Source organism: Terrabacter sp. MAHUQ-38 (assembly GCF_014518425.1).
Taxonomy (GTDB): domain Bacteria; phylum Actinomycetota; class Actinomycetes; order Actinomycetales; family Dermatophilaceae; genus Terrabacter.
Window position 1 is genome coordinate 747,435 of the sequence record NZ_JACVCU010000002.1, and the last position, 190,188, is coordinate 937,622.

169 protein-coding genes and 1 tRNA gene (1 of these 170 cut by a window edge) are annotated in these 190,188 nt (G+C 71.7%); 76 read left to right on the plus strand and 94 right to left on the minus strand.

All coding sequences use genetic code 11. The annotated features are described in order from the left end of the window. Window positions 1–598, plus strand: partial view of a LysM peptidoglycan-binding domain-containing protein gene (locus tag H9I49_RS23440; protein ID WP_223128482.1) — the 3' portion only. 419 nt of this gene lie to the left of the window's left edge; only the last 598 of its 1,017 coding nucleotides appear in the window; the start codon falls outside the window, past its left edge; it ends in the stop codon at window positions 596–598. Further along, window positions 595–1,128: an Rv3235 family protein gene (locus H9I49_RS10415; protein WP_188030260.1), complete on the plus strand. Its 534-nt coding sequence runs from the start codon at window positions 595–597 to the stop codon at window positions 1,126–1,128. Before H9I49_RS23440 ends, H9I49_RS10415 begins: the two co-directional genes overlap by 4 nt. A 112-nt stretch (window positions 1,129–1,240) precedes the next feature. Here the strand turns inward: H9I49_RS10415 and secA are convergent, their stop codons facing one another. The 9 genes from secA to H9I49_RS10460 form a co-directional block, all read right to left on the minus strand. Beyond that, window positions 1,241–4,072: a preprotein translocase subunit SecA gene (gene secA, locus H9I49_RS10420; protein ID WP_188030261.1), complete on the minus strand. Its 2,832-nt coding sequence runs from the start codon at window positions 4,070–4,072 to the stop codon at window positions 1,241–1,243. Window positions 4,073–4,292: 220 nt separating this feature from the next. Beyond that, on the minus strand, window positions 4,293–5,495 hold the full coding sequence (locus H9I49_RS10425) for a winged helix-turn-helix domain-containing protein (RefSeq protein WP_255523809.1): 1,203 nt from the start codon (window positions 5,493–5,495) through the stop codon (window positions 4,293–4,295). Window positions 5,496–5,520: 25 nt separating this feature from the next. Further along, window positions 5,521–6,204, minus strand: a complete 684-nt coding sequence (locus H9I49_RS24195; RefSeq protein WP_188030262.1) for a response regulator transcription factor — start codon at window positions 6,202–6,204, stop codon at window positions 5,521–5,523. 145 nt (window positions 6,205–6,349) lie between these two features. After that, entirely contained in the window at window positions 6,350–7,000 is a 651-nt protein-coding gene (gene hpf, locus H9I49_RS10435; protein WP_188030263.1) for a ribosome hibernation-promoting factor, HPF/YfiA family, read from the minus strand. A 264-nt stretch (window positions 7,001–7,264) separates the two neighbouring features. Further along, window positions 7,265–8,020 (minus strand): ComF family protein, encoded by a 756-nt coding sequence (locus tag H9I49_RS23445; RefSeq protein WP_223128483.1) that lies wholly within the window; start codon window positions 8,018–8,020, stop codon window positions 7,265–7,267. Between the two features lie 190 nt (window positions 8,021–8,210). Next, entirely contained in the window at window positions 8,211–10,010 is a 1,800-nt protein-coding gene (locus H9I49_RS10445; RefSeq protein WP_188030264.1) for a GerMN domain-containing protein, read from the minus strand. Beyond that, window positions 10,007–11,743, minus strand: coding sequence for an MtrAB system histidine kinase MtrB (mtrB, locus tag H9I49_RS10450; protein ID WP_255523810.1), 1,737 nt, complete (start codon window positions 11,741–11,743; stop codon window positions 10,007–10,009). Before mtrB ends, H9I49_RS10445 begins: the two co-directional genes overlap by 4 nt. A gap of 1 nt (window position 11,744) precedes the next feature. Continuing rightward, entirely contained in the window at window positions 11,745–12,422 is a 678-nt protein-coding gene (gene mtrA / locus H9I49_RS10455) for an MtrAB system response regulator MtrA (RefSeq protein WP_370587519.1), read from the minus strand. A gap of 193 nt (window positions 12,423–12,615) precedes the next feature. Then, the gene (locus H9I49_RS10460) at window positions 12,616–13,152 is read right to left on the minus strand and encodes a hypothetical protein (protein ID WP_255523811.1); all 537 of its coding nucleotides are present in this window, start codon (window positions 13,150–13,152) and stop codon (window positions 12,616–12,618) included. Between the two features lie 181 nt (window positions 13,153–13,333). On the opposite strand from H9I49_RS10460, the gene H9I49_RS10465 reads away from it, so the two are divergent. After that, window positions 13,334–14,848 carry a hypothetical protein gene (locus H9I49_RS10465; RefSeq protein WP_188030266.1) on the plus strand — a complete coding sequence of 505 codons (1,515 nt, stop codon included), beginning with the start codon at window positions 13,334–13,336 and terminating at the stop codon, window positions 14,846–14,848. Window positions 14,849–14,980: 132 nt separating this feature from the next. Here H9I49_RS10465 and ahcY read toward each other — a convergent pair whose 3' ends face one another. The 7 genes from ahcY to H9I49_RS10500 form a co-directional block, all read right to left on the minus strand. Next, window positions 14,981–16,417, minus strand: a complete 1,437-nt coding sequence (gene ahcY / locus H9I49_RS10470) for an adenosylhomocysteinase (RefSeq protein WP_188030267.1) — start codon at window positions 16,415–16,417, stop codon at window positions 14,981–14,983. Window positions 16,418–16,665: 248 nt separating this feature from the next. Beyond that, window positions 16,666–17,607 carry a DUF808 domain-containing protein gene (locus tag H9I49_RS10475; RefSeq protein WP_188030268.1) on the minus strand — a complete coding sequence of 314 codons (942 nt, stop codon included), beginning with the start codon at window positions 17,605–17,607 and terminating at the stop codon, window positions 16,666–16,668. A 42-nt stretch (window positions 17,608–17,649) separates the two neighbouring features. Beyond that, the gene (locus H9I49_RS10480) at window positions 17,650–19,041 is read right to left on the minus strand and encodes a mycothione reductase (protein ID WP_188030269.1); all 1,392 of its coding nucleotides are present in this window, start codon (window positions 19,039–19,041) and stop codon (window positions 17,650–17,652) included. 27 nt (window positions 19,042–19,068) lie between these two features. After that, window positions 19,069–20,220 (minus strand): SIS domain-containing protein, encoded by a 1,152-nt coding sequence (locus H9I49_RS10485; RefSeq protein ID WP_188030270.1) that lies wholly within the window; start codon window positions 20,218–20,220, stop codon window positions 19,069–19,071. 5 nt (window positions 20,221–20,225) lie between these two features. Next, window positions 20,226–20,480, minus strand: coding sequence for a Trm112 family protein (locus H9I49_RS10490; RefSeq protein WP_188030271.1), 255 nt, complete (start codon window positions 20,478–20,480; stop codon window positions 20,226–20,228). Next, window positions 20,477–21,967 carry a phosphomannomutase/phosphoglucomutase gene (locus H9I49_RS10495; RefSeq protein WP_188030272.1) on the minus strand — a complete coding sequence of 497 codons (1,491 nt, stop codon included), beginning with the start codon at window positions 21,965–21,967 and terminating at the stop codon, window positions 20,477–20,479. Before H9I49_RS10495 ends, H9I49_RS10490 begins: the two co-directional genes overlap by 4 nt. Window positions 21,968–21,975: 8 nt before the next feature. Continuing rightward, the gene (locus tag H9I49_RS10500) at window positions 21,976–22,368 is read right to left on the minus strand and encodes a DUF3499 domain-containing protein (protein ID WP_188030273.1); all 393 of its coding nucleotides are present in this window, start codon (window positions 22,366–22,368) and stop codon (window positions 21,976–21,978) included. Between the two features lie 267 nt (window positions 22,369–22,635). Between H9I49_RS10500 and H9I49_RS10505 the strand changes: the two genes are divergently transcribed. Beyond that, window positions 22,636–22,971, plus strand: coding sequence for a metallopeptidase family protein (locus tag H9I49_RS10505; RefSeq protein ID WP_045193300.1), 336 nt, complete (start codon window positions 22,636–22,638; stop codon window positions 22,969–22,971). Between the two features lie 28 nt (window positions 22,972–22,999). On the opposite strand, the gene H9I49_RS10510 is transcribed toward H9I49_RS10505, so the two are convergent. Genes H9I49_RS10510 through H9I49_RS10520 form a run of 3 tightly spaced genes read right to left on the minus strand, consistent with a single transcriptional unit; the run spans window position 23,000 to window position 28,033 of the window. Next, window positions 23,000–24,463 carry a DUF5719 family protein gene (locus H9I49_RS10510; protein WP_188030274.1) on the minus strand — a complete coding sequence of 488 codons (1,464 nt, stop codon included), beginning with the start codon at window positions 24,461–24,463 and terminating at the stop codon, window positions 23,000–23,002. Further along, window positions 24,460–27,714 (minus strand): glycosyltransferase family 2 protein, encoded by a 3,255-nt coding sequence (locus H9I49_RS10515; RefSeq protein ID WP_188030275.1) that lies wholly within the window; start codon window positions 27,712–27,714, stop codon window positions 24,460–24,462. The genes H9I49_RS10510 and H9I49_RS10515 overlap by 4 nt, the downstream gene beginning before the upstream one ends. 52 nt (window positions 27,715–27,766) lie before the next feature. Then, a complete protein-coding gene (locus H9I49_RS10520; protein WP_188030276.1) occupies window positions 27,767–28,033 on the minus strand; it encodes a WhiB family transcriptional regulator in 267 nt (88 codons plus the stop codon). 241 nt (window positions 28,034–28,274) lie between these two features. On the opposite strand from H9I49_RS10520, the gene cofD reads away from it, so the two are divergent. Further along, entirely contained in the window at window positions 28,275–29,270 is a 996-nt protein-coding gene (gene cofD, locus H9I49_RS10525; protein WP_188030277.1) for a 2-phospho-L-lactate transferase, read from the plus strand. Beyond that, window positions 29,267–30,325 (plus strand): coenzyme F420-0:L-glutamate ligase, encoded by a 1,059-nt coding sequence (locus H9I49_RS10530; protein WP_188030278.1) that lies wholly within the window; start codon window positions 29,267–29,269, stop codon window positions 30,323–30,325. The genes cofD and H9I49_RS10530 overlap by 4 nt, the downstream gene beginning before the upstream one ends. Before the next feature lie 34 nt (window positions 30,326–30,359). On the opposite strand, the gene H9I49_RS10535 is transcribed toward H9I49_RS10530, so the two are convergent. Then, window positions 30,360–31,328: a zinc-binding dehydrogenase gene (locus H9I49_RS10535; RefSeq protein ID WP_188030279.1), complete on the minus strand. Its 969-nt coding sequence runs from the start codon at window positions 31,326–31,328 to the stop codon at window positions 30,360–30,362. A 52-nt stretch (window positions 31,329–31,380) separates the two neighbouring features. Between H9I49_RS10535 and H9I49_RS10540 the strand changes: the two genes are divergently transcribed. From H9I49_RS10540 to H9I49_RS10550, 3 genes are read left to right on the plus strand one after another with little or no spacing between them, the layout of a single operon-like run. After that, window positions 31,381–32,058 (plus strand): biotin transporter BioY, encoded by a 678-nt coding sequence (locus H9I49_RS10540; RefSeq protein WP_370587520.1) that lies wholly within the window; start codon window positions 31,381–31,383, stop codon window positions 32,056–32,058. 17 nt (window positions 32,059–32,075) lie between these two features. Continuing rightward, window positions 32,076–32,786, plus strand: coding sequence for an ABC transporter ATP-binding protein (locus H9I49_RS10545; protein ID WP_188030280.1), 711 nt, complete (start codon window positions 32,076–32,078; stop codon window positions 32,784–32,786). After that, window positions 32,783–33,442, plus strand: coding sequence for a CbiQ family ECF transporter T component (locus tag H9I49_RS10550; protein WP_370587521.1), 660 nt, complete (start codon window positions 32,783–32,785; stop codon window positions 33,440–33,442). Before H9I49_RS10545 ends, H9I49_RS10550 begins: the two co-directional genes overlap by 4 nt. 33 nt (window positions 33,443–33,475) lie before the next feature. Here H9I49_RS10550 and H9I49_RS10555 read toward each other — a convergent pair whose 3' ends face one another. The 3 genes from H9I49_RS10555 to H9I49_RS10565 all read right to left on the minus strand — a co-directional run bounded on the left by H9I49_RS10555 (window position 33,476) and on the right by H9I49_RS10565 (window position 37,422). After that, window positions 33,476–34,648 carry an NADP-dependent malic enzyme gene (locus tag H9I49_RS10555; protein WP_188030281.1) on the minus strand — a complete coding sequence of 391 codons (1,173 nt, stop codon included), beginning with the start codon at window positions 34,646–34,648 and terminating at the stop codon, window positions 33,476–33,478. 172 nt (window positions 34,649–34,820) lie between these two features. Next, complete coding sequence (locus H9I49_RS10560; protein ID WP_370587522.1) at window positions 34,821–36,116, minus strand: HD-GYP domain-containing protein; 1,296 nt, start codon at window positions 36,114–36,116, stop codon at window positions 34,821–34,823. Window positions 36,117–36,120: 4 nt separating this feature from the next. Further along, a complete protein-coding gene (locus H9I49_RS10565) occupies window positions 36,121–37,422 on the minus strand; it encodes an HD domain-containing phosphohydrolase (protein ID WP_188030283.1) in 1,302 nt (433 codons plus the stop codon). Window positions 37,423–37,867: 445 nt separating this feature from the next. Here H9I49_RS10565 and H9I49_RS24425 point away from each other — a divergent pair, with 445 nt between their 5' ends. Continuing rightward, the gene (locus tag H9I49_RS24425) at window positions 37,868–37,942 is read left to right on the plus strand and encodes a 50S ribosomal protein bL37 (RefSeq protein WP_369791897.1); all 75 of its coding nucleotides are present in this window, start codon (window positions 37,868–37,870) and stop codon (window positions 37,940–37,942) included. A gap of 127 nt (window positions 37,943–38,069) precedes the next feature. Here the strand turns inward: H9I49_RS24425 and rsrA are convergent, their stop codons facing one another. The 4 genes from rsrA to H9I49_RS10585 are packed head-to-tail and all read right to left on the minus strand — an operon-like array spanning window position 38,070 to window position 40,682. Further along, window positions 38,070–38,360, minus strand: coding sequence for a mycothiol system anti-sigma-R factor (rsrA, locus tag H9I49_RS10570; protein ID WP_188030284.1), 291 nt, complete (start codon window positions 38,358–38,360; stop codon window positions 38,070–38,072). Next, window positions 38,357–39,184, minus strand: a complete 828-nt coding sequence (locus tag H9I49_RS10575) for a sigma-70 family RNA polymerase sigma factor (protein WP_370587523.1) — start codon at window positions 39,182–39,184, stop codon at window positions 38,357–38,359. Before H9I49_RS10575 ends, rsrA begins: the two co-directional genes overlap by 4 nt. Before the next feature lie 17 nt (window positions 39,185–39,201). Next, on the minus strand, window positions 39,202–39,843 hold the full coding sequence (locus H9I49_RS10580) for an alpha/beta family hydrolase (RefSeq protein WP_188030286.1): 642 nt from the start codon (window positions 39,841–39,843) through the stop codon (window positions 39,202–39,204). Beyond that, window positions 39,840–40,682, minus strand: coding sequence for an SOS response-associated peptidase (locus H9I49_RS10585; protein WP_188030287.1), 843 nt, complete (start codon window positions 40,680–40,682; stop codon window positions 39,840–39,842). The genes H9I49_RS10580 and H9I49_RS10585 overlap by 4 nt, the downstream gene beginning before the upstream one ends. Window positions 40,683–40,836: 154 nt before the next feature. Here H9I49_RS10585 and H9I49_RS10590 point away from each other — a divergent pair, with 154 nt between their 5' ends. From H9I49_RS10590 to H9I49_RS10610, 5 genes are all read left to right on the plus strand, one after another. Further along, on the plus strand, window positions 40,837–41,367 hold the full coding sequence (locus H9I49_RS10590) for a DoxX family protein (protein WP_188030288.1): 531 nt from the start codon (window positions 40,837–40,839) through the stop codon (window positions 41,365–41,367). A gap of 52 nt (window positions 41,368–41,419) precedes the next feature. After that, window positions 41,420–42,778: a 3-phosphoshikimate 1-carboxyvinyltransferase gene (gene aroA, locus H9I49_RS10595; RefSeq protein ID WP_370587524.1), complete on the plus strand. Its 1,359-nt coding sequence runs from the start codon at window positions 41,420–41,422 to the stop codon at window positions 42,776–42,778. Then, window positions 42,775–43,818, plus strand: a complete 1,044-nt coding sequence (rsgA, locus tag H9I49_RS10600; protein WP_188030290.1) for a ribosome small subunit-dependent GTPase A — start codon at window positions 42,775–42,777, stop codon at window positions 43,816–43,818. The genes aroA and rsgA overlap by 4 nt, the downstream gene beginning before the upstream one ends. Window positions 43,819–43,957: 139 nt before the next feature. Continuing rightward, window positions 43,958–44,749, plus strand: coding sequence for a histidinol-phosphatase (gene hisN, locus H9I49_RS10605; RefSeq protein WP_188030291.1), 792 nt, complete (start codon window positions 43,958–43,960; stop codon window positions 44,747–44,749). Window positions 44,750–44,759: 10 nt separating this feature from the next. Further along, window positions 44,760–45,311 (plus strand): GNAT family N-acetyltransferase, encoded by a 552-nt coding sequence (locus tag H9I49_RS10610; protein WP_188030292.1) that lies wholly within the window; start codon window positions 44,760–44,762, stop codon window positions 45,309–45,311. Window positions 45,312–45,355: 44 nt separating this feature from the next. Here H9I49_RS10610 and H9I49_RS10615 read toward each other — a convergent pair whose 3' ends face one another. Continuing rightward, on the minus strand, window positions 45,356–46,744 hold the full coding sequence (locus H9I49_RS10615; protein ID WP_188030293.1) for a pitrilysin family protein: 1,389 nt from the start codon (window positions 46,742–46,744) through the stop codon (window positions 45,356–45,358). Further along, the gene (locus H9I49_RS10620; RefSeq protein ID WP_188030294.1) at window positions 46,741–48,075 is read right to left on the minus strand and encodes a pitrilysin family protein; all 1,335 of its coding nucleotides are present in this window, start codon (window positions 48,073–48,075) and stop codon (window positions 46,741–46,743) included. Before H9I49_RS10620 ends, H9I49_RS10615 begins: the two co-directional genes overlap by 4 nt. A 116-nt stretch (window positions 48,076–48,191) precedes the next feature. Here H9I49_RS10620 and H9I49_RS10625 point away from each other — a divergent pair, with 116 nt between their 5' ends. Continuing rightward, a complete protein-coding gene (locus H9I49_RS10625) occupies window positions 48,192–49,892 on the plus strand; it encodes an aminotransferase class V-fold PLP-dependent enzyme (protein ID WP_188030295.1) in 1,701 nt (566 codons plus the stop codon). A 50-nt stretch (window positions 49,893–49,942) separates the two neighbouring features. Here H9I49_RS10625 and H9I49_RS23880 read toward each other — a convergent pair whose 3' ends face one another. The 4 genes from H9I49_RS23880 to H9I49_RS10645 all read right to left on the minus strand — a co-directional run bounded on the left by H9I49_RS23880 (window position 49,943) and on the right by H9I49_RS10645 (window position 55,211). Beyond that, window positions 49,943–50,842: an NADP-dependent oxidoreductase gene (locus tag H9I49_RS23880; protein WP_188030472.1), complete on the minus strand. Its 900-nt coding sequence runs from the start codon at window positions 50,840–50,842 to the stop codon at window positions 49,943–49,945. A 74-nt stretch (window positions 50,843–50,916) separates the two neighbouring features. Beyond that, window positions 50,917–51,786 carry a hypothetical protein gene (locus H9I49_RS23885; RefSeq protein ID WP_188030296.1) on the minus strand — a complete coding sequence of 290 codons (870 nt, stop codon included), beginning with the start codon at window positions 51,784–51,786 and terminating at the stop codon, window positions 50,917–50,919. 172 nt (window positions 51,787–51,958) lie between these two features. Next, window positions 51,959–52,035: transfer RNA gene (locus tag H9I49_RS10640), tRNA-Met, on the minus strand. A 137-nt stretch (window positions 52,036–52,172) separates the two neighbouring features. After that, complete coding sequence (locus tag H9I49_RS10645) at window positions 52,173–55,211, minus strand: UPF0182 family protein (protein WP_188030297.1); 3,039 nt, start codon at window positions 55,209–55,211, stop codon at window positions 52,173–52,175. A gap of 186 nt (window positions 55,212–55,397) precedes the next feature. On the opposite strand from H9I49_RS10645, the gene H9I49_RS10650 reads away from it, so the two are divergent. Continuing rightward, on the plus strand, window positions 55,398–55,928 hold the full coding sequence (locus H9I49_RS10650) for a PPA1309 family protein (protein WP_188030298.1): 531 nt from the start codon (window positions 55,398–55,400) through the stop codon (window positions 55,926–55,928). Here the strand turns inward: H9I49_RS10650 and H9I49_RS10655 are convergent. Next, window positions 55,925–57,082: a PDZ domain-containing protein gene (locus H9I49_RS10655; protein ID WP_188030299.1), complete on the minus strand. Its 1,158-nt coding sequence runs from the start codon at window positions 57,080–57,082 to the stop codon at window positions 55,925–55,927. The genes H9I49_RS10650 and H9I49_RS10655 overlap by 4 nt on opposite strands. After that, the gene (locus tag H9I49_RS10660) at window positions 57,079–57,543 is read right to left on the minus strand and encodes a molybdenum cofactor biosynthesis protein MoaE (protein WP_188030300.1); all 465 of its coding nucleotides are present in this window, start codon (window positions 57,541–57,543) and stop codon (window positions 57,079–57,081) included. Before H9I49_RS10660 ends, H9I49_RS10655 begins: the two co-directional genes overlap by 4 nt. Before the next feature lie 143 nt (window positions 57,544–57,686). Between H9I49_RS10660 and H9I49_RS10665 the strand changes: the two genes are divergently transcribed. Together H9I49_RS10665 and H9I49_RS24430 are read left to right on the plus strand one after the other, a co-directional pair. After that, complete coding sequence (locus H9I49_RS10665) at window positions 57,687–59,378, plus strand: zinc-dependent metalloprotease (RefSeq protein ID WP_188030301.1); 1,692 nt, start codon at window positions 57,687–57,689, stop codon at window positions 59,376–59,378. Next, window positions 59,375–59,950, plus strand: coding sequence for an NUDIX domain-containing protein (locus H9I49_RS24430; protein WP_188030302.1), 576 nt, complete (start codon window positions 59,375–59,377; stop codon window positions 59,948–59,950). The genes H9I49_RS10665 and H9I49_RS24430 overlap by 4 nt, the downstream gene beginning before the upstream one ends. A gap of 470 nt (window positions 59,951–60,420) precedes the next feature. On the opposite strand, the gene H9I49_RS10675 is transcribed toward H9I49_RS24430, so the two are convergent. After that, the gene (locus H9I49_RS10675; RefSeq protein ID WP_188030303.1) at window positions 60,421–60,972 is read right to left on the minus strand and encodes a M48 family metallopeptidase; all 552 of its coding nucleotides are present in this window, start codon (window positions 60,970–60,972) and stop codon (window positions 60,421–60,423) included. A 279-nt stretch (window positions 60,973–61,251) separates the two neighbouring features. Here H9I49_RS10675 and H9I49_RS10680 point away from each other — a divergent pair, with 279 nt between their 5' ends. The 3 genes from H9I49_RS10680 to H9I49_RS10690 all read left to right on the plus strand — a co-directional run bounded on the left by H9I49_RS10680 (window position 61,252) and on the right by H9I49_RS10690 (window position 64,021). Continuing rightward, entirely contained in the window at window positions 61,252–61,413 is a 162-nt protein-coding gene (locus H9I49_RS10680) for a DUF5679 domain-containing protein (RefSeq protein WP_020143053.1), read from the plus strand. Between the two features lie 170 nt (window positions 61,414–61,583). Then, window positions 61,584–62,528: a hypothetical protein gene (locus H9I49_RS10685; protein WP_188030304.1), complete on the plus strand. Its 945-nt coding sequence runs from the start codon at window positions 61,584–61,586 to the stop codon at window positions 62,526–62,528. Window positions 62,529–62,689: 161 nt separating this feature from the next. Then, window positions 62,690–64,021 (plus strand): AarF/ABC1/UbiB kinase family protein, encoded by a 1,332-nt coding sequence (locus H9I49_RS10690; protein ID WP_188030305.1) that lies wholly within the window; start codon window positions 62,690–62,692, stop codon window positions 64,019–64,021. 75 nt (window positions 64,022–64,096) lie between these two features. Here the strand turns inward: H9I49_RS10690 and H9I49_RS10695 are convergent, their stop codons facing one another. The 6 genes from H9I49_RS10695 to ppk2 form a co-directional block, all read right to left on the minus strand. Further along, entirely contained in the window at window positions 64,097–64,291 is a 195-nt protein-coding gene (locus tag H9I49_RS10695) for a hypothetical protein (protein WP_188030306.1), read from the minus strand. A gap of 222 nt (window positions 64,292–64,513) precedes the next feature. Next, window positions 64,514–64,648: a hypothetical protein gene (locus tag H9I49_RS23895; protein ID WP_255523812.1), complete on the minus strand. Its 135-nt coding sequence runs from the start codon at window positions 64,646–64,648 to the stop codon at window positions 64,514–64,516. A 74-nt stretch (window positions 64,649–64,722) separates the two neighbouring features. Further along, window positions 64,723–65,010 (minus strand): WhiB family transcriptional regulator, encoded by a 288-nt coding sequence (locus H9I49_RS10700; RefSeq protein WP_188030307.1) that lies wholly within the window; start codon window positions 65,008–65,010, stop codon window positions 64,723–64,725. A 277-nt stretch (window positions 65,011–65,287) separates the two neighbouring features. Continuing rightward, window positions 65,288–65,548, minus strand: coding sequence for a hypothetical protein (locus H9I49_RS10705; protein ID WP_188030308.1), 261 nt, complete (start codon window positions 65,546–65,548; stop codon window positions 65,288–65,290). A gap of 144 nt (window positions 65,549–65,692) precedes the next feature. Beyond that, complete coding sequence (locus H9I49_RS10710) at window positions 65,693–67,834, minus strand: ATP-dependent DNA helicase UvrD2 (RefSeq protein WP_188030473.1); 2,142 nt, start codon at window positions 67,832–67,834, stop codon at window positions 65,693–65,695. Next, window positions 67,831–68,706 (minus strand): polyphosphate kinase 2, encoded by an 876-nt coding sequence (ppk2, locus tag H9I49_RS10715; RefSeq protein WP_188030309.1) that lies wholly within the window; start codon window positions 68,704–68,706, stop codon window positions 67,831–67,833. The genes H9I49_RS10710 and ppk2 overlap by 4 nt, the downstream gene beginning before the upstream one ends. 95 nt (window positions 68,707–68,801) lie before the next feature. On the opposite strand from ppk2, the gene H9I49_RS10720 reads away from it, so the two are divergent. Then, the gene (locus tag H9I49_RS10720) at window positions 68,802–69,071 is read left to right on the plus strand and encodes a mycoredoxin (protein ID WP_188030310.1); all 270 of its coding nucleotides are present in this window, start codon (window positions 68,802–68,804) and stop codon (window positions 69,069–69,071) included. Here H9I49_RS10720 and nudC read toward each other — a convergent pair. After that, entirely contained in the window at window positions 69,068–70,036 is a 969-nt protein-coding gene (gene nudC, locus H9I49_RS10725) for an NAD(+) diphosphatase (protein WP_370587525.1), read from the minus strand. The two genes, H9I49_RS10720 and nudC, sit on opposite strands and share 4 nt — an antisense overlap. A 97-nt stretch (window positions 70,037–70,133) precedes the next feature. Between nudC and H9I49_RS10730 the strand changes: the two genes are divergently transcribed. Then, on the plus strand, window positions 70,134–71,558 hold the full coding sequence (locus H9I49_RS10730; protein ID WP_188030312.1) for a phosphotransferase: 1,425 nt from the start codon (window positions 70,134–70,136) through the stop codon (window positions 71,556–71,558). 48 nt (window positions 71,559–71,606) lie between these two features. On the opposite strand, the gene H9I49_RS10735 is transcribed toward H9I49_RS10730, so the two are convergent. The 6 genes from H9I49_RS10735 to moeB all read right to left on the minus strand — a co-directional run bounded on the left by H9I49_RS10735 (window position 71,607) and on the right by moeB (window position 83,174). Next, entirely contained in the window at window positions 71,607–75,068 is a 3,462-nt protein-coding gene (locus tag H9I49_RS10735; protein WP_188030313.1) for an ATP-dependent DNA helicase, read from the minus strand. After that, window positions 75,065–78,313, minus strand: coding sequence for an ATP-dependent DNA helicase (locus H9I49_RS10740; RefSeq protein ID WP_188030314.1), 3,249 nt, complete (start codon window positions 78,311–78,313; stop codon window positions 75,065–75,067). The genes H9I49_RS10735 and H9I49_RS10740 overlap by 4 nt, the downstream gene beginning before the upstream one ends. A gap of 143 nt (window positions 78,314–78,456) precedes the next feature. Next, window positions 78,457–80,640: a catalase/peroxidase HPI gene (gene katG, locus H9I49_RS10745; RefSeq protein WP_255523901.1), complete on the minus strand. Its 2,184-nt coding sequence runs from the start codon at window positions 80,638–80,640 to the stop codon at window positions 78,457–78,459. Window positions 80,641–80,720: 80 nt separating this feature from the next. Further along, a complete protein-coding gene (locus tag H9I49_RS10750; RefSeq protein ID WP_188030316.1) occupies window positions 80,721–81,149 on the minus strand; it encodes a Fur family transcriptional regulator in 429 nt (142 codons plus the stop codon). A 79-nt stretch (window positions 81,150–81,228) separates the two neighbouring features. Then, window positions 81,229–81,954 (minus strand): MGMT family protein, encoded by a 726-nt coding sequence (locus H9I49_RS10755; RefSeq protein WP_188030317.1) that lies wholly within the window; start codon window positions 81,952–81,954, stop codon window positions 81,229–81,231. Between the two features lie 41 nt (window positions 81,955–81,995). Beyond that, entirely contained in the window at window positions 81,996–83,174 is a 1,179-nt protein-coding gene (moeB, locus tag H9I49_RS10760; RefSeq protein ID WP_188030318.1) for a molybdopterin-synthase adenylyltransferase MoeB, read from the minus strand. Between the two features lie 114 nt (window positions 83,175–83,288). Between moeB and H9I49_RS10765 the strand changes: the two genes are divergently transcribed. From H9I49_RS10765 to H9I49_RS10780, 4 genes are all read left to right on the plus strand, one after another. Then, complete coding sequence (locus H9I49_RS10765; protein ID WP_188030319.1) at window positions 83,289–83,975, plus strand: TetR/AcrR family transcriptional regulator; 687 nt, start codon at window positions 83,289–83,291, stop codon at window positions 83,973–83,975. 55 nt (window positions 83,976–84,030) lie between these two features. Then, window positions 84,031–84,252, plus strand: a complete 222-nt coding sequence (locus H9I49_RS10770; RefSeq protein ID WP_188030320.1) for a DUF3107 domain-containing protein — start codon at window positions 84,031–84,033, stop codon at window positions 84,250–84,252. Window positions 84,253–84,469: 217 nt separating this feature from the next. Then, window positions 84,470–84,742 (plus strand): GlsB/YeaQ/YmgE family stress response membrane protein, encoded by a 273-nt coding sequence (locus tag H9I49_RS10775; protein ID WP_188030321.1) that lies wholly within the window; start codon window positions 84,470–84,472, stop codon window positions 84,740–84,742. Window positions 84,743–84,907: 165 nt separating this feature from the next. Beyond that, window positions 84,908–85,171 (plus strand): GlsB/YeaQ/YmgE family stress response membrane protein, encoded by a 264-nt coding sequence (locus tag H9I49_RS10780; protein WP_188030322.1) that lies wholly within the window; start codon window positions 84,908–84,910, stop codon window positions 85,169–85,171. 114 nt (window positions 85,172–85,285) lie between these two features. On the opposite strand, the gene H9I49_RS10785 is transcribed toward H9I49_RS10780, so the two are convergent. Further along, window positions 85,286–85,978, minus strand: a complete 693-nt coding sequence (locus tag H9I49_RS10785) for a ferritin-like fold-containing protein (RefSeq protein WP_188030323.1) — start codon at window positions 85,976–85,978, stop codon at window positions 85,286–85,288. Window positions 85,979–86,219: 241 nt separating this feature from the next. Between H9I49_RS10785 and H9I49_RS10790 the strand changes: the two genes are divergently transcribed. Both H9I49_RS10790 and H9I49_RS10795 read left to right on the plus strand, forming a co-directional pair. Further along, window positions 86,220–88,052 (plus strand): DEAD/DEAH box helicase, encoded by a 1,833-nt coding sequence (locus H9I49_RS10790; RefSeq protein WP_255523813.1) that lies wholly within the window; start codon window positions 86,220–86,222, stop codon window positions 88,050–88,052. A gap of 227 nt (window positions 88,053–88,279) precedes the next feature. Beyond that, window positions 88,280–88,819: a pyridoxamine 5'-phosphate oxidase family protein gene (locus H9I49_RS10795; protein WP_188030324.1), complete on the plus strand. Its 540-nt coding sequence runs from the start codon at window positions 88,280–88,282 to the stop codon at window positions 88,817–88,819. 132 nt (window positions 88,820–88,951) lie between these two features. Here the strand turns inward: H9I49_RS10795 and H9I49_RS10800 are convergent, their stop codons facing one another. From H9I49_RS10800 to H9I49_RS10835, 8 genes are all read right to left on the minus strand, one after another. Then, on the minus strand, window positions 88,952–89,764 hold the full coding sequence (locus H9I49_RS10800) for a ParA family protein (protein WP_223128485.1): 813 nt from the start codon (window positions 89,762–89,764) through the stop codon (window positions 88,952–88,954). Between the two features lie 13 nt (window positions 89,765–89,777). Continuing rightward, window positions 89,778–90,644 (minus strand): FkbM family methyltransferase, encoded by an 867-nt coding sequence (locus tag H9I49_RS10805; RefSeq protein ID WP_188030325.1) that lies wholly within the window; start codon window positions 90,642–90,644, stop codon window positions 89,778–89,780. Between the two features lie 82 nt (window positions 90,645–90,726). Then, entirely contained in the window at window positions 90,727–91,395 is a 669-nt protein-coding gene (locus tag H9I49_RS10810) for a maleylpyruvate isomerase N-terminal domain-containing protein (RefSeq protein ID WP_188030326.1), read from the minus strand. Continuing rightward, window positions 91,388–92,296 carry a RecB family exonuclease gene (locus tag H9I49_RS10815; protein WP_370587526.1) on the minus strand — a complete coding sequence of 303 codons (909 nt, stop codon included), beginning with the start codon at window positions 92,294–92,296 and terminating at the stop codon, window positions 91,388–91,390. Before H9I49_RS10815 ends, H9I49_RS10810 begins: the two co-directional genes overlap by 8 nt. Before the next feature lie 103 nt (window positions 92,297–92,399). After that, on the minus strand, window positions 92,400–93,014 hold the full coding sequence (locus tag H9I49_RS10820; protein ID WP_370587527.1) for a MarC family protein: 615 nt from the start codon (window positions 93,012–93,014) through the stop codon (window positions 92,400–92,402). Continuing rightward, window positions 93,011–93,901, minus strand: a complete 891-nt coding sequence (locus tag H9I49_RS10825) for a PHP domain-containing protein (RefSeq protein ID WP_188030327.1) — start codon at window positions 93,899–93,901, stop codon at window positions 93,011–93,013. Before H9I49_RS10825 ends, H9I49_RS10820 begins: the two co-directional genes overlap by 4 nt. A gap of 153 nt (window positions 93,902–94,054) precedes the next feature. Continuing rightward, a complete protein-coding gene (locus tag H9I49_RS10830; RefSeq protein WP_370587528.1) occupies window positions 94,055–94,672 on the minus strand; it encodes a MaoC family dehydratase in 618 nt (205 codons plus the stop codon). A 21-nt stretch (window positions 94,673–94,693) separates the two neighbouring features. After that, window positions 94,694–96,256: a threonine/serine exporter ThrE family protein gene (locus tag H9I49_RS10835; RefSeq protein ID WP_370587529.1), complete on the minus strand. Its 1,563-nt coding sequence runs from the start codon at window positions 96,254–96,256 to the stop codon at window positions 94,694–94,696. Between the two features lie 110 nt (window positions 96,257–96,366). On the opposite strand from H9I49_RS10835, the gene H9I49_RS10840 reads away from it, so the two are divergent. Beyond that, the gene (locus tag H9I49_RS10840; protein ID WP_188030329.1) at window positions 96,367–97,926 is read left to right on the plus strand and encodes an aminopeptidase P family protein; all 1,560 of its coding nucleotides are present in this window, start codon (window positions 96,367–96,369) and stop codon (window positions 97,924–97,926) included. 20 nt (window positions 97,927–97,946) lie between these two features. Here H9I49_RS10840 and H9I49_RS10845 read toward each other — a convergent pair whose 3' ends face one another. The 5 genes from H9I49_RS10845 to H9I49_RS10865 form a co-directional block, all read right to left on the minus strand. After that, a complete protein-coding gene (locus H9I49_RS10845) occupies window positions 97,947–99,122 on the minus strand; it encodes a hypothetical protein (RefSeq protein ID WP_188030330.1) in 1,176 nt (391 codons plus the stop codon). 110 nt (window positions 99,123–99,232) lie between these two features. Beyond that, window positions 99,233–99,817, minus strand: a complete 585-nt coding sequence (locus H9I49_RS10850) for a general stress protein (RefSeq protein ID WP_255523814.1) — start codon at window positions 99,815–99,817, stop codon at window positions 99,233–99,235. A gap of 40 nt (window positions 99,818–99,857) precedes the next feature. Then, window positions 99,858–101,057: an acyl-CoA dehydrogenase family protein gene (locus tag H9I49_RS10855; protein WP_188030331.1), complete on the minus strand. Its 1,200-nt coding sequence runs from the start codon at window positions 101,055–101,057 to the stop codon at window positions 99,858–99,860. A 150-nt stretch (window positions 101,058–101,207) separates the two neighbouring features. Further along, on the minus strand, window positions 101,208–102,083 hold the full coding sequence (locus H9I49_RS10860) for a caspase family protein (protein WP_188030332.1): 876 nt from the start codon (window positions 102,081–102,083) through the stop codon (window positions 101,208–101,210). Between the two features lie 62 nt (window positions 102,084–102,145). Then, complete coding sequence (locus H9I49_RS10865; RefSeq protein WP_188030333.1) at window positions 102,146–105,574, minus strand: CHAT domain-containing protein; 3,429 nt, start codon at window positions 105,572–105,574, stop codon at window positions 102,146–102,148. A gap of 248 nt (window positions 105,575–105,822) precedes the next feature. Between H9I49_RS10865 and H9I49_RS10870 the strand changes: the two genes are divergently transcribed. After that, window positions 105,823–106,731, plus strand: a complete 909-nt coding sequence (locus tag H9I49_RS10870) for a serine protein kinase RIO (protein WP_188030334.1) — start codon at window positions 105,823–105,825, stop codon at window positions 106,729–106,731. Between the two features lie 118 nt (window positions 106,732–106,849). Here the strand turns inward: H9I49_RS10870 and H9I49_RS10875 are convergent, their stop codons facing one another. Genes H9I49_RS10875 through H9I49_RS10885 form a run of 3 tightly spaced genes read right to left on the minus strand, consistent with a single transcriptional unit; the run spans window position 106,850 to window position 109,806 of the window. Then, a complete protein-coding gene (locus tag H9I49_RS10875; RefSeq protein WP_188030335.1) occupies window positions 106,850–107,488 on the minus strand; it encodes a nitroreductase family protein in 639 nt (212 codons plus the stop codon). Continuing rightward, window positions 107,488–108,897 (minus strand): proline--tRNA ligase, encoded by a 1,410-nt coding sequence (gene proS, locus H9I49_RS10880; RefSeq protein WP_188030336.1) that lies wholly within the window; start codon window positions 108,895–108,897, stop codon window positions 107,488–107,490. Before proS ends, H9I49_RS10875 begins: the two co-directional genes overlap by 1 nt. 51 nt (window positions 108,898–108,948) lie before the next feature. Continuing rightward, window positions 108,949–109,806 carry an extensin family protein gene (locus H9I49_RS10885; protein WP_188030337.1) on the minus strand — a complete coding sequence of 286 codons (858 nt, stop codon included), beginning with the start codon at window positions 109,804–109,806 and terminating at the stop codon, window positions 108,949–108,951. 144 nt (window positions 109,807–109,950) lie between these two features. Here H9I49_RS10885 and H9I49_RS10890 point away from each other — a divergent pair, with 144 nt between their 5' ends. From H9I49_RS10890 to sigJ, 3 genes are all read left to right on the plus strand, one after another. After that, window positions 109,951–112,386 carry an FdhF/YdeP family oxidoreductase gene (locus H9I49_RS10890; protein WP_188030338.1) on the plus strand — a complete coding sequence of 812 codons (2,436 nt, stop codon included), beginning with the start codon at window positions 109,951–109,953 and terminating at the stop codon, window positions 112,384–112,386. A gap of 704 nt (window positions 112,387–113,090) precedes the next feature. Next, complete coding sequence (locus tag H9I49_RS10895; protein ID WP_188030339.1) at window positions 113,091–113,708, plus strand: carboxymuconolactone decarboxylase family protein; 618 nt, start codon at window positions 113,091–113,093, stop codon at window positions 113,706–113,708. Then, on the plus strand, window positions 113,705–114,586 hold the full coding sequence (gene sigJ, locus H9I49_RS10900; protein ID WP_188030340.1) for an RNA polymerase sigma factor SigJ: 882 nt from the start codon (window positions 113,705–113,707) through the stop codon (window positions 114,584–114,586). The genes H9I49_RS10895 and sigJ overlap by 4 nt, the downstream gene beginning before the upstream one ends. Before the next feature lie 112 nt (window positions 114,587–114,698). Here the strand turns inward: sigJ and H9I49_RS10905 are convergent, their stop codons facing one another. Together H9I49_RS10905 and H9I49_RS10910 are read right to left on the minus strand one after the other, a co-directional pair. Continuing rightward, entirely contained in the window at window positions 114,699–115,598 is a 900-nt protein-coding gene (locus tag H9I49_RS10905) for a CoA ester lyase (RefSeq protein WP_370587530.1), read from the minus strand. Window positions 115,599–115,601: 3 nt separating this feature from the next. Then, window positions 115,602–116,675, minus strand: coding sequence for a CoA ester lyase (locus H9I49_RS10910; RefSeq protein WP_188030341.1), 1,074 nt, complete (start codon window positions 116,673–116,675; stop codon window positions 115,602–115,604). Window positions 116,676–116,764: 89 nt separating this feature from the next. Between H9I49_RS10910 and H9I49_RS10915 the strand changes: the two genes are divergently transcribed. The 4 genes from H9I49_RS10915 (at window position 116,765) to H9I49_RS10930 (ending at window position 120,563) form a co-directional block, all read left to right on the plus strand. Next, on the plus strand, window positions 116,765–117,448 hold the full coding sequence (locus H9I49_RS10915; protein ID WP_188030342.1) for a hypothetical protein: 684 nt from the start codon (window positions 116,765–116,767) through the stop codon (window positions 117,446–117,448). An 18-nt stretch (window positions 117,449–117,466) separates the two neighbouring features. Then, window positions 117,467–118,774 carry a magnesium transporter MgtE N-terminal domain-containing protein gene (locus tag H9I49_RS10920; RefSeq protein WP_188030343.1) on the plus strand — a complete coding sequence of 436 codons (1,308 nt, stop codon included), beginning with the start codon at window positions 117,467–117,469 and terminating at the stop codon, window positions 118,772–118,774. After that, entirely contained in the window at window positions 118,771–119,337 is a 567-nt protein-coding gene (locus tag H9I49_RS10925) for a DUF1003 domain-containing protein (RefSeq protein ID WP_370587531.1), read from the plus strand. Before H9I49_RS10920 ends, H9I49_RS10925 begins: the two co-directional genes overlap by 4 nt. Window positions 119,338–119,420: 83 nt before the next feature. Next, on the plus strand, window positions 119,421–120,563 hold the full coding sequence (locus H9I49_RS10930; protein WP_188030344.1) for an Mrp/NBP35 family ATP-binding protein: 1,143 nt from the start codon (window positions 119,421–119,423) through the stop codon (window positions 120,561–120,563). Window positions 120,564–120,813: 250 nt separating this feature from the next. On the opposite strand, the gene H9I49_RS10935 is transcribed toward H9I49_RS10930, so the two are convergent. The 5 genes from H9I49_RS10935 to H9I49_RS10955 form a co-directional block, all read right to left on the minus strand. Continuing rightward, the gene (locus H9I49_RS10935; RefSeq protein ID WP_188030345.1) at window positions 120,814–121,173 is read right to left on the minus strand and encodes a twin-arginine translocase TatA/TatE family subunit; all 360 of its coding nucleotides are present in this window, start codon (window positions 121,171–121,173) and stop codon (window positions 120,814–120,816) included. 56 nt (window positions 121,174–121,229) lie between these two features. After that, window positions 121,230–122,876, minus strand: coding sequence for a S1C family serine protease (locus H9I49_RS10940; protein WP_188030346.1), 1,647 nt, complete (start codon window positions 122,874–122,876; stop codon window positions 121,230–121,232). After that, window positions 122,873–123,556, minus strand: coding sequence for an anti-sigma factor (locus H9I49_RS10945; RefSeq protein WP_188030347.1), 684 nt, complete (start codon window positions 123,554–123,556; stop codon window positions 122,873–122,875). The genes H9I49_RS10940 and H9I49_RS10945 overlap by 4 nt, the downstream gene beginning before the upstream one ends. Before the next feature lie 19 nt (window positions 123,557–123,575). Continuing rightward, window positions 123,576–124,220: an RNA polymerase sigma factor SigE gene (gene sigE / locus H9I49_RS10950; RefSeq protein WP_188030348.1), complete on the minus strand. Its 645-nt coding sequence runs from the start codon at window positions 124,218–124,220 to the stop codon at window positions 123,576–123,578. A 141-nt stretch (window positions 124,221–124,361) separates the two neighbouring features. Then, window positions 124,362–124,820 carry a hypothetical protein gene (locus H9I49_RS10955; protein ID WP_188030349.1) on the minus strand — a complete coding sequence of 153 codons (459 nt, stop codon included), beginning with the start codon at window positions 124,818–124,820 and terminating at the stop codon, window positions 124,362–124,364. Between the two features lie 72 nt (window positions 124,821–124,892). On the opposite strand from H9I49_RS10955, the gene H9I49_RS10960 reads away from it, so the two are divergent. Beyond that, window positions 124,893–125,516, plus strand: coding sequence for an O-methyltransferase (locus H9I49_RS10960; RefSeq protein WP_188030350.1), 624 nt, complete (start codon window positions 124,893–124,895; stop codon window positions 125,514–125,516). A gap of 117 nt (window positions 125,517–125,633) precedes the next feature. On the opposite strand, the gene H9I49_RS10965 is transcribed toward H9I49_RS10960, so the two are convergent. Next, a complete protein-coding gene (locus H9I49_RS10965) occupies window positions 125,634–125,807 on the minus strand; it encodes a DUF3117 domain-containing protein (RefSeq protein ID WP_076262632.1) in 174 nt (57 codons plus the stop codon). Between the two features lie 151 nt (window positions 125,808–125,958). Between H9I49_RS10965 and H9I49_RS10970 the strand changes: the two genes are divergently transcribed. Continuing rightward, window positions 125,959–126,795, plus strand: a complete 837-nt coding sequence (locus H9I49_RS10970; RefSeq protein ID WP_188030351.1) for an enoyl-CoA hydratase/isomerase family protein — start codon at window positions 125,959–125,961, stop codon at window positions 126,793–126,795. Between the two features lie 49 nt (window positions 126,796–126,844). Then, complete coding sequence (locus H9I49_RS10975; protein ID WP_188030352.1) at window positions 126,845–127,594, plus strand: DinB family protein; 750 nt, start codon at window positions 126,845–126,847, stop codon at window positions 127,592–127,594. A 103-nt stretch (window positions 127,595–127,697) separates the two neighbouring features. On the opposite strand, the gene H9I49_RS10980 is transcribed toward H9I49_RS10975, so the two are convergent. The 4 genes from H9I49_RS10980 to dapE are packed head-to-tail and all read right to left on the minus strand — an operon-like array spanning window position 127,698 to window position 131,275. After that, window positions 127,698–128,900, minus strand: a complete 1,203-nt coding sequence (locus tag H9I49_RS10980) for a hypothetical protein (RefSeq protein ID WP_188030353.1) — start codon at window positions 128,898–128,900, stop codon at window positions 127,698–127,700. Further along, on the minus strand, window positions 128,897–129,364 hold the full coding sequence (locus H9I49_RS10985) for a cell division protein DivIVA (protein WP_188030354.1): 468 nt from the start codon (window positions 129,362–129,364) through the stop codon (window positions 128,897–128,899). Before H9I49_RS10985 ends, H9I49_RS10980 begins: the two co-directional genes overlap by 4 nt. Then, window positions 129,361–130,134 carry a TIGR00730 family Rossman fold protein gene (locus H9I49_RS10990; RefSeq protein ID WP_188030355.1) on the minus strand — a complete coding sequence of 258 codons (774 nt, stop codon included), beginning with the start codon at window positions 130,132–130,134 and terminating at the stop codon, window positions 129,361–129,363. The genes H9I49_RS10985 and H9I49_RS10990 overlap by 4 nt, the downstream gene beginning before the upstream one ends. Before the next feature lie 22 nt (window positions 130,135–130,156). Then, on the minus strand, window positions 130,157–131,275 hold the full coding sequence (gene dapE / locus H9I49_RS10995; RefSeq protein ID WP_188030356.1) for a succinyl-diaminopimelate desuccinylase: 1,119 nt from the start codon (window positions 131,273–131,275) through the stop codon (window positions 130,157–130,159). A 90-nt stretch (window positions 131,276–131,365) separates the two neighbouring features. On the opposite strand from dapE, the gene dapD reads away from it, so the two are divergent. Together dapD and H9I49_RS11005 are read left to right on the plus strand one after the other, a co-directional pair. After that, a complete protein-coding gene (gene dapD / locus H9I49_RS11000; protein ID WP_188030357.1) occupies window positions 131,366–132,298 on the plus strand; it encodes a 2,3,4,5-tetrahydropyridine-2,6-dicarboxylate N-succinyltransferase in 933 nt (310 codons plus the stop codon). Between the two features lie 47 nt (window positions 132,299–132,345). Continuing rightward, window positions 132,346–133,218 (plus strand): hypothetical protein, encoded by an 873-nt coding sequence (locus H9I49_RS11005; RefSeq protein WP_255523815.1) that lies wholly within the window; start codon window positions 132,346–132,348, stop codon window positions 133,216–133,218. A 36-nt stretch (window positions 133,219–133,254) separates the two neighbouring features. On the opposite strand, the gene H9I49_RS11010 is transcribed toward H9I49_RS11005, so the two are convergent. The 4 genes from H9I49_RS11010 to fdxA form a co-directional block, all read right to left on the minus strand. Beyond that, on the minus strand, window positions 133,255–133,605 hold the full coding sequence (locus H9I49_RS11010; RefSeq protein WP_188030358.1) for a hypothetical protein: 351 nt from the start codon (window positions 133,603–133,605) through the stop codon (window positions 133,255–133,257). Window positions 133,606–133,673: 68 nt separating this feature from the next. Continuing rightward, the gene (locus tag H9I49_RS11015) at window positions 133,674–134,954 is read right to left on the minus strand and encodes a citrate synthase (RefSeq protein WP_188030359.1); all 1,281 of its coding nucleotides are present in this window, start codon (window positions 134,952–134,954) and stop codon (window positions 133,674–133,676) included. A 193-nt stretch (window positions 134,955–135,147) separates the two neighbouring features. Continuing rightward, window positions 135,148–136,272, minus strand: a complete 1,125-nt coding sequence (gene dapC, locus H9I49_RS11020) for a succinyldiaminopimelate transaminase (RefSeq protein WP_188030360.1) — start codon at window positions 136,270–136,272, stop codon at window positions 135,148–135,150. After that, window positions 136,269–136,595: a ferredoxin gene (fdxA, locus tag H9I49_RS11025; RefSeq protein ID WP_020143133.1), complete on the minus strand. Its 327-nt coding sequence runs from the start codon at window positions 136,593–136,595 to the stop codon at window positions 136,269–136,271. The genes dapC and fdxA overlap by 4 nt, the downstream gene beginning before the upstream one ends. Before the next feature lie 64 nt (window positions 136,596–136,659). On the opposite strand from fdxA, the gene H9I49_RS11030 reads away from it, so the two are divergent. Beyond that, window positions 136,660–137,769 (plus strand): GNAT family N-acetyltransferase, encoded by a 1,110-nt coding sequence (locus H9I49_RS11030; RefSeq protein WP_255523816.1) that lies wholly within the window; start codon window positions 136,660–136,662, stop codon window positions 137,767–137,769. Between the two features lie 13 nt (window positions 137,770–137,782). On the opposite strand, the gene H9I49_RS11035 is transcribed toward H9I49_RS11030, so the two are convergent. From H9I49_RS11035 to H9I49_RS11055, 5 genes are all read right to left on the minus strand, one after another. Then, a complete protein-coding gene (locus tag H9I49_RS11035) occupies window positions 137,783–139,510 on the minus strand; it encodes a VanW family protein (RefSeq protein WP_188030362.1) in 1,728 nt (575 codons plus the stop codon). A 181-nt stretch (window positions 139,511–139,691) separates the two neighbouring features. After that, entirely contained in the window at window positions 139,692–140,615 is a 924-nt protein-coding gene (gene mshB, locus H9I49_RS11040; RefSeq protein ID WP_188030363.1) for an N-acetyl-1-D-myo-inositol-2-amino-2-deoxy-alpha-D-glucopyranoside deacetylase, read from the minus strand. A gap of 22 nt (window positions 140,616–140,637) precedes the next feature. Next, window positions 140,638–142,401 (minus strand): ABC transporter substrate-binding protein, encoded by a 1,764-nt coding sequence (locus H9I49_RS11045; RefSeq protein ID WP_370587532.1) that lies wholly within the window; start codon window positions 142,399–142,401, stop codon window positions 140,638–140,640. A gap of 16 nt (window positions 142,402–142,417) precedes the next feature. Further along, the gene (gene typA / locus H9I49_RS11050) at window positions 142,418–144,322 is read right to left on the minus strand and encodes a translational GTPase TypA (RefSeq protein WP_188030365.1); all 1,905 of its coding nucleotides are present in this window, start codon (window positions 144,320–144,322) and stop codon (window positions 142,418–142,420) included. Window positions 144,323–144,400: 78 nt separating this feature from the next. Continuing rightward, a complete protein-coding gene (locus H9I49_RS11055) occupies window positions 144,401–144,850 on the minus strand; it encodes a (deoxy)nucleoside triphosphate pyrophosphohydrolase (protein WP_188030366.1) in 450 nt (149 codons plus the stop codon). Window positions 144,851–144,916: 66 nt separating this feature from the next. Here H9I49_RS11055 and H9I49_RS11060 point away from each other — a divergent pair, with 66 nt between their 5' ends. From H9I49_RS11060 to H9I49_RS11100, 9 genes are all read left to right on the plus strand, one after another. Continuing rightward, a complete protein-coding gene (locus H9I49_RS11060; RefSeq protein WP_188030367.1) occupies window positions 144,917–145,225 on the plus strand; it encodes a 4a-hydroxytetrahydrobiopterin dehydratase in 309 nt (102 codons plus the stop codon). 146 nt (window positions 145,226–145,371) lie between these two features. Then, window positions 145,372–146,910 carry a hemolysin family protein gene (locus H9I49_RS11065; RefSeq protein WP_188030368.1) on the plus strand — a complete coding sequence of 513 codons (1,539 nt, stop codon included), beginning with the start codon at window positions 145,372–145,374 and terminating at the stop codon, window positions 146,908–146,910. Then, entirely contained in the window at window positions 146,907–147,920 is a 1,014-nt protein-coding gene (locus H9I49_RS11070) for a hemolysin family protein (protein WP_188030369.1), read from the plus strand. The genes H9I49_RS11065 and H9I49_RS11070 overlap by 4 nt, the downstream gene beginning before the upstream one ends. Before the next feature lie 238 nt (window positions 147,921–148,158). Beyond that, on the plus strand, window positions 148,159–149,151 hold the full coding sequence (locus tag H9I49_RS11075; RefSeq protein ID WP_188030370.1) for an ABC transporter permease: 993 nt from the start codon (window positions 148,159–148,161) through the stop codon (window positions 149,149–149,151). A gap of 46 nt (window positions 149,152–149,197) precedes the next feature. Next, entirely contained in the window at window positions 149,198–150,979 is a 1,782-nt protein-coding gene (locus tag H9I49_RS11080; RefSeq protein ID WP_188030371.1) for an ABC transporter substrate-binding protein, read from the plus strand. A 114-nt stretch (window positions 150,980–151,093) separates the two neighbouring features. Next, window positions 151,094–152,107, plus strand: a complete 1,014-nt coding sequence (locus H9I49_RS11085; protein WP_188030372.1) for an ABC transporter permease — start codon at window positions 151,094–151,096, stop codon at window positions 152,105–152,107. Then, window positions 152,104–153,273: an ABC transporter ATP-binding protein gene (locus H9I49_RS11090; RefSeq protein ID WP_188030373.1), complete on the plus strand. Its 1,170-nt coding sequence runs from the start codon at window positions 152,104–152,106 to the stop codon at window positions 153,271–153,273. The genes H9I49_RS11085 and H9I49_RS11090 overlap by 4 nt, the downstream gene beginning before the upstream one ends. Before the next feature lie 70 nt (window positions 153,274–153,343). Next, window positions 153,344–154,486 (plus strand): dipeptide ABC transporter ATP-binding protein, encoded by a 1,143-nt coding sequence (locus H9I49_RS11095; RefSeq protein WP_188030374.1) that lies wholly within the window; start codon window positions 153,344–153,346, stop codon window positions 154,484–154,486. 64 nt (window positions 154,487–154,550) lie between these two features. Then, window positions 154,551–155,285: a DsbA family oxidoreductase gene (locus tag H9I49_RS11100; RefSeq protein ID WP_188030375.1), complete on the plus strand. Its 735-nt coding sequence runs from the start codon at window positions 154,551–154,553 to the stop codon at window positions 155,283–155,285. A gap of 239 nt (window positions 155,286–155,524) precedes the next feature. Here the strand turns inward: H9I49_RS11100 and H9I49_RS11105 are convergent, their stop codons facing one another. After that, complete coding sequence (locus H9I49_RS11105; protein WP_188030376.1) at window positions 155,525–155,941, minus strand: hypothetical protein; 417 nt, start codon at window positions 155,939–155,941, stop codon at window positions 155,525–155,527. A 140-nt stretch (window positions 155,942–156,081) separates the two neighbouring features. Here H9I49_RS11105 and H9I49_RS11110 point away from each other — a divergent pair, with 140 nt between their 5' ends. Both H9I49_RS11110 and H9I49_RS11115 read left to right on the plus strand, forming a co-directional pair. Next, window positions 156,082–158,502: a helix-turn-helix domain-containing protein gene (locus H9I49_RS11110; RefSeq protein ID WP_188030377.1), complete on the plus strand. Its 2,421-nt coding sequence runs from the start codon at window positions 156,082–156,084 to the stop codon at window positions 158,500–158,502. A gap of 330 nt (window positions 158,503–158,832) precedes the next feature. Further along, window positions 158,833–161,952 (plus strand): M14 family metallopeptidase, encoded by a 3,120-nt coding sequence (locus tag H9I49_RS11115; protein WP_188030378.1) that lies wholly within the window; start codon window positions 158,833–158,835, stop codon window positions 161,950–161,952. Between the two features lie 137 nt (window positions 161,953–162,089). On the opposite strand, the gene H9I49_RS11120 is transcribed toward H9I49_RS11115, so the two are convergent. Continuing rightward, the gene (locus H9I49_RS11120) at window positions 162,090–162,692 is read right to left on the minus strand and encodes a hypothetical protein (protein ID WP_188030379.1); all 603 of its coding nucleotides are present in this window, start codon (window positions 162,690–162,692) and stop codon (window positions 162,090–162,092) included. A gap of 112 nt (window positions 162,693–162,804) precedes the next feature. Here H9I49_RS11120 and H9I49_RS11125 point away from each other — a divergent pair, with 112 nt between their 5' ends. Then, complete coding sequence (locus tag H9I49_RS11125; RefSeq protein WP_188030380.1) at window positions 162,805–163,569, plus strand: DUF5995 family protein; 765 nt, start codon at window positions 162,805–162,807, stop codon at window positions 163,567–163,569. Between the two features lie 15 nt (window positions 163,570–163,584). Here the strand turns inward: H9I49_RS11125 and H9I49_RS11130 are convergent, their stop codons facing one another. Continuing rightward, window positions 163,585–163,941, minus strand: coding sequence for an ArsC/Spx/MgsR family protein (locus tag H9I49_RS11130; protein WP_188030381.1), 357 nt, complete (start codon window positions 163,939–163,941; stop codon window positions 163,585–163,587). A gap of 157 nt (window positions 163,942–164,098) precedes the next feature. On the opposite strand from H9I49_RS11130, the gene H9I49_RS11135 reads away from it, so the two are divergent. The 10 genes from H9I49_RS11135 to H9I49_RS11180 all read left to right on the plus strand — a co-directional run bounded on the left by H9I49_RS11135 (window position 164,099) and on the right by H9I49_RS11180 (window position 174,399). Beyond that, window positions 164,099–164,572 carry a methylglyoxal synthase gene (locus tag H9I49_RS11135; RefSeq protein ID WP_188030382.1) on the plus strand — a complete coding sequence of 158 codons (474 nt, stop codon included), beginning with the start codon at window positions 164,099–164,101 and terminating at the stop codon, window positions 164,570–164,572. A 363-nt stretch (window positions 164,573–164,935) separates the two neighbouring features. Next, the gene (gene ltnD, locus H9I49_RS11140) at window positions 164,936–165,880 is read left to right on the plus strand and encodes an L-threonate dehydrogenase (protein WP_188030383.1); all 945 of its coding nucleotides are present in this window, start codon (window positions 164,936–164,938) and stop codon (window positions 165,878–165,880) included. A gap of 1 nt (window position 165,881) precedes the next feature. Further along, a complete protein-coding gene (gene otnK, locus H9I49_RS11145) occupies window positions 165,882–167,162 on the plus strand; it encodes a 3-oxo-tetronate kinase (RefSeq protein WP_188030384.1) in 1,281 nt (426 codons plus the stop codon). After that, window positions 167,159–167,875, plus strand: coding sequence for an aldolase (locus H9I49_RS11150; RefSeq protein WP_188030385.1), 717 nt, complete (start codon window positions 167,159–167,161; stop codon window positions 167,873–167,875). Before otnK ends, H9I49_RS11150 begins: the two co-directional genes overlap by 4 nt. 124 nt (window positions 167,876–167,999) lie before the next feature. Continuing rightward, window positions 168,000–169,310 carry an MFS transporter gene (locus tag H9I49_RS11155; RefSeq protein WP_188030386.1) on the plus strand — a complete coding sequence of 437 codons (1,311 nt, stop codon included), beginning with the start codon at window positions 168,000–168,002 and terminating at the stop codon, window positions 169,308–169,310. Window positions 169,311–169,353: 43 nt separating this feature from the next. Next, the gene (otnI, locus tag H9I49_RS11160; RefSeq protein WP_188030387.1) at window positions 169,354–170,157 is read left to right on the plus strand and encodes a 2-oxo-tetronate isomerase; all 804 of its coding nucleotides are present in this window, start codon (window positions 169,354–169,356) and stop codon (window positions 170,155–170,157) included. After that, window positions 170,154–171,212 carry a D-erythronate dehydrogenase gene (gene denD, locus H9I49_RS11165; RefSeq protein WP_188030388.1) on the plus strand — a complete coding sequence of 353 codons (1,059 nt, stop codon included), beginning with the start codon at window positions 170,154–170,156 and terminating at the stop codon, window positions 171,210–171,212. The genes otnI and denD overlap by 4 nt, the downstream gene beginning before the upstream one ends. Before the next feature lie 9 nt (window positions 171,213–171,221). Continuing rightward, window positions 171,222–171,953, plus strand: a complete 732-nt coding sequence (locus H9I49_RS11170) for a FadR/GntR family transcriptional regulator (RefSeq protein ID WP_188030389.1) — start codon at window positions 171,222–171,224, stop codon at window positions 171,951–171,953. 194 nt (window positions 171,954–172,147) lie between these two features. Next, entirely contained in the window at window positions 172,148–173,038 is an 891-nt protein-coding gene (locus H9I49_RS11175; RefSeq protein ID WP_188030390.1) for an alpha/beta fold hydrolase, read from the plus strand. Between the two features lie 23 nt (window positions 173,039–173,061). Further along, window positions 173,062–174,399, plus strand: a complete 1,338-nt coding sequence (locus H9I49_RS11180) for a phosphoribosyltransferase family protein (RefSeq protein WP_188030391.1) — start codon at window positions 173,062–173,064, stop codon at window positions 174,397–174,399. Here the strand turns inward: H9I49_RS11180 and ychF are convergent. Both ychF and H9I49_RS11190 read right to left on the minus strand, forming a co-directional pair. Further along, the gene (ychF, locus tag H9I49_RS11185; RefSeq protein WP_188030392.1) at window positions 174,396–175,481 is read right to left on the minus strand and encodes a redox-regulated ATPase YchF; all 1,086 of its coding nucleotides are present in this window, start codon (window positions 175,479–175,481) and stop codon (window positions 174,396–174,398) included. The two genes, H9I49_RS11180 and ychF, sit on opposite strands and share 4 nt — an antisense overlap. An 85-nt stretch (window positions 175,482–175,566) precedes the next feature. Beyond that, on the minus strand, window positions 175,567–176,409 hold the full coding sequence (locus tag H9I49_RS11190; RefSeq protein ID WP_188030393.1) for a thioesterase family protein: 843 nt from the start codon (window positions 176,407–176,409) through the stop codon (window positions 175,567–175,569). Window positions 176,410–176,551: 142 nt separating this feature from the next. Between H9I49_RS11190 and H9I49_RS11195 the strand changes: the two genes are divergently transcribed. From H9I49_RS11195 to H9I49_RS11210, 4 genes are all read left to right on the plus strand, one after another. Further along, window positions 176,552–177,274 carry a M15 family metallopeptidase gene (locus H9I49_RS11195; protein ID WP_188030394.1) on the plus strand — a complete coding sequence of 241 codons (723 nt, stop codon included), beginning with the start codon at window positions 176,552–176,554 and terminating at the stop codon, window positions 177,272–177,274. 104 nt (window positions 177,275–177,378) lie between these two features. After that, complete coding sequence (locus H9I49_RS11200) at window positions 177,379–178,623, plus strand: DNA recombination protein RmuC (RefSeq protein ID WP_188030395.1); 1,245 nt, start codon at window positions 177,379–177,381, stop codon at window positions 178,621–178,623. 302 nt (window positions 178,624–178,925) lie between these two features. Beyond that, window positions 178,926–180,494 carry a substrate-binding and VWA domain-containing protein gene (locus tag H9I49_RS11205; protein ID WP_188030396.1) on the plus strand — a complete coding sequence of 523 codons (1,569 nt, stop codon included), beginning with the start codon at window positions 178,926–178,928 and terminating at the stop codon, window positions 180,492–180,494. Between the two features lie 221 nt (window positions 180,495–180,715). Continuing rightward, window positions 180,716–182,425 carry a substrate-binding and VWA domain-containing protein gene (locus tag H9I49_RS11210; protein WP_188030397.1) on the plus strand — a complete coding sequence of 570 codons (1,710 nt, stop codon included), beginning with the start codon at window positions 180,716–180,718 and terminating at the stop codon, window positions 182,423–182,425. Between the two features lie 30 nt (window positions 182,426–182,455). Here H9I49_RS11210 and H9I49_RS11215 read toward each other — a convergent pair whose 3' ends face one another. After that, window positions 182,456–183,490, minus strand: a complete 1,035-nt coding sequence (locus tag H9I49_RS11215) for a 4-hydroxy-3-methylbut-2-enyl diphosphate reductase (RefSeq protein ID WP_188030398.1) — start codon at window positions 183,488–183,490, stop codon at window positions 182,456–182,458. 81 nt (window positions 183,491–183,571) lie between these two features. On the opposite strand from H9I49_RS11215, the gene xseA reads away from it, so the two are divergent. Next, the gene (gene xseA, locus H9I49_RS11220; protein ID WP_255523910.1) at window positions 183,572–185,041 is read left to right on the plus strand and encodes an exodeoxyribonuclease VII large subunit; all 1,470 of its coding nucleotides are present in this window, start codon (window positions 183,572–183,574) and stop codon (window positions 185,039–185,041) included. A gap of 10 nt (window positions 185,042–185,051) precedes the next feature. Next, window positions 185,052–185,357: an exodeoxyribonuclease VII small subunit gene (locus tag H9I49_RS11225; RefSeq protein WP_188030399.1), complete on the plus strand. Its 306-nt coding sequence runs from the start codon at window positions 185,052–185,054 to the stop codon at window positions 185,355–185,357. 11 nt (window positions 185,358–185,368) lie between these two features. On the opposite strand, the gene H9I49_RS11230 is transcribed toward H9I49_RS11225, so the two are convergent. After that, on the minus strand, window positions 185,369–186,043 hold the full coding sequence (locus tag H9I49_RS11230; RefSeq protein WP_188030400.1) for a DUF4245 domain-containing protein: 675 nt from the start codon (window positions 186,041–186,043) through the stop codon (window positions 185,369–185,371). A gap of 96 nt (window positions 186,044–186,139) precedes the next feature. Here H9I49_RS11230 and glpX point away from each other — a divergent pair, with 96 nt between their 5' ends. The 3 genes from glpX to H9I49_RS11245 all read left to right on the plus strand — a co-directional run bounded on the left by glpX (window position 186,140) and on the right by H9I49_RS11245 (window position 189,945). Next, window positions 186,140–187,132: a class II fructose-bisphosphatase gene (gene glpX, locus H9I49_RS11235; protein WP_188030401.1), complete on the plus strand. Its 993-nt coding sequence runs from the start codon at window positions 186,140–186,142 to the stop codon at window positions 187,130–187,132. Window positions 187,133–187,142: 10 nt separating this feature from the next. Further along, the gene (locus tag H9I49_RS11240) at window positions 187,143–188,081 is read left to right on the plus strand and encodes a PfkB family carbohydrate kinase (protein WP_188030402.1); all 939 of its coding nucleotides are present in this window, start codon (window positions 187,143–187,145) and stop codon (window positions 188,079–188,081) included. Between the two features lie 136 nt (window positions 188,082–188,217). After that, window positions 188,218–189,945: a substrate-binding domain-containing protein gene (locus tag H9I49_RS11245; RefSeq protein WP_188030403.1), complete on the plus strand. Its 1,728-nt coding sequence runs from the start codon at window positions 188,218–188,220 to the stop codon at window positions 189,943–189,945. Window positions 189,946–190,188 lie beyond the last annotated feature (243 nt).

Here is a 190,188-nt window from a genome sequence, read left to right on the forward strand (position 1 = left end):
GGCAGGGTCGGGTCCGATCGCCCGCGGCCCCGCCGGTGTGGCCGCGCCCGCCCATCTCGGGCGATCCGCAGCCCCGCTGACCGACCCCGGCGTGTCCCCCGCGTTCGTCCCGAGCCAAGCTGCCCTGGGCCCCTCGGGCTCCTTGGCCGCTGGCTCCGTGAGCCCCGGCTTCATGCCCACACCGCGGCGGCCCGGGCCGCCAGAGCCGCTGTCGGGTAGCACCGTCGGCCGCAGCCCGGAACGGATCGCCGGACCGGGCTACGTCCCGAGCGCTCCTGCACCCGTCCTCGACGCCGAGCGTTCACGTCTGCTGGCCCCGGCGCCCAGGGCCTCCGCGGCCACCCACGACCTCGTGACCGTGCGTCGTGGCGACAGCCTCTGGGCGCTGGCCGCCCGGCACCTCGGCGCGGGCGCGTCCGACGCGCAGGTCGCCCGCGAGTGGCCGCGATGGTACGCCGCCAACCGTTCCGTCATCGGTGACGACCCCGACCTGCTCGTGCCCGGCCAGCAGCTGCGGCCACCAGATCGAGCGGGCGCGACGGCCCCCACGACGCACCCGCCCACCGACAGCCCACTCCGTCGAGGAGCACGACGATGACGCAGCAGGCGACGACCCGCACGAGCCCGACCCCTCCCGGAGGGTTCACGGTCCGCCGCATCCCGCAGACCGCCCCACGTATCATCAGCGCAGACGAGGCCTGGCACGGCGAACAGCCGTATGCCCAGGACGCCCTCGCCCTCGACTTCTTCGGCGCCCGCGACGACGAGGACTTCGGCCGCCAACCAACACGCAGCCGGCTGCTCCCCGAGCCAGAGCCGTTCGTTGCGCGCCTCTCGCAGGCCATCATCGAGGTCGTGTCAGGGCAGCGCCCGGCGCCGCAGCTCATCCGGCACACGGCACCGACGATCTACTCCGTCATCGCACGACAGGCCATGGTCGCCGGCCGCCGACGGACTCCCGGACCACGGCGCACCGCGGTGGTCCGTCGGGTCCGCGTGTGCGAGCCGGCCGACGGCATCGTCGAGGCCTGCGCGGTCGTCGTCGCGCACGGCCGCGTCCGTGCGCTGGCACTGCGTCTGGAGGGTCTCGACGGCCGCTGGCTCGTCACCGCACTGACCATCGGCTGAGACCATCCGCTGAGCCCGTCGAGGTCTCCCGGCAGCACCGGTGGGAGCACAACAGCCCGGCCACCGCGCCGGTGGCCGGGCCGTTGCCCGTGTCGTTCGTGTCGTTTCGGGGTCAGCGGCGCTTGCGCTTGACCTTCTTGCCGCGGCGGTCGGCCCTGCGCTCGACCGTCTGCTGGCCGCCCGTCTCGACGGCGCGACCGTCCTCGCCGGGCGCGCTGTAGCGCAGGGCACCCGAACGCTGGCCCTCGGTGTCGAGGTCGACGCCGGACACGCGTACGCCGGCGCCCGCACCGAACGCCCGACCGCCCGCCGGGGCCTCTCCGCCCTCCGGGGAGCCGGCCGCGCCGGTGGCGTCGTCGGGGGTCTGACCGGCCGCGGCGAGGCCGCCGACCAGGTCGGCGACCGACATCGGGGCGGCACCGACCGGCGTGGCGGGCTCCGGGAGCTGGACCTCGACCGAGAAGAGGTGCGAGACCGACTCCTCCTTGATCGCGTCCATCATCGCCTCGAACAGCTGGAAGCCCTCGCGCTGGTACTCGATGAGAGGGTCTCGCTGGGCCATGGCCCGAAGTCCGATGCCCTCCTGGAGATAGTCCATCTCATAGAGGTGCTCACGCCACTTGCGGTCCAGGACCGAGAGCACGACGCGGCGCTCGACCTCTCGCATCGTCTCGGACCCGAGCGACTCCTCACGAAGGTCGTACGCGCGGTGGGCGTCGGACATGAGCTGCTCGCGCAGCAGCTCGGCCGAGATGGCCTGCCGGCCCCCGGCCATGTCCTCGACCTCCTCGATCGTGAGGGACACGGGATAGACCTGGCGCATCGCGTCCCAGAGCTTCTCGAGGTCCCAGTCGGCGGCGAAGCCCTCTCCGGTGGCGGCGTCGACGTAGGAGCCGACGACGTCGTTGACGAAGAGGCGCAGCTGCTCGTGCAGGTCCTCGCCCCCGAGCACAGCGCGCCGCTCGTCGTAGATGACCTGGCGCTGACGGTTCATGACGTCGTCGTACTTGAGGACGTTCTTGCGGATCTCGTAGTTCTGCGCCTCGACCGCGCCCTGGGCCTTCTGGATCGAGTTCGTGACCATCTTGCTCTCGATCGGCACGTGGTCCTCCATGCCGGCCGTCTGCATGAACCGGTCGACGAGGCCCGCGTTGAACAGCCGCATGAGGTCGTCGTTGAGCGAGAGGTAGAACCGGGACTCGCCCGGGTCGCCCTGGCGGCCGGAGCGTCCGCGCAGCTGGTTGTCGATACGTCGCGACTCGTGGCGCTCGGTGCCGAGGACGTAGAGACCGCCGAGCTCCGTGACCTCCTCGTGCTCGGCCGCGACGTCCTGCTCAGCCTTTGCCAGGGCCTCGTCCCACGCCGCCTCGTACTCCTCCGGCGTCTCGTGCGGGTCCAGGCCGCGGCGCTTCAGCTCGGCCACGGCACGGAACTCGGAGTTGCCGCCGAGCATGATGTCGGTGCCGCGACCGGCCATGTTGGTCGCGACGGTGACGGCGCCCTTGCGGCCCGCCTCGGCGACGATCGCGGCCTCCCGCTCGTGCTGCTTGGCGTTGAGCACCTCGTGCTTGATGCCGCGCTTCTTCAGCTGCTGGGAGAGGTACTCGGACTTCTCGACCGACACCGTGCCCACGAGCACCGGCTGCCCGCTCGCATGGCGCTCTGCGATGTCGTCGACGACGGCATCGAACTTCGCGATCTCGGTGCGGTAGACGAGGTCGGGCTGGTCGACGCGGATCATCGGCCGGTTCGTCGGGATCGGGATGACACCGAGCTTGTAGATCGAGTTGAGCTCGGCCGCCTCGGTCTGGGCGGTGCCGGTCATGCCCGAGAGCTTGTCGTACATGCGGAAGTAGTTCTGGAGGGTGATCGTGGCGAGCGTCTGGTTCTCGTTCTTGATCTCGACGCCCTCCTTCGCCTCGATCGCCTGGTGCATGCCCTCGTTGTAGCGGCGGCCGGGGAGCATGCGGCCGGTGTGCTCGTCGACGATGAGGATCTCGCCGTTCATGACGACGTAGTCCTTGTCCTTCTTGAACAGCTCCTTGGCCTTGATGGAGTTGTTGAGGTAGCCGATGAGCGGCGTGTTGACCGTGTCGTAGAGGTTGTCGATGCCGAGGAGGTCCTCGACGCGCGCGATGCCCGACTCGAGGACGCCGACGGTGCGCTTCTTCTCGTCGACCTCGTAGTCGCCGCGGCCGTCCTCGCCGCGGTTGAGGCGAGCCGCGATGCGCGCGAACTCGACGTACCACTTGGTCGCGAGGTCGGCCGGACCCGAGATGATGAGCGGCGTGCGGGCCTCGTCGATGAGGATCGAGTCGACCTCGTCGACGATGCAGAAGTTGTGGCCACGTTGGACCAGCTCGGCGGGGTCCCACGCCATGTTGTCGCGCAGGTAGTCGAAGCCGAACTCGTTGTTCGTGCCGTACGTGATGTCCTTGGCGTACTCGGCGCGCCGCTGCTCCGGCGTCATCTGGCTGAGGATGCAGCCGGTCTCCATGCCGAGGGCGCGGTGCACGCGGCCCATGAGCTCGGACTGGTACTCGGCGAGGAAGTCGTTGACGGTGATGACGTGCACGCCCTGGCCGGAGAGGGCGTTGAGGTAGCTCGGCAGGGTAGCGACGAGGGTCTTGCCCTCACCGGTCTTCATCTCGGCGACGTTGCCCTGGTGCAGTGCGGCGCCGCCCATGATCTGCACGTCGAAGTGGCGCTTGCCGAGCGTGCGCTTGCTCGCCTCGCGGACGGCGGCGAAGGCCTCGGGGAGAAGCATGTCGAGCGTCTCGCCGTTGTCGAGCCGCTCACGGAAACCCTTGGTCTCCTCGCGCAGCTCCTCGTCGGTGAGCTTCTCGAAGTCGGCTTCGAGGGCGTTGACCTGCTTGGCGATGCCCTGGAGCTTCTTCAGGGTCCGGCCTTCGCCGGCGCGAAGCAGCTTCTCGATGACGGCCATCTGGTGATCTCACTCCCGACTGAACGTGTGGACTCGCCCGGTGGGCGGGCTCCATCGCCCGCGATGCGTCACGGGACCCGCCTAGGCTAGCCGCCTTCCGGACACAACGACCAACGCACCGGCAGGCGACGCGGTTCCGGCCCTGCCCCGGTCCACCGCACCGGAACACCACAGAGGCCGTATGCCGTGCGCCCGTGCCCTGCTGCCACTGTCCGGCAGCTCAGTCGGCGGCTACGACGACGTCCGCGAGACCGAGCCAAGCGGCCATCGACCGCAGGTTGGTGACCAGCGCCACCCGTGCCTCCGGCGGCGCGCCCGGCTCCCAGGTGACGCGGTGGCAGCGCAGCACGCCGGCGGAACGGTCGGCCTTGAGGTCGCACCGTGCCACGAGCGCATCGCCGTAGAGGAACGGCAGGACGTAGTAGCCGTGGACGCGCTTCTCGGCGGGCGTGTAGATCTCGATGCGGTAGTGGAAGTCCCAGAGCGCGTGGATGCGCTCGCGTTGCCAGACGAGCGAGTCGAACGGGCTCAGCAGCGCCTCGGCGTGCACCCGGCGCGGCAGCCGCGCCTCGGCGTGCAACCAGGCCGGCTTCCAGCCCGGGACGGTCACCGGGACGAGCTCGCCGGCCGCGACCAGGCGCGCGATCGCGGGTCGGGCGTCCTCGCGCTTGATCCGGAAGTAGTCGGCCAGGCACAGCTCGGCGCCGACGCCGTGTGAGCGGGCTGCGATGCGGATCAGCTCGAGGTACCGGTCGGGATCGGCCTCCGGGCCCGGCCGGTCGGTCCATGCCGCGCGCTGTGCGGGGGGCGCGGTGGTCGTCAGGGCCGCATACCTCCGCTCGAACTGCGTCGTGCGCCCGGCCGAGCTGATCCGTCCGGCCCAGAAGAGGTACTCGAGCGCCCGTTTGACGTCTGACCAGTTCCAGCCCCAGTGGTCGTTGCGGCGCGGCTCGTCGTGCTCCAGAGCGAGCTCGACCTCGCGCGTCGTCATGGGGCCGCGGGCCTCGACCTCCGCGAGGACGAGGTCGACGAAGTCGGGGCGCTCCGCGAGGATCCGGCGCATCCCGCCCCAGGCCTTCTCGGCGGCAGCCCGCATGCGGAAGTCGAGCAGCGGCCAGGTGGCGGGCGGCACGAGGCTCGCCTCGTGGGCCCAGTACTCGACAAGCCGCCGCGGCGCGCGGTCGCGGGCCCGGTCGAGCAGCGTCGTGTCGTAGGGGCCCAGGCGCGAGAAGAGCGGGAGGTACTGGCTGCGGGCGAGCACGTTGACGCTGTCGATCTGGATGACGCCGACGCGGTCGACGACGCGCTGGACGTGGCGCATCGTCGCCGCGAACGGCGCGGGGCGCGGGTCCAGGAAGCCCTGGGCCGCGATGGCGACCCGCCGGGCCTGGGCGCGCGTCATCGTGCGCGTGGCAGCGGTCATGGGCGGCGCTCCTGGTCTCGACCGGTCAGTCGGGGTCGATGAGCCGCTGGCGCACGGCGTACATCGCCGCTTCCATGCGCGAGTGCATCTGGAGCTTGTCGAGGATGTTGCGGATGTGGTTGCGCACGGTGTTCTCGGAGATGAACAGCTCGCCCGCGATCTCGCGGTTGAGCCGTCCGCGCGCGACGAGCCTCAGGATGCCGAGCTCGCGGTCGGTCAGCCGCGGCAGCTCGAGGCCCGGCGTGGGAGCCGGCACGGACGCGCGCTGGCTGATCTGGGCGAACTCGGTGAGCAGCTTGGAGGCCATCATCGGCGACAACAGGGACTGGCCGTGGAAGACCCCGCGGATGCCGACCGCGACCTCTTCGGGCGGGACGTCCTTGAGGAGGTAGCCGTTGGCGCCGGCCCGGACCGCCTCGAAGAGGTTGGCCTCGTCGTCGGAGCTGGTGAGCATGAGGATGCGCGCCGAGGGGACTCGCTGCTTGATGACGCGGCAGGCGTCGATTCCGCCACGCTTCGGCATGCCGACGTCCATGACGATGACGTCGGGCAGGGTCTCCTCGGCCTGGTCGACCGCCTCAACCCCGTCGGCCGCCTCACCGACCACCTCGATGCCGTCTTCGGTCGCCAGGACCGTCTGCAGTCCGCGGCGGTAGAGGGCGTGGTCGTCGACGATGAGGACACGGATGACATCGGGCGGCGGGTTCACCGGTCCATCCTGTCAAAGACCACGGACGGCAGGCGTGCCGGACGCGCGGGCTCTTCGGCACGGACTCCTTCGGGGGCCCCGGCGACGGGGCGTCCCCTCCGAGGGAGGGGGCGCCCCGTCGCCGTCACCGCTCGGGAGACGGGGTTCAGCCCGTGGCGGCGACGCCGGCGTCCACGTCGGTCTCGAGGTGCAGCACCCCGTAGCTCCAGCCGCGCCGCCGATAGACCACGCTCGGGCGGTCGGTGTCCGCGTCATGGAAGAGGAAGAAGTCGTGGCCGACGAGCTCCATCTGGTTCACGGCGTCCTCGAGCGACATGGGTGCGGCCGTGTGGATCTTCTCGCGGACCTCGATGGGCGAGTTGCCGAGCGCTCCGAAGCGCTCCAGGTCGTCGATCCGTCCCTCGCCGCCCTCGCGGTCTGACGCCCCGGGAGCCGACCCGTTGGTCGAGTTGTCGATGCGTGCGGTCGCCTGTGCGACCGACTCGGGAATCCGTCGTCCGCGGCTGACGCGCCGCTTGTCGTGCACCCGCCTGAGGCGTTCCATGAGCTTGTCAACGGCCGCGTCGAGGGCGGCGAACTTGTCGTCGAGACAAGCCTCCGCCCGGATCACGGGTCCCTTGGCGTGGCAGGTGATCTCGACCTTCTCCGATCCGCGGGCGACGCGTTCGTGTGTGACGACGACGTCGACGCGGTGCACCTTGGGGGCGAGCGCCGACACCTTGGCCATTCGCTCGTCCAGCTGCTCACGGAATCGGTCGGGGATCTGGACATGACGTCCAGTGACGACGATCTCCACGGTTCCTCCTTGATCGCGCACGTCTTCTTCGTGCGTGCAGTGAGAGTGGTTCGGGGCCGTGTCGCCTGGGACAGGGCCCGATGGTCAGTTCGGTCCCCCTTCCGCTCGATCACGTCCCGGGGAGGCGCCGGAAGGCGACTCCGCAGGGACGGGGTCCATGCCTCGACACTACTTGGGCCGCGCGTCCGCTGGGAAGGCATCCGCGCGAACCCTTCCGAACATCACAGGTGATGCACAGACGGGTCCACACCGACGACGTCGGACTCACCCGCGCGTGCGCTGCGTCGCAGCAATCGTGGCGGCCACGACACCCCGCGCACCGGCCTCGCGCAGAGCGCGAGCGGCCTCTGCGAGCGTCGCCCCGGTCGTGACGACGTCGTCGACCAGCACGCACCGTCGGTCGCGGATCGCGTTGCGCCACAATGGCTTCACTGCGACCGCGTCGCTCAGGTTGCCTCGCCGCTCCCCGGTGCCGAGCCCGGACTGGTCTGCAACCCGTCGCACGTGACGCAGGGCCGGCGCGACCCGGAGGGCCGGCCCCGCCCGGTCTGCGAGCTGCTCGAGGGATGCCTCACAGAGCGCGACGATCGGCGTGTCCCCGCGTGCCCGCACCGCCCGCCCGGAGGAGGGTGCAGGAACCACGAGCACGACCCCGTCGCCCCAGCCCGCGCCGGCCACCGCGCCGGACACCGAGGCTGTGAGCAGGGGCGCGAGCACGCCCACGAGGTCGCGGCGACCGACGTCCTTCCACGCGGAGACGACCGCCCTGAGCGGGTCGGCATAGACACCCCAGGCGTGAACGGACGGAAGACCCGCGGGCACCGGATGCGGCACGACCCAGGGCCCTCCGCCGGTGTTGCCGGTCGCCGGGCCGAAGGAGAGTGTCGCGAGCGCCCGCCTGCAGCGCGCGCACCACGAGGAGCCGGCGCGGAGGCAGCCACCGCACTCCCGGGGAAGGACGAGGTCGGTGAGGGCGCCCATCGCCGCCAGCACGGGCGAGCCGCGGGAGTGGTCACGCATCGGGCCCCACGGCTCCGAGCGCGGCCAGGGGGAGGTCCGGCGCCGTGAGCCGCCTGCTGCGCGACCTTCCACTCACCCATCCCACCTGTCGCGACCGTGGGACGCACGGTGACGCGGGGGGCCTGTGGACGCCGTCGTCATGCTGCACGGCGGGTGTGGACAGGCGGAGGCATGTGGTCCGGCCGGTCGGTCAGCCTCCGGGGACCAGGACGTCGCTGCCCTGGACGATGCGCCGCCACGTCGACCCGGCCCGCGCCAGGACCCGGTCGTCGCTCGTGACGATGATGATGCCGCGCGGTCCCCCTACGGTCGTGATCGACGCGGCGCCGGGCACCTCGCCGAGCCGACCGGACTCACGCAGTGCACCGTCGACGCCGGCGCCCAGCGTGCCGAGCCACGGTCGCATCACGTCGCGCTCGCGCACCTTGCCGAGCACGGCGTAGTTGCTGGGGTCGAGCCACGTGACGTCCTGGATGACGCCGAGCGACTGTGCCTGGCGCAGCGGCTGCGCCAACGCGGTGGGCTCGCCGTTCGTGGCCCTGACGATGCCGCACAGGCCGAGCTGGACGTCGCTGCCGTTCAGGGCGGTCGTCACGACCAGGGCCCTGGCCGCGTCGGCCGACACCGACAGCTCGACCACCCGGCGGCCCTCGAGCCAGGGTGCGTGAATGGCCTTCGGGGCGGCGTGCGGGTCGCTCGACACCGAGTCGAGGACGAACACGCGGTCGTCACCCTCGTCGGCCGCTCCCCCGATCCACAGGTAGCCGTCGGCGTCGTAGGCGGGCTTGGTGAGGCTCGTGGCGAAGGGGGCCAGCGTGCGGGTCGGCTCGGTGGCGCGCCAGATCGACAGGTCGCGCAGGTCACGCGAGACGGCAGCGACCTGCTTGCCGTCGACGGACAGCGCGAGGCTGCGCCACATGTCGGGGATGCGCTCGACATCACCGTCCTTCGGGCCCAGGTCAGGGCGCCTCGATGCGCCGGTGTCGGGCACGTAGCGCGGGTCGATGCGGCGGAGCGTGTCGCCGCGCCGCACGAGGGCCGTGTCGAGGGTCGACCGGGGCACCACGTCGTAGCCGAGCTCGGACGAGGTGGCGACGGACGTGACACCACCGGACAGCTCGAGAGGCGTGTTGTCGACGGAGAGCGCGACGGCGCTGACCGACGAGACCTGCAGGAGCGTCTTGGTCAGCTGCGCCCACATCGCGGCGCGGTCCGCGGGGCCGGCCGAGAGCGCCTGGCCGCTGAGGTTGACCTGCGCGGTGCCGTTCTCGACCGGGACCGCGTTGACGGCGAGTCGCGTGGCCGGGGGCACCCCCGTGGTGACGGCACCTTTGAGGTGGTCGGGCACGGCGCTCAGCTGTGCACGAGCCAAGGTCGTGGCGAGCCTGGAGCCGTTGGGGAACCACCGCGAGTCGGGCACGAGGTCGCGCCCGTTGGGCGTGACGTAGTAGACGAACCGGTTGGTGTAGACGCGGGAGAACTGGTCGCTGTCGAGCCACATCCCGAACCCGTTGCGCGGCAGCTCGATCCGCCACTCACCACCGACCTTCGTCAGCCCGAGGGTCATCTCCTGACGGGCGCCGGGCTCCTGCTCGACGTAGCGCCCGTCATTGGTGAGGCGAGCCAGGACCTTGGCCGAGACCCTGACGGTGTCGTCGTCGACCGGCCGGATGGTGAGGTCGCCGTCGTAGACCACGACCTCGTCGCTCGACCAGCGCCAGAGGTCCACCGACTGCGGCGCGAGGAAGAGCTTGCCGGTCGCGTGGGTGTCGTCGTTGTCCTCGCCCGCGCGCAGGAAGCCGCGGACGATCGCCTCCTGGCTCGACCCGTCGACGGGTCCCTGCGCCACCACCCGTACCTGCTCGCCCAGCACCTCGCTGAGAGCGCGGCCCTCGACGACGGGCCCCGACGCCGGAAGACCGCCCCAGCCGCACCCTGTGAGCAGCGTGGCCATCGCGACGGCGAGCCCCGCGACCAGACGGCGTGTCACGGCGTGCGCTCCACGACGATGCGACGCAGCCGCACCGTCTCGTCATCGGCGCGCGACGCGGCCCCGCCATCGTCACCTCCACGCCCGTCGGCGCTGCGCGCCCGCGCAGCCTCCGCGGCGAGCGGGCTGAGCGGCAGCGGGGAGCTGGTGATCGTCGCGTCGGCCTTGCGGGGCAGGGTCAGCCGGAAGCAGGAGCCCTCGCCGCGCGCGCCCCACGCCTCGAGGCGACCGGCATGCAGCCGGGCATCCTCGAGCGCGATGGCGAGGCCCAGGCCGGTGCCGCCCGTCGTGCGGGCCCGCGCGGGGTCGGCGCGCCAGAAGCGGGTGAAGACGAGGGCAGCCTCGCCGGGACGCAGTCCGACACCGTGGTCACGCACCGTGACGGCCACGGCCGTGTCGTTGGCTCCCACGGTCACCTCGACCGGCTTGCCCTCGCCGTGCTCGATGGCGTTGGAGATCAGGTTGCGCAGGATGCGCTCGATGCGGCGGGAGTCCATGTCGGCGATGACCGGCTCTGCGGGCGCCTCGACGCGCAGCTGCGTGCCCTTGCGCGCCGCGAGGGTGCGGTGGGCGTCGACGGCGCGTTCGACCGAGGCGCACAGGTCGCTGGCCTCGACATCGAGCACCGCGGCGCCGGCGTCGAACCGCGAGATCTCGAGCAGGTCGGCGAGCAGCTCCTCGAACCGGTCGAGCTCTCCGCGCAACAGCTCGGCCGAGCGGGCCACGGTGGGCTCGAAGTCACCTCGCGAGTCGTGGATGAGGTCGCCGGCCATGCGGATCGTCGTGAGCGGCGTGCGCAGCTCGTGCGACACATCCGACACGAAGCGTTGCTGGACCCGCGAGAGGTTCTCGAGCTGGGCGATCTGCTGCTGGATCGAGGCGGCCATCGCGTTGAAGGAGTTGCCGAGCCGGGCGAGGTCGTCCTCGCCCTTGGCCCGCATGCGCTCGTTGAGGTTGCCCTCGGCGAACTTCTCGGCGACGATGGCCGCGCGCCGGACGGGGTCGGCCACGAGGCGGGTGACGACGAAGGCGATGGCGCCGACGAGCAGGATGAGCGCGGCGCCGCCGATGAGGAAGGTCTGGCCGACGAACGAGATGATCTCGCGCTCGCGGTGCATCGGGTAGATGAAGTAGAGGCCGTAGTCCCCGGCCACACCCGTGTCGATGCGCTGCCCGACGATGACGGCAGAGATCGTGTCGCTGCCCTCCTCGATCGTCGCCACCTGCAGGTGCTGGTGGTCCGGCTGGGCAGCCACCTCGGCCCGTAGCTCGTCCGGGATGAAGCGCACGCCCACCGTGCCGCTCTCGATGGCGTTCATGATGACGCGGCCGTCGTTGTTGTTGGCGAGGCGCGAGAGGACCACGTAGCGGGTCTCGTTGCCGGCATCGCGGCGGTACTGCTTCACCAGGCTCGTCGCGAACTGGGTCAGTGCGCCCGTCGAGTCGTTCTGGTCGGTCGTGTCGAAGGCCCGCTGGGCGTCGCTCGCGTCACGCAGGCTGTCCTCCGCCGCGATGCGTTGCCGGCTGTCGACGAGACCCTGCGCGATCGAGCCGTAGAGGTAGGTGCCCACCGCGGTCAGCACGAGGATGCCGAGCAGCATCGTCACCATGACGACGCGGAAGCCGAGCGAGGCCCGCCACAGGTGCAGGACCCGGTGCCACGCACCGCGCAGCCATGACCCGACCCGCGAGGCCAGGCTCGCGAGTCCGCTCGTGGCCGCGCGCCCGTTCATCTCAGGACGGGCCGGCCTTGTACCCGACACCGCGCACGGTCACGACGATCTCGGGACGCTCGGGGTCGTGCTCGATCTTCGAGCGCAGCCGCTGGACGTGGACGTTGACCAGGCGCGTGTCGCCCGCGTGGCGGTAGCCCCACACCTGCTCGAGCAGGACCTCGCGGGTGAACACCTGCCACGGCTTGCGCGCGAGCGCGACGAGGAGGTCGAACTCGAGGGGCGTGAGCGACAGGGACTGGCCGTCGCGCTTGACGGAGTGGCCTGCGACGTCGATCTCGAGGTCGCCGATCGAGAGCTTCTCGGGCGCGGGCTCGTCACCGCGGCGCAGGCGGGCCCGGACGCGCGCGATGAGCTCCTGCGGCTTGAACGGCTTCATGACGTAGTCGTCGGCACCGGACTCGAGGCCGACGACGACGTCGACGGTGTCGGTGCGTGCCGTCAGCATGACGATCGGCACACCGCTCTCGGACCGGATACGGCGACACACCTCCATGCCGTCGAGACCCGGCAGCATGACGTCGAGCAGGACGAGGTCGGGCCGCGAGTCGCGGAACGCGCCCACCGCCTCGGAGCCGTCAGCCACGTGCGTGACCTCGAGCCCCTCGTTGCGCAGCACGATCCCGAGCATCTCGGCGAGTGCGAGGTCGTCGTCGACGACCAGTACCCGACCCTTCACGACACACTCCTTCCCGGGACCGCGAACAACGCGCCCCGTATGTCCTGACCAAATCATCACACACGCCCGACGGCGTGCCCGTGCACGAACGTGCGGCCGGCTCCGCCGGAAGGCGGGGACACCGCATACGGAGGACTGCTGGGCCTTCATGGCCACCGGCGGCCACTGGACGGCCTACGGCCTCAGGCGAGGGTCAGCCCTGCGTGACGTACCACTTGCCACCGATCTTGACCGCCTTGAAGCTGGCCACGACGTCGGCCGCGAGCGCCGGTTCGGTCGTGACGCTCTCGAAGGTGGCGGTGTTGCCCTTCACCGTGGCGCCGCTGATCTTGAGGCCCTGGAAGGCGGCACCGAGCTCCTTGATCTGGTCGAGCATCGGGGTGATCGTCTTGCCGCAGGCGTCCGCCGCACCGGGGATGCTCGAGATCGCCTTGCCCTGCGTCGCCATGAGCGAGCAGACGGTGTTGCCGTCGCCCGCCACCATCGCGCCGAGCCACGACGTCATGACGGCCTCGGGGGTGGTCTGGTCGACCGGACCCGCCGTGGCGCTACCGGTGCCGGTCCCGGTGTCATCGGACGTCGCCGAGGACATCGTGTCGGTCGGCGTCGTGCTGCTGGAGCTCGACCCGACCGACGTGGTCTGCGTGGGACCCTGGTCGACCGCCTTGGAGCAGGCGGCGAGTGAGACGGACAGGGCGACGGCGATCGCGCCGGTGACGAGCTTGTTCATGGAGGGTCCTGCCAGACATGGGTGGAGGTGAGTCGGGACGATCCTGCCACGGCGGGCGGCCCCCGACGCGCCGGGAGACCCGTCGCGTCGGGCGCCACGCGGGTGCGAGGACGGCCGCCACGCCCGTCGCCAATCCACCCAAAAGCGCGCGCTCGGCCCCTCGAGCGGGGATGATCTCCCGGTGACGAGCGACACGCGGGGGCGCGCAGGAGCCGAGGCGGCGACGGGGGCGGACGAGCCGACTCCGCGGCCCGGTGACGCGCACCGGAGCGACTCCTCGGACCCGGCTGAGCAGGCTGCCCCGCGTCGACGCGGCCCGCTGCCACTACGCATCCGGCAGGCCCTGCCCGGTGTCGTCCTCCTCGCCGCCGTCGTCCAGCTCGCGCGGCCGATAGGCGACCCGGACACCTTCTGGCACATCGCGGCCGGCGACTACCTCCGCGAGACCTGGACCTTCAACGGACCTGACCCCTGGAGCGCCTCCGCGACCCAGCCGTGGCGGCTGCACGAGTGGCTGCCCGAGCTCCTCATGAGCGTCGTCCAGCAGGCGCTGGGGCTCCCGGGGGTCGCGTGGCTGCTCCCCCTCGGCGGAGCCGTCATCGGCCTGACGCTGTGGCGCGCGACGCGAGCCAGTGGCTCGCTCCTCGCGTCGGCGGCCGTCACCGCGGTCGCGCTCGCCGCGATGAGCCAGAGCCTGTCCCTGCGACCGCACCTGCTCTCGTTCGCCTTCGCCGTGGCGTTCACCGTCGCCTGGCTGCGGTCCGCTCAGGACGGCCGGCCGCGGTGGTGGCTCATCGCGGCGACGTGGGTCTGGGCCTGCACCCACGGGATGTGGTTCTTCGGCGTCGTCATCGGCGTCGTGGCACTCGTCGGCATCGCCCTCGACCGTGCGGTCGCCCTGCGGCAGTGGGGCCGTCTCGCGCTCGTGCCCGTGGCCTCGCTCGCTGCGGCGGCGGTGACTCCGACGGGGCCCGAGCTGCTCCTGTCCCCGTTCGCAGTCAACGAGGTGACCCAGTTCATCGAGGAGTGGATGCCGCCCTCGCTCAAGCAGCCGGGCTTCCTCTTCCTCCTGCTCCTCGCAGCCGCCGTCGTGCTCATCTGGGCGCGGACCCGACAGCGAACGCGCTGGACCGAGGTGCTCCTCGTAGGCCTCGCCATCGGGCTGGCGCTGCTCTACAGCCGCACCGTCGCGATGGGCGCGGCCGTCCTCGCCCCGGTCGCCGCGATGACGATCCAGCGGCTGCTCCCCGAGGATCCGGAGCCCAGGACGCGACGCGAGGCGGGTCTGACGGTCGGCCTGACCGCACTCGGGCTCGTCGTGGCCGCCCTCGTCGTCCCGTCGCGTGCCGCTGCACCGACGTGGGGGGCCAACGACCTCGACACGCGACTCGCGGCGCTGCCGCAGGACACCGTCGTGTGCAACGACTACGGCGTCGGCGGATGGCTCATCTGGCGCCACCCCAACATCCGTCCCACCGTCGACGGCCGCACCGAGGTCTACGACGCCGGCTACGTCAGGACGCACATCGACTTCGAGCGCGCGGCGCCCGGCTGGCAGGGCTACGTGACGAGGAACGGCTGCCGCTACGCCCTGCTCGGCAAGGACCAGCCCGTGGTCGAGGCCCTCGTCGCGCAGTCACGCTGGACCGTCGAGCAGCGCGGCGCGCAGTACGTCCTGCTCCGCGCCCCGCAGTGACCTCCCGGACGGTCGCCCACCGGGTCCGACCGGCATGACGACGCACTCCGGACGCACGTATGCCGCCCGCCTTGCGAGGCGGACGGCATACGTGAGCGGTCGGCTGGGCCGGAAGGCCCGGCGGGCGGACCGTCAGTAGCGGTAGTGGTCCGGCTTGTAGGGGCCGGCGACATCGACGCCGAGGTACTCGGCCTGGCCCTTCGTCAGCTGCGTCAGCCGGACGCCGAGGGCGTCGAGGTGCAGGCGCGCGACCTTCTCGTCGAGGTGCTTCGGCAGGGTGTAGACCTGCTTGGCGTAGTCGCCGGTCTTCGTGAACAGCTCGATCTGGGCGATCGTCTGGTTGCTGAACGAGTTGCTCATGACGAAGCTCGGGTGGCCCGTCGCGTTGCCGAGGTTCATCAGGCGGCCCTCGGACAGCACGATGATCGAGCTGCCGCTCTCGAAGGTCCACTCGTGCACCTGCGGCTTGATCTGGGTCTTCGTGATGCCCGGGACGCGCGCGAGGCCGGCCATGTCGATCTCGTTGTCGAAGTGGCCGATGTTGGCGACGATCGCCTTGTTCTTCATCTTCTGCATGTGGTCTGCGGTGATGACGTCGTAGCAGCCGGTCGTCGTGACGAATATGTCGGCGGTCTCGACGACGTCCTCCATCCGGGCGACCTGGAAGCCCTCCATCGCGGCCTGGAGCGCGCAGATCGGGTCGATCTCGGTGACGATGACGCGAGCGCCCTGGCCGCGGAGCGACTCCGCGCAGCCCTTGCCCACGTCCCCGTAGCCGGCCACGACCGTGACCTTGCCGCCGATGAGGACGTCGGTGGCGCGGTTGAGGCCGTCGATGAGCGAGTGACGGCAGCCGTAGGTGTTGTCGAACTTGCTCTTCGTGACCGCGTCGTTGACGTTGATGGCCGGGAAGAGCAGGTCACCGGACTCGGCGAGCTGGTAGAGGCGGTGGACGCCGGTCGTCGTCTCCTCGGTGACGCCCTTGATGCCGGCCGCGACCGTGGTCCACTTCCGGGGGTCGGTGGCCATCGTCTGGCGCACGAGCTCCTTGAAGACGCCGAACTCCTCGGAGTCCTCGTCGGTGGTGGGAGGCACCTGGCCCGCCGTCTCCCACTCGAGACCCTTGTGGACGAGCATCGTCGCGTCGCCGCCGTCGTCGAGGATCATGTTCGCGCCCTCGCCACCCGGCCACGTGAGGATCTGGTCGGTGCACCACCAGTACTCCGGGAGGGTCTCGCCCTTCCAGGCGAAGACGGGGACGCCCTGCAGGTCGTCTGCGGTGCCGTTGGGGCCCACGACCACCGCGGCGGCGGCCTCGTCCTGGGTCGAGTAGATGTTGCAGCTGGCCCAGCGGACCTCGGCGCCGAGGGCGGTGAGCGTCTCGATGAGGACGGCCGTCTGGACCGTCATGTGCAGCGAGCCGGCGATGCGGGCGCCCTTGAGGGGCTGGGCCTCGGCGTACTCCTCGCGGATCGCCATGAGGCCGGGCATCTCGTGCTCGGCGAGTCGGAGCTGGTGTCGGCCGGCCTCTGCGAGGCCCAGGTCGGCAACCTTGTAGTCGAAGGACATGAGTGATCGCTTCCTTGGATTGTCGGTGTGCAGACCCGGCGCGCCCCTCTGGGCTCTTCTGGCGGGTCATCACCCACGCCGGCAGTCGCCCAGTCTAGCGGCGGGAACTCGTCGGCTCGAACCGCGGCGTCGAGGTTTGCCTCGGCACGGAGCCACTTTCGGGGCACGCGGCCACCCGACGGGCCGCGAGCCAACGGTACGCGGGTGGCTCGACGCTGTGAGCGTGGCTGGGGGCCGAACGCCGCTCGTCAGTGGGCGGCTGCGGCCTCGTCGGACCTCTTGCGCCGCGGGACGACGTGCAGCACCGCGACGACGACGGCGCCGACGACCAGCCCGATGAGCGCCGACGCGACGGTGTTGACCAGCCAGGCGAGCACCCCACCGATGCCGGCGACCCCTGCCACGCCCTCCTCGAGCTGGTGGACCAGCTCGTAGAGCCAGTGCCAGCCGAGCTCGTCGACGCCGACGAGCAGGATGTGGCCGCCGACCCACAGCATGGCCGCGATGCCGACGGTGGAGAGCACCGAGAGGAGCCTCGGCATGCCCCTGACGAGTCCACGACCGAGGCGCTGCGAGCCGCCCGACTCCCGCTCGGCGAGCTTGAGACCGACGTCGTCCATCTTGACGATGAGTCCGACGACGCCGTAGACGAGCGCGGTGATGAGCAGCGCGACGACGATGAGGATGATCGCGCGCGAGACGAACGGCTCGTCGTCGACCTCGTTGAGGGCGATGACCATGATCTCGGCCGAGAGGATGAAGTCGGTGCGGATCGCCCCGGAGACGACGTGGTCCTCGTCGACCTCGCCGGGCCCAGCCTCCTCCTCGTGGTGGCCCGAGACGATCTCCCAGACCTTCTCGGCGCCCTCGTAGCACAGGTACGCGCCGCCGATCATCAGGATCGGGGTCAGCAGCCACGGCAGGAACTGGCTGAGCAGCATGATCACCGGCAGGATGACGAGCAGCTTGTTGCGCAGCGACCCGAGGGCGATCCGCTTGATGATCGGCAGCTCGCGCTCGGGCGCCAGACCGTGGACGTACCGCGGCGTCACCGCGGTGTCGTCGACGACGACACCGGTGGCCTTGACGCTGGCCTTCGCCGCGGCCGCGCCGACGTCGTCGACCGAGGCGGCCGCCAGCTTCACCAGTGCCGCGATGTCGTCGAGGAGCGCTACGAGTCCGCCTGCCATGGCGTCATCCTAGGGCGGGTCTGGGAACGGGCTGGGAGCCGCTCACCCGGCTGCGTCGAGGGGCAGGCCGAGGAGCGCGTTCTCGACGACCTCGGCGAGCGCTGGGTGGATCCAGTACACCCCGCGCGCCAGGTCGCTCACGGACGTGCCGAAGGCCAGCGCCTGAACGACCGGCTGGATGAGCGACGTCGCCTGCGGCCCCATGAGGTGGGCGCCGAGCAGGAGCCCGGTCTCCGGGTCGGCGACGAGCTTGCACACGCTCGTCGTGTCCTCCATGGCCCAGCCGTATGCCGTGTCGCCGTACTCCTGGACGTACGCCACGTGGGCGCGGCCCTGCTCCACGCAGTCGTCCTCGGTCAGGCCGACCGTCGCGATCTGGGGGTGGCTGAAGATGCCGGAGGGGACGTGGTCGTGCGGCAGCGGGCGCAGGTCGTCGGGGTGCACGAGGTTGTGCGCGATGGTCCTGGCCTCGGCGTTGGCGACGTGCTTGAGCTGGTAGTGCGAGCTGACGTCGCCGAGGGCCCAGACGCCGGGCGCGCTGGTGCGGCCGTACTCGTCGACGTCGACCCGGCCGTCCTCGAGCACCTTGAGGCCTCCGGCGTCCGCGCCGAGACCGGCGCTGTTGGGCGCTCGACCCGTCGCGACGAGGAGCAGGTCGGCGTCGAGGTCGGAGCCGCTGTCGAGACGCAGCCGTACGCCGCGCCCGCCGCCTCCGGCCTCCACGGCGAGGACGGTGGTGCTGGTGCGCACGTCCCACTGCTCACGGGCCAGGTCGGTGAACCGCCGCGAGATCTCCGTGTCCAGGTGGCGCAGCAGCCGCGGGCCGCGAGCGACGATCGTGACGCGCACCCCGAACGACGCGAAGACGTGCGCCATCTCGGCCGCGATGAAGCCGCCGCCGATGATCGCGAGCCGATCGGGCAGCTCGTCGATGCGCATGATCGTGTCGGACGTGTGGAAGCCGACTCCCGAGTCGGCCACGACGTCGGGGATCACGGGGTGGGCCCCCGCGGCGACGACGACCTGGTCGGCCGTGAGGGTCTCTGTGCGCCCCTCGCCGAGGTCGACGCACAGCGTGCGGTCGCCGGTGAAACGGGCGTGTCCGAGGTAGGCCGTCGTGTTGGGCCCCTCGACGCGGTAGCGGCGTCCGCCCTCGGAGATCGGGTCGATGCGGCTGAAGATGCGGTCGCGGACGTCGGCCCACCGAACGCCCTCGAGCGTGGCGTCGACGCCGTACCGTCCGGCCTCGCGCACGTCGCGGACGACGTCCGCGGCGTAGACGAACATCTTCGTCGGGATGCAGCCGACGTTGAGGCAGGTGCCCCCGAAGGTGCCACCCTCGATGACGGCGACGCGCTTGTCGTCGAAGTCGGGGGTCACGAGCGAGTTGCCCGAACCGGTGCCGATGATGGCGAGGTCGTAGTGCTGCGTCACCGTGGCAGCCTACGGGGCGGTCTCAGGTCAGAGCGCCCGGGCGCCGCGCAGCAGGCGCACGTGCGGTGACGTGGCTGGGTCGAATCCCAGGCCGAGCGCGAGGTAGGTGGCGGCGAAGTCGGTGAGCGCGACGTGGTGGGCCAGCCGCAGCAACGGGTCGGCGTCGGGCGCGTCGACGAGCGACACGCGTACGCCGGCGTCCTCGGCGACGGAGACGACGGTGTCGGCGACGCGCGGCCCGTCCCCCGCCCCCGAGGTGTCACGGAGCATGATCAGCCGCAGGGGGGCCCGGCTCGGCCCGTCGAGGAACGGGTCGGCGAAGATGTCGTCGGTGCCGCCGCCACCGGACTGGCCCGGGGCGAGAGGGCCGTCGAAGCACGCGACGATCTGGCTCGCGGCGTCGGGCAGGCAGCCGTGGGCCACCGGGACGCGCCCGGTGCGACCGAACATCGAGGCGGCCCGGCGCGCCGTCACCTCGCCGAAGGTGCCCTCCCCGAGGACGATCGGGGTGGACTCGGCGAGCTCGGTCGCGAGCACCTTGGCCGGGTTGACGAACGACTCCGAGCCCGGGCGGGCGTCGGTCGCGGCGCGGTCGAGGACGTCGGCGAGCTCGCCGAGCGTCTCGTGGCTCACGGTGGCGATCCCCAGCGCGTCGGCTGCGAGCAGGGCCGGCGTGGCCTGCGCCCACATCGACGTGCGCGACGACGACCCGACGACGGCGATCGGCACGTGGACGCCGTGGGCCCGGGCGCCCACCTCGGCGAGGGGCGAGTCGGCGGCGCCGACCGTGACGAGAAAGGCGCCGCGACGCGCGGCTTCGGCCGCGAGGGCCAGCGTTCCGGCGGCCCGGCCAGACTGCGAGACGGCGATGACCACGTCGAGCGTGCCGACCCAGCCCGGGAGCGAGCCCGACGAGCAGCTCTGGACGGGCAGCGCGGACGCGCCTCGTGAGATCGCCTCGAAGAGGTCGGCGACGGCGACCGACCCGCCGGCCGCAGCTACGACGACACCGCGGGGCTCGACGTCACGCAGGCGGTCGAGCCCGGCCTCGCCGGCTGCGGCGACGGTGCGGCGCACCTGGGCACCGGCCCCGGCCAGGGCGCGCAGCGACTCGCTGCGGTCGAGGGACGCGATGGCGCCCTCGTCGTCCAGGCGGGCCTCGTCGAACACGGCGCCCACGGGCCTCAGCCGTCGGTGCGGCGCGCGAGGTCGACGAGCAGGACGGGCACGCCGCCCTCGACGGGGTAGGCCAGGTGGCAGGTGCCGCACCGCAGCTCGACCACCTCCGTGTCGCCCCCTGTATCGCCCGCCGTGTCGCGCGCCGCGTCGTCCGCCGCGTCGTCCGCGGTGTGGACCGCGTCGGTCACCTCACCCTTGCACTGCGGACACCGGATGATCTCCCGCAGCCACGGCTCGATCGTCTGCTGGCTCTGGCTCACGAAGCGTCTCCTGCGTCCTGGGCGGCGGTTGACCCGATCTCGTCGCGCGCGGTGCCGCTGGACCTGATGAGGGCGAGCAGCTCGTCGCGCACGTTTTGCATCGTCTCACGGTCGCCGGCCTCGACGTTGAGGCGCAGGAGCGGCTCGGTGTTGGACGCGCGCACGTTGAACCACCACATGGGCGAGGTCCCGTCGGGACAGTTGACGGTGAGGCCGTCGAGCTCGTCGGTGACGGCCCCGCGCACCTGCGCCCACGCTCGCACCTGTTCGACGACGGCCGCCGAGTCATTCACCGTCGAGTTGATCTCGCCGGACGCGACATAGCGTTCGTAGTCGTCGGTGAGCGCCGACAGCGGCCCGTCCTGCTCTCCGAGGGCGGCCAGCACGTGCATCGCGGCCAGCATGCCGGTGTCGGCGAACCAGAAGTCGCGGAAGTAGTAGTGGGCGGAGTGCTCGCCGCCGAAAACCGCTCCCGCACGGGCCATCTCGGCCTTGATGAAGGAATGGCCGACGCGGGTGCGGACCGGGGTCGCGTCGGACTCGAGGACGATCTCGCGGACCGCGGCGCTCGAGATGACGTTGTGGACGATCGCTACGTCGGTGTCTCCTGCCTCGCGGGCCCGGTTGATCTCGCGCACGGCGACCAGACCGGTGACGGCGCTCGGGGAGACGGGCTCACCGTCGGCGTCGACGACGAAGCATCGGTCGGCATCACCGTCGAACGCGAGCCCGAGGTCGGCGCCGTGCTCGCGCACCGCGGCCTGAAGGTCCACGAGGTTGGCCGGGTCGAGCGGGTTTGCCTCGTGGTTCGGGAAGGTGCCGTCGAGCTCGAAGTAGAGCGGCACGACCTCGAGGGGAAGCTCGGGCAGGCCGGCGCCGGTTCCGAGAACGGCGGGCACCGTGTGCCCGCCCATGCCGTTGCCGGCGTCGACGACGACCTTGAGCGGTCGCGAGCCGGAGAGGTCGACGAGCCCGCGCAGGAACCCGGCGTAGTCGGCGAGCAGGTCGCGCGTCGTCACCGATCCCGGCCCGCCGGCAGGGTGCGCCAGGCCCGTGCCACCGTCGAGCAGCCATTGCGCGAGGTCGCGGATCTCCGCGAGGCCGGAGTCCTGGCCGACGGGTCGCGCGGCAGAGCGGCACAGCTTGATGCCGTTGTACTGCGCCGGGTTGTGGCTCGCCGTGAACATCGCGCCGGGAAGGTCGAGCGCACCGCTCGCGTAGTAGAGGCCGTCGGTGGAGCAGAGTCCGATGAGCGTGACGTCGACACCGCGCGAGGTCACGCCCGCGGCGAAGGCCGACGAGAGCTCGGGCGAGCTCGGGCGCATGTCGTGGCCGACGACGACGCCGCTCGCACCGTCGGGGACGGCGACCACCTCGGCGAAGGCGACGCCGAGGGCGTGAGCCACCTCGGGCGAGAGCTGGTCGGGGACGATCCCACGAACGTCATAGGCCTTGACGAAGTCTGCGAGGTGCGGCACGCCGAACACCCTAGTGGTCAGGAGTCCTTGAGGATGCGTAGGTGTCCGCGGCGCCTCGACTCGACGGCCCCGGAGTCGGCCTCGGCGTTGGCCTGTCCGCGCGAGGCGGTACGCGCGTCTGCCGGGCGGCTCGTGCGGGGTCGCCCGGCCTCCCGCACGGCGTCGGCGAGGGCGAGCAGGTCGTCTGCAGCGAGTGCGGGCTCGGGGAACTCGCCCCCCACACGCACGACCTCCCACCCCCGGGGCGCCGTCATCCGCTCGGCGTGCTCGAGGCACAGGTCGTAGGTGTGCGGTTCGGCGTACGTCGCGAGCGGGCCGACGACGACGGCGCGGTCGGCGTACGCGTAGGTCAGGGTCGCGACGGCCGGGCGAGCGCATCCCGTCTTCGAGCAACCACGTGTCAGACCCACGATCCGGGACTCTAGTCCGCGCCCCCGACGAGGACGAATCACCACGCCGTCCGAGGCGGGATCCGCCCTGCGTACGCCGTCCCACCTCCGCCCGCCCTGCGACTGGTCTCGCGCCCGCGAGCCTCGAGAGGTCCGTGCGAGGGCGCTCCCCCGATCTACAGTGGAGCCGTGGACACCCTCGAGCCCCGCACTCCCGGGCGTCGCCGTCGACGCGACCGACATGGCCGTGGACGACGCGGGCCCCTGGCCTGGCCGCCGGTCCCGGCGATGACCTCGCGTCGCGACGAGTTCGACGACTTCGTGCTCGACGCCGCCGCCCGGCTCGAGGCCACGTGCGGGCGCGCCTTTCCCGCAGTCGAGTTCGCGGTCGAGGACGTCCCGCGAGGGCCCGCCCCGTGGGACCACCGCGAGGTGCCGCTCGGCCGTCTCTACCCCGCGACGAACGCCCGCCCGGCCCGCATCGTCGTCTACCGCCGCCCCGTCGAGACTCGCGTGACGGACCGCCGGGACGTGGCGGCACTCGTCGCCGACATCGTCACCGAGCAGGTCGCGGGCCTGCTCGGAGTCTCCCCCGAGGAGCTCGACCCCGGCTTCGGCGAGTGACCTCGCGCCGCGCCCGCTCGCGTCGTCGCTAGTTGCGGACCTGGCGCACGGGCACCGACAGCGCGCGCACCGGAGCATCGGTGATCGGTGCGACGGAGAAGTAGGGCACGCTCCCGTCGACGCCGGCGACGGAGACCGCTGCCCTGACGGCGCCGCTGCCGGGAACGACCCACACGCTGTCGGCGTCACCGGCCGCCACGACGGTCGTCGAGTCTGCGGGGACCGTGACGGTCGACACCTTGGCGGCGCTGCCCGTGCCGAGCCGGACCTGGACGCTCGCGTCGGCCGGCCCCGCGGTCAGGACTAGGCGTTTCGTCGTGCCCGGCAGGCCGGGGAGCATGACGCCTCCGACACCGCGCAGCGGCGGGGTGGCGGGGCTCCACGCGAAGTCACCCATCTTGTCGGCGACGCTGGCGCGCCGCTCGGTCCAGGCGGCGGCGACGAGCGGCTGGTCGGACCGTACGCCGAGGCCCATGGCCGTCGCGTTCGGTGGCATCGCCACGTCGAGGGTCGTGCCGGCGGGCACGCGGACGGCCCGGAGGTCGTCGGGCTGGACGGCCCCCTTGTCGGTGAGCAGCCGTACCTGGGCCAGCGACTCGGTGTCGCCGGGGTTGGCGAGGCGAAGCCAGACGGAGCCGCCCGTCTCGACGCCCGGCACCACGAGGTCGGTGCTCGGCGCGGCGGCGCGCGTCGAGTCGTCGATGCCGCGGCCGGTGGCGCCGAGGATCCACTGCTCGTCGAGCACGGCCGACATGACGCCACCCGTGGCGGTGACGTGCACGACGGGCCCGCCCTCGTCGGGTGCGATGGCATCGAGCGAGACGACCTCTCGCGAGAGCGGCGGGACGGAGATGCTCCGGTCGTCGGCGGCGTCGATGCGGCCCGCCCGGCCGAAGACCTCGAACGACACCGACACGGCATTCGCCCCGGGGTTGCTCACGACGATCCGCTCGGTGCGCGACGGTCCCTCCCCGCCCCCGACGAGCCACGCGTCGGACGACGGCTGCTGACACGGGGTCACTGCAAGACCACGGTCGTCGTCGCCCTTGTGCTGCCAGACCTGGGTGGCCACGAGACCCGGAGCGAGTGCGCCCGATGCCCGGGCCATCACGACCTCGGGTGTGGCGACACCCGTCGTGGCGACCTCGCCGCGCGAGGACGTCTGAGCCAGGCCGGTGGACGCCGGCCCGCTGAGCAGCTGCACGCTGCCGCCACCGGAGGGAGCGCCGTTGACGACGCCCTCGTCAGGGGCCGAGGCCGCGACGGTGACCGTGCCCTCGACGTCGCGCAGACCCACGGCACCGAGGCGCTGCTGACCGGGACAGACGAGCGACGCCTCGTCGACGAGCACGCTCGACGACTCGGGCAGGCCCGCTCGCTCCCCCGGGGTCGCGAGGGTGACCGAGCCGCTGACACGGGTCGCCCCGACCGCGAGACCGGTCGCGACGAGTGCCACCGCCCCGACCCGGACGATCCCGGACACGTTCCTCATGCGCGCCTCCTCGAGCGTCGGTTTCCGAAGGGCACGGCCAGGAAGACGACGAGACCGAGGAGCACTGCCTGCCCGAGCCGCCACCAGGGCTGCGCCGCGGCTAGGTCGATGCGCAGCACGCCGGCGGTCGGGGGCACGGCATACGTCGGCTGGGCGGCGCCGGCGACGGGCTCGAGGCGCCGCCCGTCGAAGGTGACGAGCGCCTGCTGGGACCACTCGGAGGGTTCGGCGAGCACGAGGGAGCGGGCTCCGGTGCCGGCCGGCAGGGTCGTGTCGACCGCGGCGTGCGGACCGCTCGTGGGGACGACCTGAAGCAGTCCGCCGTCGGCGTCGACGAGCCGGGCTCGCGACGGTGCGGTCGCGGGCGTCCCGCCGTCGGCCGCCGGGAGCGGCTGGACCTTCCAGAGGATGCCCCGCTCGCTCGTGCCGAGACGGCTCAGCCCCTCGGACGAGTCGAGGCGGCGGGCGAGCGCGGAGTCCGCGGTGGCGCGCACCTGCACGAAACCGATGCCGAGCCGGGCGAGAGCCGTCGAGTCGAGGGAGTCGGCCCCCCGGCCGCCGACGATGTTGGCGACTGCGTCGACGAGGGGAGCGTCGTCGGCGTCCGGCGTGCGGTCGAGGTCGCGCAGCACCTCGCCCGGCTCCTGCCCGGCGAGCACGAAGTCCACGACGTCGTCGGACGGGCGCAGCAGGAGCAGCCGGTTGGCGAGGGCGCCACTGCCCTGCTCCGTTGCGACCGCGGGCAGGGTGGCCTGCCCCACGGACAGGGTGCGCCCGATCCCCTCGATGCCCCACAGCGCGGCCCCCGCGAGGGTCGGGACGACGGCGAGCACGGCCGCGGCCACAGCCGCCGCGAAGCCCCACCTGCGGCCGGGACGACCGAGCGACGCGAGCACCGGACGGCTGCCGGCGAGGAGGCCGACGAGGAGACCGGCGAGCCAGAGCTGCAGGCCGAGGCCGGCCCAGAGATGGGCGGCGGCCGACTGCCCGACGCCCGTCTCGGCGGAGCCGAGCAGCACCCGCTGCGAGACCACAGCCCCGGCGAGGCCGACCACGGCGACCAGCGCGCCGACGGCGAGGCCGACGGACTCGGCGCGGCTGCGGCTCCGGGAGGCGAGGCCGAGCACCCCGAGCAGGACGAGCGGCGCACCGAGCCACACAGCCCACGTCGTGCCACCCGGTTCGCCGAGGACGAGAGCGAGGACGCCCCACGGACCACCGTCGTCGGAGGTCGAGAGCAGTCCCGGACCGGACAGGAGCAACCGCCAGTCCTCGACGAAGCGCGCCGCCCACGGCCCGAGCAGTGCTGCCGGTGCGACGAGCAACACCAGGGCCCGGGCGCGGCGCAGACCGGGGCCCAGGACGAGCAGGAGGAGGGCCGCGACCGCCGCCAGAGCGAGGAGCGGCGGCGCGAAGGCGCCGACCAGGGCGGTGGCGAGGGCGGTCGCGAACGTCGCCGTGAACGTGCCGTCGCGGCGGGCCGCGAGGCAGTAGCCGGCGAGGACGAACGGCAGCAGGACGTGGACGACGGCGACGGTGACGCGGCCCTGTGACACGCCCGCAGCGGCCACACCGGCCGTGCCCCACGCCAGTGCCCCGACCGCCCGCGCGAGGCGGGACGAGGTGACGACGCGCCCGGCGAGATAGGTGGACCACGCGCCGAGCGCCGGGGCCAGGAACAGCAGCCAGGCGATGGTCACGCCGGCGCTCGAGCGACTCTCGGCCACGCCGGGAACCCGCTCCGCGAGCCAGGTCAGGGCCGACAGCACCGCGAGGTGCGGTCCGGACTCCGAGCCCGAACCCAGGCCGGCGCCGTGCCAGGCGTCGCGGAACGCGTGCCAGAGTCCCGCCGAACCCGTCGTGACGGGGCGCAGCTCGCCGCCGGCCACACCGGTGTTGGTCGGGGACAGCGCGCCGGAGCGGATGGGGCTGCGCCAGGCAGCCAGCGACGCGGCGAGAACACCTGCCACGGCGAGGAATCCCGGGTGCGTGACGATACGTCGCGGCAACGATGCCGGGAGGTTGTCGAGCGACTCGGACTCGTCGGCGACGGGCCCGGTCTCGGTCGTCAGGGCTGCCTCACGGCGCGCGCGCGTGCGCTCCGGGGTGATGGCGTCCTGGATGTGGTCGATGGTCGTGCGCGCAGCCACCGTGGGGGCGACGAACAGCGTGCCGAGGTGGTCACGGCGCAGCCGCTTCGTGGCCCGTCCCCGCCACCGTGCGCCGAAGGTGGCGAAGGGGTGCAGCAGGGCGGTGATGTCCGTCAGCTCGCGCCAGGCCTGCCGTGGACGCTTGGCCACGAGCAGCGTCAGCGACGCGACGACGGCCGAGAGCGCCATCCAGATCGCCAGGAACGGCGCCGCGAGCGGCGAGCACCTGGCGAGCGTCACCTGTCGGGCCGCGCGACGTCCGCGGCGCTCGAGCTCGCGGGGCCGTGCACCACCGGGGCGCTCTCCGTCGAGGCCCGCGGCGGCGTCGCGGACAACGGCCCCGGGCACGACGATGACGCGGTGGCCGGCGAGCTGGGCCCGCCAGCCGAAGTCGAGATCGGCCCCGTGCTCGACGAACACGGGGTCGAACCCGCCGATGTCGTCGTACACGGAGCGCCGGACGAGCATGCCGCTCGTGCTCACGGCGAGCACGTCGGCACGGTTGTCGTACTGGCCCTGGTCGGCCTCGCCGCGGGCCGGTGACGCGAGGCGCCGACCGGTGCGGGTGATCTGGATGCCCATCTCGACGAGTCGGCGGGGGTCCGCCCAGTCGACGATCTTCGGGCCGGCCACGCCCACGGACTTCGAGCGCATGCCGGCGTGCAGCAGCTGCGCCAGGGCGTTGCCGCGCGGCACCGAGTCGTCGTGCAGCACCCAGACCCAGCTCGACGACGGGTCGTCCGGGACGGGCAGGGCCTCGACGCCACGCTCGATGGCATCGCCGATCGGCACACGCGCGTCGAGGCGTACGACCTCGACGGACGGGATCACGCGGCGTACGCCGGAGTGGGCGCGCGCGATGGCGTTCGACGTGTCGCTGCTCGCGACGTCGACGACGACGAGCCGCGCTGGCGGCAGTGTCTGGGCGGCGAGACCGTCGAGACACTGCGCCAGCCACGCAGCTCCGTTGTGCACGACGACGATCGCGTCGACCTCGGCGTTCGGTCGCGGCCCGGTGGAGGGAGGGGCGGACAACGACACGGACGACGCACGCTCCGCGTCAGCGGAGGTGTTCTGGTCTTCTGCGAGCTCGTCGGGCACAGCGGCTACCTTCACCCGGACGCCTGCGAGGCGCCGGGTTCGAACCTCACGATCAGACCGCGCGCTTCTTCAGCTTGCGGCGCTCTCGCTCGGACAGCCCGCCCCAGATGCCGAACCTCTCGTCATTGGAAAGGGCGTACTCGAGGCACTCTGCCCGTACCTCGCAACCAACGCAGACCTTCTTGGCCTCGCGTGTGGAGCCGCCCTTCTCCGGGAAGAACGCCTCCGGGTCGGTCTGGGCGCAGAGCGAGCGCTCCTGCCAGGAGAGCTCACCCTCCTGTTCTCCCGTATCCGACCAAACCACCTTCAGCTCGTGCATGACCCCTCCTCGACCCTGACTCCACTTGTGTCAGCACTTGCTGCACCCGGCGACACCGTTCCCCGGAGGGGATGGACAAAACGTCCATTCCTCCCGATGACGCGACCCCGACGAATACAACAATGAAATTACATGCGTGTCATACGCCCTACGTCAAGCCGGTTGGTGATATTCGCTGCAGGAATTCGCGACGGTCACCCCGAGCGACTCGGCCCAGCGGCACGGCTGAGAGGATCGGCACATGCGCATCACCGCCCTGGCCGGAGGAGTCGGCGGCGCCCGGTTCCTCCGGGGCCTGCTCCACCACGCCCGACAGTCCTACCCGCTCGGCTCCGATCACGACCAGCTCGATCTCACGGTCATCGGCAACACCGGCGACGACATCACGCTCTTCGGCCTTCGGGTGTGCCCCGACATCGACACGCTCCTCTACACCCTCGGCGGAGGCATCCACGAGGGGCAGGGCTGGGGGCGCGCCGACGAGTCGCACCACCTCGCGGCCGAGCTGGCCGCCCTCGGCGCCGAGCCGCAGTGGTTCACGCTGGGCGACAAGGACTTCGCCACGCACGTCTACCGCTCGCAGCTGCTCGGCCGGGGTATGCCGCTCAGTGCGGTCGTCGAGCGGCTCTCCGCACGGTGGGGGCTGGCCGAGCTGGGTGTCACGCTGCTGCCGATGACCGATACCCCCGTCGAGACGCACGTCGTGGTCGAGGAGCAGGGCGAGCAGCGCGCGATCCACTTCCAGGAGTGGTGGGTCCGCCACCGGGCCGAGCTGCCTGCCGACCGGTTCGTCGTCGCGGGGCTCGACCGTGCGACCGCCGCGCCAGGTGTGCTCGACGCGATCCGCGGCGCGGACGTCGTCATCCTGCCCCCGAGCAACCCGGTCGTCTCCATCGGGATCATCCTCGGCGTGCCCGGCGTCCGCGACGCCCTGCGCGGCACGCGCGCCCCCGTCATCGGCGTGTCCCCCCTCGTCGGCGGACGCCCGGTGCGCGGCCACGCCGACGTGTGCCTCCGGACCATCGGGGTCGAGGAGACGAGCGCCGGCGTGGCGGGGCTCTACGCCGACTTCCTCGACGGGTGGCTCGTCGACGAGGACGACCCGATAGAAGGCCGCCCCGGGCTCGAGGTCGTGCGCCGGCCGCTGCTGATGAGCTCGGTCGAGGCCGCCGCCGACATGGCGGGAGCCGCCCTGGAGCTCGGCCTGCGGCTGCGCGCGGAGCGGGCGCCGGCGTGACCGCGCCGATCACGATCACCCCGCTCACCGGCATCCCGGAGGTCCGCGAGGGCGACGACCTGGCCGACGTCCTCCAGCTCGGCCTCGACCATGCCGGCGTGCGCTTCGAGGACGGCGACGTGCTCGTCGTGTCGAGCAAGATCGCGAGCAAGGCGCTCGGGCTCGTCACCCACGACCCCGACAAGGACCGCGTGGTGCGCGGTGAGACCGAGCACGTCGTGGCCGAGCGGGCGGTCGGTGACCGGGTCACGCGCATCGTCCGGGCCAAGGCGGGCCCGATCATGGCGGCGGCCGGCGTCGACGGGTCCAACACCGGCGGCCGCGGCGGGTGGCTGCTGCTCCCCCACGACCCAGACGCGGTGTGCGAACAGATCCAGGACGCAGTCCTCACCCGGCACGGCGCGCGCATCGGCGTCATCCTCAGCGACACGGCCGGCCGTCCGTGGCGGGTCGGGCAGGTCGACTTCGCCCTCGGCGCCCACGGGCTGCGCGTCCTCGACGACCTGCGCGGCGGCTCGGACGCCGACGGCAGACCGCTCGAGGTGACGGCACGGGCGCTCGCCGACGAGATCGCGGCGGCCGCGGACCTCGCCAAGGGCAAGGTGTCCGCGGTACCTGCAGCCGTGCTGCGCGGCCTCTCCGGGGTGCTCGTCGACGAGCCGCTCGAGGCGCACCCGCGCGGGCGCGACCTCGTGCGGACCGGCCCCGGCGACTGGTTCGGCTACGGTCGGGTCGAGGCGGTCCGCGCGGCGCTCGGCATCGAGCCGGGCAGCCCGGAGGCCGCCGCAGTCGGGGTCGCGCCCGCGGGTTCCGACACGAGGCTCGAGGCCGTCGCGAGGGCAGTCCGCGTGGCGCTCCACGGCGTCGAGTCGGGGACGGCCGATGTCGGACGGCTCACGGTCACAGTGGGCGCCGACACGGCATACGAGCTGGGGGTCCTGGTCACACGACTACGCGCGGCGTTGTGGTGCGAGTGGCTCGAGGGGCGCGCCGACCCGCCGTCGGCCGATGGGGTGTCGGCGGTCGTGCACGTCAGCGCCGCCCACACGGGCTGACCCGCTCAGGCTGACCGCGGGACGGCAACCCTCGTCAGACGGTGAAGACGACCTTGCCGAAGACGTCGCCGTCGACCATGCGGGCGAAGCCGTCTCGTGCCTGCGCGAGCGGCAGCACCGAGTCGATGGCCGGCTCGATCCGGCGCTGCTCGACCAGGCGAGCCAGCTGCGCCAGCTCCTCACGGGTGCCCATCGTCGAGCCGACGACCCGCAGCTGCTTGAAGAAGATCTTCGTCAGCTCGGCCCTGGACGGGGCGTCGCCCGACGTGGCGCCGGAGATGACGACCGTGCCGCCCGGGCGCAGCGAGTTGACCGAGTGCGACCAGGTTGCGGCGCCGACGGTCTCCATGACGGCGTCGACGCGGTCGGGCAGGCGCTCCCCCGAGGTGAAGACGCGGTCGGCGCCGATCTCGAGCGCCCGTTGCCCTCGGACCTCGTCCCGCGAGGTGACCCACATCCGGTAGCCGGCGGCCGAGCCGAGCTGGACGAGGGCCGTCGAGACGCCGCCACCCGCTCCCTGGACGAGGACGGTGCCGCCCGGTTGCACCCCGGAGTTGGTGAACAGCATCCGGTAGGCCGTGAGCCACGCCGTCGAGAGGCATGCCGCGGTCTCCCACGACAGCGGCTCGGGCTTGGGCACGACGTTGCCCGCGGGTACGAGCACCTTCTCGGCGAGCGTGCCGTCGTGCAGCTCCGACAGGAGGGTGCGACGCGGGTCCAGGGTCTCGTCGCCGCGCCAACCGTCGGAGGCGACGACCGCGTGGACGATGACCTCGTTTCCGTCGGGGTCCAGGCCTGCGCCGTCGCAACCCAGGACCATGGGCAGACGGTCGGGCGCGAGACCCACCCCGCGCAGCGACCACACGTCGTGGTGGTTCAGCGCTGCGGCCTTGAGGTCGACGACCACCCAGCCGTCTCGCGGCTCCGGGTCCGGGCGCTCGTCGACGACGAGGCCGGACAGCGGGTCGGACGCGGACTGACTGGCGGCGTAGGCAGCGAGCATCACAGCACCATAGTGACCGGCGGCTCCCGGACACCCCGGTAGGGTCCTGCCCGTGACCGACAACACCCACGCGCGGGGCACGGCCCCGGGCGCCCCGTCGACGGCCCAGGCCGGTGCCGCTGGAGGGATCGGCCTCCCCGCCTCGCCGAGAGGGGTCGACGCCCAGTCCGTCGCCCTCGTGGCCGTCTTCACGGCCCTGCTCGTTGCCGCCGCGGTCGTGCCGGGCATCCCGGTCGGCGGCTTCGGCGTGCCCATCACGCTGCAGACACTCGCGGTCATGCTCACCGGCCTGGTCCTCGGCCCCGTTCGCGCAGGTCTGGCGGTGCTGCTCTACCTCGTCCTCGGCTTCGTCGGGCTGCCCGTCTTCAGCCGGGGGCAGTCCGGTCTCCAGGTGCTGACCGGTCCGACTGCCGGCTACCTCGTGTCGTTCCTCGTCGCGGCGGTCGTCCTCGGGCTGGCCGCGCGCCACACCGTCCGGCGCGCCCGGCCCGGGCTCTGGGTGCCGCTGCTGCTCGCCGGGTCGGTCGTCACGACGGTCGTCGTCGTGCACGCTCTCGGCGTCGCCGGCCTCATGGTCAACCTCGACCTCCCCTTCTCAGCGGCCGTCAGCGCCGACCTGCCCTTCCTGCCGGGCGACCTCGTGAAGGACGTCGTGGCCGTCGTCGCCGCCGTCGCCGTGCACCGTGCGTTCCCCGACGTGCTGGTCCGCCCGGGTCGCCGGCGTGCCTGACGTCCCGTGACGCACTCGTGACGTCGGTCCGGGTCCAAGGGGCCACCGTCACCCTGCCCGCCGACGGGTCGCCGGACGGCCGCAGCCGGACCATCCTCGGGCCGGTCGACCTCACGCTCGACGAGGCCAGGGTCAGCGTCATCGGGGCCAACGGGTCGGGCAAGTCGACGCTGCTGCGCCTGCTCAACGGCCTCGTGGCCCCGACCTCGGGGACGGTCACGGTCGACGGCCTCGACACCGTGCGCCACGGCGCCAGGGTGCGACGCCGCGTCGCGTTCGGCTTCACCGACCCCTTGTCGCAGCTCGTCATGCCGACTGGACGCGAGGACGTCGAGCTGTCCCTCCGGCGCCGGCACCGCGCCCGTAGCGACCGTCGTGCAGCGGCCGAGGACGTCCTCGCACGTTTCGGCCTGAGCCACCTCGGCGACCAGAGCGTCTACGAGCTGTCAGGCGGCGAACGCCAGCTCATGGCGCTCGCTGTCGTGCTCGCGACCGACCCTGCCCTGCTCGTCCTCGACGAGCCGACGACCCTCCTCGACCGCCGGAACACCTCAGGGTTCACGCGACTTCTGGAGACGCTGCCGCAGACGGTCGTCCTGGCGACCCACGACCTCGAGCTCGCCCTTCTCGCCGACCGCACGATCGTCGTCGACGCCGGACGGGTCGTCTTCGACGGCGAGCCGGCCGTGGCCGTGGAGCGTTACCGGAACCTCGTGGACGAGCCGTGACCAGTCCGGGGTTGTTCACGGCGCACGTGCCCGGGACGTCGCTGCTGCACCGGATGCCGTTGTGGCCCAAGCTCGCCGGAGTCATCGCAGTGGGCGCGATGGCCTGGCTCGTGGGGTCGCCGTGGCCGTTCGCGGCCGTGACCCTCGTCCTCTGGGCACTCGCCGTGGCCGCAGCGTTGCCGCTGCGCCGGCTCCTCCGGTCGATCCGGACGCTGCTCCCCGTCCTCGTCGTGCTGCTCGCCTTCCAGTGGTGGTCGCACGACCTCGCGTATGCCGTCCACGTCGTCCTCGGCATCGCCAACGCGTTCGTCGCGGCCGGCATCCTCACCGCGACGACTCCCGTCACCGACCTGCTCGACGCCGTCGTGCGGGCGGCGCGTCCGCTGCGCCGCGTCGTCGACCCCGAGGTCGTCGCGCTGACGCTCGGGATCGTCGTGCGCTCGGTGCCGTGGGTCGCCGGATCCTTCGCCGCGGTGCGCCAGTCGGCCCGTGCCCGAGGGCTCGACCGCGACCCACGCGCGGTCGTCGTCCCCACGGTCGTGCACGTCGTCGCCTATGCGCGGGCAACCGGCGAGGCGCTCGCGGCCCGGGGCCTGACCGACCCACCGGACGACGAGCCGGACCCCGACATCGGCAGCGGCGGGCGCCGCTCCTGAGGAGGGCGCCCGCCGTCTCGCGGGAGGGGCGCGCTAGCGCGACGCGGTCAGCGCGAGCGCCGAGACGGCCTCGGCGACCGCGGGCGCCACGCGGTCGTCGAACACGCTGGGCACGACGCGGTCCGCGGTCGGCGCCTCGACGAGGCCGGCGATCGCTCGTGCGGCCGCGAGCTTCATCTCCTCGGACACCCGCCGCGCCCCGGAGTCGAGAGCGCCGCGGAAGATTCCGGGAAACGCGAGCACGTTGTTGATCTGGTTCGGGAAGTCCGACCGTCCCGTCGCGACGACCTCGGCGAACCGTGCCGCGACGACGGGGTGCACCTCGGGGTCAGGGTTGGCGAGCGCGAAGATGACCGCCCGCGGTGCCATGCGCATGAGGTCGCGCTCGGCGACGGTGCCGCCCGAGACCCCGATCAGGACGTCGGCCCCATCCAGGGCGTCACCGATCGTCCCGGTGACGCCGCGCGGGTTCGTGACGCCACGCAGCTCCTCCTTGTGCGTGACGAGGTCGTCCCGGCCGGGGCCGAGGACGCCCCGCGAGTCGACGACGACGACATCCGCCACGCCGGCGGCCACGAGGATGCGGCTCACGGCGACGCCCGCCGCGCCGGCCCCGGAGACGACCACGGTGAGCTCGGACAGCTCCTTGTCGACCACCTGCACGGCGTTGAGCAGGGCCGCGAGCGCGACGATGGCCGTTCCGTGCTGGTCGTCGTGGAACACCGGGATGTCCAGCCGGTCCTGCAGCCGCCGCTCGATCTCGAAGCAGCGCGGGGCCGAGATGTCCTCGAGGTTGATGCCGCCGTAGGTCGGGGCGATGCGCGCCACCGCGTCGACGATCTCCTCGACGGTGCCGGTCTCCATGCACACCGGGACGGCGTCGACGTCGGCGAAGTGCTTGAAGAGGACGGCCTTGCCCTCCATGACGGGCATGGCGGCGAGCGGGCCGACGGCGCCGAGCCCGAGAACCGCCGTGCCGTCGCTGACGACGGCGACGGTGTTGCGGCGTGAGGTGTACACCCCCGCGAGCGTCGGGTCGGCCGCGATGGCGCGGGACACCTGGGCGACGCCTGGCGTGTAGAGCAGGGACAGGTCCTCTGCATCCCGCAACGGCGACGTGGCGTGTACCCCGAGCTTTCCGCCCACGTGGACGCGGAAGACCGGGTCACTCGGGTCGAAGAGCTGGCTGGTGGGCAACGCACTCATGCTGGAACACCTCGTTCGCATCGAGAAAAAGAGGGCAGGCGCCCTCACTGGTGGAACAGTGCCGGGGGTCTGGCCTGCAAGCTCGTTCTCGCGACGGGGGTTGCCCGAAGGCGCCATTCTGGCACGCCGGGAGTTGCCGACCAAGGATGGGAGACCCGGTGTGATGGCCGTCTCAGGCGTCGGCGCGCGCGTTGTCGATCGACTTGAGCAGCGCATCGACGACGCGTGGGTCGTACTCGTAGCCGAGCCCGAGGTAGATGCGCTCCACGGCGGCCTCACGGGCCCGGACGCTGCGAGCACCAGCGGTGAGGTCCTCGTAGGCGTTGACGACCTTGACGATCCGGCTCGTCAGCGGGATCTCCTCGCCGAGCTCGCGCACCTGGCGATAGGGCGTCGTCTGGTGCTCGAGGATCTGGGCCACCCCCTCGAAGACGCCGGTCTCGCGCACGATCGCGACCGTGTCGGCCTCGATGCGCCGCTGGTCGGCCGGGGCCGCCAGCACGGTCGCCCCGCCGGGGATCGGCTCGACGAGTGCGACCTGGCCGATGTCGTGCAGCAGCGCGGCGTACTCGAGGTCCAGCAGCTCACGCTCGGACAGGCCGAGCTCACGGCCCACCCGCACGGACAGGGCGGCCACGCGCTCGGAGTGACCCGAGGGGGTGTACCCGGCCGCGTCGGTGAGACGAGACAGGGTCCGGATGCTCTGGAGGTAGGTCGCGCGGATGCTGACATAGCGACGGAACGCGAAGAGGGTCAGCACGAGCGGCATGAGGAAGAGCGGGAGGGCCGCCACTCCGAGCGGCGGGGCAGCGAGCGCGATGAGGACACCGGTGACCGTGACGGCCATCGAGAGGGCGAACGAGGAGCGGAACTCCTCGACGAAGGTGCGGCGCAGGTTCACGGTCACGGTGACGGCCCGGAGCACCGACGTGAAGAGGGCGTCCGTCACGAGTGCCACCATGCAGATGCCGAGCATCAGGGCCGCGCGCTGCCAGGGCACCGGCGCGTCATCGGGCACGCCGTTGCCCGGTGCCTGACCCAGCACCGCGACGCGGTAGACCACCGTCACGAAGGCGATCGCGACGAAGCGCCCGGTCGTCTCCACGATGCTCGTCTCGCGGCCGGCCACGACGCGCACGGTCGTGCCGAGGACCATCGCCACCGACGTCACGGCGAGCACGAAGGGCGCGCCGTACGGGACCTTGGTACCACCGGGGAGCTCGGTCGTCAGGGCGAGGCCGAAGGCGGAGGCCATCGCGATGGGCGCCGCCCCGCGGAAGCCGGGCGCCGACAGGTGGAACCACTCACCGAGCACGATGGTCACCGCGAACGCCGCCACGAGTCCGAGCACGGCCTGGTCGTCGATCGGTGGGAGGTCGCGGGTCTGGATGGTCGCGACGAACGAGACGACGAGGCCCAGCAGCCCGAGCACGGCGGCCACGGGCTCGCGGCGCACTGCGCCGTTCACGCGGTCACGTCGCATCCGAGGTCGCGGGCCAACCGTGCTTGTCGAGGGCAACGGCGGTGGCCGCAACGACGTCAGGGTCGAAGCGCCCGGCGTCTGAGCGCAGCCGACGCGTCACGTCGGCGACGGACACGGGGGGGCCGCCCTCGAGGTCCTGCATGACGCCCTCGACGGCCGCCACGACGGCCACGATGCGCGCCGCGACGGGGATGCCCTCGCCCTCGAGGCCGTCCGGACGCCCGCCCCCGTCGAAGCGTTCGTGCTGGTGCCGGATGCCGGATCGCGCGTCCTCGAGGAAGTCGATGCCCTCGATCATCCGGGCTCCCATGACGCAGTGCCGGTCGATGACGCGACGCTCTGCGGGTGTCAGCGTCTCGACGGGACGACGTAGCAGTCGCGTCGCGACCCCGAGGTGGCCGATCTCGTGCAGCGTGGCGGCGTAGCGCACGGTGCCGATCTGTCCCGGCGGCAGGCCGAGCTCCTCGGCGACCCATTCGGCAAGGGCTGCTGCCCGGCGGCTGCGTTCGACGGCCGGCGGCTCCTTGGTGCCGAGAGCGGTCACGAGGGTGTCGATGGTCCGTTCGTGCGAGCGGAGCTCCTCGCCGTACTGGATGAAGGCCCACCTCGCTGCCAGTAGGGGCGCCATCACGAGGAGCGCGCTGAACGCCTCGAGCCCGGCGGGAAACCAGAGGATGACGAAGAGCAGGCCGATGATGCCGTAGCCGATGTAGGCCACGCCGGAGCCACTCAGCACCCGACGCACCTGGACGCCGAAGGGGATTCCCTGGTCGAGGTGGATGACGCCGGAGAGCAGCACGGCGTTGACGAGGCATCCGACGACATCGGCGGCGATGAGCGGCAGGCCCACCTGCGTGCCCAGCTCGGCCGTGCTCATTCGCAGCATGCCGTCGCCGGATTCACCACCGAGCAGCCGGTAGGTCATGGCGGCCGCCGCACCGAGCAGCCCGCTCATGGCGGCGTTGAACATCGTGGCGGTCCAGCGCGGTTGGCGTCGGTCGATGAGCATCGAGAGCGTGCCGACGACCCAGGCCCCGAAGACGCCCACGATCGCGGCGGACGCGACGAGGATGATCGACAGGAACGAGAAGCTGATCCGCAGGCCGACGTCGGGCTCGCGGATCTGGTAGCTGACGAGACCCATGATGCACAGCAGCACGAGGGGCCCGAAGTCCGGCCGCGGTAGGAAGAGCCACGACAGGACACCGACAGCGAGCGAGGTCGCGAGAACGAGCGCGAGGTAGCCCGGCAACCACTTTGACCGCAGGGTGACGGTGGCTGCCTGACTCACATCAGTCACGGTAGCGCGACGGCACCGGGGCCCTCAGAAGACCCCGGTGCCGTGCAGCGGCGTCCGGCTTGGTCAGCCGCCCCAGCCCCAGACGCTGGCGATGGAGATGATGGCGCGGGTGGCGAAGTCGGTGCTGGCGATGGCCGACAGAAGGGCAGCGAACATTTGGGGGCTCCTTGAATGCGTTGATGTTCCGGATGCGTGCGCCATGGAGGGGCGTTGTGCGGCAGCACAGAACAACTGAGGTTTCCCTCGATGATCACAGTGCCAAAGACATGGGGCGCACAGAAGTAGACCCGACCAACTCTTGGGCGGATCTATACCAAGATTTTAAGGTTTGAAGGGGAACCCCGCCACCGAATTGGGTGGCTCCGGGCCGATGTGGAAGAATCATGTCTTCGTGCCCGCATGGGCACGATACCTGATGCACCTAGGAGAGCCGACGATGAGCAAGCGCGCCCGCAAGCGCCGCTCCCGCAAGGGCAACGCCGCCAACCACGGCCGCAAGCCCAACGCCTGAGCCGCAGACGTCAAAGGCCCGCACCCGACGATGTCGGGGCGGGCCTTTCGTCCTTTCCGGCGCCAGACCAGCGCAAGACGAGCACCTGACCTGCACGTGACCAGCGCGTCACTTCGCGGGTGGGCCGTCAGTCGCGGTGCACCTGGATGACGGTCATCGAGATGCGCGACATGATCGTCATCCGCAGCGCCTCCGGCGCCTGCTCGCACTCGCACGAGCGCTTGATCAGCGACTTGAGCGTCGTGTCGAGGTCGTACTCCTTGAGGCACGGGCCGCACTCGTCGAGATGGGCCTGGATCTTCGCGCACTCCTCGGGGCCGAGCTCGCCGTCGAGGTACTCGTAGATGCGCAGCAGCGCCTCGGAGCAGTCGGTGCGCGACTCACCGCCGCCCGACGCGCTCGCCGTGTGCTCGTTCATGCCCGGGTTCCTTCCGTGCCCGCGCCGCCGGTCGTGCCCGCTGCGACGAAACCGCGCTCGGCGGCATACTCCGAGAGGAGCTCTCGCAGCTGGCGCCGCCCGCGATGCAGGCGGCTCATCACGGTGCCGATCGGCGTCTCCATGATCTCGGCGATCTCCTTGTAGGAGTAGCCCTCGACATCGGCGAAGTACACCGCGAGGCGGAACTCCTCGGGAATGGCCTGGAGCGCCCGCTTGACGTCGCTGTCGGGCAGGTGGTCGAGCGCCTCCGCCTCCGCGGAGCGCAGCCCCACCGACGTGTGCGACTCGGCGCGCGCCAGCTGGTAGTCCTCGATCTCGGCCGAGTCGGACTCGAGGGGCTGGCGCTGCTTCTTGCGGTAGCTGTTGATGTAGGTGTTGGTGAGGATGCGGTACATCCACGCCTTGAGGTTCGTGCCGGGGCGGTACTGGTGGAAGGCGGCGTACGCCTTCGCGAACGTCTCCTGGACGAGGTCCTCGGCGTCGCTGGGGTTGCGAGTCGTGCGCAGGGCGGCGCTGTAGAGCTGGTCGAGCAGCGGCATCGCCTCGCGCTCGAAGCGCGACCGGCGTTCGGCGTCGCTCTCGCCGGCGACGTCGACCGTCGCGTCGGCGACCTCCTGCGAGGTGCGCACTGGCGTGCCGGGGTCGTCGGTGCTCGGGTCGGCGAGCCGGAGGGCAGCGCTCGGGTCGGTCTTCTTGTCCTTTGCCATCGCCTCCCAGCCTAGACCGGCGGGCAGCGTCGACCGACCGCGCTCCGCGGAGGTGGCCGTGAGGCCTTCGGGCGCACGGGTGGGGCAGGTGACCATGCCTCGTGCAACGACACCTAGCCGGGGAGCATTCCCGCGATCGAGGTGAGCGCCTCGGTCAGGGCGCTGCGTGAGCTCCTGGGGTAGCTGTGCGCGCCGGGGACCTCGAGGAGGGTGGCGCCGGGAGGCAGGTGGGGGCGCACCTCGTCGGGCGTGCCGAAGGTGTCGTTGGTGCCCTGCACGACCCAGGTCGGGTCGGGGGCGAGCGCAAGCTCGTGGGCACGCAGCTTGTCCGGTTGGCCCGGCAGGTGGAGCGGGAAGCTGAGCAGCAGTGCGGCATCGGCCTCGAGCGGCCCGGCGGTGCGGCAGGCCACGCGGGCGCCGGCGCTGCGGCCGCCCAGGACGAGGGGGCGCGGCAGCCTCCCGCGTCCGGTGACGAGTGCCTCGACGATGGGCACCCAGGCGGCGTCGAGGGTCGGAGGCCGACCGGCGACCTTGCGGCCGGCGACGAGCCACGGCTGCTCGACGAGCACCACGGCCCAGCCGGCGCCGACGAGGACCTCGCGCGCGATGGCGAGGTCGATGGCGCCCAGCCCTCCCCCGGCGCCGTGGCCGAGCACGACGGTGCCGCGGGACCGGGGTGGCCGTTGCACGTGCGCGCGCCCCGGACCGCCCGGAGTCTCGATGAGGCGGACGGTCGTGCGGATGGGTGCGCTCACGCGCCGATCACCTCACCGGTCATGGGGTCGACCACTCCCTCGAGCTCGTGCGCCGGCAGCGGCTCGACGAGCGCAGGCCCGTTGTTGCGGGTCGCGCCCACGGCGCGGCTGACCGGGTGCGCAACGAAGCGGCCCGGCTGCGCGAACTCGAGGACGCCCTGGACGTATGCGGGGTCCTTCTCGTCGGGGTCGACCCACCGCTGCCACTGCTCGGGCTCGAGGACGAGCGGCTGACGGTCGTGGATGCGGTCCATGCCGGGATCGGCGGCCGTCGTGATGATCGTGAACGTCGTGAGCCACGCGCCCGGGTCACCGTCGGGCAGCCCGGGGTCTCGCCAGAACTCGTAGAGCCCCGCGAACGCGACCGGCGCGCCGTCGGCGCGGTGGATGAAGAACGGTTGCTTGCGCGGCTTGCCCTTGGCGTCCACGGCCGTCGGCGAGACCTGCCACTCGTACCAGCCGTCGGCGGGCACGATGCAACGCCGGGAGAGGGCCGCCTTGGCGAAGGCGCCCTTGCCGAGCACCGACTCGGCGCGTGCGTTGGTCATGCGCAACCCCATGGTCACGTCCTTGGACCACGCCGGGACGAGGCCCCAGGTCAGCAGCCTCAGCTGACGCGTGGGCTCTGCGTCGGCCTCGTCGTCGCTCGAGCGGGGCCGGCGCGTCAGCACGACCGGCGCCTGCTTCGAGGGGGCCATGTTCCAGTCGGGCTCACCGGCGGGCGGGGCCTGCGGGTTCTTCAGCACGCTGCGGGCCGGCTCGCCGGTGTGGTCCTCGTCGACGTCGAAGGCCTCGATGAGCTCGTCAGGCCGCGCGCTCGCGGCGTACCTCCCGCACATGCGCCACAGCGTATGCCGTGTCGCCGACGCCGAGGGCGGCTCACAGGTGGGGCACGGGCTCCCGTACCGCGGGTATGTCGATACCGTAGGTGTCCACTGGTCCACGATGGCCACGGTCCGCTCCGGTGGACCGCCGGCCGGAGGAGGAAGTCCCATGATCGTCCGCCGACTCGCCCGCCCGCTGCTCGCCTCCGTGTTCGTCGCTGCAGGCGTCGAGGCGCTGCGCAACCCGGCCGCGCGCACCGACCAGGCCGCCCACCTGCTCCAGAAGGTGCCCGACCAGGTCCCCGGCGTGGAGGTGGCCGCGAAGGACCCGGACCTCTTCGTCCGTGTCAACGGTGCGGCCTTGCTCGGCGGCGGCATCCTGCTGGCCACCGGACGCATGCCGCGGCTCGCGTCGACCGTGCTGGCCGCGTCCGTCGTGCCGACGACGGCGATCGAGCACGCCTTCTGGGAGGAGACCGACCCGGCGCGCAAGGCGCAGAGCCGCAGCCTCTTCCTCAAGAACGTCGGCCTGCTCGGTGGTCTGCTGCTCGCTGCGGTCGACACCGAGGGCAAGCCGGGCCTCGCCTGGCGCGCCCAGCACGCCACGAAGACGACGCGCCGCGAGGCCCGTCACGCCAGGCAGGCCGCGAAGCGTGAGGCGCGCCTGCTCGCCCACCGAGCCCAGGACATCGTGAGCTGAGTTGAGTCCCACTGATCCATCGACCCATCCGGCACCCGCAGGGGTGTCACCCGTGACCACCGGTGCGCCCGATGGCGACACCCTGACGGCAGAGGCCGACTGGGCCGCCCCCCTCGCCCGGGGCCCGCTCGACGCGACGGTCGTCCTGCCCGGCAGCAAGTCGCTGACCAACCGCTACCTGGTGCTCGCCGCGCTGGCGAGCGAGCGCTCGCGCCTGCGGTCCCCGTTGCGCTCGCGCGACACGCTCCTCATGGCCGATGCGCTGCGCTCGCTCGGGGTGCAGATCGACGACGTCTCCCCCGACGGCGACGTCACTTCCGACTCCGTCGACGACTGGCTCGTGACCCCGCCCGAGTCACTGCGCGGCGACGTCACCGTCGACTGCGGCCTGGCGGGCACCGTCATGCGCTTCCTGCCCGCCGTGGCCGCGCTCGCCGACGGGCCGGTGCGCCTCGACGGCGACCCGCAGGCACGGGTCCGCCCGATGGGCCCGGTCATCGACGCCCTTCGCGTACTGGGTGTCGACGTCGACGACGACGGCGGGCATCTGCCCATCACCGTCAAAGGTCGCGGGCGCGTGCCGGGCGGCTCGGTCACGATGGACGCGTCCGCGTCCTCGCAGTTCATCTCGGCCCTGCTCCTGGCGGGTGCGCGCTACGACGACGGGGTCACCGTCCACCACGACGGCAAGCCGGTCCCGAGCGAACCGCACATCCTCATGACGGTGGAGACCCTGCGCGACGCGGGTGCGATCGTCGACGACAGCGAGCCCAACACGTGGCGGGTCGAACCCTCGGAGATCAACGCGCTCGACGTCTCCGTCGAGCCCGACCTGTCCAACGCCGGCCCGTTCGTCGCGGCGGCTCTCGTCGCGGGCGGCACCGTTCGCGTGCCGGGGTGGCCGCAGCACACGACCCAGGCGGGCGACCTGCTCCGCGAGATCCTCGACACCATGGGCGCCGACGTGCGACTCGACCGCTCGGGGCTCACGGTGGTCGGCGGTGACGAGCTCGTCGGCATCGACATCGACCTGCACGACGCGGCGGAGCTGACGCCGACGGTCGCGGCCCTCGCCGCGCTCGCGTCGACGCCGTCGTGGATCCGCGGCGTCGGCCACATCCGGGGCCACGAGACCGACCGGCTCGCGGCCCTCACGGCCGAGCTGGGGCGCATCGGCTCCGACGTCACCGAGACCGAGGACAGCTTGCGCATAGCCCCGGCGCCCTTGCGCGGTGCGCGTTTCCGCAGCTACCACGACCACCGGATGGCCACCGCCGGGGCCATCGTCGGCCTGCGTGTGCCCGGCGTGCACGTCGAGGACATCGGGACCACACGCAAGACGCTCCCCGACTTCGTGGGCCTGTGGCAGGGCATGCTCGCGGGCACGGCGCCGGTGGTGCTGCCCCGATGAGCTGGCGGGACCTCGACGAGGGCGACGTGCGCGTCCGCCCCACCCGCAAGGGCTCGAGGCCCCGCACCAAGGAACGGCCGGCACATTCTGACGCCGTCGTGGCGATGGTCATCGGTGTCGACCGCGGCCGTTACACCTGCCTCGTGCCCAAAGGCGCGCTCGGCAAGAAGGAGCCCGAGCGGGTGGTCACGGCGATGAAGGCCCGCGACATCGGCCGCACTCGGGTCGTCGTCGGTGACGACGTCGCCCTCGTCGGTGACCTCGCCGGCGGGCCCGACGCCCTGGCCCGCATCGTGCGCATCGAGGAGCGGCGCTCGGTGCTGCGGCGCACCGCCGACGACACCGACCCCTTCGAGCGGATCATCGTGGCGAACGCCGACCAGCTCGTCATCGTCACGGCCCTCGCCGACCCCGAGCCTCGACCCCGGATGGTCGACCGCTGCCTCGTCGCGGCATACGACGCCGACCTCGAGCCGCTCCTGGCCCTCACGAAGGCCGACCTCGTCGACCCGGCGCCCTTCCTCGCCAGCTACGCCCCCCTCGAGGTCGCCCACGTGGTCACCTCGCGCACCGACCGCGACTTCTCCGGCCTCGAGGACCTCCGCGCCAAGCTCTCCGGCAAGGTGTCCGTTCTCGTCGGGCACTCGGGCGTGGGCAAGAGCACCCTCGTCAACGGCCTCGTGCCGGGCGCGCTGCGGGCCACCGGGTCGGTCAACGACACGACGGGGCGGGGTCGGCACACGTCGACGAATGCCGTGGCGCTGCGCCTGCACGGAGCCCACGGGGCCGACGACGGCTGGGTCATCGACACGCCGGGCATCCGGTCCTTCGGTCTCGCGCACATCGACGTCGACCGCATCATCGACCATTTCCCCGACCTCGCCGCGGGCACCGAGAACTGCCCGCGCGGTTGCACGCATGACGAGGAGGAGTGTGCTCTCGACGCGTGGGTGACCGAGGGGCACGCCGGACCGGCGGGGCCCTCGCGTCTGGCCTCGCTTCGACGACTGCTGGCGAGCCGCGCCGGCGAGGACCACTGACCCGGCCAGGCCCCACTCGGCCGACGGGCGCTCTGCCGCAACGGCATACGGTCTCCGGCAGGTCACGGTCGCGTGACGTCGCCGGTGGGAGCGCGGGTGCTCCCACCGCTCCGCGGGGCGATGCCGCTAGGTTGACTCGGTGACCTCCTACGACGACGACCTTCGACTGGCCCATGTCCTCGCGGATGCCGTCGAGCGCGTGACCATCGCTCGTTTCCGCGCGGCCGACCTCGTCGTCGAGAGCAAGCCCGACCTGACGCCCGTGACCGATGCCGACCGCGCCGCCGAGGAGCTCGTGCGCTCGCAGCTGAAGCGGACCCGCCCGCGCGACGCCGTCGAGGGCGAGGAGTTCGAGACCACCGGGCACGGCCCGCGTCGCTGGATCATCGACCCCATCGACGGCACGAAGAACTTCGTCCGCGGTGTGCCCGTCTGGGCCACGCTCATCGCACTCGTCGTCGACAACGAGCCGGTGCTCGGGCTCGTGGCCGCGCCTGCCCTGCAGCGGCGTTGGTGGGCGGCGCAGGGGTCGGGCGCGTGGACCGGTCGCTCCCTGTCGTCGGCCAAGCGGATCTCCGTCTCGCAGGTGGGTCGGCTCGGCGACGCGTCGCTGTCGTACTCCTCGCTCGCCGGGTGGCGGGTGCGAGGACGCCGCGACGACTTCCTCGACCTCATGGACGACTGCTGGCGCACCCGCGCCTACGGCGACTTCTGGTCCTACATGCTCGTGGCCGAGGGCGCGGCCGACATCGCCGCCGAACCGGAGCTGGCCGTGCACGACATGGCCGCGCTCGTCGCGATCGTCGAGGAGGCCGGTGGCCGTTTCACGGGGCTGGACGGCAGACCCGGATGCTGGAGCGGCAACGCCCTGGCGACCAACCGCCTGCTGCACGACGAGGTGCTCTCCCGCATCGGAACTCCCTCGGCCTGAGGCGCAACGCATGAGCGCGAGCGATCCCGCTGCTGTTGTCCGGTCGGCCACCGGCCAGGACGTGCCCGCCCTCGCCGCGGTCGCGGCGGCGACCTTCGAGCTCGCCTGCCCGCCCTCGATGACCCGCGAGCGCGTCGAGGCGTTCGTCTCCGAGGTGCTCTCCGCGGCACGCTTCACCGAGTACACCGCCGACCCTGCACGCCACCTGCTCCTCGCGGAGCGGAGAGGTGAGACGCTCGGCTACGCGATGCTCGTGGCGGGCGAGCCCTCGGACGACGACGTCCGGGCCGCGATCCGGCACCGCCCGACCGTCGAGCTGTCCAAGATCTATGTCCTGCCCCGGGCTCACGGCACCGGTGCCGCGACCCTGCTCATGAACCGGTCGCTGGCCTGGGCGCGGGACCGTGGCGCAGCGGGCGTGTGGCTCGGCGTCAACCAGGAGAACGAGCGGGCGCAGCGCTTCTACGCCAAGAGCGGTTTCGAGCGGGTGGGCAAGAAACGATTCCTCGTCGGCGGGACCTACGAGGACGACTTCGTCATGGAGCAGTCGCTTCGGCCCTGACGTCGACAGGCGCCGTTCGCCGTGACCCGGACATGACGACCGGGTCAGGCGTCCCTGACGACCGTGACGTCACCGAGGCCCAGGGACTGGACCGCGTCGAGGTGCTCCGACGCGTCACCGACCATCACGATCGTCCAGCCGGCGCCGGGAGCCCCGCTGCCGACGCCCGCCTCCCCCGCGAAGCGGGCGTACGCCGCATCGACCCGGGCGCGGTCGACCGTCGCGAGGTCGCGCAGGTTGGCCGTCGTGAACGCCGTGGTGCGCGCGTCGAGCGCCATGCCGACTGCTTCGTCGGCGATCGTGTCGGCGGTCGCGTAGCGTCCCGGTGCGGTCTTCGAGATGAAGTCGACGCCCGAGCGGATCTCCTTGTCGCTGAAGCCGTCTCGTCCGCTCTCGAGGATCTCGACGAGCAGTCTCAGGGACTCGGCCGTGGAGTCTGCCCGTACCGAACCGGAGGTCAGGAACACACCACCACGCCGACGCGGTCGGAAGCTCGAGCGGATGCCGTACGTGTAGCCCTTCTCCTCGCGCAGCACGGCATCGATCCGCGCATTCGGGGAGCCTCCGAGGACGAAGCCGAGCACCGGGTACGGCGCCCAGCCGCCCTCGACCGAGCGGTCCGGCCCCGGTGCACCGATGACGAACTCGGTCTGAACCGATCCTGGTCGTGAGACGAGGACGATGCGGTCCCGGTCGTGGGCGAGCTCGGCGGCGTGCTGCAGGGCACGGCCCCGGTCGCGTGGCCCGCCGGCCCAGCCACCGAGTGCCGACTCGACGAGCGCGGGGACGTAGAGGCCCCCGAGGTCACCGGCGACGACGATCGTGACGCCGGCGGCGACGACGTGCTCGGCGTGGAACGCGACCACGTCGTCGCGGGTGATCGCCGCGACGGTCTCCCGGGCGCCACCGGTGGGGCGCGACGAGCGGTCCTCCGGCGCGTAGAAGGTCCGCACGAACTCGAGGCCGGCACGGTGTGCGGCGACGGAGCGCTCCTGCTCGATCTCAGCCAGGCGCGTGCGCACCTGACGGGCCACCTCCGCGTGCGGGAACGCGGGCTCGGTGAGGATCTGCCGCAGCAGGTCGAGGGCAGGCTCGAGGTTGCCCTTGACGACGTCCAGGTCGATCGACAAGCCGGCGTCGGCCATCCCGGCGCCGAAGCTGACGCCCTTGCGCTCGAGCAGGCGCGCGAACTCCTCGGCCGTGTGGTTCTCGGTGCCCTCGTCGAGCGTGCGCGCCATGATCGAGGCGACGCCCTCGCGATCGCGGGGCTCGTCGCGCAGCGACACCGGAAGCCCGAGCCGGACCGACAGGACGTACTGCCCGGGCACGTCGTAGGTGATGAGGCGCAGGCCGTTGGGAAGGTCGTGCGTGCTGGCCTCGGGGAAGACCCACGGCTGCGGCGGCGTGACGGCGGGGCGGGCGGCGGTGCTCATGCGGCCTCCTCCGAGTCCTTGTCGGCGTCCGTGTCGGTGTCGGACTGGTCGGCGTCCTTGCTCGTGTCGGCGAGATAGCGCACGACCGCGCGCGAGCCCGGGTCGAGCCACGTCTGCGCGGCAGCGCGCGCCTGCTCTGCGGTCACGGCGCGGATCCGGTCGACGAACGTGTTGACGTATGCCGGGTCGCCCGTGAGCAGGGCGTGGTGGCTGATGTGGTCGGCGCGCTCCTCGATGCTCGCGAGGGCGCTCAGCCACGACCGCTCCGTGTCGGCGATGACCGACTCGAGCTCGGCGGCATCTGGCCCCTCCGCGATGAAGCGGGCGATCTCCTCGCACACCGCGCCCTCGACCTGCTCCACGTCGGCGCCCGCAGACACGTCCACCGTGATCGTGCCGAGCCCGACCCCGTCCACGAGGCCCATCGTCCAGCCACCCACGGCGACGGCCGTCTCGTCGGTGCGCACGAGACGGCGCACGAGACGCGAGCTCGCCAGACCACCGAGGACGTCGACGGCGACCTGGCACGCAAGGTAGTCGGGTGTCGTGTCGACGGGGAGGCGGAACGAGACGTAGATGCGGTCGTTGGGCACGTCCCCGATGCGGTCGAGGCGGACCGGCTCGCTGATGGGGGGCAGCTGGGGCAGCCGCTCGCGCGGGTTCAGCTGGATCGGGGGCAGGTGGCCGAAGTAGGTCTCGGCCGCGGCGAAGCCCGCCTCCGGGGTCACGTCCCCGACGAGGGTGAGGACGGTGTTGTTGGGGCCGTAGTGGGCCCGGAAGAAGGCGTGGACGTCCTCGAGCGTCGCGGCGTCGAGGTCCTCCATCGAGCCGATCGTCGGGTGGTGGTAGGGATGGTCCTCGGGGAAGACGGTCGCGTAGATGTCGATGAGCGCCGAGCCGTAGGGCACGTTGTCGTAGCGCTGGCGCTTCTCCTCCTTGACGACGTCGCGCTGGTTGTCGAGGTTTTCCTGGGTGACGGCGTCGAGCAGGTGCGCATGCCGGTCGGCCTCGAGCCACAGGGCCAGCTCGAGCGCACCGGTCGGCACGGTCTCGAAGTAGTTCGTGCGGTCGAACCAGGTCGTCGCGTTGAGCCGGGCGCCCTCGTCCATGAGCGCCGAGAAGTGCTCCCCCGAGGCCACGTTGCGGCTCCCCTGGAACATCAGGTGCTCGAAGAGGTGCGCGAAGCCGGTGCGGCCGGGTGTCTCGTGCCGGGAGCCGACACCGACCCAGAGGTTCACCGCGACGTTGGGCACCGTGTGGTCCTCGCTGACGATGACACGCAGGCCGTTGTCGAGCGTCCGCTCGACGAGGGGGTACGAGATCGCTGTCACGGGCTCGACCCTAATCGAAGTCCGGGAGTCGTCGGCGGCAACCTCCTCCTACGGGCATCGATAACATCACATTATGCTCTTCTTGTATAGCATCACCACACGCTATGATGGGACCCATGGCGACGAGTCCCCGCGAAGAGCTGCTCTCCACGATCCGCGCGAGCGTCATCGGCGACGACCAGGTGATGCACGGGCCCTACGGCCCGCGGCGCGTCACGTACGCCGACTACACGGCATCCGGCCGCGGGCTGAGCTTCATCGAGGACTTCATCCGCGACGAGGTCCTCCCCCGGTACGCCAACACCCACACCGAAAGCTCCGGCACCGGTCTGCAGACGACGCGGCTGCGCGAGGACGCGCGCCGCACCATCCGCGACGGGGTCGGAGGCGACGACGAGACGGTCGTCGTCTTCGCCGGGTCGGGTTGCACCGGAGCCATCGACAAGCTCGTGGGGATCTTGGGGCTTCGAGTGCCCTCCAACTTCGAGGATCGTTGGCACGCAAGCGATCTCGTCCCCACCGGCCAGCGTCCGGTGGTCTTCATCGGTCCCTACGAGCACCACTCCAACGAGGTCATGTGGCGCGAGTGCGTCGCCGACGTCGTCGTCATCCCGCAGGACCTCGACGGCCATGTGGACGTCGCCGTCCTCCGCGAGCGTCTGTGCGAGCACGCCGACCGGCCGCTCCTCATCGGGTCGTTCTCGGCGGCCAGCAACGTCACCGGCATCGTCACCGACACGGACGCCATCTCGACGGTGCTCCACGAGCACGGTGCGCTCGCCTTCTGGGACTACGCCGCCGCGGCTCCGTACGTCGACATCGAGATGTACGGCAGTGGCGGGCGCGGTGTCGCCGGCCCCCAGGCCTACAAGGACGCCGTCTTCATCAGCCCGCACAAGTTCATCGGCGGACCGAGCACCCCCGGGGTCCTGGTCCTGCGACGCGAGCTGATGACCAACCGCGTGCCCGATGTGCCGGGCGGCGGCACCGTGGCCTACGTCAACCCCGACGACCACGACTATCTGACCGACCCGGCCCACCGCGAGGAGGGCGGCACACCGGCGATCATCGAGGCGATCCGCGCCGGTCTCGTCTTCAAGCTCAAGGAGGCGGTCGGCGTCGAGACGATACGGGCGCGCGAGGACCGCTTCCTCCAGCGCGCCGTCGAGGGGTGGCGCGCGGAGCCGGCGATCGAGATCCTCGGCAACCTCGCCGCCGAACGCCTCTCGATCGTCTCGTTCGTCGTGCACGCCCAGAGCGGCCGCTACCTGCACCACAACTTCGTCGTCGCCGTCCTCAACGACCTCTTCGGCATCCAGGCACGTGGGGGTTGCTCGTGCGCCGGACCCTACGGCCACTACCTGCTCGGCATCGACCTCGACCGGTCGCACGAGTTCGAGCGGGAGATCGGGCGCGGCTGCGAGGGCATCAAGCCCGGGTGGGTGCGGGTCAACTTCAACTACTTCATCTCCGACGTCGTCGCCGACTACGTCATCGAGGCGGTCCGCCTCGTCGCGCGCGACGGGTGGCGCCTGCTCGGCGACTACGACTTCGACCCGGCGACTGGTCGTTGGCGGCACAAGAACGGCCCCGTCGAGCCTCCGCTGCGACTGCACCAGGTCGGCTTCGAGGGCGGGCGCCTGCACTACCCCGTGCAGCACGAGCGGGCCGGCGAGGACGCGCTCTCCGGCTACCTCGACGAGGCGCGCGCCCTCCTCGCCGCAGCCGCACCCCAGCCCTGCGACGAGGCGCACGTGAGCCTCGACTTCGACCACCTTCGGTGGTTCGAGCTGCCGGTGACGAGCCTGTCGCGCTGACTCCGCGCTGACTCCGCGCTGACCGTGCGCCGACTTCGCCTGAGGCGCGGTCAGGGCACGAGGACGAGCTTGCCGCCCGCGCGCCCGCTGGCGCTGAGCTCCTGGGCCGCCCCGACCTCGTCGAGGCGGAACACGCGCCCGATCGTGGTCGTCAGCTCACCCGCAGCTCGCCGCTCCACGAGGTCCGCTAGCGCCGCCGCCGACCTCTCGGCCTGTGAGCTGAAGGTGATGCCCTTGTCGAAGGCGGCCGGGTCGGCGAGGGTCACCAGGCGCTCGCTGCCGCCGAGCAGCTCGACGGAGGCGTCGAGGACGCCCCTGCCGGTCGTGTCGAGCACTGCGTCGACCCCGCCGGGGGCGAGCGCGCGCACCCGGTCGAGCCACCCGTCGCCGTAGACCGTCGGGGTAGCCCCGAGACTCGCCACACGCTCCTGGTTGGCCGGGGAGGCCGTCCCGATGACGCCCGCTCCGGCAGCGACGGCGAGCTGGGTGGCCAGCTCGCCGACGGCTCCGCTCGCGCCGTGCACGAGCAGCGTCTCCCCCGGTCTCACGTCGAGCTGCCGCAGGACCCGCTGGGCGGCCTCGCCTGCCACCGGCAGCGAGACGGCCACCGAGGGTTCGAGACCTTCGGGGACGACGGCATACGTGCTGAGCACGGCGAGCTCTGCGTAGGCACCGCCTTCGGTGAAGCCGACGACACGGTCCCCCTCGGACACGTCGGCGACGCCGTCGCCGAGCCTGTCGACGATCCCGGCCGCCTCGATGCCCAGCAGCAGCGGCATGGGCGTGTCGGGCGAGGCGAATGCGCCGCTGCGCAGCTTGCCGTCGAACGGGTTGACCCCGACGGCCTCGACGCGGACCCGCACCTGGCCCGGTCCGGGCCGCGGGTCGGGCAGCTGCACCGCATGCAGCTCCTCGGGTCCGCCGAAGCGGTCGATGACGATGGCCTTCACGGGTCCTCCAGCAGCCGGGGCGCCCGGGTCGGGCGACGTCGTCAGGTCAACCACGGCCACCGCGGCGGTATGCCCTACGGCGCGAGGGCCGCGTAGCCGGTGTAGTCGTGCACGGCTGTCCCCGCATAGCTCGGGCTGGCCGCGGCAGCGGCGTCCACCCGTGCAAGCTCGGCATGCATCTGGGTCACGGTGTACCCGTAGAAGGTCTGCTTGACGTCGGTGGGGTCGGGGCCGAGGTAGTTCGTCTCCTGGCCGATGCGAACCGGTTTGCCGAGCGCCGCCCCGGAAGCCAGCTCGGCCTGCGAGATCGCGATCGTCCCGTCGACGCCGGCCGCCGTGTTGCGGTAGGCCATGATCGTGACCGCCGAGACACGCCGCATCGTCTCCCTGTCGAGCGTCGACTTCTTGCCCGCCTTGACCTCGTCGAACCAGAACGGGATGTCGGCCTCGACCGGCATGCCGCCGCCCGCCGCGACGAGCCGGTCGAGCATCATCAGGTACTTCGTGACGGTCGTCGACTGGCTGCTCGTCCACGCCGGAGTGGTCCACGGCTCGACGTCGACGTGAAGACCCGTGAACAGCCCGGTGGCGAGCGTCGGCCTGACCCAGTGGTCCACGGCCCACGTCGGGTCGTCCACCCACCCGGGGTCGCCACCGAGCGCGTCGACGCGCAGGCCCGCCGCCCGGGCCCGGGTCACGACATCGCGCAGCCTCGTCAGCTGTGAGCTCGACGTGACGTCGGGCGGCACCCCGACGAACAGCTGCTGCACACCGCGGGCCTGTGCGAGCTGCACGACCGAGTCGGCGTCCTGCCATACCCACACCCACATGGCTCTGGACGGCGTCGTGGCCGCGGCCGAGGGCAGTGCGGAGAGCACGACGGAGCCGACCATGGCCACGAGCATCGCAGCCGCGGCCGCCAGGCCGTCACGTCTGGGCTTCATGTGAACCTCCACCGGTCTCGATCAGAGACAGCGACTGTTCCAGATGACGATCGGACGTGAGACCCGAATGGCCGAGCTGGCTCGATCTCGCGCCGGCGTCCTGAGGTGGCGCTGGAGCCGCACACGCCGAAGGGCCCGGATCTCTCCGGGCCCTTCGTGTCGCTGACGCGATTGGTAGCGGGGGCAGGATTTGAACCTGCGACCTCCGGGTTATGAGCCCGGCGAGCTACCGAGCTGCTCCACCCCGCGTCGGCAAGAGCAACGTTACGCGAATCCGGCGTCAGCACCAAATCGGGGTGACCCACGGAGGGGACGTGCGCCCGGAACGGCCTGCGGCAGCACGCGATTCGCGTGCTGCCGCAGGCCGTGGCCGAGCTGTCGATGCGTCAGGGCTTGGCCGTCGGCGTGGACTGCGGTGAGGCCTCGACGGCTCGCTTCAGGGCGTCCTTGAGCTTCCCCTGCGCCTGGCCGTACGCCGCGAAGTCGCCGCGCTTGAGGGCGGCCTCGCCCTCGGCGTACGCCGCCTCGGCATCCTTGAGCGCCTGGGCCAGGGCCCCGGAGCTCGGGGTCCCGGTCTGCGTCGGCGTCGGGCCCGACGTCTGCGACGGCGTCGGTGTCGCTGTGCCGCCCGGCGTCGGAGTGGCACCGGGTGCGGGCGTGGGCGGCGTACCGGTGCCGTTGTCGCCGGCGGACGCGCCCGAGGAGCCGCCGAAGAGCTCGTTGAGAGCGTTGTCGAGCGAGCCTGCCCAGGCGATCTTGTCGCCGAAGGCGACGGCGACCGCGGACAGGCGTGGGTACGTGCCGGAGCCGCTCGAGCGCGCCTGGACGTAGATCGGTTGGACGTAGAGCAGCCCACCGCCGACGGGCAGCGTCAGCTGGTTGCCGAACATCACGACGGCGCCGGTCGACGACGTCGTCGAGATGAACTGCGCCAGGGTGAGCTGCCGGCCCAGGCTCGCGTCGTTCGACGTCACCGCGGAGGTGCGCATGTCGTTGAAGACCTGCCCCGGCCCGTTGACGGACCCGCCCGTGGTCTCGAGCAGGCGCATGCTCCCGTAGCTCGATGACCGCTTGCCGTCCTCGGAGCCGGCGTCCCCGTCGACCGCGAGGAAGCCCGACAGGACGTTGCGGTCACCCGTCGGCATGAACGTCGAGGTCAGCGAGAAGGCCGGCGCCGACTGACCGGGCATGGCCAGCGACAGGTAGTAGGGCGGCTGCAGGAAGTCCTGGCCGGAGGACGTCGGGTCGTCGGGCACACGCCAGAAGTTCTGGCCACCGTAGAACGACGCGGCGTCGGTGTCGTGGTACCTCTGCAGCAGCTGGCGCTGGACCTTGAAGAGGTCCTCCGGGTAGCGCAGGTGCTCCATGAGGCTGCCCTTGATGTCGGTCAGAGGCTTGACCGTGCCGGGGAAGATCGACATCCACGCCTTGAGGATGGGGTCCGTCTCGTCCCACTGGTAGAGCGTGACCGTGCCGTCGTAGGCGTCGACCGTGGCCTTGACGGAGTTGCGGACGTAGTTGACCTGGCCTGCCTGCACGGCCCGCACCGACTGCCGCGTGCTCGTCACGGCATCCTCGGTGGCGGTGTCGAGCGTCGTCATCTCGGAGTACGGGTAGTTCGCCGACGTCGTGTAGCCGTCGAGGACCCACAGCACCCTGCCGTCGACGACGGCGGGGTACGCGTTGCCGTCGAGCGTCAGCCACGGCGCCACCCGCGCGACGCGGTCGCGGGGCGTGCGGTGGTCGAGGATGCGCGAGTCGTTGGTCACCGCGTCGGAGAGCAGGAAGTTGATCTCGCGGTACTTCACGGCGTACGCGAGCCTCCTGACCGCGTCGAGCGCGACCCCGCCGGTGCCCGAGTAGGCGTAGTTGATCTGCCCCGTGCCCTGCGGGTCGGGGTAGTCGAACTCGCGCTTCTCACCCCCGACGATGGAGTACTCGGGCGAGCTCTCGCCGAAGTAGATCCGCGGCTCGTACTTGCCGAGGGCGCCCTCCGTGCCGATCTGCGACTCGAAGAACGTCGGCCGGCCGTCGTCCTCGCGGGTGTTGCCCTTGGCCGCGACGACGCCGTAGCCGTGGGTGTAGACCGTGTGGTCGTTGAGCCAGTTGCGTTGTCCTTCGGGCACGCCCGTGAGGTCGAGCTCTCGCGCGGCGATGACGGTGTCGGTCGTCTTGCCTTCGATGTCGTAACGGTCGACGTCGAGCACGTCGGCGAACTGGTAGTAGCCCTTGCTCGCCTCGAGCTGCTTGAACGTCGGGCTGACGATGTTCGGGTCGATGAGCCGGATGCCGGGCACCGTCGCGGCGTCGCCGCGCAGCTGGCCGGGTGCGGCGACCGTCTTCGTGTCGTAGGGCTTGACCTGGATCTTGTCGAAGCCGTAGGCCGCCCGGGTGGCGTTGATGTTGCGCTGGATGTAGGGGACCTCCAGCGACTTCTCCGACGGGCGCACCTTGAGCGACTGCACCAGAGCCGGGTAGATGCCGCCCACCGCGACGACGATGACGGCGAGGACCGCCACGCCGACGAGCGGCAGACGCCACGACCGCGTCCAGATCGTCGTGATGAACATGACGGCGCACATGACGGCCGCGAGTGCCAGGATGCCCTTGGTCGGGATGATCGCGTGCGACTCGGTGTACTGGATACCGGTGATCTTCGTCGACTCGGCGGTCGCGAGGTTGTAGCGGTCGACCCAGAAGGCCACGGCGCGCACGAGCACGAGCGCCGCGGCGATGACGGACAGGTGCACCCGGGCGGCCTGCGTGGAGCGCATCTTGCTGCCCGCGACGATACCGCCGTAGAGGTAGTGCGTGAACGCGGCCGTGATGAAGCCGATGACCAGGATCATCGTCAGGAATGCCACGACGAAGTTGATCCACGGCAGGTCGAAGACGAAGAAGCCGATGTCCAGGCCGAACTCGGCGTCGTTGCTGCCGAAGGGAGTTCCGTTGCGCCACAGCAGGAACGTGTCCCACTGGGTCGCGGCCGACAGGCCCGCGAAGAGGCCGACCGCGAGCGGCGCGGCGACGGTCGCGGTGCGGCGCATCGGCTCGACGAGCTGGCGGTAGTGCTCCATCGCCTGTGTGTCGGGCGACGGCGCGTAGATGGGCCGGCTGCGGAACGCGAAGTGGATGCTGGACCACACCATCGCCGCGGTCAGCAGGCCTCCGGCGAGGCCGAGGACGACCTTCGTCACGATCTGCCTGCTGAAGACCCCGGTGAAGTCGACCGACTGGTACCACAGCACCTCGGTCCAGAACTGCGCCGCGATCGCGATGACGACCATCAGGGCGGACGCCACGACGAGGGCCGTGACGAGCGGCCGCCGCTGGGGCGGGAGCACCACGGTGTCGGGTCGTCGGGGCGGGCCCGAGTCGTCGGCGTTGAAGTTGCCCGGCGGGGGGCCGAAGTTGCTGTCGCTCACGTGGAGTGCCTTGGGTGCTGGAACGGGCAGGTGGTCGGGCGGACCCGGGGGCGGTCTGCTCCGGCCGCCTGCGGCAACCATAACCCGGCCCCGCACGGACCCAACCGGCCGACACCGCACCGTGACCCGCGCGAGACCCAGCGGGGTGAGCAGGGCCGGCCGGGCGGCATACGGCAGCATGGGGGCGTGAAGCCGCAGCCCGTCATCGACCCTCTCGCCGTCGCCGCCCTCGACACGGAGCGCCACGTCGCGGCCGCCGGGTGGGACCAGCCGGCCCGGCTCTTCGCCCTCGTGCGGACGGCCGACCTGCTCGAGCGCGAGCCGCAGCTGCGCGACCAGATGGGTCCGGCGGATCTGGCCGACGGCGCGCTCACCGCGATCGAGCAGGAAGGCCTGCCCGCGACGAGCTCGGTCGAGACACTGCTCGGCCGGCTCGCCTGGCCCGCCGAGGTCGACGGCTGCGCGTTCGCGATCGAGCGGATGGTCGTGCCACCGGAGGCGGAGCGGGAGCTGCCCGCACGCGGTGACGACGCCGTCGACCAGCTCGCGGCGCATCCCGACCGCAAGGACGTCCGCCTCCTCGTCGCGGTCCTGCGCGACGGGGCATCGATCTGCCTGCTGCGTCAGCGCGACCACGACTCCGACGACGCCGTGGCGACCGGCAAGGACATCGCGCCAGGACTCGTCGCGGCGCTCAGGGCGACGTTCGAGGACTAGCAGCGTGGCAGCGAGCCGGTCTGGTTCCTCGCGATGGCCTCGACGGCCGTGCGCGCGTCGTCGAAGTTCGCGACCTTGAAGACCTCGAGCCCGTCGGGCACGTGCCCGACGACCTCGTCGCAGTTGCCCGCCGGGGCGAGGAAGTACGCGGCGCCGTCGGACCGGGCGCCGGCCAGCTTCTGGCGGATGCCGCCGATCTTGCCGACCTGACCGTCGTCGTCGATGGTGCCCGTGCCGGCGATCTCGTGGCCCCCTGCGAGCGGGCCGGGCGTCAGCTTGTCGTAGATGCCCAGCGAGAACATCAGTCCCGCGGAGGGTCCGCCGATGGCGCCCGCGTCGATGGTCACCTTCGCCGGGAAGTCGTGGTCGAGCCCCAGGAGCACCCCGAGCGCGGTGCGCCCACCCTGACCCTCGACGGTCGGCATGTCGACGGTGACCTCCCTGCCGTCCCGGGTGACGGTCAGCGTGACGGTGTCACCCGGGTTCGACTTCTGGAGAACGTCGCGCACGCTCTGCGCCGTCGTGATGGGTTGGTCGTCGATGGACTCGAGGCGGTCGCGGACCTTGAGCAGCCCCTTGGCCTTCGAGGTGTCGGTGATGCTCGCGATGGCGATGTGCGTCGGCACGTCCTTGCCGATGGCCCGCAGCGCGACCGCGGTGGCCTCCTCCTGCGAGCCCTCCATCTGGATGGCGTTCTCCTCGGCGACCTCCTCCTGAGTCACCTGCGGGTCGAAGACGTCGTCGACGGGGAAGACGTCCTGGCCGGGGTCGATCCAGGCCTGGAGCACGTCCCACGCGTCGACGGGGTAGCCGGGGCCGCCCTCGACACGCACCGTCGTGAATCGCAGCGAACCGTCGGTCGGGTAGGTGGGCAGCCCCGAGACCGCGATGATGGGGGTCTTCTTGCCGTCGTCGGACACCCCGAGGGTGTCCTCCGTGGGCCCGGGGCTCATGACGGCGTACGGCAGGTGGACGACGGAGCCGATCACCATGACCGCGAGGAAGAGGAAGAACGCCGCCAGCACCGCCTTGTTGCCGCGGGTCAGACGGCCGCGACCCTCGTCGTCGAGCACCTCGGCCCGCGTCGGCAGGCTCGAGTCGGCGTGGCCGGCGAGCGCCGTGGGCTGCTCGGGGACGCGCTTGATCGTCCTCACGGCAGCCCGACCCACTCGTCGGCGCCGTCGGTGAACCGTTGGTGCTTCCAGATCGGGATCGTCGCCTTGAACTCGTCGATGAGCTCACGGCACACCTCGAAGGCCTCTGCGCGGTGCTCGGCACTGACCCCGACGACGACGGCGATGTCGCCGACCTCGAGGTGGCCGACGCGGTGGACGACGGCGAGGCGCACGGCGCGGCCGTCGCCCGCCAGGCGGTCGGCGAGCGCACGCGCGGCCTCGGTCGCCTGCGGGTGGGCGGAGTAGTCGAGGGCGACGACCTCGCGGTCGCTGCCCTCGTCGGCGCCTTCGTGGGCGCCCTCGGCCCCGTCCGGCCCGTCATGGTCTCGCACGGTGCCCACGAAGAGGCACAGTCCCCCGGCCCGGGGCGACGAGACGCTCGCGAGCACCTCGTCGACAGACAGGGGCGTCTCGCGGATCTCGGCAAGGGTGACCGTCACGCCCGCAATCGTATGCCGCCGCGCGGGCCCCCGCGTCCCGTGTGCATCCCGTCCCGCCGGGGAACCAACGCGGCCGATCCGTGGTTGTCTTGGTGTACGGCCGAGTGGCCGTCACTGACCAGTTCGAGTGGGGATGAGCAGGCATGGCCGACGACCGCGGGCGCGGTGACGACAGCACCAACGACCGGGACGACGAGCCCGGCGACGACGTGGAGGAGCAGGGCGGCCGCACGCCCGGCGAGTCCCCCTTCGGGCTGCCCCTGAACAGGCCCGGTTCGGGCTCGCCCGGCAGCGGCTCCGGCCCCGCCGGGTTCGGGGGCGGCATCCCGGGTCTGCCGGACCTCGGCGGCATGGACCCCGGCGACCTCGGAGCGATGCTCGAGAAGGTCCTCGGGGAGGCGGCCGACAACCCCGAGCTTGCCGAGGCGATGCGCAGCATGGGTGTCGACCCCCGCGACCCGCAGACGCAGGCGGCGATGCGTGCCCAGCTCGGCACCTTCATGGCGGCTCAGCAGTCGCCCACCGGCTCGCGCGACCTGGCCACCGACGTCGCCCGCCGGCACGTGCTCGCGGTCGAGGGCAACGACGTGCACGACGCGGCGGCCGCGCGGGCCGTCTCCGATGCGGTGGCCGTCGCGACCCTGTGGCTCGACGAGCACACCGTCCTCGCCTCTCCGGCCTGGCGAGCAACCGGCCTCAGCCGGGCCGAGTGGGTGGAGGCGACGATGCCCCGGTGGTTCGAGCTCATCGAACCCGTCTCCGACGGCGTCACGGCGGCGACCTCCGACGCCATGCGCAAGCAGGTCGGCGAGCTGGGACCGGAGGCGTTCGGCGAAGCGTTGCCCGAAGGCCTGCCGGAGGGCTTCGACCCGAGCGCCATGATCGAGCAGTGGGCGCCGATGCTCGGCAACCTCAGCCGGCAGATGTTCGCGGCACAGCTCGGCCAGGCCGTCGGCACCCTCGCGACCGAGGTCGTGAGCGGCACCGAGGTGGGGCTACCGCTCACCGAGCCCGGCGTGGTCGCCCTCCTGCCCGGCAACGTCGCACAGCTCGCGGCGTCACTGGAGATCGACGTCGCCCAGGTGCGGCTCTACCTCGCGGTGCGCGAGGCGGCCCGGGTGCGCCTCTTCTCCGAGGTGCCCTGGCTCGGTCCGCAGCTGCTGTCGGCGGTGTCCGACTACGCCCGCAACATCACGATCGACACCGAGGCCATCGAGTCTGCGCTGTCGACGATCGACCCGTCGGATCCGGAGGCGCTGCGCTCGGCGCTGCAGGGCAACCTGTTCCGCCCCCAGCCCACCCCCGCCCAGCGGGCCGCGCTCGACCGGCTCGAGACGCTGCTCGCGCTCGCCGAGGGCTGGGTCGACCACGTCACGGATCGTGCGACGGCCCGGCACCTGCCGCAGTCGGCGGCCCTCGCCGAGACGATCCGACGGCGGCGCGTGGGCGGGGCGGCCCAGAAGACCTTTGCCGGTCTCGTCGGGCTCGAGCTGCGGCCACGTCGCCTCCGCGACGCGGCAAACCTGTGGGCGGCTCTCGAGAGCGCCGGTGGCTCCGCCCTCCGCGACGGCCGGTGGGCCCACCCCGACCTCGCGCCGACGTCGGCCGACCTCGACGACCTCATCGGCTACGTCGAGCGCGCGACAGGCGGCGGCACCGGGGACGACCTGCCCGAGGCCGCGGGCGAGTTCGGGGCCGACCTGGACTCCGTGCTGCAGGGCATCCTCGAGGAGGCCGACCGAGCTCGAGGGCAGGTCGACGGGCCCACCGCCGAGGAGGCGGGAGAGACACCTGACGCAGGTCGCGAGGACGGCGACCCCGGCCAGACCCGGTGACCGCGCGCTCCGCGTCCGCTGCCTGGCAGCGGCTCCACACCGATGCCGTCGAACGGCTCGAGTCCTGGCGCGCCCCCGACGAGGGGCAGGAACGCTTACGTGTCGAGTTCCTCCACCACCTGCGCTCCCATCCCGACGCCCTGAGCAAGGCCGGTCCCCCGGCCCACCTCACCGGAAGCGTCATCGTGCTGGACGAGACCGGCCGGTCGGCGCTGCTGACCCTGCACAAGCGGGCACGGCAGTGGTTCCAGTTCGGCGGCCACTACGAGCAGGGCGACGAGTCGGTGTGGCACGCGGCGACCCGGGAGGCCCGCGAGGAGTCCGGCATCCCGGCCGTCACGGCGCTGCCCGACATCGTCCAGCTCGACCGGCACGTCCTCGTCGGCGACTTCGGCACCTGCCGCGAGCACCTCGACATCCGCTTCGCCGCGGTCACGTCGGGCGCGACGACCACGGCAGTGAGCACCGAGTCGATCGACGTGCGGTGGTGGCCGGTGGACGCGCTGCCGCAGGGCACGCGCGACGAGCTCCGCACGCTCGTGGACGCCGCGCTGCCACACCTGCGGGCCTGAGCCTTCGCCACGGCCCGAGAGGGCGCACCAGGCGCCTGCCCGCGCACGTCGGCGAGCTCCCCACCCGACAGAAACGGACATTCCATCGCGCTCGCGGGTGTGATCCACGTCACTTTACGCACGTGGTCGTCGTCGCAGGACGGGTCGAGCAGGGGGCCGCCACGCTCGACTCGGCTGCTCGCACCGGCGGCTGCGGCGGCCGCCGATGCACCCACCGCCCTTCCCGCTCCCGGCCGGGCCGAACGGGCTCGCGCCGTGACCCGTCCGGTGCGCGAGGCTGCGGCCGGCGCCCTGCGAAGGAACGCTGTCGCGTGGTCCCGCGCCGTGGGTGTCATCGTGCGGCGGGTGAGGGGTGGCGGGCTCACATGAGCAGTCGCGTGCGGAGCCGACGGGCTCCACGGCATACGGGCTCGGGCGACGGCGGACAGTGCGGACCGTGTCGTCGTTGCGCGGGAGCGCGGTGAGCGCGGTCAGTCGTCGCTGAGGTCCAGGCCCGCCGCGGCCGACACGCCCTGCAGGTAGCCGCGGGCCCGCTCGAGGCGGGGGTAGTCGCGCAGCAGCTCCCAGAACTCGGGACCGTGGCCGGGCTGGAGCAGGTGCGCGAGCTCGTGCAGCAGGACGTAGTCGACGACCCACCCCGGCATGCCACGGAGCTTGTCGGACAGGCGGATCGAGCCCTCGGCAGGCGTGCACGACCCCCACCGGGAGTTCTGGTTGGCCACCCAGCGCACGCTCGTGGGGACGGCCCGGCCGTCGAGGTGCTCACGCGAGAGCGCAAGGGCGCGCTGCTCGAGGTCACCGTCGCTGCGTCGGCGGCGCTGCTCGGAGGCGGCGACACGGGCCACCATGGTGCGCACCCACTCACCCTCCTCCGCGCGGCTCATCCGGGCAGGCACGAGGACGACGAGACGCCCCTCCTGGCGGTAGGCCGAAACCGTGCGGCGGCGCTTGGCGCTGCGGCGGACCTCGACGGTGACACCGTCGACCACCGTGTGCACCACCTCACGCCGCATCGTCGCCATGAGGGCAGGGTAAGCCAGCGCGGCGACAACGCCACGGAGCACGACGCCGACACGGCTCGCGCACGGCGATGGCACGGTTTCGGGACTGGCTCGAACGGGGTCTCGGCCTGTGGCTCGGGCACGCCGCCGGCGGCCGGGAACCGGCCTCCGGGGCATCGCCTTACTGCATCGCGCCCGGGCGCGCCAAGCGGGGATGAGCATGAGTTCGTGCTCAGCGTGCTCTAGGGTTGAACGAGTCGAGGCGCCCGTCGGATGGGCGCCAGCTACAAGGAGACACCAATGGCTGACGAGACCTACAAGGGCGAGTTCTACTGCGTGAAGTGCAAGGAGAAGCGTGAGGCCGAGGGCAAGGTTGTCGTTTCCGACAACGGTCGCCGGATGGCCAAGGGTCAGTGCCCCGTCTGTGGCACGAACCTCAACCGCATTCTGGGCAAGGCCTGACCAGGTCGCAGCGGCGTCGCTGACGCCGTTCATCGAGGGGGCGGGACCACACGGTCCCGCCCCCTCGTGCGCGCCTCGTGCCTGTGGACGACGCCCGCGCGCTCCCGAGAACGGCTGCGAGCCTGACGGCCGAGGGCGGCGCCGCTGGGGCGCCGGGTCTGGAGGTCCCGATGTCCGCTGCTGCCGTCCCACCCCACCCTCGCGTGCCGCTCTGGCTCCGCCCGCTGACACGTCGCCGCGGGGAGGTGCAGTTCGGGGTGCTGCCGGGCGGCCCCGTCGTCACCGGCATCAGCGACACCGAGGCCGCGCTGCTCGCGCGGCTCGACGGCGAGCTGCCCCTGGCGTCCACCAACCGCCTCGCCGCAGAGGCGGGCGTCGCCCCGGAGCGGTGGCACGAGCTGCTCGAGCTCACCACCCGCCTCGGGGTGGTGACCGACCGCCGGCTCGGCGCCTCAGGCCCGGATGCTGCCGCAACGGGTCGCGTCGTCGTCGACGGTTACGGGGCGGTGGCCTCCGACATCGCCTCCGCCCTGACCAGCAGCGGAGTCACCGTCGCGCACGGACGCGCCGCAGTCGACCGCGCCATCGCCGCTCCCCTGCACCCCCGGCCTGACCTCGTCGTGCTCATCGGCTCCCCGGTCGTCGACCCGCGTCGCGGCGACCTGTGGCTGCGACACGGCGTGGCCCACCTGCCCGTGACCCCCGCGGGACCTCGCACGGTGATCGGGCCGATCGCCGACGGCTCACCCGCCGCGCCCTGCCTGTGGTGCCTCGACCGGCACCGGTCCGACCGCGACGCCGCTTGGCCAATCGTGATGAGCCAGGCAGCGCCCGTCCGGGTGCCCTCCGTGAGCGACTCGCGCGACGGCGTCCACGACGCGCTAGCGCCCGGCCTCTCGCACCTCGTCGTCGGCGCCGTGACCCTTCTCGTGACCGGCGTCCTCGAGGGGCACCCGCCGCCGGCCGGGGTGTCCGTCGAGGTGAGTCTGCCGTGGCCCCGGATGGACCACCGCCGCTGGCCCGCGCACCCGCTGTGCCAGGCGCATCGTCCCGCAGCCGAGTGGGTGCAGCCCTCGGGTCGCGTCTCCGACGAGCCCGTTCGCCGCGGCGCCTGACCAACGGGTCTGGACGAACCGGCCTGTGACTGCGCGTCAGGCAGGTACACATAGAGTCGGACCGTCGATCGAGACCGCCGGAGACCCGAGACCGCAGGAGACCGCCTGAGACTCCGGCGAGCTGCCCGATACCCGCCCAGACCGCCCGAGGAGGTGCGCCGGTGACCGACCTGCCCCGCAAGGCCGTCGTGCGCTCGGCCAAGCTGGCCGCGGTGCCACTGGGCTTCGCGGGTCGCACGGCACTCGGACTGGGCAAGCGGCTCGGTGGGCGCCCGGCCGAGATCGTGGCCGCCGAGCTGCAGGCCCGCACGGCCCAGCAGCTCTTCCAGGTGCTGGGCGAGCTCAAGGGTGGGGCGATGAAGTTCGGCCAGGCCCTGTCGATCTTCGAGGCCGCCCTGCCCGAGGACCTCGCGGTGCACTACCGGGCCACGCTCACGAAGCTGCAGGACAGCGCGCCGCCCATGCCGACGAGCTCCGTGCACGGCGTCCTGCGTGCCGACCTCGGCACTCGCTGGCGCAGCAGGTTCGAGTCGTTCGACGACCACCCGGTCGCCTCCGCCTCGATCGGACAGGTGCACCGGGGCGTCTGGAAGGACGGGCGCCACGTCGCGGTCAAGATCCAGTACCCCGGGGCGGGAGCCGCGCTGATGAGCGACATCCGCCAGATCAGCCGTGTCGCGAAGGTCGCCGCCGGCTGGATGCCCGGCATCGACCTCGGCCCGATCCTCGACGAGCTGCGCGACCGGATGGCCGAGGAGCTCGACTACCGTCTCGAGGCACAGTCGCAGGCGACGTTCGCAGCAGCGTTCGACGGTGACCCCGACTTCCACGTGCCCGACGTCGTCGACGGCAGACAGCACGTCATCGTGTCCGAATGGCTCGACGGCATACCCCTGTCACGCATCATCGCCGAGGGCACCCGGGAGCAGCGCGACACGGCGTCTCAGCTCTACCTGCAGTTCCTGCTCGCCGGACCCGCTCGGGCCGGTCTGCTGCACGCCGACCCGCATCCCGGCAACTTCCGCATCACGCCCGAAGGCCGGCTCGGGGTCATCGACTTCGGCGCCGTCAACCGGCTGCCCGACGGGATGCCGCGTGAGATCGGCCCGCTGCTCACGACCGGGCTCGAGGGCAGCGCCGAGGAGGTGCTCGACGGGCTGCGCGAGATCGGCTTCGTCAAGCAGAGCATCGACCTCGACCCGCAGCGGCTGCTCGACTACCTCGAGCCGTTCATGGCGCCGTTCCGCACCGACACGTTCAGCTTCAGCCGAGAGTGGCTGCGTGGGGTCTTCGCCCACATCAACGACCCGCGCCAGCCGAACTACGCCGTCGGGTACAAGCTCAACCTGCCGCCCGAGTACCTCCTGATCCACCGGGTCTGGGGCGGGGGCATCGGGGTGCTCTGCCAGCTCGGGGGCACGGTCCACGGCCGGGCCATCGTCGACGAGCTGCTGCCGGGTGCGGATCTGCCACCTGTCGGTGAGGGCGGCTGAGGCCAGGCGAGTCCGGCTGAGTCGTGCCGCGGCGATCCCAGTGGCGGGTCCCACCACGGCAGGCGGACCGGCAGGTCACCACCAGACGGGGTCGAGCTTGCTCTCGATCGAGCGGAGGTTCTCGCGGCTGCACCGTTCGCACGACCAGCTCGTGCGACCGCTCTCCGTGCCCCGGCTCCAGGTGAGCCGGGCGGCGGCCTGCTCATCGGCCGCTGGGGTGGCGCCGCAGCTGTTGCAGACGAGCACCGTGGTCTTCTCGAAGGTGTCCATGGGGGTCTCCCTTTCCCTCTCCTTCAAGTATCCGCCGATCCTGGCGCCGATGTGGTCGCCACGCGGGAATCGCAAGAGGAGTTGAGCGGGGCCGCATCTTCCGGGCCTGTCAGGCTCGGTGCGATCGTCCCCGGACATGAGGAACCGCGGGTGACGTGCGCGTCACCCGCGGCTCGCTCACTCGATTCAGTTGTCCTGCTCCGCGCCCGGTGGCGCGGTCGTTCACTTCTGGCTGTGGCGTCGACCGGCGCGGATCTCCTGCGCGATCAGCCGGGCACTGCGACGGATGCCGCTGCGCTCCTGGCGCTGACTGCGCTCGCTGATCCGGTCGCGAGCCAGCAGTTCGAGCTGGTTCATGACGATCTCCTGATCTGTGGAAAGGGTTGGTGTTGAGGGCCAGTGCTGTGCGGGTCATGCGTGTTCACGCAGGCTCAGGCAGCCACTGGGTGCTTGCGGGGACGGCCACGGGGCCTCTTGCGAGCCACGACCGCGCCCTGGACGAGCAGCTGCCCGCCCCACACGCCCCACGGCTCCTGGCGCTCGAGGGCGCCGGCGAGGCACTGTGCCCGTGCGGGGCAGAGCCCGCAGAGCGTCTTGGCGAACTCGACGTCCTCGGGTCGCTCGGCGAACCAGAGCTCGGCGTCGTAGTCGCGACACGGGATCGTCTCGCCGACCTGCTCGGCCTCGGTCCTCATGTCGATCAGTTCGCTCAGCTGCATCGTTCTCACCTCCGTCTCCGGGGCACCCGTCGCGGTGTGCCCCTGCTCACTCGTCTCTGTCCTGGTCCGAAGGCCGGCACCGGTGGTGCGCGTCTCGGTCCTGCTGCTCGGCATCCGAGGAGTCATCTGTGTCCCTGATCTGTCAGGCACCCGGTCGGGTGCTTCTTCTGGCGGTGTCGGTTACTGCAGTGGAGCGGCAATCGGTCCTGGGAAACACGAAGGCCGCGGACCCGGTGATGTCGGGTTCGCGGCCTGGAGGTGAGGCTTCTCGGTCTGGTCAGACCGGTGGCCTCCCGAGGCGGGAGCGAACGACATCGATGGTCTTGTAGGCGGGAGCGAACGTGCGGCCGAGGACCGAGACGTCTCCCTGGGACGGGACGCGGAAGTCAGCGACACGGCCGCCGTTGACGGCGGCGATGGACACAGTGGTCCCCTCGCCCATGACACGCGTGTCCGCGAGACGGATCTGGCCGGCTGCGCGCGGACGCACGGAAAGGACGCAGGAAGCTGCGTGCATCGTCATCGTGGTGATGTCCATCTGGCCGACCCTCCTATCTCTTTCTCGCGAACCCCAGCTGGCTACCTGAGCCACTGGGCTTGACCTCGTCAAGGGTACGCGCGCGCGTCGCGGGCGAACAACTCAATTAACGAACTTTTCCCAACAATTTTTCGCCGGGGCGCGCTAACCAGCCGATTCCTTTGCGGCAGAACGACTTTCAAGAACGTCTTGCGGGTCGGCGCCGGCAAGGATGGCGAGGATGTCGCCGCCGTACTGTTCGAGCTTGCGCGCTCCCACCCCGCTGATGACCGAGAGCGCGCCCTCGTCGGACGGTGCGTCCTCGGCGATGGCGGTCAGCGTCGCGTCGGTGAAGACGACGTAGGCGGGGACGCTCGCGTCGCGCGCGACGGCGAGCCGCCAGGCTCGCAGCCGTTCGTACGTCGCCTCGTCGTAGGTCGGTGGGCAGTCGTCGCAACGGCCGGTCTTGCGCTGCGCGGCCGTCACCAGCTCGGCGCCGCAGCCCCTGCAGTGCGCGAGCCGGGCGACCTTGGGGGACGGTCGCTTCGAGCCGCTCGACCGCGCCTCGCTGCGCGCGCCCAGGCCGAGGATCCCGGCTGCCGGGGCGAGGAAGCGGGAGACGCGTCGGGTGGCACGGGCGCCCGGCGTGCGCGCGCCCGACCACGAGAGGAACAGCTGCGTGCGGGCTCGAGTCAGGCCGACGTAGAGCAGTCGGCGCTCCTCCTCGATGGCGTCGACGCCATCGGCCATCGAGATCGGCATGAGCCCGTCCGAGGCACCGACGAGGAAGACGGTGTCCCACTCGAGACCCTTGGCCGCGTGCAGGCTGGCGAGCGTCACGCCCTGCACGGCAGGGGCATGCTGCTCGGCGGCGCGCCGTTCGAGCTCGGCCACCAGCTCGGGCAGGCGCGCATCGGGCGCGGCCACCGCGATGTCGTCGGCGAGGGTCGCGAGCGCGGTCAACGACTCCCACCGCTCGCGGGTGGCGCCGCTTCCTGCGGGTGGTTCGTGCGACCAGCCGGCTCCGGTGATGACGTCGCGGGTGATCTCGCCGAGCGGCTTCTCGCCGTCGTCGCTGCGGGCCGCACCGCGCAGCAGCAGAATGGCGTCGCGCACCTCCTTGCGCGCGAAGAACCGCTCGCCGCCGCGCACGAGATACGGCACGCCGGCGTCGGCGAGCGCGGACTCGAAGGCCTCGGATTGCGCGTTGGTGCGGAAGAGGACGGCGATCTGCGCGGCGGAGTGGCCGGACTCGACCAGCCCGCGGATGCGCTCGGCGACCGCGCTCGCCTCGGCAGGGTCGTCGGGGTAGGACGTGAGGACCGGGTCGGGGCCCGGTTCGCCCTGCGCCAGCAGCCGCACGGCGCCGTCGCGCGCGGCCTGCGTGCCCGAGGCCACGATCGTGTTGGCGAGTCCGACGATCTGCGGGGTCGAACGGTAGTTGCGCACGAGGCGCACGACCTGTGCCTTCGGGAAACGCTTCGGGAAACCCACGAGGTGTCGCGGGCTCGCCCCGGTGAAGGAGTAGATCGTCTGCGCGGGGTCACCGACGACGGTGAGGTCGTCGCGCTCACCGAGCCACTGGTCCAGCAGGCGCTGCTGGAGGTCGTTGACGTCCTGGTACTCGTCGACGACGAACTGGCGGTACTGGCCGCGCACCGTGCGGGCGATGTCCTCGCGCTCGTCGAGGATGCCGACCGTGAGCAGCAGGACGTCCTCGAAGTCGATGACGCCGCGCCGCTGCTTGACGTCCTCGTAGGCCTCGAAGAGGCGGGCCATGGCCGTGAGGTCGAGGCCCGGGGGCTCGCGTCGCTCTGCACGGGCGCGGGCGGCATACGACTGCGGTGTGAGCAGGTTGACCTTCGCCCACTCGACCTCGGCAGCGAGGTCGCGGATCGTCGTGCGGTCGAACTGCATGCGCAGCCGGCTCGCCGCCTCCGCCACCGCGGGCGCCTTGTGGCTCATCACCTCCGGCGCCGCACCGCCGATCGCCTGCGGCCAGAAGAAGTGCAGCTGACGCAGGGCCGCGGCGTGGAAGGTGCGGGCCTGCACCCCCTGGACGCCGAGACCACGCAGACGAGTACGCATCTCGCCGGCCGCGCGCGCGGTGAAGGTCAGCGCAAGCACCCGCTGCGGCTGCTGGAGACCGGAGTGGACGGCATACGCGATGCGGTGGGTGATGGCCCGCGTCTTGCCGGTGCCGGCTCCCGCGAGGATGCACAGCGGCCCCGGCGGGGCCATGGCGACCTCGCGCTGCTCGGGGTCGAGCCCGGCGAGGATCTGGTCGGCGGTGGGTGCAGCGCTCAGGACCGATCACCCTTCGCGTGACGCTTCGCGTGACCCTTCGCGTCGCTCGTGGCGAGCGCGAGCACGGTGGCGGCGTGGTCGGGCACGTAGTTCTGCGCCTCCTGCGGCGGGCGTTCGTAGCCGCGCGGCGCCGGCCGCTCGGGGACGGGTGGCACGTCGGGCGTCATCGGCTCGTGCGGGATCGAGCTGAGCAGGTGGTGCATGACGTTGACCCGCGAGCGGCGCTTGTCCTCGGACTCGACGACATGCCACGGCGCCCAGGGGGTGCTCGTCGCGGCCATCATGCGGTCCTTGGCCTCGGAGTAGTCCTCCCACCGGGTGATCGACTCGAGGTCCATCGGCGAGAGCTTCCACTGGCGCATCGGGTCCTTGGCCCGGGAGCGGAAGGGGCGCTCCTGCTCCACGTCGGAGACGCTGAACCAGTACTTGCGCAGGATCACCCCGTCATCGACGAGCATCCGCTCGAAGACGGGCGCCTGCTCGAGGAAACGGGTGTACTGCTCGTCGGTGCAGAAGCCCATGACCCGCTCGACGCCCGCGCGGTTGTACCAGGACCGGTCGAACAGGACGATCTGGCCGCCCGCCGGCAAGTGTGCGATGTAGCGCTGGAAGTACCACTGCGACCGCTCACGGTCGGTCGGGGCCGGGAGTGCCGCGATGCGCGCCACCCGGGGGCTGAGGTACTCGGTGATGCGCTTGATGGCCGAGCCCTTGCCGGCGGCGTCGCGACCCTCGAAGAGGACGACGACACGCTGCCCGGTGGCACGGACCCACTCCTGGAAGGCGACGAGGTCGGCCTGGAGCCGGCTGACCTCGGCCTCGTAGACGGCGAGGTCCATCTTGTGGGGTCGCTTTGCGCCGGGCTTGGCCATGGAGTCATCCTTGCACCGAGGGGCGACGCCCGTGCAGCGCCGTCCCCACCCCCAGATACCCCAGCACGCCGCCCCAGCAAGGACGAGTGGAACCGATGCCCGAGCTCAGCCAGCTCACGCCCGATGAGGGCTCGATCACGATGTTCACGACCGAGTGGTGCGGCTACTGCACGCGCCTCAAGGGCCAGCTGAAGCGCGACGGCGTCCCCTTCACCGAGATCGACCTCGAGGACAGCCCGGAGCACGTCGCCTTCGTCGAGCACGTCAACGGCGGCAACCGCACCGTCCCGACGGTGGTGTTCCCCGACGGGACCGCCGCCACGAACCCCTCGCTCGCCGAGGTCCGCGCCCGCCTCGCGAGCTAGCCGACCCGCTCGACGACGGACTCGACCGTCTGGCCGAGCCAGCGCTCGATGATCCGCTTGGCGATCGAGATGCCGCTCGGCGTGCGGATCGACCCGTCGCGCAGCAGCGCGCGGTACTCCTCACGCTCCACCCAGCGCGCCTCCGCCATCTCGACGGGGTCGATCGTCAGCTGAGTCTGCGTCGTCGTCGCCGCGAAGCCGATCATCACCGACGACGGGAACGGCCACGGCTGGTTGCCGAGGTAGCGCGCGCCCTCGACGGCGACGCCGACCTCCTCGGCGACCTCACGCGCGACGGCCGCCTCGAAGGACTCCCCCGGTTCGACGAAGCCTGCGAGCACCGAGAAACGACCCTCGGGCCAGTGCGCGCCCCGGCCGAGCAGCAGCCGGTCGTCCGGGTCGACGACGGACATGATGACGGCCGGGTCGGTGCGTGGGTAGTGCTCGCTGCCGTCGCGCTCGCAGCGCCGCACCCAGCCGCCCTCGACCGGGCCGGTCGGGGCGCCGCACCGAGGGCAGAAACGGTGGGCGTTGTGCCAGTTGGCCAGAGCGAGCGCGGTCGTGAAGACACCGGCGTCGCGTGGGCTGAGGGCCTCCCCCGCCTGCCGCAGCGTCAGCCAGCCGTCCGCCTCGGGGCCGTCGGCCCGCGAGGAGTCCCAGCCGTCCGGCTCGTCACCCACGACGCCGAGGTATGCCGTGCCGGCCGAGTCGCGCCCGAGGTGGAGTGCGAGCCGGCGGCGGTCGGCGTCCTCCGGAGAGCGCAGGGCCAGCGCGAGCGTGCCGTCAGGTGAGGGCCTGCCCGGTGCGGCGACGCGCAAGCGGTCGCCCCGGACCTCGGCGACGCGGGTTCGCGGGTCGTCGAGCAGCTCGCGGACGATCTCGGGCCGCCGGCGCTCGAACGCCACGCGGTCGAGCGAGCTGCGCGAGAGCGCGAGATCTCCGAGGGTCTCGTCGGTCAGGGCCACGCGGTCCACCCTAGGACCGCCACGAGGCGCCGGCGCAGCGCCCTCGCCCGGGCGTCGCCTCCCACGCTCGGCGCGTCGCCCGACTTACGGTGGACACGTGACGCGCAGCCCGCTCTTCCTTGCCGCCCTGGCGAGCTCGGCCGTGCCGGGGCTCGACCCGGTGGCGGTCGAAGGCGTGCCGTCGCGGCCCGGCGACCTCTTCGAGATCGCGTACGTCGAGGACAGCCAGGACCGCCGGTGGGTCGTCAAGGCCCCATGCACGTCTGCCGCCGGGGCGATGCTCGACGACATCACCGCCCTGTCCGGCCTGCTCGGCCGCCGACTTGATGTCGCCATGCCGATGGTCCGTGGCCACGCGCCCGTGCCGGAGGGCCGGGCAGCGGTCTACCTCCGCGTGCCGGGCCGCCCCCTCGACTTCGCGGGGCTCGGGCCCGGAAACCTCGTTGCCGAGGTCGGGCGCACCCTCGCGCACATCCACAACGTCGAGCACCTGCTCTTCGAGGAGGCCGGACGCCCCACGTATGACGCCGAGGCGCACCGGCACCGCCGGCTGTCGGAGCTCGACCGGGCGGCCGCGACCGGCCACGTGCCCACCGGCCTGCTGACCCGCTGGGAGCACGCGCTCGAGGACGTGTCGCTGTGGCGCTTCGCGCCGAGCGCGGTGCACGGCACGTTCACGGGGGCAAACGTCCTCGCGTCCTTCGACGACGAGGACGACTCGTCGAGCGGCCGCGTCCGCGGCGTGCTGGCTTGGGAGGAGAGCCGGATCGGTGACCCAGCCGACGACTTCGCCGAGCTGGCCAGCGCGGCACCGCCGGAGACTCTGGACGCGGCGCTCGAGGCGTACGCCCAGTCGCGGGTCGAGCGTCCCGACGCACACCTCGTGCGACGTGCCCGCCTCGCCGCCGAGATGGCACCGCTGCGCACCCTCTTGCACGCCCTGGCTTCCGGCCAGCTCGAGGTGGTCGAGCGAACGGCCGGCGAGCTGCGTGCCCTGGACGCGCGGGTCGAGGAGGACGACCGCCGGCACGCCGAGGAGGACGCCGCGCGCATCGAGCGGACCCGTCTGGCCCGGGAGCGGTCCGCGCAGGTGCTCGACCCCGACGACCCCGAGCGGCCCGAGCCGGCGTGGGACGCGACGCAGCCCCACGTCCCCTTCCCCATGCTCGGCGAGACGCAGGCGATGGCAACGACGCCGGTTCTGACCGACGAGCAGCCCCAGCCGTCCGCTCAGGGGGCCGCGCTCGACGCACCGGATCAGCCGAATGCCGTTCCGCCCGCCGCTTCCCCGGGCCCGCGTGGCACGGACGCCGCGCACGACGCCCGGGGCATGCTCGGACCAGAGGGCTCCCGGCCCGTGCCGCTCGTCGCCTCTGACGGCCAGGGGTCACCGTTCGAGATCGACGAGGTCGAGGCGCTGCCCGAGGAGGTCGACGGCGTCCTGGACCTGCACGAGGGCGCATCGGACTTCGTCCCGGTGGCGCCCCATGACCACGACCGTCGTGCCCACAAGGACCACTGAGCCGCACCGCATGCTCGGTCGGCCACTCGGCGAGCGGGGCGGGTGGGGTCAGTCGGGCAGCGCCCGCAACAGGTCGACGAGCTCGGCCTCGCCCGGCAGGTCGGGGCGCACCGTGGCTCCGTCGCCGGCGTAGTAGAACGCTGCGTCGACGAGCGACGGGTCGACGCCCCGCAGCCGGGCGAAGGCCACGGCGTAGGCCCCCAGCTGGAGGGCCCGGACGCGAGCGTCGCGGCCGGTGGGACGGGCACCCGTCTTCCAGTCCACGACGGTCCACCCGCCGTCGTCGCGCGGGAAGACCGCGTCGAGGCGCCCGCGGACCGCGATGCCGTCGATGATCGTCTCGATCGACAGCTCGATCTCCTCGGGGATGCGGTCGGCCCACTCGCTCGCGAGAAAGCGTTCCTTCATCGTCTCGAGGTCGCCGTCGTCGGCAGCGCCCTCGTCGGCGCTGCCGGGCAGGTCGAGCACGTCGACGATGGCGGCGCGTGAGTAGTGCTCCTCGATCCAGGCGTGGAAGGCGGTGCCCTGGCGGGCCGCGACGGCGGGAGGGCTCGGCATGGGCCGGCGCAGGGACATCGCGAAGACCTCCGCGTCGCGGGCCAGCGAGACGACGGCCGACGCCGACAGGTGACGCGGCACGTCGACGACCGGCTCGCCACGCGAGCGACGAGCGGCCTGCTCGGCCAACAGGAGGCGCAGGTCGTCCACTCGCGGATCACCATGCGGCACAAGCGGGCCGGTCTCCGCGAGGGCGGCCACGCGCTCGTGCGCGCCGAGCAGCCCGTCGCGGCGGACGCCCATCGGGTCGTGGGGCCACAGCTGTGAGACGGGGACCGCGAGGTGTGGGTTGCTCGGCGCCGTAGCCTTGCCCTTGTCGTCGACGAGCGGCGGTGGGGCGGGCACCCACGTCGTGCGGGTGACTGCTCGCGGTAGGGCGTCGGCGACCTCGGTCAGGAAGCGGGACGGCACCGACAGCGTCTTCTTCGCGGCGCCCCACAGGTGTGTCGTGAGGAGCATGGCCGTCCGCGCCCGGGTCAGGGCGACGTACGCGAGGCGGCGCTCCTCGGCGACGGCGTGGCTGCCCCCCTCGAGGACGAAGGCGTCGACGGCGGCGCTCAGCGTCTTGCGGTCGGGCACGCCGCGCCAGTCGAGGTGGGGTAGTCCCGCGCGGTCACCTCGCAGGTCGTAGGGCAGGGAGTCGAGCCCCACGAGCCAGCCCTTGTCCTTGACCTCGCCCGAGCAGGCGTAGTCGACGGGGTCGCTGTCAGCGACGGGAGCCACGGCCGTCGCGCTGTGCGCCGGAAAGACTCCCTCGACGAGGGTCGGTACGGCGACGACGTCCCACTCGAGGCCCTTGGCGGCGTGCACGGTGAGGACCTGCACGGCGTCGGCGTCGGACTCGGTGTGGCCGGCGTCGAGTCCGCGCTCCTGGTCGCGTGCGGCGTCGAGCCAGCTGAGGAAGCCCGACAGTGTCGGCCGGTCGGCGGTGGTGGCGTAGCGCGCGGCGACGTCGGCGAAGGCGTCGAGGTGCACCCGGGCCGTCGACGCGGTGTGCTCGGGGCGGGAGAGCACCTCGATGTCGAGCCCGATCGCGACCTCGGCCTCGGCGACGAGGTCGACGAGCGGCAAGGCGGTGAGACGACGCAGACGGCGCACGACGTCGCCGAGGTCGTGCAGGCGGCGCAGCGCCTCGTCGCTGATACGGGCGCCGTCGCGTCCGACCCAGCCGGGTCGTGGGAGGTCGTCGAGCGCCTCGACGAGGGTGGCGGTGTCGGCGCTGTCCGTGGCGAGGTCGCTGCCGCGCCGGTCCGCCTCGCGGTCCGGGTCCTCACTCCCCGGATCCTCACTCCCCGGATCCTCAATGCCCGGGGCCGCCGCCTCGGGCTGGCCGGACGGCGCCGGTCCAGCCTCGTCGAAGCCCAGCTCTCCCTGGATCGGCGGCGCTGCCCCGACCCGCCAGGGCCGCGAGTGCAGCTCGCGTGCCCACGACCACAGCCCGGCGAGGTCGGCGGCGCCGAGGCGCACGACCGGGCCAGTGAGCAGGCGCATGAGCTGGTCACCCCGGGTCGGGTCCTGCACGACCCAGAGCGCGGCCACGAGGTCGCTCACCTCCGGTGTGACGAGCAGGCCGCCGAGACCGACGACCTCGACCGGCAGCCCCCGGCGGCGGAGCGCCTCGAGGACGAGCGGGAAGGACGAGCGACGCCGGCAGAGCACGGCAGCTGAGCGACCCGTGCGTCGACCACTCGGGCTGAACCAGTGTGCGGCGACCCAGCCGGCCAGGTGGTCGGCTTCGTCCTCGGCGGTCTCGAGTCGCGCGACGTCGATGGCTCCCACCCCGGCACCGGGCCGCGGGCGCAACGGCTGCACGTGCGCGGTGGCGAGGGGCGCTGCCACGGCGTTGGCGGCCTCGAGGATGAGCGCGTCGTTGCGCCAGCTCGTGGAGAGCGGCAGCACGTCGGCGGGCCCGTCGTCACCGGCGAACTCGGCCGGGAAGCGCAGCAACGTCGTGGCGCTCGCCCCACGCCATCCGTAGATCGACTGGTTGGGGTCACCCACCGCCGTGAGTGCGACACCCCCATGGTGGAAGAGGGAGCGGAGCAGCTCGAGCTGCGCCTCGGACGTGTCCTGGAACTCATCGAGCAGCACGGCCCGGAACCGCTCGCGCTCGATCTGCCCCACCACCGGCACGGAGCGCGTCAGCCGGGCCGCCATGGCCATCTGGTCGGCGAAGTCGAGGGACTCGCGCTCGCGCTTGAGGTCGAGGAACCGCTCGACGATCGGGAGCACCGTGCGTCGCTCGCGCAGGACCGTGATCGCGTCGCGCGCCGCGGTGAGCGACCCGCGGCCCTCGCCGTCGGGCAGCGCTTCGAGCCGAGCGAGGACCGAGTCGAGGTGGTCCATGGCCTCGGCAGGCGTGCGCACGTGCTCAGCCATCTCGCCCGCGAGCGCCATCACGGCCTGGATGACCGTGGCCTCGCTCTTGACGACGTCGTCCATCGGGCCGTCCCAGCGCGACACCGCCTCGGCCGCGAGCTGCCAGGCACCGGCCTCGGTGAGGACGCGGAACTCCGGCTCGATGCCCACCCGCAGGGCGTGCTCACGGACGAGGCGCCCGGCATACGCGTGGTAGGTCGACACGGTGGGGGTGCCGCCGAGCACCTCGGCGCCCGTGCCGTCGTCGGCGGGCGGTGTCCAGATGCCGGCTCGCTCGAGACCTCGCAGGCGCTTGCCGATGCGCTGCGACAGCTCGGCTGCGGCCTTGCGCGTGAACGTCAGGCCCAGCACTTGGTCGGGGTCGACGAGTCCGTTGGCGACGAGCCACACGACGCGCGCGGCCATCGTCTCCGTCTTGCCGGAGCCGGCCCCCGCGACGACGAGCAGCGGACGCGCGCCCGCCTCGATGACGGCGGCCTGCTCGGGTGTGGGCGGCGGCATCTCCAGCGCGGTCGCGATGTCGAGCGCGCTGTGCCGCACACCGATGGCCGGCCGCGTGTCGGTTGCGGTCACAGCGCGTCGCCCTCCGGCTGGACGGGACACGACGACCGCACGGGGCACGTCTCGCACGCCTTGCCCTGGGCGGCGCGGAACTCGGCCGCGCCCATGCCCTCGGCGGTGGCCTCGACCAGCGAGCGCGCCCATGTCGGGTCGTCGCTGCGCGAGAGCGGCTCCTGCGTCAGCACGCTCGGCTTGAGCCCGGTCAGCCCTCCCTTGCCGATGAAGACGAGCGCCGCCCCGGCGCTCCGGTCGCCGAGGTCGGGGAAGCCACCCTCCTCGACGGCGACCTGGTAGGCGCCGAGCTGACCGTGCTCGGCGAGCTCGGCCCGCGTCGGCTTGGACTTGCCGGTCTTGAGGTCGACGATGCGTACGCGTCCCTGGGCGTCACGCTCGATGCGGTCCACGCGACCGGCCACCACGGCGCGCCCGACGGGCACGCGGAAGTCGGTCTCGATGCCGACGCGCCGCCAGTCGGTCTCGGCGTCGTCGCGGTATGCCGTGAAGCGGGCGACCATGTCGTGGGCCTCCTTGCGGGTGCGCTCGGTGACCCACCCCGGCGTCAGGCCCAGACGGCCCCACCGCGCGTCGACCTCGCGGCGCAGCGCCTCGAGCGGGGCGTCGGGCAGCTCGGCGACGATGTCGTGCACGAACGTCCCCACCGAGGCCGCGCCCAGCGCCACGCCCTCCCCGCCGACCGACGTGAGGAACCAGCGCAGGCCGCACTCGGCGAAGTAGGTCACCTTGGACGGCGACACGGGCACCGGCTCGTCGGGCCGCCGGACGGGCCGGTCGCTCGTCACGGAGCGCAGCGCCCACCAGGATCGCGGGTCGGCGCCGCGCACGCCCTCGCGAGCGGCTGCCGCGAGGAGGTGGAGGGCGGGCTCCGCGACACCGGGGTCGGGGCTCACGACTTCACGGCGCAGCTCGCCGACGAGCCCCGGCAGGGTCATGGTCCGTGCCACCTCGGTGTGCGGCCGCACCTCGTCGGCAAGGCGCGTCGTCTCGGGCGGGTCGACGAGGTCGAGGTAGACCGACGGCTGCTCGTCCTCGTTGCCGACCGCCGTGACGAGCAACCGCTCGGTGGCGCGGGTGACCGCGACGAGGAAGAGACGGGTCTCGTCGTAGCGCACGGCCGCCTGCGCTGCGCGAAAACCCAGCGGGCGCTCGGCGACGACGTCGACGAGGTCCTCGGAGCCGAGGACCGAGCCGCGCAGCCGGAGGTCGGGCCAGACGCCCTCCTGGACGCCGGCGACGACGACGATGCGCCACTCGCGACCGGCCGCCGTCTGCGGCGTGAGCAGGGAGACCCGACCCCCGGACTGTCCGCCCACGAGAAGCGTGTCGCCCGGCACGTCCTGGCCCTGGATGTGCTCGAGGAATGTGTCAGGGCCGGCGGTCGGCAGCCGGTCGACGAACGCACCAGCGGCGTCGAAGAGCGCGAGGACGGCGTCGAGGTCGCGGTCGGCACGCTCACCGGACGTACCCCCCGTGAGCGCCGTGCGGCGCCAGCCCTCGGCGACCCCCGCACCCTGCCAGATCGCCCACAGCACGGACTCTGCCGTGACCCCACGGGCCCAGCGTCCGTCGTCGCCGATGCGCGCGGCTGCCACGCCCGCGGCCAGAGCCGCGGCGATCCGCGCGGCGGGGCGGCCCGTCGAGCCGAGCAGCGTGGCCCTCGGGGCGTGCTGGAGAAGGTCGGCGAGCAGCTCGTCGCTGGATCGTCCACCGCCGGACGCGAGCTCGTCTTGGCGCAGCAGGCGCCTCAGGCGCCTCAGGCTCACGGTGTCGGACCCACCGATGGGCGAGAGCACGAGGTCGGCCGCACGGACCGGGTCGATGACGTGCTCCTGGCCGCGGTGCTCGGCTCGGGCCACCGCGAGGCTCTCGTCGAGGAGGTGGAGCAGCGGTCGCACGGCGCTCTCGTCACGGACGGGTGTCTCTGCGGTGCCGGCCTGGACGGGGACTCCCGCCTGCCCGAGCAGCCGCCGCATGGTGTCGGCGCGGCCCGACCCCCGGACGATGACGGCCATGTCGGTCCACGGCACGCCCTCGACGAGGTGCGCCCTGCGCAGCAAGGCCGCCACGTGGGCGGTCTCCTGGGCAGCGGACCGCAGCAGAGCGACCTCGACCGTGCACCGGCGCCCCGCCGACGCCGCAGAGGTGAAGCGACGTTGCTCGCCACCACCGAGCGCGCCGATGCGACGTGCCACTCGCTCGGTGACGGCGGCTAGGCCCGGCCCGAGCCGGTGGGATCGGTCGAGGACGACGGTCTCGCTCGCGGCCGGTGACCCGACCGGCGGCGCGAGGTCGAGCAGGGCTGGCGCTGCGGGCACGGCATACGGCCCGGGTGAGCCGTCGGCGAGCTCGGCCCACCCGTCGGCGAGAAAGCGCGGGTCGGCTCCGCGGAAGGTCTGGACGGCGACGTCGGGGTCGCCGAGGAGGACGACGCGCGGGCCGCCGCCGCCGGCGACGACCCGCAGCAGGCGGGCTGCCGCGGACGTCAGCTCCTGGGCCTCATCCACGACCACGAGCCGGATGCGTTCGTGGAGCCGGTCGAGCGCCGAGGGGTCGTCGTCGAGGAGCTCGGCGGCGGCGGTGAGCACCCAGGCGGGGTCGTAGGAGCCGTGCCGGCTGAAGGAGGTGACCTGGTCGTACTCACGCAGCACGTGCGCGGCCGCGACCCACTCGGGCCGCGCGTGCTCGGTGCCGAGGTGCGCCAGGTCGTCGGGCCCGAGGCCGTGCTCCACGGTGCGCATGAGCAGGTCGCGCAGCTCGTTGCGGAAGCCTCGGGTGCGCAACGCCTCGCTCAGCCCGTCGGGCCAGGTCGGCCCCGGGACCTCCCCGGATGCGTGCCCGGCGAGCAGGTCACGCAGGATGACGTCCTGCTCGGGGCCGTTGAGCAGACGCGGCGCGGGGCGCCCCCGAAGGGCAGCCTCCGCGCGCAGCACCCCGAAGCCGAACGCCTGCCAGGTGCGGGCCAGCGACTCGGTCGACGTGCCGTCGAGGCGCGCCGTGACCTGCTGCCGCAGGCGCGCCGCGGCACTGCGGCTGGACGTGACCATGAGGCAGGCGTCGGCGCGCAGGCCATGGGTGCGCACGGCGTCGACGACGAGCTCGACGGCGAGGGTGGACTTGCCGGTGCCGGGGCCGCCGAGGACGCGCAGGACGCGAGCGGTCGAGTCGAGCGCGGCCCGCTGGCGCTCGTCGAGCCGCACCGCCGCCGACGTGAGGGCGGGAGCGCGACGCAGGATGACCACCCGAGGATTCCATCACGTCGGGCCGACACCCGCCCGCACCCTCCCGTGCTTGGAGACGGCGAGGGGCCCGGTCGGCGCACTCGCCGGCCGGGCCCCTCATTCCGTCACGTCATCGCGTCACGGCAACGCGTCAGGTCGACGCGTCACTTCACGTCGAAGCGGTCCGCCTCCATGACCTGCGACCACGCGGCGACGAAGTCGCGGACGAACTTCTCCTTCGCGTCGTCGCTGGCGTAGACCTCCGCGAGCGCGCGCAGCTCGGAGTTCGAGCCGAAGACGAGGTCGACGCGGCTGCCGGTCCAGGTCTGCTCGCCCGCGGCGTTCGTCGCCGTGAACTCGTCGGCGGCCTCGGACGTCGGCGTCCACGTCGTACCGAGCTCGAGCAGGTTGACGAAGAAGTCGTTCGTCAGGGTTCCCGGCCGGTCGGTGAGCACGCCCACGGCCGAGCCGCGGGTGTTGGCGCCGAGGACGCGCAGGCCGCCGACGAGCACGGTCAGCTGCGGAGCCGAGAGCCCGAGCAGGTTGGCCTTGTCGACGAGGAGGTACTCCGCCGGGATGTTGCTGCCCTTGCCGAGATAGTTGCGGAAGCCGTCGGCGCGCGGCTCGAGGTAGCCGAACGACTCGACGTCGGTCTGCTCCTGCGACGCGTCGACGCGACCCGGACGGAACGGCACCTCGACGGTGACGCCGCCGGCCGCGGCCGCCTGCTCGACCGCGACGTTGCCGCCGAGGACGATGAGGTCGGCGAGCGAGACCTTGCGGGTCGACTGGGCGTTGAAGTCGGCCTGGACGCCCTCGAGGGCGCGCAGCACCGTCGCGAGCTCCGCCGGGTCGTTGACGTCCCAGCCGGCCTGCGGCTCGAGACGCACACGTGCACCGTTCGCTCCGCCGCGCTTGTCGCTGCTGCGGAAGGTCGAGGCCGACGCCCACGCGGCCTTGACGAGCTGCGTGACGCTGAGGCCGGTGTCGGCGATCCTCTGCTTGAGCGCGGCGACGTCCTCGGCGGTGACGGGCTCGCCGTGCGCCTCCGGCAGCGGGTCCTGCCAGAGCAGCTCCTCCTGGGGCACCTCGGGACCGAGGTAGCGCGCCACAGGACCCATGTCGCGGTGCGTCAGCTTGAACCAGGCCCGCGCGAACGCGTCGGCGAACTCCGCCGGGTTCTCGTGGAAGCGGCGGGAGATCCGCTCGTATGCCGGGTCGAACCGCAGCGCCAGGTCGGTCGTCAGCATCGTGGGCAGGCGCTTCGCACCGCCCTCGTCGGGTGCCGGGATGATCGCCTCGGCGTCCTTGGCGACCCACTGGTGCGCGCCGGCCGGGCTCGCGCTCAGCTCCCACTCGAAGCCGAAGAGCACGTCGAAGAACGTGTTGTCCCACTGGGTCGGAGTGGGCGTCCAGGTCACCTCGAGGCCCGAGGTGATGGCGTCCTTGCCCTTGCCGGTGCCGTAGGACTGCTTCCAGCCGAGGCCCTGCTCCTCGAGCGGGGCGCCCTCGGGCTCGGGGCCGACGTACTTCAGCGGGTCGGCAGCGCCGTGGGTCTTGCCGAAGGTGTGGCCACCGGCGATGAGGGCGACGGTCTCCTCGTCGTTCATCGCCATGCGACCGAACGTCTCGCGGATGTCACGGGCCGAGGACAGCGGGTCCGGGTTGCCGTTGGGGCCCTCGGGGTTGACGTAGATGAGGCCCATCTGGACCGCTGCGAGCGGGTTCTCGAGGTCGCGGTCGCCCGTGTAGCGCTCGTCGCCGAGCCACTCGGCCTCGGAGCCCCAGTACACGTCGTCGTCCGGCTCCCACACGTCCTCGCGGCCGCCACCGAAGCCGAAGGTCCTGAAGCCCATGGACTCGAGCGCGACGTTGCCGGTGAGGACCATGAGGTCGGCCCACGAGATGCTCTGGCCGTACTTCTTCTTGACCGGCCACAGCAGGCGGCGGGCCTTGTCGAGGTTGCCGTTGTCGGGCCAGCTGTTGAGCGGCGCGAACCGCTGCTGGCCGGCGCCCGCGCCGCCTCGGCCGTCGAGGACGCGGTACGTGCCGGCGCTGTGCCAGGCCATACGGATCATGAAGGGCCCGTAGTGGCCGAAGTCGGCGGGCCACCAGTCCTGCGAGTCGGTCATGACGGCGGCGATGTCGGCCTTGACCGCGTCGAGGTCGAGGCTGTTGAAGGCCGCGGCGTAGTCGAAGTCGTCACCGAGCGGGTTCGCGACGGCAGGGTTCTTGGCGAGGACCTTGAGGTTGAGGCGGTTCGGCCACCACTCGCGGTTCTGGGTGCCCGTCGGCCGCGTCGAGCGGTCGTGGGCGACCGGGCACTTGGCGGCCTCCGGCTCGTTCATCTCGCCGACCTCGGCGTTGGGGTGGTGAAGCTCAGACACGGAACGTCCTTCTTTCATCGGTGACTGTCAACAGGCGTACTTCAGGAGGCAGCCGCGGCGGCGCACGAGGGACACAGGCCCCAGTACGTCACCTCGGCCTGGTCGATCACGAATCCGTGGTCCTCGGATGCCGTGAGACAGGGGGTGTGGCCGACGGCGCAGTCGACGTCGGCGATCGAGCCGCACGAGCGGCACACGACGTGGTGGTGGTTGTCGCCGACGCGCACCTCGTAGCGGGCGACCGAGCCGGCCGGCTGGATGCGGCGCACGAGGCCCACCGACGTCAGGGCGCGCAGGACGTCGTAGACGGCCTGGTGGGAGACGTCGCCGACGGCCTCGCGGACGCGCTGGATGATCGAGTCGGTGTCGGCGTGGGGGTGGTCCGTGAGGACCGTGAGGACTGCGACGCGGGGGCGCGTGACGCGCAGGGCCGACCGCCGCAGCAGCGCTTCGACATCGATCCCGGCCATGCGGCGAGTCTGGCGCGTTATCTTGAACAAATCAAGTCTTGATTCGCCAGTCGGAACCACGGACCGGCGGTCGCCCTGGCTAGTCGGCGACCAGCTCGACCTCGAAGCCCTCGCCGCTCTCGAGGTAGGCCGCGTAGTGCTGCGGCCCACCGGCATACGGGTGCCTGTCGGCGAACATCAGGGTCCACCCACCCTCGCCGCAGTCATCAGCCACGGCTTCGACCTCCGCACGCGAACCGCCATGGAACGCAAGGTGGTTCAGGCCCGCACGCTTCCGCTCGTGCCGACCCTTGACGACGTCCGGACCCGACTCGATGACCACGTAGAGCGAGCCGAGCTCCCAGGCCTGACCGTGGCCCCAGTCGTCGCCGAGGTGGAAGCCGAGCCGGCCGAGCAGCCAGCCCCACTCGCGTCCGGCCGCGACGATGTCGTCGACCCAGATCTCGACGTGGTGCAGCCCGCCGCGCGATCCGGGAGCCGCAGTGGCCACGGCCTCTCCCCCGAAGTCCCACCGTGCGCGCCCCATGTCGGCCCGACCGCCGTCGACGAGCCCGCGCACCATCGGCGTGCCCTCGGCACGCCAGTGCTCGACCGCCTCGTCCTCGAGCCCCTGCGGCGGCCTCCCGTCGGAGCGGATGACGCGCCACCAGGGCACGTCGGAGCCGTACCTGCTCATCACGGTGCCGACCGTACGCGCCCCCATGCCGCCGAGGCGCTTGGCGATGTCGCCGTACGCGAGCACCCGTCCTTCCGGGATCGTCGTGACGAGGTCGAGCACGCGCTCCGCGTGGTCCTCCAGCGACACGGGCGTCCTCTCGCAGTCGTTCTCGTCGGTACGCGGCCGGGTCAGTACTCGGGCTGGCTCGGGTCGATCTCCCGCAGGTACGCGAGTATGCCGCCCTCGACGTTCGCGACGTCGGTGAGCCCCGCCCGCAGGGCCAGTCGCGTCGCCTCCGCGGAGCGAGCGCCGACCTTGCAGTGGATGAGAACCCTTCTGTCCGAAGGCAGCTCCTCGAACGCCTCGCCGGACCGAAAGCGGTCGAGGTGGATCGCGACGGCGCCGGGGATCGACGCGATGGCCCGCTCCTCCTCGCCACGCACGTCGACGAGCAGCGGCGGGTCCGAGGTCGCGAGCTCGTCGGCCATCTCGTGCACCGTCACGGTCGGCAGGTCCGCCTCGTCCTGCGCCGCCGCGCCGGGCACGCCGCAGAACTGGACGTAGTCGATGAGCTCGGTGACCGTCGGGTCCTCACCGCACACCGGGCACTCGGGGTCGGCACGCACCGTCAGCGTGTCCCACGTCTGGCGCAGCGCGTCATGGACCATGAGCCGGCCGACGAGCGGCTCGCCGATGCCGAGGAGCAGCTTGATGGCCTCCGTCGACTGGACCGAGCCGATGGCCGCGCAGAGCACGCCGAGCACGCCACCCTCGGCACAGGACGGCACGGACCCCGGTGGCGGCGGCTCGGGGAAGACGCAGCGGTAGCAGGGCCCGTGCCCGGCCCACCACACCGAGACCTGCCCGTCGAAGCGCAGGATCGAGCCCCAGACGTGGGGCTTGCCGAGCATGACGCACGCGTCGTTGACGAGGTAGCGCGTCGGGAAGTTGTCGGTGCCGTCGACAACGAGGTCGTAGTCGCCGATGATCTCGAGGGCGTTCGAGGAGTCGAGGGCGACGTCGTGGCGCACGACGGCGACGTGCGGGTTGACGCGGCGCACGGCCGCCTCGGCCGACTCGGTCTTGGGTCGACCGATGTCGGCGTCGGAGTGGATCACCTGGCGGTGCAGGTTCGTCAGGTCCACGACGTCGGCATCGACGACGCCGATCGTGCCGACGCCGGCCGCCGCGAGGTAGAGCAGGGCGGGCGAGCCGAGGCCACCTGCCCCGACGACGAGGACGCGCGCGGCGGCGAGCCGCTCCTGGCCGTCACGGCCCACGTCGGGCAGCAGGACGTGGCGCGCGTACCGCGTCGTCTCGGCGTTGCTGAGGGCCCGACCCGTCTTGACCAGCGGATCCGTCGACATGCCCACACCGTACTGCTCGGTATGGTGAGAAACGACAGGGTCGTCCCGCGGGGGCGGGCGCCGAGCACCGACGAGAGACGCGTGGGCCCAGCAGGCCACACGCAGAGGATCCGCATGGCAGACGAGACCACCGCCACCGGCCGCGGCCAGCGGCTGCCCCGATCGGAGCGGCGCGCCCAGCTGCTCGACGCCGCCCTCGGCGTCTTCGTCGAGAACGGCTACCACGCGGCCGCCATGGACGACATCGCGGCTCGGGCCGGGGTCTCCAAACCGGTCCTCTACCAGCACTTCCCGGGCAAGCTCGAGCTCTACCTCGCCCTCATCGACCAGCACACCGGCGAGCTGGAGCAGCTCGTCCGCGACGCGCTGACGCTCCCCGACAACAAGGCGCGCATCAACACGATGACGCGCGCCTACTTCGACTTCGTCGGGCAGGAGGGCGCCGCCTTCCGGCTCATCTTCGAGTCCGACCTCGCCAACGAGCCCGAGGTCCGCCGACGGCTCGACCAGATCGACCTCACCTGTGCCGAGGCGATGGCCGAGATCATCCGCAGCGAGACCTCGATGGACCAGGAGGAGGCCGTCCTCGTCGGTGTCGCGTTCGTCGGCCTCGCCCAGACGTCGGCCCGACACTGGCTGACCCACGAGGCGACCCTGTCGAAGGAGACCGCCGTCCGGATCACGGCCGCGCTCATCCGCCGCGGCTTCGGCGCCTTCCCGGCTGTCGGCAAGGCCGACAGGACCGACGGCGACAGGTCCGGCGAGGCGACCCGGGAATCCGTCGGCACCGGCGCTGGTTAAGGTGACGACGGGCGCGGTCGACCGCGTCCACCCGAACTGAGAAAGCAGGTTTGACGTGGAGGTCCGCATCGGCGTGCAGAACGTGGCACGCGAGATCACCTTCGAGACGACGCAGACGACCGAGGAGATCTTCGCGGCCGTCAAGGCAGCCCTCGGGTCCGACGTCCTCGAGCTCACCGACGACAAGGGCGGACGTGTCATCGTCCCGTCCGCCACCATCGGTTACGTCACGACGGGGGCCGAGCGCAAGGCCGGCGTCGGTTTCGGCGCCCACTGACGGCATACGAGAAGCACACTCCCGCAAGGGGACCCGCTGCCGCTGCGGGACGACAAGGGTCATCCAGGCCGCCGACCGGTTCCGGTCGGCGGCCTCTTGCATGTCACGGTGGCGTGGTACATCCGCGCGCCGCGGGTACGTGACGTCTGAGAACGAACCGGGACCGCCGGATCGTCGCCGCCCGCGCCCTGCGGGCTTCGAAGGAGGAAGCGAAGACATGATCGGAACCATCCTGATGGCCCTCGTCGCGGGAGCGATCGTGGGACCGCTCGCCCGGCTGGTGCTCCCCGGTAGGCAGAACATGGGTGTGCTGCTGACGGTGATCCTCGGAGCCATCGGTTCGCTCATCGGCGCCTTCATCTACTACAAGGCCACAGGCGTCGACGACACCAAGGGCATCGACTGGGTCTCCGGCCTCATCGGCGTCGTCGTGGCGGCCGCGCTCATCGTCGGCTACGGCATGGTGACGGGCAATCGCCAGACCCGCTGAGGTCCCTGGGCCCAGACGCCACACCGCCGGCCCGCATTCACAGAAAGAGCGCGGACCACATCCACCACTCCCGCCCCAAGCGGTGAGACATTGAAGACACAGCAGGTGTGTCCGCCACAGCGGACCGAGACGGTCGCGTCAAGCGACCAGAAGGAGGAGCGTCACATGCTTGGAACCATCATCGGCGCCATCATCATCGGTGCCATCATCGGGGCACTCGGTCGACTGCTCGTCCCCGGGAAGCAGGACATCTCACTCATCGTGACGATCCTCATCGGCATCGTCGCCAACGTCATCGTGACCCTCATCGTGCGCCAGCTCGGCTACTCGAACCAGAGCGGCATCGCCTGGATACCGCTGATCCTCGGCGCCGTGGTGGCGGCCGTCATCATCGTGATCTACGGACGAATGACGAACAAGGCCGTCTGACTCACCGCATCACGAGCGAGGGGCCCGGCCACTGGTCGGGCCCTTCGTCGTCCGCCGGGTGAGCACGTGTGCCGTCCGCCCGGGTCGTGCTCGCCGGCGCACTCGGGGGCCGCGTCAGGCGGACAGCCCGAGACGTTCCATCCGCCGGGAGTGCTCGTCGGTGAGCCGGGCGAACATCCGGCCGAGCTCGGCCAGGTCGGCGCCGGCACGGCCGGGGGCGCCCACGAGGATGCTCGCGAGCGCGTCGCGTTCGACGCCGACCCGCTGGGCCTGGGTGATCGCCTCGCCCACGAGTCGACGACCCCACAGGGCGAGCCGGCCGGCGACGCGGGCGTCGGCGACGATGGCCTCACGGACGACCGTCACGGCGAAGTCGGCCTGCCCGGTGTCCTCGAGCACACTGACGACGAGCTCACGGGTGTCGTCGTCGACGTAGCGTGCGATCTCGCGGTAGAAGTCCTGGGCGATGCCCTCCCCGACATAGGCCTTGACGAGGCCCTCGAGCCAGTCGTTGGCGCTCGTGCGCTCATGGAAGGCGTCGACCGCGGGCACGAACGGCCCCATGGCCTCCTCGGGCTCGACCCCGAGGGACTGGAGGCGCTCGGTGAGCACGGTGTAGTTCTTCAGCTCGTGCGCCGCGAGCAGGGCCAGGGCCGACTTGTGGCGCAGCGTGGGTGCGAGCTCCGCATCCTTGGCGAGCTGGCTGAAGGCCCTCAGCTCGCCGTAGGCGAGCGCTCCGAGGAGGTCGGTCACCGCGGCGAGGTAGCCGGGCTCGTCGGTCGGTTCGGGCGTCGCGTCGTCGCTCATGCGCCCAATCTAGTGATTGGTTTCGGGCCTTCTGCCCGCTTGCCGGTAGAGTGGGCTTGACAACTCGGTGCCCGGTCGGCCCGATGGTTTGCCCAGATGGTGCTCGCGGACTCCCCGCGCACCGGTGGAGCCCGCACAGCTGCGAGAGCCACCCACCGTCCCTGACAGTCTCCGATCGGCCCGTCACGCGCCACTGAGCTCCCGTTACGTTCGGGGTGCTCGTGCCGATCGAGAGATGCCCATGACCCAGCCCCCTGAGACTCCCGCCGACGCGGGGGTCGCCACGGACGCGCCCGAGCCCACCGTCGACGAGACCGTCAACGAGACGGGAGCCGAGATCCCTGCCGACGTGCTCGACGTGCCGGAGGACGCCGACGAGAGCGCGGCGGACCTGCCGCCGGAGCCTCCTGCCGAGCCCGTCGTCCCCGCCCCGACCTTCGCCGACTTCGACGTCCACCCCGACATCGTGGCCGCCCTGGCCGACGCCGGGATCGTCACCCCGTTCCCCATCCAGGCGATGACGCTCCCGGTGGCCCTCGCGGGCCACGACATCATCGGCCAGGCCAAGACCGGAACGGGCAAGACGCTCGGCTTCGGCGTGCCGATCCTCAACCGCGTCGTCGCCCCCGGTGACGATGCCTTCGAGTCGCTGACCCGCCCCGGCAAGCCCCAGGCGCTCGCCGTCGCCCCGACCCGCGAGCTCGCCGTCCAGGTATCGGGTGACCTCGAGCGCGCGGGCCGCAGGCGCGGCATCCGCGTGCTGACCGTCTACGGCGGCCGGGCGTACGAGCCCCAGATCGAGGCCCTCAGGACCGGGGTCGAGGTCGTGGTCGGCACCCCCGGACGCCTCATCGACCTGGCCAAGCAGGGCCACCTCGACCTGTCCCAGGCCCGCACCGTCGTGCTCGACGAGGCCGACGAGATGCTCGACCTCGGCTTCCTCCCCGACGTCGAGACCCTCATGTCGCTGACCCCCGCCTCGCGTCAGACGATGCTCTTCTCCGCGACGATGCCCGGCGCGATCGTCGCCCTCGCGCGCCGGTACATGACCCAGCCCACGCACATCCGCGCCATGGGCGACGACACCGAGAACGCCCACACCGTCAAGGCCGTCGAGCAGTTCGTCTACCGCGCGCACGCGCTCGACAAGGTCGAGATGCTCTCGCGCATGCTGCAGGCCAACGGCCGCGGGCTGACGATCATCTTCAGCCGCACGAAGCGTACGGCCGCCAAGGTCGCCGACGAGCTCGTGGAGCGTGGCTTCGCGGCTGCGGCGATCCACGGCGACCTGGGTCAGGGCGCTCGTGAGCAGGCGTTGCGCGCCTTCCGCAACGGCAAGGTCGACATCCTCGTCGCCACCGATGTCGCGGCCCGCGGCATCGACGTCGAGAACGTCACGCACGTCATCAACTTCCAGTGCCCCGAGGACGAGAAGACCTACCTGCACCGCATCGGGCGCACGGCCCGCGCCGGCAACACCGGTGTCGCGGTGACCTTCGTCGACTGGGACGACCTGCACCGCTGGGCCCTCATCAACAAGACGCTCGACCTCGGCATCCCCGACCCGCAGGAGACGTACTCGAGCTCGGACCACCTCTTCTCCGACCTCGACATCCCGACCGACGCCAAGGGTCACCTGCGCAGGTCGCAGCAGAAGCTCGCGGGCCTCGAGGCCGAGGAGATCGAGGACCTCGGCGAGACGGGCAAGCGCCACGGGCGAGGTGCCGGGCGCGGCGCTGCCGGCCGCGGCGGCCAGCGAGACGCAGGCCACCGCGACGCCGGCCATCGCGACGGTGGCCGCTCGCGCTCGGGTGAGCGCGACACCGCTGAGGGGGACGCGTCCCCCGAGTCCGGCGAGAGAGGTCCACGCCGCAGCCGCAACCGTAGGCGTACCCGCGGCGCGGGCGCCGCCGCTGCCGGTGCTGCAGGCGAGAACGCTCCAGGAGACGAGTCGTCGGCCCCGGCCGGTGCGGGCTCGGACGACGCCGAGGGCCAGTCCCGTCCGCGAAGGCGTCGCCGTCGTGGCGGCGCCGGCCGCGGCGAGGCCGCAGCGGCGACGAGCTCGGCGGAATGACCTCGGCTCGGCGCTGAGCCGGAAACCGTGACGGGCCCGGGTCGGGCCGCGCACCCTCCGAGGTGGCGGACCGGGCCGGGCCCTCGCACGTCACGGACCGGCACGGACCGGCACGGACCGGCACGGACCGACACCGTCCGGTCCACGGTGCGGTCGGTGGCAGGGCGAGAGGGCGCGACGCTCCTACGCTGACGGGACGCATACCGAGGAACAGCGGGAGGCTCCAGATGAAGCTCCACGACGGCATCGACGGGCGACTGCGCGCCTTCATCGAGGCGCAGCACCTCTTCTTCGTCGCGACGGCGCCGCTGTCCGTCGACGGACACGTCAACGTCTCGCCCAAGGGCCTCGACACGTTCCGCGTCCTTGGTGAGCACGAGGTCGCCTACCTCGACCTCACGGGCAGCGGGGCGGAGACGGTCGCGCACCTGCGCGAGAACGGTCGGGTCACGATCATGTTCTGTGCGTTCGAGGGCCCGCCCAACATCGTGCGGCTGCACGGCAATGGCCGCTACGTGGCCCTCGGAGAGGCCGAGTTCGACTCGTACCGAACGCTCTTCGCCGACCACCCCGGGGTGCGTGGCGTCGTCGTCGTCGACGTGCACCGGGTCTCCGACTCCTGCGGGTACGCCGTCCCGCTGATGAGCCACGACGGGGAGCGCGACCTGCTGACCCGCTGGTCCGAGAACCGCGGCGACGACGGCCTGGCGGTCTACCGCGCGACCAAGAACGCGGCATCCATCGACGGGCTCCCCGCCCTCGACTGAGGCCCACGCTCCCGCAACACACCGAGAAACACACAACACCCCGGGTCCGGGACCCGGGGTGTCGGCGACTGCTCGGTGTGTTGCGCAGGAGCGCGCGAAGGCGTCAGACGGAGGCCGAGACGACGACGGCGGTCACAACCGCGCGAGCAGCGAGGTGGCGACGTCTCGGTAGGCCTGCGCGCCTTTCGACGTGCGAGCGGTGGCCAGGATCGAGCGCCCGACCGCCGGGGCCTCGGCGAAACGCACGGTCTTGGGGATCGGTGGTTCGAGCACGGGCAGGTCGTAGCGCTCGCCCACGTCGGCCAGGACCTCGCGCGCGTGGTTGCTCCGACCGTCGAAGAGCGTCGGCAGGATGCCCCAGACCTCGAGGTCCCGGTTGAGGATCTTCTGCACGTCGGCAACGGTGTCGAGCAGCTGTCCGACACCGCGGTGGCTCAGCATCTCGCAGGGCATCGGGATGATGACCCCGTCGGCTGCCGTGAGCGCGTTGAGGGTCAGCACGCCGAGGCTCGGCGAGCAGTCGAGCAGGACGACGTCGTATGCCGTGTCGACCCCTTCGAGGGCGGAGCGCAGGACGTATTCGCGCCCCGGTCGTGGCAGGAGCATGGCCTCGGCACCGGCGAGGTCGATGGCGGACGGGACGAGGTCGACGCCCTCGTCGCAGGTCAGGACGACCTCGTCGACGGAGGCGGCGCCGGTCAGGACCTCATGGACGGAGCGCTCGACGGTGTCGGGATCGACGCCGAGCGAGAACGTGAGGCACGCCTGGGGGTCGAGGTCGACGAGCAGGACCTTCTGGCCGTGCTCGGCGAGGGCGGCGCCGAGACTCGCGACCGAGGTCGTCTTGGCGACGCCGCCCTTCTGGTTGGCGAGGGCGATCGTCGTCGGTGCGCGACCGTCTGGGCTGGGCGCGTCCGGCGCGCTCTTTCGGGGGCGTGGCACCATGCGCCTCAGTCTGTCAGGCACTCGTGACGGGCACGAACAGGACGTCTGTGGTCCGCGTGAGCGCACGGACCTCCAGGGGTGCCCCTGCGAGGTCACGGGTCTCGTAGCCGAGGTCGGTGAGCTGGTCGAAGACGACGAGCTGCTCGCTCCACGCCGGATGGGTCACGCCCCAGCCGATCTCGCAGAGGATCAGTGGACGACGGGGCCACGTGCGAAGCGAGGGCAGCAGACCACGCAGGACGCGGTACTCCGCCCCTTCGACGTCGATCTTCACGAGGTCCGGCACTCCGGCCAGGCCCAGGTCGCAGTAGCGCACGACGTCGATCTCGAGGGCGGCCATGGTGGCCGGGTGGGCCTTCTCGCCGACGAGGGTGTTCCATCCGAGGTTGCCGTCGCCGGCGACGAAGATCCGTGCCGTGCCGGTCTCGTCGCCGAGGGCCACCCGGTGCACCACGGCCGTGCACGGCAGGGTCCGGGCCGTCTGCATGCAGAGGTCGGCCAGGTTGGGGACCGGCTCGAAGAGGTGGACGGTGCCCCGGAACCCCGCACGCTCGGTGAGCACCACCGTGAAGAAACCGATGTTCGCCCCCACGTCGAGCACCAGGCCGTCGCGGGGCACGTACCGGGCGACGGCGTCGACGAGCGCCTCGTAGGTCGGACGCCTCCTCTCGAACCACGCTCGGGCCGTCGTCAGATCGACCGTGACGGGCGAGGCTTTCGCACCGGACGAGGGCGTTGAGGGCGAGCCGGTGGGCGGGGCAGCCCCGCCACCGCCGCGACGCCGGTTCACCCGGCGGCGCCACGACCTCAGCCCCGCGCGCAGCACGCCGCGCAGCCCTCGTCGCGCGTACACGTCTCGGATGGCCGCCAGGATGGGCACCCAGTCCACGGTAGTGGCGGGCGGTGCGAGGCGTGGCGCCTTCCGAGTGAGTTCCGAGGTGCCCGGGTGCGTTCCGAGCCGCTCAGAAGGCCGAGATCGACCCGCCGGACCGTTCGGAGCGAGTCAGCGCGGACACGACCGCGCCCTGTCCGTGGCGCCGGACCGCGAGACGGGTGAGGAGGCGCAGGACGGGCTGCAGCACGTAGTCGGGCAGGGGCGGCGACTCGAAGCCGACGCTCGCCGCGACGTCCTCGCCGTGCACGACGACCTCCATCATCCGTCCGGTGAGGAAGTCGTCGCGTCGCAGCGCCCACCCGGCCCACGGGATGAGCACCGCACGGTCGGCGGGCTGCGCCGCGAGCAGCTCGGGCAGCACCTCACGCGCCTCCAGCACGCCGGCGAGCACCTCGTCACGGCCGAGCGCCGCCTGCTGGTCACCCCCGGCCCGGATCGACACGTTGACCTCGTCCTCGAGGGCGGCCGAGACCCAGGCGGACCGGGCGTAGTGCTCGTCGAGCGGGATCGAGTCGGTCGCCGGCTCTGCCCGGAGCAGCCTGACCGCGGTGGATGGCTGGCTCGCCAGGTGCGCGACGAGCCCGCCGACGTCCCACTCGGGCAGGGCGCTTGGCTGGTCCCACGTGGCCGCGACGTCGTCGCGGGAGACGATCGCGACGACGTGGTCGGTCGCGGCGAGGAACGCGGCTCGGAGGTCCTGGCCGGGGGCACTCGTGCTCGGGTCGAGGTCAGGCATCGTCACGCTCCGGTGGGGTGGCGTCCGGGGTGGCTCCTGGGGTGTCGTCGTAGCCGGCGGGTTCGAGTCCGGCCCAGTCGGACTTCTCGGGTCCCATCCGCTGGCCCTCGGGACAGTGGGCGCGGAAGTCGCACCACGAGCAGATCGCGGAGGTGCGGGGCCCGAAACGCGTCGACTCGATCCCCACCTCCTTGAAGTCGGCGTCGGCGCGGCGCAGGTCGGACGCGATCGACTCGGCCTCGGCGACCTTGCGGGCCAAGGAGTCGTCGCTGTGCTCGTGCACGGCGACGGTGCCGCTGGGCACGTGGTGGAGCTCGACCCGGTGGCACGGCCGCCGGAACATCCGCGAGGACGCGACGGCATACAGCGCGAGAGGCAGCGAGGTGCGCGCGTCGTCGTCGGTGGGCACCTGCCGCCCCGTCTTGTAGTCGACGACGACGAGCTCCCCGTCGCGGTCGTCGAGGCGGTCGACCCGCCCGGTGACGGCGATCTCGTCGGTCTTGAGCGAGACGCTGCGCTCGACGCCGACGGGCTGGCGCTCCCGGTCGCTGCGGCGGAGGTACTCGGTGACGGCGTCGCGCACCCGCAGGCGCCAGGCCGCGGACTGCTCGGGGTCGCGGAAGCCGACGTCGATCCACGACGTGCGCACCAGCTCGGCGACCCCGGCCGGCGTGCGCTGCGACGCCGGGAGGTCCCAGAAGTCGCGCAGGACGTTGTGGGTCGCGATGCCGACCGAGGTGTGGGCCCGTTGCGCACGAGCCTGCGGACGCGGCCGGTCGAGGTACTGCATGCGGTAGCGACGCGGGCAGTCGAGCCAGGCGAGCAGGCGGGACGGGGAGCCCGAGTAGAGCGGCGTGGGCATGCCGGCGAAGGTCGTCTGCTCGGCCCGCGCGTTCGTCACGCGGCCACCCTACGTCGAGCCGGCGACAGGCCGGCGGACCCTGCACAGGCGCCCGCGGCCCGCCGCCGCCCCTCCCTCAGCGACCTCGTCCTCGTCGGCTGGGTCAGCCCTGACCCGAGACGAATGCCCGCACCGAGTCGGCCACCATCTGCACGGCGATGGCCGAGAGCAGCAGACCGGCGATGCGGGTCAGCAGCATCGTGCCGCTCTCGCGCAGCAGCGCGCGCACCTGCCCCGCGAAGCGCAGGACCAGGTAGACGACGAGCATTGCGGCCACGAGCGCGGCTGCGACGGCGACGTACTCGCCTGCCGCGTCGGACCGCTGCACGGCGAGCATCGTCGCGACGATGGCGCCGGGTCCGGCCAGCAACGGCGTGCCGAGCGGCACGAGGGCGACGTTGACGCCGGCATCCGCGAGCGAGTCGGACTCCTTGCCGGTCAGCAGCTCGAGCGCGACGAGCAGCAGGAGCAGCCCGCCGGCGCCCTGGAGGGCGGCGATGGAGATGTGCAGGTAGTCGAGGATGCTCCGGCCGAAGAGCGCGAACATCGCGATGACGAACACGGCGACGAGTGAGGCGCGCCGGGCCGCCACGTTGCGCTGCGTCTTCGTCAACGACCCCGTCAGCGCGAGGAAGATCGGTACGGCACCCGGCGGGTCGAGGATCACCACCAGCGTGATGAACGTGCTGACGAAGATCGTCATGTCGAACAAGCTCACGGCGTCAGCACCTCCGTGACCCCGCTGGACGCGGCCACGACCGCGTCGAGGACCTCCGGACGGGTTGTGTTCTCCGCGAGGCGGTTTCGCTTGCCCTTGCCGTGGTAGTCGCTCGATCCCGTGAGCAGCAGGCCGAGGCGGTCGGCGAGCGCGGTGGCGCGGGCGACCTCGGCCGGCCCGTGGTCACGGTGGTATGCCTCGAGCCCCACGAGCCCCGCCTCGTGCATCTGCTCGACGAGGGCGTCGTCGAGCCCACCCGACCGCGTCCGCGTGAAGGGGTGGGCGATGACGGGGACGCCGCCCGCGGCTCGGACGAGCTCGACGGCGCGGACCGGGTCGGGCGCGTAGTGGCCGACGTAGTACCGGGAGTCGTCGCCGAGCCACTCGCGGAAGGCCTCGTCGCGGTGTCGGATGGTGCCGTTCGCGATGAGCGCGTCGGCGATGTGCGGCCGCCCGGGAGTCGCGCCGGGTGCGACCTGCGCGAGCACCTCCTCGTAGCTCAGCGGTATGCCGTCCGCCGCCATGAGCGCGACCATCCGCGCCAGGCGCGTGGACCGGGAGCTGCGGGCCCTGGCGAGCTCGGCCGTCAGTGGCGGATCGTCGTGATCGGTGAGGTATCCGAGCAGGTGGATCGAGGAGTGCCGCCAGGCGCAGGAGATCTCGATGCCGCGCACCAGCGCGACGCCGTGGTGCGCGGCGGCGTCGGCCGCCTCGTCCCAGCCGGCGACGGTGTCGTGGTCGGTGATGGCGAGCACCTCGACACCGGCGGCGGCCGCGGCGGCAACGAGCTCCGCCGGCGTCTCGGTGCCGTCGCTGGCCGATGAGTGCGTGTGCAGGTCGATGACCGGTCCCGCGCCGGCGTCGGTCGGCCTCCCCGTCGGTGTCACGCCCCAAGCGTAGGGGCGCGCCACGCCTGCTCCCGCCACCGACGACGCCGTGGGCGGGAGGGCCGGCACTCGGCGCACCACAGACGCGCTGCGCGGTGGATCGCCGGCGTCAGGTGCCGGTGATCCACCGCATTGCCGCGACCAGGTGTCGGGTCAGGCCTGGGAGGTCGCGACGGGGCCGGGCCAGTTCCGGTCCGGCACGGGGGTCGGGCGGGCGGGCTGCTCGCCTCCGCGTGCCTCGAGGTAGCTCGTCTTCGGCACCATGACCTTGCGCCGGAAGATGCACACGACGGTGCCGTCCTGCTTGTAGCCGATCGTCTCGACGTGCACCACCCCGCGGTCGTCCTTCGAGGTCGACTCCCACTTGTCGAGCACGGTCGTCTCGCCGTAGATCGTGTCGCCGTGGAAGGTCGGTGCGACGTGTCGCAGCGACTCGATCTCGAGGTTCGCGATGGCCTTGCCCGACACGTCCGGCACCGACATGCCGAGCAGCAGCGAGTAGACGTAGTTGCCGACGACGACGTTCTGGCCGAACTGCGTCGTCTCGGTCGCGTAGTTGAGGTCGAGGTGCAGCGGGTGGTGGTTCATCGTGAGCAGGCAGAAGAGGTGGTCGTCGTACTCGGTGACCGTCTTGCCGGGCCAGTGCTTGTAGACGGCCCCGACCTCGAACTCCTCGTAGCTACGCCCGAACTGCATTCCCACTCCTCGATCCCAGCAACCCACTGAAGGCCAACGGCTCCCAGCCTGCCCGAGCCCACGGCATACGAACACAGCCGTATGCCGTGTGCTTGCTCACGGTCGGTCCGTGGCCTCGGGCGCGGGCTCGGACGACGCGACGACCGCGGCGAGATCGCCGGTGTCGGAGAGCACGGGTGCGGTGCTGACCCCGGCCACGGGCTCCGGGTCGACGGGCATCGTCGCGCCGGCGGCGGGCCGCGGCCGCACGCCCTGGCGTTTGGCCAGGATCAGTCCGGCGAAGTACGTGCCGAGCGACACGCCCGCCGCCAGCGCCAGGCCGAGCCCGAAGGCCTGCAGCAGCGTCGGTAGGCCGGTGACGAAGCCGTTGCCGTCCGGGTCGGTCACGAGCTGCGAGATGCCTTGGTAGGCCATGAAACCGGGCAGGAGCGGAACGATGGCTGCGGTCGTCACGGCGAGCGCGGAGATCGTGAGACGCCGGGCGACGATCCGGGCCGCGAAACCGATGATGAGTGCGGCGGCCGCCGACGCAGCAAGCGCACCGAAACCGAGCCGCTCCGCGACGGCCAGGATGACCCAGCCCGAGCCGCCGGCGAACCCCGCCACGGCCACGGCGCGTCCGCTCGAGTAGGACTGGACCGCGAAGCCGACCGAGATGATGACCGAGCAGAGAACCTGGACGAGCAGCTCGTCGCTGAGCATGGTCTGGGCCTCGATCGCGATCGGGTAGCCGAGACGCTGGCCGATCGCGAGGACGATCGAGATGCCGACCGCGATGCCCAGCGAGAGCACGACCACCTCGAACGCGCGTGCCCCTGCGGTGACGTAGTAGCCCTCGAGCGCGTCCTCCGCAGCTCCGACGATCGAGAGCCCCGACAGGAGCAGGACGATGCCGGACGCGACGACGAGCGACGGTGAGAGGGTGCCGAGGAGCGTCAGGCCGGTCGACTGTGCCACGACGACGAGGGTCGCGACGACGGTCGGGATCGCCGCTCCCACACACTGGGCGAAGAACGCCGCGACGCCGGCCCCAGTGAGCCACGTGAGGACCCGCCCGACGAGGGTGGCCGTGAGGAAGCTGAGCACGATGATGGCCGGGCCCGCCCCGACGAGCCCCGCCACGCCCGCCGCCAGCGCCCCGCCGGCCATGGTGACGACCCACCGGCGATAGGGGTGCGGCGCCGTGATGACGGCGTCGAAGCGCACCCGCGCCTCCTCGACCTCGACGGGGTCCTGCGTCAGGTCGACGATGAGGCTGCGCAGGCGCTCGAGCCGCGTGTAGTCCTGCACGCGGAACCGCACGATGCGCAGGACGGAGATCGGGTCGGCGTACGGGCCACGGTGGTAGGAGACCGTGACCGACGTGTACGTGACGTCGACGTGCACCGCGCTCAGGCCGTATGCCTTCGTCAAGGTGATCACGGTCGCCGTGACGTCGGCGGCCGCCGCGCCGGTCGCGAGCATCGCGACCCCGGCCCGCATCGCGAGGTCGATGACGGCGAGCGCGGTCTGCGAGTCGACGCCGTCGGGGGTCGTCCAGATCGCGATCTCGTCGGTCGGTGGCCTGCTCGGGCGCATCGCCCGCCTCGTGCTCGCCCGCAGCGAGGGCAGGCTCCGGTGGGCCGTGGTCGGCCGGGAGGATCGGTCCTTGGGAGCCACCCCCAGACTGTATGCCGCACGCCCCCGACGGCCGGTACCCGGTGGGGGTCTCGGCGGCCCCGAAAACCGGGTTCGGCGGCATCCGGCCCCCGTGACACGATGGCGGGGTGATGAGTGAAGAGCAGAAGACCTCTCCGAGCCGCAAGCGCCCGACGACCGAGGAGTTCCGGGCCTTCGTCGCGAGCGGTTGGGCGCCCCGCAGCACCGAGGTGACCCCTCGGGCCGAGGTCGCCGACCACGCAGCGCGTCGTCGTGACGCCGTCAGCGCCGCCTTCCCGGGCGAGCGCCTCGTCGTCCCGGCCGGTGGCCTCAAGGTGCGCAGCAACGACACCGACTACGTGTTCCGGCCGCACAGCGCGTTCGCCCACCTGACGGGCCTCGGCAGTGACCGTGAGCCCGACGCCGTCCTCGTCCTCGAACCGCGCACCTCCGGCGACGACAGAGACGGCGCCAGGAGCACCGACGGGCACGAGGCGATCCTCTACTTCCGGCCGCTCGCCGACCGCGACACCGAGGAGTTCTTCGGCGACTCGCGCTACGGCGAGTTCTGGGTAGGCGCCCGCCCGACGCTCGCCGACATCGAGTCCGAGCTCGGCGTCACGGCCCGACACATCGACGAGTTCGACGACGCCGTGGGCAAGGACGCGGGCCAGGTCACGATCCGCGTCGTGCGCGACGCGGACGTCGACATGGCCGCGCAGGTCGACCGGGCCCGCGATGCGGCCGCGCAGACGCGGGCGTCGGGCGAGTCCGAGGCCCGCGCCGACCGGGAGCGCGAGGCCGACGAGCAGCTCGCCCACTTCCTGTCGACGCTGCGTTTCGTGAAGGACGAGTGGGAGGTCGAGCAGATGCGCGACGCCGTCGAGGGCACCCACAAGGGCTTCGACGCGGTCATCGCCGACCTGCCCGAGGCGGTCCGCCGCGGCCGCGGCGAGCGGTGGGTCGAGGGCGTGTTCGGCATGCATGCCCGCCACCACGGCAACGGCATCGGCTACGACTCCATCTGCGCGAGCGGCGACCACGCCAACACGCTCCACTGGATCAAGAACACCGGCGACATCAAGGACGGCGACCTGCTGCTGCTCGACGCCGGCGTCGAGGTCGACTCGCTGTTCACGGCCGACATCACCCGCACCCTGCCCGTCAGCGGCACCTTCACCGACGCGCAGCGCACGGTCTACGACGCCGTGTACGCCGCCCAGGAGGCCGGGATCGCCGCCTGCAAGCCGGGCAACACCTTCAGCGACGTCCACGCCGCCGCGATCCGCGTCATCGCCGAGCACCTCCACGCGTGGGGCCTGCTGCCCGTGGGCGTCGACGTCGAGGGCACGCTCGACCTCGAGCACGGGCAGTACCACCGTCGCTGGATGGTCCACGGCACGAGCCACCACCTCGGCCTCGACGTCCACGACTGCGCCCTCGCCACCCGTGAGGAGTACTCCGACGCCGAGCTGCTGCCCGGCATGATCCTCACCGTCGAGCCGGGTCTCTACTTCAAGGCCGACGACGAGCTGGTCCCCGCCGAGTTCCGAGGCATCGGCGTGCGCATCGAGGACGACGTCCTCATCACCGAGGACGGCTGCGAGAACCTCTCGGCCGCGATGCCGCGCAGCAGCACCGACGTGGAGCAGTGGATCGCCGGCATCTGGGCGGCCTCCGCGAAGGGCTGAGCACAGACCTCAGAGGCCGGTCAACGCGTCATCGGGACGTCGCTCGGGGGTGCGGGGTCGATACCGACGCTGCCGCCCGAGCCGCCGCCCGTCGAGCCGGGCACCTCGGTCGGGGTGTCCGGCGCGACCGGCCCGCCGGTGGACACCGAGCCGTCAGACGACACGGAGCCGTTCGGGTCGGGCCCGGGGATCGGCGGGCTCCACTGCTCCACGAGGTCCACGAGGTCCCCGGCGTCGACGCTCTCGAGGTTCGAACCGAGGACCGCAGGGTCGCACGCGGGGTCGACGTTGATACGCACGGCCGGCCCGACGGCATACGTGAGCACGAGCCCGAAGCGGGAGTCAGTCGCCTTGCCCGATCCCTCGCAGGTCTGGCCCGTCGGGCGCGTGGCGAGGGCGCGGAGCGCGCTGACGACCTCGGCCGACTGCGACGCCTCGAGCTCGGTCGCCTTCGTCGCGCCGTCGGCCGACGTGCGGCAGACCGTCACCTCGGGGTCGCCGTCGGGGGCGAGCGATCGGTCGTCGCCCAGCCGGCCCCACGACCACTGGTTGCACGCCCCCGCGAGCTCAGCGGGCGGGCGCCGCGTGCCGAACATCCCGTCGAGCGTGATGCCGAGCGGGGCGCCCGACGTGAAGTCACCGTTGGTGGACGTGGAGCAGGAGTTCGCGTCGGCCTTCGCCGCCACCCACACGATCGCATCGCCGTACGCGGCACCCACGAGGTATGCCGTCTCGTTGCCGGCCATCGCCGTGCACGCGCGCGGCAGCTTGTTCCACCGCGGGGCCCAGGTCAGCGCCTCGACCACCTCGGCACGCTGCGACTCGGTGGCGACCGTGCGCTTCTGGAGCCTGAAGGGGGCAGCGAGCGGCTTCGTCGCCATGACGTCCATGACGGGATAGCCGCAGACGACGAGCGACCGCGGCTCACGGTCGGGCAGCAGGCGCGCAGCGCCGACGACGCCCTGCGGCTTCTCGGGGACCGTCATCCCCTCGGCCGATGCGAGCGAGGCGGGGCACTCGAGGGCGCCGTCCGAGCCCATCGGCTGGGTCGTCACTGGACGGAGCGTGCCCACGGCGTCCCCGGTTGCGCCGGGAGCCGGGGTCGACCCGCACCCGCTGAGGGCGAGGACGCCGACCACCGCACCCGCCGCGAGGCGCTGGCGCACGGCATTCGGCGTGGAGCTGCGGGTCTGCATCGGGGACTCCTTCGTCGGGGATCCGTCACCCAGAAGGACACACGAGGTGCCCCGTTCGTTGCGCCGGCACCGAACCGGATGGCAGCCGGACGACAACCGGGCGGCGGGCTTCAGCCGGCCGGCGGTGGACCCGGCTCGTCGGCGGGCGTCGCGGGCGGCGTGGCGGGAACGGTGCCGAAGCCCGCGCTGCCACCGACGGTGATGCCGGCGTCGGCGAGGATCTGCCGGCCCTGCTGGGCGAACTTGTGCTCGACGAAGACCTCGTAGCGTGTCGCGACGACCTGGCTCACCGACGCGAAGTCACGCACACCACGGGTGAAGGCGTAGCCGACGACCGACCAGACGAGACCGAAGACGGCGCCGTAGAGGGCCGTGAAGAGGAGCAGCGTGACCGGGCTGGTCGGCCGGGAGAACAACGACAGGATGAGACCCACGAACAGGCCCAGCCACACGCCCGACAGCGCGCCGCCGAGCGCGACCCGACCCCAGGTGAGGCGCGCGGTGACCCGCTCGAGCTGCTTGAGGTCGGTCCCTACGATGAGGCAGTTCTCCACCGGGAACTGGTTGTCGGAGAGGGTGTCGACAGCCCGTTGCGCCTCCTCGTACTTCTCGAAGACCCCCAGCGACATGGGGTACTCGAGGGACAGCGTGGCGAATCCCTGCCGTCCCCCCGGACCCTTCGGTTGCAGGCTCATGCATCCATCCTCGCACTCCGCCCGGCGCGGCGAGGCGCCCTCAGGCCTTGAGCTTGTAGTCCTCGACGAGGCGTCGACCGATGATCATCCGCTGGATGTCGGCGGTGCCCTCACCGATGAGCAGCATCGGCGCCTCGCGGTAGAGGCGCTCGATCTCGTACTCCTTCGAGTAGCCGTAGCCGCCGTGGATGCGGAAGCTGTCCTCGACGACCTGCGAACAGTACTCGGACGCAAGATACTTCGCCATCCCGGCTTCGAGGTCGTTGCGCTGGCCCGAGTCCTTCTTGCGCGCGGCCTTCACCATCATCTCGTGCGCCGCCTCGACCTTGACGGCCATGTCGGCGAGACGGAACAGGACCGCCTGGTGGTCGACGATCTTCTTGCCGAACGTCTCGCGCTGCTGCGCATAGGACACCCCGAGCTCGAACGCCCTTCTCGACACACCACATCCGCGCGCGGCGACGTTGACCCGGCCCACCTCGACGCCGTCCATCATCTGGTAGAAGCCTTTGCCCGGCTCGCCGCCCAGGATCTGCGCGTCGCTCGTGCGGTGGCCATCGAAGATGAGCTCGGTCGTGTCGACGCCCTTGTAGCCCATCTTGTCGATCTTGCCGGGCACGGTGACGCCCTGGGCCGTCTCGCCGAAGCCGGGCTCCTTGTCGATGAGGAAGGTCGTCATGTTCTTGTAGACCGAGTCGGCGCCCGTGTCCGTCTTGACGAGGACGGCGACGAGGTTCGCCGAGCCGCCGTTCGTCAGCCACATCTTCTGGCCGTTGATGGTCCACTCGCCGGCGCCGTCGCGGACCGCCTTGGTCTTGATCGCCGAGACGTCGGAGCCGCAGCCGGGCTCGCTCATCGAGAAGGCGCCGCGGATCTCTCCCGTCGCCATCTTGGGCAGGTAGTGCTGCTTCTGCTCCTCGGTGCCGTGCTGGAGCACCATGTACGCGACGATGAAGTGGGTGTTGATGATGCCGCTGACGCTCATCCAGCCGCGGGCGATCTCCTCGACGCAGAGCGCGTACGTCAGGAGCGACTCGCCGAGCCCGCCGTACTCCTCGGGGATCATCAGCCCGAAGATCCCCATCTGCTTCATCTGCTCGACGATGGAGGAGGGGTACTCGTCCTTGTGCTCGAGCTCCGTCGCGACGGGGAGGATCTGCTCGTCGACGAACTCGCGGACGAGCTTGAGCAGCTCGGTCTGCTCCTCGGAGAGGCCGTCGGTCTGCTGGAGTCGGGACATGCTCGGATCGCCACCTTGCGTCTGGGCCGTGCGTCGGGCCTTGCGTCAACTCCGACCGAGTATGCCGTCGCCCCGGGGGCGCGGTCAGCGCGCTCGCGTGTGAGTACCGACACCTGTGTCCTCGCTCACCGGGGAGGGGACCGCGGCCGGCTACCAGGGCTGCCCGAACCCGACCTTCTTCGACTTGACCGGGCCTTCGAGCGTCGAGCGTTGGCTGAAGTCGCCGTCCTTGAGTCCGGCGGTGACGGATCGGAGCAGCTCGGTGCGGGTGGCGGTCGGGCTGTCCTTCATGGCCTTGAGGAACAGGTAGGTGAACGCGCCGTTGGAACGGCCGTCGAAGGTGGCGTCCGACGCCGTCTGGTCGGGCTTGCAGGCGGCGAAGAGCACCGGTTTGGATGCCGTCGACCGGCTCCTCACGAGCTCGACGAGGGCCTTGCGGTCGACGGTGCGCACGGGTGTGGCCGCTCGCAGCGAGCGGGTCTGCTCCAGCCCCCGGCGGGTCGGCGCGGGCAGGAAGCGGGGACGGCGGCCGAGCAGCTGCGCCTGGAGGATCTCTTCGAGGTCCTTGAGTCCCGTGCCGCTGTGGCACGTGTCGAGGAGCACCTCGAGCAGCACCCCCGATGGGACGCGGGCGAAGAGGTCGCGCAGCTCGTCGTCGACGATGACCGTGTCACGGTCCCACTGGTCGCCCTTCTGGCGGATGTCGTAGCAGGCGAAGGCCTCGTCGAGGTCGTCCGCCTCCTGGTCGCCGCCTGGCTCGTTGGGCACCTGGGTGCCGTGGCTCGACAGCGTGAAGACGAGGTGGTCGCCCGGCTTCGCGGACCCGACGAGCTTCTCGAGGGCGTCCATGACGTTGCGCCGGGTGGCGTCGGCGTCGGTCAGGACCGTCGTGGAACGAGCGGTGAAACCGAGTGGCCTCAGCGCCTTGGCGATGTCGTTGGCGTCGTTGACGCAGCCGGCGAGCCAGCTGGTGTGCGGTAGTGACTTGAACTCGTTGATCCCCACGCACAAGGCCCTGCGTGCCATGGCCGTTCCTTTCCCTGGTCCGGAACCCCTCGGGTGAGTGGGTTCGACTGTGTCGTAGCCGTTCACACCGCCCGGAGGACGGCGTCGGGTCTCGCGTAGACGACGTAGGCCAGCCACGTCGGGTCGTCGGCGTCGCGGGCGGCAGCCCGCGCGAGGGCGCTCGCGCGGGACATCGGCGTGCCCTTGAGCAGCTCCTCGTAGAGCGTCTCGACGAAGACGCGCGCGGGCTCCTCCTGCACCGACCACAGGCACGACACGAAGGCCGAGGCGCCGGCGTCGAGGAACGCCTTGGCGAAGCCCCCCACGGTCGTGAAGAGCTCACCCGAGCGCCCGGTCTGGCAGGCGTTGAGCACGACGAGCGGCCCGGGGACGCCGGGGTCGGTCCAGTCGACGTTCTGCGAGACGTCCGTCGAGCTGAGGTACTGCTCGCGTACGGTCGAGCCACGCCGCTGGCCCCGGAGCAGCACCTTCGCGTCGGCGATCGCCTCGCTTCGGGCGGCGCCGTGGCCAGAGAAGTGCAGCAGGTCGAAGCCGCCTCCGCGCAGGAGACGCTCGACACCGCTGGGTGTCGCCGTGACCGGCTTGGCACCGAAGCGATCGCGGAGGTAGCCGGCCTCGGCGACGCCCACGTCGTTCTTGAACATCGGGTTGGCGTAGACGGGGCAGATCGACCGTGCCCTGCCGCGGCGGACCCGTACCTCGCGGGGCGGGAAGCTGCCGAGCTGCCAGCGCACGAGACCACCGGAGGCGAGGAATCGAGGCTTGGTGCCGCGCTTGCCGCGCGGGGGCTTGAGGTGCACCAGCTCCCACGGCACGAACGGCTCGTCGGTGTAGACGATGAGGTCGCGCACGCGCTCGCGGTGCTTCCAGAGGTAGGCCTGCATCTCCTCGGGGAAGAACTGGTCGAACAGCAGAGCGCCGGTGTTCTGCAGCTGGGTGAGTCGCTGCCGCGGCGTGAGGTCCGGGTCCTTGATGACCCGCTCGACCTCGGCGATCCGGTCCCGCACGAACTCGTCCCGGCCGACGATCGGCGCGGACTCGAAGACCTGCTCGGCCTCGCCGGGGACCAGGCGGAGGGCGTAGCTGTACACCCGCTCCCCCGTGATCCGGCGGCCCTCGACGATGTCGAGGCAGGCGAGCCCGTCGAGCTCCGGGGCGTCGATCCCGGTGTGCACGGCGGCCGTGGCCGGCGCCGGTGCGACCATGCCGGCCGCAGCCGCCGTCGCCTCGAGGGCCACCGTGGCGACGGGCACCCAGCCCTGGCGCAGCACGATCGACACGCGGACGGGGCCGGCGGCCAGGGCCCGCGCGCGGAAGGTGAGCTCGCTCGCCCAGTCACCGCTCGGCAGACCGAAGACCTTCGCGTCGGTGTCGAGGACCGTGACGTTCTCCTTGGCGTACACCTGCACGTTGATGGGCCGCTCGGCGACGACGTGCACGGTCTCCGCCACGTGGACGGTGCCCTCCGTGGGCGCGAGCTGGGCCCGGGCGAGGCGGACGCGGACGGTGAAGTCCGTGCCCGGGGTCACGGTCGAGGGCATCTCGGCGGCCAGCTCGGCGGGAGTGGTCACCTCCGCCGGTTCGGCTCCCACTGCTTCGACGCCCCTGGCACCAGGGCTCGTCTTCTTGGCCACCGACTTCTTCGCCGTGGCCTTCTTGGCCGTGGCTCTCTTCGCCGTCGGCCTGCGGGCCGCCCTCGGAGGTCGCGGCGGCGCGGCCACTGGTGGGGGGACGGACGGCAACGGAGGCAGCGGTTGCGACGGTGGTAACGGTGGCAGCTCCGGGACGGCGCCGAGCTCGTCCCCGCCACCGTCGGCCATCTCGAGGCCGCGGTCGCCTCCGGCCTCCGCGCCGACGACGGGGCCCGCGGTCATCCAGTCGGGCAGGGCCGCCTCGACGTCGGACGCGCCGAGCCCGAGCGGCAGCCACTGCGAGATGGCTCCGATCACCGACAGCTGCGAGAAGTAGTTGACGTGGTGCACGACGTCGTTGGTGCCGAGGGCGAACGCGTCGCGCACGTAGCCTCCGGCCGGGCCACCGATCGCGGCCATCGAGTCCGTGTCGACGACGAGGTCGTTGCCGCCTCGGAAGAGCCCGTCGGCGAAACCCTCGGCGAGCTTCACGGCGAGCTCGCGGGGGAACTCCGGTGGGTTGTGGTGGTCGTCGAAGAGGGAGACGTGGAAGTCGGACGACACCACGTACCAGCTCGTCCCGGGACCAGGCTGCCCCGGCTGGTCCTGGTTGAGCGTCGTGACGAACGGGCCGTCCGGCGTCATCGCGGCCAGTCCGGGCACGCCGTCCTCGCCGGCGGCATACGAGACGAGGTACTTCACGAGCGCGCCGACGCCGCGCACGACGCCGCTGACGATGGCGGCGAAGGGAGCGCCGCCGGGCGCGAGCGACAAGCCGGCCGACGTCGCCATGACGAGGTTCGTGTAGAGGTCGACGAGGTCGTGCCAGCGGGCCGGGTCGGCCAGGTGGGTGCCGCCGTTGGTGGAGGCGACGAACACGATCGAGTCGACGGCCGCGCGCAGGCTCGAGCCGGGCAGCACCGTCTCGACGAAGGAGCGGGTCACGAGCCCACCACGGCTGTGCGTGATGACGTCGATGACGAGCTCGCCGTCGTGCGGCTCGAGCAGCGCAAGGAGGTCGCGCGCGTTGCGCTCGGGGTCGACGCTGAGGGTGCGATGGTCGAACCCGAGGACCGCGTCGTAGGCCGACACGAGGGTGTCGACGAAGCCCTCCGCGCCGGGGGTCACGGCGAGCGCACCGAACGCACCGGTCGTCGAGGAGAAGGTGCCGTGCACGAGGAGCAGGACGCGCGCGGGACGGTCGGTCGGCAGCCCCACCTGCCCGATGCCCTCGACCGGTCGCCAGGCGTCGAGCGCCCCGCCGCTGACGTGGACGAGCCCGGTGCTGACGCTCGACTCCAACCGCTCGACGACCTTGCCGACGATGACGGGTGCCGCGAAGCGCAGGACGACGGCCTGCAGTGCGCCGTGCGCGAGGTCCCCGAGGAGGCCACGATCCGCGCCCGCGCCTGGTGCCGCGAGCGCGCGGGTGCGGCGCGTGGGTCGGGCCGGTGGCTCAGGCTGCACCGAGAGCGAGAACGAGACGGTCCGCGGGCCGGGGTCGAGGGAGCGGGTGCGCTCCTGCGCGCCGACGGGGAGGTGCCAGGAGTAGACGCCGTCACGCTCGAGGAGGATGACCGCGTCGTTGCCGGCCGGCACGTCGACGTCGAGTGAGACGGTGCCTCGCCGGTTGGGCGGGCCCGGCTCGTCGAGGTCGCGGGTTCGCTGTGGTGTCAGGTCGATCCGGTCGACGACGACGAAGTCCTCGTTCCTCAGGGCCTCGACGAGGGCTGCCCTCTCGGCGGCCCGCAGGTCACCGGGCGAGAGGTCCCGGTCTGTGCGGTCGGTAGCCGGTGTGGCGTCGTAGCCGCGCGGCGTACGGACGCGCACCGCTCCCCCACCGAAGGACGCGGACGGCATACGTGGCTCCCCTCCGAGCTCGACCAGAGATGTGGACCTCCCGTCACCGTAGAGCCGCGAGAGCGGCCGGTGATACCGATCCGGCCAAATCGGCGTCACCTGTAATTGCGTTGCGCGCGCCGGCGCGGGTGCGGCACCCTCGGTGTCGACCGCGACGGTGGACGACCGACGCACCGACCCAAGGAGGGTGACATGTCGATCACGGCCCCGGGCACGCCTGCCCACATCACTTCTTCCTTGGAGTCACCTTGTCATTCAATGCTTTTCACCAAGACGAGTACGAGGTCTACGACGCCCGTCTGACCAACGGGCGGGTGTCCGACCTCGAGCTCGAGCAGTACGCGGTCGACACCCAGCCCGACGCCCCGCCCGAGGGCGAGCGGTGGTCGAGCTGGGACGGGGCCACGCACGGTCCGAAGCCACGACCCGCATGGGTCATCACCGACCTCGGCGCCGTCGAGGCCGACCTCGGGGTGCTCAAGACCGGCAAGGAGGCCGACGTCCACCTGGTGCGCAGGTGGGTGCCGGGCTCCCCCGACCGGGACGTGCTCATGGCCGGCAAGCGCTACCGGTCGAGCAAGCACCGCATGTTCCATCGCGACTCGGGCTACCTCGAGGGACGGCGCGTGCGGAAGTCGCGCGAGACGCGGGCCATGCGGACCCGTACCTCCTTCGGCAAGGAGCTGATCAGCGGCCTCTGGGCCTTCGCGGAGTTCGAGACGCTGGTCCGCTTGTGGAACGAGGGCCTGCCGGTGCCGTACCCGGTGCAGATGTCCGACGACGAGATGCTGATGGAGTTCATCGGCACGCCCGACGGACAGGCCGCACCGCGCCTCGCCCAGGTCCGGCCCGCGTCCGGCCTGCTGCCCGTGCTCTTCGAGCAGCTGCGCGAGTCGATGCTCCGGCTGGCCGACCTGGGGTGGGCGCACGGCGACCTGTCGCCGTACAACGTGCTCCTCGCCGGGGAGGGCGACGACGCGCGGCTCGTCATCATCGACTGGCCGCAGGTCGTCGACGTCATCGGCAACCCGCACGGCCCGGAGTTCCTCGAACGTGACACGCGACACATGTGTGAGTGGTTCACTCGCCGTGGGTACGTCGTGGACGAGGGTCTGCTCTTCGGTGACCTCATGGCCGCGGCCACGTCGCGCTGGTGAGGCACGGACGCCGAGGAGTCCGCAGGCGTGACGGAGGCCACCCGTTCGTGGGGTGGCCTCCGTCCGCGTGCCGGCCCGGCTCCTCGCCCGGGAGAGGCAGGGGCGGTCGCGTCCGGCCTCAGTCGGTGAGGAAGTCCGCCGGATGGCCGAACTTGCCCGAGTGGACGAAGGCCTCGAGCGGCAGGCGAGAGCGCGGAAGGCGGGCGCGGGTGCGCACCCAGCCGGGCATCTGCGCGTCGCCGTCGGGCCCGGCCGGCAGGCCGAGCGCGATGCCGGTCGTCACGGCCCAGTGCGGCGGCACGGCGAACGCCTCGGTGGCGGCGCGGTGGTCGAAGCCGCCGAACTGGCGTACCTGCAGGCCCATCGAGCGGGCCTGCACGGTGATGTGGGCGACGGCCTGCCCGAGGTCGAACATCGCGTAGTCGCTGTAGGCGATCTCGTGGTCCTCGTCGGTCGCGACCTGGTGCAGCGTGAGGATGATGGCCGACGCCGACGGTGCCCACGCCTGGTTGGCCGACGACAGCACCTGGACCATCGCGGCGTGGGTGTCGTCGCCGCGCAGGCCGACGATGAAGCCCCACGGCTGCGAGTTGCCGGCAGACGGTGACCAGCGCGCAGCCTCGAGGATGGCGCGCAGGGCGTCCGGGCCGATGACGTGCGAGCGGTCATAGACCATGACGCTCTCGCGGTCGCGCAACAGCGGGGTCAGGATCTCCGGCTGCGCCTCGCGGGGCGGCTCGTGCGGGCTCGCGGTCATCAGTACGCCCTCCCCACCACGGCGAGCACGCCGTCGTCGGACTCCGAGGCCGGCACGGACCCGTCCGGCAGGGTGAGGCAGCGCACCGTGACGGCCGACTCGGCGAGGAGTGCCTCGCCCTCGGGTCCGATCGTCGACCACGGGACCGTGGCCCAGCCGGTCTGGGCCGCCTCGGCGGCCTCGTCGAGGGTCGTGGCCGCCGAGGTGCTGGCGTCACGGTGGGCCAGCGCGGCGGCATAGAGCGCCTCCTGGTCGTCGGCGAGCGCCCCGACGACGACCCCGGCGACACCGGCGAGGGGGACGGCCGACTTGCCGCCTGCGATGCGCCGGGCCACGGTGACGCTCCCCTCGGTGAGGTCACGGGGGCCCATCTCGACGCGGACCGGGATGCCCTTGAGCTCTGCGTCGACCACGCGGCGCCCGAAGGGTGTGTCGAGGCGCGCGTCGAGCTCGGCCCGCACTCCGCGCGCCACGAGGTCCGAGAGGACCTGCCGCGCCGCCTCGAGGACTCCCTCGCCCTCCTTGACGACCATGACGAGTGCCTGGACCGGCGCGAGCCGGGGCGGCACGCGCAGCCCGTGGTCGTCGCCGTGGCACATGATGAGGCCGCCGAGCATGCGGGTCGAGGTGCCCCACGACGTGGTCCAGCACGTCTCGTGGCTGCCCTGCTCGGAGAGGTACGAGATGTCGAAGGCCTTCGCGAAGTTCTGCCCGAGCTCATGGCTCGTGCCCATCTGCAGTGCCTTGCCGTCGCGCATCATCGCTTCCAGCGCAAGCGTGTTCGTCGCGCCGGCGAAGCGCTCCCTGGCCGTCTTGCGACCGAGGACGACCGGCATGGCGAGCATCTCGCGCATGAAGGTCGCGTAGACCTCTTCGTGGATGTGCTTGGCGTAGAGGCGCGCGTCCTCCTCCGTGGCGTGTGCCGTGTGGCCCTCCTGCCAGAGGAACTCGCTCGTGCGCAGGAAGATCCGCGGACGCAGCTCCCACCGGACGACGTTGGCCCACTGGTTGAGCAGCAGCGGCAGGTCGCGGTAGCTCTGCGTCCACTTCGCCATGAACTCACCGATGACGGTCTCGGAGGTCGGCCGCACCACGACCGGCTCCTCGAGCTCCTTGCCACCGGCATGCGTCACCACGGCGAGCTCGGGACTGAAGCCCTCGACGTGCTCGGCCTCGCGGGTGAGGTACGACTCGGGGATGAAGAGCGGGAAGTACGCGTTGCGCGCGCCCGCGTCCTTGATGCGCCGGTCCAGGTCGGCCTGCATGCGCTCCCAGATCGCGTAGCCGTACGGCCGGATCACCATGGTGCCGCGCACCGGACCGTTGTCGGCGAGCTCGGCCTTGGCGACGACGTCCTGGTACCAGCGAGGGAAGTCCTCGGTCTGGGGCGTGAGCACGGGCTGGGCCATGGCCTCGATCCTACGGTCGGCGTGTACGCGTCCCTCCCGGCGTGACCCGGCTCACGTCGCCTGGGCCCGCTCCATCGTCGCGACCATGAACGCCTGCCACGCCTCGCGCGACTCGGCGAGCTCGCCCGGCCCGCCGACCTGCTCGAGGATGCGGGACGTCGCGTCGCGAGTCACGTCGTCGAAGTCGCCCGTGGTCTCGACGTCGGTGCGCTCCCACACGTGCCGGCACATGGCCTGCACGGCCTGGACCTGCGCGTTGGAGCGGCGGATGAGGCGAGGTCGTTCCGGACCGAAGCGTCCGATGTCGACGTGGATGTGGTTGGCGTGCGCGGCGTCGAAGAGATACGTCAGCACGTCGGCGAACTCGTGGTGGAGCCCGGCGGCTGTGCCCCAGTAGAGCCGGAGACGCCGGCGCAGCTCGCTCGCCGGGGCGTCCCGCCACTGGTCGTAGCGCAGCGACGTCAGGTCGCGCCCGTCGGCGCGCAGCCGCGCGATGTCGATCGCCTCGCCCGAGCTGTGCCACGACGTCGACGAGCCACGCACCCAGGCGCCGAACGAGCGGATCTGGTCGGGTGCCTGCCCCACGTGCCGCCGGTGCAGCGCGAGCCACCCGTCGAGCCGGGCCCCGAACGGCTCCGTCACGTAGTAGGTCGCGGGACGCCCGTTCACCTCGTAGGCGTATGCCGCGTGGCCGATGCGCCGGCGGGCCCGCAGGTCCGTGAAGTCGACGGGCTGCGGGTCGAGGCGCAGCTCGGGCGGTGGCGGTTCGCCGAGACCCGGGATCTGCGGGAGGGGCGGGAGGCCGGGACCGTGCGACACGGCATACAGCCCGCCGGCGGCGACCGCTCCGACCGCGCCGAGCGTGAGGAGGCGCCGACGGGTCAGGCCGGAGCCGGTGTCCTGCCTCATGACTGCTCCAACGCACGAGGGCGCCGGAGGTATCCCGCACGCCGGACCGATGGGGCAGACTCACGATGAGCGACCAGTCCCGCGTGGGTGATGTGCGAGGGGCGGCGGGTGCCGCGGCGCGACCGATCCGAGGAGGGGTTGACCATGACCGAGCAGAGGAGACGGACCCTGATCCCGCTGGTGCCGGTGCGCCCCACCCCCGCGCCGACGCATGACGTCGACGCCACGGACGTCGAGCGGTCGCGGCTGCGCGCGAAGGCGGGCGGCCTTCCCGCCATCGCCGTCACGGCCCAGCGCGGCATGGAGCAGATGGGCGTCCGGCGCTCGTTCGCGACGCTGCGCCGCATCAACCAGGCCGACGGCTTCGACTGCATGGGCTGCGCGTGGCCCGACCCGCACCCGGAGGAGCGCAGCGTCGCGGAGTTCTGCGAGAACGGCGCCAAGGCGGTCGCGGAGGAGGCGACCCTGCGCCGGGTCGACCCCGACTTCTTCGCCCGGTACCCCGTCGCCGAGCTGGAAGGCTGGACCGACTACCTGCTCGGGCAGCAGGGCAGGATCACGCACCCCATGGTGCTGCGTGAGGGCGGCACGCACTACGAGCCGATCTCGTGGGACGACGCCTTCGCCCTCATCGCAGACCGGCTGCGCGGTCTCGCGAGCCCCGAAGAGGCGCTCTTCTACACGAGCGGGCGCGCGTCCAACGAGGCCGCGTTCGCGTACCAGCTCTTCGCCCGTGCCTTCGGCACGAACAACCTGCCCGACTGCTCGAACATGTGCCACGAGTCGACGTCCGTCGCGCTCGCCGAGGTCATCGGCATCGGCAAGGGGTCGGTGACGCTCGAGGACCTCTACGAGGCCGAGCTCATCGTCATCGCCGGGCAGAACCCCGGCACGAACCACCCCCGCATGCTCATCGCGCTCGAGAAGGCCAAGCGCGGCGGCGCGACGATCGTCGCCGTCAACCCCCTCCCGGAGGCCGGGTTGCGTGGCTTCGACAACCCGCAGACAGTCCGGGGCCTGACGGGCGTCGGCACCGAGCTGGCCGACGAGTTCCTCGCGATCCGCGTCGGCGGCGACCTGGCCCTCTTCCAGGCGATCGGCTCACTGCTCGTCGCCCGCGACGACGCCGGCGAGGATGTGCTCGACCACGACTTCATCGAGCGGCACACGACCGGCTTCGAGGCGTGGGCCCAGCACGTCCGCGAGCTCGACTGGGCCCTCGTCGCCGAGGCCACCTCGCTCGACCGGGCCCAGATCGAGAGGGTCGCCGAGCTGTTCGCGCGCTCGCGCCGCACGGTGCTGTGCTGGGCGATGGGCGTCACGCAGCACCGGCACGCCGTCGCCACGATCAAGGAGATGGCCAACGTCGCGCTCGTCCAGGGCAACATCGGCAAGCCCGGCGCGGGGCTCTGCCCCGTCCGCGGGCACTCGAACGTCCAGGGCGACCGCACGATGGGGATCTGGGAGAAGCTGCCGCCCCACTTCGGCGACGCCCTCGAGGCGGAGTTCGGCATCACCGTCCCGCGTGAGAGAGGTCTCGACGTCGTCAACGCGATTCGGGCGATGCGCGACCACCAGGCGAAGGTGCTCGTCGGGCTCGGAGGCAACTTCGCTGCCGCGACGCCCGACACGGAGGTCACCCACGACGCGCTGCGCAACGTCGAGCTCGTCGTCAACGTCTCGACGAAGCTCAACCGCTCGCACGTCGTCGTCGGCCACACCTCGCTGATCCTGCCGACGCTGGGCCGCACGGAGCGCGACGAGCAGCGCAGCGGCCTGCAGGCCGTCACGGTCGAAGACAGCATGTCCAGCGTCCACCTCTCGCGCGGCCGGCTCGAGCCGGCGAGCCCGCACCTGCGCTCGGAGGTGTCGATCGTCTGCGGCATCGCGGCCGCGACCCTCGCCGGGCGCGGCGCCCCGGGCGAGATCGACTGGGCCGCAATGGCGGACGACTACTCCGTCATCCGCCGGCACATCGAACGGGTCGTGCCCGGGTGTGCCGCCTACGACGAGAAGGTCCACCGGCCGGGGGGCTTCGTGCTCCCCCACCCGCCGCGTGACTCGCGGACCTTCGAGACGCCGTCCGGACGGGCAGCGCTGACGGTGAGCCCCCTGGAGATGGTGTCGGCTCCTGAGGGGCACCTCGTGCTCCAGTCGCTCCGGAGCCACGACCAGTTCAACACGACCATCTACGGGCACGACGACCGCTACCGGGGCATCTCCGGCGGGCGCGAGATCGTCATGGTCCACCCCGACGACCTCGCCACGCTGGGGTTCTCCGACGGCGACCGCGTCGACGTCATCGCTCCCTGGCCCGACGGCACCCAGCGCGTCGTGCGCAACTTCCGGATCATCGCCTACCCCACGGTCCGCGGCTGCGCCGCCGGCTACTACCCCGAGGTCAACCCGCTCGTCGCGCTCGAGTCGACGGCGATCGGCAGCAACTGCCCCGTGTCCAAGGCGGTCGTCGTGCGGTTCGTGCCGGCAGGCACTGCGGACACGCACTCGGCGTCCGACGACTTCGCTGCCGGTGACGACGCGGAGAAGCGCAGCGAGGTCACCCCGCACCACCTCAGCTGAGCACGCGCCACGTGGCACGGGCTGCGTGGCACGCGCTGCGTGGCCCGGGCTGCGTGGCACCGGCCGCGTGGCACGGGCTGCGTCTCGGCCGACGGGCGACGGTGCGCCACGCAGTCCGTGGCCCAAACCGCAGGTCGTGCACCGGACGGCAGTCGGCTCGGGGCTCCCCCCCGCTCATCGGCGACCAGGGGCGTGGCGCGTCCCCCCGGATCGTCGGTGCGGGCGGGCCAGCCCTCAGCCAGGGCGTGCTCTCCGACCGCTACGGGATGCATCGCGCTCGAGAGCTCCGGCCTGGCTGCCGGCACGCCGATCAGCTTGTCGGCTGGTCGATGGGCGGCTTCGGCGCGTTGCTCATCGTGAGTGACCTCGGTCCCTCCCGCGTGAGGTCTGTCGTGGCGGCGAGCGCAGCACTCTGGCTCACGGGCAGCGAGACGTCGCACGGGGGCGTGCGACGGACGCGCCGACTTCGACCGGCACTCGATCTTCCGCCGAACTGCCCGGCTCGCCGAGCCGCACTTCGTCATGGGAGGTCCCGACGACGACGTCTGGTGCGCGCACGCGGCGGCCCAGATGGCCTGGGCGCCCGAGCGAGTCTGAGGCACCGGTGATGTCACACTTCGGCCGGTACGCGTGTCCACCTCCTGACGGCACCCACCATCACGGCGCCCACCACCACGGCGCCCACCACCACGGAGGAGACCGAGATGACCACCCGCCCAGCCGCCCCCATCGCCCCCAGCGCTCCCAACGCTCCCGTCGCCCGCACGAGCTCGGCCCGGGTCCCGCTCGAGCACCGCCCGACGCTCTTCGTGCGGCTGGTGTCGGGGTGGAGCAGGCGCCGCTACGGCGCGGTGCTCGAACCCGGCCTCGCGATGCTGCACAACCGACGCGTCCTGATGTCGGTGTCGCGCTTCGAGATGGCCGTCGAGAAGTGGTCGAGCGTCGACGAAGGGCTCAAGGACCTCGCGTCGGCTGCTGTCGCGGCGCAGATCGGCTGCAGCTGGTGCATGGACTTCGGCTGGTACGTCTCCCGGAACAAGGGTCTGGACCGTGCCAAGCTCGAGCACCTCGCCGACTGGCGCGAGGCCGACGTCTACACGCCCCTCGAGCGGTCCGTGCTCGCGTACGCCGAGGCGATGACCGTCACCCCGCCGGAGGTGACCGACGAGCTCGTCGCCGACCTGCGCGAGCAGCTCACCGACGAGCAGCTCGTCGAGCTCACTGAGATGATCTCGTTGGAGAACCTCCGCTCCCGCACCAACTCGGCCCTCGGCCTCACGAGCCAGGGCTTCAAGGACCACTGCGAGGTGCCAGCACCGTGAACCGTCCGACCGCTGACGAGCAGGCCGCGCTCTTCGAGGAGCACCGACGGCTCCTCGTCGGCGCGGCCTACCGTCTGCTCGGCAGCCACTCCGACGCCGAGGACGTCGTGCAGGATGCGTGGATCCGATGGAGCGGCGTCGACCCGGACACCATCGACGAGCCCCGCGCGTACCTCCTGACGATCACGACGCGCCTGGCCCTGAACCGCTTGCGGCAGCTGCGGACCCGTCGCGAGAGCTATGTCGGACCCTGGCTGCCCGAACCGGTCTCGAGCGACCCCCGCGGCGACGGCGCCGCCGCGGCCGAGCTCGCCGACGACGTGTCGATGGCCATGCTCATCGTCCTCGAGTCACTGAGCCCGCTGGAACGCGCGGCGTTCGTGCTCTCCGACGTCTTCGGTATGCCGTCCGGCGAGGTCGCGGGTGCGCTCGACCGCTCGCCCGCGGCCGTCCGCCAGCTCGTCCACCGGGCCCGCTCGCACGTCGAGGCGCGGCAGCCGCGGTCGGTCGTCGACGCGGCGCGGCACCGCGAGGTGACCGAGCAGTTCATGGCCGCGGCGGCGACGGGTGACCTCGACAGCCTGATGGAGGTACTCTCGCCCGACGTCACCCTCGTCACCGACGGCGGCGGGCTGCGCAAGGCGGCCCTGCGGCCGATCCAGGGCGCGGAGAAGGTGATTCGCTGGCTGCTCGGCGTGCTGGGGCGCCCCGACGTCGAGGGCCTGGCCCCGCACCTGCGCACCGTCAACGGCGAGCTCGCCATCGTGACGACCTCGGTCGAAGGCGTCGACTCGGTCCTGTTCCTGACCGTCGAGGACGACTGCATCACGGCCCTCCACGCGATCCGCAATCCCGACAAGCTCGGGGCCGTCACCTGACGGCGGCTCCAGCCGCGTCTCTCGCGCTCAGCAGCGTCGGTCGCTCTCACCAGCGCCGGAGCGCTCGGTCGTCGCTGAGCGGGAGCCCTGCCGCTCGCGACGTTCCGGTGCCTCATGACAGTGCCGCGATGGCCTCCGCGGTGGCGAGCACCTTGTGAGCGGTGTCGACGTGGAGGTTCTCGATGAGCCGGCCCCCCAGGGTCGCGACGCCCCTGCCCTCTGCCTGCGCGGACTCGAAGGCCGCGATGACGGCCCGTGCCTCCTCGACCTGGGCGGCGCTCGGAGCGAAGACCTCGTTGCACGGCTCGACCTGGCCGGGGTGGATCAGGGTCTTGCCGTCGAAGCCCATCTCGCGACCCTGACGGGCCTCGGCGAGGAAGCCGTCGGCGTCCTTGACGTCGTTGTAGACACCGTCGACGACCGCGACGCCGGCTGCCCGTGCAGCGAGCAGCACGAGCTGGAGGCTCGTCGAGATGGCAGCGCGTCCGGGGGCGAAGGTCGCACCGAGCTCCTTGTAGAGGTCGTTCGTGCCGAGGACGAGACACGCCATCCGGTCGGAGGCGCGCGCGATCTCCTCGGCGTGCAGCACCGCGACCGGCGTCTCGACCATGGCCCACAGGCGCGTGTGCTCCGGGGCCCCCGCTGCCTCCACGGCTGCCACGAGCCGGCGCACCTCTTCGGCCGAGCCCACCTTGGGGACGACGATGGCGTCGGGCCCAGCGGCGCTGGCTGCCGCGAGGTCGGCCTCGTGCCACTGCGAGCCGAGCCCGTTCACGCGAATCGTCAGCTCCCGGCGGCCGTAGTCGCCGGACTGCACTGCGGCACAAGCGTTCTGACGTGCCGAGTCCTTCGCGTCGGGCGCCACGGCGTCCTCGAGGTCGAGGATCAGGGCGTCGACGGGCAGCGTCTTCGCCTTCTCCAGGGCGCGCTCGTTGGAGCTCGGCATGTACAGCACCGAGCGTCGGGGCCGGTAGTGGGTGACCGCGTCCACAGCTGTCGTCTGCTCGGGCACGGGTCAGCCTTCCTGCGGAACGGACTCGGCGGCATACAGCTCGGCGAGCGCCGGGTCGGACTTCGAGAGACGCTCGGCCAGCTCGACGATGACGAGGCACTGCTTGAGGCTGGCGTCGTCCTCCATCTTGCCGTCGAGCATGACGGCGCCGGTGCCGTCGCCCATGGCGGCGACGACGCGCCGGGCGTGCGCGACGTCGTCGGCCGAGGGGCTGAACACCCGCTTGGCAATGTCGATCTGCACCGGGTGCAGCGACCAGGCACCCACGCACCCCAGCAGGAACGCGTTGCGGAACTGGTCCTCGCAGGCGACGACGTCCGAGATGTCGCCGAACGGGCCGTAGTACGGGTAGATGCCGTGCATCGCGCACGCGTCGACCATGCGCGCGATCGTGTAGTGCCAGAGGTCCTGCTGGGCGGTGGCGCGCGCACCCGTGATGTCGCCTCCGACGGGGTCGGCGCGCACGAGGTAGCCGGGGTGGCCGCCGCCCACGCGGGTCGTCTTCATCCGGCGGTCGGCGGCGAGGTCGGCAGGCCCGAGCGAGAGGCCCTGCATGCGCGGAGAGGCCCCGCAGATCTCCTCGACGTTGACCATGCCGCGGGCGGTCTCGAGGATCGCGTGCACGAGGATGGGGCGGGTGAGACCCGCTTTGGCCTCGAGCTGGGCGAGGAGGCGGTCGACGTAGTGGATGTCCTCGGCGCCCTGCACCTTGGGCACCATGACGACGTCGAGCTTGTCGCCGATCTCGGTGACGAGCGTCGTCAGGTCGTCGAGCGCCCAGGGGCTGTCGAGGGCGTTGATGCGGGTCCAGAGCTGCGTGTCGTCGCCGAAGTCGGTGGCCTTGGCGATCTCGACGAGGCCGGCGCGCGCTGCCTCCTTGCGGTCGGCCTTGACGGCGTCCTCGAGGTTGCCGAGCAACACGTCGGCGGTGCCGACGAGGTCGGGCACCTTTGCCGCCATCTTGGGGTTGCTCGGGTCGAAGAAGTGGATGACCCGGCTGGGGCGGGCCGGCACCTGGGTCAGGGGCGCCGGCGCGCCGACCGCGAGGGGACGGAAGAAGTCCTTGGCGCTGCGCATGGGCGTCAACGTAGCAACGCGCTCTCGCGGCGCGTTATGACGACAGTCACGCATGCCACCGATGAGGGCGGGATCACTATGGTGGCCGTGTGACCGAGCCCCGGACCGAGTCGAGTGGGTCGCCGAGCCAGCGGCCCACTGAGCCCTCGAGCGAGCCCTCGAGCGAGCCGCACGCGGCGACGGCCGCCGCCCTGCTCGCCGAGGCGATGACCAAGTCCGGCCTGCTCTGGATCGAGGTGGCCGGTGACCGCACATGGCCCGCGTGGCACGTCTGGGACGACGGCGCGGCCCTTGTCGTCAGTGGTCCCGGCGAGCAGCCGCTGCCGTGGCTGCCGAAGGAGGTCCGGCTCATCCTGCGCAGCAAGGACACCGGAGGCCGGCTGCTGACGGTGCGCGCGCACGTCCACGTCCTCGAGCCCGGCACTCCCGAGTGGCAGCGTGGCGCCGACCTGCTCAGGGCTTCGCGCCTCAACTCCGTCGACGACGCGCTCGCCCGCTGGGCGGCCGAGTGCACCGTCACCGCGCTCGTGCCGTTCGGCAGCCCCCTCGAGTCCCCCGGGGCGTATGCCGCCGACGACCACCGCCAGCCACCTGCCCGCACCGCTGCGACGACGACGTCGTGGCGACCGTGGCACTGGGGTGGCCGTGGTGAGGAGAAGGCGGAGCGCAAGCGGGCCCGCGACGAGGCGAAGGCCGCTCGTCAGGCGGCGAAGGAGCGCGCCAGGCTTCGCAAGAAGCACCAGCGACGTGGCACCCGGCGACGCGGACGCTGACCCCATAGCCTTGGCGTCATGAGTGCGAGCACCCGCGTCTTCGTCGCGCGCCTGACCGGCCTCGCCGTCTTCGACCCGCTCGGCGACCAGGTCGGCCGCGTGCGCGACGTCGTCGTGATGTTCTCGGCCAACCGTCCCGAGCCGCGGGTCATCGGCCTCGTCGTCGAGGTCCCGGGTCGCCGCCGCGTCTTCGTGCCGATGACGCGCGTCACCTCCATCGACGCCGGAGCCGTCATCACGACGGGCCTGGTCAACATGCGTCGCTTCGAGCAGCGCACCAACGAGGTGCTCGTCGCTGCCGAGCTCTTCGACCGCACGGTCCGGGTCACGACCCCCGAGGCAGTCGAGGCCGGCATCGCCGACGCCTTGGTCGAGGACCTCGCCATCGAGCAGGGACCACGACGCGACTGGCTCGGCACGCGCGTCTTCGTCAGGCAGGCCCCGGCTGGTGTCTCCTCGGCGTCCAAGGCCATGTCGCGCCTGACCCGGCGGCGCTCGGGCAAGACGATGCTCGTCGACATCCGCGACGTCGTCGGGCTGCACGAACAGGCTGGGGCTCAGAGCGCCGAGCGGCTCCTCGAGACCTACGACGACCTCAAGGTCGCAGACCTCGCCGAGGTCATCCACGACCTCAACCCGAAGCGGCGGGCGGAGGTCGCCGCCGCGCTCGACGACGAACGCCTCGCCGACGTTCTCGAGGAGCTGCCGGAGGACGACCAGGTCGAGATCCTCGCAGGCCTCGCCAACGAGCGCGCCGCCGACGTCCTCGAGGCGATGGAACCGGACGACGCCGCCGACCTGCTCGCCGACCTGCCGCCGGAGCAGGCCGAGGAGCTGCTGCAGCTGATGGAGCCCGACGAGGCCGCTCCCCTGCGGCGGCTGCTCACCTACGACGAGAACACAGCCGGCGGCATGATGACGACCGAGCCGGTCGTCCTCGGCCCCGAGGCGACCATCGCCGAAGCCCTCGCCACGGTGCGGCGCGAGGAGCTCGCGCCTGCGCTCGCGTCGATGGTCTACGTCTGCCGTCCCCCGCTCGAGGCGCCGACGGGGCGCTACCTCGGCCTCGTGCACATCCAGCGCCTGCTCCGCGAGCCGCCGCACGGCGCGGTCGGCTCGATCATCGACAAGGAGATCCAGCCGGTACCCGCCACCGCCTCGCTCGAGACGGTGACTCGAACGCTCGCGACGTACAACCTCGTGTCGCTGCCGGTCGTCGACGACGACGGGCGGCTCATCGGCGCGGTCACCGTCGACGACGTGCTCGACCACATCCTCCCCGAGGACTGGCGTGAGGAGCGGCACGAGCTGGGGGTCAAGCCGTGAGCGAGCGGACGGAGCGTCGCACGGGCGCGCGGGCCGTGCGCGGCGACAAGCTCGACCAGCCGCAGGAGCAGCGCGCGCGCGTGCTGCCGCGGATGTCCTTCTCCCAGGAGGCGTTCGGCATCCTGTCCGAGAAGTTCGCACGCTTCATGGGCACCGCGCGGTTCCTCATCGGCATGACGGTGTTCGTCGCGGCGTGGATCGCGTGGAACTCCCTCGCCCCGCGGTCGCTGATCTTCGACGAGTTCCCGTTCATCTTCCTGACGCTCATGCTGAGCCTCCAGGCCTCGTATGCCGCTCCCCTCATCCTCCTCGCGCAGAACCGGCAGGCCGACCGCGACCGCGTCGCCCTCGAGCAGGATCGGGCACGCGACGAGCGCAACCTCGCCGACACCGAGTTCCTGACGCGCGAGGTCGCCTCGCTACGTCTCGCCCTGCGCGAGCAGGCCACCCGCGACTTCGTCCGTTCCGAGCTGCGCAGCCTCCTCGACGAGCTCGAGGACCGCGCCCTCATCCGGCGACCGGAGCACGAAGGCACGGAGCCGTCCACCGCACGCGACGCATGAGGTAGCCGCAATGTGCCGGGGCTCACGGCTGCGCAGGCCGGCCGTGACCGTGAGCTCCTCCGCGTCGGCATACGATGGAGGACATGTCTGTCCCCGTACTGCCCAGCCGCGACGTCATGCTCACGGCGCTGTCGAAGGTCAACGACCCCGAGATCCGCAAGCCGATCACCGAGCTCGGCATGGTCAAGTCGGTCGAGATCGACGACGCGGGCAGGGTGGCGCTCGCCATCTTCCTCACGGTCTCGGGCTGCCCGATGAAGGAAACCCTGACCCGGGACAGCTCCAACGCCCTCCTCGCCCTCGACGGCGTGACGTCCGTCGAGGTCGAGCTCGACGTCATGAGCGACGAGCAGCGCGCCGAGCTGCGTTCGCAGCTGCGCGGCGGAGCCCCTGAGAAGGAGATCCCCTTCGCGAAGCCCAACAGCCTCACCCGCGTGTATGCCGTGGCGTCCGGCAAGGGCGGCGTCGGCAAGTCGTCGGTGACCGTCAACCTCGCCGCGGCGATGGCCGAGCAGGGCCTGCGCGTGGGCGTCGTCGACGCCGACGTCTACGGCTTCTCGGTGCCGCGCATGCTGGGGGTCGAGCAGCGCCCGACACAGGTCGACGACATGATCCTGCCGCCCATCAGCCACGACGTGAAGGTCATCTCGATCGGCATGTTCGTGCCCGGCAACCAGCCCGTGGTGTGGCGGGGTCCGATGCTGCACCGCGCGCTGCAGCAGTTCCTCGGCGACGTCTTCTGGGGCGACCTCGACGTGCTGCTCCTCGACCTGCCTCCGGGCACGGGTGACATCGCGATCTCGGTCGCCCAGCTCATCCCCACCGCCGAGATCCTCGTCGTCACGACGCCGCAGCAGGCCGCCGCCGAGGTGGCCGAGCGGGCCGGCGCGATCGCCCTGCAGACGCACCAGCGGGTCGTCGGTGTCATCGAGAACATGTCGTGGCTCGAGCTGCCCGACGGCACCCGCCAGGAGATCTTCGGCTCGGGTGGCGGCCAGGCCGTCGCCGACTCGCTGACGAAGAGCATCGGGGCGCCCGTCGAGCTGCTCGGCCAGATCCCGCTCGACACACGCCTGCGCGAGGGCGGCGACACCGGCACCCCCGTCGTGCTCGGTGAGCCCGACTCCGCTGCCGCCGTCGCCCTGCGCGGTATCGCGCGCAGCCTCGGCTCGCGCGCCCGCGGCCTCGCCGGCCGCTCACTCGGTCTCACCCCCGCGGGACGCTGACCCGCCGCCCCTCAACCGCCGAGGGGGAAATCGGTGCGTACGAAAGTGACCACTCGACGAGCGCGAGCCTCCCCGCGCGTACGAAAGTGACCACTCGACATGCGCGAGGCCTCCCCGCGCGCGGACGAAAGTGACCACTCGACGTGCGCGAGGCCTCGCCGCGCGCGGACGAAAGTGACCACTCGACCGTCTGGTCGAGTGGTCACTTTCGTTCGGGGGAACTCGAGTCCCGTCGTGCCTTGTCGCGGGGTCAGGTGGCTTCGCTGTCCCAGGGCGTTGGCAGGGACGGGTCGTGGCCACGTGGCGTGCTGAGGGGCTTGTCGACGGTCGGCTCGGGCGCGATGTCGTCGTCGTCGGCCGGCGCCGCGAGGGCGTCGCGGACGATCTTGCGCGGGTCGTACTGGCGCGGGTCGTAGGCTCTCCAGTCGACGTCCGAGAACTCCGGACCCATCTCGTCCTTGAGCTGCTGCTTGGCCCGGTCGGCCATCGTGCGGGCCTGCCGCACGAAGCGGCCGAACTTCGCGGCGTACTCGGGCAGTCGCTCGGGACCCAGGATGAGGATCGCGAGCAACCCGAGCAGGAGCAGCTCCCACCCGTTGATGTCGAACACAGTTCCTCCGCTTCCACGCGTTCCGGCGGCGCCATCCTACGGTGGCGGGCTGGGGCCTAGCTGGCCGGATCGGCTTCCAGCGTCATCCGCAGGTCCAGCTGCTGCCCGTCACGCTCGACCCTGAGGCTCACGGTGTCGCCGACCGCCCGGGCGCGGATCGAGACGATGAGCTGGTCGGGCGTTCGGATGCGCTTGCCCTCGAAGGCGACGATGACGTCGCCGGGCTTCACGCCGGCCTTCGCGGCAGGCCCGCCGGCGGTCACGGCATCGGGCGCGTCGATCACCTGCGCGCCCTCGCCGGTGAACGTGCGGTCGAGCTTGACGCCGATGACCGGGTGCGTGGCCTTGCCGGTCGCGATGAGCTGGTCGGCGGTGCGGCGGGCCTGGTCGCTCGGGATGGCGAACCCGAGTCCGATGCTGCCGCCGGTGGCCCCGCTCGTGCCGGGCACGCGTGCGATGGCGCTGTTGACGCCGATGACCCTGCCGTCGAGGTCGAGCAGCGGGCCCCCGGAGTTGCCGGGGTTGATCGCCGCGTCGGTCTGGATCGCGTTGATGTAGGAAGCCTCGCTACCCTCGCCCGGGGTGACAGGGCGGTTCAGGGCGCTGACGATGCCGGTGGTCACGGTCTGGTCGAGCCCGAGCGGGGCGCCGACGGCGATGACCTGGTCACCGACGACGACCTTGTCGGACGGGCCGAGCTGGAGCGGGGTGAGGTCGGTGCGCTCGATCTTCAGCACGGCGAGGTCGTAGCTCGCGTCGCGTCCCACGATCGTCGCCTTCTCGGTGTCACCGTTGCTGAGCACGACCTCGATGTCGCCGCTTACCCCCGGCTCGACGACGTGGTTGTTGGTCAGGACGTGTCCCTTGGAGTCGATGACGAACCCGGAGCCGGTCGCGGACCCCTCGCTGCCGGCGTCGACCTTGATGGTCACGACGCTGGGCAGCACCTTCGCGGCGATGTTGGCGATCGAGCCGGGCGGGCGCTGCGTGGCCCCTGGACCGGGCTCGGGAAGGGTCGACACGCCCGTGTTGATGCGGTCCTCGGCGAGCTGGCCGGCCACCCCGCCGACCACGCCGGACAGCAGGCACAGGCCCACCACGGCCGCGACGACCCTGCCACGCCCCTTGCGCGGGCCGGCAGGTCGCGGCTCGTCGGTGAGCAGCACGCCGGGCGGCACGGGTTCGCCTGCGGCTGAGGGCTGCTCGCCCGCGGGCGCCTGCGGTACCGGGCCGGCGTATGCCGGGCCCGGCCCGAAGGGCCCGCTCGGCTGCGTCGTGGTCGCGCCGGGCTCGGCACCTGGTGCCGCAACCGCAGCGGGATCGGTCACGGGACCCGACGTCTGGGCGGGTGCGCTCGAGGTGACCGGCGCCTCGTCGGCGACCGGGGGCGCGTACGCGGAGCGGTGGGCCTTTTCGGCGAGGGCGTCGGCGCGGTCGCTGCCCCACGAGGCGTCGGCCCGGGCCGGGACGCCGGCGCCGTCGGCCGGGTGCTCGCCGCCGAAGACGTCGAACCACGCGTCCTCGGACCGCGGAGCGGAGGGTGCCTGCGGGCCGGCCGGCACGGGTTGGCTGGGCGCCGGCTCACGAGGTATGGCCTGGGTGTCGTGCAGGTCGATGATGCCGGTCTGCTCCGGCTCGACCGCCCGCGTGGGCTCGGGAGGTGCCGTCGGCTCGGGGTCCGGCGTCCTCGGCTCGTCGCTCATGGACTCGATTGTGCCGAACCGACGTCCGAGACGCGGAGCGGGGCTGGCGCACCGGCGGCGCCGGGGGCCCTGTTGGAGGCGCGGGTCGCCACGACCCAGTAGGGCACGTTGCCGGCACCGACGTCGGACCGGGGCTCACGCGTGACCGACGAGACACGGTTGCCGGGGATGACCGACCCACCGAAGTTGACGGCGCTCACGGTGCTGGCCCCGAAGCTCGCGACCGGTGTGCGCGTCGCGGGCACGCGCGAACCGGGAACCGGCGACACCGTCAGGCCCCAGGCCGCAGCCACGGAGGCGCCGGCCGCGATCGAGGCCACGACCGCCGCACGCATCGGCGAGCGGTGCAGGGCAGGAGCGGTCGGGCGCACGGTGGGCACGGGGTCGTAGGACGGGGCGGACGGCATACGGAAGCCGAGGGGCGGCATCGGGATGCGGGGCCCGGTGCTCGCCGGGGCGGGCTCCAGTGGGGAGGTTGCCGCGAGCCCCATGAGGGAGGTGCGCAGGCTCATCGGCACGCCGGTGTCGGCGCGGAGCGAGGCGACGATCCGTCGCTCCTGCTCGGCGGCGGCCCGGCACATGGCGCAGCAGACGAGGTGTCGGTCGTAGACGTGCAGCAGCGCCGGGGGCAGCGCGCGGTCGACGTAGGCGCGGACGTGGCTCTTGAGGTGCGGCGTCACGTGATCACCCCCGCACCCATCAGCGTGTGCTCGCGGCGACGCGACGGCCGGGGAGGCGCAGGCCCGCACGGGACGTGCGGGAGTCGGGCTTGCCGGCCGCCGACGCGACCGCCTCGGGCGCGCGGTGGGCGAGCGCCTCGCGCAGCTGCGCGCGACCACGGTGGATGCGCGAGCGGACCGTGCCCAGCTTGACGCCGAGCGTCGCGGAGATCTCCTCGTAGGACAGACCCTCGATGTCACAGAGGACGACGGCCGCCCGGAACTCCGGCGCCAGGGCGTCGAGCGCGCGCTGCACGTCGTCGTCGAAACGGCCGTCGTGGTAGGTCTGCTCGGGGCCCTTCTCGGTGCTCGGGAGGCGGCCGGCGGCATCCTCCGGCAGCGCGTCGAAGCGGATCCGCTGCTTGCGGCGCATCTTGTCGAGGAAGACGTTGGTCGTGATGCGGTGCAGCCAGCCCTCGAACGTGCCGGGCTGGTACGAGTGGAGCGAGCGGAAGACCCGGACGAACACGTCGTGCGTCAGGTCCTCGGCGTCGTGGGGGTTGCCCGTGAGGCGGTACGCCAGCCGATAGACGCGCGCCGAGTGCTGCTCGACGATCTCCTCCCAGGTGGGAGGAGTCCACGTCGAGTCGGCCTGCTCCACCGAGGTGGGAGAGGTGGACGTCACGCTGGTGCTCACTTGGGGCTGGGCCTTTCACGGGAAGGGTTCAACGACAAGAACGCCGTCAATGCTGGTTTCGTTCCCTCGATCGTGTCGTGCGGTGCTGTCCGGCCACCCGCCGGAACCTGTGGATCCGCTGTGGATCGGTCACGGCGCCTGGTCGCTGCACTCGCGAGGGGTGGCCTCGTGGTGGCGCCGGCCGTGCGTGCGCCGGTCCTCCTTCATCTCGGCCTCGTAGAGGTGCCGGCGTCCGTCGACGAGCTCGTTGCGGGCGGCGGCCTCGAGGTCCCTGAACGTCGCGTAGTAGCCGTCGTCGTACTCCTCGATGACCTGGAACGTCCACCGCCCCTCGAGGACGTTGCGCCCGACGAGCTCCGTCTGGAGCCGGTCTGCGAGGTCGACGTGACCGGCCGTGCGGAGCATCTCGACCGCCTCGCCGAGCGCGAGGTCGGCCGTGCCGGTCAGGCGGTGGAAGCGGTACAGGTGGCCCCGGGCGTCCTCGATCACCTCGAAGGCCTCGGACAGCTTTCCGAGCGCCTCGATGGTGGCGTCGTCGACACCCTCCGGGCGCCGGTGCTCCGGGGTCGGCACGTCGTTGTCATCCATGAGCCGATCCTTACCCCTTCCGGGGCGACGGCGTGCCGAATCCACCCGGTTCGTCACAGTAGGGTGACGACCATGAGCACCCAGAAGGTCGCCGCATGGTCGCACGCCGAGGAGTTCGTCGCCGCGAGCGAGCACGTCGAGGAGGCGAGCCGCCGCGGCGAGGAGCTCGGCGCCCAGCCCGTCGGCAACGGTGTCGGCGCCGCGCTACAGGTGCTCGCGGCCGCGACGGGTGCCAAGGCCGTCATGGAGATCGGCACGGGTGCCGGCGCGTCCGGCCTGTGGCTGCTCGGCGGCATGCCGGCCGACGGCATCCTCACGACGATCGACCTCGAGACCGAGCACCAGCGCGCGGCCCGCGAGGCCTTCGCGGCCGCCGGGATCGCCCACCAGCGCACCCGCGTCATCGCCGGTCGGGCGCTCGAGGTGCTCCCCCGTATGACCGATGCCGCCTACGACCTTGTCGTCGTCGACGCCGACAAGGAGGAGTACCCCGACTACCTCACGCAGGCCACCCGCCTGCTCCGGCCCGGCGGCACCCTCGTGCTCACGTGGAGCGACAAGGAGTCCGACCCGGCCAACCGCGACGCCGAGACGCGCACGCTGCGTGACGTCGGGCGCACCATCCTCGCCCACGACCAGTTCACCGTGGCGCTGCTTCCCGTGGGCGAGGGCCTGCTCGTCGCCGTCAAGCGTTGACACGGTCCGGACGCGTATGCCGTCCGGCCGGCCGGACGGCATACGCCCTCTCGCCGGTGACGCGAACGGCCCCCGACCGGATGGTCGGGGGCCGTCTAACCTGGATCGGGTGAAGGGTCAGCTGACGCCGTCACAACCCTGGATCGCGTCACGCAGAGCTGCAGCCTCGTCGGGGGTCATCTCGACAACGAGACGCCCGCCGCCCTCAAGGGGCATCCGCAACACGATGCCGCGGCCCTCCTTGACGACCTCGAGCGGTCCGTCGCCGGTCCTCGGCTTCATTGCTGCCATGGTTCCCCTTCCCTAGGAATCCTCGGTCTTTGGTCCCATTATTCCGTGTCTCGTTTGCGAGACCTAATTGGGGATGTGACCGAAGGCACCCCGTGGCACGTGACGGGTGCCACGCTTCCCCGAGGGGACAGATTGGGACAGAGTGGCGGCCATGACGCAGACCCCCGAGACGCCTGAGACGCCCGACTTCCCCGAGGCGCCCGACGCCCCGCTCCTCGTCGAGGTCGACGACGGCATCGCCTGGCTCCGGCTCAACCGGCCCGACGCCATGAACAGCCTCGACAACGCCCTCAAGGGCGCGCTCGTCGCCGCGCTGCACGACGTCGGCGAGGACCCGGCCGTGCGGTGTGTCGTGCTCACGGGGTCGGGTCGCGCGTTCTGCGTCGGGCAGGACCTCAAGGAGCACGTGCGCAACCTCGGCGACCCCACCTCGACGCTCGCGACGACGGTCACCGACCACTACAACCGGATCGTCACGTCGCTCGCGACGATGAACAAGCCGGTCATCGCGGCGATCAACGGGGTCGCGGCGGGGGCGGGACTCAGCTTCGCCCTGGCGTGCGACTTCCGTGTCGCGTCGGACCGCGCGGGGCTCAACACGTCGTTCGCGGGCATCGCACTCTCGTGCGACTCGGGCGCGTCGTGGACCCTTCCCCGGCTCGTCGGGCCCGCCCGCGCCAAGGAGCTGCTCCTCCTGCCGCGCACGGTGGGCGCCGACGAGGCACTCGCTCTCGGCCTCGTGACGAAGGTCGTACCTGCCCACGAGCTCGATGCGGCCGTCGCCGACCTCGCGCGGACGCTGGCCGACGGTCCCACCCTCGCGTACGGCTCGATCCGCCGTGCGGTCGCCTACTCCGCGAGCGCCGACCTCGCCGACGCGCTCGCCAACGAGGCCGAGCTCATGGCCCTCACCGGTCGGAGCAGCGACCACCGGGCCGCGGTCGACGCGTTCCTGGCCAAGGACAAGCCGACCTACAGCGGTACCTGAGCCACGCCTGCTCAGTGTCGCTGTCGGTGTGCGGGGCTAGCGTCGAGGAATGGCACCGGAGTTCCGCGACCAAGACCTCAGCGACGCCGTCTTCCGCGACGTGGACCTCAGCCGCGCGACGTTCCGTGAGGGCGTCCTCTCGGGGGCCCGGATGATCGGGGTGGTCGCCGTCGGCATGGAGATCGACGGGCTCGTGCAGGACCTCGTCGTCAACGAGGTCGAGGTGACGGCATACGTCGAGGCCGAGCTCGACCGGCGCCACCCGGAGCGCCTGCTGATGCGCTCGGAGGAACCGGCAGGTCTCCGTGAGGCCTGGTCGTGGCTGTTGCGCCACTGGGACGAGACCGCGGCGCGCGTGGCGGCGCTGCCCGAAGCGGACCAGCACCGAGGCGTTGACGACGAGTGGTCGGCGCTGGAGACGATGCGCCACCTCGTCTTCGTCACCGATGCGTGGTTCACCCGGGCGGTCCTCGGACGGGCCGGTGCCTTCCACGCGATCGGACTGCCATCCGGGTTCGTGCCGCACCAGCCCGAGATGGGGATCGACCCCACGGCGTCGCCGAGCCTCGACGAGGTGCTCGAGGTGCGGCTGCGGCAGCGCACCGAGGTCGGCGACTTCCTGGCCACGGTGACGCCTGATGACTTCGCGCAGCGCGGGTGGGACGCGACCGAGCGGGGCTGGCCGCTCGACCCGACCGAGCGCACGATCCTCGAGTGCCTGCACACGCTGCTCGACGAGGAGTGGGCGCACCGCCGCTTCTGCGAGCGTGACCTCGACCGGCTCGCCGCGGAGGGCTGATCGGGCGCGAGGGCGCGCGACGGCTGTCGCTGGGACGCATCGGGTGCCCCATCAGACGCCAGATCTCGCGCTCTCTATGGTGCGCGGACCCGGCTGAGCCACGTCAGGGCGGGTAGTCGCTCGGTGGCACGAAGCGCCACAGCACGTCGGTCCAGTAGTACTGGCCGACGACGAACGCGACGAGCAGGGGCACGGCCCGCACCAGCAGGCGCGTCCAGGTGTTGCCCCTCCGGTCGGCCCACCCGGCTCCGAGCACCACGACGAGGATCGGGAAGAGTGGGATGAGGTAGCGGAAGATGCTCGTGAACGGGTCCAGCGTCGCGACGAGGTAGGCCGTGTAGCCGAGCGTCCACGTGCGCAGGTCGGCGCCGAGGTTGCGGGCCCAGGGTCCGGCGACGATGAGCAGCACCACGATCGGGCCGCCGATGAGCCAAGGTCCCCATGACGGATCCTGCACGCGGTCGGCCCACGGCACGAAGAGCTCGATGCTCCGGTAGCTGCGCCACGCCGCCATGGTGTCGGTGTACGCGGAGCGGACGCCGGTGCGCCACCACGCGATCGCCGGCCACAGCAGGCCCGCGACACCGCAGCCGACGAGCGCGGCGAGCATCGCGGCATACGTGCCCGCTGTGATCGGGCGCTCGCGCCGACGTCGCCAGCGCAGCACGACGACGACGAGCGTCACGAGCCCGAGCGGCGCCGCGATGGGTCTCGACAGCCCGACGAGCACCGCCACGGCGGTGGCCACGAGCCACCGTTCCTTGGCGAGGGCGTAGAGGTAGCCGACGAGGAGCAGCATCGCCAACGACTCGGTGTAGGCGAGCTGGAGCGTCACCGACGCGGGGAAGCTCGCCCAGAGCGCGACGACGACGTGTGCCGCCGGGTCGCCGACGCGCTCGCGCAGCAGCAGCCCCATGACCACCGCCGCGCCGGCGCCGCAGAGCAGTGCGATGCTCGAGGCGACGGTCGGGAAGTCGAGGCCGGTCAGGGTCATGCCGATCCGGGCCATGAGGGGCAGGAGCGGGTAGAACGCCCACGGGTTCTCGGCCACCTCGCCGGTGCCGGTGACCGGCAGGACGTCGGGGTAGCCGCCATCGGCGACGCGCAGGTACCACTGACCGTCCCAGAGTGCCGTGAACGGGAAGTAGGTGACCGGCACGTCGTCTCCGCCGGTCATGCCGCTCGGCACCTGGTGCTGCATGACGACGAGCAGGACGGTCGTCGTGACCACGCGCGCGAGCGCGTACACCGCGAGGACCCACGCCATGAAGACCCGGCGCGGCCGCAGGGAGACGACCTCGGTCATGTGGTGCGTTCGCGGCCGACCGTCGGATCGGACGGTTCGGCCACCCGCGGTCGGACCTCGGAGGGCTCGGCCTCGGATGGCGTGCCTTCCGGCTCGCCGGCCCCGGAAGGCACGGAAGAAGCGGGAGGCTCGGAAGGCTCGGCTGCGGCAGGCTCGACGTCCGAGGACTCCGCCTCGGGCCCCTCGCGCTCCTCGCCGCGGAGCACGGCGATCTCCTCGTCCTTCTCGCGCAGCTCGCGCCGCAGCCGGTCGATGACACCGTCGACCTGGCTCATCCGGTAGCCGCGGGCCGCGACGTCGAGGACGAGGTCGTCGAAGTCGGCGTCCTGGATCGGCTCGTCGGGTAGCGGCTCGTGGCTCAGCGAGGCGCTCGTGCGTCCGAGCCCACCGCCGGCGAGGCCCAGGACGAGCGCGACGACGAAGCAGATGACGACGATGCCGACGAAGAGGAAGAGCCACTTCACGGTTGCGGCTCCTCGTGGGTGCGGATCGCCTTGACGGCCTCCTCCGGGTCGTCGGTGACGATGAGCCGGTCGATGTCGGCAGGCCCGATCATGCCGTTCTCGAGGACGGTGTGGCGCAGCCAGTCGATGAGGCCCTGCCAGTAGTCGACGCCCAGCAGCACGACCGGGAACTCGGTGACCTTCTGGGTCTGGGCGAGGGTCACGGCCTCGAAGAGCTCGTCGAGCGTGCCGAAGCCGCCCGGCAGCACGATGAACCCGCGGGAGTACTTGAGGAACATGACCTTGCGGGCGAAGAAGTAGCGGAAGTTGATGCCGAGGTCGACGTACTCGTTGAGCCCGGTCTCGAACGGCAGCTCGATGCCGAGCCCGACGGAGGTGCCCTTCGCCTCGAAGGCCCCCCTGTTGGCGGCCTCCATGGCCCCGGGACCGCCTCCCGTGATCACCGCGTAGCCGGCCTCGACGAGCCGGCGGCCCACCTCGATCCCCCGGGCGTATGCCGGGTCGTCCGGTCGGGTGCGCGCCGAGCCGAACACCGCGACCGCGGGCCCGAGCTCGGACAGGGCGCCGAAGCCCTCGACGAACTCGGACTGGATGCGCATCACCCGCCAGGGGTCGGCGTGCAACCAGTCGGTGCCGCGATGGCCTTCGAGCAGACGCTGGTCGGTCGTCGTCTGCGGCACCTTGTGACGGCGCAGCGTCACCGGGCCGGTCTGGCGCCGGTCCTCGTGGGGGCTCCCCGGCGTGGCGGGCACGGGCTGTTCGTCGCTCACAGCGCCACCCTATGCGGACGGGTCAGCCGAGCCAGCGCAGCAGTGCGGCTTCGGCGTCGGCGTACTGCTGCACCGGGCAGTGCTCGTCGTCCATGTGCGCGAGGTTGGGGTCGCCCGGCCCGTAGTTGACGGCCGGCACGCCGAGGGCCGAGAACCGCGCGACGTCGGTCCAGCCCTCCTTGGCGTTCACCGGCACGTCGAGTGCGTCGATGAAGGCCTTGGCAGCCGGCAGCAGCAGTCCCGGGCGCGCGCCGTCGGCGGCGTCGGTGAGCGTCACCTCGAAGCCGTCGAACACGTGCTTGACGTGGGCAAGGGCCTGCTCGGTGTCCTTGTCGGGCGCGTAGCGGTAGTTGACGGTGACCGTGCACCTGTCGGGGATGACGTTGCCGGCGATGCCACCGCTGATCCCGACGGCCTGGAGGGCCTCGTGGTAGTCGAGCCCGTCGACGTTGATCGTCTCGGCGTCGTAGGCCGTGAGTCGCGCCAGGAGGGCCCCTGCGTCGTGGATCGCGTTGTGGCCCTTCCACGGCCGCGCGGAGTGGGCCGCGACGCCCTTGGTGACGACGTCGACTCGCAGGGTGCCCTTGCACCCGCCCTCGATGGCGCCGTTCGTCGGCTCGAGCAGCACGGCGAAGTCGCCCGCGAGCAGGTGGGGTGTCGTCTCGGCGACCCGCGCGAGACCGTTGAACCTGCCGTCGATCTCCTCGCACTCGTAGAAGAGGAAGGTCAGGTCGCGGCTCGGCTCGGTGACCTCGGCGGCGATGCGCAGCATGATGCCGATGCCGCCCTTCATGTCCACCGTGCCGCGCCCCCAGAGCTCGCCGTCGACCCGTCGCGTCGGCAGGTTCGGCACGGCCGTGAGCGGCACGGTGTCGATGTGGCCGGCGAGCACGATCCGTTCGTCACGACCGAGGGACGTGCGGGCGATGATGGTGTTGCCGTCGCGGATGACCTCGAGGTGCGCGAGAGGTCGCAGGGCCTGCTCGATGGCATCGGCGAGCGCCTGCTCGTCGTGGCTGACCGACTCGATGTCGCAGACCGCAGCCGTGAGCGTCGTGACGTCGGCGGACAGGTCGAGGGACGCGCCGGGGAGAGCAACCTCGGAGGTGGTCGGTTCGGCGGGCAGCGGGTTGGACGGCATACGGGAAGGCTAGCGGGCGTCCGCCGGAGGTCTGTCCGCGCTCCGGGTCCCCGTTTCACGGTCATGGCCCGGCCCCATATCCTTGCGGCCATGTCGGAGCGCAACGCCTGGGGACACGGACTGACGACGATCACGGACGACGGGCAGGTGCTCGACACGTGGTTCCCGCAACCGGTCCTGGGGGCGCGTCCCGCCGATGCGGCCGCGCCCGAGGGACTCGAGGCCCTGGCCGGCGCCGACCCGGCCCGCCGCGTGCGGACCGAGGTCAGGCTCGTCGAGATCGACCTCGACGCGGCTCCCGCCGACCCGCCGGACGCCTACCTGCGCCTGCACCTGCTCTCGCACTGCCTCGTGCGACCCAACACGATCAACCTCGACGGTGTCTTCGGCGCGCTGCCCAACGTCGTGTGGACGAGCGCCGGCGCCTGCGCCGTCGACGGCTTCGAGCAGACGCGGATGCGGCTGCGTGCCCGGGGCCAGCACGTCGCCGTCTACGGGGTCGACAAGTTCCCGCGGATGACCGACTACGTGGTGCCGCAGGGCGTGCGCATCGCCGACGCCGACCGGGTGCGGCTCGGCGCGTACCTGTCCGCGGGCACCACCGTCATGCACGAGGGCTTCTGCAACTTCAACGCCGGCACGCTCGGCACGTCGATGGTCGAGGGGCGCATCGTGCAGGGGGTCGTCGTCGGCGACGGGTCCGACATCGGCGCAGGTGCCTCGATCATGGGCACGCTCTCGGGCGGCGGCACGGAACGCGTGAGCATCGGCGAGCGTTGTCTGGTCGGCGCCAACGGTGGCATCGGCATCGCCCTCGGCGACGACTGCGTCGTCGAGGCCGGGCTGTACGTCACCGCAGGTACCAAGGTGGTGCTGCCCGACGGGTCCGTGGTCAAGGCCAAGGAGCTGTCGGGGTCGAGCAACATCCTGTTCATCCGCAACAGCGTCAGCGGTGCCGTCGAGGCTCGTGACCGCAAGGGCACGGGCATCACGCTCAACGCCGCGCTCCACGTCAACGACTGAGCCCAGCCGCACGCCGGCTGGCCCGCAGCCGACCACCCGAGGACCCCATGCCGACGAACCGACCGGGCGCGACTCTCGCCAAGTCCCGCGAGCGTGCTCCCGTGCGCCGCCGACGCGGCAGGGTGACGCTGCTGCTCGTGGTTGCGCTCGTCGTCGCGGGCGTGTGGTTCGGCGGTCGGTTCCTCTACTCGAGCGTCGTCAACCCGAAGTGCACGATCACGGCCTCCGGCATGACCGAGACCTTCGACCCGGACCAGACGGCCAACGCGGCACTCATCTCGGCCCTCGCGGTCAAGCGCGAGATGCCGCCGCGCGCCGCGACCATCGCACTGACGACCGCCTTCCAGGAGTCGAAGATCCGCAACCTGCGGTACGGCGACCGTGACTCGCTGGGGCTGTTCCAGCAGCGGCCGAGCCAGGGTTGGGGCACCGAGAAGCAGATCCTCGACCCGGTCTACGCGACCAACAAGTTCTACGACGCCCTCGAGAGGTACAAGGGCTACGAGACGGCCGACATCACGAAGATCGCCCAGCGCGTCCAGAAGAGCGGCTACCCCGAAGCCTACCGCGACCACGAGGGCCAGGGACGGGTGCTCGCCTCGACGCTGACCGGCCACTCCCCCGCCGGGCTGACCTGCCGGCTCGACGACGCGACGTCGTCGGCCTCGCCCGCCCGGATCGCGAGCGACCTGGCCGAACAGATGGGGGTGACATCGGCCCGAGCCGGCGACGGGTTCGTCACCGTGTCGGCCGGCGACGCGACGACCGCGTGGGCCGTGGCGCACTGGTCCGTCGCGCGGGCCGAGCTCTACGGCGCGACGACGGTCAGCATCGGCGAGCGGGCCTGGGACCGCGGCGCCGGCGACAAGGGCTGGTCGGACGGGACCGCCGGCACGACCGTCACCATCACCCTGGCTTGAGCTGCTGGCGTGGCCGGCGCCGCCGGGGCGGCCGCGTCAGCCGGTGGCGCGGTCCAGGTGCTGGAGCAGGTCGTGCGCGGCGAGCTCCACGTCCTTGTGGCGCCACTCCGAGGCCCGGTAGACGCAGGCGATGAGCGCCGTGCGGTGCACGCGCCGGAGGTCGCCGTAGACGAACGCGTACCGCGCCTTCGTCTCGTCGTTCGCTCCCTCGGTGAGCCCGAGGTGCCAGGCCGCGTAGTCGTCCCACGAGTGGTTCTCGAGGTACGCGTTCTGCGCCGCCGCGTCTGGCTGCACGTCTCCCCAGTCGCTGTCGAGGACGTACTGTCGCTTGTCGATGAGCTCCCGACACCGGGCGACGGCCGCGTCGTTGACGATGTACTTGGCCATCACCCCATCATGCCGATGCCCCCGCCCGTTGTGGGGCGAGGGCATCGGGTCGGTCTGGCGTGCGCGGCTCAGGCTGGGTACGACCGCTCGGCCTCGCCCGTGTAGATCTGGCGCGGACGGCCGATCTTCGTCTCGGGGTCGTTCATCATCTCGCGCCACTGGGCGATCCAGCCCGGGAGACGGCCGATGGCGAAGAGCACGGTGAACATCTTCGACTCGAAGCCCATGGCCTTGTAGATGAGGCCGGTGTAGAAGTCGACGTTCGGGTAGAGCTTGCGCTCGACGAAGTAGTCGTCGGCGAGGGCGATCTCCTCGAGGCCCTTGGCGATGTCGAGGAGCGGGTCGTTCTGGCCGAGCTTCTCGAGGACCTCGTCGGCGTACTTCTTGATGATCGCCGCGCGCGGGTCGTAGTTCTTGTAGACGCGGTGCCCGAAGCCCATGAGCCGGACACCGTCCTCCTTGTTCTTGACCTTCTCCATGAACTTCTTCGGGTCATCGCCCGAGGCGCGCAGCTTGGCGAGCATCTCGAGGACGGCCTGGTTGGCGCCGCCGTGGAGCGGGCCGGAGAGGGCGTGGATGCCGGCGGAGACCGAGTTGAAGAGGTTCGCGTGGGCCGAGCCAACGAGGCGGACCGTCGAGGTGGAGCAGTTCTGCTCGTGGTCGGCGTGCAGGATGAAGAGCAGATCGAGGGCCTTGGCGACGGTCGGGTCGACCTCGTAGGGCTCGACGGGGTAGCCGAACGTCATCCGCAGGAAGTTCTCGACGAACGACAGCGAGTTGTCGGGGTACATGTACGGCTGGCCGACGCTCTTCTTGTGCGCCATCGCGGCTATCGTCGGCAGCTTCGCGAGGAGGCGGACCGTCGAGATCTCGACCTGCTCCTGGTCGAACGGGTCGAGGCTGTCCTGGTAGAACGTGCCCAGCGCCGAGACGGCCGAGCTGAGGACCGGCATCGGGTGCGCGTCGCGCGGGAAGCCGTTGAAGAAGGCCCGGAGGTCCTCGTGCAGCATCGTGTGGCGGCGGAGCAGGTCCTCGAAGCGGGTCAGCTCGTCCGGGGTCGGCAGCTCGCCGTAGATGAGCAGGTAGGCGACCTCGACGAACGTGGACTTCTCAGCCAGCTGGTCGATCGGGTAGCCGCGGTAGCGCAGGATGCCCTGGTCGCCGTCGATGTAGGTGATCGCGCTCTTGCACGACGCCGTGTTGACGAAACCGACGTCGTAGGTGACGAGGCCGGTCTCCTTGAGCAGGGAGCCCACACCCAGCCCGTCGTTGCCGACCACGGCGTCGACGCCCGGGAACGTGAGTTCCTTGTCTGCGACCTTGAGTGTCGCGTCCACTGCCTTCGTCACTGTTCCTCGCCTCCTGTAACTCCGGCCCAGACGTCGCCGGACGTATCCGCGAGCGACGTTACCCCAGCGTCGGGCAGCCGGAGAAAACAGGTCCATCCCCGTACCACCGCCCGGACACCCCTGACGACGCGCGTCGTCAGGGGTGTACGGGGCCCCTGTGGCGCGTGCCTTGCGACGGCCGCAGCCGGGGCGGTCAGAACCGGGCGCAGGCGGCCGCGACGCGTTCGTCGCTGGCAGTGAGCGCGATGCGCACGTGGCGCGCGCCCGCGACACCGTAGAACGCACCCGGCGCGACGAGGATGCCGCGGTCGGCGAGGTCGGAAACGGTTGTCCAGCAGTCTTCCTCGCGTGTTGCCCAGAGATAGAGGCCCGCCTCGGAGTGCTCCACGCGAAGGCCCGCCCGGGTGACCGCCGCGAGCAGCTGCTCGCGCCTGCGGGCGTATGCCGTCCGCTGCGCCTGCACGTGGGTGTCGTCGCGCAGGGCGACCGCCATGGCGTGCTGGACGGGCGTCGGCATGATCATGCCGGCGTGCTTGCGCACCTCGAGGATCGCGCCGACGAGGGCCGGGTCACCGGCGAGGAATGCCGCGCGGTAGCCGGCGAGGTTGGACTGCTTGGACAGCGAGTACACCGCGAGGAGGCCGTCGTGGGAGCCGTCGCAGACGTCGGGGTGCAGGATGCTCGGCGTGGACGTGCCGACCTGGCCGTCGCGCCAGTCGAGCTCGGCGTAGCACTCGTCGCTCGCGACGACGACACCGTGCCTGCGCGCCCACGCCACCACCTTGCGCAGGTGGTCGACGCCGAGGACCTGCCCGTTCGGGTTGCCGGGGCTGTTGAGCCACAAGAGCTTCGGTGTCGTGGCCGCCGTCAGCGGGCCCAGGCTCGTCAGTGACTGCGCGACGACACTCGTCGCGCCGGCGATGCGTGCCCCGATGTCGTAGGTCGGGTACGCGACGGCGGGGATGCCGACGACGTCACCGGCCCCCAGGCCGAGAAGCGTCGGCAGCCACGCGACGAGCTCCTTGCTGCCGATGGTCGGCAGGACGGCGTCGATCGCCAGACCCGGGACGCCGCGGCGCCGCTCGAACCACTCGCAGATCGCCACCCTCACGTCGGCGGTGCCGACCGTCAGCGGGTAGCCCGGGGCATCGGCCGCCTCGGCCAGCGCACGCCGGACCACCTCTGGGGTCGGGTCGACGGGCGTGCCGACCGAGAGATCGACGATTCCCTCCGGATGCGCGACCGCTCGCGCCTTGTACGGCGCGAGCGAGTCCCAGGGGAAGTCAGGTAGGTGGAGTCCTGTGCGCGACGTGGTCACTCGTCGTGTTCCTGAGGCGGCAGGGCCTCGATGAGCGGGTGGTCCTTGTCGATGACGCCGAGCTTCGCGGCGCCGCCGGGGCTGCCGAGGTCGTTGAAGAACTCGACGTTGGCGTTGTAGTAGTCGGCCCACTGCTCGGGGACGTCGTCCTCGTAGTAGATCGCCTCGACGGGACACACCGGCTCGCAGGCACCGCAGTCGACGCACTCGTCGGGGTGGATGTAGAGCGACCGCTTGCCCTCGTAGATGCAGTCGACCGGACACTCCTCGATGCAGGCGCGGTCCTTCAGGTCGACGCAAGGCTGGGCAATGACGTAGGTCATGGGGAGCGGACCTCCTGCTGTGGAGCGTTCGGGAGCGGATGCTGCACCGCCTAGTATGCCGGACATGAACGGCGAGCCCACGCACGGCCCCACCGATGAGACCGGCCCCGAGCCCGGTTCGCAGCACCACCCCGGGGAGGGCTCCCTCGGTGGCACCGACACCGCGGGACACCGGCTCACGGCCGGCCTGACCATCGGCAGCCGAGTCGTCGTGCGCTACCGGCTCGAGGAGGGATCGCAGGCCGCGGCCACCGATTTCCTGGGTGAGCTGGTGGCCCGTGACAACGACTTCCTCATCGTCGACACGAGGACCGAGCGGGTCAAGCTCATCCGCGCCGACGTCATCGCCGCCAAGGACGTTCCCCCTCCCGCGAGCCGCCCGGGCCGCGCACACCGGCGCATCTCGGCCGACGACCTCGAGAAGGTCATGGCCAAGGGCTGGCCGGCCGTCGACCGCGGCGGTCTCGGCGACTGGGTGCTGCGTGCCTCCGGCGGCTTCACCGGCCGGGCCAACTCCGTGCTCGTCGTCGGCGACCCGAGCCTGCCCCTCGACCCGGCGATCGACTTCGTCGAGAGCTGGTACGCCGAGCGCGACCGCCCGCCGCTCTTCCAGGTGCACGGCGAGCCCGGCTTCGTCGCCGAGGACCAGCCGGCCGTCGCGGCGCTGCTCGCCCGCGGCTACGCCGTCGGCGGCGGCAACGAGAGCTGGCAGCGCGTCCTCGTCATGACCGGGCTGTCCGCGGCGGTACCGCCGCTGACCGAGCAGTCCGCGCCGGTGATCGCCGACGCCGAGCTGAAGCCGGACTGGCTGATGACCTACGGCGAGCAACGCTCCATCGTGCCGGGCTCGACCGAGGCGGTCCTCACGGGCAGCGACGGTCAGCTCTTCCTGTCGGTGCGCCACCCGGAGAGCAACCGAATCATCGCCCTGGCACGGCTGGCGATCCACCCGGGCTGGGCCGGCATCTTCGGTCTCTGGGTGCACCCGGACCATCGCCGGTCGGGGCTGGGCACGACGCTCGTGTCGGCCGCCGCCATGGTCGCGCGCGAGAACAACATGCCGGCGATGTACATCCAGGTGTCGGGTGACAACACGGCCGGGGTGTCCTTCTGGGAGGACCTCGGCTTCACCGTGCACCACGAGTACACCTACCTCGCCCGCCCCGCCTCCTGACCCTGCCGCTCCGTCACGGCGGTGTGGCGTCGGGGTTCGTGCAGATGATGCGGTCCTCGGGGTCGTAGTGCGTCGACACGCTCTCGCTCCTGACCAGGGTGCTCGATCCCGGCCGGTACCACTGCCGGGTCACCGTGACGTCGAAGCCGGGGTTGGCCTGCTGCGGGTAGCACTTGAGGCTGTCGCTGCGAATCGTCTTGGGGGGCACGACGTTTCGCCGCGGGCCCTTGACCGACCTGACGTCCCACGTCTTCGTGCTCCAGACCCGACCGTGGACGTACCCGTCCTCGACCCAGGTCTGTAGCAGCATCCCGTACGGCGTGCCGTTCCTCCACCGGTTGTCGATCGACGGCCAGTAGACGGTCGCCTCGCGTCCCTCGGGGTAGCGCGGGATGAAGAAGGCGTGCGGGCTGAACTCGAGGAAGTCGACGCCGGCGAAGTAGGCCATGTTGTAGACGACGGTCGAGACCTGGCTGACGCCGCCTCCGGTGCCCCGAGTCAGGCGCCCGTTGATGATGACGGTGCCGTCGGCGTACCCCTTGGCCTTCGTGCGCTCGCCGAGGATCCCGTTGAGGCTGAAGATTCCTCCCGGTTTCACGTAGGTGCCGTTGATCCGCTTCGTGGCGACGACGAGGTTGTGCGTGCGGGTCGTGTCGTTGGTCGGGAACGGTGACCTGAAGTCGACGACGAGCGTGGTGACACCGGCCTTCTGGGCGTCCTGCGACGTGAAGGCCGGGCGCGTGATGGTGGGCCGCACGTCGACGGTGCGGTTGGTCCCCGAGATCGCTGCGACGACCCGCTCGGTCACGGCGCGCTCGTCGACCGCGGCGCCGTCGACCGACGGCACGAGACGGGGGCGGCCGTTGCCGGGCTCGAAGACCCAGTGCGCGTTGCGCGCAGTCCGGGTGGTCACCTTGAGCTTGCCCGCCACGAGCGCGGCGAGCCGGGGCTTGTCGAACGTGGGGGTCAGGCCGCCTCCCCCGTCGGGCTCGACGGTCACCATCGGCGCGTACGCAGCGGGTGGCAGGAGCACCTTGGTCTTCCCTGCGACCAGGGTGAGCGGACGGGACATCGCGGTGCTGCCGAACTGTGAGGCGACCCGCTGGAGCGTCTCGGCGCTGACCCGCGGGTCAGTCTCGCGAACAGCGGCCGTGGCCTCGGTGCGGTCGGGAAACGCCTTGCGCAACGCCATCTTCGTCCCGGCGAGGTCCAGGGTCCGGCCGGGCACCGGCATGTCGACCGAGACGACACCGCCGGGGAAGGTCACCTTTCCCTCGACCGGGGCGACGGCAACGGTGGGGGCGAGCCTGCCCAGATAGGCCGTGAGCGCGTCGTCGTCGGCACTCGTCAGCAGCGGTGCCTCGATCGAGCCGGTGAGCTTGCCCCAGACCGTGCGCGGGTCGAGCGTGAAGCCGGTCAGTCCTTCGAGCGAGCGCTCCGCGTCGACGCGGAGCCCGGCCTCACGAGGCACCACCTGGATGGGCTGGGCACGGCCCGGCACCGTGAGCGCAATGGGCGTGACGAGCATCGACCGCGAGCCCCTGTCGATCGCGGCACGGGCGGCGTGACCGGTCATGCCGCCGACCCGGATCCCGCCGACCGACACCGTTGCCGGCACGTGCTCCGAGGCCCAGGTGCACAGCCCCACGTATCCCCCGCCCAGGACCACCGCTGCCACGACGAGGCGCACGGCGATCGAGCGTCGCTCTCGACGGTTGTCGTCGTGCCAGTCGTCGGACATCAGGTCTCCGGGCGCCGGGAACAGGTGGGCACAAGGTAACCCGCGCGGTGACCGAAGTAGCCGAATCAGGAGCCCGGTGTCGTCCCCGTGACGAGATCGTTGTGGCAGCCCGGTGCCACCGCGGCGTTGTCGGTGGAGAGGGTCACCACGTGTGACGCCCCGGAACGCTCCACGAAGCCGCTCATTCGAGCAGGTCGCTCCCCCGCCGGCCCGTCGGCTCCCACGTGCGGGGGTCGACCTGTCGGAAGCCCTCGCGTCCGGTGGTGCGTACCGCCACGAGGTTGGAGAGTGCGTGGACGTCCTCGCTCGCGACGATGACCTGCGTCGCGTGCGCCCGCAGGGCGGCGTTCTTGGCCGGCCTTGCCCGGTCGTCGTGCACGACGTGTGTCACGAGGTCGTCGTCGACGACGGAGGGCGGGAACGGGTCGTCAGGGGCCGGCACGAGAAGTGGAGGGGGCGCGTCGGCGCCCGACGCGCCGAGGTGCTGCCCGCGCCACCACACGGTGGTGTCGAGCAGGGCACGGTCGGCGTGGCAGAGCCACGCACGGTCCTCGCGCGCCCAGCCGACCGGCGTGAGGATCTCGTAGGTGCGGGCCGGCAGGTCGGCATCGTCGAGCAGCTGGAGCGCGCGGCGGGTGACGCGGTGAGTCTGGATGTGGTCGGGGTGCCCGTAGCCGCCGTGCTCGTCGTAGGTGACCACGACATCGGGCCGCAGCTCGCGCACCAGGGCGGCCACGAGAGCCCCCGCGTCGTCCGGGTCGGCAGCGGCGAAGGCCTCCGGGCGCCGGGCCGCGGGCGAGCCGGCCATCCCCGAGTCGCGGTAGCGCGACAGTCTCCCGGCGGCAGGGTCGGCGCCGAGCACGTGCCCGGTCACGCCGAGCGTGCCGAGGGCCCGGGAGAGCTCCCCGTGCCGGTACGGTCCGAGGCGGTCGGCCGGGTCGCCCTCGAGGTCGGCCAGGCCCGGCGGGATGACCTCGCCCTCCTCCCCGAGCGTGCACGTGAGGACGTGCACCTCGTCACCGCGCGCGACGTGGTGGGCCATCGTCACCCCGCACGTCAGGGTCTCGTCGTCGGGGTGGGCATGGACGAGGAGCAGGCGGGCCACGGGAGTCCTCTCGGTCAGGTCGTCAGCGCACGGACACGGTGGCGAGGTCGACGATGCCGCCGACGCTGTGGTCCTCGTAGAACTTCACGCCGGCGCCGTGCAGGTGCAGGGCCTTCGTCGCGGACAGCGCGATGTAGCCGCCCTGGTCGCGGATGGCCCGGTCGGCCTGCTCCCACAGCTTGGCGCGGGCCCCGGGATCGGCCGTCGTGTCGGCCTTGTCGATGAGGGCATTGACGGCGTCGCTGCTGAAGTAGCCGACGTCCTGCCCCGGACCCGACGAGTCGATGTTGATGCGCGGGTCGAACAGGGCCGGCAGCACGCCACCGGCCGACGGCCAGTCAGGCGTCCAGACACCACGGAACACGTCGTAGCTGTCGACCGACGTCGGCTCCTCGATGGTCTCGTAGTACTCCTCGGGCGGCACTCCCGTGAGCTGCACCTCGAAGCCCGCACGCTCCCAGCCGGCGGCGAGGGCGGCATACGCCTTGTCGGCCAGCACGGAGCGCGCGTGCACGACCCGCAGCTTGACGGGCAGCTTCACGCCGGCCTTCTGGAGCAGGCCCCGCGCGGCCTCCGGGTCGCCCTCGACACCGGCACCGGCCGGTGGCGTCACCGACTCGGGGTCGATGGACGGCGACAGGATCGACCACGTCGGCGTGCCGGCACCCTCGCCTCCCGTCGCAGCGACGTAGGTGGCGCGGTTCGTCGACAGCGCCAGCGCCTTGCGGACCGCCGGGTCGGCCATGACCTTGCTGCGCATGTTGACGGCGAGGTAGTCGACGTTGCCGGTGTAGGGGAAGGTCAGCCGGGCCTGCAGGTCGGTACCGGCCTGGTTGCGCAGCGTCGGGCTCGCCTGGACCCACGACACGGCGTACGCGTCGTCGTCCTGCTGGTTGAGCAGCCGCTGGATGACGTTCGACTCGCTGAGCCCCGACGTCACGTGGATCTCGTCGGGGTACGCCTGGCGGATCGGGTCGGTGCGGGGGTCCCAGTGCTCGTTGCGCACGAACGTGCCGCCCTTGCCGACGTTCCACGGCTCCCTGAGGCGGTACGGCCCACTCGACATGACGGCATACGACGCCTTGTCGGACCTCGTGTCGGCGGACGCCTTGCGCGGCGCGAACTCCGGGAGGGCGACGATGTGCGGGAAGTCGGGCTCGGCGTCACGCAGGCGGAAGGTCACGGTGCGACCCTTGCACGAGACGGCCCGGTCGAAGTCCTTCTGGTCGGCCTTGTCGGAAGGGCCTGCGTAGACCGGCTTCTCGAGTCCCTCCGCGGTCACCTTCGTCGGCATGTCGAGCAGGAAGCTGGCGTAGTTCGTGCCGCCGACGTGGGTGCGCCGGTCGAACGTGCGGGCCACGCCGTGGCGCACGTCGTCGCACGTGATCGGTGAGCCGTCCTGCCACTTCAGGCCCTCGCGGAGCGTGAACGTCCACGTGCGCCCGCCGTCCGCGGGCGTGCCGGTGTCGGTGGCGAGGTCGGCCTCGATGTCGCGCTGGTGCTCGCCTGTGCCGTATGCCGTGAGGCCGCGGGCGAAGGTGCGCTGCGCGAAGAACGCCTCGGGCCCGACGTACATCAGCTGCGGGTCCCACGTCGAGATCGTGCCCGCGACGAGGACCTGGAGGGTGCCGCCGGGCTGTGGTTGCCCGGCCGAGCCGGCTGGAGCCGTCCCGATGGCGCCCTGCGTGTCAGACGTGTCGGGAGAGCCGGTGCACGCCGCGGCACCGGCTGCCAGGAGGGCCGCACCGACCCCGATGGCCAGTGCCCTCCTCAGCCTGCGCACCACGCCGCGCACCCTCCTGTCAGCCCTCGGCCTTCGCCGCCGCCCGGATACGGGAGGCGGTGCGCGCACGCTCGTTGGCGTCGAGGACGACCTTGCGGATGCGTACGGCGTCCGGCGTCACCTCGACGCACTCGTCCTCGCGGCAGAACTCGAGGCTCTGCTCGAGGCTGAGCTTGCGCGGCGGCACGATCTTCTCGAAGTTGTCGGAGGAGGATGCGCGCACGTTGGTGAGCTTCTTCTCCTTCGTGATGTTGACGTCCATGTCGTCGGCTCGGGAGTTCTCGCCGACGATCATGCCCTCGTAGACCTCGGTGGTCGGCTCGACGAAGAGCACACCGCGCTCCTGGAGGTTGACCATCGCGTACGACGTGACGACACCCTTGCGGTCGGAGACCAGCGAGCCGCTGGTGCGGGTCGTGATGGTGCCGAACCAGGGCTCATAGTCCTCGAAGACGTGGTGGGCGATGCCGGTGCCGCGCGTCTCGGTGAGGAACTCGGTGCGGAAGCCGATGAGCCCACGGCTCGGCACGAGGAACTCCATCCGGATCCAGCCGGTGCCGTGGTTGGTCATCTGCTCCATGCGCCCCTTGCGGGCAGCCATGATCTGGGTGATCGGGCCGAGGAACTCCTCGGGGGTGTCGATCGTGAGCCGCTCGACCGGCTCGTGGACCTTGCCGTCGACCTCGCGGGTCACGACCTGGGGCTTGCCCACCGTCAGCTCGTAGCCCTCGCGCCGCATCTGCTCGACGAGGATGGCGAGCGCGAGCTCACCACGGCCCTGGACCTCCCAGGCGTCGGGGCGCTCGGTCGGCAGGATGCGCAGCGACACGTTGCCGATGAGCTCCTTGTCGAGGCGGTCCTTGACCATGCGGGCCGTGACCTTCGTGCCCTTCGTCGCCCCGCGCCCGACGAGCGGGCTCGTGTTGGTGCCGATCGTCATCGAGATGGCGGGCTCGTCGACGGTGATGAGGGGCAGCGGGATGGGGTTCTCGGCGTCGGCGAGGGTCTCGCCGATGGTGATCTCGGGAATGCCGGCGACGGCGATGATGTCGCCCGGGCCGGCACTCTCGGCGGGCTTGCGCTCGAGGGCCTCGGTCATGAGCAGCTCGGTGATCTTGACCCGCTGCTGGGAGCCGTCGTGGCGACACCACACGACCTGCTGGCCCTTGGTGATCGTGCCGTTGTGGACGCGGAGCAGGGCGAGGCGGCCGAGGAAGTTCGACGCGTCGAGGTTGGTGACGTGCGCCTGGAGCGGGGCTTCGTCGTCGTACGTGGGGGCGGGAATCGTCTCGAGGATCGTCGCGAAGAGCGCCTCGAGGTCGTCGCCCTCGGGCAGGCCGCCGTCGGCGGGGCGCTCGAGCGAGGCACGGCCGGCCTTGGCCGACGCGTAGACGATCGGGAAGTCGATCTGGTCCTCGGTGGCGTCGAGATCGAGGAACAGCTCGTAGGTCTCGTCGACGACCTCTGCGATGCGCGAGTCGGGACGGTCGACCTTGTTGATGCAGAGGATGACCGGCATCTTCGCCGCGAGCGCCTTGCGCAGCACGAAGCGGGTCTGCGGAAGGGGGCCCTCGGAGGCGTCGACGAGCAGCACGACACCGTCGACCATGGAGAGGCCGCGCTCGACCTCCCCACCGAAGTCGGCGTGGCCGGGGGTGTCGATGATGTTGATCGTCACGCCATCGCCGAGGCCGCGGTCGGAGGCGGCCTTGCCGTTGTAGTGCACCGCGGTGTTCTTGGCGAGGATCGTGATGCCCTTCTCACGCTCCAGGTCGCCGGAGTCCATCGCGCGCTCGTCGACGTGCTGGTGCTCACCGAACGCACCGGACTGCCAGAGCATCTTGTCGACGAGCGTGGTCTTGCCGTGGTCGACGTGGGCGACGATGGCGACGTTGCGGATGTCCGCACGGGTCTTCATGGGCATGAGGGACAGTCTCTCAGGGTTTCGAGGGTGGTTCTGACCACGCGCGTGGTACGTGGACGGGCGGTGGGCCCGGGCGGCTCACGTGCGTTTCGGGCCCCGGAGCATCGTCCCCAGCGTCTCGACGATGGGCAGGTCTGCCGGGAGCCACCCGACGGCGCGCAGGTCGTCGAGCTCGAGCCAACGCAGCTCGTCGTGGTCCTCGATGGGCGCCGGCTCCCCCTCGACGACCTCGGCGAGCCACACCAGCATCTCGTACCGCTCGCCGAGCGGCCACGTGGCGCCCGGCAGCGGGCCCGGCACGTGCACACCGAGCCGGATGCGTACGCCGAGCTCCTCGAGCACCTCACGATGCAGGGCCGACAGCGGCGACTCCCCCGCGTCGACCTTGCCGCCGGGCAGCTCCCAGCCGCCGGCGAGGGCGGACGGCTCGGTGCGCCGCGCCGACAGCAGCCGGGCGGGGCGCTCGAGGTCATCGACGATGGCGGCCCCGACGACGAGGCGGACTGGCGTGGGGTCAGTGGTGCTCATGGCGACCTCGATGGTGCCACAGCGGCGCCTGCGAGTCGGGGCAACGTCTGGCGGTTTACTGGAGGCATGACACGACTGCTGGACGACGAGGAGATCGAGCGCCAGCTGGGCGACCTGCCCGACTGGACCCGCGACGGCGACACGATCCGGGCCTCCTACAAGGCCCCGGACTTCCTCGCCGGTATCGCCCTGGTGCAGGAGGTCGCCGCCGCGGCCGAGACGATGGACCACCACCCCGACATCGACATCCGCTGGCGCACGGTGAGCTTCGCACTGTCGACCCACTCCGAGGGCGGGCTCACCCAGCTCGACATCGAGCTCGCCCACCAGATCAGCCAGGAGGCCGCGCGCCGGGGGGCCTCGTCGGCCGGGTGAGGGCCGACGCGAGTCACCTACCATTGCCGCATGCGATCGCACTCACGCTCCGGCTCGCGCGCCGAGTCCCGGGAGGGCCATAGTCCCTGGCCGGACCCGGTCCGGCCGTCCCCGCCCCGCCACTCGCTCGCCCGGGTGGTGATCGCATGAGCACCGTCCTCGGCATCGGCCTGGGCCTGCTGCTGGTTCTCGCCCTGACCGCCGCGACCGGCTATTTCGTGGCCCAGGAGTTCGCGTACGTCGCCGTCGACCGCAACGCGCTCAGGGAGCTCGCCGAGCAGGGCGACGCCGCCGCCACCCGTGCCCTGCGGGTCACCTCGCAGCTGTCGTTCACGCTCTCGGCAGCGCAATTCGGCATCACGGTCACCGCGCTGCTCGTCGGCTACGTCTCCGAGCCCCTCGTGGGTGAGGGACTCGCGCAGCTGCTCGACCCCTCGATGTCGTATGCCGCCCGGCTCAGCCTGTCCGTCACGGCGGTGCTCGTCTTCTCGACCGTCGTCCAGATGGTCTTCGGCGAGCTGGCCCCCAAGAACCTCGCCATCGCCCGCACGGTGCCCCTGGCGCGCTCGCTCAGCCGCTCGACCCTGCTCTACCTCACGGTCGCCGGGCCGCTCGTCCGCCTCTTCGACCGCGCGTCGACGACCCTGCTGCGCAAGGTCGGCATCGAGCCCGTCGAGGAGCTCGAGCAGGGGGCGACGGCCGCGGACCTCACCCGCATCATCGACGAGTCGCACGCGGGCGGCCTGCTCGACGACGACCTCTCGGGGGTCCTCGAGGGCGGTCTGCGCTTCCGCGAGCTCGACGCCGGCGACGTCATGACGCCGCGCGTGCGCGTCACGACGATCCACGCGGACGCCCCGGTCTCCGCTCTCGTCGACCTGCTCGACAGCGGCTGGTCACGCTTCCCCGTCACCGGCCGCGACGGCGACGACATCGTCGGTGTCGCCGGGATCGCCGAGGTGCTCTCGGTCGAGCCGGCCCGGCGGGCGACGACATCCGTGGGCTCCGTCGTGTCCGACCCGACGGTCGTGCCGACGAGCGCCCCTCTGCCCCGCGTCCTCGAGCAGATCCGCCACGACCACCGCCAGATGGCGGTGGTCGTCGACGAGCACGGGGGCTTCGCCGGCGTCGTGACCCTCGAGGACATCGCCGAGGAGGTCGTGGGCGAGATCCTCGACGAGGACGACGTCCCCGAGCCGGGCGTCGTCGAGGCCGGCCCGGATGCCTGGTTCGTGCCCGGCCACCTTCGCCTCGACGAGCTCGACACCGCGACCGAGCTGCGGCTCGAGAGCAGCGACGAGCACACGACGATGAGCGGCCTCATCCTCGAGCACCTCGGTCGCACGGCCGTCGTCGCCGACGAGCTCGTCGTCGAGGCGCGCCGCGAGGTCGTCACCGAACGACACCACCGCTCCGACGATGCATCCCACGACGCATCCCCCGACGCACCTGATGACGGACGCGCCTCCGCCGCAAGCGATCCCGCCACAGGCCGCGATGACGACTCCGACAGTCCGCGCGAGCGCGCGATCGGCCGCGAGCGCGACCACGACGACCTCGAGCGGCGCCACCTGCCGGTGTCCGTGCGTCTCACCGTCGAGGCCGTCGAGCGGCACGTGCCCTCGAGGGTGCGGGTCGAGGTGCAGGGCCTCATGCGCGACCAGCGGACGGAGGCCGGCCGATGATCACCGCCCTGCTCGTCTCGGTCCTGCTTCTCGTGCTCAACGCCTTCTTCGTCGCCGCGGAGTTCGCGGTGGTCGCGAGCAAGCGCCACCGCCTCGAGGACCTCGCCGAGCGCGGGAGCGTCGCGGCACGGGCCGCCGTGCGCGCCAGCCGTGAGCTGTCGCTCATGCTGGCCGGTGCGCAGCTCGGCATCACGCTCTGCACGCTCGGGCTCGGCTCGCTCGCCAAGCCCGCGGTGGCGGAGCTGCTCAGCCCCGTGTTCACGTTCGTGCGCGTCCCCGAGGCGGCGGCATACGTCGTCTCGCTGGTGCTCGCCGTCGGCATCGTCGTGTTCCTCCACATGGTCGTCGGGGAGATGGCCCCCAAGTCCTGGGCCATCGCGCACCCGGAGCGCTCGGCGGTGCTGCTCGCGCTGCCGTTCCGCGGGTTCGCCCGCGTCGCGCGCCCGGCGCTGTGGCTGCTCAACGCGATGGCCAACGGATGCCTCCGGCTCATCGGCGTCACCCCGCAGGACGAGCTCGGCCAGGTCCACGGCCCGAAGGAGCTGCAGCTGCTCATCGCGAGCTCCAAGGACCACGGCATGCTCGCCGATCCGGAGCACCGGGTCCTCGCCGGGGCGATCGACCTCGACACGACGCCGCTCACCGAGGTTCTCGTGCCCATCGACCGCGCCATCGGCCTCCCGACGACCGCCACGTGCGCCGAGGCCGAGGCGCTGTCGCGCGACAGCGGCCGGTCGAGGCTCGTCGTCAGCGAGGGGGACGAGCCCGTCGGCATCGCGCACGTGCGTGACATCGTCCGGGCGGCGCCGGGCGCCCCCGTGACGGCCGTCACCGCCCCGGCCGTCCACGTCGCCGCAACGCTCTCCCTCCTCGACACCGTGTCGCTGATGCGGGCCCAGCACGCGCAGCTCGTCCTGGTCGATGGCCCGTCGGGCCCGATCGGGTTCGTGACGATGGAGGACCTCCTCGAGCGCGTGCTGGGACGGTTCGACGACGAGACCGACGCCTGACACGCCAGACGACAGCCGTGGCAGACCGCCGCGGGCGGGCAATCTTCCCGTGCCACGCGCAAGGTCGCCGGAAGATATCCAGCGCGTCACGATTCGGCCACGTCGGTTGCTGACCGTGACATGCCGCTGAAAGATGGGGCGCGCGGTCGCGGGGCGGGTAGGTTGCGGCTGCTGGTGAGCATGTTGGAGGGCCGACCCGGTCTCCGGCACCGATCACGACCCGGAGGTGACGGCATCCATGAGCACTCCCCTTGAGCTCGAGCCCGGCGCAACCTCGGCACAGCCCGAGGCGATGCTGGAAGGCGCGGGACGGATCGCGGGGCGCTCACTCGGGCAGATCGCCTGGACCCGCCTCAAGCGTGACAAGGTCGCCCTGACAGGCGGGTTCGTCGTCCTCTTCCTCATCGCCGTGGCGGTGTGCGCCCCGCTCATCGTCGCCCTCCTCGGCCATCCGCCGGACGAGTTCCACCAGCAGCTCGTCAACGCCGACCTCCAGATCCCCACCTCGCCCTTCGGCGGCGTCTCGTGGGACTTCCTCTTCGGCGTCGAGCCGGTCAACGGCCGCGACATCTTCAGCCGAGTGGTCTACGGCTCCCAGATCTCCCTGCTCATCGCCTTCCTCGCGACCCTGCTGTCGGTCGTCATCGGCACCGCCCTCGGCACCATCGCCGGCTACTTCGGCGGTGTCGTCGACACGCTCATCAGCCGGGCGATGGACATCTTCCTGGCGTTCCCGATCCTGCTCTTCTCCCTCGCCCTCGTCGGCGTCGTGCCCAACGAGGCGTTCGGGCTCAAGGGCGAGGCCCTGCGGATCGCGCTCATCGTCTTCATCATCGGCTTCTTCAACTGGCCGTACATCGGTCGCATCGTGCGCGGGCAGACGCTGTCGCTGCGCGAGCGCGAGTTCGTCGACGCGGCACGCAGCCTCGGCGCCACCGCGCCCTACATCCTCATGAAGGAGATGCTGCCCAACCTCATTGCGCCGATCCTCGTCTACGCGACGCTGCTGATCCCGAGCAACATCCTCTTCGAGGCCGCCTTGTCGTTCCTCGGCGTCGGTGTCCAGCCCCCGCGCGCCACGTGGGGCGGCATGCTCAGCGACGCGACGCAGTGGTACCAGATCGACCCGTGGTTCATGATCCCGCCCGGCCTCGCCATCTTCGTGACGGTGCTGGCCTTCAACCTCTTCGGGGACGGCCTCAGGGACGCCCTCGATCCGCGGTCGCGGTAACCTCCGCAGCCCGCATTTCCGCTACACCGAAGGAGTGCAACCACTCATGAAGAACACACGCGTGATGGTGGTCGCTACCGCGGCCGCCCTCGCCCTGGGGTTGTCCGCCTGCGCGGGCAGCCAGACGCCGGGCACGTCGCCCACCGGTGGTGGTGGCGGTGGAGGTGCGGCTCAGCCGGCAGCCAATGCGGCGGCAACTGCGATCTTCAACCCGTCGAGCGAGAAGGGTGGGACGCTCCGGTTCGGCATCTCGAGCGACTGGGACTCCGTCGACACCGGCGACACGTACTACGGCCTCTCGTGGAACCTGCTGCGCAACTACGCCCGCACCCTCGTGGTGTTCAAGTCGGCTCCTGGCCAGGAGGGCACGCAGCTCGTCCCCGACCTCGCCACCTCGCTGGGCAAGCCGAGCGCCGACAACAAGACGTGGACCTACACGTTGCGAGACGGCCTCAAGTACTCGGACGGCACGCCGATCACGAGCAAGGACATCAAGTACGGTGTCGCGCGCCAGCTCGACAAGGACACGTTCCCGAACGGCCCGACGTACTTCAACGACTTCCTCGCCGACGTCCCCGAGGGCTACTCCGTCTACAAGGACAAGAACCTCGACAACCTCAAGTCCATCGAGACGCCCGACGACAAGACGATCGTCTTCAAGCTGAAGACGCCCTTCTCCGGCTTCGACTACCTGGCCCAGCTGCCGGCGACCGCCCCGGTACCGCAGGCCAAGGACACCGGCACGAAGTACAAGGCGACGTACGTCGCCAGCGGCCCGTACAAGTTCTCGGCCTACCAGCCCGGAAAGCGTATCGAGTTCGTGCGCAACGAGAACTACGACCCGGCGACCGACCCCGACAGCGGCCGCAAGGCGCTGCCGGACAAGATCACCGTGGAGATCGGCGTCAACGCGGCCGACCTCGACAACCGCCTCATGTCGGGTGACCTCGACATCGACCTCGCCGGCACCGGTGTCTCGGCCGCCGCGCAGGGCAAGATCCTCGCGGACCCGGCCCTCAAGGCCCGGACCGACAACATCAAGGTCGCACGCTCGAACTACACCCAGATCAACCCGCTCGTCGCGCCGTTCGACAACATCGAGTGCCGCAAGGCCGTCATCCTCGCCTACGACAAGACGGGCTACCAGCGCGCCTACGGTGGCGCCACGGGTGGCGACATCGCGACGAGCCTTCTGCCGCCGGCGATCCCGGGCTACCAGGAGATCGACCCGTTCAACCTGAAGTCCAAGCCGGAAGGTGACGTCGACGCCGCCAAGGCTGCTCTCGCCAAGTGCGGCAAGCCGGACGGCTTCGAGACGAACGTCTCCTACCGCCCGGAGCGCCCGAAGGAGAAGGCGGTCGCCGAGGCCCTGCAGCAGTCCCTCGCCAAGATCGGCATCAAGCTGACGCTGAAGGGCTACCCCGCGGGTGACTACTTCAAGCTGTACGCCGGCAAGCCCGACTTCACGAAGGCCAACAACCTCGGCCTGCTCATCATGAGCTGGGGTTCGGACTGGCCCGACGGCTTCGGCTTCCTCCAGCAGGTCGTCGACAGCCGGGTCATCCGCCCGGCCGGCAACACGAACCTCGGCATCAAGGTGCCGGAGATCGACGCCGCGCTCGACAAGGCGCTGCGGGAGAACGACAAGACGAAGCGTGAGGCGATCTGGGCCGAGATCGACAAGCTCGTCATGGACAATGCCGAGATCCTTCCCGGCATCTGGGCCAAGTCGCTGCTCTTCCGCCCGGAGAACCTGACGAACGTCTTCGTCAACGACGGGTTCAACATGTACGACTACGCGGCCGTGGGCGTCGCCAAGAAGAGCTGACACCGTGGCCTGAGAACCAGGCCACCGGACCACATCCCCGCCACCGAAAGTAGGTGAAGGCGTGAAGGTGGTGGTGGGCCCGACCGGGCTCGCCACCACCTCCGGCCGAGCAACGTGCTGACATACCTCATCCGGCGCCTGATCGGCGCCATCGTGCTGCTCTTCATCGTGTCGGCCGTCGTCTTCGCCATCTTCTTCCTCGTGCCCCGCATCGCCGGGGCGAGCGCCGACGACCTGGCGTCGCGCTACGTCGGCAAGAGCGCCGGCGCCGAGCAGATCCACCAGACGGCGGTACGCCTCGGCTTCACCGACCCGGTCTGGGTGCAGTACGGCCGCTTCGTCAAGGGCATCGTCGCCGGGTCCGACTACGACACCGGGGCGAGCGTCGACCACTGTCCGGCGCCGTGCCTCGGCTACTCGTTCATCACGCAGAACCCGGTGCTGCCGGACCTGCTCGACCGACTACCGGTCACCCTCATCCTCGCGGCCGGCGCAGCGTTGCTGTGGCTCGTCGGCGGCGTCGCGACGGGCGTCGTGTCCGCGCTGAGACGCGGCAGCGCCCTCGACCGCAGCCTCATGGGCGTCGCCCTGGCGGGCGTCTCCCTCCCGATCTTCTTCACGGGCCTGCTGTCGTTGTCGATCTTCAGCTACGGCCTCAAGTGGACGTATGCCGGTGGGTCGAGCCCGCTCGACGCGTCGGGCCCCCTCGACCTCGTGCATCGCATGCTCCTGCCGTGGATCACCCTCGCATTCCTCTATGCCGCGGCCTACGCGCGCCTCACCCGCGCGGGCATGCTGGAGACCATGGGCGAGGACTACATCCGCACCGCGCGCGCCAAGGGCCTCAAGGAGCGAGACGTCGTCGTCAAGCACGGTCTGCGGGCGGCCCTGACCCCGATCCTCACGATCTTCGGCCTCGACCTCGGCCTGCTCCTCGGCGGCGCCATCCTCACCGAGACGACGTTCTCGCTGCCGGGCATCGGTCAGTACGCCGTGCAGGCCATCACGAACAACGACCTTCCCAAGGTGCTCGGGGTGACCCTCCTCGGAGCCATCTTCATCATCGTGGCCAACCTCGTCGTTGACCTCCTGTACGCCGTCGTCGACCCGAGAGTCCGCACCTCATGACCCAGTCCACGCAACCGCCCGCCGCCGGGTCCGCCGACTCGCCCACCAACGCGTCCACGGACGCGGCGGCCAAGACGCGACGCCGCAGGGGCCCCAAGGCCTCCGTCAACGCCCTCGACGGCATCGGCGGGCTCGGGGCACCGGCGCCCGAGGCGTTCCTGTCCGTGCGTGACCTCCGGGTCCACTTCCCCACCGACGACGGCATCGTCAAGTCGGTCGACGGCCTGTCGTTCGACCTCGCGCGCGGCAAGACCCTCGGGATCGTCGGCGAGTCCGGCTCCGGCAAGAGCGTCACGAGCATGTCGATCATGGGCCTGCACAAGCCGGGCACCGTCCGCATGAGCGGGTCGATCCGGCTCGGCGGGGAGGAGCTCGTCGGCGCGAGCCCCGAGTCGGTGCGCGCTCTGCGCGGCAAGCGCATGGCGATGATCTTCCAGGACCCGCTCTCGGCGATGCACCCGTTCTACACGGTGGGCCACCAGATCATCGAGGCCTACAAGGTGCACCACCACGTCAGCACGTCCGTCGCGAGGAAGCACGCGGTCAACATGCTCGACCGCGTCGGCATCCCCCAGCCGAAGAGCCGCATCGACGACTACCCGCACCAGTTCTCGGGCGGCATGCGCCAGCGCGCGATGATCGCCATGGCCCTGTCGTGCGACCCCGACCTCCTCATCGCCGACGAGCCGACGACCGCCCTCGACGTCACGGTGCAGGCGCAGATCCTCGACCTCATCCGTGACCTGCAGCACGAGTTCAACTCCGCGGTCGTCATCATCACGCACGACCTCGGCGTGGTCGCCGAGCTCTCCGACGACATCATGGTGATGTATGCCGGCCGGTCCGTGGAGTACTCCGCCGCCGAGGACGTCTTCGAGCGGCCGCAGCACCCCTACACGTGGGGCCTGCTCAGCTCGATGCCCCGCCTCGACCGGGTGCGCACCGAGCGGCTGCGGCCGATCGTCGGCACTCCGCCGAGCCTGATCAACGTGCCGTCCGGCTGCCCGTTCCACCCGCGGTGCGCGTACCGCGACCGCAACCATGGCCTGAGCCAGTCGCAGCGTCCGCCCTTCGCCGAGACCGTTCCGGGCCACTACTCGGCCTGCCACCTCACCGAGGCGGACCGGAAGACCATCTGGGAGAACGAGATCAGGCCGACGCTGTGACCGGCACCTCGTCCGTCCACGCCGCCCCGTCCGGTCGAGCCTCGCGAGACCTCAGCACAGGAGCCCCATCGTGACCACCACCCGCGTGACGCCCACCGCGTCGAAGCAACTGGGCGAGTCGCTGCTGCAGGTCACCGACCTGACGAAGCACTTTCCCATCCGACGGGGCCTGCTCCAGCGCCAGGTCGGCGCGGTGCAGGCCGTCGACGGCCTGACCTTCGACGTCACCCGCGGCGAGACGCTCTCGCTCGTCGGCGAGTCGGGATGCGGCAAGACGACGACCGGTCGCATGCTGACGCGGTTGCTCGAGCCGACCGCCGGCTCGATCCTGCTCGAGGGCGAGGACATCACGCACTGGTCGGCCGGGAAGCTGCGTCCGCTCCGCCGCGACGTCCAGATGATCTTCCAGGACCCGTACGGCTCGCTCAACCCGAGGCACACCGTCGGCACCATCGTCGGGGCGCCCTACCGCTTGCAGAACATCAAGACCGAGAAGGGCATCAAGCGAGAGGTCCAGGACGTCCTGGAGCTCGTCGGGCTCAACCCCGAGCACTACAACCGGTACCCGCACGAGTTCTCCGGCGGCCAGCGTCAACGCATCGGCATCGCCCGGTCGCTGGCCCTCAAGCCGAAGCTCATCGTGGCCGACGAGCCGGTCTCGGCCCTCGACGTGTCGATCCAGGCCCAGGTCATCAACCTGCTGGAGGACCTCCAGGACGAGCTCGGCCTGACGTACGTCGTCATCGCCCACGACCTCTCGGTCGTGCGGCACATGTCCGACCGGGTGGCCGTCATGTACCTCGGCAAGCTCGTCGAGATCGCCGACCGTGACGAGCTCTACACCCGGCCGATGCACCCGTACACGACCGCGCTCCTGTCGGCCGTGCCGATCCCCGACACGCAGCGACGCACGAAGCGCGAGCGCATCCGGCTCGAGGGCGACGTCCCGAGCCCGGTCAACCCGCCGCCGGCGTGCCGTTTCCACACGCGGTGCTGGAAGGCGCAGGAGATCTGCCGGACCCAGGAGCCGCCGCTCGTGGAGCTGGCGCCACGGCACCAGGTCGCCTGTCACTTCCCCGAGAACCTCGACGTGCCCCCTCCCGTGCCGGACGCCCCGCTCGGCGACGTCGTGCCCGACGACGCGCCCACGGCTGGCACGCCGGCGCCGGCCGACGACACGGCATACGACAACGGGTCGACCGAGCGCCCCTGAGCCCTGCGCAGCAACACCGCCCGGCCGAGGGAAGCAAACGCCGACCGAGATGGTTGAGCGTTGCATGAAGGTCGAGATCTGGTCTGACATCGCCTGCCCGTGGTGCTACATCGGCAAGCGCCGTTTCGAGAAGGCACTCGCCGCGTTCCCGCACCGTGACGAGGTCGCGGTGCACTGGCGCAGCTACCAGCTCGACCCCACGCTGCCGGACCACCACGACGGCACGGAGCTCGACTACCTCGTGCAGCGAAAGGGTCTGTCGCGCCCGCAGGTCAGCCAGATGTTCGACCAGGTGACGGCCATCGCCGCGCAGGAGGGCCTGCGCTACGACTTCGGCTCCGTCGTCGTGGCCAACAGCTTCGCGGGCCACGAGCTGCTCCACCTCGCCAAGGCCCGCGGTGTCGGGGACGCCGTCAAGGAGGCGCTGCTGTCGGCGCACTTCGAGCACGGCGAGGACATCGGCGACCGCGCCGTCCTCGTCCGCATCGGCACGGAGGCCGGCCTCGACGCAGGCGAGATCGAGCGCGACCTCGACGCACACACGTGGCGCGACGCCGTCGTCGCCGACGTCACGGCGGCCCACCAGCTCGGCATCCGCGGCGTACCGTTCTTCGTCCTCGACGAGAAGTACGGCGTCTCCGGCGCCCAACCCACGGAGCTGTTCGCGCAGGCCCTCGAGCAGGCCTGGCGCGAGTCCCACCCGCTCGTCATGGTCCAGGCGGCTGCGGCCCCCGGCACCACCGGCACCACCACAGACGCGGGTGCTGGCGCGTGCGGGCCCGACGGCTGCGCCATCTGAGCCTCGGGGCCCGAGCCGCCCGGACCGACCCGAGGCTCAGGCCGACCCACCCGCAGGCGCATGGCGGGTGGCGGGTGGCGGGTCGCGGACCGCGACCGGCAGCAACGGCGACGCCCGGACCCCTGGGCGTCGCCGTCGTACTCCCTCCCCCTGTGTGGCCCCCACCACCGTACGGGCCCGCGCCACGACGCGGGCCGGTCGAGCTCCCGGCGTCGGCCCCGCTCGAGGCCGGGACCTGGTCAGGACGCCTGAGCCGCGAAGAAGATCCCGACGATGGCGTCGCCGTAGGCGACGAAGAAGTGGTCGACGCCCTTGCCGTCGGCCGACTGCGAGCCGACCTCCTCGAGCTCGCCCACGGACTTCGGGATCGTGAACTTCTCGAAGACGGTGAAGCTGAGCGGCACGCCCTGCTCCTTCGTCATCGCGAGGGCCGTCTCCACCTGAGCGTCGGTGAGCGGTTCGCCACCGAGGAAGAGGTGGCCGCTGCGGTAGAGCTCCTCGATCTGCAGCGTGTACCAGTTGGCGGAGTTGCTGGCGCCGGCGTTGCCCTGTGCCGAGCGGTTGGCGATGAAGCACTCGTGGGCCGACGCGGCACCGGCTCCGGCGGCCACGAGGGCCGTCGTGAGGGCGAGCGTGGCTGCTGTCCTGCGGAACATGCGTGTCCTTCTGGGTTCATGGCGCATCGGGGTGATCGCGCCGCTGGCCAGAAGAGTGCCGTCTGCCCGGTCGCCGGACCACGGACGGCGATCGCACGATTCCGACTGTACGAGCACTGTGCGAGTCCTAGACTCCCCGCGTGGCGGCCCTCGAACCACCCCACCCGCACGGCTCCTCGCGCACGCGGGAGCCGTTCGCCGACGTGCTGCGCCGATTTCGGGAGGCGGCCGGGTGGACCCAGGAGGAGCTCGCCGAACGTGCTGGCCTGACCTCGCACGGCATCAGTGCGCTCGAGCGGGGCCTGCGCTCGCGGCCCTACCCGCACACCGTGCGCTCGCTCGCGACCGCGCTCGCTCTGGGCCAGGAGGACCGGCAGACGCTCATGGCGGCGGTCCCGCCGCGCCACCGCACACCGCATACCGCTGATGTCACCGGCATCGTCGCGACCGGTAGTGGAGCGCTGGCGGCTGCTGGCGTCGGGTCCTCCGCCAGGGGCCTGCCCGCCGACCTGACCCCGCTCGTGGGTCGGTCGGGCGACGTCGCAGCCGTGCTCGGGCTCCTGCGGTCGCCGGGCGTCCGGCTCGTCACGCTCACCGGTACGGGAGGTGTGGGCAAGACTCGGCTCGCGACGGCCGTCGCCCGGGCCGCGCGTCACGACCACTCCGGCGGCGTCGCCGTCGTGCATCTGGCAGCCGTCGAGGACGAGGCGCTCATCCTGCCGACCATCGGGCGGGCCCTTGGGCTGCACGCCGTCGAGGGGTCCGACGAGACCGTCCTCACGGCGTTGCGCAGGCGCGACCTGCTGCTCCTGCTCGACAACCTCGAACAGCTCCGCGCGGCAGGGGTCGTCGTCGCCCGGCTGCTCGAGGAGTGCGACGGGGTCCGCGTGCTGGCGACGAGCCGGGCGGCGCTGCGCGTCCGTGGCGAGTCGGAGTATGCCGTCCAGCCCCTCGCCCTTCCCACCGGCCGTGAGGGGATGCCGGAGGTGGAGGCGGCGCCCGCGAGCCGCCTGCTGCTCAGTCGGGCGCGCGCGGTCGCCCCAGGCTTCGCCTCGAGTCCGGACGACGCGCGAGCCGTCGCGGCTCTGTCACGGCGACTGGCCGGCATACCCCTGGCCATCGAGCTGGCCGCCGCCCGGGCACGCCTGCTCTCGCCACTGCTGCTCCTCGACCGGCTGGACGACGCCCTCGACCGTGAAGGGGCGGCCGACCTGCCCGAGCGCCAGCGCACGATGCGCGCCACCCTCGACTGGAGCTACCGGCTCCTCGGCGAGCCCGAGAGGGCGCTCTACCGCCGGCTGGCGGTCTTCACGGGCGGGGCCTCGATCGACGCGGTCGAGCAGGTGGCCGGCGACCTGGGCGACGCGCTGACCCTGCTCGAGCGACTCGTCGAGCACTCGCTCGTGCGGGTGACGACCCTCGCAGACGGCACGGTCCGGCACTCGGTGCTCGAGCCGGTGCACCAGCACGCGGCCTCCCTCCTCGAGCCGGCGGAGGGACGGCTCGCTCGCGCCTGGCATGCCGAGGTCTACCGCGCCCGCGCGCACGAGGCCGCCCCGTCCTACGAGGGCGCTGAGCAGGTGGTCTGGCTCGATCGCTCCGAACGAGACGCGGGCAACCTCGCCGCGGCGGTCGACCACTTCCTCGCGCAGGGCGACGGGGAACGCGCCGGACAGATGGTCTGGGACCTCTGGCTCTTCTGGTGGCTGCGCGGCCACCTGCGTCAGGGTCGACGTCTCGCAGAGGCGGCCATCACCCTCGGCATGACGGCGCCGACTCGGGTGCGTGCGACCCTGACAGCGGCCTCGATGGCCTTCGCGCAGGGCGACATCGACGCGAGCGCCCGGCGCTGGGCGGAGGCCCGCCGGATCGCGAGCGACTCCGGGGACCGGCTCGGTCAGGCGTTCGCCGAGGCGGGCGAAGGACTCGCCGCGCTGGCTTCGGGCCAGGTGGCCACGGCGCAGTCGCACTTCCTTCGGGTCGTCGACGCGGTCGACCACGACGACCCCGCCGCCGACTGGATCCTCGGCCTCACCCAGGTCTGGCTCGGCACCGTCCACCTCCTCCGCGATGAGCCGCAGGCCGCCGTCGAGCGCTGCGAGCAGGGTCTCTCCCTCGCCCGGCGACGCGGTGACCGCCTCACGACCTACGTCGCCCTCTACGGGCTCGTCCAGGCCGCGCTCGCGCTCGGTCAGCAGGAGGAGGCGAGAGAGCTGCTCGTCGAGGGCATCGAGCTCTCGGACGAGACGGGCGACCTCGCCAACCTGTCGTTCTTCCTCGAGAGCCTCGCCGTCGTGGAGGGCTCGCGGGGTCGCCACGTCCGCGCGGCGCGCCTGCTCGGGGCCTCGACGGCGATGCGCGACCGGGTCGGCTCCGCCGTCTACGGCTACTACCTGCCCGACCCGGCCCTCCGCACCGCGACAGAGCAAGAGGCCCGCGGGTCGCTCGGACCCGATGCCCTCGCGGCCGAGCTGGCCCACGGCCGTTCGCTCACGGCCGACGAGGCGGTCGCCCTGGCGGTCGGCGACCGTCACGACACCGCCACCGAACGCACCGGCTGAACGCGCTCTCCGCCGCAGCGCCCATCCGCGACGCAAGGAGAGGCGCCACTCGCTCGGGGGTTCGAGTGGCGCCTCTTCTCCTGCACCATCGCCGGATGCCGCCTCCGCGTTACACATCGCGGGCAGACGAGCTTGCACAGCGGAGCCGGACACCGCGTCTGACGGCGTCCTGCCCGACCCGGGCCGGGGGGAGAAAACGAACAGTCGGGACACCGCGACACAGATGGGGACGCCTGTGCCACACCGATCCCGACGGGCCATTGCCGCCCCCCGGACGCGGTGGGACGGTGGGGTGATCCAACTCACACACCCGTCACACGGAGGACGTCCATGAGACCTCCACGCGCGCTCACCATCGCCGTCGCCGCGGCGGCAGTCGTCGCGGCTCTCCTCGTGGCAGTTCCGTCCCAGGCCGCGCCGAACGCGGGGTCCGTGGACCGAGGCCACATCGACGCCTACTCGGCGACCGTGACCCCCGAGCAGCGCTCGCAGCTCGCCCGTCTCGGCCACGACCTCAGCGAGCAGGGGCGCTCCACCGGCACCGTCAGCCTCTACCTCACACCCGGGCAGGCCGACCAGCTCCGCAAGCTCGGCATCAACCCCCAGCTCACGAAGGTCAAGGGCGGCAAGACCGTCCGCGAGTTCGCTGCCGAGCAGGCCGCCAACGGCTTCACCGTGTGGCGGTCCTACGACGAGCCGGGCGGCATCCGCGCGCAGCTGTATGCCGCGGCAGCCGCGAACCCGTCGGTCGCCAAGCTCGTCACGATCGGCAAGACCGTGCAGGGCCGCGAGATCCTCGCCCTCAAGCTCACCCAGGGCGCGCCCGGCGTGGCAGACGGCAGCCGGCCCGCCGTGCTCTACAGCTCGACGCAGCACGCCCGCGAGTGGATCTCGACCGAGGTCAACCGCCGACTCATGAAGTGGTACCTCGACAAGTGGAGGGCCAACGACCCCGGGGTCAAGGCCCTGCTCCAGACCACCGAGCTGTGGTTCGTCCTCGTCGCCAACCCCGACGGCTACCAGTACACGTTCGACCACGAGCGCCTGTGGCGGAAGACGTTGCGGGACAACAACGGTGACGGCCAGATCACCGTCGGCGACGGTGTCGACCCGAACCGCAACTGGCCGAACCACTGGGGCTACGACAACGAGGGCTCGTCCGACATCACGTCGAGCGAGACCTACCGCGGCACCGGCCCGGTGTCCGAGCCCGAGACGGCGGCGCTCAAGGGGCTGCTCGACCGGATCGGTTTCGCCTTCCAGGTCAACTGGCACTCCGCCGGCCAGTGGCTGCTCTACGCCGAGGGCTGGCAGATCGCCACCCCGACCGCGGACGACCCGATCTACTACGCCATGTCCGGCAACCTCGACAAGCCGGCGATCGAGGACTTCCACCCCGGACTCAGCTCCGACGTCCTCTACGTCACGAACGGCGAGACGACGGACTACGCGCACGCCGTGACCGACGCCCTGGCGTGGACGCCGGAGCTCTCGGAGGGCTGCGCGGGCTGCGGGTTCGTCTTCCCCGATGACGAGGCGCTCGTGCAGAAGGAGTTCCTCCGCAACCTGCCGTTCGCCGACTCCGTGGCGCGATCGGCTCTCGACCCGGACGACCCGGTGTCCGTCGTCGGGCTCGACACCGAGCCCTTCTACGTCGACAGCGCCGACCCGTACAAGCGCGGCATCCCTGGCACGCAGCTGAGCTTCGCCTACTCCTACGGAGATCCCCAACCCGTTGCCGTCAACGCCAAGCGAAGCCTCGGGGCCGTGACCGTGAAGTACCGCATCAACGGCGGCCCGGTGAAGTCGGCCACCACCGCGGAATGGGCCGGGGGCGAGACGTACACGCCGGCGTCGGTGTACTACCACCAGATGCGCGGACAGGTGAAGGGCACGAGTCCCGGCGACTCGGTCCAGGTCTGGTTCGAGGGCGGCGGCGAGGTGAGCCCGTCGTTCACGTACCGCGCCGTCTCCGAGAGCAGCGACCGCGTGCTCGTCGTGGCGGCCGAGGACTACACCGGCGCATCGCCGGTGCAGAGCACCAGCGGTCCGCACTACGCGAGCTACTACACCGCGGCGCTCACGGCCAACGGCATCGCCTCGGATCTCTACGACATCGACGCCCGTGGCCGTACGGCACCCGACGCGCTGGGCGTGCTGAGCCACTACGACAGCGTCGTGATGGAGACCGGTGACGACGTCATCACGCGGCGCGCCGGGTGGGGTCCCGGGAACGCCGACCGTCTGGCGCTGGACGAGCTGCTCGAGCTGCGCGCCTACCTCAACGAGGGCGGCACGGTGCTGTATGCCGGCGACTTCGCCGGCCAGCAGTACGCCAGCAGCATCACCGAGCAGCTCTACGACCCGCAGGGCGAGATCCAGTGCGACACGGCCCCTGCGCCGAACGTCGATCCACGTCGCTGCCTTTTCCTCTCAGGCTCCGGCGACGGGACGAACGACGTGCTGCAGTACTCGTTCGGCGCCTACCTCATGGTGTCCGAGGACGGCCTCGACGAGCGCGGCCGGGCCTTCGACTCGGTCGGCATCGACACGCCCCTCACCGGCCTCACGTGGGGCCTCAACGGCGGCCAGAGCGCGAAGAACCAGGACATCACCGCCTCGTTCCTCGCGACGAGCGGCATCCTGCCGCTGTCGGACTTCCCGCAGTTCGAGAGCTGGCCGTCGTCACGCTGGGTGAAGCCCGGCGGGCCCTTCGAGCCGCACACCGGCACGCAGTACGTCTACTCGCAGATCGCGGACGTCACGTACAAGCGGCTGACTCGGCAAGTCGCGGTGCCCGCAGGCGGAGGCTCCCTCTCGTTCTGGTCGTCGTACGACACCGAGCAGGCTTGGGACCACGTGTTCGTCGAGGCCCGCACGCCGGGCGGCGACGACTGGACGACGCTGCCCGACCGCAACGGTCACACGACGACCGCGACCGGCGACAGCTGCCCCGAGGGGTGGCAGGACCTGCACCCGCACCTGGCGCACTACCAGACGTTCGTCGACAACCCCGCTCCCGCGGACGACACCTGCACCTCCACCGGCACGACGGGGTCGTGGAACGCCGCGTCGGGCAGCTCGGGTGGCTGGGTGCAGTGGAACGTCGACCTGTCAGCGTGGCAGGGCAGGACCGTCGAGATCTCGATCGCGTACGCCAGCGACTGGGCCGTGCAGGGCGTCGGCGCCTTCGTCGACGACGTCACCTACCCGAACGGGACGACGGAGTCGTTCGAGACGGGGCTCGGAGGTTGGGTCGCCGGGCCCGCTCCCGCCGGCAGTGCCGGCAACGCCAACACGTGGGTGCGCACCGACGCCAGCGGGTTCAAGGTCGGCAACTCGGTCACGACTCCAGACACCGTGATCCTCGGCTTCGGGCTGGAGGGGGTGACGACCTCGGCCAAGCGCACCGCACTGATGGGTGCCGTCATGAGTCACCTGCTGCAGTGAGGCGACCCGGCCGCCGACACGAGAGCTGACAAGGGAGAGGCGCCACCCGATCGGGTCCGGGCGGCGCCTCTTCTACACGCAGCATCCGCTGAGGGTGCCGCGACGTTAGAGGCACCCGCGGCCTGCCGGGAGCAGGATCACACGGACGGGCGGCTGCCGACGGCGTCGAGGAGCGCCGCGTACGACGCCACGAGGGCCCGGCGCTCGGCGGCGAGGAGGGGGTCGTAGCGATCGCAGCCGTTGCGCACCCACCGGTCCGACAGGTCCATCGCCTCGACGCGCCACGCCGCCGCCGGGCGAACGTCCTCTGGGCCGGCCGTGTAGACGTACGCGTAGAGGTCGACGAGCGCGCCGACGAGGTCGTCGGTCGTGACGTCACCGTCGTGCTGGTGCTCGCGGTGCACGCGCCACCACTCGACCTCGAGCGCGGCGGCGCGCGCGGGATCGAGAGCGAGCGAGCCCTCCCTCGCGACGAGCGAGTAGAAGCGTCGCATCAGCTCGCGGGACCGGACCGGGTCGTTCTCGGGGTAGGGCGCCCATGCCTGGTTCGCTCGCAGGACGAGCCAGGCCCCGCGCAGGGTGTCGCGCCGACGCATGCCGAAGCCGGCAGCCACCATGCCCACCGAGGCCCGCAGGAAGTCCACCCATTCGTGCCGGTAGTAGGCCGCCCAGGCCTCAGTCTCGCGGTGCCCCACCTCGACCGCGTCGAAGGACCGTGGCCCGTGCGTCCGTGCTCCCATCCGGCCTCCTCGACCAGGCGCCTCGCATCGGGACGGCCGGATTCGACTGACGCCGTGCGACTCCCGCCCCAGAATAGGAGCCGAGCAGCGTGGCGGTGAGGAGATTGCGACGATGACCGAGGGCGTGCACGGACGGACGATCTCCGACGTCGTCGACCGGATGACGTCGCTTCTCGACGCCATGCCCCCGCACCTGGCGGCGCGGCGTACGTTCCTCGCCACCTACCTGCGCACCACCCGCGCCGTGTCGGACGCCATCGAGGGCGCCGCCTTCGAGGACCCCGCGTGGGTCGAGGCCTGGGACGTCGTCTTCGCGGACCTCTACCTCGATGCCCTGGACGCAGATCTCGTCGCCGATCCGACGCGGCCGGCATCCCGTCCCTGGCGGCTCGCGTTCGCCGCCCCGCCGGACCTGCCGGCCCTGCGCCAGGTGCTCCTCGGGATCAACGCGCACATCAACTACGACCTGCCCCAGGCCCTGCTCGCCGTCATCAGTGACGCCGAGTTCGCCGATCCGAGGGTGGTCGAGAAGCGGCGGCGCGACCACGAGCGCATCGACGCGGTGCTGGCCGGCAGGGTCGCAGCCGAGGACGACGAGCTGGCTGCGCAGTCGGCGAGGAGCACGGTCGACCGCCTGCTCACCCCACTCAACCACCGCGCCTCCGCGCGTTTCCTGCGCGAGGCGCGCAACAAGGTGTGGCACAACACGATCGAGCTCCAGCGCGCCCGCCTTGCGGGCCCGGAGCCGTATGCCGTCCGGCTCGCCGAGCTCGAGGTGCTCAGCGCCGCACGGATCGCCGACCTGCTGGCGCCGGGGCAGGTGCTGCTGCGGCTCGCGGCTGCCGGGTTCGGCGTCCGCCTACCGCCGGAGGCGTGAGGCGCCCGCAGCGGGTCACGGCGCGAGGAAGGCGACGACCCGCTCCTTGGGTCGTCCGATGATCGCGCGGTCGCCCCTCACGACCACCGGGCGCTGCATGAGCCGGGGATGCTGCGTCAGGACCGCGACGACCTGCTCGCGCGTCTCGACGTCCGCGTCGGTCAGGCCTACCTCGCGGAAGTGGGCGTCCCGCCGGACCAGGTCGGTCGGGGCGTCCTCGAGCTTGTCGAGCAGGTCCTCGAGCTGGGCTGCGTCGAGCGGGTGGCGCAGGTAGTCCACGACGTCCGCGGTCACCTTCGCCTCGCCGATGCGCTCCATGGCGGCACGGGAGGTGGAGCAGCTCTGGTTGTGCAGGATCGTCACGTCGCTCATGGCCCGACCCTAGCCGTGGCACTCGCCCACCACGCCTGCCCTGTGCACCCACCGGGCACCCGAGGCACCGCAACGTGGGGCTCACGCCGGCGCAACCGGCCCGACACGTCCGTCGGGCACGGTGGGGTCACCAGGCCCCCATCCGAAGGGCAGCACCATGGACACGACCGAGCGAGGGATCGCCCTCGTCGCCCACGACAACAAGAAGCCCGAGCTGCTCCGCTGGGCCGCATTCAACAGTGAGACGCTCGCCCAGCACAGGCTCTTCGCCACGGGCACGACCGGAACGCTCCTGCAGTACGAGCTCGGCCTGCCGGTGACGCGGCTGCTCAGCGGACCCGTGGGCGGCGACCAGCAGATCGGTGCACGCATCGCCGAGGGCACGATCGACCTGCTCGTCTTCTTCTGGGACCCGCTGGAGCCACAGCCGCACGACCCGGACGTCAAGGCGCTGCTGCGCGTGGCCGCCGTCTGGAACACGGCCGTCGCGTGCAACGTGGCGAGCGCGGACCTCATGATCTCCTCGCCGCTCCTGTCAGGGGACTACACGCCGGTCCGCCCCGACTTCGGCGACCGAATGCTGACGAGCGACATGTCCGGGAAATCCAACGGTCCCACCCTCGTCGCCTGACCCGACACCACCGTCACTCCGGGTGCCGACATCGTGTCGCTCATTGACGCAGCCCACCGGCAACGGAGCCGTGGCGGGAGTCCTGCGGGCTCGAAGGGCTGATCGCCGCAACCATCCAGCCACGGCGGGGTGCATGCGGCCGTCCGCACATGAAAGAGGCGCCGATCCGCTCGGGGGTTCGGATCGGCGCCTCTTCTGTCCCTTCAATCGGTGCCCGCCGAGCTCGCGTCACACGCTCACGAACAGGTTGTCGCGCGGCGATGTGATGTAGATCACAGTGCGCCACGCTATTCATCAGGTCATACTATGACCCAATAACCTGAGCAATCAGAGACCGAAGTCGATGGAGACGGAGCGCGCGACATGCACGATGCGACGAGGACGACGCAGACCCGGGTCGGGGTCATCGGGCTCGGGGCCATGGGCTCCGGCATGGCGGCATCGGTGCGACGCGCGGGGTATCCCGTTGGGGTCTTCGACGTGCGCCCCGAGGCCGCCCGGGCGTTCGCCCGAGACGGCGGCACGGCCCACTCCTCCCCCGCCGAGCTCGCGGCCAGCGTCGACGTGCTCGTCAGCGTCGTCGTCAACGCGGCCCAGGTCGAGGACGTGCTCTTCGGCACGGACGGCGCCGCCGACCACCTGCCCCAGGGTTCCGTCTTCGTCATGTGCTCGACGGTCGACCCGAGCTGGTCGGTGGCGCTCGAGGAGCGCCTCGCCGAGCGCGGCGTCCTCTACCTCGACGCTCCCATCTCCGGCGGCGCCGTCAGGTCGGCCGCCGGCGAGCTGACCATGATGACGTCCGGTTCCCCTGCGGCGTACGACGTGGCCGGGCCGGTGCTCGACGCCATGAGCACGACCGTCTACCGGCTCGGTGACCGCGCGGGCAACGGGTCGAAGGTCAAGATCGTCAACCAGCTGCTCGCGGGCGTCCACATCGCCGCGGCAGCGGAGGCCATGGCGCTCGGCATCAAGGCGGGCGTCGCCCCCGAGGACCTCTACGAGGTCATCACGCACAGCGCGGGCAACTCCTGGATGTTCGAGAACCGGATGGCGCACGTACTCGCCGGTGACTACACGCCCCTCTCGGCCGTCGACATCTTCGTCAAGGACCTCGGCCTCGTGCTCGACGCCGCCGGGCCCACCCGCTCGCCGCTACCGCTCGCTGCCACCGCGCACCAGATGTTCCTCCAGGCATCGGCCGCGGGCCTGGGCCGCGAGGACGACAGCGCCGTCATCAAGATCTTCCCCGGAATCGAGCTGCCGACGCCCGCCGTGGACGCCGACGCCGTCGACGGGCTGGGGGCCTGACATGGCGGTCCGACTCGGCTGCATCGCCGACGACTTCACGGGCGCCACCGACCTCGCGAACAACCTCGTGCGCGCAGGCATGCGGGTGGTGCAGACCATCGGCACCCCCGACGGGTCAGCGGCCGACATCGCCGACGCCGACGCCGTCGTCATCGCGCTCAAGTCGCGCACGGTGCCTGCCGCCGAGGCGGTCGCGCTGTCACTCCAGGCCCTCGACTGGCTCCGCACGGCCGGGGCCGAGCAGATCTACTTCAAGTACTGCTCGACGTTCGACTCCACGCCGGCCGGCAACATCGGGCCCGTCACCGAGGCCCTCATGACGGCGCTCGGTACTGACTTCACCGTCGCGACGCCGGCGTTCCCGGACAACGGCCGCACCGTGTTCAAGGGCCACCTCTTCGTCGGTGAGATGCTGCTCGAGCACAGCGGCATGCGGCACCATCCGCTCACCCCGATGACCGACTCCAACCTCGTGAACGTCCTTGCGGCACAGTGCTCCTCCCAAGTAGGCCTCATCGACCACCGGGTCGTCGCCGACGGGCCCGACCCGGTTCGAGGCCGCATCGAGCAGCTGCGCTCCGCCGGCGTTCGCATCGCCGTCGTCGACGCCGTCAGCAACGACGACCTCCTGCGGCTCGGGCCGGCCCTCGCTGGCATGCCGCTCGTGACAGCCGGTTCGGGCGTCGCCATCGGCCTGCCGGCCAACTGGGGCATCGCGCCCTCGGACGGGGCCGCGCTGCTGCCCCCGGCCACGGGCCGACAGGCCGTGGTCTCGGGGTCGGTGTCGGTCGCGACGAACGGCCAGGTCGTCGACTATCTCGGCCGCGGGCTCCCCGCCTACACCGTCGACCCGCTGCGCATCGCGGCCGGTGAGGATGTCGTCGGCGCGGCTCTCGACTACGCCGACGCGCACCTCGATTCCGGGCCGGTGCTCGTCTACTCCACCGAACAACCGGAGGCCGTCCGCTCGGTGCAGGGCCGCCTCGGCGCAGCCGAGGCCGGCGAGCTGGTCGAGCAGACCCTCGCCGGCATCGCCCGTGGGCTCGTGCAGCGCGGCGTCCGCCAGCTCGTCGTCGCGGGTGGAGAGACCTCCGGCGCGGTGGTGCAGGCGCTCGGCGTCGACCGGCTGCGTATCGGCGAGCAGATTGACCCCGGCGTGCCCTGGTGCGCGGCGCCTCTGCCCGGCGGCGACACGCTTCACGTCACGCTCAAGTCGGGCAACTTCGGCACCCCCGACTTCTTCACCAAGGCCTTGGCCGCCCTCGACAGGAGCAAGGCATGACCAGCCACGCCGTCGACGAGACCGCCACGGCGACAAGCAGGCGCACCGAGAGCGTCGACGTCGTGGCCACGGCCCGCACCGAGATCGTGCGGGTGGGCCGGAGCCTGCACAGCCGCGGCTACGTGCACGCGAGCGCCGGCAACCTCAGCACCCGCGCCGGCGAGGACGTGCTCATCACGCCGACCGACGCTACCCTCGGCTTCCTCGAGGCCGACCGGATCTCCGTCGTCGCACCCGACGGACGGCAGCGCTCGGGCGACCGAGCGAGCAAGACCCTCGCCCTGCACCGGCGCATCTATGCCGGCTCGGCCGAGGCCGGGTTCGTCATCCACACGCACTCGACGCACCTCGTGGCGCTGACCCTCTCGGGGGTCTACCAGCCGGGCGACATCCTGCCCCCGCTCACGCCGTACTACGTCATGAAGGTCGGCCACGTGCCGCTCATCCCCTACCACCGCCCGGGGCACCCCACGGTCGTCGACCTCGTCGAGCGGGCGATCGCGGATGCCGCTGAGCGGGGGGCCCCGATCCGCGCCGTCATGCTCGAGCGCCTCGGGCCCGTCGTCTGGGGCCCGACCCCCGACGCCGCCATGGCCGTGCTCGAGGAGCTCGAGGAGACCGCGCGGCTGTGGCTCCTCACCGACCGACGGCCGGAGCCGCTCCCGCCCCACGCCATCCGTGAGCTGAGGGACACCTTCGGCGCCCCGTGGTGACCACTCCGACCGACCGTCTCGACCCGCAAGATCTTCCGCACCACGAGCACACCCCGCACCGCCTGCAGCACCCAGCACAGCTCGTCCCCACACCTCAGGCATCCTGAGCGACAAGGAGGTCGCAATGTCCACGTCCGTCTCCCCTCCCCTACCCGCCGTCGACCAGCAACGCGAGAACGCGGTGTTCCGCAAGGTCATCCTTCGGATCGTCCCGTTCCTCATGCTCTGCTACGTCGTGTCCTACCTGGACCGCGTCAACGTGGGCTTCGCCAAGCTGCAGATGTCGTCGGACCTCGGCTTCAGCGAGGCTGCCTTCGGCCTCGGCGCCGGCCTCTTCTTCATCGGCTACTTCATCTTCGAGGTGCCCTCGAACGTCCTGCTGCAGAAGGTCGGCGCGAAGATCTGGATCGCCCGCATCATGATCACGTGGGGCCTGGTGTCCGGTGCCTTCATGTTCGTCAACAACGAGGCCACGTTCTACCTCCTGCGCTTCCTGCTGGGCGTCGCCGAGGCCGGCTTCTACCCCGGCGTCATCCTCTACTGCACCTACTGGTTCCCGTCGCAGCGCCGCGCGAAGGTGATCGCCCTGTTCATGTCGGCCATCCCGGTCGCCGGCATCTTCGGCAACCCGCTGTCGGGCTGGATCATGAACACGTTCGACGGCGTCAGCGGACTCGAGGGCTGGCAGTGGATGTTCGTCCTCGAGGCGGTCCCCGCGCTCGTCATCGGCGTCGTCACGCTCTTCTACCTCGACAACAGCGTCCGCAGCGCGACCTGGCTCGACGAGTCGGAGAAGCAGGTCGTCGAGCGCGCCATCCGCGAGGACAGCGCCCACAAGGAGAACCACGGACCGGTGTGGGCGGCCTTCAAGGACCCCAAGGTCTGGCTCATGTGCGGCATCTACTTCTGCTTCGTCATGGGCCAGTACGCCCTGACGTTCTGGATGCCGACGTTCGTCAAGTCGACGGGCATCGACAACGCCCTGACGATCGGCGTGCTGAGCGCCATCCCGTACGTCGTCGCGCTCGTCGCCATGAACGCGTTCGGCTGGTCGGCCGACAAGCGGCGCGAACGTCGCTGGCACCTGGTCATCCCGGCCCTCCTGGGCACGGTCGGCTTCTGCTTCACCGCGCTGTGGAGCGGCTCGACCATCCTGTCCCTCGTCGCCCTGTCCGTGGCCGCCGCCGGAGTGCTGACGTGCGCCCCGCTGTTCTGGTCGCTGCCGACGTCGTTCCTCGGCGGCGCGGCCGCCGCCGCGGGCATCGCCGTCATCAACTCGGTGGGCAACCTGGCCGGCTTCGTCAGCCCCTACATGATCGGCTCGATCAAGGACTCCACCGGCTCCATCCACCTGCCGATGTATGTCCTCGCTGTCGTGCTCGCCATCGGCGCCGCGGCCGTGCTCACCACCCGCAAGAGCCTCGTCAACCGCTGACGTCGCGCCCCACCGACGACCGCCTCCGCACGAAGGAGCAGCAGTGCCCAGATTCGCCGCCAACCTGTCGATGATGTACGTCGAGCACGACTTCCTCGACCGGTTCGCCGCCGCAGCAGCTGACGGCTTCACCGGGGTCGAGTACCTCTTCCCGTACGAGCACTCCGCAGCCGAGCTGCGCCGGCGTCTCGACGAGAACGGGCTCGAGCAGGTGCTCTTCAACGCTCCCCCGGGTGACTGGGCCGCCGGGGAGCGAGGGATCGCCTCGCTCCCCGGCCGCGAGGCCGAGTTCCGAGCCGGTTTCGCCAGCGCGCTCGAGTACGCGGCAGCGCTCGGCTGCCCGCGCGTTCACGTGATGGCGGGGCTCGTCCCGCCGGGCACGGATGCCGTCGACCGCCGGCACCGCTGGCACGTCTACGAGACGAACCTAGCCTGGGCGGCCGCACACGCCGCCCAGGCCGGGGTCGACGTGCTCGTCGAGCCGATCAACCAGCGCGACATGCCGGGCTACCTCATCTCCCGTCAGGGCGAGGCCCACGAGCTCGTGCAGCGTGTCGGCGAGCCGAACCTCAAGGTCCAGCTCGACCTGTACCACTGCCAGATCACCGAGGGGGACCTGACGACCACGCTCCGGCGCGACCTGCCCACGGGCCGGGTCGGGCACCTGCAGGTGGCCGGCGTGCCCGACCGCCACGAGCCCGACGCCGGAGAGCTCGACGTGGCCCACCTCTTCCGCGTCGTCGACGACGTTTGCCACGACGGGTGGATCGGCTGCGAGTACCGACCCAGAGGAGGCACCAGCCAGGGTCTCGGCTGGCTCGCCGCCTGGCAGGGGGCGTCGGCATGAGGGTGGTCATCACCGGCGGCTTCGGCTTCGTCGGTGCGCAGCTCGCAGCCGAGGTGCTGCGCCGCGGAGCCTTCGGCGGGGCGTCGTTGACCGAGCTGGTGCTCGCCGACCGCTTCGTGCGCGATGACCTGCCCCTGACGGTCGACGGACGCGTCCGCGTCGTCGAGGGCGACCTGCTCGACTCGCTCGACGACGTGTTCGCCGAGCCGGTCGACGCCGTCATCCATCTCGCCTCGGCAGTGTCGGCAGAGGCGGAGGCCGACTTCGACCTCGGCATGCGCGCCAACCTCGAGACCACGTCCGCGCTGCTGGCCGCCGCCCGCCGCCAGGGCGAGGCCGGGGGCCCGGTCCCCGTCGTCGTCTTCTCTAGCAGTGTCGCCGTCTACGGCTCGGATGCCGCCCTCCCGCTCCCCTCGCCCGTCACCGAGGCGACCCTGCCCACGCCGCAGTCGAGCTACGGCGCGCAGAAGTACGTGTGCGAGCAGCTCATCGCCGACTACACGCGCAAGGGCTTCATCGACGGCCGGGTCACTCGGCTGATGACCGTCGCCGTGCGACCCGGCAAACCGAACGCGGCCGCCTCGGGCTTCCTCTCGGGCATGGTGCGCGAGCCGCTCGCCGGCATCCCGTCGGTCGTCCCCGTCTCACCCGGGCTCGCCGTGGCGCTTGCCTCCCCCCGTGCCACGGTCGAGGGCATCCTCACCGTGGCCGAGGCAGAACGCGGCACCGGACCGGGGAAGCTCGAGGGACGGCTGCCGGTCAACCTGCCGGCGCTCACGGTGACCGTCGAGCAGATGCTCGCCACACTGCGTCGGGTGGCCGGCGACGCCGTGGCCGACCTCGTCACCTTCGGCCCCGACCCCGGCGTCGAGGCCATCGTCGGGTCCTGGCCGGCCCACTTCGACAACGCCCGCGCCCACGCGCTCGGCCTCGAACCCGACCGCGACTTCGAGGCCGTCGTGCGCCAGTACCTCGCCGACCGCCCCGACGCCGTCGAGGTGCCTCTGCCCGACCCGCCTGTCGTGCGCACCGACAGGGCACGGGTGCCCCGATAGACTTCGATCGTGCTGTCCAAGGTGAGTGGCCCCGTCAGGCTGGCCGACCGGGTCGCCGTCCAGCTCACCGAGGAGATCCAGTCCGGACGCCTCGCGGTGGGCGACAAGCTGCCCACCGAGGTCGAGCTCGTCAAGCAGCTCGGGGTGAGCCGCACGGTCGTGCGTGAGGCGGTGTCGCAGCTGCGCAACGCCCGCCTCGTGGAGGCGCGTCAGGGCCTCGGAGTCTTCGTGATGGCACCCCGGATGGCGCCCCTCGACCTTTCCCTCGACGTCTCGGAGACCAAGGCCAAGGTGCTGCAGATCGTCGAGGTGCGGCGCGGGCTCGAGGCGGAGACCGCGGCGCTCGCCGCCACCCGCGTCAACGCTGACGATGTGCGGCGGATGCGCGAGGCGCTTGCCGACATCGACGCCGCCGCCGAGGCCGGTGGCGACGGCGTCGCCGAGGACCTGCGCTTCCACCGCGCCGTCGCCGAGGCCACCGGCAACCCGTACCTCGTGGCCACGCTGGGGTACCTCGGTGAGGTGATGCGCAGCGGCATCCGCATCACCCGGGCGAACGAGGCCCGCCGCGCCGACTTCATCCAGCAGGTGCGGCGCGAGCACCACGCCATCGTCGACGCCATCGAGGCCGGCGACCCCGTGGCCGCCGAGGCGGCTGCGCGGACCCACATGGAGCACGCCGCCGAGCGTCTCCAGGACGCCGACGACCGGTTCTGGACCGAGGCAGCCACCGCCCTCTAGGCGGGCGACCGCGGGCTCGGGCGGCCCGCTGACCGGTCCGGGCAGCGTCATGCGGCGCAGGCCACTCCGGTCAGCACCCTGGGGGCCAGAACGCACCGGGCCGGCTCCAGGAACGGGGTTTGCGCGTTGCGGAAGGCTCGCGGCCCCGGCGGCGTTAACCTGCGAGTAGGGGGAACCGGGAGCAAGGAGGCGCCGTGGACCCGCTGGTGCCGCAGCGACTGGCGCTGCACGGCCACGAGCTGTCGTTCATCGACAGCGGCGAGGGCGATGCCGTGCTGTTCGTGCATGGGCTCCTCGGGTCGCACACCAACTGGGCGCACCTCGTCGACGAGCTCGACGACGACCACCGGGTCGTCGTGCCAGACCTCTTCGGGCACGGAGCCTCGGCCAAGCCCGAGGGCGACTACTCCATCGCGTCACATGCGGCGACCCTCCGCGACCTGCTCGATCGGCTCCACATCGACCGCGTGACGATCGTCGGACACTCACTCGGCGGCGGCATCGCCCTCGAGTTCTGCTACCTCTTCCCCGAGCGCGTCGAGCGCCTCGCGCTCGTCGGCAGCGGCGGCCTCGGTCGCGAGGTCAGCCCCGCCCTGCGCGCCGCCACCCTGCCGGGCGCCGAGTGGGTGCTACCCGTCATCGCGTCACCTTGGGTGCGCGGGCGCGCCGCGACGGTCGGCAGAGCGCTGACGCGTGCGGGATGGCGCGCCAGCCACGACATCCGGGCAGCCTGGGAGGGCTTCATCTCCCTCAGCGACGCCGACAGCCGCCGCGCCTTCCTCGCGACGACCCGCGCCGTCCTGGACCCGGGCGGCCAGCGCGTGACGGCCAGCGACTACCTCCCGGACCTCGTCGGCCTGCCCGTACTCGTCGTGTGGGGCACCCGGGACTACGTGATTCCCCCCGCCCACGCCGCCCGGGCCGCCGAGTCGATCGCCGGGTGCCGCGTGGTCCTCTTCGATGGCGCCGGCCACTTCCCGCACCTCGACCAGCCCGAGCGGTTCGCCGAGGTGCTGCGCGACTTCATCGCCACGACCGCTCACGCTGACGACCTGCACCCGGAGCGCCAGGCCCCTGCGAGCTGACGCCCCACCCGGTGGTGATGGACATGACCAGGTTCACTGACCGCAGCGACGCGGGTCGGCAGCTGGCGCGCCGCCTGGAGCACGTGCGCCACGCTGACCCGGTGGTGCTCGCCCTGCCGCGAGGCGGGGTGCCGGTGGCCCACGAGGTCGCGGCGTGGCTCGATGCGCCGCTCGACGTGCTCGCCGTCCGCAAGCTGGGGGTCCCTGTGCATCCTGAGCTCGCCATGGGCGCCATCGGTGAGGGCGGAGCCCGCGTGCTCGACCCTGCCCTCATCCGCCGGCTGGGAGTGACCGAACAGCAGGTGGAGGCCGCCGAGCGGCGGGAGCGCGAGGTCCTCGCCGCACGGGCTGAACGGCTCCGTGCTGGTCGGCCTCCCGTCGACCTCACCGGCCGCACGGTCGTCATCGTCGACGACGGCATGGCCACCGGCGCCACCGCGCGCGTCGCCTGCCACGTCGCTCGCGCCCGAGGTGCCGCGCGCGTCGTGCTCGCCGTCCCCGTCGCCGCCGCGAAGGTCGCGAAGGGTTTCGTGGAGGCCGACGAGGTCGTGGTGGTGGACACGCCACCCCATTTCCGTGCCGTCGGCCTGCACTATGCCGACTACCGGCCGACGACGGACGCCGAGGCCGCTCGGCTGCTCGCTGACCCTCACCGCCAGGCGCCGCCGGGGCCCGCGGACCCGGCCACCGCCGACCACTCGGCCGAGTCCGCTGGGGCCTCCGAGATCGACTCCGACGTCGAGGTCGTCGCCGACGGCGTGGCCCTGGGTGCGCACCTGACCGTCCCGGCCGATGCAGACGGAGTCGTCCTGTTCGCCCACGGGTCCGGGAGCAGCCGGCACAGCCCGCGCAACCGCTTCGTCGCGGCCACGCTCCACGACGCCGGCCTCGGCACGCTGCTGCTCGACCTGCTCACCACGGAGGAGGATGCCGATCGCGCGAAGGTCTTCGACATCCCGTTGCTGGGTCGTCGTCTCCTCGCGGCGACCGACTGGGTCCTCTCGGAGCGTCCCGACACCGCTGCGCGGCTCGGGTACTTCGGGGCGAGCACCGGCGCCGGCGCAGCGCTGTACGCGGCGGCCATCGCCGGTGACACCGTCGGCGCCGTGGTCTCGCGCGGTGGAAGGCCCGATCTGGCGATGGAGTGGCTCGACCGAGTCACCGCGCCGACCCTGTTCATCGTGGGGAGCCGCGACCCGGCCGTGCTCGCACTCAACGAGCAGGCACAGGCACGGATGCAGTGCCCGACGCGACTCGCAGTGGTGCCGGGGGCGACCCACCTCTTCACCGAGCCCGGAGCGCTCGAGCACGTGGCCGCGTTGGCGTGCGACTGGTTCGGCAGCCACGGCCGGACCACCTAGACGTTGAAGCGGAACTCCACGACGTCGCCGTCGGCCATGACGTAGTCCTTGCCCTCGATGCGGACCTTGCCCGCGGACTTGGCGGCGTTCATCGACCCGGCCGCGACGAGGTCGTCGAACGAGACGACCTCGGCCTTGATGAAGCCGCGCTGGAAGTCGGTGTGGATGACGCCGGCAGCCTGCGGCGCGGTCCAGCCCTTGCCGATCGTCCAGGCGCGCGACTCCTTGGGGCCGGCCGTGAGGTACGTCTGCAGGCCGAGCGTGTGGAAGCCGGTGCGGGCGAGCTGGTCCAGGCCCGACTCCTCCGCGCCGAAGCTCTGGAGCAGCTCGAGGGCCTCGTCGGCCTCCATCTCCATGAGGTCCATCTCGAGCTTCGCGTTGAGGAAGACGGCGTCGGCCGGAGCCGCAAGGTCGCGCAGCGACGCGTGAAGCTCCGTGTCGGCGAGCTGGTCCTCGTCGAGGTTGAAGACGTAGATGAACGGCTTGGTGGTCAGCAGGCCGAGCGACTTCGCCGCGGTCAGGTCGACCCCGGCCCTCGGCCCTGCCGCATACAGCGTGTGGCCCTCCTCGAGGACCTTCTGCGCGGCCTGCGCGAGCTCGAGCGCGGCCTTCTTGTCCTTGTTGATCCGCGCCTCCTTCTCGAGCCGCGGCACGGCCTTCTCGAGGGTCTGCAGGTCGGCGAGGATGAGCTCGGTGTGGATCGTCTCGATGTCGCTCGCCGGGCTGACCTTGCCGTCGACGTGGACGACGTCGCCGTCCTCGAACGCACGCACCACCTGGCAGATGGCATCCGCCTCGCGGATGTTGGCCAGGAACTTGTTGCCGAGCCCCTCCCCCTCCGAGGCGCCGCGGACGATGCCGGCGATGTCGACGAAGCTCACCGTCGCCGGGAGCACCTTGTCCGAGCCGAAGATCTCGGCCAGCGCGCCAAGCCGGTGGTCGGGCAGCGGCACGACGCCGACGTTGGGCTCGATCGTCGCGAACGGGTAGTTCGCGGCGAGCACGTTGTTCTTGGTCAGCGCGTTGAAGAGCGTCGACTTGCCGACGTTGGGGAGACCGACGATTCCGATGGTGAGTGCCACGAGGACAAGAGTTTAGTGGCGTTCGGGCGGGCTCCCGACCACGCCGGCCGGATGCCGGGTGGCCGGGCTCGCACCGGTCGCCCGGTCAGGCGCGTGGCGGACGCACGCCGCAGAGCTGGCGGGACTGGGCCACGAGGTTGCCGTCGGAGTCCCAGATCATCGCGTCCTCCTCCATCATCCCGCCGCCGAGCGTCTCGCTCGAGAGCGAGACCCGCAGCCAGCCCGGCGCGGGGCGACGGCGGACGTGGCCGGTGAACTCGAGCGTCGGTGTCCAGCCGAAGAGTCCGAGGTCGAACGCCACGGGTGGCAGCGCGTCGAGTGCCATCATGAGCATCGTCGTGTCGGGCTCGCGCCCGTCGCGCAGCCGCAGCCAGCCGCGCATCACGCCGCGCATCGAGGGCTTGCCGAGGGCCCAGCCGGCGGTCGTGGGGTCGAGCCGCAGGTCGAGGCGCTCGAGGAACTTCGCGTGGGCGAGGAAGTCAGGCGGTGCCTGCTCGGCGGACAGGCACTGCTCGGGCGGGGGCAGGTCGGGCGCGCCGGCCTGGCGCTGCACGTCGAGGTCGGTGAGGTTGCCGAAGGACCCGATCGCGCGCATCCGCTCGACCGGCCGGCCGTCGTCGCCCGGCTGGTGGATCGTCATCTGGCCGGTCGAGAGCTTGCGACCACATCGCATGACCTCGGTCGTCACGATGAAGGGGCCCGGCTGCGACGCGGTCATGAAGTACGCCGACAGCACCACGGGGTCGACGTGCTGGGTGGTCTCGGTCGGGTCGGCGGCCAGGTGCTCCCCTAGTGCGCGCAGCGCGGCCGTCATGACGAGGCCGCCGTTGACGGCGTTACCGATCATCCACTCCTCGTGGAACGTACCGCGCCGTCGGGTCGGGTCGTCGCCGGTCTCCAGCCGAATCGCATCGTCGTACTCGCTCACGGGTCATGGTCTAGCAGACCGCCACGGCTCGAGGCCGCCCGGGGACAACGTTCCCGGCATCTCGAGGCGTCTCAATCCTGTCCGCAGCGTGCCGGAAGAGCACAATCGAGACATTCCACACGGCCCGACCAAGGAGGAACCCATGAGCGTCTCCCACCGGCGCGCAGGTATCGGCCTGACCGCCGCCCTCGCCACGGCCCTGACCGTCACGGTCGCGGCGCCCCCCACGGGCCCCGGCCCGTCCGCCTCGCCGTCTCCTGCCACGGTCGATGCCGTCCCGGTCGCCGCCGTGGCCGCGACCACCGACCCGATCCGGGCGACCGCGCGTCCGGTCACCGCCGCCGACGTGCGCTACACGTGGCGTTCCGGCTGCCCGGTCGGGCCGAGCCGGCTGCGCGTCGTCGAGATGAACTTCCGTGGGTACGACGGCACGATCAGGCGCGGCATGCTCATCGTGCGCTGGGACAAGGTCGGCCAGACCGCGGCCATCTTCCGGGCCGCCTACCTGGCCGGGTTCAAGATCCGGCGCATGGACAACCCGAACCGCTGGTACGGCAACGACGAGGAGATGATGAAGGCGGACAACACGTCTGCCTTCAACTGCCGTCGGGTCACCGGCAACACCTCGCGGATGTCGCCGCACTCCTACGGCACGGCCATCGACGTCAACACGATGCACAACCCGTACAAGGCGGCGAACGGCGTCTGGTACCCGCCGAACGGCCTGCGCTGGGTCAACCGCAACCTGCGCGACCCGGGCATGATCTGGAGCTGGTCGACCATCACCAAGCAGGTCATCTCGCGTGGCGGGCTCTGGGGCGGCTACTGGACGTACAAGGACTACCAGCACTTCGAGCTCGGCTGACGCGGTCGCTGACTCCAGCAGGCGGCCCTGGTGGGGCCGGCGGCCAACGCCGGGCAAGCGCGTCGGTCCCGGCTCCTGTCGGCGGCGTCTGGGACGGTGAGCGCATGGACACCACCGCGCTGCTGGTCGGCCTCGTCGTCGGAGGCCTGCTCGGCGCTGCCCTCGCGTGGCTCGCAGCCCGCTCGGCCCTCCTGGCCCGCTCGGCAGCGGCTGAGGCCGAGCGCGACGTCCTGCGCGAGCGTGTGCTCGACCTGGAGTCCGCTCGCGCCCTCGACGACACGACGGCCAGCCTGCTGGCGCCGTTGCGTGACACCATCGGCCGCGTCGAGCGTCAGGTGGGTGCGCTCGAGCGCGACCGGTCCCAACAGTTCGGCCAGCTCGGCGAGCGCCTCACCGAGGTGAGCCGGTCCACCGAGTCGCTCCGCTCCGAGACGGCGACCCTCGCGAGCGCCCTCAACGCCTCGACGGTCCGCGGCGCGTGGGGCGAGGTCCAGCTGCGTCGCGTCCTCGAGCTGTCCGGGCTCATCGCGCGCTGCGACTTCGACGAGCAGGTCACCCGCGTCACCCGGGACGGCGCGACGGTCCGTCCCGATGCGGTCATCAACCTCCCCGGCTCGCGTCACGTCGTCGTCGACTCGAAGGCGCCGATGGCGCACTTCCTCCAGGCCCACGGCGACACCGTGTCCGATGTCGAGCGAACCGAGCTGCTCGCCGCCCACGCGACCGCGCTGCGCCGGCACGTCGAGGGACTCGCGGGCAAGGCGTACTGGACCGCGTTCACCCGCTCCCCCGAGGTCGTCATCTGCTTCGTCCCGGGCGAGGCGATCCTTGCCACCGCCCTCGCGGACGACCCCGGCCTCTATGAGCACGCCCTGTCCCGCAAGGTCGTGCTCGCCTCCCCCGGCACGCTCTTCGCCGTGCTGCGCACGATCGGTGCCATCTGGCAGCAGGACGCCCTCGAGCAGAACGCGCGCGAGCTGCTGGTGATCGGGCAGGATCTCTACGCCCGGCTCACGACGCTCGGTGGGCACGTCACGACGATGGGCCAGTCCTTGGCGCGTTCGGTCGAGCAGTACAACAAGTTCGTCGGCACGCTCGAGTCGCGGGTGCTCGTCACGGCGCGACGGATGCACGAGCTGCACCTCGCGAGCGAGCGCCCTCCCACCCTGGAGCCGCTCGAGGTCGCGCCCCGCTCGCTCAGCGCCCCTGAGCTCACCGAAGACCTGGGCCGAAGCGCCCGTGACGCCGCATTCCTCGAGCGGGCGACCCGCCCGACGGCTTCGCGGCACGAGGAGAGCCCGGCCGACGACCCAGCCCGCACCGCGGACGGCCACGAACAGTCCGCCTGACGGTGCCGGTTCCGTCCACGTCTTGCGCCTGGCGGGGCACGGCTCCGGGTCCGCCAGGCGGGCGAGCCGGCGATGACGGATATGTCTGATGTGTCCGGGAAGTGGACACCTGCTGAAGCGCCACGGACAATACGCCCCGTGGGATCGAGCAGAGCGTGACCGGGGCGGGGGGCCCGGGTCCGGAGGACCTTGACGCGCCGCGGCGCAGGATCGGACCGTACGAGCAGAGCCTGCGCGAGTCGCGCGCACGCGTCGAGGCGTCCGCGCGCGCGCGTGCCCGGAGGCGGCGCAGGACCCGTGTCGTGGCGTCTCTCGCAGCCCTCGTCGTCGCCGCGGGTCTCGGCTACGGCGCCTTCCGCTACCTCGGCCACGTCGGCAACGACCAGGTGCCGACCGCCCTGCCTGCGGGAGCGGCCCAGCCGACGTCGTGCAGCGACCCCGTCAAGGTGCGCATCTCGGCCGCTCCGGCGATCGCCCCTGCCGTTGCGGCAGCCGCCCAGGCACTCGCGGCCAGCCCTGACGGCCCCTGCGCCGCCTACAGGATCGAGGCCGAGGAGCCTTTCGCCGTGGCGGGCTCGCTCGCCGGTTCCGGACGCCCCGACGGATGGATCACCGACTCAACCGTCTGGATCGGGCGCGCCGACGCCGTCTCGGGCTCCACGGTGCAACCCGGCGCGCCCTTCGCGTCGAGCGCCGTGCTCGTGGCGATGAAAGACCAGTCCGCGGCCGCGCTGGGGAGCCGGCTCGGCTGGGCGGACCTGCTCGGCGGCGCCGTCCAGATGCGCATCCCTGACCCGAACCGCTCGGCGATCGCTCGGGTCGCCCTCGGGGTCGCGTCGGCGTCCCTGCCCGAGGCGAAGGTCCGCGCGCTCGCCACGACGTCGGCCCCCCACGCGACGGGGAGCGTCTCCCTCGACGGCATCGCGCACGCCGACGGCGGCGTCGGGGCGGTCGTCTCGCAGGCCCAGCTCGTCGCGTGGAACACCGTCCACCCCGACGAGGCCCTCGCCGCGGTGGCTCCGACCGAGGGCGCACCAGCGCTCGAGTACTCCTTGGTGCCGCTCACGACGGATGCCACGAAGGCGCCCTTGGTCCGAGCCCTCCAGGAGCACCTGAGGTCCGAGACGACGCGAAAGATCCTGCACGACAGCGGATTCCGCACATCGGACGGTGAGCCCACGGACCCTTCTCCCCTCTACGGCGAGATCCGCGTCGAGGGTGGCGCGGAGGGCCCCGCGCTCGACCGAGCCGCGGCCCTCTGGAACGCGGCGGCGAAGAAGACACAGGCCCTCATGGCCGTCGACGTGTCCGGCTCGATGCTCGAGCACACTGACGCCGGCACGCGCCTCGCGATCCTCCAGAAGGCGACCGTACGCTCGGCAGCCGCCGTCTCGACGACAACAGTCGCGTCGCTGTGGGTCTACTCGCTCCATGTCGGCAACCGCGGTGACGACTACCGTCAGCTCACCGACTACGGCAGCCTCGGCGTCAGCAAGAACCTCGGCGCCCTCGACGAGGCCGTGGCCAGCCTCGACTCGTTCGTCGGCGGCGGCAGCGGACTCTACGACACGATCGCAGCGGCGTACGACCGTGCCAAGAGCCGCTGGAAGCCCGGCTGCGCGAACACGCTCATCGTCGTGGCCGACGGTCCCAACGAGGACGACTACGGCCTCACCCTCGGCCAGCTCACGACGCGACTGTCCGAGGCGAAGGACCCCAAGCGGCCGGTCCGGGTGGTGGTGCTCGGCATCGGCGACCGCGTCGACGCGAAGGCCATGCAGCAGGTCGTGGCGAGCACGGGCGGGCAGTACGTCGCGTCTGACTCGGTCGCGGAGCTGCAACCGGTCCTCACGACGGCGCTCGGCGGCTAGCGCCCCTCCACTCAGGGGCGAACGTTCGGTGAACAACGGGCGCCGTCAGGGTGAAGCGGTCGAGTGGCAGTCAACCGCGGGACGAACGTGTTACACCGAATTCGCCTCTGTCGCAACCGATTCAACCTGCGCGAGCCAGTGGTGCGATGCGCTCCTTCGAGGGTGCCCGCCATTCGGCGACCGTTTGGGCGCGCCGGGACCGAGGCAACATACTCCCGGTCGTGACGACCGAAGGCCACCAGAGCGACGACCGAGGCGGCGACCAGCGTTTCCCACCTCCGCCGCCGCAGCGTCGGGTGGGGCCGTACGAGGCATCCCTTCTCGCGAACAGGGAGCGCGCCGAGCGCGCCGCCCGGCAGAGCCTGACGCGACGGCGGCGCACGCTGGTCGCCGTCGGCGCCGTGGCGACGGCGGTCGTCGTGGCTGCAGCTCTCGGTGCGCGGACATGGCTCGGCCGCCCCGGATCGAGCACCGTGGCCGGCATCGCGCCGGTCGCCACGGCACAGAGCCACGTCCATCGCGGCTGCCCCGAGCCGCCCATGCTGACCATTGCCGTGCCCGAGGCGCTGGGGACGACATTCTCCGACCTTGTCGACGGGTTCCAGGCCCTGCCCGACGCGCCCTGTGCGAGCTTCACGGTCGTGCCCCGAGCGTCGAGCGCCGTTGCCCAGTCCCTCGCCGGCCCGGTGCGGCCCGATGCCTGGGTCACCGATGCCGCGCTCTGGCTCGACCAGGCGAACCATCGTGCCGGCCTCGGCCTCCTGGCGGACGAGCCGTTCGCCACCTCACGGGTCGTGCTCGCCGTGCGGCCGGAACCGGCGCCCGGAGCTGCCGTGTCATGGGCCGGCCTCGCGGCGGGCGGGATCCCGGTCACCATCCCCGACCCGGCGACGTCGACCGCCGGCCTCTTCGCCCTGGCCGCCGCCGCGGGGCGCTGGTCCTCGCCGCAGCTCGCCGAGGTGGCTGCCAGGTCGCGGCAGCTGTTGCCCGGGGAGTCGGCGCTCGGGGTGTTCGCCGACCCCGACACGGACGCGGCGGCACCGGTCGCCGAGGCGGAGCTCGCCGCCTACAACGCCGCGAACCCGTCGGTCCACCTGGCAGCCGTTGTGCCGTCAGACAGGGTGGCTCCGCTCGAGTACGCCTTCGTGCCCGTCGCGGACGGCACCGTGGCGTCCAGGGTGCTGCGCTCCCTCGCTGACTACCTCGGCTCCGATGCCGCACGTGCGGTCCTCACCCGACACGGCTTCTCCGCACCAGGCGCTGCTGCCTCGCCCGCGCCACCGACCCCCGGGGCGGCCGACGCGCTCCGTGAGGAGTGGGCCGCCGTCGACCCTGCCCCACATGCGGTCGTCGCGCTCGACGTCTCTGCCGCGAGCCTCTCGCGCCTCGACGGCGAGACGATCCTCGACTCACTTGCCGAGTCGACCCAGCTCGCGGTCGCGTCGTTGCCCGACCGGTCGAGCGTCGCCCTGTGGTACTTCGCCCAGCACCTCGGACCGCGCGGCGAGGACCACCGCGTCGTCGCCGACAGCGGCCCGCTGACGGCACCGGCCCAGATCCAGACCATCGCCAGGGGTCTCGGCGGCATGTCGGGTGTCGTCGGCGGCGACCGAGGCCTCTACGACACCATCGAGGCGGCGCATCAGGCCGCGGCGGCCAATGCTTCTGCGGGACGCCCGAGCACGGCTGTCATCGTCACGACCGGACCGAACGACGACGACTTCGGCGCCTCGCTGGGCGCGGTCAAGTCCGCGGTCGCCAAGGCCGACCCCGCGCGACCCGTGCACCTCGTCATCGTCGGGATCGGGACCAAGCCCGACGCCGCCGTACTCGCCGAGATCGCGAAGGCAGGCCGTGGTCAGTACATCGCGGTGACGAAGCGCGAGGAGCTGGCCGCCGCGCTCACCCGAGCGCTGTCCGATCCCACCTGAGCCGCGGTCTGGCGCGGTCTGGCCGGGGGTCTAGTGGAGTGAGCCGGCGTCCTCGAAGGCCGCGTCGTGGCGCACCGTGCCGACCTCCTCGCCCCTGCGGGCCTTGAGGTCGCGACGCAGCTCGTTGGGCAGTGAGAAGAGGAGCGACTCCTCGGCGGCGATGACCGCCTCGACCTCGCCGTAGCCGCGCTCGGCAAGCCAGGCGAGGACGTCACGCACGAGCACCTCGGGCACGCTCGCGCCGGACGTGACACCGACAGTGGTCACGCCCTCGAGCCACTCCTCCTGGATCTCGTCGGCGAAGTCGACGAGGTGCCCGTCGCGGGCCCCGTGCTCGACGGCGACCTCGACGAGGCGCACGGAGTTCGACGAGTTGCGCGACCCGACGACGATCATGAGGTCGGTGTCCTTGGCCATCTGCTTGACGGCGAGCTGGCGGTTCTGGGTGGCGTAGCAGATGTCGTCGGAGGGCGGGCTCTGCAGCGCGGGGAACTTCTCCTTGAGTCGCGCAACCGTCTCCATCGTCTCGTCGACCGAGAGGGTCGTCTGGGAGAGCCACACGACCTTCTCCGGGTCGCGGACCGTGACGTTCTCGACGTCATCGGGGCCGTCGACGAGGGTGATGTGCTCCGGAGCCTCGCCGGACGTGCCGACGACCTCCTCGTGCCCCTCATGGCCGATGAGCAGGATGTCGAAGTCGTCGTCGGCGAACCGGACCGCCTCGCGGTGCACCTTCGTCACGAGTGGGCATGTCGCGTCGATCGTCTTGAGGCTGCGGGCCCTCGCCTCCTCGTGGACGACCGGGGCCACGCCGTGCGCCGAGAAGATGACGGTCGCGCCCTCGGGCACCTCGTCGGTCTCGTCGACGAAGATCGCGCCGCGCTTCTCGAGGGTGGTGACGACGTGCCTGTTGTGCACGATCTGCTTGCGCACGTAGACGGGTGGCCCGTAGAGCTCGAGCGCCTTCTCGACCGTCACGACGGCGCGGTCGACGCCCGCGCAGTAGCCGCGCGGTGCAGCGAGGAGGACCTTCTTGTCGGACGACTGGTCGGCTGGCTCGCTCATGGGGTCCATCGTACGGGGGCATCAGATCGCTCCCGACCCGCCGCCCGGGCGCGCAACACCTCTAGGGTGGCGCGGGTGAGCATGACGAGCCCGCTGCCCGAGAAGGCTGCCGACACGACGGCCGAGCAGCCATGGCCGGTGCGGGTGCTCAGCCTCAAGATCTCGGACTACGTGGACCGGATGAGCCAGCTCTGGGTCGAGGGCCAGGTGGTGCAGTTCAACCCGCGCGGTGGCACGGCCTTCCTCACGCTGCGCGACCCCGACGTCGACATGTCGCTCTCGGTGTCGGTGCCGATGAACGCCGTCAACGCGATGCCGATCCCGCTCGCGCAGGGCGCTCGCGTCGTCCTGCAGGCCAAGCCGACCTTCTGGACCAAGCGCGGCACCCTCCAGCTCGAGGCTCGTCAGATCCGGCCCGTCGGCATCGGCGACCTGCTGGCCCGCGTCGAGATCCTCAAGCGGACGCTCGCTGCCGAGGGTGTCTTCGACGTCGAGCGCAAGCGGCCGATCCCGTTCTTGCCACGACGAGTCGGGCTCATCACGGGCCGCAGCTCGGCCGCCGAGAAGGACGTCGTCGAGAACGCCCGGCGCCGCTGGCCGGCCGTCGTGTTCGAGATCCGCGAGGTCGCTGTGCAGGGCAGCACCGCCGTCACCGAGGTCGTGGAGGCGCTGCGCGAGCTCGACGGGCTGCCGGCCGTCGACGTCATCGTCATCGCCCGTGGCGGCGGCGCCCTCGAGGAGCTGCTGCCTTTCTCGAACGAGGCGATGATCCGCGCGGTCGCGCAGGCGCGCACGCCCGTCATCAGCGCCATCGGGCACGACGTCGACCAGCCGCTGCTCGACCTCGTGGCCGACTGGCGCGCCTCGACGCCGACGGACGCCGGCAAGAAGGTCGTCCCCGACGCCGCGCGCGAGCGCGGGCTCGTGGACACGGGCCGCGACCGCGTCCGCCGGGCCCTCGCACGCCGGATCGAGGCGGAGCGGTCGGGGCTGAGATCGCTCGTCTCGCGGCCGGTCATGGCCGACCCCGTCGCGCTCGTGCGCGTGCGCCGCCAGGAGATCTCGGCGCTCCGGTCCCGCGCGGCCGCGCGCATCGAGGCGCGGTTGCACCGCGCCGGCGACGAGGTGGAGCACCTCCGCCGACAGGTCGTGGCCCTCTCGCCCCAGTCGACGCTCGAACGCGGGTACGCCGTCGTGCAGCACCGCGACGGGCGCGTCGTCATGGACTCCGCCGACGTCGGCGTCGGCGAGCTGCTGCGCGTCCGCGTCGCACGCGGTGACTTCGGAGTCCGCCCGGTCAGTGCAGGGGACGAGGAGCTTCCCGCGGGAGCGGAGTCCGCGACCACTCCGGCGGCACCGAAGGCACCGAGGAAGGCGGCACCCAGGAAGTCCGCACCCGCTCGCAAGGCCGCGGCAGGCCGGGCGACCCCGAAGAGGAGCTCGACCGCCAAACCCCCGGCCCGGAGCGCGGAGGCCGGGCCGGGGCAGGCCGACACCGGCGAGTCGCTGCCGCTCGACGTGCCGTCCGACACCGACACCGACAGGTCGTAGGGTGACGGCCATGGCTGACGCGACACCCACGGAGGGCTCGTTCCCCGACATCGCCGGGATGCGGTACGAGGACGCTCGCGAGGAGCTCATCGCCATCGTCGCGAAGCTCGAGGCCGGACAGGCACCCCTCGAGGACTCGATGCACCTGTGGCGTCGCGGCGAGGCGCTGGCCGCCCACTGCGGGACGTGGCTCGACGGGGCGCAGGCGGAGATCGAGCGGGCGACCCGCCCGCAGGCCGCGCCGGACGCGGCACCAGCCACCCCGCAGCGCGCCGACGACGCCATCTTCGACGAGGACGAGGACGACGAGTCTTGACCGACCGTGGCTCAGCCGGGGGCTGACGTCGACGACTTCGTGGGCACGTCGGCTGAGGGCGCCGCAGCCACCGGCGCGAGCGCGGCGACAAAGGCCTTGAGCTCGTCCTCGGGGGCGGTCCCGCTGGCGACGACCGTCACACCCGTCGGGCCCTCGCCGCGCACGACGTAGCCGATCTGTCCCGCACCGTCGGCGACGAACCGCTCGAAGGTCCGGCCCGAGACCTGCACCGTCCCCGACGCCTCGCCGTCGTCGACGGACCGGCTGACCCAGCCGTTCGTGGCGGCGGCGGCCTGCTTGAGCGCGATGTCCGCGCCGCTCGGCGTCGTCCAGACGGTCGTGAAGGTCGGCACCTTCTCCGTGCCGGGCGCGAACGTCGCGACCGTGGCGACCCAGCCGTCGCCGAGCCCTCTGGGCAGCTGCACGGTCCACTTCGTCTGCGCCGCAACCTGGCTCGCCTTGGCGGCCGCGTCGACCGCAGTGCGCGGCACCTGGCTGGTCCGCGGGACGATGGCGACGAGGGCGAGCACGAAGAGCCCTATGACGAGCATCGAGCGCAGCATGTTGGGCAGCGTGCCCGTCGAGTAACGGCTGCGCGGCTGGACGGGCGCGTCCTGCGGGTGGCTCTGCGAAGTCGCGGGGGTCGACGGCGTCGAGGGTGTCGAAGGTGTCGACGGGCTGCTCATGCGCCCATCGTCCCCGACTGGCGGACGCGGTCCAAACCCGGCCGGCGCCACCGATAGGCTGGCGCGGACTCGTTCTGCGCCGACGGAGGACCCTTGATGAAGCACAGCCAGCCGGATCGCAACCTCGCTCTAGAGCTGGTGAGGGTCACGGAGGCGGCCGCGATGGCCGGAGGCCGCTGGGTCGGCCGCGGTGACAAGAACAAGGCGGACGGCGCAGCGGTCGAGGCGATGCGCGCCATGATCTCGACGGTGAGCATGCGCGGCGTCGTCGTCATCGGTGAGGGCGAGAAGGACAACGCCCCGATGCTCTTCAACGGCGAGCAGGTCGGCGACGGCACCGGTCCCGAGGTCGACGTCGCCGTCGACCCGATCGACGGGACCACCCTGACGGCGAAGGGGATGAACAACGCCGTCGCGGTCATGGCCGTCGCCAACCGCGGAGCGATGTACGACCCCTCCGCCGTCTTCTACATGGACAAGCTCGCCACCGGGCCCGAGGCCGCCGAGGTGGTCGACATCCGGTTGCCCGTCGCGGAGAACATCCGGCGCGTCGCGAAGGCGAAGAAGGAGACCCCCGCCGACGTCACCGTGGTGATGCTCGACCGCCCGCGCCACGACCACCTGGCCCAGGAGATCCGCGACACCGGCGCCCGCATTCGCTACATCGTCGACGGCGACGTCGCGGGCGCGGTCATGGCGGCACGTCCGGGCACCGGTGTCGACCTGCTCCTCGGCGTTGGCGGCACTCCCGAGGGCATCATCGCGGCCTGCGCCATCAAGTGCATCGGCGGCGTCATCCAGGGCAAGCTCTGGCCCAAGGACGACGACGAGCGCCAGAAGGCGATCGACGCCGGGCACGACCTCGACCGCGTGCTCTCCACCGACGAGCTCGTCGTCGGCGAGTGCTTCTTCGTCGCGACCGGCATCACCGACGGTGAGCTGCTGCGGGGCGTGCGCTACGGCGCGAAGTCCGCCCGCACCAACTCCCTCGTCATGCGCTCGCGCAGCGGCACCATCCGCACCATCGACAGTGAGCACCGCTTCGACCGTCCCGGCTGGTTCGGCAGCACCGACATGATCGACGAGTGAGGGCCCGGACGTGAGCGACGCAACAGCCCCCACCCGCACCCTCGTCGTCGGCGAGGCCCTCGTCGACGCCGTCACGAGGCCCGACGGCGACACCGACGAGCACGTCGGCGGCAGCCCCGCCAACGTCGCGTTCGGCCTGGCCGCCCTCGACCACCCGGTCGACCTCGCCACGTGGATCGCCACCGACGAGCGCGGTCGGCGCATCGAGCAGGTCTGCCGTGAGAACGGCGTCGCGCTCACCGCGGGCTCCCAGGGAGCACCCTTCACGTCCGTCGCCCATGCGACCCTCGACGCGTCGGGCGCGGCCAGCTACGTCTTCGACCTCGAGTGGCAGGTGGCTGCGGTCCCCGGCCTCACGGCATACGGCCACGTCCACACGGGCAGCATCGCCGCCGTGCTCGAACCCGGCGGCGGGCAGGTGCGCGAGATCCTCGCGGCGGCGCGCGAGCTCGGGGCGAGCGTGTCCTACGACCCCAATGCCCGACCGTCGCTCATGGGCCTGCCCGACCAGGCCAGGCGTACCATCGAGCGCTCGATCGTGCTGTCGGACGTCGTCAAGGTCAGCGACGAGGACATCGACTGGCTGTGCCCAGGCGAGTCCCACGACGACGTGCTGCGCGCCTGGGGCGCCCTCGGTCCGGCCGTGGTCGTCATGACCCGCGGTGGTGACGGTGCCGTCGTGCACGTGACCCGCACCGCGGAGCAGGAGGCCCTGCCTGCTCCGAGCGTCACGGTCGTCGACACCGTCGGCGCCGGCGACTCCTTCATGGCCGGCCTGGTGTCGGGTCTGCTCGACGACGGGCTGCTCGGAGGGCCGCAGGCGCGGGCCCGGCTGCACGCCGCGGGCCTCGCCGACATCGTGCCCGCGGTGCGGCGCGCCCTCGCCACGGGGGCCGTCACCGTCGGGCGCGCAGGCGCCCACGCACCCGGTCGACCCGACCTGGAGTGAGCGCCCGAGGGACAAATCGGACATTCGACAAGACCGCCCGGGGTCGGGCACCATTCTGCGCGGACCGCCCGGTAGTTTTGGCCGGTGGTTCACCCTGACGCCCCGGTGCCGGGGCGTCCTCATGTGAGGAAACCCCGTGTCCAACCCCACCCCTCCACAACGCCCCATCGGCCCCTACGAGCAGAGCCTCCTCGACAGCCGCGCCAGCCGTAAGGCCCTCGAGGCCAAGATCGCCGCGGCACGCCGCAATCGCATCATCGCGGCGGTGCTCGGTGTGGTGCTGCTTGCGGGCGCCGGCGTCGGTGGTTTCGCCTGGTGGAACGGCCGGGAGGTCACGCCGGTCGCGGCCCTGACCGCGGCGCCCAGCAAGTCGTGCCCCGAGCGCACCCCCGTCTCGCTGTGGGTCTCCGAGGCCGCGCAGCCCGCCGTGCTCGCACTGGCCAAGGAGTACCAGGCCGACCCCAAGTCCCCCTGCGTCGACTACGTCGTGCGTGGCAAGGCCCCCATGGAGGCGATGATCGGCCTCGGCCAGGGCCAGCCCGACCGCCCCGACGGCTGGATCCCCGACTCGCCTCGCTGGGTCGAGCGGGTCAACGCCACCGCCAAGCTCAACGCCAAGCCCGCCAAGGCGTTCGCGAAGAGCCCGCTCGTCATCGCGATGGACCCCACCGCGGCCAGCAAGCTCGAGGGCCAGCCCAAGTGGCTCGAGCTCGTCGCTTCCGACAACCCCATCCGGATGAGCGACCCGCGCTCGACGACGGCCGGCATGCTGACGCTCGCCTCGGCCCTGCCGCAGCTGTCCAGCGAGCAGGGCCGCGTGGTCATCCCCAAGCTGGCCAAGCTCGCCGCACCCTCGATCGACGACCTCTTCAGCACGTACAACGCGACGCCCGAGCAGGCCCAAGCCTTCCCGGTGGCCGAGGCGGACCTCATCGACCACAACCGGCTCTACCCGGACCACAAGATGGTCTCGGTGACGCCGAGCGAGGGCACCCCCGCCTTTGAGTTCTCGCTCGTCAACGTCGCCACCGACCCGGTCAGGGACCAGGCGGTCGAGCTGCTCCGCGCCTACCTCATGACCCCGGCCGCGGCGAAGATCTTCGCCCAGTACGGCATCCGCTCGACGGCCGTTCCGGTCACCATGCCGACCCCGCAGGGCAGCGTCGGCGACGTCAAGATCGGCCCCACGCCCGACGCCGAGACCATCGCCGCGACGACCGACCTGTGGCAGTCGGCGACGACGGACTTCTCCATCCTCTCCGTCTTCGACGTGTCCGGCTCGATGATGGACAAGGTCGGCAAGACGACCCGCGTCGCCATCACGCAGGAGGCGGCCGGCATCGCCCTCGCGGCCCTGCCCAAGACGACGAAGCTCGGCCTCTGGGTGTTCTCCATCGGTATCGGCGCGGGCGGCGCCGACTACAAGGAGCTGGCCCCCATCGGTCGCCTCGACAACGACAGCCACCGCGCGCTCGTGGCGACCGCGGCGAGCAACCTGTCCAAGAACGTCGGTGGCGGCACGGGTCTCTACGACACGATCTGGGCGGCGTACCAGAAGGTGAAGAAGCAGTACGACCCCAACCGCGTCAATGCCGTGGTCATCCTCACCGACGGCCGCAACGAGGACCCCAACGGCATCTCCCTCGAGCAGCTCAAGGCGAACCTGCGCGCCGCCAGCGACCCGAACAAGCCGATCGCCATCACCACCATCGGCATCGGTCCGGACGTGGACCCGAACGCCCTGTCGCAGATCTCGAAGATGACCTTCTCCGACTTCTACGCAGCGCCCTCCCCGGCCGACATGACGACGGTGCTCGCCCGGGCACTCTTCGACCACGACTGCAAGAACGGCCGCTGCGTCTGAGGCACGGCGCCCCGACACGGCGACAACCGACAGCTCCAGCGACAACGGAAAGGCCGTGGCTCCCGGTGGGGGCCACGGCCTTCCTGCGTGCCGGGTGGTCGGCGAGTGTCTAGCCCTTGACGGCTCCGGAGGTCATGCCGCGGATGAAGTACCGCTGTAGGGAGAGGAAGACGAGGACCGGCACGATGATCGTGACGAAGCCGGCTGCGGGGATGAGCTCGCGGCCTTGACCGGTCTGGCCTT

What these genes read in the sequence shown, in the direction of transcription:
- H9I49_RS10415 (WP_188030260.1), top strand. Translation starts at nt 595, where the DNA reads ATGACGCAGCAGGCGACGACCCGCACGAGCCCGACCCCTCCCGGAGGG.
- secA (WP_188030261.1), bottom strand. Translation starts at nt 4,072, where the DNA reads ATGGCCGTCATCGAGAAGCTGCTTCGCGCCGGCGAAGGCCGGACCCTG.
- H9I49_RS10425 (WP_255523809.1), bottom strand. Translation starts at nt 5,495, where the DNA reads ATGACCGCTGCCACGCGCACGATGACGCGCGCCCAGGCCCGGCGGGTC.
- H9I49_RS23445 (WP_223128483.1), bottom strand. Translation starts at nt 8,020, where the DNA reads ATGCGTGACCACTCCCGCGGCTCGCCCGTGCTGGCGGCGATGGGCGCC.
- mtrB (WP_255523810.1), bottom strand. Translation starts at nt 11,743, where the DNA reads ATGAACGGGCGCGCGGCCACGAGCGGACTCGCGAGCCTGGCCTCGCGG.
- H9I49_RS10460 (WP_255523811.1), bottom strand. Translation starts at nt 13,152, where the DNA reads ATGAACAAGCTCGTCACCGGCGCGATCGCCGTCGCCCTGTCCGTCTCA.
- ahcY (WP_188030267.1), bottom strand. Translation starts at nt 16,417, where the DNA reads ATGTCCTTCGACTACAAGGTTGCCGACCTGGGCCTCGCAGAGGCCGGC.
- H9I49_RS10475 (WP_188030268.1), bottom strand. Translation starts at nt 17,607, where the DNA reads ATGGCAGGCGGACTCGTAGCGCTCCTCGACGACATCGCGGCACTGGTG.
- H9I49_RS10505 (WP_045193300.1), top strand. Translation starts at nt 22,636, where the DNA reads ATGACCTCGCGTCGCGACGAGTTCGACGACTTCGTGCTCGACGCCGCC.
- H9I49_RS10510 (WP_188030274.1), bottom strand. Translation starts at nt 24,463, where the DNA reads ATGAGGAACGTGTCCGGGATCGTCCGGGTCGGGGCGGTGGCACTCGTC.
- H9I49_RS10520 (WP_188030276.1), bottom strand. Translation starts at nt 28,033, where the DNA reads ATGCACGAGCTGAAGGTGGTTTGGTCGGATACGGGAGAACAGGAGGGT.
- cofD (WP_188030277.1), top strand. Translation starts at nt 28,275, where the DNA reads ATGCGCATCACCGCCCTGGCCGGAGGAGTCGGCGGCGCCCGGTTCCTC.
- H9I49_RS10535 (WP_188030279.1), bottom strand. Translation starts at nt 31,328, where the DNA reads ATGCTCGCTGCCTACGCCGCCAGTCAGTCCGCGTCCGACCCGCTGTCC.
- H9I49_RS10555 (WP_188030281.1), bottom strand. Translation starts at nt 34,648, where the DNA reads ATGAGTGCGTTGCCCACCAGCCAGCTCTTCGACCCGAGTGACCCGGTC.
- rsrA (WP_188030284.1), bottom strand. Translation starts at nt 38,360, where the DNA reads ATGAACGAGCACACGGCGAGCGCGTCGGGCGGCGGTGAGTCGCGCACC.
- H9I49_RS10575 (WP_370587523.1), bottom strand. Translation starts at nt 39,184, where the DNA reads ATGGTCACCTGCCCCACCCGTGCGCCCGAAGGCCTCACGGCCACCTCC.
- H9I49_RS10585 (WP_188030287.1), bottom strand. Translation starts at nt 40,682, where the DNA reads ATGTGCGGGAGGTACGCCGCGAGCGCGCGGCCTGACGAGCTCATCGAG.
- H9I49_RS10590 (WP_188030288.1), top strand. Translation starts at nt 40,837, where the DNA reads ATGATCGTCCGCCGACTCGCCCGCCCGCTGCTCGCCTCCGTGTTCGTC.
- rsgA (WP_188030290.1), top strand. Translation starts at nt 42,775, where the DNA reads ATGAGCTGGCGGGACCTCGACGAGGGCGACGTGCGCGTCCGCCCCACC.
- H9I49_RS10610 (WP_188030292.1), top strand. Translation starts at nt 44,760, where the DNA reads ATGAGCGCGAGCGATCCCGCTGCTGTTGTCCGGTCGGCCACCGGCCAG.
- H9I49_RS10615 (WP_188030293.1), bottom strand. Translation starts at nt 46,744, where the DNA reads ATGAGCACCGCCGCCCGCCCCGCCGTCACGCCGCCGCAGCCGTGGGTC.
- H9I49_RS10625 (WP_188030295.1), top strand. Translation starts at nt 48,192, where the DNA reads ATGGCGACGAGTCCCCGCGAAGAGCTGCTCTCCACGATCCGCGCGAGC.
- H9I49_RS23885 (WP_188030296.1), bottom strand. Translation starts at nt 51,786, where the DNA reads ATGAAGCCCAGACGTGACGGCCTGGCGGCCGCGGCTGCGATGCTCGTG.
- H9I49_RS10665 (WP_188030301.1), top strand. Translation starts at nt 57,687, where the DNA reads ATGGCCGACGACCGCGGGCGCGGTGACGACAGCACCAACGACCGGGAC.
- H9I49_RS10675 (WP_188030303.1), bottom strand. Translation starts at nt 60,972, where the DNA reads ATGGCGACGATGCGGCGTGAGGTGGTGCACACGGTGGTCGACGGTGTC.
- H9I49_RS10680 (WP_020143053.1), top strand. Translation starts at nt 61,252, where the DNA reads ATGGCTGACGAGACCTACAAGGGCGAGTTCTACTGCGTGAAGTGCAAG.
- H9I49_RS10685 (WP_188030304.1), top strand. Translation starts at nt 61,584, where the DNA reads ATGTCCGCTGCTGCCGTCCCACCCCACCCTCGCGTGCCGCTCTGGCTC.
- H9I49_RS10695 (WP_188030306.1), bottom strand. Translation starts at nt 64,291, where the DNA reads ATGGACACCTTCGAGAAGACCACGGTGCTCGTCTGCAACAGCTGCGGC.
- H9I49_RS23895 (WP_255523812.1), bottom strand. Translation starts at nt 64,648, where the DNA reads ATGAACCAGCTCGAACTGCTGGCTCGCGACCGGATCAGCGAGCGCAGT.
- H9I49_RS10700 (WP_188030307.1), bottom strand. Translation starts at nt 65,010, where the DNA reads ATGCAGCTGAGCGAACTGATCGACATGAGGACCGAGGCCGAGCAGGTC.
- H9I49_RS10705 (WP_188030308.1), bottom strand. Translation starts at nt 65,548, where the DNA reads ATGGACATCACCACGATGACGATGCACGCAGCTTCCTGCGTCCTTTCC.
- ppk2 (WP_188030309.1), bottom strand. Translation starts at nt 68,706, where the DNA reads ATGGCCAAGCCCGGCGCAAAGCGACCCCACAAGATGGACCTCGCCGTC.
- H9I49_RS10720 (WP_188030310.1), top strand. Translation starts at nt 68,802, where the DNA reads ATGCCCGAGCTCAGCCAGCTCACGCCCGATGAGGGCTCGATCACGATG.
- katG (WP_255523901.1), bottom strand. Translation starts at nt 80,640, where the DNA reads ATGAACGAGCCGGAGGCCGCCAAGTGCCCGGTCGCCCACGACCGCTCG.
- H9I49_RS10750 (WP_188030316.1), bottom strand. Translation starts at nt 81,149, where the DNA reads ATGGCCGGGATCGATGTCGAAGCGCTGCTGCGGCGGTCGGCCCTGCGC.
- moeB (WP_188030318.1), bottom strand. Translation starts at nt 83,174, where the DNA reads ATGTCGACGGATCCGCTGGTCAAGACGGGTCGGGCCCTCAGCAACGCC.
- H9I49_RS10765 (WP_188030319.1), top strand. Translation starts at nt 83,289, where the DNA reads ATGGCAGACGAGACCACCGCCACCGGCCGCGGCCAGCGGCTGCCCCGA.
- H9I49_RS10775 (WP_188030321.1), top strand. Translation starts at nt 84,470, where the DNA reads ATGATCGGAACCATCCTGATGGCCCTCGTCGCGGGAGCGATCGTGGGA.
- H9I49_RS10780 (WP_188030322.1), top strand. Translation starts at nt 84,908, where the DNA reads ATGCTTGGAACCATCATCGGCGCCATCATCATCGGTGCCATCATCGGG.
- H9I49_RS10785 (WP_188030323.1), bottom strand. Translation starts at nt 85,978, where the DNA reads ATGAGCGACGACGCGACGCCCGAACCGACCGACGAGCCCGGCTACCTC.
- H9I49_RS10790 (WP_255523813.1), top strand. Translation starts at nt 86,220, where the DNA reads ATGACCCAGCCCCCTGAGACTCCCGCCGACGCGGGGGTCGCCACGGAC.
- H9I49_RS10795 (WP_188030324.1), top strand. Translation starts at nt 88,280, where the DNA reads ATGAAGCTCCACGACGGCATCGACGGGCGACTGCGCGCCTTCATCGAG.
- H9I49_RS10800 (WP_223128485.1), bottom strand. Translation starts at nt 89,764, where the DNA reads ATGGTGCCACGCCCCCGAAAGAGCGCGCCGGACGCGCCCAGCCCAGAC.
- H9I49_RS10810 (WP_188030326.1), bottom strand. Translation starts at nt 91,395, where the DNA reads ATGCCTGACCTCGACCCGAGCACGAGTGCCCCCGGCCAGGACCTCCGA.
- H9I49_RS10840 (WP_188030329.1), top strand. Translation starts at nt 96,367, where the DNA reads ATGAGTGAAGAGCAGAAGACCTCTCCGAGCCGCAAGCGCCCGACGACC.
- H9I49_RS10845 (WP_188030330.1), bottom strand. Translation starts at nt 99,122, where the DNA reads ATGCAGACCCGCAGCTCCACGCCGAATGCCGTGCGCCAGCGCCTCGCG.
- H9I49_RS10850 (WP_255523814.1), bottom strand. Translation starts at nt 99,817, where the DNA reads ATGAGCCTGCAACCGAAGGGTCCGGGGGGACGGCAGGGATTCGCCACG.
- H9I49_RS10855 (WP_188030331.1), bottom strand. Translation starts at nt 101,057, where the DNA reads ATGTCCCGACTCCAGCAGACCGACGGCCTCTCCGAGGAGCAGACCGAG.
- H9I49_RS10860 (WP_188030332.1), bottom strand. Translation starts at nt 102,083, where the DNA reads ATGGCACGCAGGGCCTTGTGCGTGGGGATCAACGAGTTCAAGTCACTA.
- H9I49_RS10865 (WP_188030333.1), bottom strand. Translation starts at nt 105,574, where the DNA reads ATGCCGTCCGCGTCCTTCGGTGGGGGAGCGGTGCGCGTCCGTACGCCG.
- H9I49_RS10875 (WP_188030335.1), bottom strand. Translation starts at nt 107,488, where the DNA reads ATGACCGCGAGCCCGCACGAGCCGCCCCGCGAGGCGCAGCCGGAGATC.
- proS (WP_188030336.1), bottom strand. Translation starts at nt 108,897, where the DNA reads ATGGCCCAGCCCGTGCTCACGCCCCAGACCGAGGACTTCCCTCGCTGG.
- H9I49_RS10885 (WP_188030337.1), bottom strand. Translation starts at nt 109,806, where the DNA reads ATGAGGCAGGACACCGGCTCCGGCCTGACCCGTCGGCGCCTCCTCACG.
- H9I49_RS10890 (WP_188030338.1), top strand. Translation starts at nt 109,951, where the DNA reads ATGACCGAGCAGAGGAGACGGACCCTGATCCCGCTGGTGCCGGTGCGC.
- H9I49_RS10895 (WP_188030339.1), top strand. Translation starts at nt 113,091, where the DNA reads ATGACCACCCGCCCAGCCGCCCCCATCGCCCCCAGCGCTCCCAACGCT.
- H9I49_RS10910 (WP_188030341.1), bottom strand. Translation starts at nt 116,675, where the DNA reads ATGCGCAGCGCCAAGGACTTCTTCCGTCCCCTCGCGGTCGGCGCGCCG.
- H9I49_RS10920 (WP_188030343.1), top strand. Translation starts at nt 117,467, where the DNA reads ATGAGTGCGAGCACCCGCGTCTTCGTCGCGCGCCTGACCGGCCTCGCC.
- H9I49_RS10930 (WP_188030344.1), top strand. Translation starts at nt 119,421, where the DNA reads ATGTCTGTCCCCGTACTGCCCAGCCGCGACGTCATGCTCACGGCGCTG.
- H9I49_RS10940 (WP_188030346.1), bottom strand. Translation starts at nt 122,876, where the DNA reads ATGAGCGACGAGCCGAGGACGCCGGACCCCGAGCCGACGGCACCTCCC.
- H9I49_RS10955 (WP_188030349.1), bottom strand. Translation starts at nt 124,820, where the DNA reads ATGGATGACAACGACGTGCCGACCCCGGAGCACCGGCGCCCGGAGGGT.
- H9I49_RS10960 (WP_188030350.1), top strand. Translation starts at nt 124,893, where the DNA reads ATGAGCACCCAGAAGGTCGCCGCATGGTCGCACGCCGAGGAGTTCGTC.
- H9I49_RS10965 (WP_076262632.1), bottom strand. Translation starts at nt 125,807, where the DNA reads ATGGCAGCAATGAAGCCGAGGACCGGCGACGGACCGCTCGAGGTCGTC.
- H9I49_RS10970 (WP_188030351.1), top strand. Translation starts at nt 125,959, where the DNA reads ATGACGCAGACCCCCGAGACGCCTGAGACGCCCGACTTCCCCGAGGCG.
- H9I49_RS10975 (WP_188030352.1), top strand. Translation starts at nt 126,845, where the DNA reads ATGGCACCGGAGTTCCGCGACCAAGACCTCAGCGACGCCGTCTTCCGC.
- H9I49_RS10980 (WP_188030353.1), bottom strand. Translation starts at nt 128,900, where the DNA reads ATGACCGAGGTCGTCTCCCTGCGGCCGCGCCGGGTCTTCATGGCGTGG.
- dapE (WP_188030356.1), bottom strand. Translation starts at nt 131,275, where the DNA reads ATGCCGTCCAACCCGCTGCCCGCCGAACCGACCACCTCCGAGGTTGCT.
- dapD (WP_188030357.1), top strand. Translation starts at nt 131,366, where the DNA reads ATGTCGGAGCGCAACGCCTGGGGACACGGACTGACGACGATCACGGAC.
- H9I49_RS11005 (WP_255523815.1), top strand. Translation starts at nt 132,346, where the DNA reads ATGCCGACGAACCGACCGGGCGCGACTCTCGCCAAGTCCCGCGAGCGT.
- H9I49_RS11010 (WP_188030358.1), bottom strand. Translation starts at nt 133,605, where the DNA reads ATGGCCAAGTACATCGTCAACGACGCGGCCGTCGCCCGGTGTCGGGAG.
- fdxA (WP_020143133.1), bottom strand. Translation starts at nt 136,595, where the DNA reads ATGACCTACGTCATTGCCCAGCCTTGCGTCGACCTGAAGGACCGCGCC.
- H9I49_RS11030 (WP_255523816.1), top strand. Translation starts at nt 136,660, where the DNA reads ATGAACGGCGAGCCCACGCACGGCCCCACCGATGAGACCGGCCCCGAG.
- H9I49_RS11035 (WP_188030362.1), bottom strand. Translation starts at nt 139,510, where the DNA reads ATGTCCGACGACTGGCACGACGACAACCGTCGAGAGCGACGCTCGATC.
- typA (WP_188030365.1), bottom strand. Translation starts at nt 144,322, where the DNA reads ATGCCCATGAAGACCCGTGCGGACATCCGCAACGTCGCCATCGTCGCC.
- H9I49_RS11055 (WP_188030366.1), bottom strand. Translation starts at nt 144,850, where the DNA reads ATGAGCACCACTGACCCCACGCCAGTCCGCCTCGTCGTCGGGGCCGCC.
- H9I49_RS11060 (WP_188030367.1), top strand. Translation starts at nt 144,917, where the DNA reads ATGACACGACTGCTGGACGACGAGGAGATCGAGCGCCAGCTGGGCGAC.
- H9I49_RS11065 (WP_188030368.1), top strand. Translation starts at nt 145,372, where the DNA reads ATGAGCACCGTCCTCGGCATCGGCCTGGGCCTGCTGCTGGTTCTCGCC.
- H9I49_RS11070 (WP_188030369.1), top strand. Translation starts at nt 146,907, where the DNA reads ATGATCACCGCCCTGCTCGTCTCGGTCCTGCTTCTCGTGCTCAACGCC.
- H9I49_RS11075 (WP_188030370.1), top strand. Translation starts at nt 148,159, where the DNA reads ATGAGCACTCCCCTTGAGCTCGAGCCCGGCGCAACCTCGGCACAGCCC.
- H9I49_RS11080 (WP_188030371.1), top strand. Translation starts at nt 149,198, where the DNA reads ATGAAGAACACACGCGTGATGGTGGTCGCTACCGCGGCCGCCCTCGCC.
- H9I49_RS11090 (WP_188030373.1), top strand. Translation starts at nt 152,104, where the DNA reads ATGACCCAGTCCACGCAACCGCCCGCCGCCGGGTCCGCCGACTCGCCC.
- H9I49_RS11100 (WP_188030375.1), top strand. Translation starts at nt 154,551, where the DNA reads ATGAAGGTCGAGATCTGGTCTGACATCGCCTGCCCGTGGTGCTACATC.
- H9I49_RS11105 (WP_188030376.1), bottom strand. Translation starts at nt 155,941, where the DNA reads ATGTTCCGCAGGACAGCAGCCACGCTCGCCCTCACGACGGCCCTCGTG.
- H9I49_RS11115 (WP_188030378.1), top strand. Translation starts at nt 158,833, where the DNA reads ATGAGACCTCCACGCGCGCTCACCATCGCCGTCGCCGCGGCGGCAGTC.
- H9I49_RS11120 (WP_188030379.1), bottom strand. Translation starts at nt 162,692, where the DNA reads ATGGGAGCACGGACGCACGGGCCACGGTCCTTCGACGCGGTCGAGGTG.
- H9I49_RS11125 (WP_188030380.1), top strand. Translation starts at nt 162,805, where the DNA reads ATGACCGAGGGCGTGCACGGACGGACGATCTCCGACGTCGTCGACCGG.
- H9I49_RS11130 (WP_188030381.1), bottom strand. Translation starts at nt 163,941, where the DNA reads ATGAGCGACGTGACGATCCTGCACAACCAGAGCTGCTCCACCTCCCGT.
- H9I49_RS11135 (WP_188030382.1), top strand. Translation starts at nt 164,099, where the DNA reads ATGGACACGACCGAGCGAGGGATCGCCCTCGTCGCCCACGACAACAAG.
- ltnD (WP_188030383.1), top strand. Translation starts at nt 164,936, where the DNA reads ATGCACGATGCGACGAGGACGACGCAGACCCGGGTCGGGGTCATCGGG.
- otnK (WP_188030384.1), top strand. Translation starts at nt 165,882, where the DNA reads ATGGCGGTCCGACTCGGCTGCATCGCCGACGACTTCACGGGCGCCACC.
- H9I49_RS11150 (WP_188030385.1), top strand. Translation starts at nt 167,159, where the DNA reads ATGACCAGCCACGCCGTCGACGAGACCGCCACGGCGACAAGCAGGCGC.
- H9I49_RS11155 (WP_188030386.1), top strand. Translation starts at nt 168,000, where the DNA reads ATGTCCACGTCCGTCTCCCCTCCCCTACCCGCCGTCGACCAGCAACGC.
- denD (WP_188030388.1), top strand. Translation starts at nt 170,154, where the DNA reads ATGAGGGTGGTCATCACCGGCGGCTTCGGCTTCGTCGGTGCGCAGCTC.
- H9I49_RS11180 (WP_188030391.1), top strand. Translation starts at nt 173,062, where the DNA reads ATGACCAGGTTCACTGACCGCAGCGACGCGGGTCGGCAGCTGGCGCGC.
- H9I49_RS11195 (WP_188030394.1), top strand. Translation starts at nt 176,552, where the DNA reads ATGAGCGTCTCCCACCGGCGCGCAGGTATCGGCCTGACCGCCGCCCTC.
- H9I49_RS11200 (WP_188030395.1), top strand. Translation starts at nt 177,379, where the DNA reads ATGGACACCACCGCGCTGCTGGTCGGCCTCGTCGTCGGAGGCCTGCTC.
- H9I49_RS11215 (WP_188030398.1), bottom strand. Translation starts at nt 183,490, where the DNA reads ATGAGCGAGCCAGCCGACCAGTCGTCCGACAAGAAGGTCCTCCTCGCT.
- xseA (WP_255523910.1), top strand. Translation starts at nt 183,572, where the DNA reads ATGACGAGCCCGCTGCCCGAGAAGGCTGCCGACACGACGGCCGAGCAG.
- H9I49_RS11225 (WP_188030399.1), top strand. Translation starts at nt 185,052, where the DNA reads ATGGCTGACGCGACACCCACGGAGGGCTCGTTCCCCGACATCGCCGGG.
- H9I49_RS11230 (WP_188030400.1), bottom strand. Translation starts at nt 186,043, where the DNA reads ATGAGCAGCCCGTCGACACCTTCGACACCCTCGACGCCGTCGACCCCC.
- glpX (WP_188030401.1), top strand. Translation starts at nt 186,140, where the DNA reads ATGAAGCACAGCCAGCCGGATCGCAACCTCGCTCTAGAGCTGGTGAGG.